This is a genomic window from Clostridium chromiireducens (genome assembly GCF_003575225.1).
Lineage (GTDB): Bacteria > Bacillota > Clostridia > Clostridiales > Clostridiaceae > Clostridium > Clostridium chromiireducens.
The window spans coordinates 1-230,686 of record NZ_QXDJ01000002.1 but is presented as its reverse complement, the minus strand read 5'-3'; the positions used below and the strand labels follow the sequence as shown (position 1 = coordinate 230,686).

196 protein-coding genes, 5 tRNA genes, 2 rRNA genes, 1 other RNA gene, 1 pseudogene and 2 riboswitches (1 of these 207 cut by a window edge) are annotated in these 230,686 nt (G+C 30.2%); of the genes and pseudogenes, 42 read left to right on the top strand and 163 right to left on the bottom strand.

Annotation, left to right across the window (positions count from 1 at the left end):
• Positions 1 to 257, bottom strand: the beginning of a protein-coding gene (locus tag D2A34_RS06335; RefSeq protein WP_079438242.1) for a DUF5680 domain-containing protein. The gene continues 424 nt to the left of window position 1, outside the view; 257 of the gene's 681 nt are visible here — the first part of the coding sequence; it begins with the start codon at positions 255 to 257; its stop codon lies off the left edge, out of view.
• Between the two features lie 587 nt (positions 258 to 844).
• Here D2A34_RS06335 and D2A34_RS06330 point away from each other — a divergent pair.
• Positions 845 to 1,777: an oxidoreductase gene (locus D2A34_RS06330; protein ID WP_079438243.1), complete on the top strand. Its 933-nt coding sequence runs from the start codon at positions 845 to 847 to the stop codon at positions 1,775 to 1,777.
• A 96-nt stretch (positions 1,778 to 1,873) separates the two neighbouring features.
• Entirely contained in the window at positions 1,874 to 2,254 is a 381-nt protein-coding gene (locus D2A34_RS06325; protein ID WP_119366066.1) for a hypothetical protein, read from the top strand.
• Between the two features lie 161 nt (positions 2,255 to 2,415).
• Here the strand turns inward: D2A34_RS06325 and D2A34_RS06320 are convergent, their stop codons facing one another.
• Both D2A34_RS06320 and D2A34_RS06315 read right to left on the bottom strand, forming a co-directional pair.
• Complete coding sequence (locus tag D2A34_RS06320; protein ID WP_079438245.1) at positions 2,416 to 2,814, bottom strand: MerR family transcriptional regulator; 399 nt, start codon at positions 2,812 to 2,814, stop codon at positions 2,416 to 2,418.
• 215 nt (positions 2,815 to 3,029) lie between these two features.
• The gene (locus D2A34_RS06315) at positions 3,030 to 3,593 is read right to left on the bottom strand and encodes a flavodoxin family protein (protein WP_119366065.1); all 564 of its coding nucleotides are present in this window, start codon (positions 3,591 to 3,593) and stop codon (positions 3,030 to 3,032) included.
• Between the two features lie 147 nt (positions 3,594 to 3,740).
• On the opposite strand from D2A34_RS06315, the gene D2A34_RS06310 reads away from it, so the two are divergent.
• Complete coding sequence (locus D2A34_RS06310) at positions 3,741 to 4,061, top strand: winged helix-turn-helix transcriptional regulator (protein ID WP_079438247.1); 321 nt, start codon at positions 3,741 to 3,743, stop codon at positions 4,059 to 4,061.
• Between the two features lie 188 nt (positions 4,062 to 4,249).
• On the opposite strand, the gene D2A34_RS06305 is transcribed toward D2A34_RS06310, so the two are convergent.
• Positions 4,250 to 4,996, bottom strand: a complete 747-nt coding sequence (locus D2A34_RS06305) for an EFR1 family ferrodoxin (protein ID WP_119366064.1) — start codon at positions 4,994 to 4,996, stop codon at positions 4,250 to 4,252.
• A gap of 119 nt (positions 4,997 to 5,115) precedes the next feature.
• Here D2A34_RS06305 and D2A34_RS06300 point away from each other — a divergent pair, with 119 nt between their 5' ends.
• A complete protein-coding gene (locus D2A34_RS06300; protein ID WP_119366063.1) occupies positions 5,116 to 5,655 on the top strand; it encodes a TetR/AcrR family transcriptional regulator in 540 nt (179 codons plus the stop codon).
• A gap of 83 nt (positions 5,656 to 5,738) precedes the next feature.
• Positions 5,739 to 6,632, top strand: coding sequence for a DMT family transporter (locus D2A34_RS06295; RefSeq protein WP_079438250.1), 894 nt, complete (start codon positions 5,739 to 5,741; stop codon positions 6,630 to 6,632).
• A 192-nt stretch (positions 6,633 to 6,824) separates the two neighbouring features.
• Here the strand turns inward: D2A34_RS06295 and D2A34_RS06290 are convergent, their stop codons facing one another.
• The 4 genes from D2A34_RS06290 to D2A34_RS06275 all read right to left on the bottom strand — a co-directional run bounded on the left by D2A34_RS06290 (position 6,825) and on the right by D2A34_RS06275 (position 9,720).
• Entirely contained in the window at positions 6,825 to 7,619 is a 795-nt protein-coding gene (locus D2A34_RS06290; RefSeq protein ID WP_079438251.1) for an EFR1 family ferrodoxin, read from the bottom strand.
• A gap of 125 nt (positions 7,620 to 7,744) precedes the next feature.
• Positions 7,745 to 8,161 (bottom strand): RrF2 family transcriptional regulator, encoded by a 417-nt coding sequence (locus tag D2A34_RS06285; RefSeq protein WP_169896753.1) that lies wholly within the window; start codon positions 8,159 to 8,161, stop codon positions 7,745 to 7,747.
• A gap of 124 nt (positions 8,162 to 8,285) precedes the next feature.
• Positions 8,286 to 8,900 carry an MBL fold metallo-hydrolase gene (locus D2A34_RS06280; RefSeq protein WP_243128257.1) on the bottom strand — a complete coding sequence of 205 codons (615 nt, stop codon included), beginning with the start codon at positions 8,898 to 8,900 and terminating at the stop codon, positions 8,286 to 8,288.
• Positions 8,901 to 9,318: 418 nt separating this feature from the next.
• Complete coding sequence (locus D2A34_RS06275; protein ID WP_079439024.1) at positions 9,319 to 9,720, bottom strand: pyridoxamine 5'-phosphate oxidase family protein; 402 nt, start codon at positions 9,718 to 9,720, stop codon at positions 9,319 to 9,321.
• Positions 9,721 to 9,844: 124 nt separating this feature from the next.
• On the opposite strand from D2A34_RS06275, the gene D2A34_RS06270 reads away from it, so the two are divergent.
• A complete protein-coding gene (locus D2A34_RS06270; protein ID WP_119366062.1) occupies positions 9,845 to 10,237 on the top strand; it encodes a winged helix-turn-helix transcriptional regulator in 393 nt (130 codons plus the stop codon).
• A gap of 419 nt (positions 10,238 to 10,656) precedes the next feature.
• Here D2A34_RS06270 and D2A34_RS06265 read toward each other — a convergent pair whose 3' ends face one another.
• Both D2A34_RS06265 and D2A34_RS06260 read right to left on the bottom strand, forming a co-directional pair.
• Positions 10,657 to 11,160, bottom strand: a complete 504-nt coding sequence (locus D2A34_RS06265; RefSeq protein ID WP_079439026.1) for an HXXEE domain-containing protein — start codon at positions 11,158 to 11,160, stop codon at positions 10,657 to 10,659.
• A 226-nt stretch (positions 11,161 to 11,386) separates the two neighbouring features.
• A complete protein-coding gene (locus D2A34_RS06260; protein WP_119366061.1) occupies positions 11,387 to 12,190 on the bottom strand; it encodes a Cof-type HAD-IIB family hydrolase in 804 nt (267 codons plus the stop codon).
• A gap of 320 nt (positions 12,191 to 12,510) precedes the next feature.
• On the opposite strand from D2A34_RS06260, the gene D2A34_RS06255 reads away from it, so the two are divergent.
• Positions 12,511 to 13,272: a DeoR/GlpR family DNA-binding transcription regulator gene (locus D2A34_RS06255; protein WP_079439028.1), complete on the top strand. Its 762-nt coding sequence runs from the start codon at positions 12,511 to 12,513 to the stop codon at positions 13,270 to 13,272.
• A 140-nt stretch (positions 13,273 to 13,412) separates the two neighbouring features.
• On the opposite strand, the gene D2A34_RS27145 is transcribed toward D2A34_RS06255, so the two are convergent.
• The 6 genes from D2A34_RS27145 to D2A34_RS06220 form a co-directional block, all read right to left on the bottom strand.
• Positions 13,413 to 13,841: a helix-turn-helix domain-containing protein gene (locus D2A34_RS27145; RefSeq protein ID WP_242966001.1), complete on the bottom strand. Its 429-nt coding sequence runs from the start codon at positions 13,839 to 13,841 to the stop codon at positions 13,413 to 13,415.
• Between the two features lie 264 nt (positions 13,842 to 14,105).
• Positions 14,106 to 14,861 carry a hypothetical protein gene (locus tag D2A34_RS06240; RefSeq protein ID WP_079439029.1) on the bottom strand — a complete coding sequence of 252 codons (756 nt, stop codon included), beginning with the start codon at positions 14,859 to 14,861 and terminating at the stop codon, positions 14,106 to 14,108.
• Between the two features lie 226 nt (positions 14,862 to 15,087).
• Positions 15,088 to 15,351 carry a hypothetical protein gene (locus D2A34_RS06235; protein WP_079439030.1) on the bottom strand — a complete coding sequence of 88 codons (264 nt, stop codon included), beginning with the start codon at positions 15,349 to 15,351 and terminating at the stop codon, positions 15,088 to 15,090.
• A 419-nt stretch (positions 15,352 to 15,770) separates the two neighbouring features.
• Positions 15,771 to 16,493: a 2-thiouracil desulfurase family protein gene (locus D2A34_RS06230; protein ID WP_119366060.1), complete on the bottom strand. Its 723-nt coding sequence runs from the start codon at positions 16,491 to 16,493 to the stop codon at positions 15,771 to 15,773.
• Between the two features lie 133 nt (positions 16,494 to 16,626).
• Complete coding sequence (locus tag D2A34_RS06225) at positions 16,627 to 18,987, bottom strand: endonuclease MutS2 (RefSeq protein ID WP_119366059.1); 2,361 nt, start codon at positions 18,985 to 18,987, stop codon at positions 16,627 to 16,629.
• A 135-nt stretch (positions 18,988 to 19,122) separates the two neighbouring features.
• Positions 19,123 to 21,486 carry a U32 family peptidase gene (locus D2A34_RS06220; RefSeq protein ID WP_119366058.1) on the bottom strand — a complete coding sequence of 788 codons (2,364 nt, stop codon included), beginning with the start codon at positions 21,484 to 21,486 and terminating at the stop codon, positions 19,123 to 19,125.
• Positions 21,487 to 21,900: 414 nt separating this feature from the next.
• Here D2A34_RS06220 and D2A34_RS06215 point away from each other — a divergent pair, with 414 nt between their 5' ends.
• Positions 21,901 to 22,290 (top strand): hypothetical protein, encoded by a 390-nt coding sequence (locus D2A34_RS06215; protein ID WP_119366057.1) that lies wholly within the window; start codon positions 21,901 to 21,903, stop codon positions 22,288 to 22,290.
• Between the two features lie 395 nt (positions 22,291 to 22,685).
• Here the strand turns inward: D2A34_RS06215 and zapA are convergent, their stop codons facing one another.
• Positions 22,686 to 25,151 carry a cell division protein ZapA gene (gene zapA / locus D2A34_RS06210; protein WP_119366056.1) on the bottom strand — a complete coding sequence of 822 codons (2,466 nt, stop codon included), beginning with the start codon at positions 25,149 to 25,151 and terminating at the stop codon, positions 22,686 to 22,688.
• Between the two features lie 522 nt (positions 25,152 to 25,673).
• Here zapA and D2A34_RS06200 point away from each other — a divergent pair.
• From D2A34_RS06200 to D2A34_RS06185, 4 genes are all read left to right on the top strand, one after another.
• The gene (locus tag D2A34_RS06200; RefSeq protein ID WP_119366054.1) at positions 25,674 to 27,032 is read left to right on the top strand and encodes a Mur ligase family protein; all 1,359 of its coding nucleotides are present in this window, start codon (positions 25,674 to 25,676) and stop codon (positions 27,030 to 27,032) included.
• Positions 27,033 to 27,050: 18 nt separating this feature from the next.
• Positions 27,051 to 27,773: a type 1 glutamine amidotransferase gene (locus D2A34_RS06195; protein ID WP_119366053.1), complete on the top strand. Its 723-nt coding sequence runs from the start codon at positions 27,051 to 27,053 to the stop codon at positions 27,771 to 27,773.
• Positions 27,774 to 27,938: 165 nt separating this feature from the next.
• On the top strand, positions 27,939 to 29,255 hold the full coding sequence (locus D2A34_RS06190; protein WP_079439038.1) for a D-alanyl-D-alanine carboxypeptidase family protein: 1,317 nt from the start codon (positions 27,939 to 27,941) through the stop codon (positions 29,253 to 29,255).
• Between the two features lie 102 nt (positions 29,256 to 29,357).
• Complete coding sequence (locus tag D2A34_RS06185; protein WP_079439039.1) at positions 29,358 to 29,963, top strand: flavin reductase family protein; 606 nt, start codon at positions 29,358 to 29,360, stop codon at positions 29,961 to 29,963.
• A gap of 552 nt (positions 29,964 to 30,515) precedes the next feature.
• On the opposite strand, the gene D2A34_RS06180 is transcribed toward D2A34_RS06185, so the two are convergent.
• The 8 genes and pseudogenes from D2A34_RS06180 to D2A34_RS06145 all read right to left on the bottom strand — a co-directional run.
• Positions 30,516 to 31,034 (bottom strand): methyltransferase family protein, encoded by a 519-nt coding sequence (locus D2A34_RS06180; RefSeq protein ID WP_119366052.1) that lies wholly within the window; start codon positions 31,032 to 31,034, stop codon positions 30,516 to 30,518.
• Between the two features lie 465 nt (positions 31,035 to 31,499).
• Positions 31,500 to 32,645, bottom strand: a complete 1,146-nt coding sequence (locus D2A34_RS06175) for a hypothetical protein (RefSeq protein WP_119366051.1) — start codon at positions 32,643 to 32,645, stop codon at positions 31,500 to 31,502.
• 194 nt (positions 32,646 to 32,839) lie between these two features.
• Positions 32,840 to 33,682: a YitT family protein gene (locus D2A34_RS06170; RefSeq protein WP_119366050.1), complete on the bottom strand. Its 843-nt coding sequence runs from the start codon at positions 33,680 to 33,682 to the stop codon at positions 32,840 to 32,842.
• A gap of 473 nt (positions 33,683 to 34,155) precedes the next feature.
• On the bottom strand, positions 34,156 to 34,878 hold the full coding sequence (locus D2A34_RS06165; protein WP_119366049.1) for an LrgB family protein: 723 nt from the start codon (positions 34,876 to 34,878) through the stop codon (positions 34,156 to 34,158).
• A 39-nt stretch (positions 34,879 to 34,917) separates the two neighbouring features.
• The gene (locus D2A34_RS06160; RefSeq protein WP_079439044.1) at positions 34,918 to 35,274 is read right to left on the bottom strand and encodes a CidA/LrgA family protein; all 357 of its coding nucleotides are present in this window, start codon (positions 35,272 to 35,274) and stop codon (positions 34,918 to 34,920) included.
• A gap of 313 nt (positions 35,275 to 35,587) precedes the next feature.
• Complete coding sequence (locus D2A34_RS06155) at positions 35,588 to 36,418, bottom strand: ABC transporter permease (RefSeq protein WP_119366048.1); 831 nt, start codon at positions 36,416 to 36,418, stop codon at positions 35,588 to 35,590.
• Positions 36,411 to 37,178: an ABC transporter ATP-binding protein gene (locus D2A34_RS06150; RefSeq protein ID WP_119366047.1), complete on the bottom strand. Its 768-nt coding sequence runs from the start codon at positions 37,176 to 37,178 to the stop codon at positions 36,411 to 36,413. Before D2A34_RS06150 ends, D2A34_RS06155 begins: the two co-directional genes overlap by 8 nt.
• A 34-nt stretch (positions 37,179 to 37,212) precedes the next feature.
• Positions 37,213 to 38,013: pseudogene (locus D2A34_RS06145) on the bottom strand (ABC transporter substrate-binding protein); the annotation flags it as partial.
• Between the two features lie 150 nt (positions 38,014 to 38,163).
• Between D2A34_RS06145 and D2A34_RS06140 the strand changes: the two are divergent.
• The gene (locus tag D2A34_RS06140; protein WP_119366045.1) at positions 38,164 to 39,441 is read left to right on the top strand and encodes an MBL fold metallo-hydrolase; all 1,278 of its coding nucleotides are present in this window, start codon (positions 38,164 to 38,166) and stop codon (positions 39,439 to 39,441) included.
• Between the two features lie 463 nt (positions 39,442 to 39,904).
• Here D2A34_RS06140 and D2A34_RS06135 read toward each other — a convergent pair whose 3' ends face one another.
• Entirely contained in the window at positions 39,905 to 40,867 is a 963-nt protein-coding gene (locus D2A34_RS06135) for an NYN domain-containing protein (protein ID WP_079439109.1), read from the bottom strand.
• A 495-nt stretch (positions 40,868 to 41,362) separates the two neighbouring features.
• On the opposite strand from D2A34_RS06135, the gene D2A34_RS06130 reads away from it, so the two are divergent.
• Positions 41,363 to 42,229, top strand: coding sequence for a galactose ABC transporter substrate-binding protein (locus D2A34_RS06130; RefSeq protein ID WP_279221616.1), 867 nt, complete (start codon positions 41,363 to 41,365; stop codon positions 42,227 to 42,229).
• Between the two features lie 38 nt (positions 42,230 to 42,267).
• Here D2A34_RS06130 and D2A34_RS06125 read toward each other — a convergent pair whose 3' ends face one another.
• The 3 genes from D2A34_RS06125 to D2A34_RS06115 form a co-directional block, all read right to left on the bottom strand.
• Positions 42,268 to 43,596 (bottom strand): hemolysin family protein, encoded by a 1,329-nt coding sequence (locus D2A34_RS06125; RefSeq protein ID WP_119366044.1) that lies wholly within the window; start codon positions 43,594 to 43,596, stop codon positions 42,268 to 42,270.
• Positions 43,597 to 43,648: 52 nt separating this feature from the next.
• Positions 43,649 to 44,500 (bottom strand): zinc metalloprotease HtpX, encoded by an 852-nt coding sequence (locus D2A34_RS06120; protein ID WP_119366043.1) that lies wholly within the window; start codon positions 44,498 to 44,500, stop codon positions 43,649 to 43,651.
• Between the two features lie 408 nt (positions 44,501 to 44,908).
• Positions 44,909 to 45,787 carry an AraC family transcriptional regulator gene (locus D2A34_RS06115; RefSeq protein WP_119366042.1) on the bottom strand — a complete coding sequence of 293 codons (879 nt, stop codon included), beginning with the start codon at positions 45,785 to 45,787 and terminating at the stop codon, positions 44,909 to 44,911.
• A gap of 538 nt (positions 45,788 to 46,325) precedes the next feature.
• Between D2A34_RS06115 and D2A34_RS06110 the strand changes: the two genes are divergently transcribed.
• Positions 46,326 to 47,519, top strand: a complete 1,194-nt coding sequence (locus D2A34_RS06110) for an HD-GYP domain-containing protein (protein ID WP_119366041.1) — start codon at positions 46,326 to 46,328, stop codon at positions 47,517 to 47,519.
• A gap of 57 nt (positions 47,520 to 47,576) precedes the next feature.
• On the opposite strand, the gene D2A34_RS06105 is transcribed toward D2A34_RS06110, so the two are convergent.
• The 11 genes from D2A34_RS06105 to D2A34_RS26580 form a co-directional block, all read right to left on the bottom strand.
• Positions 47,577 to 47,903, bottom strand: coding sequence for a DUF1904 domain-containing protein (locus D2A34_RS06105; protein WP_079441925.1), 327 nt, complete (start codon positions 47,901 to 47,903; stop codon positions 47,577 to 47,579).
• A 318-nt stretch (positions 47,904 to 48,221) separates the two neighbouring features.
• A tRNA-Lys gene (locus D2A34_RS06100) sits at positions 48,222 to 48,297 on the bottom strand.
• 82 nt (positions 48,298 to 48,379) lie between these two features.
• Positions 48,380 to 48,455, bottom strand: a tRNA-His gene (locus D2A34_RS06095).
• Between the two features lie 4 nt (positions 48,456 to 48,459).
• Positions 48,460 to 48,536 (bottom strand) — tRNA-Arg (locus D2A34_RS06090).
• A 37-nt stretch (positions 48,537 to 48,573) separates the two neighbouring features.
• A tRNA-Gly gene (locus tag D2A34_RS06085) sits at positions 48,574 to 48,647 on the bottom strand.
• Between the two features lie 199 nt (positions 48,648 to 48,846).
• Complete coding sequence (locus D2A34_RS06080) at positions 48,847 to 50,898, bottom strand: HD domain-containing phosphohydrolase (RefSeq protein ID WP_119366040.1); 2,052 nt, start codon at positions 50,896 to 50,898, stop codon at positions 48,847 to 48,849.
• 608 nt (positions 50,899 to 51,506) lie between these two features.
• A complete protein-coding gene (locus D2A34_RS06075) occupies positions 51,507 to 53,540 on the bottom strand; it encodes a M13 family metallopeptidase (protein ID WP_119366039.1) in 2,034 nt (677 codons plus the stop codon).
• 211 nt (positions 53,541 to 53,751) lie between these two features.
• A complete protein-coding gene (locus D2A34_RS06070) occupies positions 53,752 to 54,795 on the bottom strand; it encodes a galactose ABC transporter substrate-binding protein (protein WP_119366038.1) in 1,044 nt (347 codons plus the stop codon).
• 192 nt (positions 54,796 to 54,987) lie between these two features.
• Complete coding sequence (locus tag D2A34_RS06065; RefSeq protein WP_119366037.1) at positions 54,988 to 55,488, bottom strand: hypothetical protein; 501 nt, start codon at positions 55,486 to 55,488, stop codon at positions 54,988 to 54,990.
• Between the two features lie 151 nt (positions 55,489 to 55,639).
• The gene (locus D2A34_RS06060; RefSeq protein ID WP_119366036.1) at positions 55,640 to 55,915 is read right to left on the bottom strand and encodes a nucleotidyltransferase family protein; all 276 of its coding nucleotides are present in this window, start codon (positions 55,913 to 55,915) and stop codon (positions 55,640 to 55,642) included.
• A 442-nt stretch (positions 55,916 to 56,357) separates the two neighbouring features.
• On the bottom strand, positions 56,358 to 56,519 hold the full coding sequence (locus tag D2A34_RS26580; protein ID WP_182629318.1) for a hypothetical protein: 162 nt from the start codon (positions 56,517 to 56,519) through the stop codon (positions 56,358 to 56,360).
• A gap of 483 nt (positions 56,520 to 57,002) precedes the next feature.
• Here D2A34_RS26580 and D2A34_RS06055 point away from each other — a divergent pair, with 483 nt between their 5' ends.
• Entirely contained in the window at positions 57,003 to 58,631 is a 1,629-nt protein-coding gene (locus D2A34_RS06055) for a recombinase family protein (protein WP_119366035.1), read from the top strand.
• Positions 58,632 to 58,752: 121 nt separating this feature from the next.
• On the opposite strand, the gene D2A34_RS06050 is transcribed toward D2A34_RS06055, so the two are convergent.
• The gene (locus D2A34_RS06050) at positions 58,753 to 59,001 is read right to left on the bottom strand and encodes an ABC transporter substrate-binding protein (RefSeq protein WP_242966174.1); all 249 of its coding nucleotides are present in this window, start codon (positions 58,999 to 59,001) and stop codon (positions 58,753 to 58,755) included.
• A gap of 314 nt (positions 59,002 to 59,315) precedes the next feature.
• On the opposite strand from D2A34_RS06050, the gene putP reads away from it, so the two are divergent.
• Positions 59,316 to 60,791 carry a sodium/proline symporter PutP gene (gene putP, locus D2A34_RS06045; protein WP_119366034.1) on the top strand — a complete coding sequence of 492 codons (1,476 nt, stop codon included), beginning with the start codon at positions 59,316 to 59,318 and terminating at the stop codon, positions 60,789 to 60,791.
• Between the two features lie 238 nt (positions 60,792 to 61,029).
• On the opposite strand, the gene D2A34_RS06040 is transcribed toward putP, so the two are convergent.
• Complete coding sequence (locus tag D2A34_RS06040; RefSeq protein ID WP_119366033.1) at positions 61,030 to 62,469, bottom strand: MDR family MFS transporter; 1,440 nt, start codon at positions 62,467 to 62,469, stop codon at positions 61,030 to 61,032.
• A 221-nt stretch (positions 62,470 to 62,690) separates the two neighbouring features.
• On the opposite strand from D2A34_RS06040, the gene D2A34_RS06035 reads away from it, so the two are divergent.
• Positions 62,691 to 63,245 (top strand): TetR/AcrR family transcriptional regulator, encoded by a 555-nt coding sequence (locus D2A34_RS06035; protein WP_079441227.1) that lies wholly within the window; start codon positions 62,691 to 62,693, stop codon positions 63,243 to 63,245.
• Between the two features lie 80 nt (positions 63,246 to 63,325).
• Here the strand turns inward: D2A34_RS06035 and D2A34_RS06030 are convergent, their stop codons facing one another.
• The 4 genes from D2A34_RS06030 to D2A34_RS06015 form a co-directional block, all read right to left on the bottom strand.
• Positions 63,326 to 64,231 (bottom strand): metallophosphoesterase family protein, encoded by a 906-nt coding sequence (locus tag D2A34_RS06030; protein WP_119366032.1) that lies wholly within the window; start codon positions 64,229 to 64,231, stop codon positions 63,326 to 63,328.
• Between the two features lie 338 nt (positions 64,232 to 64,569).
• Positions 64,570 to 65,802: an ammonium transporter gene (locus D2A34_RS06025; protein WP_119366031.1), complete on the bottom strand. Its 1,233-nt coding sequence runs from the start codon at positions 65,800 to 65,802 to the stop codon at positions 64,570 to 64,572.
• 390 nt (positions 65,803 to 66,192) lie between these two features.
• Positions 66,193 to 67,059: a DUF4261 domain-containing protein gene (locus D2A34_RS06020; RefSeq protein WP_079441230.1), complete on the bottom strand. Its 867-nt coding sequence runs from the start codon at positions 67,057 to 67,059 to the stop codon at positions 66,193 to 66,195.
• A 234-nt stretch (positions 67,060 to 67,293) separates the two neighbouring features.
• A complete protein-coding gene (locus D2A34_RS06015) occupies positions 67,294 to 68,733 on the bottom strand; it encodes an FAD-dependent oxidoreductase (RefSeq protein ID WP_079441231.1) in 1,440 nt (479 codons plus the stop codon).
• 165 nt (positions 68,734 to 68,898) lie between these two features.
• Between D2A34_RS06015 and D2A34_RS06010 the strand changes: the two genes are divergently transcribed.
• Positions 68,899 to 69,789 carry an SDR family oxidoreductase gene (locus tag D2A34_RS06010; protein ID WP_119366030.1) on the top strand — a complete coding sequence of 297 codons (891 nt, stop codon included), beginning with the start codon at positions 68,899 to 68,901 and terminating at the stop codon, positions 69,787 to 69,789.
• Between the two features lie 24 nt (positions 69,790 to 69,813).
• Here D2A34_RS06010 and D2A34_RS06005 read toward each other — a convergent pair whose 3' ends face one another.
• Positions 69,814 to 71,979: a type IA DNA topoisomerase gene (locus D2A34_RS06005; RefSeq protein WP_119366029.1), complete on the bottom strand. Its 2,166-nt coding sequence runs from the start codon at positions 71,977 to 71,979 to the stop codon at positions 69,814 to 69,816.
• Between the two features lie 837 nt (positions 71,980 to 72,816).
• Positions 72,817 to 73,776: a D-2-hydroxyacid dehydrogenase gene (locus D2A34_RS06000; protein WP_079441238.1), complete on the bottom strand. Its 960-nt coding sequence runs from the start codon at positions 73,774 to 73,776 to the stop codon at positions 72,817 to 72,819.
• Positions 73,777 to 74,476: 700 nt separating this feature from the next.
• Here D2A34_RS06000 and D2A34_RS05995 point away from each other — a divergent pair.
• Entirely contained in the window at positions 74,477 to 75,307 is an 831-nt protein-coding gene (locus D2A34_RS05995; protein ID WP_119366028.1) for a DUF362 domain-containing protein, read from the top strand.
• A 118-nt stretch (positions 75,308 to 75,425) separates the two neighbouring features.
• Here the strand turns inward: D2A34_RS05995 and D2A34_RS26575 are convergent, their stop codons facing one another.
• From D2A34_RS26575 to D2A34_RS05965, 7 genes are all read right to left on the bottom strand, one after another.
• On the bottom strand, positions 75,426 to 75,581 hold the full coding sequence (locus D2A34_RS26575; protein WP_169896840.1) for a hypothetical protein: 156 nt from the start codon (positions 75,579 to 75,581) through the stop codon (positions 75,426 to 75,428).
• 430 nt (positions 75,582 to 76,011) lie between these two features.
• Complete coding sequence (locus tag D2A34_RS05990) at positions 76,012 to 78,372, bottom strand: glycogen/starch/alpha-glucan phosphorylase (RefSeq protein WP_119366027.1); 2,361 nt, start codon at positions 78,370 to 78,372, stop codon at positions 76,012 to 76,014.
• Between the two features lie 2 nt (positions 78,373 to 78,374).
• Positions 78,375 to 79,862: a 4-alpha-glucanotransferase gene (gene malQ / locus D2A34_RS05985; protein ID WP_119366650.1), complete on the bottom strand. Its 1,488-nt coding sequence runs from the start codon at positions 79,860 to 79,862 to the stop codon at positions 78,375 to 78,377.
• Between the two features lie 171 nt (positions 79,863 to 80,033).
• Complete coding sequence (locus D2A34_RS05980; protein ID WP_119366026.1) at positions 80,034 to 81,044, bottom strand: LacI family DNA-binding transcriptional regulator; 1,011 nt, start codon at positions 81,042 to 81,044, stop codon at positions 80,034 to 80,036.
• A gap of 642 nt (positions 81,045 to 81,686) precedes the next feature.
• Positions 81,687 to 82,625 carry a PucR family transcriptional regulator gene (locus tag D2A34_RS05975; RefSeq protein WP_119366025.1) on the bottom strand — a complete coding sequence of 313 codons (939 nt, stop codon included), beginning with the start codon at positions 82,623 to 82,625 and terminating at the stop codon, positions 81,687 to 81,689.
• Positions 82,626 to 82,873: 248 nt separating this feature from the next.
• Positions 82,874 to 83,983: an ABC transporter ATP-binding protein gene (locus tag D2A34_RS05970; RefSeq protein ID WP_079441243.1), complete on the bottom strand. Its 1,110-nt coding sequence runs from the start codon at positions 83,981 to 83,983 to the stop codon at positions 82,874 to 82,876.
• A gap of 446 nt (positions 83,984 to 84,429) precedes the next feature.
• The gene (locus D2A34_RS05965) at positions 84,430 to 85,200 is read right to left on the bottom strand and encodes a transglutaminase domain-containing protein (protein ID WP_119366024.1); all 771 of its coding nucleotides are present in this window, start codon (positions 85,198 to 85,200) and stop codon (positions 84,430 to 84,432) included.
• A gap of 306 nt (positions 85,201 to 85,506) precedes the next feature.
• On the opposite strand from D2A34_RS05965, the gene D2A34_RS05960 reads away from it, so the two are divergent.
• The gene (locus D2A34_RS05960; protein ID WP_243128254.1) at positions 85,507 to 86,262 is read left to right on the top strand and encodes a gamma-glutamyl-gamma-aminobutyrate hydrolase family protein; all 756 of its coding nucleotides are present in this window, start codon (positions 85,507 to 85,509) and stop codon (positions 86,260 to 86,262) included.
• A 90-nt stretch (positions 86,263 to 86,352) separates the two neighbouring features.
• Here D2A34_RS05960 and D2A34_RS05955 read toward each other — a convergent pair whose 3' ends face one another.
• Together D2A34_RS05955 and D2A34_RS05950 are read right to left on the bottom strand one after the other, a co-directional pair.
• A complete protein-coding gene (locus tag D2A34_RS05955) occupies positions 86,353 to 88,071 on the bottom strand; it encodes a S8 family peptidase (protein WP_119366023.1) in 1,719 nt (572 codons plus the stop codon).
• Positions 88,072 to 88,083: 12 nt separating this feature from the next.
• Entirely contained in the window at positions 88,084 to 89,919 is a 1,836-nt protein-coding gene (locus D2A34_RS05950; RefSeq protein WP_119366022.1) for a S8 family peptidase, read from the bottom strand.
• 214 nt (positions 89,920 to 90,133) lie between these two features.
• Between D2A34_RS05950 and D2A34_RS05945 the strand changes: the two genes are divergently transcribed.
• A complete protein-coding gene (locus tag D2A34_RS05945; protein ID WP_079441247.1) occupies positions 90,134 to 90,634 on the top strand; it encodes a hypothetical protein in 501 nt (166 codons plus the stop codon).
• A gap of 163 nt (positions 90,635 to 90,797) precedes the next feature.
• Positions 90,798 to 91,502, top strand: a complete 705-nt coding sequence (locus tag D2A34_RS05940; protein WP_119366021.1) for a DUF421 domain-containing protein — start codon at positions 90,798 to 90,800, stop codon at positions 91,500 to 91,502.
• Between the two features lie 56 nt (positions 91,503 to 91,558).
• On the opposite strand, the gene D2A34_RS05935 is transcribed toward D2A34_RS05940, so the two are convergent.
• Entirely contained in the window at positions 91,559 to 92,119 is a 561-nt protein-coding gene (locus D2A34_RS05935) for a flavin reductase family protein (protein ID WP_119366020.1), read from the bottom strand.
• A 141-nt stretch (positions 92,120 to 92,260) separates the two neighbouring features.
• Between D2A34_RS05935 and D2A34_RS05930 the strand changes: the two genes are divergently transcribed.
• Positions 92,261 to 92,602, top strand: coding sequence for a winged helix-turn-helix transcriptional regulator (locus tag D2A34_RS05930; protein ID WP_119366019.1), 342 nt, complete (start codon positions 92,261 to 92,263; stop codon positions 92,600 to 92,602).
• Positions 92,603 to 92,749: 147 nt separating this feature from the next.
• On the opposite strand, the gene D2A34_RS05925 is transcribed toward D2A34_RS05930, so the two are convergent.
• From D2A34_RS05925 to D2A34_RS05860, 13 genes are all read right to left on the bottom strand, one after another.
• Positions 92,750 to 93,286, bottom strand: coding sequence for a hypothetical protein (locus D2A34_RS05925; RefSeq protein ID WP_119366018.1), 537 nt, complete (start codon positions 93,284 to 93,286; stop codon positions 92,750 to 92,752).
• 204 nt (positions 93,287 to 93,490) lie between these two features.
• Complete coding sequence (locus D2A34_RS05920) at positions 93,491 to 94,111, bottom strand: nitroreductase family protein (protein ID WP_119366648.1); 621 nt, start codon at positions 94,109 to 94,111, stop codon at positions 93,491 to 93,493.
• A 244-nt stretch (positions 94,112 to 94,355) separates the two neighbouring features.
• Positions 94,356 to 94,955 carry a nitroreductase family protein gene (locus D2A34_RS05915; RefSeq protein WP_079442309.1) on the bottom strand — a complete coding sequence of 200 codons (600 nt, stop codon included), beginning with the start codon at positions 94,953 to 94,955 and terminating at the stop codon, positions 94,356 to 94,358.
• Positions 94,956 to 95,028: 73 nt separating this feature from the next.
• On the bottom strand, positions 95,029 to 95,730 hold the full coding sequence (locus D2A34_RS05905; protein WP_079442311.1) for a pirin family protein: 702 nt from the start codon (positions 95,728 to 95,730) through the stop codon (positions 95,029 to 95,031).
• A gap of 338 nt (positions 95,731 to 96,068) precedes the next feature.
• A complete protein-coding gene (locus D2A34_RS05900; protein ID WP_079442312.1) occupies positions 96,069 to 96,377 on the bottom strand; it encodes a winged helix-turn-helix transcriptional regulator in 309 nt (102 codons plus the stop codon).
• Positions 96,378 to 96,586: 209 nt separating this feature from the next.
• Complete coding sequence (locus D2A34_RS05895) at positions 96,587 to 97,891, bottom strand: B12-binding domain-containing radical SAM protein (protein WP_119366017.1); 1,305 nt, start codon at positions 97,889 to 97,891, stop codon at positions 96,587 to 96,589.
• Positions 97,892 to 98,013: 122 nt separating this feature from the next.
• The gene (locus D2A34_RS05890) at positions 98,014 to 98,730 is read right to left on the bottom strand and encodes a DUF1287 domain-containing protein (protein WP_119366016.1); all 717 of its coding nucleotides are present in this window, start codon (positions 98,728 to 98,730) and stop codon (positions 98,014 to 98,016) included.
• A gap of 283 nt (positions 98,731 to 99,013) precedes the next feature.
• Positions 99,014 to 100,267 carry a M20 family metallo-hydrolase gene (locus D2A34_RS05885; protein ID WP_119366015.1) on the bottom strand — a complete coding sequence of 418 codons (1,254 nt, stop codon included), beginning with the start codon at positions 100,265 to 100,267 and terminating at the stop codon, positions 99,014 to 99,016.
• Positions 100,268 to 100,282: 15 nt separating this feature from the next.
• The gene (locus tag D2A34_RS05880) at positions 100,283 to 101,224 is read right to left on the bottom strand and encodes a 2-hydroxyacid dehydrogenase (protein WP_119366014.1); all 942 of its coding nucleotides are present in this window, start codon (positions 101,222 to 101,224) and stop codon (positions 100,283 to 100,285) included.
• A gap of 142 nt (positions 101,225 to 101,366) precedes the next feature.
• Positions 101,367 to 102,131: a (S)-ureidoglycine aminohydrolase gene (allE, locus tag D2A34_RS05875; RefSeq protein ID WP_079440775.1), complete on the bottom strand. Its 765-nt coding sequence runs from the start codon at positions 102,129 to 102,131 to the stop codon at positions 101,367 to 101,369.
• 23 nt (positions 102,132 to 102,154) lie between these two features.
• Positions 102,155 to 103,375, bottom strand: coding sequence for a M20 family metallo-hydrolase (locus D2A34_RS05870; protein ID WP_243128253.1), 1,221 nt, complete (start codon positions 103,373 to 103,375; stop codon positions 102,155 to 102,157).
• Between the two features lie 15 nt (positions 103,376 to 103,390).
• A complete protein-coding gene (locus D2A34_RS05865; RefSeq protein WP_079440777.1) occupies positions 103,391 to 104,287 on the bottom strand; it encodes an ABC transporter permease in 897 nt (298 codons plus the stop codon).
• A gap of 16 nt (positions 104,288 to 104,303) precedes the next feature.
• The gene (locus D2A34_RS05860) at positions 104,304 to 105,062 is read right to left on the bottom strand and encodes an ABC transporter ATP-binding protein (protein WP_119366012.1); all 759 of its coding nucleotides are present in this window, start codon (positions 105,060 to 105,062) and stop codon (positions 104,304 to 104,306) included.
• Between the two features lie 302 nt (positions 105,063 to 105,364).
• Between D2A34_RS05860 and D2A34_RS05855 the strand changes: the two genes are divergently transcribed.
• From D2A34_RS05855 to allB (D2A34_RS05835), 5 genes are all read left to right on the top strand, one after another.
• Positions 105,365 to 106,993, top strand: coding sequence for a PucR family transcriptional regulator (locus D2A34_RS05855; protein ID WP_119366011.1), 1,629 nt, complete (start codon positions 105,365 to 105,367; stop codon positions 106,991 to 106,993).
• A 249-nt stretch (positions 106,994 to 107,242) separates the two neighbouring features.
• Entirely contained in the window at positions 107,243 to 108,295 is a 1,053-nt protein-coding gene (locus D2A34_RS05850; protein WP_119366010.1) for an ABC transporter substrate-binding protein, read from the top strand.
• A gap of 89 nt (positions 108,296 to 108,384) precedes the next feature.
• Positions 108,385 to 109,752: an allantoinase AllB gene (gene allB, locus D2A34_RS05845; RefSeq protein ID WP_119366009.1), complete on the top strand. Its 1,368-nt coding sequence runs from the start codon at positions 108,385 to 108,387 to the stop codon at positions 109,750 to 109,752.
• A gap of 79 nt (positions 109,753 to 109,831) precedes the next feature.
• A complete protein-coding gene (locus tag D2A34_RS05840; protein WP_119366008.1) occupies positions 109,832 to 110,911 on the top strand; it encodes an ABC transporter substrate-binding protein in 1,080 nt (359 codons plus the stop codon).
• A gap of 88 nt (positions 110,912 to 110,999) precedes the next feature.
• On the top strand, positions 111,000 to 112,355 hold the full coding sequence (gene allB, locus D2A34_RS05835) for an allantoinase AllB (protein WP_119366007.1): 1,356 nt from the start codon (positions 111,000 to 111,002) through the stop codon (positions 112,353 to 112,355).
• A gap of 737 nt (positions 112,356 to 113,092) precedes the next feature.
• Here allB (D2A34_RS05835) and D2A34_RS05825 read toward each other — a convergent pair.
• The 4 genes from D2A34_RS05825 to D2A34_RS05805 all read right to left on the bottom strand — a co-directional run bounded on the left by D2A34_RS05825 (position 113,093) and on the right by D2A34_RS05805 (position 117,120).
• Entirely contained in the window at positions 113,093 to 113,743 is a 651-nt protein-coding gene (locus tag D2A34_RS05825) for a putative DNA binding domain-containing protein (RefSeq protein WP_147357735.1), read from the bottom strand.
• Between the two features lie 361 nt (positions 113,744 to 114,104).
• Entirely contained in the window at positions 114,105 to 114,542 is a 438-nt protein-coding gene (locus D2A34_RS05820; RefSeq protein ID WP_079440785.1) for a GNAT family N-acetyltransferase, read from the bottom strand.
• Between the two features lie 533 nt (positions 114,543 to 115,075).
• The gene (locus D2A34_RS05810; protein ID WP_119366005.1) at positions 115,076 to 116,542 is read right to left on the bottom strand and encodes an MFS transporter; all 1,467 of its coding nucleotides are present in this window, start codon (positions 116,540 to 116,542) and stop codon (positions 115,076 to 115,078) included.
• Positions 116,543 to 116,748: 206 nt separating this feature from the next.
• A complete protein-coding gene (locus D2A34_RS05805; protein WP_079440787.1) occupies positions 116,749 to 117,120 on the bottom strand; it encodes a pyridoxamine 5'-phosphate oxidase family protein in 372 nt (123 codons plus the stop codon).
• A gap of 173 nt (positions 117,121 to 117,293) precedes the next feature.
• Here D2A34_RS05805 and pdxR point away from each other — a divergent pair, with 173 nt between their 5' ends.
• Complete coding sequence (gene pdxR, locus D2A34_RS05800) at positions 117,294 to 118,718, top strand: MocR-like pyridoxine biosynthesis transcription factor PdxR (protein ID WP_079440788.1); 1,425 nt, start codon at positions 117,294 to 117,296, stop codon at positions 118,716 to 118,718.
• 350 nt (positions 118,719 to 119,068) lie between these two features.
• On the top strand, positions 119,069 to 119,359 hold the full coding sequence (locus tag D2A34_RS05795; protein WP_242966114.1) for a tyrosine-type recombinase/integrase: 291 nt from the start codon (positions 119,069 to 119,071) through the stop codon (positions 119,357 to 119,359).
• A gap of 214 nt (positions 119,360 to 119,573) precedes the next feature.
• Here the strand turns inward: D2A34_RS05795 and D2A34_RS05790 are convergent, their stop codons facing one another.
• The gene (locus D2A34_RS05790) at positions 119,574 to 120,092 is read right to left on the bottom strand and encodes a YcxB family protein (protein ID WP_119366004.1); all 519 of its coding nucleotides are present in this window, start codon (positions 120,090 to 120,092) and stop codon (positions 119,574 to 119,576) included.
• A gap of 212 nt (positions 120,093 to 120,304) precedes the next feature.
• Between D2A34_RS05790 and D2A34_RS27635 the strand changes: the two genes are divergently transcribed.
• Together D2A34_RS27635 and D2A34_RS27130 are read left to right on the top strand one after the other, a co-directional pair.
• A complete protein-coding gene (locus D2A34_RS27635; RefSeq protein ID WP_423243115.1) occupies positions 120,305 to 120,715 on the top strand; it encodes a tyrosine-type recombinase/integrase in 411 nt (136 codons plus the stop codon).
• A complete protein-coding gene (locus tag D2A34_RS27130; RefSeq protein ID WP_341467242.1) occupies positions 120,712 to 121,044 on the top strand; it encodes a tyrosine-type recombinase/integrase in 333 nt (110 codons plus the stop codon). Before D2A34_RS27635 ends, D2A34_RS27130 begins: the two co-directional genes overlap by 4 nt.
• Before the next feature lie 44 nt (positions 121,045 to 121,088).
• On the opposite strand, the gene rnpB is transcribed toward D2A34_RS27130, so the two are convergent.
• The 7 genes from rnpB to D2A34_RS05750 form a co-directional block, all read right to left on the bottom strand.
• Positions 121,089 to 121,436, bottom strand: an RNA gene (rnpB, locus tag D2A34_RS05780) — RNase P RNA component class A.
• A 71-nt stretch (positions 121,437 to 121,507) separates the two neighbouring features.
• On the bottom strand, positions 121,508 to 121,810 hold the full coding sequence (locus D2A34_RS05775; protein ID WP_079440791.1) for a hypothetical protein: 303 nt from the start codon (positions 121,808 to 121,810) through the stop codon (positions 121,508 to 121,510).
• A 176-nt stretch (positions 121,811 to 121,986) separates the two neighbouring features.
• Positions 121,987 to 122,778, bottom strand: coding sequence for a Nif3-like dinuclear metal center hexameric protein (locus D2A34_RS05770; RefSeq protein ID WP_119366003.1), 792 nt, complete (start codon positions 122,776 to 122,778; stop codon positions 121,987 to 121,989).
• Between the two features lie 4 nt (positions 122,779 to 122,782).
• Positions 122,783 to 123,481: a tRNA (adenine(22)-N(1))-methyltransferase gene (locus D2A34_RS05765; protein ID WP_079440793.1), complete on the bottom strand. Its 699-nt coding sequence runs from the start codon at positions 123,479 to 123,481 to the stop codon at positions 122,783 to 122,785.
• A gap of 203 nt (positions 123,482 to 123,684) precedes the next feature.
• Positions 123,685 to 124,794 carry an RNA polymerase sigma factor RpoD gene (gene rpoD / locus D2A34_RS05760; RefSeq protein ID WP_079440794.1) on the bottom strand — a complete coding sequence of 370 codons (1,110 nt, stop codon included), beginning with the start codon at positions 124,792 to 124,794 and terminating at the stop codon, positions 123,685 to 123,687.
• 29 nt (positions 124,795 to 124,823) lie between these two features.
• Positions 124,824 to 126,605 carry a DNA primase gene (gene dnaG, locus D2A34_RS05755; protein WP_079440795.1) on the bottom strand — a complete coding sequence of 594 codons (1,782 nt, stop codon included), beginning with the start codon at positions 126,603 to 126,605 and terminating at the stop codon, positions 124,824 to 124,826.
• Positions 126,606 to 126,866: 261 nt separating this feature from the next.
• On the bottom strand, positions 126,867 to 127,892 hold the full coding sequence (locus D2A34_RS05750) for a deoxyguanosinetriphosphate triphosphohydrolase (protein WP_079440796.1): 1,026 nt from the start codon (positions 127,890 to 127,892) through the stop codon (positions 126,867 to 126,869).
• Positions 127,893 to 128,175: 283 nt separating this feature from the next.
• On the opposite strand from D2A34_RS05750, the gene D2A34_RS05745 reads away from it, so the two are divergent.
• Positions 128,176 to 129,243 carry a CotS family spore coat protein gene (locus D2A34_RS05745; protein ID WP_119366002.1) on the top strand — a complete coding sequence of 356 codons (1,068 nt, stop codon included), beginning with the start codon at positions 128,176 to 128,178 and terminating at the stop codon, positions 129,241 to 129,243.
• 41 nt (positions 129,244 to 129,284) lie between these two features.
• On the opposite strand, the gene D2A34_RS05740 is transcribed toward D2A34_RS05745, so the two are convergent.
• The 29 genes from D2A34_RS05740 to gpr all read right to left on the bottom strand — a co-directional run bounded on the left by D2A34_RS05740 (position 129,285) and on the right by gpr (position 162,001).
• Positions 129,285 to 129,554, bottom strand: a complete 270-nt coding sequence (locus D2A34_RS05740) for an SDR family NAD(P)-dependent oxidoreductase (protein ID WP_243128249.1) — start codon at positions 129,552 to 129,554, stop codon at positions 129,285 to 129,287.
• 230 nt (positions 129,555 to 129,784) lie between these two features.
• Positions 129,785 to 132,412, bottom strand: a complete 2,628-nt coding sequence (gene ppdK / locus D2A34_RS05735) for a pyruvate, phosphate dikinase (RefSeq protein WP_079440798.1) — start codon at positions 132,410 to 132,412, stop codon at positions 129,785 to 129,787.
• A 242-nt stretch (positions 132,413 to 132,654) separates the two neighbouring features.
• On the bottom strand, positions 132,655 to 133,293 hold the full coding sequence (ccpN, locus tag D2A34_RS05730) for a transcriptional regulator CcpN (protein ID WP_079440799.1): 639 nt from the start codon (positions 133,291 to 133,293) through the stop codon (positions 132,655 to 132,657).
• A gap of 199 nt (positions 133,294 to 133,492) precedes the next feature.
• A complete protein-coding gene (locus tag D2A34_RS05725) occupies positions 133,493 to 134,158 on the bottom strand; it encodes a DUF4342 domain-containing protein (protein WP_119366000.1) in 666 nt (221 codons plus the stop codon).
• 6 nt (positions 134,159 to 134,164) lie between these two features.
• On the bottom strand, positions 134,165 to 134,914 hold the full coding sequence (recO, locus tag D2A34_RS05720; RefSeq protein ID WP_119365999.1) for a DNA repair protein RecO: 750 nt from the start codon (positions 134,912 to 134,914) through the stop codon (positions 134,165 to 134,167).
• Between the two features lie 122 nt (positions 134,915 to 135,036).
• Complete coding sequence (gene era / locus D2A34_RS05715) at positions 135,037 to 135,927, bottom strand: GTPase Era (RefSeq protein WP_119365998.1); 891 nt, start codon at positions 135,925 to 135,927, stop codon at positions 135,037 to 135,039.
• Between the two features lie 256 nt (positions 135,928 to 136,183).
• Positions 136,184 to 136,885 (bottom strand): diacylglycerol kinase, encoded by a 702-nt coding sequence (locus D2A34_RS05710; RefSeq protein WP_079440803.1) that lies wholly within the window; start codon positions 136,883 to 136,885, stop codon positions 136,184 to 136,186.
• 246 nt (positions 136,886 to 137,131) lie between these two features.
• Entirely contained in the window at positions 137,132 to 137,632 is a 501-nt protein-coding gene (ybeY, locus tag D2A34_RS05705) for an rRNA maturation RNase YbeY (protein WP_119365997.1), read from the bottom strand.
• Between the two features lie 2 nt (positions 137,633 to 137,634).
• Entirely contained in the window at positions 137,635 to 139,740 is a 2,106-nt protein-coding gene (locus tag D2A34_RS05700; RefSeq protein ID WP_169896818.1) for an HD family phosphohydrolase, read from the bottom strand.
• 71 nt (positions 139,741 to 139,811) lie between these two features.
• A complete protein-coding gene (gene yqfD / locus D2A34_RS05695; RefSeq protein WP_079440806.1) occupies positions 139,812 to 140,939 on the bottom strand; it encodes a sporulation protein YqfD in 1,128 nt (375 codons plus the stop codon).
• Between the two features lie 5 nt (positions 140,940 to 140,944).
• Positions 140,945 to 141,223, bottom strand: coding sequence for a sporulation protein YqfC (gene yqfC / locus D2A34_RS05690; RefSeq protein WP_079440807.1), 279 nt, complete (start codon positions 141,221 to 141,223; stop codon positions 140,945 to 140,947).
• A 145-nt stretch (positions 141,224 to 141,368) separates the two neighbouring features.
• Positions 141,369 to 141,821 carry a GatB/YqeY domain-containing protein gene (locus tag D2A34_RS05685; RefSeq protein WP_079440808.1) on the bottom strand — a complete coding sequence of 151 codons (453 nt, stop codon included), beginning with the start codon at positions 141,819 to 141,821 and terminating at the stop codon, positions 141,369 to 141,371.
• A 30-nt stretch (positions 141,822 to 141,851) separates the two neighbouring features.
• Positions 141,852 to 142,028 carry a 30S ribosomal protein S21 gene (rpsU, locus tag D2A34_RS05680; RefSeq protein WP_079440809.1) on the bottom strand — a complete coding sequence of 59 codons (177 nt, stop codon included), beginning with the start codon at positions 142,026 to 142,028 and terminating at the stop codon, positions 141,852 to 141,854.
• Positions 142,029 to 142,171: 143 nt separating this feature from the next.
• Positions 142,172 to 142,516, bottom strand: a complete 345-nt coding sequence (locus D2A34_RS05675) for a histidine triad nucleotide-binding protein (protein WP_079440810.1) — start codon at positions 142,514 to 142,516, stop codon at positions 142,172 to 142,174.
• Between the two features lie 334 nt (positions 142,517 to 142,850).
• A complete protein-coding gene (gene mtaB, locus D2A34_RS05670; RefSeq protein ID WP_079440811.1) occupies positions 142,851 to 144,251 on the bottom strand; it encodes a tRNA (N(6)-L-threonylcarbamoyladenosine(37)-C(2))-methylthiotransferase MtaB in 1,401 nt (466 codons plus the stop codon).
• Positions 144,251 to 145,018: a 16S rRNA (uracil(1498)-N(3))-methyltransferase gene (locus tag D2A34_RS05665; protein ID WP_119365996.1), complete on the bottom strand. Its 768-nt coding sequence runs from the start codon at positions 145,016 to 145,018 to the stop codon at positions 144,251 to 144,253. The genes mtaB and D2A34_RS05665 overlap by 1 nt, the downstream gene beginning before the upstream one ends.
• Positions 145,019 to 145,026: 8 nt before the next feature.
• On the bottom strand, positions 145,027 to 145,971 hold the full coding sequence (prmA, locus tag D2A34_RS05660) for a 50S ribosomal protein L11 methyltransferase (RefSeq protein ID WP_079440813.1): 945 nt from the start codon (positions 145,969 to 145,971) through the stop codon (positions 145,027 to 145,029).
• A 551-nt stretch (positions 145,972 to 146,522) separates the two neighbouring features.
• Positions 146,523 to 147,182, bottom strand: coding sequence for a tRNA (guanosine(46)-N7)-methyltransferase TrmB (trmB, locus tag D2A34_RS05655; protein ID WP_119365995.1), 660 nt, complete (start codon positions 147,180 to 147,182; stop codon positions 146,523 to 146,525).
• Positions 147,183 to 147,825: 643 nt separating this feature from the next.
• Positions 147,826 to 149,376, bottom strand: coding sequence for a nitrite/sulfite reductase (locus D2A34_RS05650; protein WP_119365994.1), 1,551 nt, complete (start codon positions 149,374 to 149,376; stop codon positions 147,826 to 147,828).
• 187 nt (positions 149,377 to 149,563) lie between these two features.
• A complete protein-coding gene (dnaJ, locus tag D2A34_RS05645; RefSeq protein WP_079439267.1) occupies positions 149,564 to 150,703 on the bottom strand; it encodes a molecular chaperone DnaJ in 1,140 nt (379 codons plus the stop codon).
• A gap of 110 nt (positions 150,704 to 150,813) precedes the next feature.
• Positions 150,814 to 152,667, bottom strand: coding sequence for a molecular chaperone DnaK (gene dnaK / locus D2A34_RS05640; protein ID WP_119365993.1), 1,854 nt, complete (start codon positions 152,665 to 152,667; stop codon positions 150,814 to 150,816).
• Positions 152,668 to 152,751: 84 nt separating this feature from the next.
• Complete coding sequence (grpE, locus tag D2A34_RS05635) at positions 152,752 to 153,369, bottom strand: nucleotide exchange factor GrpE (protein WP_079439269.1); 618 nt, start codon at positions 153,367 to 153,369, stop codon at positions 152,752 to 152,754.
• A gap of 36 nt (positions 153,370 to 153,405) precedes the next feature.
• On the bottom strand, positions 153,406 to 154,434 hold the full coding sequence (gene hrcA / locus D2A34_RS05630) for a heat-inducible transcriptional repressor HrcA (RefSeq protein ID WP_079439270.1): 1,029 nt from the start codon (positions 154,432 to 154,434) through the stop codon (positions 153,406 to 153,408).
• Positions 154,435 to 154,686: 252 nt separating this feature from the next.
• The gene (gene hemW, locus D2A34_RS05625; RefSeq protein ID WP_119365992.1) at positions 154,687 to 155,814 is read right to left on the bottom strand and encodes a radical SAM family heme chaperone HemW; all 1,128 of its coding nucleotides are present in this window, start codon (positions 155,812 to 155,814) and stop codon (positions 154,687 to 154,689) included.
• A 771-nt stretch (positions 155,815 to 156,585) separates the two neighbouring features.
• Positions 156,586 to 157,029, bottom strand: coding sequence for a hypothetical protein (locus D2A34_RS05620; RefSeq protein ID WP_079439272.1), 444 nt, complete (start codon positions 157,027 to 157,029; stop codon positions 156,586 to 156,588).
• Positions 157,030 to 157,207: 178 nt separating this feature from the next.
• Positions 157,208 to 159,013 (bottom strand): translation elongation factor 4, encoded by a 1,806-nt coding sequence (lepA, locus tag D2A34_RS05615; protein WP_079439331.1) that lies wholly within the window; start codon positions 159,011 to 159,013, stop codon positions 157,208 to 157,210.
• Between the two features lie 166 nt (positions 159,014 to 159,179).
• Positions 159,180 to 159,509: a hypothetical protein gene (locus tag D2A34_RS05610; RefSeq protein ID WP_079439273.1), complete on the bottom strand. Its 330-nt coding sequence runs from the start codon at positions 159,507 to 159,509 to the stop codon at positions 159,180 to 159,182.
• 238 nt (positions 159,510 to 159,747) lie between these two features.
• The gene (locus D2A34_RS05605) at positions 159,748 to 160,845 is read right to left on the bottom strand and encodes a stage II sporulation protein P (protein WP_119365991.1); all 1,098 of its coding nucleotides are present in this window, start codon (positions 160,843 to 160,845) and stop codon (positions 159,748 to 159,750) included.
• A 172-nt stretch (positions 160,846 to 161,017) separates the two neighbouring features.
• Entirely contained in the window at positions 161,018 to 162,001 is a 984-nt protein-coding gene (gpr, locus tag D2A34_RS05600) for a GPR endopeptidase (RefSeq protein ID WP_079439275.1), read from the bottom strand.
• A 172-nt stretch (positions 162,002 to 162,173) separates the two neighbouring features.
• On the opposite strand from gpr, the gene rpsT reads away from it, so the two are divergent.
• Positions 162,174 to 162,437: a 30S ribosomal protein S20 gene (gene rpsT, locus D2A34_RS05595; protein WP_079439276.1), complete on the top strand. Its 264-nt coding sequence runs from the start codon at positions 162,174 to 162,176 to the stop codon at positions 162,435 to 162,437.
• A gap of 57 nt (positions 162,438 to 162,494) precedes the next feature.
• On the opposite strand, the gene holA is transcribed toward rpsT, so the two are convergent.
• The 26 genes from holA to D2A34_RS05465 all read right to left on the bottom strand — a co-directional run bounded on the left by holA (position 162,495) and on the right by D2A34_RS05465 (position 193,826).
• Positions 162,495 to 163,529 carry a DNA polymerase III subunit delta gene (gene holA, locus D2A34_RS05590; RefSeq protein WP_119365990.1) on the bottom strand — a complete coding sequence of 345 codons (1,035 nt, stop codon included), beginning with the start codon at positions 163,527 to 163,529 and terminating at the stop codon, positions 162,495 to 162,497.
• Between the two features lie 364 nt (positions 163,530 to 163,893).
• On the bottom strand, positions 163,894 to 165,585 hold the full coding sequence (locus tag D2A34_RS05585) for a ComEC/Rec2 family competence protein (RefSeq protein ID WP_119365989.1): 1,692 nt from the start codon (positions 165,583 to 165,585) through the stop codon (positions 163,894 to 163,896).
• Positions 165,586 to 165,589: 4 nt separating this feature from the next.
• Positions 165,590 to 168,109 carry a P-type ATPase actuator domain-containing protein gene (locus D2A34_RS05580; protein ID WP_079439279.1) on the bottom strand — a complete coding sequence of 840 codons (2,520 nt, stop codon included), beginning with the start codon at positions 168,107 to 168,109 and terminating at the stop codon, positions 165,590 to 165,592.
• A 264-nt stretch (positions 168,110 to 168,373) separates the two neighbouring features.
• Positions 168,374 to 168,730, bottom strand: coding sequence for a stage V sporulation protein AE (spoVAE, locus tag D2A34_RS05575; RefSeq protein WP_079439280.1), 357 nt, complete (start codon positions 168,728 to 168,730; stop codon positions 168,374 to 168,376).
• A gap of 59 nt (positions 168,731 to 168,789) precedes the next feature.
• Entirely contained in the window at positions 168,790 to 169,809 is a 1,020-nt protein-coding gene (gene spoVAD / locus D2A34_RS05570; RefSeq protein WP_119365988.1) for a stage V sporulation protein AD, read from the bottom strand.
• 76 nt (positions 169,810 to 169,885) lie between these two features.
• Positions 169,886 to 170,317, bottom strand: a complete 432-nt coding sequence (spoVAC, locus tag D2A34_RS05565) for a stage V sporulation protein AC (RefSeq protein WP_079439332.1) — start codon at positions 170,315 to 170,317, stop codon at positions 169,886 to 169,888.
• A 194-nt stretch (positions 170,318 to 170,511) separates the two neighbouring features.
• Positions 170,512 to 171,267, bottom strand: coding sequence for an RNA polymerase sporulation sigma factor SigF (gene sigF, locus D2A34_RS05560; RefSeq protein ID WP_079439282.1), 756 nt, complete (start codon positions 171,265 to 171,267; stop codon positions 170,512 to 170,514).
• A 9-nt stretch (positions 171,268 to 171,276) separates the two neighbouring features.
• Positions 171,277 to 171,708 carry an anti-sigma F factor gene (gene spoIIAB, locus D2A34_RS05555; protein ID WP_079439283.1) on the bottom strand — a complete coding sequence of 144 codons (432 nt, stop codon included), beginning with the start codon at positions 171,706 to 171,708 and terminating at the stop codon, positions 171,277 to 171,279.
• A 14-nt stretch (positions 171,709 to 171,722) separates the two neighbouring features.
• The gene (spoIIAA, locus tag D2A34_RS05550; protein ID WP_079439284.1) at positions 171,723 to 172,058 is read right to left on the bottom strand and encodes an anti-sigma F factor antagonist; all 336 of its coding nucleotides are present in this window, start codon (positions 172,056 to 172,058) and stop codon (positions 171,723 to 171,725) included.
• 391 nt (positions 172,059 to 172,449) lie between these two features.
• A complete protein-coding gene (locus tag D2A34_RS05545) occupies positions 172,450 to 174,762 on the bottom strand; it encodes an AAA family ATPase (protein ID WP_119365987.1) in 2,313 nt (770 codons plus the stop codon).
• A 479-nt stretch (positions 174,763 to 175,241) separates the two neighbouring features.
• Positions 175,242 to 175,745 (bottom strand): TspO/MBR family protein, encoded by a 504-nt coding sequence (locus D2A34_RS05540; protein WP_079439286.1) that lies wholly within the window; start codon positions 175,743 to 175,745, stop codon positions 175,242 to 175,244.
• A 97-nt stretch (positions 175,746 to 175,842) separates the two neighbouring features.
• The gene (locus tag D2A34_RS05535) at positions 175,843 to 178,134 is read right to left on the bottom strand and encodes a YhgE/Pip domain-containing protein (protein WP_119365986.1); all 2,292 of its coding nucleotides are present in this window, start codon (positions 178,132 to 178,134) and stop codon (positions 175,843 to 175,845) included.
• Positions 178,135 to 178,183: 49 nt separating this feature from the next.
• Positions 178,184 to 180,481, bottom strand: a complete 2,298-nt coding sequence (locus tag D2A34_RS05530) for a YhgE/Pip domain-containing protein (protein ID WP_119365985.1) — start codon at positions 180,479 to 180,481, stop codon at positions 178,184 to 178,186.
• Positions 180,482 to 180,985: 504 nt separating this feature from the next.
• A tRNA-Leu gene (locus D2A34_RS05525) sits at positions 180,986 to 181,071 on the bottom strand.
• A 102-nt stretch (positions 181,072 to 181,173) separates the two neighbouring features.
• Positions 181,174 to 181,806 carry a lytic transglycosylase domain-containing protein gene (locus tag D2A34_RS05520; protein WP_079439289.1) on the bottom strand — a complete coding sequence of 211 codons (633 nt, stop codon included), beginning with the start codon at positions 181,804 to 181,806 and terminating at the stop codon, positions 181,174 to 181,176.
• A gap of 15 nt (positions 181,807 to 181,821) precedes the next feature.
• Positions 181,822 to 182,421, bottom strand: coding sequence for a dephospho-CoA kinase (gene coaE / locus D2A34_RS05515; protein ID WP_079439290.1), 600 nt, complete (start codon positions 182,419 to 182,421; stop codon positions 181,822 to 181,824).
• A gap of 35 nt (positions 182,422 to 182,456) precedes the next feature.
• The gene (gene polA / locus D2A34_RS05510; protein WP_079439291.1) at positions 182,457 to 185,060 is read right to left on the bottom strand and encodes a DNA polymerase I; all 2,604 of its coding nucleotides are present in this window, start codon (positions 185,058 to 185,060) and stop codon (positions 182,457 to 182,459) included.
• A gap of 476 nt (positions 185,061 to 185,536) precedes the next feature.
• Entirely contained in the window at positions 185,537 to 185,992 is a 456-nt protein-coding gene (locus D2A34_RS05505) for a DUF3284 domain-containing protein (RefSeq protein ID WP_079439292.1), read from the bottom strand.
• Positions 185,993 to 186,024: 32 nt separating this feature from the next.
• Complete coding sequence (trpS, locus tag D2A34_RS05500) at positions 186,025 to 187,044, bottom strand: tryptophan--tRNA ligase (RefSeq protein ID WP_079439293.1); 1,020 nt, start codon at positions 187,042 to 187,044, stop codon at positions 186,025 to 186,027.
• 30 nt (positions 187,045 to 187,074) lie between these two features.
• Positions 187,075 to 187,320 (bottom strand): TIGR04540 family protein, encoded by a 246-nt coding sequence (locus D2A34_RS05495; RefSeq protein ID WP_079439294.1) that lies wholly within the window; start codon positions 187,318 to 187,320, stop codon positions 187,075 to 187,077.
• Positions 187,321 to 187,647: 327 nt separating this feature from the next.
• Positions 187,648 to 188,079 carry a universal stress protein gene (locus D2A34_RS05490; protein ID WP_079439295.1) on the bottom strand — a complete coding sequence of 144 codons (432 nt, stop codon included), beginning with the start codon at positions 188,077 to 188,079 and terminating at the stop codon, positions 187,648 to 187,650.
• A 224-nt stretch (positions 188,080 to 188,303) separates the two neighbouring features.
• Entirely contained in the window at positions 188,304 to 189,041 is a 738-nt protein-coding gene (locus tag D2A34_RS05485) for an ATP-binding protein (protein WP_079439296.1), read from the bottom strand.
• A gap of 471 nt (positions 189,042 to 189,512) precedes the next feature.
• Positions 189,513 to 190,349: a carboxylating nicotinate-nucleotide diphosphorylase gene (nadC, locus tag D2A34_RS05480; protein WP_341467241.1), complete on the bottom strand. Its 837-nt coding sequence runs from the start codon at positions 190,347 to 190,349 to the stop codon at positions 189,513 to 189,515.
• Positions 190,327 to 191,634 (bottom strand): L-aspartate oxidase, encoded by a 1,308-nt coding sequence (locus D2A34_RS05475; RefSeq protein ID WP_079439298.1) that lies wholly within the window; start codon positions 191,632 to 191,634, stop codon positions 190,327 to 190,329. The genes nadC and D2A34_RS05475 overlap by 23 nt, the downstream gene beginning before the upstream one ends.
• A 9-nt stretch (positions 191,635 to 191,643) precedes the next feature.
• A complete protein-coding gene (gene nadA / locus D2A34_RS05470) occupies positions 191,644 to 192,573 on the bottom strand; it encodes a quinolinate synthase NadA (RefSeq protein ID WP_079439299.1) in 930 nt (309 codons plus the stop codon).
• Positions 192,574 to 192,779: 206 nt separating this feature from the next.
• Complete coding sequence (locus tag D2A34_RS05465) at positions 192,780 to 193,826, bottom strand: PocR ligand-binding domain-containing protein (RefSeq protein ID WP_079439300.1); 1,047 nt, start codon at positions 193,824 to 193,826, stop codon at positions 192,780 to 192,782.
• 287 nt (positions 193,827 to 194,113) lie between these two features.
• Between D2A34_RS05465 and D2A34_RS05460 the strand changes: the two genes are divergently transcribed.
• From D2A34_RS05460 to D2A34_RS05450, 3 genes are all read left to right on the top strand, one after another.
• A complete protein-coding gene (locus D2A34_RS05460; protein ID WP_079439301.1) occupies positions 194,114 to 194,482 on the top strand; it encodes a GntR family transcriptional regulator in 369 nt (122 codons plus the stop codon).
• A gap of 74 nt (positions 194,483 to 194,556) precedes the next feature.
• Positions 194,557 to 195,261, top strand: coding sequence for an ABC transporter ATP-binding protein (locus D2A34_RS05455; protein WP_169896780.1), 705 nt, complete (start codon positions 194,557 to 194,559; stop codon positions 195,259 to 195,261).
• Complete coding sequence (locus D2A34_RS05450) at positions 195,255 to 196,055, top strand: ABC transporter permease (RefSeq protein ID WP_079439303.1); 801 nt, start codon at positions 195,255 to 195,257, stop codon at positions 196,053 to 196,055. Before D2A34_RS05455 ends, D2A34_RS05450 begins: the two co-directional genes overlap by 7 nt.
• Before the next feature lie 76 nt (positions 196,056 to 196,131).
• Here D2A34_RS05450 and D2A34_RS05445 read toward each other — a convergent pair whose 3' ends face one another.
• The 3 genes from D2A34_RS05445 to D2A34_RS05435 all read right to left on the bottom strand — a co-directional run bounded on the left by D2A34_RS05445 (position 196,132) and on the right by D2A34_RS05435 (position 198,636).
• Positions 196,132 to 196,896, bottom strand: a complete 765-nt coding sequence (locus D2A34_RS05445; protein ID WP_079439304.1) for an amino acid ABC transporter ATP-binding protein — start codon at positions 196,894 to 196,896, stop codon at positions 196,132 to 196,134.
• Positions 196,896 to 197,702, bottom strand: a complete 807-nt coding sequence (locus tag D2A34_RS05440; protein WP_079439305.1) for an amino acid ABC transporter permease — start codon at positions 197,700 to 197,702, stop codon at positions 196,896 to 196,898. Before D2A34_RS05440 ends, D2A34_RS05445 begins: the two co-directional genes overlap by 1 nt.
• Before the next feature lie 100 nt (positions 197,703 to 197,802).
• Entirely contained in the window at positions 197,803 to 198,636 is an 834-nt protein-coding gene (locus D2A34_RS05435) for a transporter substrate-binding domain-containing protein (RefSeq protein WP_079439306.1), read from the bottom strand.
• Between the two features lie 315 nt (positions 198,637 to 198,951).
• Positions 198,952 to 199,126, top strand: a riboswitch (Lysine riboswitch).
• A gap of 155 nt (positions 199,127 to 199,281) precedes the next feature.
• Between D2A34_RS05435 and D2A34_RS05430 the strand changes: the two genes are divergently transcribed.
• The gene (locus D2A34_RS05430; RefSeq protein WP_119365983.1) at positions 199,282 to 200,715 is read left to right on the top strand and encodes an amino acid permease; all 1,434 of its coding nucleotides are present in this window, start codon (positions 199,282 to 199,284) and stop codon (positions 200,713 to 200,715) included.
• A 108-nt stretch (positions 200,716 to 200,823) separates the two neighbouring features.
• Here the strand turns inward: D2A34_RS05430 and D2A34_RS05425 are convergent, their stop codons facing one another.
• The 18 genes from D2A34_RS05425 to D2A34_RS05340 form a co-directional block, all read right to left on the bottom strand.
• Positions 200,824 to 202,662 (bottom strand): APC family permease, encoded by a 1,839-nt coding sequence (locus tag D2A34_RS05425; protein WP_119365982.1) that lies wholly within the window; start codon positions 202,660 to 202,662, stop codon positions 200,824 to 200,826.
• A 362-nt stretch (positions 202,663 to 203,024) separates the two neighbouring features.
• Positions 203,025 to 204,668 (bottom strand): hydroxylamine reductase, encoded by a 1,644-nt coding sequence (gene hcp, locus D2A34_RS05420; RefSeq protein ID WP_119365981.1) that lies wholly within the window; start codon positions 204,666 to 204,668, stop codon positions 203,025 to 203,027.
• Between the two features lie 901 nt (positions 204,669 to 205,569).
• On the bottom strand, positions 205,570 to 206,535 hold the full coding sequence (gene asrC, locus D2A34_RS05415) for a sulfite reductase subunit C (protein WP_119365980.1): 966 nt from the start codon (positions 206,533 to 206,535) through the stop codon (positions 205,570 to 205,572).
• 14 nt (positions 206,536 to 206,549) lie between these two features.
• Positions 206,550 to 207,344 (bottom strand): anaerobic sulfite reductase subunit AsrB, encoded by a 795-nt coding sequence (gene asrB / locus D2A34_RS05410; protein ID WP_079439311.1) that lies wholly within the window; start codon positions 207,342 to 207,344, stop codon positions 206,550 to 206,552.
• On the bottom strand, positions 207,337 to 208,347 hold the full coding sequence (gene asrA, locus D2A34_RS05405) for an anaerobic sulfite reductase subunit AsrA (RefSeq protein ID WP_119365979.1): 1,011 nt from the start codon (positions 208,345 to 208,347) through the stop codon (positions 207,337 to 207,339). The genes asrB and asrA overlap by 8 nt, the downstream gene beginning before the upstream one ends.
• Before the next feature lie 12 nt (positions 208,348 to 208,359).
• Positions 208,360 to 209,127 (bottom strand): formate/nitrite transporter family protein, encoded by a 768-nt coding sequence (locus tag D2A34_RS05400; protein ID WP_079439313.1) that lies wholly within the window; start codon positions 209,125 to 209,127, stop codon positions 208,360 to 208,362.
• Positions 209,128 to 209,207: 80 nt separating this feature from the next.
• Positions 209,208 to 209,900 (bottom strand): Crp/Fnr family transcriptional regulator, encoded by a 693-nt coding sequence (locus D2A34_RS05395; protein ID WP_119365978.1) that lies wholly within the window; start codon positions 209,898 to 209,900, stop codon positions 209,208 to 209,210.
• Positions 209,901 to 209,926: 26 nt separating this feature from the next.
• Entirely contained in the window at positions 209,927 to 210,607 is a 681-nt protein-coding gene (locus D2A34_RS05390) for a Crp/Fnr family transcriptional regulator (protein WP_079439315.1), read from the bottom strand.
• A gap of 215 nt (positions 210,608 to 210,822) precedes the next feature.
• Complete coding sequence (locus D2A34_RS05385; RefSeq protein WP_079439316.1) at positions 210,823 to 211,260, bottom strand: MarR family winged helix-turn-helix transcriptional regulator; 438 nt, start codon at positions 211,258 to 211,260, stop codon at positions 210,823 to 210,825.
• A 10-nt stretch (positions 211,261 to 211,270) separates the two neighbouring features.
• Positions 211,271 to 212,137: an NAD(P)/FAD-dependent oxidoreductase gene (locus D2A34_RS05380; protein ID WP_079439317.1), complete on the bottom strand. Its 867-nt coding sequence runs from the start codon at positions 212,135 to 212,137 to the stop codon at positions 211,271 to 211,273.
• A 307-nt stretch (positions 212,138 to 212,444) separates the two neighbouring features.
• Positions 212,445 to 212,753, bottom strand: a complete 309-nt coding sequence (gene trxA / locus D2A34_RS05375; RefSeq protein WP_079439318.1) for a thioredoxin — start codon at positions 212,751 to 212,753, stop codon at positions 212,445 to 212,447.
• Positions 212,754 to 213,031: 278 nt separating this feature from the next.
• Positions 213,032 to 213,793 carry a hypothetical protein gene (locus tag D2A34_RS05370; RefSeq protein WP_119365977.1) on the bottom strand — a complete coding sequence of 254 codons (762 nt, stop codon included), beginning with the start codon at positions 213,791 to 213,793 and terminating at the stop codon, positions 213,032 to 213,034.
• Positions 213,794 to 214,037: 244 nt separating this feature from the next.
• The gene (locus D2A34_RS05365) at positions 214,038 to 214,796 is read right to left on the bottom strand and encodes an EFR1 family ferrodoxin (RefSeq protein WP_119365976.1); all 759 of its coding nucleotides are present in this window, start codon (positions 214,794 to 214,796) and stop codon (positions 214,038 to 214,040) included.
• Positions 214,797 to 214,830: 34 nt separating this feature from the next.
• Positions 214,831 to 216,606: a M3 family oligoendopeptidase gene (locus tag D2A34_RS05360; protein WP_119365975.1), complete on the bottom strand. Its 1,776-nt coding sequence runs from the start codon at positions 216,604 to 216,606 to the stop codon at positions 214,831 to 214,833.
• Positions 216,607 to 216,998: 392 nt separating this feature from the next.
• The gene (gene yicI / locus D2A34_RS05355) at positions 216,999 to 219,347 is read right to left on the bottom strand and encodes an alpha-xylosidase (RefSeq protein ID WP_079439322.1); all 2,349 of its coding nucleotides are present in this window, start codon (positions 219,345 to 219,347) and stop codon (positions 216,999 to 217,001) included.
• Positions 219,348 to 219,571: 224 nt separating this feature from the next.
• A complete protein-coding gene (locus D2A34_RS05350) occupies positions 219,572 to 220,399 on the bottom strand; it encodes a carbohydrate ABC transporter permease (protein ID WP_079439323.1) in 828 nt (275 codons plus the stop codon).
• Complete coding sequence (locus D2A34_RS05345) at positions 220,399 to 221,277, bottom strand: carbohydrate ABC transporter permease (RefSeq protein WP_079439324.1); 879 nt, start codon at positions 221,275 to 221,277, stop codon at positions 220,399 to 220,401. Before D2A34_RS05345 ends, D2A34_RS05350 begins: the two co-directional genes overlap by 1 nt.
• Before the next feature lie 81 nt (positions 221,278 to 221,358).
• Positions 221,359 to 222,693: an ABC transporter substrate-binding protein gene (locus D2A34_RS05340; protein WP_079439325.1), complete on the bottom strand. Its 1,335-nt coding sequence runs from the start codon at positions 222,691 to 222,693 to the stop codon at positions 221,359 to 221,361.
• A 176-nt stretch (positions 222,694 to 222,869) separates the two neighbouring features.
• On the opposite strand from D2A34_RS05340, the gene D2A34_RS05335 reads away from it, so the two are divergent.
• Positions 222,870 to 224,744 (top strand): sensor histidine kinase, encoded by a 1,875-nt coding sequence (locus tag D2A34_RS05335; RefSeq protein WP_079439326.1) that lies wholly within the window; start codon positions 222,870 to 222,872, stop codon positions 224,742 to 224,744.
• Entirely contained in the window at positions 224,722 to 225,492 is a 771-nt protein-coding gene (locus D2A34_RS05330; protein WP_079439327.1) for a response regulator transcription factor, read from the top strand. Before D2A34_RS05335 ends, D2A34_RS05330 begins: the two co-directional genes overlap by 23 nt.
• Before the next feature lie 167 nt (positions 225,493 to 225,659).
• Here D2A34_RS05330 and D2A34_RS05325 read toward each other — a convergent pair whose 3' ends face one another.
• Together D2A34_RS05325 and D2A34_RS05320 are read right to left on the bottom strand one after the other, a co-directional pair.
• The gene (locus D2A34_RS05325; protein WP_119365974.1) at positions 225,660 to 226,949 is read right to left on the bottom strand and encodes an O-acetylhomoserine aminocarboxypropyltransferase/cysteine synthase family protein; all 1,290 of its coding nucleotides are present in this window, start codon (positions 226,947 to 226,949) and stop codon (positions 225,660 to 225,662) included.
• Positions 226,950 to 227,156: 207 nt separating this feature from the next.
• Positions 227,157 to 227,270: riboswitch (SAM riboswitch) on the bottom strand.
• A gap of 129 nt (positions 227,271 to 227,399) precedes the next feature.
• The gene (locus tag D2A34_RS05320; protein WP_119365973.1) at positions 227,400 to 229,160 is read right to left on the bottom strand and encodes an amidohydrolase; all 1,761 of its coding nucleotides are present in this window, start codon (positions 229,158 to 229,160) and stop codon (positions 227,400 to 227,402) included.
• 196 nt (positions 229,161 to 229,356) lie between these two features.
• Between D2A34_RS05320 and D2A34_RS05315 the strand changes: the two genes are divergently transcribed.
• Positions 229,357 to 229,821 carry a peroxiredoxin gene (locus D2A34_RS05315; RefSeq protein WP_119365972.1) on the top strand — a complete coding sequence of 155 codons (465 nt, stop codon included), beginning with the start codon at positions 229,357 to 229,359 and terminating at the stop codon, positions 229,819 to 229,821.
• A 417-nt stretch (positions 229,822 to 230,238) separates the two neighbouring features.
• Here D2A34_RS05315 and rrf read toward each other — a convergent pair.
• Both rrf and D2A34_RS05305 read right to left on the bottom strand, forming a co-directional pair.
• A 5S ribosomal RNA gene (gene rrf / locus D2A34_RS05310) occupies positions 230,239 to 230,355 on the bottom strand.
• Between the two features lie 231 nt (positions 230,356 to 230,586).
• Positions 230,587 to 230,686 (bottom strand): 23S ribosomal RNA (locus tag D2A34_RS05305); the annotation flags it as partial.

Here is a 230,686-nt window from a genome sequence, read left to right as displayed (position 1 = left end):
ATTATTCTTCCATCTATATAGTTAATCTTATTTTCTTCTATTGTCAAACGGCAATTTTCTTCATAGTCATTAACTAATTTATCAATGCTTACCTTAAATAAATCGCTTAATGAAATTAATCTGGCAATATCAGGATAAGACTGCCCTACTTCCCATTTAGCAACTGCTTGCCTTGATATACCTAAAAATTCGGCTAATTTTTCTTGTGATAGACCTTTTGCTTTTCTAAGTGTTTGCAATTGTTCTTGAAAACTCATAGTTTAATCCCTCCTAATATCAGTATACTGACAATAATATCATGTTTCTACCACTTAAATATAACAAATTTGACAACTAAAAGTTGCATTTAGCAAAAATAAAACAAACATACAATCACTTAGACACTACTCTAAGTGATCTATACTTTTAAATAGCAGATAAAGCTGTATCACTTTAGGTCACTTCTGGTTCTTGATGAAGAGAAGACTTTCTTCTTTATTATAAAAGAGGGTTGTATAAACGTAAGAACACAGATTTCTTGAATTTTATTAATGGTATACATGGCCAAAATCTCCTTAAAACATATTCTTAAATTGTACTTGACTTAGATAAATCTCTAAGTGCTACTATTAGTACAAAGTACAATACAAGGGCTTTGAACGCGTTTTATAAATCTAGAAAAGAAGAGGAAAATGTACTTTAAATCGCGCAATGATCTACAAAAGTCAGATATATTCCGTAGATAGAATGTATAAATGGAATTTATGATTTTAGTTAGGTAAGGTATGCGATGTAAATAAAGTCTATATTATAAAATCAATCGGTGTACAAGTAAGTACAGTAGATATTAAAAGGAGTGTTTATTATGGCAGAAAATATTAAACGTAACTGGACCTCAACTGATATAACATCACAAAAAGGTCGCTCGGTTGTTATTACAGGTACTGGAGGAATTGGTTATGAAACAGCATTGGAGATGACTCGCGCAGGAGCTGAAGTTATAATGGCGGGTCGAAATAAGGATAAAGGAGAAGAAGCTATAAGAAAGATTAAGAAAATAAATCCTAATGGCAATATACGTTTTGAGAAACTTGATCTAGCAGATCTTGCATCTATAAAAGTATTTGGTGAACGAATTAGATCTCAGATAAAAAGCTTAGATATTCTCATAAACAATGCAGCGGTAATGGCTCCTCCTAAGCGTTTGGTTACAAAAGATGGATTCGAACTGCAAATGGGGACAAATTATTTTGGACATTTTGCATTAACAGCACATATGCTTCCTCTTTTGAAGAAAGGAAATAAGCCTAGGGTAATCACTTTGAGTAGTGTAGCTCATCTTTCAGGATTTATGAACTTCGACGATCTTCAAGCAGAACATAACTACAAACCAATGGTAACTTATTCTCAGTCAAAACTCGCATGCCTTATGTTTGCATTTGAATTGCAACGAAAAAGTGATGCAGCTGGCTGGGGAATTAGCAGTATGAGCGCACATCCAGGAATCTCAAGGACGGAATTAATCCCCAATGGAGCTGGAAAGAATAGCGCATCGGGAATTATAAGACGCTTATTTGGACCTATTTTATTTCAGCCAGCAGCTCATGGAGCGTGGCCGTCACTTTATGCTGCGACAGCAGAAAATGCAACAGGCGGAACCTATTATGGACCTTCAAAAATGAACGAGACGAGAGGGTATCCTAAAATAGCTAAAATTGCACCACAAGCTATGGATGTTGAGGTTGCTTCAAAGCTTTGGGAAGAATCAGAAAAGCTGACAAACACAAAGTTTATTTAATTAAAACCTAAGCATATAAAAACCAATAGTGAATACCTAATTGAATATAGTCAACTACATCTAATACGAGTGTGAAATTTGAAAAGGAGAGGTTATATGCATAAAATTCTTATTTACGCCACATATGGCTGGCTAACTTTTGGTGGAACAATGCACATATTAGTTGACGTTGTTTTACAATATTTACGCAAAACCCGATTACCAAGTGCCGAAACAACACTTTATTGGGGATTGAATATTGCGTACGGATTGGGACAGATTGTATTCGGATTGCTTGCACTTTTGGTTGCTCGGTATTCTTTCGAAGTCCTGAAGCAATGGCCTGCAATTACAATCAGTTTTCTTGCTGCGGGAGCCTGGCTGGTATTCGGTTTTTTCTTTATTGAGTATCGTGAACCTAAAATCATGATTTTAATATTCATTATACTTCTTATGGCTACGACTATATCCGCCAATTTTGCTTATAAAATAGATTAGAGTCTTTGTAACATGGGATTGTTCTTACAGCATCTCCAAATGCTGTAAGAACAATCGTTTTTCACCTGACTTACAGACAAGTATTTTATATGAATTTAAATTCAACCATAATAGTTGCCGATATAATGAATATTAAAGTTTAAAAGTCGTTAGATATAAAATTATTTTTTCTCCTCTTGCTCCAAAAATATACTAGAAAGAGATGAGCCATCATCGGAATCATAAAGAGCAATTTTAAGATCAATTATATTTAAACTTTTCTTTAAATTATCTATTTGCTTTACAACCTCTTTCCTATGGTCAGTCATAATCTGCTTTCTCTGTTCAGAGGTTTCAACTCCTTGCATTGCTAAGTCGATGTATCTTCTAATTTCCTTAACTGGCATACCGCTATTTTTTAAACAGCAAATAAGTTTAATGACGTTTAAATCCGAATCGCTAAACTGTCTATTTCCGGTACTATTTCTTGAGACAAAAGGCAGGAGCCCTTCTTTATCATAGAAGCGAATTGTATAAGGTGAAATATCACAAATATCTGCTACTTCATTTATTGTATACATTAATTTATACTCCTTAAAAAACTTTATAAAATATTTCAAATGTACAAATTCTTTAATTCATGAGTGGTAATAATCCTTCTGTTTATTATTCCTCATGAATTTTATAGGATCACATCCAGCTTGGTCTCTGATGATAAATGAAATTATTACTTCTCTAATGTCTAGTTTAATTCCATCTACCATTGTGCTTATTGGGTATCTGGTGTGTTAAAAATTTATTCAACCAAATTTTCTCCATCTTTAAATGCTCTTAAAGACAACTCTTCAAACTTTGCTAAATCGGGCTCATGATTAGCTCCACAGTAATGTATGCTATCCTCTAATTTCCAACCATATGTTTCTAATACATTGTTAGCAAATTTAATGCCTTCTGCGGCTATTTTAGGATCTGAGTTTGCTTGAGCAAATATAGTTATTAACTTTTTACCAGGATGTCTAGGTGTACTAGTGTGTCCATCATGTTCAATCAATGGAAATGTACGGTCTAACCAAACTTTTGCTTGACCTGTAATTTGATAATAATATATTGGAGAACCAAATGCAACTGCATCTGCTTCCTTAATAGCTTCATACATTGGCTGTAAATAATCCTTAATAGCACATCCGTCATGGGTACGGCAATACATACATCCTTGACATCCACGAATTCCAGGATCATGTAAATCAAATTCAATAACCTCAGCACCTTTGGATTTTGCTCCTTTTGCTACTTGCTCTAATAATTTTGTAGTATATCCATTCTTTCTTGGACTACCTTTGAAAATAACTACTTTTGACATTTATATCTCTCCTTTAAATATAAAACTTTCTTAAATTAAGTCAATTATCTATTGACTAGCTTTATTATATTAAGTAACATATATTTCAACAAGTACGCAAAAAATATTTAGTTACTAATATTTATATAAGTAATGGAGGTTGCCTTTATGGAAGACTGTTGCATAGACTATGCTTTAAATCTTATTAATGGAAAATGGAAATTATTAATCCTTTGGACTATGTCCAAAAATGGAATTATTCGCTTTAATGAATTACAAAGAAAAGTTAATGGTATATCAAGCCTGATGCTATCAAAAAACTTAAAAGAACTGGAAGAAGACTGCCTTATTATCCGTCGTCAATACAATGAAATTCCACCAAGAGTAGAATATGAATTATCAGAGCTTAGCCAAAAACTCATAGTTGCTTTAAGGGCACTTGATGAGTGGGGAAATGAAGTTTATAAACATAAAAACCCATCTATCTAACACAAATTTTCATATTCACAGGATTTATCATCAACTTTCTTCTGAAAACAAAATAAGGAGGAGAACCGCATCCATCATCTGGACTTGGTTCTCCTCTGTTAATTGGCATTTATAAAGGAAACTCGACTGGCATACACTCTTCTAGATGTAGCTTTATTGTCGGATTATTTTCTAAAGCAAATACATAGTTAATTATTTGCATTTATTATTTCCTTCAATGTAACATTTTGATTAATAAACCTAGCCTTACTCTTTTCCTTTTTAACTCTTATTGAATTATGTGGACAATTATTCGTACATGCCAAACATCGCTGACAATTACTCATAAATAAAGGCTTCTTATCTACTTTTATATTATTTACAGGGCACACTTTTTCACAAGTTTTGCAGCCAGTGCAAGTATTTTCTACAGTAAAATTCTTCTCAAATTGATCATCATAAAATAATTTTTCACTTAACATTCTAAGACCACTTGCAATAAAAGAATGTTTTTTAATATATTTCTTTTCTTCATTAATATCTTTAATTATTTTTTCTAAGTTCTCTTCTATCTTTTTCTTAGGCTCTTTTTCTAGCTCCTTATTTATATCAAACCCAGGAAGGTAATTATCAATCATAACTATTTCATTAATATAAGAAAATTCAATTCCATTTCTATTCCCGATTTCTAAAAGATGTCTTGATGCTGCCCCTGCATACATCCCATAAGTTGCTATTCCAAAAATATATTTACTTTTAAATTTTGCTTTATTCAAAAATTCTTCAACGATTTTAGGAACTCCACCATTATAAATTGGAAATACAACCCCAATTTTTTCATCTTCAAAATCATATTTACCTTCTTTTATTAATTTAGGAATTGAATAATAATCACTTCCAAGGCTTTTTGTTATATATAGACTATTTCCTGTTGCTGTGAAATATAAAATTTTCATAATATCCTCCTTAAATTTTAATGTTACAATTGTAACACTTATTTGAGTATAGTATAATGTGAGCAAAAGAATATTTCAATAGAAGTTGGAGCAAACGTTACAAAAGAAAGGATATTGTTATGGTAAATAAAGCTACTAATATGCAAAATATGATAACAAAAGAAAGTATTTTCACTGCACTTATGATTTTAATGGAAAAAAAGAATTTCAAAGAAATTTCCATTACAGAAATAACAAAAAAAGCTGGAGTATCTCGAATGGCTTTTTATAGAAATTATAATATAAAGGAAGATATTATTACCACATACATTGATGAACTCTTTAAAGAATATTCTAAAGAAGTGATTCAAAAAGAAAACCTAGACAATTATGAAAATCTACGTTTATATTTCTCTTATTTTAGAGAACATGAAAAATTAATTTCTAATTTAATTAATTCCAATTTAATTAACATACTTCTTGAAAAATGTATTGAATCTTTTTATGAACTATCTCAAAGGATTCTCTGCAAAAATTCACTTCTTCCAGAACAGCATAAATTTTGGATTGAGTATATGGCAGGTGGATTATATAATGTATTAATCGAATGGGCTAAAAATGGGATGAAACAAAGTGATGACTATATGGCAAAGACAATCTCTGAATTTATAAATAAGTAATATAGATGCAACATTCAAAATCACTTTTAGAAGCACATGAGAATGATTAGAAGTGCTATTTTTATTAGAAAGGACGTGATTTTTTGAGGAATTCACATAGAATCATAAATTATATATTTTTATTTTTAGGAGTTTTAGCCATTTCCACATCTGCTATATTTGTAAAACTATCAACAGCACCTGCTCCAATTATAGCTACATATAGGTTAGTTTTTTCGACCTTAATGATATTGCCTGTAATGATTCTTAATAAAAAATATATTCTCGAAATAAAAAAATTAAGACTTAAGCAATTGGCAGCAGTTTTTTCATCAGGAATTTTTCTAGCAATACATTACATACTCTGGTTCGAATCTTTACGTTTTACTTCAGTTGCAAGTTCAACAGTTCTTGTGACCATGCAGCCACTATTTGCTTTTATTGGAAGCTATTTTTTCTTTGGTGAGAGATTAAAAAAGCTATCTATATTCGGTGGTTTTTTATCCATATCAGGAAGCTGTATAATAGGATTTGGTGATTTCAATATTGGCGGTATAGCATTAATAGGAGATCTGCTTGCTTTATTAGCCGCTGGAGTTATTACAGCGTATTTCCTTATTGGACAAAACATAAGAAAAAATTTATCTTTAGTTTCTTATGTTTTTATTTGTTATTTAAGCAGTAGTATATTTTTATTAGGATATTCAGTCATATTAAAATATCCACTAATAGGTTATCAAAATTCTGATTGGCTATGGTTTTTCTGCCTGGCATTAATTCCAACAATACTTGGACAAACAGTTTTAAACTGGTTAATTAAGTGGTTAAGTACTTCAACTATTTCCATGAGTATATTAGGTGAGCCAGTTGGAACATGTATATTAGCATATTTAATCCTTAATGAATCCATAACTTATAATCAAATTCTTGGATCAACAATTATTTTAATAGGAATAGGTATATTCTTAATTGGTAAAATGACAAAAGTAGAAAAGTAAAAATAATATAAGATAAATAGTGGAGATATCACAAAAAGTCAGGTTTATTCTAAATTATAGCCTGACTTTTTGTGATTTAGAAATATTCAGAGGTACACCATAACGCTCTGCTCCTGCTTCCTTAGTTTGTGGCTTCCCTGAATGAATCTTTGCTTTTCTTTTAATAGTTTTTTACTAATGTAAAAAAACTCTTTAATGCTTAAGCTTTTTAATTACTTTATCATTTGGTTTTCTATAACGCACTGACTTGTGCTTATTTGAATAAATGGCTTTAGTCGGACAATTATTATAACAAATAAAACAGGATTCGCACTTTTTTTCATCAAATTCAGGATATTCATGCTTAAAATATATTGCCTCATATGGACATTTTTCTTGGCACATTTTACATTTTATACATTTATCTTTGTTCACATGTTTTTCACCAATTGAAACTAAAGAATTTCCACTTAAGAGTTTCTTTACTACTGTAAAAACTCTTTTTTTCTTAATTGATATTTCTTTGATTTCTATACCTCTATTTATTTCATTGACTTTCTTATCAAGATTTCTTATAAATTCATTAAATTTAATAAGTTCTTTTTCATTTGGAGCATTCTCACTTGTAATTTTATATTTGATCATAATTGGAGAACTCTCTGGAGTATTAAGTGCAAACCCTGCTATTAATTTATATCCTCTTTCTTTTACTGATTCACCTAAAATACTTAGTGTATTACCGTTTATAAGACCATATGTATTAAATACAAATACATATTTCTTTTCCTCTTTATTTATACTTTCAATAAAATTTTCAACATATTTTGGAGGGCTAAAGAATTGTGCATAAGTAGCAAATCCTAATATAGTATATTGATTAATATCTGGTATGTTTTTGTTATTCATATCATGAAAATCAAAATCTATATTGTTAATTTTTGAAACGATGTACTCAGCAGCTAATTTTGTAGTACCAGTACCAGAAAAATAAAATATTAATCCTTTCATAATTTACACTCCTCAGTCTTTAATATCAACTACATAATCTTTATATATTTTATATATAGTTATCTATATATAAATAAACTGAATTGAAAGTAGTTTATTGACAATTTTCAATTCAGTATTTATAACTATTTTAATAAATCCGAAACTTTAGTTTTTTTCAAAGAATTCTTCATTTCATCCTCTGCTTCCTCTAAGCAAGTCGATATTTTATTTTTTAATAAAATCACAGTATCTCCATCAATATTAAAATCAAACTTTGTTTTAAACAAAGCTCTCTCATGCTCTATTGCAAGAAAAATATCTAAAAGAGTAATATCATCTGGGGATTTTGCAAGAAGAACTCCACCTTTTGCTCCTTCTCTTGTCATTGTCAATCCAGCTATGGTCAAACTATTTAAAATTTTCACCGCTGTAGGAAGTGCAATATTTAATTTTTCACTTATAGCTTTTGTTGTAAGAAATTCATATTTACATTCCTTCATTTTTACAGCTATGTACAAAATTATAGAAATTGCCTGAGAAATTGATACCGAATAAGCCATATTTATCACCTTAATTATAAATTTTAATAACTATATATATAGTATATATAGTTTATATAATTGTCAACATAAATCATTTCCTATTATTAGTGTTCAAATTTTATGTATTACTAAAAGGTTACTCTTAATCATATTTAAGTACAGCAACTCCTGAATAATTTTTAATATTTCCACTGTTTAATTCAAGTTCTTTATACTCCTTTGATGATAACCCTGACGCCGATATGAATTTATCAATCTTGGCAAATGCGAGACCGATTATCCCTAATGCTTTTATTCTGTAGTGCATAGGTATAATTACTATTGGATTTAACTGCTTAACTACATCAACTGCATCGAAGGCATCTATTGTAAATTCCCCACCTACAGGAATAAGCAGTATGTCTACATAACCTATTTCCTCCACAAGATTGAAATCCAAAATATGTCCTAAATCACCGCAGTGACAAACATTTATTCCATCAATTATGAAGTTATATATAATATTTTTCCCCTTCTTGGCTCCTGAGACTTTATCATGAAATGTTCTCACACCTTTTATCTCTATGCCATGTTCTGAAAAACTACCAGTTTCGTTTAAGTGTACAAAATTGCACTTTACCGCATTTATATAATTATGATCAATATGATCATGACTTGTTGCTACTATGTCTGCAGTTATATCTTTCGGTAATTTATACCCCAAAGCGTTTTTATACGGATCCATCAGTATTTTAGTCCCATTTTCAGATGTTATCATAAATCATGACTGCCCAAACTATTTAATTTTCATTTAAATCACTCCTTGTATTTATTTTAACCATATAAAGTCTAATGTTAGCCCTAATAAACGAAGTTCTACCCATAATACATTCTTCACCTTATTTGACTTCATAATAAATATTAATAAAAAACATTTCATACTTTTTAAAATAATATTAAACTATATTTTATAGTTTACAAGGTATAAATATGGTTAATAATTATATTTTATAATGTTAAATTATTCTTAAGAAATGGAATTACAATGAGTTATATACTTATGCAAAAGCAGAATTTACCAATAAAAAAATCATTCAAGCTGCTTTTTCATCGGTTGACTTTAAGAAGCCTTTTACATGGCTTCGTTTCCTTATATTTCTTTGGATATTTTCACGGTGAAAAAATTATTATATAAACTAAAATTCTATCTTTTTAGGTGGCATTCCTGAAAAATCTGAAATTGTTGCGATACCATGTTCAATATAGAATACCTTAAAAATAGGATTATCTGGCGATTTATATCCTATTCTTACGGGTTCATAGACATTAAGCACTTTTGATTTAATACCTATATCCTCACAAAATTTTATTTCCCCTCGTACCCTTACTGTTACCATATCTTTTGTAGTAACTGAATACTCTACATATGGAGTAACTATCATTTGTCTGTATACTTCTTTCATACTATTTGTACAAAAATATAGTTTACCTTCGTCCTCTAACATAAAACCAAAGGGTCTTACTCTTGGCTTTCCCTCATCTACTGTCGCAAGATATCCATTTACATTTTCTTTTAAAAGTTTAATTACTTCCTTCATTCTTATATACCTCTTTTAATTTATTATAGGTATAATAATAGTATCATCGATTATTTATTACAAGTACGCATATTTATATTACATAGTCATGTAAAACAGACTATTATGAAAAGAGGCGATTTATATGGACAATAATTCTCATATATGTCCTGTTACAATTACACAAAATGTACTTATGGGGAAATGGAAACTTACAATTCTATGGATTCTTCATAATAAGATAAGGCGTTTCAATGAACTTGAAAAACTTATACCATCAATTTCACATGGTGTTCTTGCACAACAACTAAAGGAACTTGAACGTGATGGACTCATACACAGAAAGGTGTATGGAGAAGTGCCACCAAAAGTTGAATACTCATTAACAGAAATTGGAGTAAGTTTCATTCCTGTGATGTCTCAAATTATGGAGTGGGGTGTTGGATATATCAAAAAAACATCTACCTGTAATGTTGATATTTGTATGAAGAATGATTTTCCTTGCAATAAGTGCCACGGAATGCTAAATGTAGATTAATTTATAGATGTTTTAATAATATATGAGAGATATTTTGGGAATACATACGTTAATATAGATGAAAGCGATAGAAAGCTTTGCATTTATATTAATGGGTGCTGATATTTAACGCTTAGTGTCCAAAGTACTAAGCATTTCTTATTATTAATAACAGAAAGCCAGTGATATCAACGGATTAAGTAAAAGTCACGTCATTTATGGTACGGTTCACCCTTAATTATCCTAAACTGCATTTACAATTCAAGCACTATATCTACTGACGTCTACTTTCCAACATATATATAATAAAAAATGAGGTCATCAAGTCATAATCCGTGAATTTTTTTAATTTTATTGATTCCTTATTTAAGAGAAATGTGAAATACAATTATTGATTTCTTATATTTAGATAAACAGATTCTGCTACTTACACATTATAATTACACAAAAATTTTATTGAATACTTTATGAAATATAACACTAAATACACTCGGTAAAAATGAGTATATTAATCCTGTTATAATCGATAATGCTAATATATCCATTGTCATCATATTTCTGATATATATTTTAAAGAATGCTAATACTGATATTACACCAAATATTAATCCTGTAAATAATCCAGGTGATATTCTTCGATCTCTAATTGTATATATTACATGATCAAAACAATTTATAAGCCCCCAAACTATTATTCCTACACCCAGAAATAATAACTTATTTCCTGCAAAATGAAAACTAAAAAATCCTATTAATAGAAATGGCAAATAGAAAAATAAGTTGTTTGCCATCCAATGTCCATAAGTCATTTTTTCTGGAATCCACTCATGTTCCTTCATCCAGGTAGGAAAATCACCCAATGCTTCCTCCAACAAGTGAAAAGGAATATAAGTAATTATTATACTTGCCATGAAATACTGAATATTATAATTTAATAAATTCATAGAATCACCCCATTGATATAATATTTACATTTATAAATTGAACATGATCTAAATCAACAGAATTATTAGAATCTGCATGATTCCTCTTTACTTCAAATTCTCTCCAATTTCTAAGAAAATCATTTTAAAGTCAAATGTTACGCCTTAACTTCATATTGTATTAAACTAATGTACTTGTCATTTTGACTTTTTTATTTCAAGGTTAGAGCCTAACATATATTCTTAACTACAATATAAACTTTTCAATAGCTCTTGCCACTCCATCATTATCATTATCTGATGTTACATACTTAGCTATATCTTTAAGTTCATCAATAGCATTTCCCATTGCAATTCCAAGACCGGCATAAGTTATCATTTCAATATCATTTGCTTGGTCCCCAATGCATATTATTTCTTCTTTTTTAATCCCTAATTTTTCTGCTAAAACATTCACGCCATAGCCTTTATTACATTCTTTATTCATAACTTCTAGGACTATTGGCATGGTTTGTACCACATTATATTCACTATAAAATTCTTCAGGTATTTCAAGGATTTTTTTTGAAAGTACTTCCTCAGTCTGAGAAAATAGTATCTTTGTAATCTCATCTTCTTCTTCAATATCTGAGTTAAAATCAAGAATTTTTACAGTGTTTCCAACATATTCTTTTTCAAACTTCGTGAATTCATTTTCCTCTGCTGAAATAGCACCATTATGAGTATATGCAATCATATTAAGTCCAATCTTTTTACTTAAGGCATGTGCTTTTACTAAGTCTCTACCGTTTAATCCTTTATACGCTATACATTCAAAATCATTAGTTCTATATATGGTGCCCCCATTATTTGCAATTAGGTACTGATTTTCTCCTCGTAGCTTAACTTCATCTAAAAAATTGTCCAAACCTTTTAGGCCTCTTCCAGAGGTTATAACAACCCTAACACCTTTTTCCATAGCTTTTTTAATTGCTTCTTTATTTCCTTTTGAAATAGTTCTATTACTATTCAGTAAAGTTCCATCCATATCAACCGCTAATAGCTTGTACATATTTTCCCTCCTACAATTCTCTCTTTAGATTATTTATTAATTAGGCATCTTAAAAAACGGCTTATTACAACTATTTTTTAAAGATGCCTAAACATATAAAATATTACGCTAGGCATTACCCTATAACGCTAAATTATAACTTATTTAAAAATACTTCATCGGCTAAGTTTATTTATTATCACTTTTTATCATTTGATAACTTTCATTATCATTATATAACGTTTTTAACCTCGATTCAAGATATTTTATAAAATTAAAGAATAATGTTATAATATTAATCAATAACAATACTAAACGATAATGATTGGTGAGGTGCCTAAATGTTTACTGAAGAAAGACTAGAACATATTTTAAATATACTTAATAAAAATGGTAGAGTAAAAGTAAAAGAACTAAGTGAACAATTTAATGTTTCAGAAGGCATGATAAGAAAGGATTTACAAAGGTTAGAGAAAGAAGGGGTTCTTCAAAGGACCTATGGCGGAGCTATGCTAAATAGAAAGATTTCTAAGTCCAGCTCTATAAATACTAGAATGACAGTTAACTTAAGTAGCAAGGAGTTAATCTCCAAGAAAGCTTTTGACCTTATAGATGATGGAGATGTGATTTTTTTAGAGTCCTCAAGTATAAATTTTTTTCTAGCTAAACTAATAGCTAATAGTACAAAGAAGATAACTCTGGTAACTAATATGTCCATAATTCCACCACTTTTCAATGACAATGAAACTGTTATATTAATATGTATAGGCGGTGTATATGATAAAAGAGACGGAGGCGTTCTAGGATCGGAAGCAATCAAGAGTATATCCAAATATACTTTTAACAAAGGTTTTTTAGGAAGTTCAGGCGTGAATTTAATCACTAATAGCGTAGGTACTGTTATGTTAGAAGATGGTAACATAAAAGAACTTATAGTTTCTAATAGTAAAGAAGTCTTTTTGCTTGTTGAAACAGAAAAGTTTAATTTAGATAGCCCCTATCGATTTGCTAATATAGATGAATTCGATGCTATAATTACCGATTCAAACATTACCGATGATATTAAAGAAAAATTGAATAATTTAACTGTTAAGTTAATATAAAGTTAAAAATATAGCTTAATGTATGCTTTCTTTGAGATCCAAAAGAAAGCATACATATATTTGTGCAAATCAATTCTATATATGATCTTATCTGAGTTTTATAGCCAAAATATGAATTGTTACCGCGATTATCTGAAAAATTATTCCAACACCACATGCTCCAATCCATCCAAATATTCCTCAGAAAATGTTCCTAACCATGAACCTAATGCACCACCACAAAAGCAAAACATCATATATACAGCATTGTTGCGACTACGGGTGTAGCATCTAATGTAATATCTTCCAATGGAATTAGAAAATTTAATTATTGCTTCTATCCTACAAATATTTTTCTGACATTCCATTTTAAACGTATTTATCTCATTTATTTTCTCTTCAGCTCTTGCAATATGACTCTTTAGAAATTGTATCACCTGACGTTTTCCATCTAAAAGCCGTCTGTCTATAAAATAAAAATCTGTAACTTGACCAATCTCATCTAAAGTAAGTCCTAAGTCTTTAAGTAGCTGAATCTTTTTTAAACGCGTAATATCTTCGTTTTCAAACACTCGAAGTTGTCCTAACACTCTATTATCTTTATTTCCTAATAATCCAAGTTCTTCATAGTATCTGATTGTTCTAGGTTATGCCTTGAAGAACATATCCGAAATGACAACTTGGAAGGCTGTGGAAATGAATATTCTTTAAACTTATTAGAGCCAATCAAGCAAAAGTAATTTCTAATGATTAGGGATATGATACGGCTTAGAATACTATTAATTCTCTTAAACCCATTCATATCCATGACTTTAGAGAAAACCTACGTCATTTATGGTACGGTTTACCATTAATTATCCTAAATTTTCTTTAATATTATCAGCTACAATTTGAGTCATATTTTTTCTATTCTCTTCTAGCTGAACAACCCTATTTACATTAGCTCCAGATGGATGCGGAAATCCCTTTAAAATCTGATTTTCTCTTACAATATCACTTTCACATAACATAAATAAAACTTCCTCTACCGATTTTCCAAGGGGTACTATTAATATATTACTAGCATTATCTAATTCTTTCAGTTCATCAACAAAATTTTCATAAATATACTTCATTAAAAACTCACTTCTTATGAGCTTTGGAGTGTGTCCTGAATAATTTTGTCCTTTTACAAATACAGAATAAGGTATTAAAGAAACAGTATGTAACAAATAATCCTTGTCTTCAAATAACTCACTGCAACTATCTATCCTTAAATGCTTATTAAGTTCCACATCATCAAGCATACTAATTAAATTATTTCTAAGACTTCCACTAAAGCGTGCTGCCTGCTTACACTTATATTGAATTTTTTCAATATCATCAGAACTTTCCAATTCACACCTAGCAACAGAAATAGCTGTACTCATCTGCTGAAACCCAGGAGTAATGCCGACTATAAACACCCTTGCCGTAGAATTAATATACTCATTGTGAGGTGAGTAATATATTTCAATATCACCATCTTTTTCAATCAATAAATCACTAATCAAAATTTCCTCTTTACTATATTTATCTTTGAAAGGCAGCTTCATAATTTTATCTTTATAATCATATAACGTTCTCTTCATCTCAATCACCTAAATACCACATTTATTTTAGTATATTTATTATCTTCATAACTTGACGTTATTATTATGATTATGTTAGTTTATCTCCTAAAAAAATAAAGCCTTGCAAGAGGCTTTAAATTATTTATTAATAGATTATATAAACTTCATCATATATTTACATTTCAAATTTATAAATTGCTTATCATCAACCATTTGTGGGTAGCTTGTAATCTTAAGGTATCAATTATTCTTCTTTCAAGTTATGTTCAATTACCTCATCAATATTTTCAAAAGCCAGTCCACCAGCTTCATAGCAATCAAGAATTGCAGTTTCCATTTCCTTAATCGGTATATCATCAAAGGTTTTACACTCAAATCCTTCATCAATATAAGATTGGCATATAGCTTCTTTTAGTTCTTCTATTGATACTCCCTTTTCTTGAAATATCTTTAAGAATAGTTCTTTTATTATAATTTCTCTCTCTTGTATACCTAGTTCTTTACTCAATTTAAATACTCCCTTTATATAAAATTTAAGCACATCAAAGATAAAATTCAAAGATGTACTATTATTTAATGAAAAGTTACAAGTTGTAAGTGAAAAGCTAAGAATAAAATCTCTAAGTATTTTTTATATATATATTTCTTTAAACCCTTTAGGCTTTTTTCTTAACTTTTCACTAATAATTTTTTATTACCGATAATGATTAAGTGCATACATATACCAGAAATCAGATACATTTTTGTGCAGCAATCATTTGAAAATAAGCTGTTGAAAGTTATTAACGGCAGGTTGTTCCGCTTAAGCCTGTCACAATGAATATTGGGAACATGCTTAAGTGGATGCAACCTGACATTTAGAACTTTCCAGCGACATTTTCATAGACTTGCGAAACAAACATGTATCTGATTTCGGTTTGCATACACTTATTCCTCATCTAATATTTCTTCTACTTCTTCGATGCTTAGTCCTGTTGCTTCTGCAATTTCATCCGTTTCTTCAAATCCCATTAGATCTCGAGCTAGAGAAATCATAAGTTTTTTAACATTCTCTTCAACAGTTGGAGGAAGATCCGACATATCAGTTAGATTCTCAGTTAAATCGTAATACTCTTCTTCGTATTCCTCTTCCCCTTGTTCAAATAACTTTCTCTTTTTAGCCTTTTCTCTATCGAACTCACTAAGATATACTAGCTTATCATTACTTACCTCTAAATCTTCATCTGAGAATACAAGCATTCCTTCATCTTCTAACAATTGTGCTGTTATCCCTTTACCTTTAATTTTATTTCCTGTAAAAGTACCATCATACACAAAATTAGATCCACACGAAGGGCTTCCTTCTTTTAATATTGCTCTGGTTGCACCAAGCTCTCTAGCAATTTTTAACGTTTCATAAGCTCCATCTAAGAATTGTTTAGTTACATCTTCTCCTTGATTGCTTATGGCCTTACCATTTCCATTAATAACTTCACTTGCTGTATTATTTAGTTCAACTGGATTTCTTGGTGTTGGTAATCCCCCTAACTGCTCTGGACATACTAAAACAGCTTTTCCTTCTCTAAATAATTTCAAGCATCTATCATTCAGATTATTTTTCCCGCTATATTTACAATTAACTCCACACAAGCATGCACTTATTATGTACATATGATCACCTCTATTCTACACACAATTAACAACGCAAATCTATTTTAAATGAATTTATTCATCGTAAACTGCACATTTTTATTACCTTAACAAAATCTTACTACAATTTAATGCTAATATCAAAGTCTATAATTTATCCTTTAAGTTCAACCATCGTAACTCCATCTCCACCTTCACCATAAGTACCTAATCTATATGATTTTACATGGGGATGTCTCTTAAGCATATCATTTATTGCTTTTCTAAGTACTCCTGTACCTTTACCATGAACTATAGTTACTTCACCTAAATTACCTCTATAAGCATCATCCAAGTATTTATCTGCTTTGTAGCATGCTTCTTCAGCATCCATACCTCTTAAATCTACTCTTGATTCTACACTGCTTAGGTTAAGCTTTACTTCTCTTTTTCTTCTTACTTTTTCTTCTTTTGTTTGTTGAGTCATTCTAAGATCTTTAAGCTTAACATTTATTTTCATTATTCCAGCTTCAACTTGAACTTCTCCTCTATTATCTGGCAGAGATGTTATAATAACTTTTTGATTTAATGAAGGTAAGTATGCTTCCATTCCAAGGCTAACCTTACTAATTACTTCCCCCTCATTTTCTTTCATCTTATGGATACCTTTTTCTTTTGCTTCTAAACTTTCTCTAAGCTTTTTGCGCTCTTCTTCAAGTCTTTGTCTTCCGCCACTTTCTATTCCAAGCTTTTCAAGTTCTCTCATAGCTTTTAGAATATCATCTGCTTCGTCTTTCGCATTAGAAATTATTTCTTTTGCTTCACGTCTAGCATCCATATAAGCTTTTTCTCTAGTTTGCTCTAATTTTTCAAGCTTTTCTTCATATTTTCTTTTTAAGTCTTCTGCTTGATCTCTAAGCATCTTAGCATCTCTAGCTTCTTTCTTAGCTATAATGCTTTTTTCTTGAAGTTCTCTAATTAAATTTTCAAATTGAAGATTTTCCTCTGACATATATTCCTTAGCTCTTTTTATTACACCTTCAACAAGGCCTAATCTCTTAGATATTTCAAAGGCATTAGATTTACCCGGTACTCCTATTAGTAATCTATATGTTGGTTTTAAAGTTTCTATATCAAATTCTACAGATGCATTTTCGACACCTTCTGTCTTTAAAGCATATGCCTTTAGTTCACTATAGTGAGTAGTTGCAATTAATTTTGCACCTCTATTTCTTAAGGTTTCTAATATTGATACTGCAAGGGCAGCTCCTTCTGCTGGATCTGTACCTGCTCCAAGTTCATCGAATAATGCTAATGACTTATTATCTACATGCTTCATAATATTAACTATATTAGTCATGTGAGATGAAAATGTTGATAAGCTCTGCTCAATGCTTTGTTCATCACCAATATCTGCAAATATTTCAGTAAATAAAGCTATAGATGAATTATCCTTAGCAGGTATTAAAAGTCCGCTTAGTCCCATAATATGAAGTAATCCAACTGTCTTTATAGTAACAGTTTTACCTCCAGTATTTGGTCCTGTAATCATTAAAGTTTGAAATTCTTCACCTAAATAAACATCTGATGGTACAACCTTGTCAGATTCTATTAATGGATGTCTTCCTGATAATATGCTAAAAACTCCATCATCTCTAACTATTGGCTTTACTGCATTTAATGAAGATGCATATCTTCCTTTTGCAAATATAAAATCAAACTCAACAAGTACTTTTAAATTACTTAAACATTCATCAGAATTATTTTTTACTTTCAAGGAAAGTTCAGAAAGTATTCTTTCTATTTCTGCCTTTTCTTTTAAAACTAATTCTCTTATTTCATTATTTAAATTTACTAAGCTCATAGGCTCAATAAAAAATGTTGCTCCTGTTGAACTTTGGTCATGGACAAGTCCTGGAACCTGGCTTTTATATTCTGACTTTACAGGAATTACGTATCTATCGCCTCTCATAGTATATAAATCATCCTGCAGATACTTTGAATTACTTCTAACTATAGAGCCTATTTTTTCTCTAACTGAAGAATTCTTTTCTTTAAGACTTCTTCTTATATTATATAAAGTCTGGCTGGCTTTATCACTAATTTCATCCTCAGAAACTATTGCTCTTTCTATTTCAGCTTCAAGTGCCTTTATCGGAACTAGTATGTATGCTAAATCTTCAAGTCTTGGATACGCCTTTTCAGCTTCTTCCCTTTGGAAAAATTCCTTCATAGTTCTAGTAGCTCTAAGCATTCCGCCAACCTTTAATAATTGTTCTGGAGATAAAGTACCACCTTTTTTAGCTCTTTCAATTCCCTCATGTATATCAGCTAGTCCTTCAAGGGGTGGATTTCCTTTTGTTATTAAAATTTCAAGAGCCTCATCTGTTTCTTCTAATTTATTATTTATTTCATACATATTATCATATGGCTCAAGTTTATCAACCATTGCTTTTCCAGCATTGGTTCTTGCATATTTCTTTATTTTCTCTTTAATTTTATAAAACTCCAATACTCTTAAAGAGCGTTCATTCATTTTATTCACATCCCTTAATTCAATTAAAAGTTAATATTTACGATCTTACATTTGTATTTCATCCCTTTACAAGATTGGAAATACAAATTAAACTCTTCATTCACAGACAACTGTTAATTGTTCCTAGTTATCTGTTTATTCAACTCCACGTCTGTAATGACCTTTTGTATACTGTTTATTCTCATTTTTATTTCCATGAGCAATTTGATTTAAAATCTCATTAACTTCTTCATAACTCTCATCCTTAAAATCTATTCTAAAATTGTTAATATTAAAAGATTTAAGTTCTTCTACTTCATCAATTAGATTTGTTGCTATTGAATTTAATATATAACTCCTGCAACTATTATCCGCTAGCAGACTAAAACTTTCATTCATTCTATCTTTTAACCTGAAAGTATCCTTCATACATGCCCCATTACACTCCTTTTTAGAAGACTTATTTCCAAAAGTGCTTCCTATAGGACAATATTCGCTAACCATAAGCTCAGTCTTACCATAAATATTAATTCCAATTTTAGAATTCATATTCTTCATTATTTCTTTTATTTCTTTCCTGTTTAATTCTAAGCTTATAAAAGGAATATCTATATCTTCAGCATAAAATTCAGCTGCTTCTTTATTGAATATATTTAACTTATAGTCCCCTATTATAAATAGTTTATCTTTATAAAGCTTTAATATTCCGGCATTAGATGTAATTATCCCCTTTATATAAGGTATCATCTCATCTATCACTTTAACAATATTATTAAACTCACCTTTAATGATACTCGGAACTTTTAAGTAAATATTTTTATCTCCTGATTCTTGTTCATATAAGCTTTTTAAATCTTCTTTTTTCAAAGCATTTTTTTGTCTGCTAAAGAATATATCTAATGCTACATTTTTAACATTTTTATTTTCACTTAATGCCTTTAACTGATCTTTTGTAATACAGCTATAAATATATCCTAAATCTTCTTGAGATTTTAGTTCTTTTGCTTTAGGAGCTTCTTCATCTCTTTTTCTTCTATATGAGCTTACTCCTTCTTTTAATATCTTCTCAAATAGTTCTCTTCGTAGATTATTTATTGACGCTATTCTTATAAATCCATCATCAAATGTATCAAAAACTATTTTATCGAATTTATATGGAATTTCTCCTGATTTCTTTAAGGATTCTTCCACTCTTTCCCTTGTTAGCGGCTTATTAGTAGCTTCTTCTACTACTTCTCCATAAACTTTAAATTCTTTTTTATTAAATTTAGTTTTTATACAAAGTGGAGCATTAGCCTTAAACTCTACTTCACCTACTAAACCTATTTTCTTCTTATATGGTTTTAAATCTTCATTTAACTCATCATAAAGCTTTTTGTCGGACATCTTAAATAATCTATATCCCTTTTTATATCCTCCAGTAGGAAATAACTTTACAGTCTCTCCCTTAAAAGCTTCCTTAACTTCGTTATTATTCTTTAAGATTTTGCTTAAAGTAAATCCATCGTCAGCAAATCTTATTCCGTCACCTAAAGCAACATCTGCTTCCAATTTTATTTCTCCGCTACTTAAAACCTGCCCTATAAATACTCCAGTGTTTTTAGGGTAATTATAGCTCATCATATCTTTTCCAGTATTCTTATAAAGGTACGCCTTAGCAAAACCTTCTCTATTAAATAATTGTGCTAATTCATTTCTTCCCTTTTGTAAATCAAATTTTGTATTTACTAATACCTTATCAATAGATTTTCTATAATTTCTTGTAACACCAGCTACGTATTCAGGCTTTTTCATTCTTCCTTCAACCTTTAAAGAAGCAGTTCCACTTTTAATAATCGGTTCAATATCTTCAATTAGACAAGTATCTTTAGGGCTTAATAAATATCCTTTTCTTTCACCTGAAGTTTCACCTATTAAAGTATATTGCATCCTGCAAGGCTGCGCACATCTTCCTCTGTTTCCGCTTCTTCCACCAATCATTGAACTCATTAAACATTGGCCTGAATAACATACACATAAAGCACCATGAACAAATATCTCCGTCTCAATGCCTAAATCCTTTGAAATGTATTTAATTTCATCTAAAGAAAGCTCCCTTGATAAAACAATTCTTTCAAGGCCCTTTTCTCTAAAATATAAGGCACCCTCTGCATTATGAATTGTCATTTGTGTTGATGCGTGAAGTTCAAATTTAGGATATACATCTCTAATTAAACTAACTAATCCAAGATCCTGAATTATTAATGCATCTACTCCAATTTCATAAAGATAGCCTACATATTTTAAAGCATCTTTAAGTTCACTCTGTTTTAGAAGCGTATTCATAGTAACATACACTTTTACATTATAACTATGAGCATAGTCTACAGCTTTCATCATAGTATCATTATCAAAATTTGAGGCATAAGCTCTAGCTGAAAACTTATTTCCTCCAAGATATATTGCATCAGCTCCATTATTTATAGCTGCAATTAAACTTTCCATACTGCCTGCTGGAGCTAGTAATTCTATTCTCCTCATATTTTCCTCCTTAGTGGCAAACGAGAATTAAAACGTAAGATAAAAATGCCTCCTATTTTCCTGTTGGCATTCTTTTTTCTATAATATAGTTATTCTATCATACCTTATTAAATTTTAACCATTGTATCTCAAACAGTCAAATATTCTATTAAATAAATAATTATACAATATATGTACTCTAATTTCTATTCTTAAATTTTTGCCTTATTTTCATATGACATCAATATGAGTATACTCATATTCTAAATATTATTTCACAGAATAGTAATTAAAAGTTGTTCCATTCTTGCTTTTCACGATGATAGGAATAATAAATATAATATTAAAAGCAATATGTATAGGCAGAATAAGTCATAATGACATTGGAATGCTTTATGATATAATTTAATATGATGTGGTAAGTAGGAGGGATTTATGAGTAAAAAGAATAATATTATAATTATCGTATTAGTCGTATTCTTAATAGTAGTTATTAGTGTTTTCAAATTTAGTTTTAATAGTGGGTATACAATCTCTATTGACAATAATACTAATAAAACCATTGAAAATTTAGAACTAAAATATTACGTTGGTAATACTATAAAAACTATTCCACAAATAGAACCTAATAAATCTTGGAAATATAATATTGATACTAATAATATTCAAGGAGAAAATGCAATAATTTTAACATACAAAGATAATAAAGGTAATTCCTTTGAAGAATCTGTAGTCGGATACTTAGAAAAAGGTTATAGTGGAAAATCTAATGTAATTATTAATAAAATTGATGATACTGGTAAATTAGAAATAGAAGTTAAATAATCTTGTTGCGTGTCTCAGTAAAATTCACTGATAGATGCAACTTCCAACACTAGAAATCAGTATCACATCATCCTAGTAGAATCTTCACCTTTTGCGCATGCATAGGTAGGGATATAACCTAATTATATAATTAATTTATATTTTGAAATATATACACACCAGAAAGAGAGGGTGCTCTTTTACGCAGCGTTGCTATTTTAAAAATAATTGTTAGCATTTCTTCATTAAAAGTTGTTCCATCCTTGCTTGTCACGAGCTTGCCTCGGGAACATGCAAGAATGGGTGCAACTTTTAATGATAGAAATTCACAATTATTTTTTCCAGCAACCGAGTAACAGAGCACCTTCTCTTTCGGCGAGTTATTGCATAAGTCTAAGTCACATATTGGTTATATATTACCTTTTGCGAACAATAGGTCCTATTTGTTCTGTTTTTAGTCTTGTAATTTCAATATCTTTATTTATTATTTGAGATTGCAATTCAAATAATCTATTTGTGAAGTTTAAAGACTCTTGAGTAAATTTATTATTGGAATCAGCTAATACTTCCTTATCCTTAACTAAAGCCGAAATTTCTTCTTTTAAGTCTTCCATAGATTTCTTGCTAGCATCTAAATCTTTTTCTTTAAATTCTATTTGCCTTTTTAAGTTTAAGAAAATATCTTCTTTATCTTCTAATTCTTTTTCTAATCTAGCTACAGCTCTTTCCTTACTTCCAAGCTCTTCTTTAGTTCTTCTTAATGTAGCTTCAGTAGCTTCTAGCTTTTCACTTATTTCTTCTATTTCACTAATCTTAAGTTCCATTTGTCTTTGATTTTCTTCATGGACTTCATTAGCTTCCTGCTTCACTTTTTCATGATTACTTCTTATGATCTCAATTTCTTCTTGTAAAATCTCTTTCTCTCTATTGCATTTTTCTATCTCTTTTATTAGCTGATCATTTGTATTTCTCAAATGAATGATTTCATTATTTAAAATATTTTCGTCTGCTGTTAGTTTATTAATTTCCTCTTCTAGGATTTCCTTCTCTAAAGTACTTGCTTCTATTTCTTTTTCTAACTTAATATTATTATCTTTGATGGTATTTATTTCATCATATAAGCTATCTTGCATTTCCTTTAAATTACCAATTTCCTTTTCTAATGCAGTTTTTTCTATAACGCTTGTCTCTATCTTTTTAGTTAACTCATCATTCTCATAGCTCATATTGCTGATTTCATTATTTAAGGTATTTTGTTTTTCTTTTAATGAATTAATTTCCTCTTCCAAGATAGCTTTTTCTAATCTATAGTCTTCTATTTCTTGTGATAACTCGTCATTAACTACAATAAGTTTATTATTTTCCTTATTGAAATTTTCTTGTTCTAAAGTTAACTTTTTAATCTCATCTTCTAAAGCTAGTTTTCTTCTATCATATTCTTCTATTTCTTGTGATAATCTATCATTAATATCACTCATATTAGCAAGATCATTGTTTAATCTATCTTGCTCTTCAGTTAGCTTATTAATTTTACTTTCTAAACTTTCTTTTTCTTCACTTAATGAACTAACAAGACTCGTTAAACTCTCATTTTCCTTACTTATCTTATTTATTTCTTCCTTGCATTCTGTAATTTCCTTATCTGATTCCTCAAATAAATCATTTAATTGTTTCTTAAGATCATCGTTTTCTAAGTCACTCATCTCTGCTCTCTTGTTTAATTCGCTGACCTTTTCTATTTCTATTTTTAAAGACTCACTTAATTCTTTTTCTTTTGCGGATAATTCCACAATCTTATTACTTAGACTTTCTTTATTCAATGCTAATTCTTCTACTTTTTTATTTAAAGCTTCTCTTTCCTCATTAAATTCAGATGTAATTGCATTATTAATGTTCATTTGCTCTTCTAAGCTTGCCTTACATGCTTTCAATTCTTTATTACATATAGAATATTCTTCATTTAAGTTTTCTAGATTTGTTTTGCATACGTTGTATTCTTTGATAATAGATTCTTTATTGCTAATTTCAGCTTCCAACTCTGCCTTTGCTTTTTTAAAATCTTGGAACGCATCATAAGAACTAGTTTCAATTGAAACGTTTTTTTCTTTTAACGCTAAAATTTCATCATTCAACTCTTTTTTAACTTTATTAAGAGTTTCAATTTCCTTGCTTAATCCAAAGTTATTAGCATTTATTATATTTAACTCTTTATAAATATTCTCTTTTTCTTTATTAATATTAGTTATTTCATTATTCAAACTATTTATTTGATCATTAGACTGTTGCAATTGCTTATTTAATCTATGCTCCTTATTTTTAGCCTCGTCCACTTTTTTATAAAGAAGTTTATTCTTTTCTTTGAATTCACTAAATTCTTTATTAAGCACAATGCTGGCATTCTTATTTTTCTTTAATTCCTCATTTACTAGCTTATTTTCTTTTTGCATTTTTTCGTTCTCTGCTTTTAGCTTGTTTATTGTATCATTCAATGATTGAAAATTCGCTTCTACATCTCTATATTTTAAAAGTAATTCTTTTTCTTTTCTTTCAAAATCATTTTTGATATTTAATTTCTCATTGTTGGATTTTTCTAATTCTAAATTTAGAATTTCTATTTTATGTTTTAACGAAACATTTTCTTCATCAATTTCACTTTTTCGTTTTGTAGCTTTGTCTAATTCCAAATCGCATTCATAAAGTTCATCTGCAATATTAACAGCGGCTAAAACAGATGCCGCGGTTGAACTAAGACCAGCTTTTTTAGATGTTATTTCCTTAATTCTCGAATCAACGAAATTTGCCACACCCAACAAATACTTTTCGTCTTTTTCACCCTTTAAATTATAATTCATACCATTTATGTTAACTGTTACCTTTATCATAATAACACCTCGTAAATTTCTTTATTACCTTTAATTATATTGTATATTCAACAATAAAACAATTGCGTAAGGCCAACTAAAGCATTTAATTCTTTCACTTTTAAAGTGCATATTCCCAACCTTCCATAAAATATATTCCATTTTTCTAGATTAGGCATTTCCGAAATAACTAAAGTGACAGCAAACCAAAGAAATAGAATACATATATGTGGAACAGGCATTGAAAAATGAGATGTTGCATATCTTAATAGGAAGTTGTTCCACTTCTGCTTGTCCTGTGCTTGCCACAGGAACATGTAGAAGTGGATGCAACTTTCCATTTAGATATGCTCAGTGAAATTTTTCATAGTCCTGTGGAACATATATGTATTCTATTTCGGTTGTTCACGCTTCACTTTAGATACTTCGCAATACCTTGATTTTGTGCTATACTTAGTTTGATTATTTTTTGATTAATGTTATAAAAGTGATTAACAATAGTTTATTATGTTAATCATTGTTATATATAACTAAAATTGGGCGGTGAGTAAAATTAATATTAAGTCTATTTTAAGCATATTGTTATCAAAAATTACTGCTTTTGCTGCAAAGCATATCGTAAAAGGCGGTAGTAATTTCCCTGGTAAAATTGCATTAAAAATTGATAAATCGATCTTAAAAAAAGTTAGTAAAGGATATAAGGTAATTCTTGTAACTGGAACTAACGGGAAAACAACAACTACTAGTATGATCTATAATATCTTGAAAGAAAACAAATTTAATGTCATTACAAATAGTACTGGTGCAAACCTGTATCCTGGAATTGTAGCTTGTTTTGTTTCAAATTATTCTTTTTTCAAAAAGAAAGAAAATCCTTATGCCGTAATAGAAGTTGACGAAGCCAACGTTAAATTTATTACAGAACACCTAACTCCTGAAATAATAACAGTAACTAACCTTTTCCGTGATCAATTAGATCGTTATGGGGAAGTGTATACTACTCTAGTTAAGATATTAGAAGGTGTAACAAAAGTTCCAGAATCTAAATTAGTTTTAAATGGAGATGAATCTTTACTTGGAAAATTAGATGTTAAAAATCCAGTAGTTTATTACGGTTTTAACACTCCTATAAAAGAAAATACGACCTTAGACTTAAATGCTGATGCAAAGTTCTGTAAATTTTGTAAAGCTCCTTATTCATATAACTTAGTTACATATAATCACTTGGGAGATTATTATTGTCCTAGCTGCGGTTATAAGCGTTCAGATTTAGCTTATGCTGTGAATACAATCTTTGACTTAACTCCTGAAAATTCTTCTGTTTCAATTAACGATACTGAAGTTTTCATAAGTCAATCAGGTGCTTATAATATTTATAATGCTTTATGTGCCTTTGCTATTACAAAAGAACTTGGTGTAGAAGATTCAGTAATTAAAACTTCTCTTCAAAATCAAAGTTCAAGTTTTGGTAGACAAGAGCAAATAACCATAGGAAATAAAGATATACAAATTATATTAGTTAAGAATCCTGCTGGATATAATCAAGCTCTCGACACTCTTGCCCTTAACCAAAATGAATTTTCAGCTGTCTTCATGTTAAATGATAATTATGCTGATGGTCGTGATGTTTCTTGGATATGGGATGTTGATTTTGAAAAAATCTCAACTCTTAAGATAGAGGATATTTTTGTTTCGGGTGTTAGAATGTACGATATGGCTGTTAGATTAAAAGTTGCTGGTTTAAATGTTGATAAATTTGTCTTACAAGAGGATTACGAGGAATTAACAAATAAAGTTAAGAATTCTGTCTCTAAAAAAATATATATACTTGCAACTTACACAGCAATGATTAATTATAGAAAGTATCTTCATTCAAAAGGCTATATTGAAAAGTTATGGTAATTATAGGAGGTGAAAATTATGGAATTAACAATTTGTCATTTATATCCTGATTTATTAAACGTATATGGTGATGTAGGTAATGTGCTTATCTTAAAGCATAGGGCTGCTCTTAGAGGTATTGATGTAAATATAGTTAACTGCTCCTTAGGTGAAGATATTGACAAGGAAAATGTGGACATAATCTTCTTTGGTGGTGGTCAAGATTATGAACAATCTATTGTTTCTAATGATTTGGATGAAATAAAGAGAAATTCATTTACAAGTTATATTGAAGATGGTAAAGTCGTTCTTGCTATATGTGGTGGGTATCAGTTACTAGGTAAATATTATACTGCACCAAACGGCGAAAAGATAAATGGTCTTGGTATTCTAGACATCTATACTGAAGGTGGAGACAATAGATTTATTGGAAACACAGAAATATTTAATGAAGAGTTTGGCGAAACTTATGTTGGTTTCGAAAATCATTCAGGAAGAACTTATATAAACAACCATACTCCTCTTGGAAAATGCATTCACGGATATGGAAACAATGGTGAAGATGGTAATGAAGGATGTATATATAAAAATACTTTTGGCTCATACTTTCATGGTTCTTTCCTTTCTAAGAATCCTGAATTCGCTGATAGACTTTTGACTTTAGCTTTAAAGAAGAAATATGGCGATGATGTAAAGCTTGAGTCGTTAAATGATGATTTCGAACTAAAAGCTAAAAGCTCTATTATTGAGAGATTAAAATAGCTCTAATTGATCACTTTAAATTGTCACATATTGTATGTAACTTTCAGTAATTGATTTATTGTTATAAGTTTACATAAGTGTTATACTAAAAATGTTTTAATATATAAGGCATGTCCAAAACAAGTGAATTTTAAATATGCCTAAATAGAAGTGGAGAGATTTGACTTGAATAAAAAATTAATATTAAAAGCTCTAGCATTAACTTTTTCTCTTTCTTTATTTAGTCCATTAACAATGGCAAGTTCTGCAGAAACTTCCAAATCAAAAACAGAAACATCTGCACAGAGTTTACCTAATATTGTAGCTGAATCAGCTATAACTGTGGATTTAGAAACTGGAGAAGTAATATATAGTAAGGATGCTGACAGCAAAAGATACCCAGCCAGTACAACTAAGCTTTTAACAGGTTTATTGCTTTCTGAAAGCAAGCAGAAAACAGATCAGCTTGAATACACCAAGACAGCTAAAGAACAACCTGAATATTCTTTGAATCTAAACTATATGCATAATACTATGCAGCCTGGTGATAAGGTATTAGCAGATGACATAATGAAAGGATTGCTTTTATTCTCTGGTAATGATACTGCTTATGTAATCGCAGATAATGTTGCAGGGGACTCTAAGTCTTTTTCTGAGTTAATGAATAAAAAGGCAAAAGAACTTGGGGCAAATAACAGTAACTTTATTACACCTAATGGATTGCATGATCCAAATCACTATACTACAGCTTACGACCTTTCATTAATTACAAAAGCTGCTTTTGCAAATGATTGGGAACGAGACACTATGGCACTTGAAAAAGCTCCAATAACACTAAAAAATTCTAAGATAATTTTAGAGAATAGAAATTTAACACTTGGTAAGAATGGTAATATTGGTGGTAAAACCGGAACTACTAATGAAGCAGGTGGATGCTTAGCTACTGTTTATGAACGAGATGGCAGAAAAATAATTGGTGTTGTACTAAAGAGTAGACAAATTGATAATGCTGATATGACAAAGTTTAACGATATGGATGCTATTATGAATTATAGCTATTCTGCTAACAAGGAAATTTATAAATCTAATGGCGAAAGCGTTGGAACTGCTGAAGTAAAATATAAACCTTTTGTTGTATTGGGACCTACAAAGACTATTGCTGTCCCAGTAAAGCTAACTCAAGATGTTAATTACTATAAAAATGACATAAATGATGAAGAGTCTAAAATAACTTTTAATGGTACTGATTCTAGTGCATGGGATTTGCTTTTTAATAAAAATACTAAGCTTACTTATAGCACAAGAAATCATAACGAAGAAGTCACTGGTACAGTAGCTCTTTCATTTGGTGATTTAATTAAAGATAATTTACTAATATATATATCTACGATAGTTATATTAGCTATCATTATTACTTTAGTTTTACTAATTAAAAACATGGCAGCTAATTCAAGACGTAGAAAGAAAAGAAGTTACTATAATCGTTCAAATAGAAGAAGATAACAATTACTTATTTTTATACAATTTATAAGGCATCTTCAAATAACTAGGCTGACTATTTCCTAATTATTCTTGAAGGTGCCTTTGTTTAAAGGAGCAATTAAGATGAATAAAGTCGATTTTAAAGGAAGTGTAATTTTAAATCCAGTACCCGTGGTTTTAATCACCTCTAAAAATAAAGCTGGTAAAACTAACGTTTTTACAGTTGGGTGGACTGGTACTATCAATACTAAGCCTCCCATGCTTTATATTTCTATAAGACCTGAGAGATTGTCTTATGAATATATCAAAGAAACCATGGAATTTGTAGTAAATATGCCAAGTTCAGATTTAGTAAAAAAAGTTGACTATTGTGGTGTTAGATCAGGAAAGAAAAATGATAAGATAGCTGAAATGGGCTTTACTTTAAAAGAAAGTCATAACATTTCAACTCCATATATAGACGAATGCCCAGTAAATATTGAATGTAAAGTAACTAACATAGTTCCCCTTGGTACTCATGATATGTTTATAGCTGAAGTAGTTGGCTCTCACGTTAATGAAGATTTATTCGATGACAAAGGAAAAATTCACTTTGAAAATGCAAATATGATGTCTTACTGTCATGGCGAATATTTCCCACTAGCAAAGAAACCAATTGGTTCCTTTGGATTTTCAGTAATGAAAAAGAAAACAAAAAAACGCAGAAGACTTGAAAAGTCTTCTAAGTAAATGTACATACAGATACCTCATACGTAACTTAGGTTTATGAGATAAACTAACCGAAATAGAATGTACTCTGTTACTCGGTTGCTAGAAAAAATGGCTATGGATTTCTACCAGTAAAAGTTGCACCAGTCCTGCTTGCTCCTTAGGCAAGCTAATGACAAGCAGGACTGGAACAACTTTTACTGAAGAAATACCTATAGCCATTTTTTCAATGCAACACTGCGTAAAAGAGTACATTCTATTTCTGGAATGATATATCTCTAATCATAAATCAGATTAATAGTTTTAGTATCAATTATATGCCCAAGGCTTTACTTAGACTTATGTGATGACTTACCGAGATCAAATACATGACTGTAGTATGTATTGAAGATTTTAAGTAAAAGCTATGTTTTAATATAATGTTGAAATATAGCCTTTTAAAAATTATAGGCGGTATTGTCCACCTACAATACTCAATATTAGAGATTTATGACATTTTAACTCTTCTCCTTGGTGAATAATATAAGAAGAACACAAACCATAAATTAAATAATAGAGTTATAGCATACCTATCTAAATATAACGCCTCACTTTATTCATATATTTTATATATTCTTCTCCGAATTTCTTAATACACCATCTTTCTTCTGAAAGAATAATCCAGTGTGTTGATACTTGAAAACCGATTAATAACGCAAGTAATATCAATGAATGTGTTAGCAATACACACCCTAAAAAATAAATAAAATATGCAATGTACATAGGATTGCGGGATACTCTGTATAATCCGCTTAAATTTATTCCATTCATTTTAGGCTTAGCATAATTTACTACAGATACAGCATATAAAATAATTCCTAAACTATATATTACTAAACCTATGTAAAACCAATCAGAGTCAGTTTTTATTTTGAGTAATAGTAGATATAGTAAAATAAGGACTGTTGTAATTTGATAAACCCAGAATGCTACTTTTTCTCTTCCGATTAATGGAGCAAAGAAACCCGCACGTTTAAGTGATTCTTTGTCTAATATACTTAAAATCCCATACCTAATAAGTATTAGTGGTATTACTGTCAAAAATGCATTCATTTTACCCCACCTTTTATTTTTTTGCTCTATAACATTTCTATTTTAGTTAGTTCGCCTTTATAACTATTGTTCATTAGATTATAGTTCTGTATAACACTTATCATAACACAATTTACAAAATATCACACATATATTGGTTCTCTATTTATTAAATCTTTTACTTTGGCATATGAATGATATACCCCTTTTCAACACTGATTTGAAACATAGCCTAAGTAAATATAAACTTGAATCATCTCTTAAAAAATATATACCACATCAGAAAGAAATGATATTCTTTTGCGCAGTGTTGCATGGAGAAAATAGCTATAGTATTTCTTCAGTAAAAGTTGTTCCATTTTTGCTTGTCCTAAGCTTTCGCTTAGGAGCATGCAGGAATGGGTACAACTTTTACTGATAGAAATACATGGTTATTTTCTCTAGCAACCGAGCAACAGAATATCATTTCTTTCGACCGGTATACTTTTATAAAATAAAATGTTCTTCTAAGGCTTTAAGCATTTCGGGTTTGAATTTATCGTATTTATCTGCAATACTTACTTTTTCATTTATCTTGTTATATTTAGCTAATGAAATATATACATTATCATTTTCATAAGAAAGTAAGTATCCTAATTCTGTGTTATAATTTAAATCAATTTCCTCATAGTCACTTGAAGTTATTTGATATAAATTACTTTCTTTTTTCTCTAAAAGCACATATTTACGATTATTTTTTGTATCTTCACCACTTGTTTTAGCTGCAATTTTATTGCAGTATCTTTCGTCATTTAAAGTTATAAATATGTTATCTTCATTATATCTTCCAAAAGGAACGTATAGATATTTTTTTTCTTTTAGGAAAGAAATCACATAATCTTTTATCTCTGATTTGGAGCCTTTATATTTTCTTCCATCTTTATTTATTGAATACATTAGGCTTGTATACTTTTCGTTCCAACTAAAATACTTACTTTCCCACTCTTCAAGGAATAGTAACAAATTTAAAAAATCTAATTCATTATATTTCTTTTTTACTAAATAGTCGTTCTTAAGTATGTTTTCTAAATATTTTTCTGTAGTATTATCTATAATTCCGGCTTGTCCTTGTTTGGTTAAGAAACGACTAAAATCATTCCCGTAATTCGTTGTTAATATGATTTTTAAAATAACTTTATTATATTTTAAAGATTTGTGTTCTTTGTTTTCAGTATTTGCATTTGAAGCCCTATCACAATTATCTAAATACTCTTTAATTAAAGTTGAATCCTTTTGTACATAGCCTTCTTTTCTCAATCTCATTTGACTCAAATCTCTTTTTATGTACTCATCCATTAAATTATCTTGTCTATTTGCATTTTTGGCTTTTATTGATGTAATTATGGGTATTATTTTTGATAATTTTTCTTCTAAAGCTTCTTCTACATTTGAAAGATAACTTTTAGGAAACTTTAAATCACATTTAGCATCTAACTCTTCCTTAAATTTATTAATTGCATTTATCTCTTCCATAATATCTAATTCTTTTTTTAATATAGTTTTTTCTTCAATTTCAGAAACAATTAATAATTTACTTTTTTCAAAAGCATACCCTAATCCATACGTTATAAGCAATTCATCTTCGTAAGCCATATCTACACCGTCTCCCACATTCTATAATAATTATATAAATCGCAATCAATTAATTATTCGTTCTCTACGATTTATCTACCTTACATAATTATAGTTTGCACTTGAGAGTATAATCAAGAAGTAAATATTGCTAAACCTCTTTGATAGTGCCATTCTTAATAGCACTCTTATATAATTGTATTTTTTATGAAATCTTAATTCTCTAAACTTTTAAAGCCCTTACCTAGAACTTCACTTGTTTCACTTACAGTAATAAAAGCCTCTGGGTCATTGTTTCTAATAAATTGCTTTAATTTAATAAACTGTCCTCTTTTCAATATAGTCAAAATAACACAATTTTCATTCCCAGTATATCCACCTTTTCCATAAAATACTGTACAGCCTTTATCTATATTGTTAATTATATAATCTGAAATAAGATGCTCATGATTAGTAAATATCATGACCTGCTTTGACATATTAAGTCCATCTATGAACTTATCAATTAAATTTCCTGTTAAGTATATACTTAATAAACCAAATAAAGCTAATTCGGTTCCAAAAGTATACATTGCAAGCAATACAACAACAGAATCAGATATCAAAAGACTTTTACCGAAATCTATATTTGCATACTTGTTTAAGATCTTTGCTATAATACTTGTTCCTCCAGTTGTTGCATCTTGAGTAAGCATAATTGCGGTCCCCAATGCTAAAAGTACACTTCCAAAGATTGAAGCAAGCACTAAGTTATCTGTAAATGCCACTGGTGTATATATCTTTTCCATAACCGCTAAGGCAAAAGATAATCCAAAGGCTGCATATAAACTTTTAATTCCAAAACTTCCTCCAATAAGAGTAAATCCTAGTATAAATAATATAACATTACATACTATCATAACAATTCCTGTATCAAAGCCAAGGATATTGTTAATTACTAATGCTAATCCAGACACCCCTCCAGAAGCTATTTTATTAGGAAAGAAAAAGAATTCAAATGCGACTACTACTAATGCTACCCCTATGGTTATAATTCCGTATTCTTTTAATTTTTTCATATGTACCTCCCCCATTAATTAAATTTATAAATAACTACAATTTCTAAGTATATTACTATTTTTTTCATATTTCAACATATATATTCCTCACTTTTAAAATATTTCACTAAAAAGATTAACTAATTCGAAAGGTATAACTTACTAAAATAAGTAGCATACGTTTGTTCAAGTTTCTAAGAAATCACTACCACAAAAATTCCTTATGAAACATTCCACAAAAGCATGCTACTTATTTCTAGTTAGGTTATATTTCAAAGCATATATTTATATGTTTGGTCCAAATACCACTCCCATTATTCCTGTAAATATAATAGCACCACATATAACTGCTTTATGTCAATGAATATATCAACACCAGAAAGGGAGTAGTCTCTTTTATGCAGTGTTGCATTTAGAATAGTTCTATAGCAACCGAGATAACAGAGTCTACTCCCTTGCGGTAAGTTATCACATAAACTTAAGTTTCATGTTATTTATTTATACATAATAAAAGTATGATAAATAAATACTGCTAAATTATACGCTGCTGGAGCAATGATTACTGTCATGATTCCAGCTATGCCGATAGAAAGGCTGCTCATAGCCCCTTCTACTTCTCCGAGCTCTAATGCTTTGCTAGTTCCAACTGCATGGGCTGCAGTGCCTATTGAAACTCCAACTGCAACTTTATCTTTTATCTTAAATATTTTGCATATTGTTGGTCCAAATACAGCTCCAATTATCCCTGTAAATATAATAGCAAGAACTGTTATTGGCACTAATCCACCTAATTGATTACTTATTGATATTCCTATAGGTGTTGTTACTGATTTAGGGACTAATGATTTTATTATGCTTGCATCTAATCCTATTAAATGTGATATTCCAATTATAGAGAAAATTCCTACAACACTTCCTATAAATATTCCACTTAAAATAGCCTTTGCATTCTTTTTAAGCAAATCAAGCTGCCTATATAAAGGTACCGCAAGTACTACCGTTGAAGGCCCAAGAAACATATTTATGAACTGGCCACCTTTGTTATATGTATTAAAATCTATATGAAATGCCAATAAAATTCCAATTACTATTACTATTGCAATAAGTAGCGGGTTTAAAATAGGTACTCTTGTATATCTATTAATAAATATCCCTATTTCAAAGGCAGCTAATGAAATTACTAAACCAAATAAAACATTATTTGTTATTATATCCATATATATCACCTCACGTATGAAAAATTCTTGTAGACTAAATTAAATATTTTTATTTTTTTTCTTAGAAATAATTTGTACTACAACTCCTGTTGTTCCAATTATTATAATGGTCGTTAGTAAACATACCACAAGAAGCTGCCACCAAGTTGCCTTTATTATTCCAATTGAAGCCATAAGCCCTACACCTGCTGGAATAAAAAAGAATGCTAGATGATCTAATAAAAAATTTGTCACATTAGAAATATTCTCTACTTTAACTACTTTTGTGTACAACAAAATAAATAATATTATCATTCCTAGGATATTCCCTGGTATTGGCAAATGGAGCAATGAAGATAATAATTCCCCAAACAAATAAATTCCAAGTATAATTAATGCCTCTCTAAATAATTTCAACTTTATCATCCTCCATTATTCGAGTTTTTTCATGTTATTCCTATACAAATTAATTTACCACTATTAATCCCATAAGTAAAACGTCTTTTCTACTAAAGTAAAGGTTACCTTTTGGACAAATATCCTTATCTTGGCGTATTTTTAGCATTAAACATTAAATATGAATATAAAACTAGGGCTTATCTTAAAAATGAAGTTTTCTACAATATATTTTGTTCTGATCTATAACAAAATATATTGAATCCATTTTAGAAAGCCCTAGTTATAAATATCATTTTTGCATCATGATATTAAATATAAACTTCAAGTCTTTTTAGTTCTTGTCCTTTACCAGTCTCTTTTCTACTAATGAAACTACTTCGTACATAATAAAGGCAATTATAGAAAGTATGACTATACTCATCATAACCATATCTAACTGAGCTACTTGTCCTCCATATACTATTAAGAATCCAAGTCCGTTCTTAGCTACCAAAAACTCACCCATGATTACGCCTACCCAGGATAATCCAACATTAATTTTCAAAGCTGAGATAAATATTGGAATCGAATATGGGAAAATTAAATACCTCAGAATTTGTATCTTTGAAGCTCTAAATGTGTTCATAAGCATAATCTTTTCTTTATCAATCTCGTTGAAGCCACTTAATACACCAATAATTGTGGTTATAACTGATATCAATAGTGCAATAACAATTATTGCTGGCATTCCGTTCCCAATCCAGAAAATTATAATTGGTGCTAAAGCAACTTTAGGAAGTGCATTTAATACTACTAAATATGGATCCAATATTTTTGATATCATTGGAGACCACCATAGTATTATTGCAATTAATACACCTAGAATCGTTCCTAAAGAAAATCCTAAAATAGTCTCATAACAAGTTACACCTATATGCTTAAATAAACTTCCATCTTCATATAAAGATACAAATGATTTAATTACTCTTGCAGGGCTTGAGGTCAAAAACGGATCAATCCATTTTTGATTTGCAGCTATTTGCCATAGAGCTATAAAACTTACTAGTATAAGAATTCTAGTAATTACAATTCTTCTTTTAGTACTCTTTATTTTTCTTAAGTATTCCTCATGTTCTTTAGAAACTAGATCTGCTTCTTTTACTTTTTCGTGACTTTTAGTCATTTCCCTGATTCAACTCCTTCCATAATCTATTGAAGTAATCGCTAAACTCAGGAGCTTTTCTCTTTTGAAATGGAGTTAAATCATCTTCTGCAAAGTTCATAGGTACTTCTACTTTTACCTTAGATGGTCTTTTAGATAACACTATTACTTTCTCTGATAAAGAAATAGCTTCTGCAATATCATGAGTAACCATTACTGCTGTCTTCTTTTCTGACTTTATTATTTTGTGAACATCATCACATACTAAAAGACGTGACTGATAATCTAAAGCAGAAAATGGTTCATCTAGAAAAAGTACATCCGGATTTAATGCTAAAGTTCTTATAAGGGCAACCCTCTGCCTCATTCCTCCTGAAAGTTCACTTGGGTAATGATTTTTAAACCTTCTTAATCCATAAGAGTCAAGTAATTCACTTACTCTTTCCTTTGATTCATTATTTAATTGTTTCTTTATTTTTAATCCGAGAATAACGTTCTCCCAAACAGTATACCACTCAAAAAGATGGTCTTTTTGAAACATATACCCTATTTTATCTAAGTTCTTTTTAATATCTTCACCTTTATATAATACGTGACCATTTGAAGGCTCTAATAATCCGCTCATTATATTAAGCAAAGTAGATTTTCCACATCCTGATGGTCCTAAAATAGAAATAAACTCACCATCATTCACCTTAAAATTAACATCATCTAAAGCTTGAGTTTCTCCCTTAATTGAATGATAATTCATGAATATATTTGATATTTGTAACAAGCTCAAATGCAATCACCACCTTCTCATCTTTATGTTATTGCTATTTAGCTGCCTTCTCAGCATAAGAATTATCTACTATCTTACTAAATTCAGGTCTTTGTGGCATTAAACTTGCATCATAATCTGAGATTATATCCATAAGTCTATTTAAATTCTCTTCTTTAATTCCTGGTGTGTGTGCTATTGCGTCAATCTTCTTATAGTTATCAATAACAGTCATAATGGTATCCTTATCTGTTCCTGGGAAATATTCAATTATGCTGTCTGCAACTTCTTCTGTACTATGGCTAAAGAACCACTCTTGTCCCTTGTAAATCGCATTAGTAAATCCTTGAATAACCTGTGGGTTCTTATCCATATATGATTTTGTACTGAAAAAACAAGTATATGGAATTAAACCTGATTCTTCTCCAACTGATGCAAGAATATTTCCTGTTCCTTCTTTTTGAAGAGTAGATGCTGTTGGTTCAAAAAGTGCTACATAATCTCCAGTACCACCTTTAAATGCACCTGCAGTTGCAGCAAAATCAATATTAGTAACCATATTAACATCTGTCTTAGGATTAATGTTGTTTTTCTTCATCGAATATTCAAGAGCCATTGCTGGAACCCCACCAGGTCTTCCTCCAATAACACTTTTTCCTTTGATATTGTCCCATTTGAAATTATCATCTTTGGTTCTTCCAACCAAGAATGATCCATCCTTTTGAGTAAGTTGTGCGAAAAGTACTGGATAGTCTTCTCTTCCTTGATTGTTGATGTAAATAGTTTGTTCAGGTCCACAGAAACCAATATCTGCTGATTTGCTTAATACTGCCTGCATAGTCTTATCAGCACCTTGTGGTGCTTGAACTCACTTGCGATGAAGATAAAAAATTCTAATTTTAGGATTGTGTTAATGTTTCGTTATGTCTTAGTTAATACTGCAACCTTTCTAAATTCAAAGAATAATATAATTAATGAATAAAGGTATTAAGGGGCAACTGTAAAGATGCAAAAAAATATAGTAAAAATACCCAAACTAATTCCTATTATGCTTGCTTTATGTTTCTTATCTATTGGAGTTGATTCTTATTTAAAAAAAGATTTTATTAATAGTCATGGTGGATTTACATTTACTAAAACTTTCATAAACAATAATTGGTATTGTTTTGACGAGACTGGAAGGCTTCAAACTGGAATTTATGAACACAATAATAAGAAATATTACTCATCCAGCAATGGTGTAATGGCTGCTAATCAATGGATTACCATCGATAACAAAAAATATTATGTAAAAGCAGATAGTTCCCTAGCAGTTGGAAATATTATTATCAATGGCAAGATGGAGAGTTTTGATGATTCAGGTGAATATAAAGGTTCTGTAGAAATGACAGATAATTTATTTATAAAATTCTTAAGTGTCGGAGATGCAGATTGCATATACATCAAACTTCCAAACGACGAAAAAGTATTAATCGACACTGGAGAATTCAAGAATTCTGGTAAAATTGTAAGTTTCTTAAAAGAACAAGATTTAAAAAACGATAATGGAAAGCCGTTAATCGATTATGTTATACTTACACATCCTCACGGAGACCATATGGGTGGATTAATTACAATTCTTAACAATTTTAATATTAAGAAAGTGTATCTTCCTAATATTCCAGAAACAAAAGATTGGTATGCTGGCATGGATTTAACTAAAGAAATGCCTTATATCATTGAAGTACTAAGAAAAGATTATGATATGTATAAAGGTATAATAGATTATGCCAACAAATATAAGATAAAAACTACAACTATTGAAAAAAAGCAATTCATAGATGAAAATAATATCTTGCAATTCATTCAATCTGATAAGGATTTTGAACCTAGACCAATAAGAGGTGAAAGTTTAATAGATTACTGGAATGATAGATCTTCAATCATATATTTAAATTACGGAGACTTACAAGTCTTATTTACTGGCGATATGGAATGGAGATCAGAAAAAGATTTTACTGAAAATAAATTATTAAACGGATCAGACGTTGATGTGTTAAAAGTACCACATCATGGATACGACACATCTTCAACAATAGATTTTATCAGATATGTTAAACCATCGTTTGGTGTCATAAGCAGGTCTGCTGAGAGCATAAATGGAGATAGCTTTAAAAATAAAAATATAAGTAAAAATTCTGCTTACACTAATTTAATTTCAAGTGGCGTTAATATATATGAAACAAGTAAAAAAGATGGAGTTTCAATATATGCAACAGAAGAAAATTGGAATATAGAGAACTAAAATACTCGATAGATATGCTAAAAAAGCTAAGGTAATAACCACCATTGCCCTACTACGCGTTTCACGACACAGGGGTAATGGTAATCTTTTTCCTCCACTCTAAACTCTTCTCTATTATTTTGTTTCGTATATAGATATCCAATTTATGAATTAGACTTATTAGATAAATATATTTACAAATTTGCTAAAACTTCAAGCTCATATCTTCACTAGAAATTATAAATATTATTGTACCCACAAGGGGCATAATACGAAGAAAACATTTAAAAATGAGCTGTCAAAGGTTATTAGTTGTAGGTTATTCCACTTTAGCTTGTCACACCGAAGGTGGGAGCATGCTAAAATGGATGCAACTTACAACTTAGAACCTTCAGCGATATTTTTATAGTTTTTCGGAGCAAAAATATTTATAATTTCGGTAAGCTATCGCATAATTCTAAGTTTTAGTTTAGATATCAATAGCCTATTTAATAAGCTGAGCATTATAACCACTAATTTTAATAACGCCGATTTTCTTATCTAAGAATAGGGAAAACTTAGTAACTCCACTTTTCTTAATCACTATATCTAAATTAGGGATAATGTTAGATAATTCTTTTTTCAGCTCTCCAATATTCATTTTTGCTACTCGCTTCTTATTGAATATCATAATTATTTTGTTTTCAATTTCTTTAATATTCTCTGGCATAATACTTTTTATAGAAACCCAGTATTTGTTTTCTTTATTACTTAAATAAAGACTATCAAATTCTTTTAGCAACTCAGATAATTTTGTATAATGATAATTTCTCACATCAAAATCTGGAAACATATTATTTATCCTTTGCCCTATTTCTCCAAGATGCATAGTATCTATATTACTGTCTAAAATCATATTAATAATAGTTTTTTCTATTATACTTTTTTTCGTAAAAGATTCCTCTTCAAAATGTTTATTCCTGATTTCGCTATCTTTTGGCGCCGTCTCTAATTTTTCATCTTCCGTTTCTATCTCTTCATTTATAATATCTAAATAAATAAATTTTTCACAAGAAGCCCTAAATGATTCTGGTGTTTTTTGTTCTCCCATACCAATAACCAAGTTTCCAGACTCACGTAGTCTTTTTGCTAGTTTATTAAAATCCGAATCACTTGACACAATACAAAAACCATTTACTTTCTCTGAAAATAATATATCCATGGCATCAATAACTAGCCCTATATCTGAAGCATTTTTTCTAGAAGTATCATTAGACTGCATTATAGGAGTAAGTGAAAACTGTGAAGATTTTTCTAACCAAGGTTTTAACCTCTCCTGAGTCCAATCACCATACATTCTCCGAATTGTAACCCTTCCATACTTTGTAAGCTCACCTAGTATATTCTCAATATGTTTTGCTCCAATATTATCTGAATCTATCAATAACGCAATTGTTAATTCTTCCATAATGTATCCCCTTACTATTCAATATAGTATTTCATAATTTTCTTTGAATTTATTTCCATATAAATATTATATTATAATTGTACCTTTTTACAAGCTATTCATATTATCTATTAATATTATTATAGGGTCTCTCGATAATAATTAATATCATATTAGTCAAATTTGTCATGATGCCGCTCACTATAGATACTGTAATATATAATTCTCAATGGCCAATCCTATATAGATAGACTAATTAATACTTAATCTTTTACTGGTAGAAATCCACAGTTATTTTATCCAGCAACCGAGAAACAGAGCATCTTCTCTTTCGGTAAGTTATCAATATTCTTGGTATTATCATTCATTATAGTTTCTATATTACTATTACATGTCATTGAGAATACCGCATATGCTTGCATAAAAATCACTACTCAAAAGCCAATTAATGTAGGTGTATTCTTAGTGGATCTAAGCAATGCATTTAATTCTGGTTTAAAAAGTAGCTTATAAGAGATTCAAAAAGAAAATGAAGATAAAATCAAATTCACCATTTTCGATGGAAAAGCAAATCAATCTGTTCAAAATGATGATATTGCTATGGAACTTAGCTCAAATTTTGATGTTTTTGTTGTAGCTCCAATTAGTTCTAATGAAGATGAAATCAGTGGTACTCTTAATAAAATTATTGACGCGCAGCTCCCTTTAATTTTATTTTTCCCTACTACATCTGCATTGACAAACCTTGTTAAAACTTATCCTAAATCTGTCATTATAGTTGGAGATACTGAACAAGGTGGGACTTTAGAAGGTGAAATCTTAGCGAATGAATGGAAGTCTCATAAAGATACTTTAGATAAAAACAAAGATGATATAATACAATATATCATGTTAAAAGGTCCACCCGACAACCTCTTAACATTAGGCAGGAGTAAATATCCTATTCGTGCACTAAATGACGATAGAATAAAAAACCAAGAGCTTTTTTCAACTTTTTGTAATTGGCAAAGAGATTGTGCAAAGACAGCTATTGAATCACAACTCTTAACTTTTAATGGCAAAATCGAAGCTATAATTTCTAATAATGATAACATGGCAATAGGTGCAATTGAGGCACTTCAAAAGTATGGTTTCAACAAAGGTGACAAATCTAAATATATTCCTGTTGTCGGACTCGGCGGCGTACCTGAAGCTAAGAAATTAATTGATCAAGGCTTTATGACTGGCACTATTGTTCAAGATTCTAAACTTCATGCAAAGGCAATTTTCGATGTAGCAATGAATTTAGCTTCTGGAAAAGACCCTATTGCTGGCACCGATTATAACTACGACGAAACAGGAATTACAATTAAAATACCCTATTACGTATATATAAAAAAATAAAGATGTCTTGCATTACCCACAAGGCATCTTTATTATAACTATAAGACCAATTCTTCTTTCTTAAGAGAAAGTCTTATTTTTTCAATTCTCTTTTCTTTTATTTCTTTTATTTCGAAAAATAAATTTTCATATTCTATATGTTTTTCCTCTATATTCTTTGGAATATATCCAATAGTCTCAACAATAAATCCACTCATTGTATCATAATTTTCACTTTTTACATCTACATCAAAATAATTATTAAAATCATTAATTGAAAGCATACCTGGTATTATAAATGTATTATTATCTATCTTCTCTATAGCCGGTTCATCTTCATCATATTCATCATCTATGTTACCCATAACTTCTTCGATTAAATCCTCTATAGAAACTATTCCTGAAAATCCTCCATATTCATCTATTAAGACAGCCATATGTTTTCTAGTCTCTTGTAATTCTTTAAATAATTTATCTATCTTTTTAGTTTCTGGAACAAAATGTGGCGGATGTAATATACCTCTAATATCCACATTCTCAAACCCATACTTCCGAGCTTCACTAAGTAAATCCTTAATATAAAGAATCCCAATGATATTATCAATATCATCTTCGTACACAGGAATTCTTGAATATCTTTCTTCTATCAACTTATCTAAATATTCATTTAATGGTTTTTTTATATCAATCGTAAATGCTTCTGTTCTTGGAGTCATTACTTCATGGGCCAATTTATCATCAAATTCAAATATGCTTTTTATCATATCTGTTTCAGTTTGATTTATAACCCCATGTTCTCGTCCAACTTCAACAAAAGACTTAATTTCTTCTTTTGATACTTTCTCCTCTAAATCGTCTTTATCCAATCCGACCAATCTAACTAATACACTTGTTGATACTGAAAGTAGTTTTACAAACGGAATTGCTATCTTAGATATATATGTTATTGGCTTAACAGAAAACATTGCAATAGCTTCCGCTTTTTTTAGTGCTATTCTCTTAGGAAAAAGTTCTCCAAATACTAATGTTATATAAGATAATACAACTGTAACTACTATCAAAGCAACTTGTCCACTGTAGGGAATATTTAATCCCTTCAGATAAACAGCAAGACTTTCTGATATTCCTGTTGCTGCCGAAGCACTACTAAAAAATCCTGCAAGAGTTATACCTACTTGTATAGTAGATAGGAAGTTAGTTGGTTCTTCCATAAGCTTTAATAAAAGTTTTGCTTTTTTGTTTCCTTCTTCCTCAAGAAACTTTATTTTATTCTTATTTAATGATACTATAGCCATCTCTGCTGATGCAAAAAATGCATTAATTAAAGTTAAAATAGCTATTAAAATTAACTGTGACATTATACTCGTCGGTTCGGGGTCTAATTCCATAAATACTTCCTCCAAAATAATAAAGTTTTAATTTAATCAATTTTAATTAAGATTATAAGTTTGAATCCTGAAGCCTGCGAACTCTATCCTCAGTAGATGGATGCGTACTAAATAAATTCATTAATCTCTTAGCACTTAATGGATTCACTATAAAAAGATGACTTGCTGCAGGGCTGACGTCCATTGGAACCGCTCTAGAGGCCTGCTCTAACTTCAGTAATGCATTTGAGAGTCCTCTGCTATGCCCTGCAATCCTTGCTCCTGTACTATCAGCAAGATATTCTCTAGATCGTGATACTGCCATCTGTACTAGCATAGCTGCAATAGGTCCTAAAATTATTACCGGCAAAGCAGCTAAGAATCCTGGGCCTTCTTCTTCATCGCCACCTGCGCCAAACATTAATGCCCACTGAGCCCAATTAGCCATTGTTGTAATTACTCCTGCCATTACAGCTGCAATAGTGCTTATAAGTACGTCTCTATTCTTAATATGTGCCAGTTCATGAGCAATAACGCCTTCTAATTCTTCACGATTTAGTATATTCAATAATCCTTGTGTAACAGCAACAGCTGAATGTTTAGGATTTCTTCCTGTTGCAAAAGCATTAGGCTGCATAGAAGGTGTAATATAAAGTCCTGGCATTGGTATTCCAGCATTTGATGTCAATCTTTCCACCATAGTATAGATTTCAATATTATCGTTTCTTGATAATGGCTTAGCTCCAGTCATAGATAAAGCAATTCTATCACTAAACCAGTAGCTGCCTCCATTCATAATAAGTGCAAATATCAAGGCCATCATCATACCTGATTGACCACCCAAGGCCCCTCCTATTAATACTACTAATATTGTTAAACTACTCATCAAAAGCAAAGTTTTAATTTGATTTCCTAATCCACTCATTTTATTTTCCTCCCTTAATTACGAAAATATTTCAATAAATTTCTTTATAATTATGTCTATAAAATTAAAGAAATTATATAAATAGTTCAAAATAAATTCTCTCTATAACAATGTAAATACAGCTTGTCTCCTAAGATAATCTAATTTTTCATTGAGATTATACAACGTAATATCAATGCATCTTCATTATATAACCAATTATTTCTTCATAGATTATATATACAATATCATACATTGATACTTTGCGTTAGTCAATACCACATTACAAGATATTTGTTAAAGTATTATTAAGTATTTATTATATGTATTTAAATTTAAACATATATAATAAAAAAGAATGATCTATTAGGTTGTAATAAATCATTCTAAATAATGTGATATTTTAATATTCTATTTGTTGTAATCTATCTATGCTAGCATCTTTTTAACTGGTATCCATATTTCGCTTTTAAAAGTTGATGAAGTTACATCTTTATTTTCATTCCATAGGATTTCTGGTCCTTGTGTTTGTTCATAGTTTGAAGCCGGAAACCATTCAGAATAAATGCGGCCCCAAACGTTTTGTAATGTATCTGGAAATGGTCCTACAGCTTCAAATACTGCCCATGTTGAGGCAGCAACTTCAAGTTTTGATAAATTATCCGGACACTCCTTTGTTGTTGCCACACCTATATAATGGTCAAGTTCTCCTTTTTCCTCCATTCGTCCTTCTGAAAAATTTAAAGATGCACTTATTAATCCCTTTGGTTCTGTATTAGATAACTCTTTTAATTTATTAATATTTTCGACAGTAAGACTCTGCCACATCTTAGCAATCTCTGGATTTACTCCATTAAAAATTATAGGCACCCTCTTTTTTATTCCAATTATATAAAATGCTTCTTTCTCCTCAATTCTATAGTTCATTTCATTTCCTCCTTCAATTGATAATCGAAAAGTCATTCGTGGATAAGCTTTTAATGATTTTCCATTATACCGCGCCTCTGATGGCGTTATTCCATGTAAACTTTGAAACGCTCTTGTAAATGAATCTGCTGACTTGTATCCATATTTAACAGCCAAATCAATTATTCTTATATCGCAATTATTGAGTTCAAAAGCCGCTAGGGTAAGACGCCTCCTACGAATATATTCAGATAACGAAACACCTGCAAGAAAAGAAAACATTCTTTGAAAATGATATTCTGAACAAAATGCCAGTCTTGCTACTTCTTTAGAATCAACTTCGCCATCAAGATTCTCTTCAATATAATTTAATGCTTCATTCATTTTTTTCAACGAATCCATTTAACAACTCTCCTTTCATCAATATAATATCAGAAATTATATTTACCTATCCGACTATTCTTGCACAATTATGTAGGATTAATTTATTACATTAATTTAAATTCCCTAAAACAAGATTGCAGTTTTTTTTATAAAAATACTCTCTGATTAATTATTATTTTATATAAATATCCTTTTTTGTTAATACCAAACAAGTAGGTTTCCTATATTAATTGTCGAATACGTTTAACTATTTCTATTCTTATTTATATATTAAGCTTATTTTATTAATTTATTAACAAAATAATGATAAATTAATATTAACACTTGACTAGTATTGGAAAATATTGTTGAATTAAAATGAAATATGTGGTAATATCTTAAAAGTATATTGCTTATATATAGAAATACATATTATAAAAACAAAAAATATAACTCAAACATAAAAGATTAAATATTAAAGATTGCAATAAATTTTCACTTTTAAAATTAATGATACTTTAAAGGAAGTGACATAATGATAAAATATCTAGTTTATTTATAAGAGGAGAAATTACCAATGGTTTATAAATTTAAAAATATAATAGTATATAATATATTTCTTAATTCAATATTATCTATAATATTGGTTCAATTATTTATTACTATTTCTACAGATGAAAATATAAAAACAGAAATGAAAATGATGAAATTTCAAATCTTTTTTTTAACATGGCTTTCCATAAATTTATTTTGTTTCATGAGAAAATTAATAACATCCAATAAAACTCTTTTCAGAAAATATCAAATTTCCGAAAAACTAACCGAGGTAATAGTTAATATTAACCCATGTGGAATTATTATTCTTAACAAGAACGGCACCTTAGATTACTTAAACCCTACTATGAAAGAAATATTAAACTATGAAGACTCATTAAATGCAGATATATTATGGCTTGATCTTGTTAAAAAATGCAACTTAGATAAACTTATCCAGGATTCTTTTAATGGCAAATCATCGAATCTTTTTAACAAGTATTACACTCCATATTCAACTAAAAAGAATAAAGTTCTTAATATTTATGTTAATCCAATAGTAACTAAAAGTAATTCCAAAATAAATCACGTTATGCTTATGTTTAATGATATCACTAATGAATATATGCTTAAAAATGAGGTAACCTCAATCACTCTTTCTACATTAAAAGCTTTAGCCAAGTTAGTTGATGCTAGAGATCATTATACAGGCATGCACTCTGAAAATGTAATGAGATATGTTGAAATCATATGTGATAATTTAGATATTCACCAAACTGAAAAGGAAAAGATACTTATAAGTGCCAGCCTTCACGATATAGGTAAAGTTGGAATTGATGATTACATATTAAAAAAAGAAGGTAAGCTTACTAATGAAGAATATAATAAAATGAAAATGCATCCTGTAATAGGCTTCGGCATATTAAGTGACATTAACGGTTTCGAAGAAATCGCTACTATTATAAAACATCACCACGAATGGTACAACGGCTGCGGATATCCAGATAACCTAAAAGGCAATAAGATTCCTATAGGATCACAAATTATATCAATAGCTGATGCTTTTGATGCTATCACGACTAATAGAGTATATAGAAAAAGTCTAGGTTATACTAAAGCAATTAATATACTTGAAGAAGAAAGAGGCAGACAATTTAATTCAGAATTAGTAGACATATTTATAAATGCTTTAGAAGATACCAATATTTATATAGAGGCTGATGAAAATGTTGTATGATATGCAAAGGGAAACAAACCTTAGCTTTGATTTTACGAGCTAAGATTTGTTTCCTTTTTAGAAGTGCTCACCGTTCTCATAATACCTGCTTTTTTCGAGGTTATGAAAAATCACATCGACACTTTCATATCCAATTGAATTTATATATTTTGTAATAATCTTTGCTGCAGTATCCTGAACTTCCTGTCCCCTATCGAACCATGAAACATCAACCATTGGATATCCCAAAGCAAACTCACCATCTGCAATAAATTTGGATTGAACAAGCTCTATGCTAAAGTAATCTCTTGGACATTGTAATAGCTCCTGTAGTTCGTCTATTAAAGCCTTACTTATAGCGCAAGCCTTATTTTCGTCTACTGACCTTAATCTTAATACTGGCATATATACATCACCTCTTTTGTTAATTTAGTCTTATTCATTACTTAAATTCACTTCAATTTCAATAATAGAATCTTCATTTTTATCAATAATTTCAACTGAGTCACATACATCTTTACGTTTTTTATGAACATTATAACACAACTTACAATATATCGAATATAATCAGATAAGTATTGTCTATCTATTTCTTAGATTTTCATCTTAACATATGACTGTGTTATATTTATTTTTTTATTCGATACTGCAAAAATAAATATAACAAAAAATAAAGTAGGAAATGTATATTTAATTACATTTTCCTACTTTATCTAAATAATTTGGTGGCTCACCCGGGAATCGAACCCGGGACACCATGATTAAAAGTCATGTGCTCTACCGACTGAGCTAGTGAACCAAAATAATAATTATGACAGCATGATTCTATTTTACAAATAATCGAGTTAAGTAAATATCTTACCGATTTGCCATATCTTTAATGGGGTGAACGATGGGACTCGAACCCACGACAACCAGTGCCACAAACTGGCGCTCTACCAACTGAACTACGTACACCATATGGTGCGTTTTAAGGGATTCGAACCCCTGGCCCACGCCTTAGAAGGGCGTTGCTCTATCCAGCTGAGCTAAAAACGCATATTATTTATTATGTTACAGACTCTTTAAATCTGTATGGAGCGGGTAGTGGGAATCGAACCCACCTTTCCAGCTTGGAAGGCTGGAGTATTACCGATATACGATACCCGCAATCTGTGCTGCTTGTTTATTATATGTCACATATCATAAGTTGTCAACATAAAAGTTTAAATTTCTACAAATAAATCACTGAAGTTAATGTTAATCTGCTATCTATACCGTATCCCTGTACTGGTTAAGATCTGAAAAATAGGATATTTGAAACTTTATAATTTCAAATATCCTACTATAAAATAGATAAAAGCCATCTTTAAATCAATTTGTCTTCTATTAAGGCAATAAATTCTTTTACAAGAATCGGATCAAATTGTGTTCCAGAACATCTTTTGAGCTCTTCAACCACATACTCTTTTTCAAATGCCTGCTTATAAACTCTTTTATGAGTCATTACGTCATAAGAATCAGCTATACTAATTATTCTTGATAGTAATGGTATTTCTTCTCCCTTCAGCTTATTAGGATAGCCTGTCCCGTCATATCTTTCATGATGCGCCAATATATAGTTTGCAATATGAGCTAATTCTGGAGTTGAAGATGCAATTCTATACCCTATTTCAGAGTGCGTTTTCATGATACACCATTCTTCATCAGTTAGTTTTGAAGGCTTCAGAAGAATATGTTCCGGTATGCCAATCTTACCTATATCGTGTAATGTTGATAAAATCTCCAATTCATCCAGCTTTTCTTTCGACAATCCAATCCGTTTTCCGAGTTTTACACTTAAGTCTTTAATTCTCATGGTATGTTCTTTTGTTTCACTATGTTTTTCATGTAGAGTTCTTAGAAGTGAACATATAGTAGAACTTCTGATACTCCTATCTTCCAAAAGTTTATTCCTATACATTCTCTTTTCTGCGAGTCCCATTACTGATTCTGCATTTGAAGCTTCCTCATATGATCCTGCACTTCCTAATGCTATACTTATCTTAAAATGAAATTCTGTTTCATTTTCACACCTATCTTTTATTGTCTCCATTAATTTCATGGTGTAGTCCCTAGTTTTATTTCTTACTAATATTATAAACGCATCTCCACCCCACCTTGAAATTATATCATCAGTTTCCGAGCTTTCTTTGAGTATTTTACTTACAAGATATAGCAGTCTATCTCCTTCTAAATAACCAAATGCATCATTTGTTAACTTTAAACCATTAATATCTCCCATTATAATGTGATAATTAATATCTTTCGCATCATCCATGACCCTAAATATCTTTTCCATATACGCTCTATTTTTTAAACCTGTAAGTATATCTGTATAATTTAGAAATACTATTTCTTCATTTGCTGAATTAATTGCAGAAAGCATTTTATTAGTTGTATTGGCCAGCTTATTTATTTCATCTTTCCCTTCAATATTAATAGATAATGTAGTATCTTTAGTTATACCAACCTCTTCCATAAAACTAGTCAATTTTGAAAGTCTTTTTAATATATATTTATTAACGATTACAATATCAATTGCTATAATTATACTAATTAAACACAACATTTTAAAAATAAAATTTCTTAAGAAATAATTTATATGTTCCTCACTATGACTTTTACTTTTTATAGAAATAGATATTGAGTTTTCATTATTAATATCTTTTATTGTTTTATTAGCTTCGAGAGTTTTTGTATTGTATGAGATAACATTATCATCGAAATTTATATAGTTCATAGTCTCTTTATATTTATAATTTTCCTGATGAGCTTCAGTAATTGTCAAATCTTCACTAGTAACATTTTTTATATATTCTAATAAAGTTTCATCAATTTCACGAACCATTATTATTGTTCCGTTACTCTCTAATTGTTTATTGGTTGATGTTACAGGCAATATTCCAATAATATAAATTTTTCCTTTCAAACACAATAAACCTGTCTTTTGACTATCTGTTTTATCAAAGTTCTTACTATTTAATAAAAGTCTTTTTACAAACTCTTCACTGCTTCCCTTTTCTATATTATATTCCTTAGAATAAACCATTTTCCCGTGATTATCTAAGTAAATTATATTTTTTAAATTAAAATTTTTTAATGTAGAATCAGTTAAATTCGAATCAATATATTCCTGACTTGGTTCACTTACAAACTTATAAGTATCATCCCATTCACCTAAGTCTACAAGAATTCTTTGTAAGGTATTTTCTTCATTTTTAAACATATATTCTATAGTCTCAAAATTTCTTTTAATGCGTTGTTCATTATCGTTATCTATATAACCAAAATAAGAAAAATAAAACACAATAATAGTTACCCCTATTACTGAAATACTAGTTAAAATAGCCACCAAAAACATTTTATATTTGATACTCATAATGTTCCCCCTAATACCATATACGTATATAAAAATATCAATTAAAATTATGCACATTATAAAATAATTAATTTAAAATTCACCCATTGTAATTCATTTCAAAATATTTTATTTTTCAGCACAAAACAACATTTACTTTCCCTTTCAATTGGTATTTTTTCTTATTAATTGGAATTTTATTGATATATGTATAATCTTATCATCAAACAATAATAAATTCAATAACTTACAATATATTTATTTGAAAATATGACATTATTTTTAATTCCATATCTAACTGAATTCCCTGAAATGCTTAGCTTATTGAATCCTTCTACATAATTCGACCTAAACTTATGGTATTTTAATTTATTGATCTTATTATCAATAAAAATAGCCTAAAGCAGGATTTAAGATTCCCTTACTATAGGCCATATTAATAATTTTTTAAAATGTTCCCTATTCCAATCATATTTATAGCTAATATCCTCAAAAACTCCGCATTATCTTTATATAAATTATTGTAAAAGATTATAGTCTCATCTAATCAGATTCTGGTGTAAAATCCCCATTTGCTAAACTACAAAAAATAATAACATTGTTTATGAATTATATAAGTTTTATTCTTATTACCAAATCTGTACTCTATCTTCTGGCTTAATATACATTTTATCCCCTTGCTTGATTCCATAAGTTTCATAGAATTTATCAAATTGGGTTATTGTTATATTATTTCTTACTTTATTAGGTGCATGCGCATTATATTGAAGACTAGAATCTTCTTCTTCCTTTGTCTCTATCTCGCGCCACATAGCAGCATTACCTTCAAAAAAAGCTTTATAATCTGGTTTTTGCATTTTACTTAAGATATCTAATACACAAGCCATTCCTCCAATATCTGCAATGTTTTCTCCTACTGTAAGATCTCCATTAACATTTTTACCATCATCTAATTTTACTTGATTATAAAATGCTCTTACTTTTTTAACCCTTTCTTCGAATTTACTATAATCTTCTTGTGTCCACCAATTATTTAAATTACCATCTGCATCAAATTTAGCTCCAGTATTATCAAATGCATGGCTGATTTCATGACCTAAAATAGCACCGATAGAACCTAAATTCTTTTCTTTGCTTGCATTAACGTCATAGAATGCATTTTGAAGGATTCCTGCTGGAACTGTTATAGTATTTGTTGTTGGGTTATAGCAAGCATTAACTGTTTGTGGAGGAAGTACAAATTTTGTTTTATCTACTGGTTCATTCAACTCTCTTATTGCTTTTTCACGTTCAAACTTAACCAAATTCTCAATGTTCTCCCAAAGAGACCCACCCTCTTCATACGATCTAATTTGTAATTTTGAATAATCTTCCCACTTATCTGGATATGCGATTTGAATACTTAATTTATCTAATTTCTCAATTGCTTTTTTCTTTGTTTCCCCACTCATCCAGTCTAATTTATTAATTCTATCCTTATAAGTAGATATAATCTCCTTAGTCATATCTGTAACATCATTTTTAACTTTTTCAGAAACATATTTTTTAACATATAATCTTCCAAAAGGTTCTCCGAGTAAAGAATTGACCGAATTAATAGCTTTTTCTTCCCTAGGTATTTCACCTTGTGATCCTGAAATAGAATTTAGAAATTCTGTTGCTGGCTTTTCAAATGCCTCACCTAAATATGGCGCCGCACTACAAATATTGATAATTTCTAGATAATCTTTTATCATTGGAAGATTTTTTTCAGTATACATCTCATTTAAAGCTTTTAACCATCTTGGCTCAGTTAATATTATTTTCTTAGCATTATCTACTTTATTGTTCTTAAAAATAGTTTTTATATTTAGATTAGGTGCTAATGCATCAAGCTGATCAATAGTATAAACATTATATTTTTCATCTATAGCATTATCGTTTTTTGAATTTTCCTCTCTTCCTGTTATTGCTTGTGCTACCATTCCTTCAAGCTTAAATGTATTATCAACTTTTTCTTTTGCTTGTTCCTCTGTATAGCCGCTCAAAGTTAAGATCTTAATGTAATAATTCTCTACTAGACCTTTTATTCTAGTGCTGTTTTCAGTCGGCTTTAGATATTCATCTGAATTGCCCAGACTAAGATATGTTGGAGCAACGTAAAGAGCACGCTTTGTTACTTCTTTTAAATCAGTATCACACCCAAGCTGTAATAAAGTATTTCCAATTTCAGATTCATAACTTAAATTTGAAATATCTTTGATTGATTTAATACTATTTATTTCGTTAATCATTTTTTTGATTGGCTCTATTCCATCTTTATTTCTAGCATCCATATTTAAAGCATTCTTATATAAATTAATTATCTTCTTCTCATCACTATTTTCAGAATAATTCTTTTCATTTGCTAAAAGGTCATTAATTATTTGTTTCTTTTGTTCTGTCAAAGCTTTCTCAGTTTCCATAAAGGTTGAATTTGATGACTTTCCTGTCTCTATTTTTGCAGTACTTAACCATTGCTTATTTATTGCAGCATAAAAGTCATCCTGTAACCTTAAAGAACTTGATGCTGTTACCTCATTTGAATTTGTTTGTTCTGCTGCTATAGCATATGTTCCCTGACCTAAAAATAAAGAACAAATTAGTGCGCATGCTATGATAGCTTTCACTCTATTTTTTACCACGATAACCATCTCCATTTTATAGTATTCTTCCAATATATTACTTTAGTATACAACTAATTTATATTTATACAATTGGAGTAAGCTTAATTTAAACTTAAATTTTACTATAAAATAAGGCCTGCAAATACTTTACCAAAATTACTTGCAAGCTTTTATAATATAAATTTCTATTTTATAGGGTACTTTTAACTATAGAGCAGTTCGTTTATATTTATTTAATATATTCATAATAAGGCAGCTCTATTGCAATGCCTGTTTCATCAACTTTATAATTTGTACCTCTAAGAGGAGGTGCGCCAGAAACTAAATTCATTCCTATAGAGTAAATTGCATCTGCATGTTCACGTGGATATTGAGCAACGGTACCTGTCATAGCATCTTGATTAATTAACTCTTTAGCTTCTGGCAAAGCATCAATTCCGACAACTGGAATATATTTAGATGTATCTCCTTTGTTATATCCATATTTCTGAAGTCCCTTGATAGCACCTATTGCCATAGCGTCATTATTGGAAATTATTGCTTCAACTTTATTCCCATAAGTTAAAAATATTGATTCTATAGCATTTCTCGCACAATCTTCTAGAAAATCGCAGGTAGTCGATGCAAGTTCCTGAGTTCTTATTCCGGCCTGATTAATTGCCTGAATTGAATATTTGGTTCTTATATCCGTTATATTACTATCAGACGGACCTTTAAGCATAATATATTGAATCGTATTATCTTTATTTTTATCAAAGGTCTCTTTATTGGTATTCCAAGCATCAACAATGATTTGTCCTTCTAGAATTCCAGATTGAACAATATCTGTATCTATAATAAAAGATTTTGGGTAAGACCTAAGGAAACTTAATATTGACGGAGTTTTATCATGTAAAAGAATTAGTGGAATATTTTTTTGTTGCATTTTAGTGAAAATACTTTGAAGACTACTTATATTCTTACTAACGGGACGCAATACAAAAAGGTCAAAGTCTTCACTAAGTGCTTTTTCCATGCTATCATTTTGGACACCTTGATTAGCTTTACCATCAAAAAAAGTAAACTGAACCTTATTATTATTTTCAACCTGAATATCTTCTAAACTTTTTTTAATCTCATACAAAAATAGATCATCAAAACTACTAATAAATACAGCCACTTTAAGAGGTGCTGCATTAGCAGAGTTTTGCATGGCATAAGCATTAAATTGGCTTATATTAAGAAAAAATAAGATAACTATAATAATTGATTGAAGCCTTTTAAATATATTCATTTAAATCCTCCATACATTGTGTTTTCATTAAATTGTATATTTATAGACTCTCTATATTCATAAAATTTATTCGTCACTAAACTTAATGTAATGGAGGATTATATGGATAATAATATAATATCCAGGTCCACCCGTAACCGGTGGTATTCTAAATACAATAAAGCCTAAAGTAAAATTTAAATATATCTTACTTTAGGCTATTTTATTAATATTTTCTTCTCTATTTTCACATAGCACATTTTTATTTTTTTTAATCTCATAAGTAGTTACATTTAGATAACTCTTTATTAGTTCATGTATTTCCCCAAAAATTTCTTTATTATCTTCTAAAAATTTAATTATAGATTCCACTGAAAGTTGCTTGTACCTATGTCCAATTTTATTCCTAATTAACCTTGCTGAATGAAGAAAATCACTATATTTATTGGTTAAATATCCTGCATAATTTAGTTTTTTTATTGCTTTATCAATGCTCATTCCTATTTCATACAAATTGTATTCTTTTAAAAGCATTGATATAAAATCTTCATATATTATGAATAAACTTAGATATTTATACTTTAAACTATTTGAGAATTCGGATTTCAACTCTACATTATCACTATACTTTTTAACGAGTTCTAATGATTTATTTAGATCTTTTGTAGTTGTATCTAAATCATATAATAATTTTTTCAAACGTTCTTTATTCAATTCCAAGCACCTCTCTATCTAATATTCTCCAAAACTCTTCATTCTCTTTATATAAATTATCGTAGAATAGTATAGCCTCATCTAAAAGATTATCTTTCAAAACAATAAACTTACTATTTAATGCACTAATCTTTATAAGATTATTTATATTTTAATCATTTATATCAATCAAATCTATATCTCTGTCTAAGAGCTCTTCTAATTTTTGAGTTAATATTAATTCATCATTAAAGGATATAGGCACTCCTGAAATAATTGCGATGTCCACGTCAGATTCTGATGTTAAATCTCCATTTGCTAAACTACCAAAAATAATAACATTAGTTATACCTCTATTTATAAACAAGTCTTTAAAACCTTGGCTATCAACAATACTTAGGATAAGAGTTTTATCTTTTGAACTATCCATTTTATCTTGATTAAACATAAAATTTCCCCTTCAATACAATATTAACTATATTATAGCCAAAATCAAATTATTATTCTACGCATATTATTGTAAATTAATTAGAAATAAGCAAGTGGACTCTTTATTTTCGAGGATCTATTAGATATGAAAATACATATCTAATATTCTTGTTTTTCTTTACTTTGAGTGCTGGTTTTAAAGTTTAGCAACAACGCCACCTCTCTATCCTTTTCAATTTACTTATATTTTAATTATTAATAATGTTTTTATACCACTATCTTTTTTAATTAAAGGAGCTGTCGCACTAAGAAATATAACCTAAATATGTGTGTTAAAATTTGAAAAATTAATACACTATATCGTAGTTTTTACTTTTTGTGCGATAGCCCCAAATCTCATACTTCTTTTGTATTTCCGTTTCTTTCCACATGCCTCACAAACTTTAATCAAAAGTTATTTTTTACCAAGTAATTTTATTAAAATTCTCTTTAAGCAACTTAACTAATTCTTCAACTTCTTTAGATTCAAGTTTCTTTATAAGTATTGAAGACAATAAATCAGATGCCTTTTTTTGTAGTTCCTCCATATTATCTGGATAGCTAATATGAACATTTATCTTCAAAACTACGTCCCCTTAAGTCTTGCTCTTAGTTAATACTATGAAAATTTCCGAATTAAAATTAATTTCCACTTAAATCATTAAGTCTATTAAATTTATGCAATCAACTAACCGAAATTATATATCTGCTTTTCGATTTTGTGTACGCAGACTTTCATTTATACTAAAGTCAAACGATTATTTTTCTCAAAGTTTTCTACAAGATATTTGATTTTTTACAATCTTATCCACAATTGCTTCTGCAACATGTGGCACTTCCATATAGAAAACAGTCGTTTCATGTTCCATAGAATGTTAAGCAATTATTACACTGGCAGTCAATAACATTACGTTTTTACTTTCACTTCATAATAGGCAAAAAGATAAATATAAATATTACATAAACAGTTTTAAATAGGAACAGCTAAAAAATTATTTTTATCCTAATTTAAACTTAAGAGCGATTAAAAAATAACTATAGTTTTTATCCTAAAATGGAGTGATAATATGAACGTTGCGATATATAGCAGAAAATCTAAATTCACCGGCAAAGGTGAAAGTATTGAAAATCAAGTACAAATGTGTAAGGATTACTTATTAAGTCAAAACAGAAATGACGAAACTTATGAATTTTGGGTATATGAGGATGAGGGCTTCTCTGGTGGCAATACTAACAGGCCTGAATTTCAAAGGCTTATGAATGATGCTGCTTTGAAGAAATTTAGTATGCTAATCTGCTATAGATTAGACCGTATATCAAGAAATGTAGCTGACTTTTCTTCGACTCTTGAAACACTTCAAAGATATGATATTGATTTTGTGAGTATTAGAGAACAATTTGATACCAGCTCACCAATGGGAAGGGCGATGATATACATAGCTTCAGTATTTGCTCAGCTAGAGCGTGAGACTATAGCTGAACGTGTAAGAGATAATATGCTTGAGCTTGCAAAGTCAGGCAGATGGCTTGGTGGAACTCCCCCACTTGGTTATAAATCAACTCCAGTAACTTATTATGATGAAAATATGACTGAACATTCAATGGCTAGATTGTCCATAGATACTGAGGAATTAGAAATAGTTAAATTAATATATAGTAAGTATCTAGAATTAAAATCATTAAGTGCCCTCGAAACCTATCTTTTAGAAAATTATTATAAAACTAGAAATGGATCTAATTTTAGAAAATCGACTTTAAAATCAATATTAACAAATCCTGTTTACGCTAAATCTAGTGAAGAAATATTTGATTATCTTATCTCACAAGGCATGACTTTATGTGGGGAACCAGATAATATTCATGGTCTTCTGACTTATAATAAGCTTAAAACTCTGTATTCTAAGGAAGGTAATCATAGTCGAGAATTTAGAAACACCTCAGATTGGATAGTTGCAGTAAGTAAACATGAAGGAATAATAGACTCAGAGAATTGGCTTAAAGTTCAAAAGATATATGCTGGAAATAGTGATAAATTTATAGTTTCAGCAAGAAGCCATAATGCTTTATTAACTGGAATATTAAAATGTGAAAAATGCGGCTCACCTATGAGAATAATGCATGGTCCTGTCAGTAAAAAGAGTGGAACTAAATTATATTATTATGCCTGCACTTTGAAAAAAGATTCTAAAGGAAGCAGATGTGAAAATCCAAATGGTAAGGTAGATCAAATAGATCCTATTATCATAAATGCCATTAAGGATTTAGGTAAAAATAAGGAAGCCTTTATAAAAGATCTTATAGACAAAAATAGGCAGATTAAAAAAGAAGCTGTTAAAGGTAACTTGGAAAACAACTTAAATATACTTATTAAACAAAAGAAAGATCAAATAGATAATCTCCTTAATCAACTTTCTTTAGCCCCTGACTTAAAGGACATTATCATTCCTAAAATCAAAGTACTTAAAGATGAACTAGAGCTACTAAGTAAAGATTTTAATGAATCTTATAATAAAATTGAAGAAATCACTATTGAAGAATTAAGCCTGTCCTTCATAAAATCCTTGCTTGAAAAATTTTCTATAATAGATGCCTTGACTCACAATGAAATAAAAGAATTAATTAGAGGATTAATGAAAAGTATTACTTGGGATGGTGTGACTTACAATTTAAAAATTAATTTTATTGGCAGCAAATAAGGCACATTAATAAAATGAATAACTTTCTTGGCAACTTTGAACTTGTTATTTATTTTCATGTGCCCAAGATTAAAAAATAAAAATCTTGCTGCCACTATTCTCTAAATATTCGCAAGTGAGTTCAGGGAGCATGTCCTGTTTGTAAATCAATTTCGATTCCATTTTCCTTAAAGAACCCTTGCTTCATTGCAACATACATCGGAGCATAAAAAACAGAACGAGTTACTTCATTTAAACGTACAGTAGTCACCTTATTAGTCTCTTCAGTTTTAGAGCTACTGCTGCTACTGTTACTATTACAACCAAACATTGATATAGCTGTGACACCCGAAATCAATAAAGCAGTTAACACTTTTAATTTGTTTTTCACGAGTAAATCTCTCCTAATAGTATTTATAATGTATAGTATGATATTTACTATAAGATTGTTCTAATATAAGTGCCTTTGTAAATGAAGATATATATGATCATCCACTTTATTTTAATTGTTTAATTATCAAATTACTTCACAATATAAATTTTATATAAAACAACCAACTTCTCTGATATTTCTTTAAATTTAATTGTCGATTTTCTAATAATATGTTAATATAATCATGTTGTTTTTATAAAAAATGAATTTTTCATACATTATTTATTAAAAAGTAATATTATAAACATAAATTATCGAAAGGAGAATCTAATATGAAATTTTGGTCTCTTACTGCAATTGCAGTATACTTACTTATTTTACTTATTATAGGATATTATTCTTATAGAAAAACATCAAATTTATCAGATTATATGATAGGAGGAAGAGGGCTTGGACCTCTTGTTACAGCACTTTCAGCTGGTGCCAGTGATATGAGCGGCTGGATGCTTATGGGACTTCCTGGTGCTGTTTACGCAACTGGAATCTGTAATCTCTGGATTGGAATAGGCTTAACAGTAGGTGCTTATCTTAACTACCTATTATTAGCTCCAAGATTTAGAGTATATACAGAAGTTGCAAATGATTCTATGACGATTCCAGATTATTTAGAAAATCGTTTTAAAGACAAATCTAATATACTTAGACTTGTATCAGGTATAGTAATACTTGTTTTCTTTGTTCTATATGTTTCTTCAGGTCTTGTAGCTGGAGGAAAGTTATTTGTTGATACGTATAAATTAACTTATACAATGGGAATAGTTGTAACTTTATCTGTTGTTGTACTTTATACATACTTTGGTGGATTTTTAGCAGTAAGTTTAACAGACTTTTTCCAAGGAACTTTAATGTTTATCTGTTTAGTTACTGTTCCAGTTGTGGCATATATGAATATTGGCGTTGATCCAGGTACATTTGTAACTAAAGTAAAAAACATTGATCCTGCATTGTTCGATTTATTTAGAGGGACTAGCATAGCTAGTATTATTAGTCTTTTAGCTTGGGGACTTGGGTATTTTGGTCAACCACACATTATCGTGCGTTTTATGGCAATTAAGTCCGCAAAAGAATTAAGATCAGCTAGAAGAATAGGAATCGGCTGGATGGCTATAGGTCTTTTAGGAGCAGTAGTAAGTGGTATTATAGGACTTGTATATTTTACTGATCATAATACTCCATTAAGCGATCCTGAAACAGTTTTCCTTAGACTTGGAGATATATTATTCCATCCGTTTATTACAGGAATAATATTATCTGCAGTGCTTGCTGCCATTATGAGTACAATTTCATCTCAGCTTTTAGTTTGCTCAAGTTCAATTACAAAAGACTTTTACCTTGCATTCTTTAATAAAAAGGCTACTGAAAAACAACAAATGTTTATAGGTAGACTAGCAGTATTAGTAGTTGCAGCCTTTGCAACAGTTCTTGCATATATGCCTAATAAAACGATCCTTAATATCGTAGGGCAAGCATGGGCAGGTTTTGGTTCATCTTTTGGTCCAGTTCTTTTATTAAGTCTTTATTGGAAGAGAATGACTAAGTGGGGAGCACTATCTGGTATGGTAGTTGGCGGATTGACTGTTATAGTATGGATTACGTCAGGCTTATCCGGTTTCTTATATGAAATGATTCCAGGATTCTTCCTATCACTTATATCAGTTATTGCTGTAAGTTTATTAACTGCAAAACCAGATAGCTCTGTCGATGAACAATTCAGCGAAATGGAAAAAGTCTTAACGGATATGAAATAATGTTAAGGTTCTATAGATAGTTAGCCGAAAGAGAAGGGACTCTGTTACTCCGTTGCTGGAAAAAAGAGTCCCTTCTCTTTCTGGTATGTTTTAGAAAAATTTAATCAAAATCCCCTTTGTAAATGGCTTAAAATCGCAACTCCAATCTCTTAAATAATGTGATTTTACAATCCGTTATTTATTTTTATTAATTTATGATATATTTATCCAACCAAGTTTTCCCCACCTTTAAATGCTCTTAAATTTTATGTTCTGATTTTTTATGCTTTGCTAAAAATAACGTTGGAATTATTGCGATCAAAGTAAAACCAACGGACCACCAAAATGCAACATTATATGCACTTGTAACATTTTGTATATCCAATATGGATTGGCTGGCCAGCTGATGCTCTACGATGGTTGCAAGCATCGCAGACCCGAATGCACTACCGATTGTCTGTAATATCCTCGTGGCAATACTGGCGTGAGGAATCTGCTCATTGCTTAGTCCCACATATGCAGAGACCATGATTGGAATAAACACTCCACCCAGACCCGCTCCTCGTATAAGTAAAACAACAGCTAACAGGACTTGGTTCGTCTCGGAATTAGCGAAGGCGAAGGGCAATGTACCTATTGCAGTGATTACGAGGCTTACCAAGACTATTGGGCGCGCTCCTATTTTGTCAGTCAACTTTCCCATCTGACTTCTTGTCAATAACATACCAATTCCCTGTGGAATTAACAAAAGGCCTGCAAGCAGAACACTTTCACCGCGCACCTGTTGGTAATATAGAGGCAAAAGTAACAGACCACTGTTTGTGATGAAGCCCGACATGAAAAGTAAAATTGTCGAAGCAGAAAAATTGCGTGACCGAAACAGATGCAAATCAAGCACCGGAGAAATCTTCGTACGTAAGGTGTAGACAATAAACATAGCCATTAGCAGCAATCCAATCACTACAGGAACAAGCACTGCACTGCTATTTAGGCCACCTTGAGATGCTATTTGAGCAATTCCGTAAATGAGTAAGGCAAATGCGGGAGATAACAGCAGAATACCGATAATATCAAGAGGCTGTTTTTTGCCTAAGAGACCGTCCTTTGGTATTCCCCACAAAGCTAGCAATAAGGCGATAATAGTTATCGGAATATTGATATAGAAAATCCAGCGCCAGCCTAAGTTGTTTACAATAATCCCGCCCAGCACTGGACCAAGAATCGGTGCCAAAAGCATGGGTATACTAGTAATGGATGCCATACGTCCCATATTGCGGCCACCGGATATCTGAAAAAGCATGGTTGTCATAGTCGGCATTAATAAACCTGCTCCAATTCCTTGCAGGAACCGGAACACGATCAGGGAGCCTATATCCCATGACAATGCCGAAAGTATTGAACCCGCAAGAAATAATATTAGAGAAAATTCATACAGCCGCTTGCCACCAAAACGATTAATAGCCCATCCTGAAATCGGTACGGCCATAGCCATCGCCAGCACATATCCCGTGATGACCCACTGGATGATTGAAACGGTGCTTTTCAGATCACTCGCTAAAGTTTTTATGGCCACATTGACCATCGTCGAATCCAATAACGGCGCGAGAGAACCAAACACCAATATTAATGATACTTTAGTCAGTACCGGGTCAAGCTTTTCTTTCTGAGATTTTGAATTGTTTTCTTTAATTTTTATCATATTATAGCCTCCTTCTTGTAGAATACCTTATAGGATTTTGATAAGTATCATTCAAAATTCATCTTACATTCTACACATCTCTGCATTTCGTTCTTTAAAGAGATCTTTGATTTATCCAACAACTTGTTGTATAGTTGTATTGTAATAATTTTGCGATTCTTCATCAACCAACAATCATGGATAATCTGTCGGTTTTTCCGGGAGCGAAGGAGGAAATTTCTATGAACAAGCAACCTGAGATTACTATGCAAACAAGAAAAAATTTAATAGATGCGTTCTGGCAAATATACTGTGAAAAGCGAATCGAAAAAATCACAGTAAAAGACATCACAACAAAGGCAGGCTATAACAGAGGAACATTCTATGAATATTTTAAGGATGTTTACGATATTTTAGAGCAGCTTGAAAACTCAGTTTTACCAAATTTAAGCACGCATCATAAAATAACCATTTTGACAGAACATGAGTTGATGCTGCATTTTAATCAATTTTCTAAAATATATCAGCAGCGCTGTAATTACTATGGTGTTCTATTGGGAGACAATGGCGATCCCTCATTTCAAGGTAAATTAAAGAACGTCTTTAGACCTCTACTAAAGCAACTTTTTTCCAATTATAATACGGAAGATGATTTTGTAATTGAATACAAAATCGAATATGTATTATCCGCACTGATAGGGGTTTTTCATTATGGTTACGGACAAGGGAATAATCCTCCCATAGAAAAAATCGTGCAACTTATATATCGTTTTATGTTTAATGGCGTGATAAAATAACAACCCCAACCTTATATTCAGGGGTTGTTATTTATGTTATGGGTTATTGCAGTGGAATCTTCCAAAGGAAGCAACGTGAATCACAATCTCAATTCTTTATCTCCTTCTCTTCTTAACCATGTTTTAAAATCTGCTGGATTTGACTCATTAATCAGGAAAACTCTTGCTCCTCTTGGAATATCATCCTCTCCATAACCTCCATATCCGGTATATCCCGCATAGCCAAGCTTAATTCCTTTTAATTCTGCACAATAGTTATTTAGATGATCGTGACCTACAAATACACCCTTAACATCACCTGTTTTAACTAACTTATTAAAGAAACCCAAGTTTGTTTTAGCACAGCATTCATCTTCATGTCTTTCCCCGTCTATTAATCCAGTCTCCCATGCTTCTTTAAATTTCTTCAATGGTATATGAAAAAACATAATCGCTGGTATTATACTTTTGTATTTCTTTTTTAATTTTGATGCGGTTCTTTTATACCAACATGCTTGCGTAAGTTTTATCCAGTCATATCCACCTATAAACGATGGTGCATATTTTCCTGAATCCAGCATATAGACATTGAATTTAGGTATATTCTCTTTTGAACCTTGTATTAAAAAATTATAATTTCCAATTCTATCAAAAGTCTTATACCCTATTTCACTAATATTACAATCGAAAGCCATATATAATTTCATCATTTCCTCTTTAGACATAACTTTATGTTCATCGTCATGATTTCCAAAAATTATAGCCCAAGGAATTTTTCTTCCTTCCATCGGCTCTGCTATGTGGCTGATTGCCTTACTTATATCCCCTACGCTCTGACATTTACCATCAATGCTATCTCCAGATAAAACAACAAGGTTAGGCTTCTCATATTGTAATATCTTGTTCATAAGATCTATACCCTTATCACTGTTTGGACCTTCATGTAAATCTGTAAATTGAACAATTTTAAAGTTTCCATTTGCATCAAATTTAAGACCAGCTTCCATAAACAAACTCCTTATAATTATAACAATTATATTGTATGAAACACCTGCCTTGTTGCTACTCTCTAACTTATGTATATTCGGCTAAATTGAATACGTGTTTATTTCATAGGGATATAGAAGGCTTGCTGATACCTTACATTTTTTTCCAAATAACTTATACAGAAATATAGGTATTTCTTCGGTAGCCTCATACTTAGTTTGGATAAACAACATCATACTTTGGAGTATATAATATACCTTTTCTTTCGAAGAGTTATCACATAAGTCTAAGTTTAGTTTGATTATCTATACATAAAGGGCCAAGCACTTGTGCTTGCCCCTTAAATTTATAAACATTATTACATATTTAATCCCGAATAAGCTTCTTCCCCATGCAGCGAGAGATCTAATCCTTCTGATTCTTGCTGTGAAGTAGCTCTTAAATTCATAAAGAGACTCATAACCTTAAGAATTACTAAAGTTGCAACAGCAGCATATAAAGCTGTCGCACCAGTTGATATTAAGTGAGCCTTTAAAAGAGCAAAGTTACCGTATATTGCCCCGTCTGCACCTGCTGGATTAATTGCTTTTGATGCAAAAATAGCTGTAGCTATGGATCCCCAAATACCTGCAACACCATGGCATCCAAATGCATCTAAAGCATCGTCATATCCTAACTTTCTCTTTAATACTGCTATTGCAAAGAAACTTAACGCTCCCCCAACTAATCCAATAAATACAGCCGAAATAGGGGCTACATAACCTGCACCTTGAGTTATTGCAACAAGTCCTGCTATGGCTCCACTGATTGTTCCTAAAGCAGTAGGTTTTTTGTAAAGTAACCATTCGCAAGCTACCCAAGCTACTGCTCCTGCAGCTGCTGAAGTATTTGTAGTGAAAAATGCATTAACCGCTACATAATTTACAGCAAGAGCGCTACCTGCATTAAATCCAAACCATCCGAACCATAAAAGTCCGCCTCCAAGTATTGCCATAGGTATATGGTGTGGTTCTGGAACTGCTTTTTTTCTTTTACCAACGAAGATTGCAGCAACAAGTCCTGAAATACCTGAATTTATCTCAACAGGATGTCCACCTGCAAAATCAAGCACTCCTAAATTCTTTAACCATCCATTAGTTCCCCATACCCAGTGAGCTATAGGTGAATAAACAAGTGTACTCCATAAAATAATCAATATTATAAAAGCTGGAAAGTTCATACGTTCAGCAACAGAACCTGAAATAACAGCTGCCGTAATTGCAGCAAACATTAATTGAAATACTACAAATTCTAAATGAGGAATTGTACCTGCATAATCTGCATTAGGAGCTATCCCTACATTTCGTAAAAAGCTCCAATCAAGTCCACCTATTACACCATTAATATCTGGCCCAAACGCTAAAGTATAGCCAATAAAAATCCATTGTATAGATATAACAATAAGTGCTGCATAACTATGTACTGTAATACTTAAAACATTCTTACTTCTTACCATTCCTCCATAAAATAGAGCTAAACCTGGTACCATTAGCATAACTAATGCAGCGCAAATAATTACAAATCCCATATCCGCACCATTAAACATTTCCATCTTTTTATTCCTCCTTGAATAATTATTAAATTGTTAACTTTTAATTATGTTTTAAAATCATTGTTTAATAAAAAAAACGTCTCCACTTCAAAAAGGTATCTCTATCATCAGACATATCTTTCTTTTTGAAATGAAAACGCCATTGTTTTCTAAAATTTAATTCAATTTTTATTTTACTTTTATAAGTTTACCTTGCTACCTTTTACATGTCAATATAAAACGAAAAAAATTTTTAACACTTTTCTTTTTATGAATATTCTTTTTCATTATATTTATAAAAAAATAAACTGCAAATAAAAACACTCTTATCTCATTAAAGAAATAAGAGCATTTCAATATAGTTCTGCTATAGGAAAATAACCATGTCATATTGATGATCAACACAACACATTATCCCCTATTCCCTCCTGAAAATCCTTTTCCAGGGTTAATATCTAACACAACACGTTCAGGTTTTACAATTGAAACTTCATGTCTGCATTTCCATATGTTGTCTTCAGTAATTCCTTCTACTGTATTCAAATTATCAGCTGCATCCTGATTATCAAAAATATAGTATCCGTAAGAATATAGCAAATTTGAAATTTGATCAGGATCTAAGTTTTTGAAATGACATTGTAAATCACACAAACCTACCGCTGATAGCCCTAATGTATCCATGATATACTCATCTTTCATTCCCTGAGCCTTAAACAATCTTACATTTAATATGCCTAGCAAAAGATCATAATCATCATTTGATGGATTATTTTCTAAGTAATCCTCCCTGCTTATGAATTGCTCTGTTAGATGAAAATGAATTCCCTCACATGGCATTAATTCAACAATAGCATAAAGTGCTTTTTGAAAAAGTTCTATTCTTTTTGTATACTCTAAGCCAATAGCCATTACATCAGTTACTAAAACTCTATATTTACATTCCTCAATTGCTTCTTTATTATTAAAATTCAATGATTGACCTAATGAATTTCTCAATTTTTCTTCATCTGGTTTATCATAAATCACACTGATTATTATTGAAACTGGAGCACTTATATTTTTGTACTCTAACACATAATCATTAAACGCAAATGTAGTATTGTTATCTTGCTTTGCCACAAGTTCCACATTACTACAATATTTATTTATATTTGCTAATAATTCCTTTTCAAATATAATTGGATTTTCTTTCATATAAAGTTCTACACTATATGTCTCTGCAAAGACATCAGGACCATTCACTAATTTTTCTTTATTTTTTTCTGTATATTTCTTCATTTATGACTCCCCCTATTTTTTACTTCGTAATATATTTTTTATTTGAAATTTTAGGAAATAAATTTATTTCACCGCTAATATAAAAAAGCCGCCTCAAAACATAAAATTTTGAGACAGCTTTGTCTATTAAATATTGAATTAATTATAGCACAACATTTAATAATATGGTAGATATAAATTTTTCTTTAGAACATAAACAGCATATAACTTAAATTTAAGTTATATGTTTAACCCTTACATTTTATTGAGACATTTAGTTGTAGGGCCTTCTATCCATTTTCCTTCATAGTCATATCTTGATCCATGACAAGGACAATCCCAGGTTAATTCATCAGCATTCCAGTGAACTTCACAACCTAGATGAGCGCACTTTGTATATACAGTATGCACCTTGCCATCATTATCTTTGTATACTCCTACCTTTTCACCTTTATATTCTATTATTCCGCCATGTCCATTTTCAATATTTCCTAAATGTTCTTCTGGAATATTTATTCTTTGAGCAATAAAATTCTTCACAGTTTTTACTATATCATTAGCTGCATTTTTCATTGATGCTGACAGATCAAATCGTTTTGGTGAAAAGATTTCTGAAAAATCATTTTTATTTCCTAGAATCATATCGCTTATTATCATTGCTGATACCATGGAACTTGTCATTCCCCATTTATTAAATCCTGTTGCTACATAAACATTTGGCATTTTACTTGAATAATGTCCTATGTACGGAATATTATCTAAAGTGATGCAATCCTGAGCTGACCAGTGATATCTTTCCACTGAATTTGGGTAATATTTTTTTGCTGCTTCCCTTAATTTTTCGTATGCTAGCCCCTCTTCATTTTCACCTGCTCTTTGTGATACTCCGCCAAATAACAATAAATTCTCATAATTTCTAAAAGAATATGTACCTTGATTATTACCTATATACATCCCACCTACATCTTGAGCATTTTCTAATGCTAAAACATAGGATCTTTCTTGATGCATTCTCATAAAATAATATCCTGGAGTGTTTAAAAATGGATAGTGAGTTGTTACTACTATGTGATTTGCTTTTATTTCCCCATTTTCAGTAATTACTAAATTATCTTTAATATCTTTTGCTGTGGTATTTTCATAAATAGTCAATTTTTCAGATATAGGCTTTAAGAATTTTAATGGATTAAATTGAGCCTGATCTTTGAACTTTAGCGCTGCTTTAACCTCAATTGGAAGATTCACTTCGCTTAACATTTCTGCATCTATTCCTAACTTTTTGACAGCCTCATACTCATCTTCTAACTCTTCTATCTTATTCAATGTATATACATAAGCGTCCTTTCCTTCAAAGTTACACTCTATCTTTTCTTCATCAATTATTTCCCTATACCTTTGAATTGCAAGTTCATTTGCCTTAGCATATTGCCTTGCTTTTCCCTCTCCAAATTCCTTTATTAGCTTGTTGTAAATTATATCATGCTGTGAAGTTATCTTAGCTGTTGTGTTCTTTGTAATCCCGCTGCAGATACTTCTAGCTTCAATAATTACTACATCTCTTCCGCTTTTATTTAACATATACCCTGTTAATAGCCCTGCTATCCCTGCCCCTATAATAATAACATCACATTCTATATTCTTATTTAAAGACTCTCTTCTTCTAAAATTAATATTATTAATCCAAACACTTTCCATAAAATTCACCTCAAGATTATTATTCCATTTCTTTTATAATCTACACATACTTATAAAAAAATCTAAAGCTGAATTTTGAAGCCTTACTTGGTATAGATCCTTCACAGATAATTTCGTAAATTCATAACATGGATAGTATCATTAAAATTATATAAGGAGAATTTAATGACTTTAGAATTAAGAAATAAAATTGACTTTGATAAACTTCCAAAGAGATTTCCACCCCGGCATCAAGACCGGCAGCCTGGAATTGAGGAATTAATGGACCCACCCCCTATATTTGATAATCCTAATTATAAGGGTAGTGATAAATTAAGAAATAAAGTTGCATTAATTACAGGTGGTGACAGCGGAATTGGAAGAGCCACCGCGATTGCTTTTGCAAAAGAGGGGGCGGATGTTGCTATTTCTTATTTATATGAGCACCAAGATGCTATGAAGACTAAGAGATATGTTGAAAAGTACGGAGGACAATGTTTATTAATGCCTGGAGACATATCCAATAAAAACTTCTGCTCAAAACTAGTTGAGTGTACAATCGATAAATTAGGCGGCATAGATATATTAATAAATAATGCCGGCGTTCAATTTCCCCAGGATAGTATCGAGAAAATATCTGATTGTCAATTAAAAACAACATATTCAATTAATATATTTCCTATGTTTTATCTCACACAAGCTGCACTCCCTCACATGAAAAGAGGCAGCACCATTGTAAATACTGCCTCAGTTACTGCCTATGAAGGCCATAAGACATTAATTGATTATTCTTCAACTAAAGGAGCAATCGTAACCTTCACCCGTTCTTTATCCAAATCCTTAGTCGACAGAGGAATTAGGGTTAATGCCGTAGCTCCAGGCCCAATTTGGACTCCTCTTATAGTATCTAGCTTTTCCGCAGAGGAAGTTGCCAAATTCGGATCTGACGTCCCTATGAAAAGAGCTGGTCAGCCATTTGAGCTTGCTCCTGCATATGTTTATTTAGCTTCAGAAGATTCATCCTACGTCACTGGACAAGTGCTTCATGTAAATGGCGGGACTATGGTAAGCAGCTAAAAAATAAACAGGTAATCATTTCGATTACCTGTTATCAATAAATTCAATACTCCAGTTAAAGTATCCAGTTTCCTCGTTCTTTTGGTACTTAAAGTAAGCTGAGAATGTATTTCCTTTCTTACTTTTAAGATTTCTAAATCCTACTTTTCCGTTTTTAAGTAAAAGCTCAACCATTTCTTTAGATATTTTCTTACCAAAGGATGCTATGTATTTGTCATCTTTCCAAATTGTATATTTGCATCCATTTTTCCAGTTGCTGCACCCAAAGCTCTTTTCCCCTTCAAGTACTGGATTTCCACATACTGGACATGGCCCTATATTTTCACTATCTTTAGGAATTTCTACTTTAAACCTTGATAGTGCACCATCATCTTTTTTTATTAATTCAACAGAACTAATAGTAAAATCTACTATTAGCTTTATAAAGTCACTTTTAGCAAATTTACCTTTCTCAATATCAGAAAGAGTCTTTTCCAATCTTCCTGTATACTCCAAGTCAAATAATTCTTTTACCGGAAAAGTTTCTACTAAATTTCTGCCAAGTTCTGTACACATAAGGTTTTTACCTTTTGTCTTTAGGTATCCTATATCCTTTAATTTCTTTATTGTTTCTGCACGAGTTGCTGGTGTTCCTATACTATAACCACTCAGAATAGCCTGCATCATTTCTTCTGAATCTTCTTTACCCTCAATACCTTTTCCGCAGGTTTCCATAACTCTAAGCAATGTTTTTTCAGTATGATATTTAGGCGGCTTCTTAGTAACAGCATTTACCTTTGAATCTACAATATCTACAGTTTCGTCTATTTTAACTTTTGGCAGAATTACATCTTTACTTTCTATTTTCTCTACTACTTTCCATCCCTCTACAAGCTTTACTTTTCCTTTTGAAACAAAAACTCCATTCATGTCTAAAATATTAGCTTTTAATGTAACTTTCGTTTCTTCAAATTCAGCTATAGGCATGAACTGCATTATAAATCTATTTTTAATAGCATCATATACTATTTTTTCATCTGCAGATAACCCTGATGGCTTTATATACGTTGGTGTTATGGCACTATGGCTTTCAACTTTAGAGCTGTCAAAGATTCTTTTAGATGTACTAAACTTAATATCTTTTTCATATGGTAATCCAGCTTTTAACGTATCTAAAACCTTTTTTGCTCTATCTTTTAAACTTTCTTCTAAGACAACACTGGCTGTTCTCGGATAAGTAGTAAGCTTCTTTTCATAAAGAGATTGCGCCACCTTAAGAACCTTATCTGATGTCCACCCTTTATACTTACTAGTTATATGCCCTTGTAAATTAGATAAGTTAAATAAGTATGGTGGATATTCTTTTTTTAATTCTGTCTGCTTGTCAATAATCTTAGCCGTTGCTCCTTCAAGCATAGGGATAAACTTATCCAAATCTTCCTTTTTCTCAAATTTTTCAGAATCATTCTCATAATAAAGTCCCTCAAATTCTTCATTGGTAGAAGTTTTGAAGTTTGACACTAATTTATAATAAGTTGTTGCTGTAAAGTTCTCTATTTCTATATCTCTATCATAAATAATCTTCAAAGTTGGAAGAAGCACTCTGCCTATATTAATAGTTTTATTTTCTTCGAATTTATATTTTAATGTACTTACAGAAGTTAAATTGATTCCAATGATCCAGTCACTCCATTGTCTTCCTATTCCAGCATCTTGAAGAGGCTGCATTTCCTTATTGTTCTTTAATGATTCCATACCGCCTTTAACTTCATCAGGTGTCCACTCATTTAAAAGTAATCTATATATAGGCTTTCCTACCTTAAAATAATCAAATAATTCGTCAGCTATAACCTGCCCTTCGCGGTCAAAGTCAGTAGCTGAAATAATTCCATCAACATCTTCCTTATCAATTAAAGTCTTTATTATTCCGAGCTGCTTCTTTGCACCTTTATCTTCAATAGTTCTATCTACACTATCACATTTTACCTTATACAAAAAATGCTCTGGAATAAAAGGAAACTTTTCAAATCTCCAACCTTTCATACTTTCATCATAGTCTTTCGCATCATATAGCTGCAAAAGATGCCCAAACGCCCATGTAATATAATAACCATTTCCTTCAAAATAGCCATCTCTTCTAGCTTTTATATTATATGCATCTGCTATATTCTTAGCAACAGATGGTTTTTCCGCAATAATAACCTTCGCCATGATATATTTCTTATCCTCCTTTAGTTATTACTTTTAGCATTATATATATTAACACTAATCCCAAAATAAAACCAGTTTAAAGTTGCTAATCAATTATAAAGGTATTGTACATTACTTAAAGTGATGCAATGAACAACCGAAGTAGAATACATATATGTTCCTCAGGACTATGAAAAATTTCGCTGAGCATACCTAAACGAAAAGTTGCACCACTCTTGCATGTTCCTGTGACAAGCACAGGACAAGCAAAAGTAGAACAACTTCTCGTTAAGATATGCAGCAGCTTATTTTTCAATGCCTGCTCCACATATATGTATTCTACTTCTTTGTTTTGCGACCAGTTCAAGTATTCCACAGATACTTCACTAAAAATTATATTTACATTGTATTAGCAATCTCAAATATCCTTCATTAAAAGTATTGCTAACCTGAAAAATATAAAAATACTTGCTTAAGTATACAGTGTTTTAAAGTTATACTAAACAAAGAAATGGACTATATGTTTTGCGAAGTGTTCGTAAGAAGATTTTTGCTGGTAGTAATTCTTAGAATATAAGTTGTTACATCTGTACTTGTCACAGGTACATGTGGTTGCAACTTACCATTTAGATATGCTTTGCCTTAAATTTATTACTAAACAAAGAAATGGAATATATATTTTTGCGTAGTTCTTCTGGTTGTGATTCTAGATTATAAGTTGTTCCAAATGTGCTTGTTCAAAGCGTAGTCTTTGAATCAAGCATTTTGGGCACAACTTATAATCTTAGAATCACCCAGAAAATCTTCCCAGAACCGGAGCAAACATATATATTCCATTTCGGTTGTTTTGCGATAACTTTAAAGATCAACTCTATTTCTTCTTTCACCTCTGTTGTATGCGCTTATATTTTCAAGTAAATCTGTGAATAGTCTATTTCTAGCTTCTTCACTAGCCCATGCCACGTGTGGTGTTAATACTAATCTATCTTTATTTTTAATTCTTAATAAAGGACTGTCAAATGGTATTGGTTCTTCTCTGAAAACATCTAAAGCTGCTCCGCCTATTATTTCTTCATCTAAAGCCCTAGCTAAATCTTCATCTACTATAATAGGACCTCTTCCAACATTAATGACAATCGTATTTTTCTTCATTTTAGTGAAGGTCTCATAGTTTATTAACCCTTCGGTCTTCTCGTTTAAAGGTGCATGTATTGAAATAACATCGCATTGCTTTAATAGTGAATCAAATTCTACTCTTGCAAAATCCGAATCTTCATTTTTACCTGAAGTAGAGTAATATACAACTCTTGCGCCAAAAGCCTGAGCTATTCTCGCTACTCTTTTACCGATATTTCCAAGACCAATTATTCCCCATATCTTACCGCATAAGTCTTTGTATTGCAATTCTAAATTGGTGAACATTTCATGCCTAGAATATTCTCCCGACTTAACAAAATTATCAAAATAACTTATATTATCATAAAGGTGAAGTAACATTGCAAATGTATGCTGAGCTACTGTTGTAGTAGAATATCCTTTAACGTTAGTTACTGCAATGTTTCTTTCTTTTGCATAATCAATATCAATATTATTATAGCCTGTGGCTGCTTCACATATTAACTCTAGGTTTCGTGCATCTTTCATATTTTTCCTGGTTAGCTTAACTTTGTTTGTTAATACAATATTAGCATCTCTTATTCTTTCAGCAACATCTTCTTCCGCAGTTAAATCATAATAAATTACTTGACCAAATTCATTTAACTTAATATAATCTACATTCCCTAAAGTTTTACCATCCAATACTACTATTTTCTTCATATTTAATCCCCTTTCATAATTTTTGGACCTTTAAATTTACTATATACAATTAAAAAGAAATTCATAAGAATTTCTTTTTGTAAAGACACCCAGTATCATAATCTCTTTTCTTAAACAATACTTCAAAATAATATATCATAAGTAAACTGAATTACTAACTCAAAAATAAACTTATATTTCGATTAACTAAAATTTAGTAATATTCAAAATTTTAGTTATAAATATTGCTACTTTTGCACCAATTTTCTATATTAATAATACCTCAAATAAAATTAAATGTAAACTTATACCGTTTCATTTTTCCAATAAAATACAACAAAAAAACAACCGAAAGAGAATACATATATGTTCCTCAGGTCTATGAAAAATTTCGCTGAGCATATCTAAATAAAAAGTTACACCACTTCTGCACGCTCCTGCGACAAGTACAAGACAAGCAAAAAAACTTTAGAGTTCAAAGCAATGTAGCACATTCATATATCAAAATAAAAGACTTAAAAATAGAGATCTAATGTATGCATGATATATGTGATATTCTGTAAATTATGTTATAATAAGTGTTATTAAAAACTATAGTTTAATTAACAGTAGTAAAATTTTGCCAAGTAATTTATGTAATATTGAGTAGGGGTATTATATTAAGTTAAATAGTAAAAATAAATCGCGTGTTAGTAATATAAATTAGGGGGGGATAGAACAAATGGACAAACAATATTTTATAAAAACTGCCGAGGACTTTGTTGAGCATTCACTAGATAACTATATAACAAAGGAAATAGCAATTTCGGAAAATGTTATAGGAATGAAAATTTTTGATGCTCCAATTTTTACATTTGGTTCTGCGGCTGATGAGCACTTTACGTTATTGAAACAACCATCAGCAATTGGGAAACACTTCATGCTTCCAAAAGAATGGTTACCACAATCCATGACAGTGATATCATTTTTTTTACCATTTAGCGAAGCAGTTAAAAAAGGAAATAGAAGGACTATGTCATGGCCTTCTGAAGAATGGCTTCATGGACGTATTGAAGGCCAGAGTTTGGTAAATAAGTTGTGTATACATTTAAAGTCCGAATTGATGAATGCAGGATATAATAGTGTCATACCTACTTTAGATGGAAGGTTCTGGTCAAATTCTGATCACCCAAATCATGAAGAAAAATTTACAAGCAATTGGTCTGAAAGACATGCTGCTTTTATATGTGGACTTGGAACATTCGGGCTTTCTAAAGGACTTATAACGCAAAAAGGTATATCTGGAAGACTAGGTAGCATTATTACAGAATTATATTTATCACCTGATAAGAGAGAATACGAAAATATATATGAATACTGTTCAATGTGCGGTAAATGCGTAAAAAATTGTCCAGCCAATGCAATATCCATAGAAAATGGGAAAAATCATATTATATGTTCTAAATTTTTGGACAAAACAATGGAAAAACATAAGCCCAGATATGGTTGCGGAAAATGTCAGATAGATGTACCTTGTGAATCTAGAATACCTAAACAGCATAATGTAATATAAATATTATATTTATATTAATTAGTACGCATCTTTCATATATTGAGCATTATAGATGGAGAATCTCACCTATAATTTTTAAGGCTATATTTCAACAGTATATTGAAACATAGCCAATTTTTTATCTTTTATCACATAATACCAAACATAATGTTGCTATTGGCCCCAAAAATAACGATAGTAAAAACCAATTCATTCCAGACCTATTTTTCCCCTGTGCAATTCCTGCGTTAATCAACGCTAAGGTTCCAAATCCAACATAAAATTCTTTACTCATATTATTTATTCCCTCCATCATTTATAATATTAAAAGTTGTTCCAATTAGGCTTGTCATCAGCTTATTTACCCCTTTAAATATGCATACTATATCAGAAAGGGAGTAAACTCTTTTATTGCAGTGTTGCATTTAGTATATTGCTGTAGGATTTCTTCATTAGAAGTTGTTCCACTTATGCTTGTAGTCTTTGCCTCATATAGACAAAGCGACTTTGAAATATATATCACCAGAAAGATAAGGTACTCTTTTCCGCAGTGTTGCATTGAAAAAATGATTGTAGGTATTTCTTCAGTAAAAGTTGTTCCATTTAGACTTGTCATCAGCTTGACTGGGGAACAAGTCCAAATGGTGCTACTTTTACTGTTAGAAATCCACAATTATTTTTTCCAGCAACCGAGGAACAGAGTACCTTATCTTTCGGTTATTAATCTATTTAATAGGCGCAGGCTTTATATACCATATTTCATCGGCATATTGTTTTATAGTTCTATCACTTGAGAATATTCCTGAACTATAAAGGTTAGCGAAACATTTTTGAGCCCATTTCTTTTTGTCTTTGTAATCTTCAAAAACTTGCTCTTGTGATTTTTTAAATAGCTCAAAATCTGCTAACACATAATATTGGTCTCTTTCTTCTAATAATGCATTATATAAATCTTCGAAATAGCCCGTTCTTCCATCATCCAAAGTGCCATTTATTAGTGTGTCCACTACTCTTTTAATACTTGGATTTTCTCTATAATACCATTTAGGGTCATACGAGTGTTTTATTTTCTCAATGTCCTCAACTCTTAGGCCAAAAATATAATTGTTGTGCTCTCCACTTTCTTGAACAATTTCTATATTTGCTCCATCGTAAGTTCCAAAGGTAGGTGTTGCATTAAGCATGAACTTCATATTACCTGTTCCTGAAGCTTCTTTCCCTGCTGTAGAAATTTGCTTAGATAAATCTGATCCTGGGAACAGCTTTTGTGCATATGATACTTTGTAGTTATGCACAAAGACAACCTTAATCTTTTTAGATACCTCTGAATCATTATCTATAAATCTAGCGATTTCATTTATAAACTTAACAATACCTTTAGCTCTTCTGTATCCTGGAAATGCTTTAGCTCCAAATATGAATGTTGTTTTTGGTATATCCAAATCTGGGTTTTCTTTAATTCTATAATATAAGTCTAGAATATATAAAGCATTTAATAATTGTCTTTTATATTCATGTAATCTTTTGATTTGAATATCAAAAAACGAATTTGGATCTATGATTATCCCTTCTTCTTGCTTAATGTACTCTGCCAATTGAACTTTCTTTTCATGCTTAATTGACATAAGTCTTTCAAGAACCTTATCATCATTTTTATATTTCTCAAGGCCTTTAAGCAGCTCTAGGTTTTTAACCCAATCTTCATTTCCTAATAAATCTGTTATAAGCTCTGATAATTCAGCATTACAAAGTCTAAGCCACCTTCTTGGTGTAATTCCATTAGTCTTATTTTGAAATTTGTTAGGATATAAGTGATACCAATGGTTTAATTCAGTTTTCTTTAAAATTTCTGTATGAAGGGCAGCAACTCCATTTACAGCTCTTCCTACATATATAGCTAAATTAGCCATTCTCATTTGATCATTTGCAATAATTTTAAAGTTCCAAATCGCTCCTTCATCATAACTTCTTTGTCTTAATTCATTCACTAAAGCTTCATCAACTTTATATGCTATTTGCAGTATTCTTGGGAATAACCTATCTATTAATCTAATATCCCATTTTTCTAGAGCTTCTGCCAATATAGTATGATTTGTATAACCAAAGAATTCTTTTGCAATTGCTAATGCACTTGAGAATTCAACGTGTTCCTCATCAATTAATATTCTTATAAATTCAAGAATTGATATTGTTGGGTGAGTATCATTTAATTGCGCCACATTATATTTTGCAAATTCTGAAAAATCACTTCCGAATTTAGCTTTATGCTTCTTTATGATATCTTTCATCGATGCACTAGAGAAGAAATATTGTTGTCTAAGCCTTAATATTTTTCCTGCTTCTGCCGTATCGTTTGGATATAATACTCTTGATATATCTTCTGCCTTATTTCTTGCAGATACTGCTTCAATATATTGTTGGTTGTTAAACAAATTAAAATCAAATTCCCTTAAAGCCTCACATTGCCATAATCTTAATGTGTTAATATTTTTAGTACCGTACCCTATTATTGGCACATCATAAGGAACTGCTTTTACTGTCATATCAGAATAATTTATTATTTGGATGTCATTATCTTTTCTAATACTCCACGCTTCCCCATATTTAAGCCATGTATCTTCACACTCAGTTTGGAATCCATTTTCTATATTTTGCTTAAATAAACCATTGCTATATCTTATCCCATATCCAACTAGAGGCATATCTAAAGTTGCAGCTGATTCTACAAAACATGCTGCAAGTCTTCCAAGTCCTCCATTTCCTAGCCCTGCATCCTCTTCTATTTCTTCAATTCTATTTAAATCTATATTTAATTCGCTTAAAACATCCTTAACTTCATCATATACCCCTAAGTTCATCAAATTGTTACCCAGGGCTCTGCCCATTAGATATTCTGCTGACAAATAGTAAGCCATTCTTCCTTTACTATAAGTTTCAGTAGTTGTATTCCAATTATCTATTATTTCCTCCAAAACTGTTAACGAAACCGCATTAAAGATTTCATAATCCTTAGCATCCTTCAGTTTTATCCCGTGTTTAACTTTTAAGTATCTTTCAATCCCCTCTTTTATTCTCTGTTTTTCCATGACTACTCACACCTTCCATAAATTCTAGTTAATCTATATATCTTATTTGCCAACTCATCAGTAAAAACATCATCTTTTGCTCTCCAACACCAGTTATTCCCTATTGTTGAAGGCAGATTAGTTCTTGCTTCATTTCCAAGATTTAAAAAATCCTGCATTAGCCCAATGGAAGTATTCGCCACACTACTCCATATTCCCCTTATAAATCCCCAGTTGTACCCTTCTTCTTTTGTCAATTTTAAATACTCAATTGCATTTTCGACTTCGTATTTTTCCCCTGTTTTTTCAACCCAGCCTCTAATTGTGTCATTATCATGAGTTCCTGTATAAGCTACACAATTTTTTTCATAATTATGAGGTAAATAAAAATTTTGGCTACCTCCAGAAAATGCAAACTGCAGTACTTTCATCCCCGGATAGCCTGTACTCTTTCTAAACTTCACAGTTTCTTCAGTTAATATTCCTAAATCTTCAGCAATAATATTTACATCTCCAAGCTCTCTCTTTATTGCATCAAATAATTTCATTTCAGGACCTTTTACCCATTTTCCATTTTCAGCTGTTTTTTCTCCATAAGGTATTGACCAATATGATTCAAAACCTCTGAAGTGATCTATTCGTATAACATCATAAAGCTTTAAACTCTGTTTAATTCTACTTATCCACCATTCATAACCTGTCTTCTCAAGATAATCCCAGTTATAAATAGGATTCCCCCAAAGCTGCCCAGTTGCAGAAAATGCATCAGGCGGGCATCCAGCTATTTTATATGGCTTTAATGTTTTATCTTCTACTAAAAATACTTTTGGATTGCTCCATAAATCAGCACTATCTTCAGATACATATATTGGTATGTCTCCGATAAATCTTATTCCAAGACCATTAACATACTTCTTTAAGCTATTCCACTGCTTAAAAAATTCATACTGAAGGAATTTCCAATACTTAATTTCATCCAAAAGTTCCACCTTGTATTTATTTAAGCATTCTTCTTCTCTTAACTTAATATTCCCATCCCATGTTTGAAAACTTTTTAAATCAAATTTAGCTTTTATCGCCATAAACATCGAGTAATCATCAAGCCAGAAAGCTTCTTTCTCTTTAAACTCATCAAAATCATTATTTTTAAGCTTTTTAAAATTTTCATATGCAAGTCGTAAAACTTTCATTTTTTCCTTGAATAATAGCTCATAGTTTATCCATTCTGGATTATCTCCATAATTTATTTCATTATAATCTTCCTTCTTCAATAACTTTTCCTCTTCAAGAAGATTAAAATCAATAAAATATGGATTCCCAGCAAATGCTGAAAATGACTGATAAGGCGAATCCCCATAACTTGTCTGACCTAAAGGGAGTATCTGCCAATACTTTTGCCCAGATTTTTTCAGAAAATCTGCAAATTCAAATGCTGATTTCCCAAATGTCCCAATCCCATACTTTCCTGGCAGAGATGCAATATGCATAATAATCCCGCTTCCTCTTTCCATTCTCATTCCTCCACCCTTAAGATTTATCTGATGTCTAGCCACTGTAACACCCCCTTTTCTTTAAGTGGGGGATAACAGTGGCAAGACCCTAGACGGCGTACCCCTTGAGGGTATAAGTTCAACTAAGACTCAGATGGAGATCAACCCCCACCTGAATCAAGTTTCACTTGATCACAAATTAGTAGTCGAATCTCTTTCTATTAATTTTGTATCTAATAATATGTGTTTATTTCCCTCTTCACCATTAATTTGTGATATCAATAGATCTATACTCATTTTTGCCATTAGTTTTTGAGGCTGTTTCACTGTTGTGAGACTTGGATTATAGTATTCACTTTCATCCATTCCATCAAACCCTACTATTGATATATCTTTAGGAATGCTTAATCCACTATCAAGGATTGCTTTGGCCGCACCCATGGCCATTATATCTGAAAGAGCAAAAATTGCTGTTATATCTTTTCTTTGCTTTAATAATTCTATAGTTTCCTTATATGCCCCTTTACTTGAGTATCCCCCACTTACAATTAAGCTATTGTCTACTCCTATTCCCTTTTCTTCTAGGGCTTTTTTATATCCTTCTAAACGCCATAGACTTACACCCATATCATTTGCTTCACCTAAAATTAGTGCTATATTTTTATGCTCTTTATTTATAAGATATATTGTTGCGTCGTATGCACTTTTAATATTATCTATACCAATAGAAGAGTAATATTCCTTCCCCTGTTTTGAAACAGTATTTACTGAAGTTAATACTATGGGTACATTTATTTCTTTAAAGCTATCATTAGTAATATCTATAAAATTTCCACCTAAGCATATAACACCCTGAAGCCTCTTTTCTTTAATAAAAGCTATGAGTGTATCAACTTCTTGATAAATATTATAATCATTTTGGCGTACTATCATTGTATATCCATTCTCATTAATAATATTCCCTATGACATTAGTCATTTGAGAAAAGAAAGGATTAAATACACCTTTGACTAAAATGCCTATATTTTTTGTATTATTTTGTTTAAGTATTCTAGCACTATTATTAGGTATGTAATTACTCTCTTTAATTATTTCCACAATCTTTTGTCTTGTACTTTCTTTTACATCTGGATGATTATTAAGTACTCTTGAAACTGTACTAACCCCAACTTGAGCTAACTTTGCTATATCCTTTATATTCATACTTTTCTCCTGTAATACTATTAAACCCATATTAATCTCGGCATCGTTACCGTAATATCCATATGGTTTTTAGTAGATTTATTCACTTTTCTTAAAAGGTACATCTGATATAAGCATATAATATTATATTCGTTTTTATTCCAATAATGTTTATGCCTTCACATTTCTTTTAACATGCTTAATAACATTTTAACAAACCTTGAATTTTTATACAATCATGCATGCCTTCAAAATTTTATAGATATCAAGCATATAACTTAGACTTATGTGGTAATTTAAAGTTTTAGCAAATTTGTAAATATGTTTATCTAATAAGTATAGATTTTAATTTAGATATATATCCAAATTAAAATCTATACTTATTAGATAATGAATCGAAGAAGAGGTCTGTGTTAACCGATTGCTAGAAAAAATAATTGTGAATATATGTAAACATAGTGTTGAAAAATAAGCTAAAAAATTATAGGTGGAATTTTCCACCTATAATGCTCAATATATGAAAGTTACAAATTAACTTATATCCAATTAATAAATTCAAATTTGTCAAACTCAGGAAATCCGCTTGTCAGTATTTTAACCATCATACATCCTTCTTTTCATATTACTTAATTTCGTTGTTTCTTATAGATATCCATAGTTAATTTATCTTTTTTGATTCCAAATAAAGAAAGCCATTTTAAATAAAGCTGCATCATTAAATTTTCTAATATCATAGCCTGTATACTTTTGAATTTTGTCTAATCTATAGATTAATGTATTTCTATGAACATATAACTCTTTTGATGCTTCACTTAAGTTTAAATCTAACTTAAAGAAAACCTCTATTGTCTTTATCATATCTTCATCTAATTTTGACAATCCATTATTAAAATTATTCAATACTTTTTCTCTAGTTTCCTCACTTAAACTATCCATAATTTTTTCAAACAAAAGACTATTTTGACTAAATATCATTGAAGATAAATTATATTTTTTTCCTAAACTAATTTTATATATATTTTCATTATATAACTCATTTATGGAATCATAATCTTTAATAGTGCAATAACTTATATAACACTTTTCATAAAGCGAAAGTACTATTGTTTCACTAATACTTGATACATGTTCATTTATATCTTCAAAGTTTCCAATAAGAATAATATTATCCTCATAGTTTAATATTATAATATCTGTATCATTATAAATATTTTTCAAAACCTCTAGTGCTTCAATGAGTTTTTCATTTAAAGTCATTGTGATTAAAAATGTATCTTCTTTTATTTGAGGCATCACTTCTTTTATTTTCTCTTTTGGTATACTCAAATTTTGCAATAATTGAGTTATAATTTTTTCTTTTTTGTTATAATCCTCTTGGTATCTATCTTTAATACAAAATTCTAATATCTTCATAGAATTCTTGTTCTTTTCTTCAATTCTTATAGCAAATTTCTTTGCTCCAATCAAAAATGTATCTTCAACTAAATTCTCCTCAAGTAAATCAGGATTAGCCTTAAACATTATTTCGTCGTCTATATAAACTTCAAACGGTATTTCGCAATTTTCATATATTTCTTGTAGATATTTTACTAATCCCTTCATTCTCTCACCTCAATTATAATTTATCCGATAGCTAGCATCCGTAACATGGTAAATAACAGCTGACATTCCTAAACTAAGTACCCCCTTAGGGTAGCACTCAACTAGGATTCAGATGCGAATCAAACCCACCTCAGTCAGGGGGCACTTGATTACATGTTTAGTTATTAAGATACTCCCATCCAAATAGATGGGAGTATAAGCTGAGTGATATTTATCACTACTGAACTATTAAAATTTCTAGTTATATTCTAACATATTCTTAATTCTGTTTCTTTATCAAAAACATGAATATTTTCATTTTGAACATATAATTTAATTTTACCCTTAGGTTCACATTTAGTGCTTCCATCAACTCTTGCTGTCATATTGTTATTTCCTGATTTGAAATAAATATAACTTTCTGCTCCCATACGTTCAACAACTTCTACTTCTCCTGAAAGTGTTGCAGCTGGATTTTGTTCAATAATTTCTTCATTATCGTCTAAGTGTTCTGGTCTCATACCAAATACAACTTCTTTATTCACATATCCTTTATCTTTTAATACCTTAGCTTTTTCTTCTGGTAATAAAATGTTATTTTCTTCAAAACTGCAGTAAATTTTTCCGTCTTTTTCTACAACAGTACCATTTACTAAGTTCATTTGAGGGCTTCCTATAAAGCTTGCAACAAATAAATTATTTGGTGTATTGTATATGTTAAGTGGAGAATCAACTTGTTGAACTAAACCATCTTTCATTACAACAATTCTAGTACCCATTGTTAAAGCTTCAACTTGGTCATGAGTAACATATATAAATGTTGTTCCTAAACTTTGATAAAGTTTTGATATTTCAGTTCTCATTTGAACTCTTAATTTTGCATCAAGGTTTGATAAAGGCTCGTCCATTAAGAATACCTTTGGTTCTCTAACAATAGCACGTCCAAGCGCAACTCTTTGTCTTTGACCTCCTGATAAAGCCTTTGGTTTTCTTTCTAATAAATGTTCTATATCTAATCTCTTAGCTGCTTCTCTAACTTTTTTATCTATTTCATCTTTTGGCGCTTTTCTTAATTTTAATGCAAACGCCATATTATCATATACTGTCATATGTGGATATAACGCATAGTTTTGGAAAACCATTGCTATGTCTCTTTCCTTAGGTTCTACGTCATTAACTAATTTTCCACCTATATATAATTCACCCTTAGAAATTTCTTCAAGACCTGCGATCATTCTTAAAGTTGTTGATTTTCCGCATCCTGATGGACCAACGAAAACTATAAATTCTTTATCTTCAATTTCTAAGTTGAAATCCTTAACCGCTGTTACATCCCCTTCATAAATTTTATAAATATGTCTTAGTGATAAATCTGCCATATCTATTTCCTCCCTTTATCTTTATATAATTTTCATACTTAAACTTCTTATCTCTGCTACAATTACATTTTACTATATGTAATCCTTTAGATGCTATATTGAGAATTTACAAAACTCTATTAGCTTTTTTGTGAAATAATATAAAAGGGTAAAATACTTTTATTTTAGACTTATGTAACAACCGCCGAAAGAGAAGATGCTCTGTTACTCGGTTGCTAGAAAAAATAATTGTGGATTTGTGAAACTCGACTCACTTGCGTTCGCTGAGTAAGTTCGATAGCCAAATCAAAGATTTGGATTCTCACTTAACAGCAAAAGTTGCACCAGTCAAGCTAATGACAAGCTTAACTGGAACAACTTTTACTGCTAGAAATCCATAGCTGGTTTCTCTCGCAACCGAGCAACAGAATACCCTTTCTTTCGGCGAGCTATCGCATAACTCTAAGTCACGCATCATCATATTTTTTATATGATTTAGGATATTTACTCGTGTCCCAAATATATCCCTTAGAAATTAACGTGTCATCGCTAATTAAAAAATATTTATTTCTTTCAATTGAATCATTGTTAGTAATATCTAATTGATACCAATTGCCTTGTATTTTAACCGAATTCCAGGAATGTGGAGTATCTTTAATTTTTCCTATAATAATTCTATTTTCTATACCTGCATAGTTAAACATCTTATATGCGGTCATTGAATACCCTTGGCATACAGTAATAGATGAAGTTAATGCTGAATATACATCTATTGATTTTTGTGTATTATCATAATCATACCTATTTATTATATAGTCATTTATCACTTTTACTTTATCTAAATCAGACATATTGGAATTTATTAAAGATTCCGTAATTCTTTTTAATTCTCTATCTACATATTCTTCTTGCTCCTTTGTAGTTAAATATGTCACATCAAAAGTTGTCTCTATCCCCTCCTGAGTTACCTTTGCAACTGGCCTTATCTCGAGCCATGATCTCTCTAGATAATCATCCTTTGAATATGCATTTTTAATACAATTAAGCGCATTATCCTTAAAATCTATTCTTTCTCCTGTATATACGATAGTAAAATTCCTATCCCTGTTTTCAAGATGCTTATAGATACTATATTCTAATTCTTCAAGCTTTCCAGCCTTTTCATAAGCAAAGGCAGTTACCGAAAAAATCTGCGTTGAAATTAACGTAGTTATGATTCCTTTAAAAAATCTCTTCATTATATGTGTAATCCCCCTAAGATTGCTCTTCTTATCCTGCACATACATAAATAAACAAGCTTATCAAAAATTTAATTATATATCTTTACTAGAAATAAGTAACATATAAGTTAAAGTTACAATCTGTTCATCTATATAAGTTGTTCGCTTTTACTTATATTGTACTTGCTTTATTTATTTTGTAAATATTTATTTTAATACAACTTAACATTTTTTTATGAATCTTCCAATAAGCTTCAATTGACATTAATTCGTTGTGTCTATATAGTATATTTTATATATAATAATAGTGGAGGTAGTATTATTATGATGAAAAAACCTATAATTGGTATAAATTCGGGTAGAGTTATTAAACATGAAACTCCCTATTCCCATTCTGTTATAGAATCTCTTAGCACTGATTACGTTGAATCAGTAGTTAATGCAGGCGGAATTCCTATTATACTGCCAATAATTTCTGATGAAGAATCTATTAGAAGGCAAGTTGAAATTTTAGATGGTGTTCTTCTTTCTGGTGGAATAGATATTAATCCTTTACTATATAATGAAGAACCTACAACTAAATTAGGCTTTATCTTTCCTGAGAAAGATAACTTTGATCTTTTAGTAGCAAAAATAGCATGTGAATTAAAAAAACCTGTTTTAGCTATATGCAGAGGACATCAAATTCTAAATGTTGCTTTTGGCGGAACTCTATATCAAGATTTATCCGACAAGGAAGGTTGTTATATAAAACATCAACAGCAGACAAAAGATGGCGCGGCAACACATACATTGGACATTATGAATGACTCAATTTTAAATAGTATTTTGGGCAATTCTATTGTCAGCAATTCTTTTCATCACCAAGCAATCAAAGATTTAGCTCCTGGTTTTAAGGTTACAGCCCTCTCAAAAGATAATGTCATTGAGGGAATTGAAAAATGTGGTGAAGACTTTGTTGTTGGCGTACAATTTCATCCAGAAATTATGACTGTCTATGGAGATAAAAATATGCTTAAACTTTTTGAAGCATTTATTAAAGCTGCATCAGAAAATGCATGTTTAAAAAACACAAAATAATTCAGAAATCCCAAAATCAAAAATTGATTTAATGCATTCATATTAGACATGCTATATGTTCTTGAATGTATTATGGGATTTTTGAATTTTTTATACCATGTTTTGAAACATCTTTACTACATTTAATATACCATATCCCCATTGTGGGTTTGGGTATGAATCACCACTTCTTTGAATAGCTCCTCTTTGAATATAGGTCTTTACCGTTTGAGAATATATATTAGGGTCATTTCCTTCAACAATTCCCCATTGAAATAACATAGCACAAGCTCCTGCAACTACTGCTGCTGAAACACTTGTACCATTAACAATTGCAGTTGTATTGTTAGGTGCTACAGTTAGAGCATTAACACCACCTGCAGCAATATCTACCCTAACAGCATAATCGCTTAGAAATCCTATTCCCGAATAATTTAAGACAGTGTTATTTGTCTGGTTATAAGCTGCTGCTGTAATTATATAATCTGAAGTACCTGGATTCGTAATTGTTCCATATGGATCTGAAGAAACAAACCTCGTTCCTCCTACACTTACGCCCTCTTGAGGTATCCAAGCATTAAATACCCCATCTAAAATTACTTGCCCCGTTAATTTAAAATTCCAAATTCCTTCTTTTATATCCAAAAGTCTTATACGTATCAGTTGATCACCTGTATACTCTTCCGGCAAATAGTAATTAATCGTCATTGATGTATTTTCCAACACAAATGAATATGTTTCTAAAGCACCAATTTCTGCACTTATTGTTCCTGTGCTTTCACCAGAAGGTGATATTACTGCTAAAGATAATATATTTGGTGAATCAATCCAGATATCAAGTACAATATTTCTTTGCTCTGGAGAAATATATAATTGTATTGTTCTTGAATCATTAACTTGTGGTATGAAACCAGACGTATGTGTCTGACTGGCTCCCTGATTGCCTGTTCCTGTAACTATAGCTATTCCACTTTTTGTTGATATGGAATCCAGATACTGCTCTAAAATGCCATTTCCCTTATGACTTCCCAGATTACTTCCAAGTGGGAAATATATAACCATTGGTCTATTACTTCTTAATGAATATCTATGCAAAAATTCTATCGCCGGAAAAATTGATGCTATACTGAATACAGGAATGTTTATCTTAAATAGGTCCTTATATGCTAAACTCTCTACTAATTTTACAACTACAAAACTACAATCAGGAACCATTCCTTTTAAATTAGGACTTTTGCCAATAGCGCCAATTATGCCTGACATATTAGTTCCATGTCCAATCTCATCTCTGGTTGGGACTATATCATAAGGGGATTGTCCCTGTCTAAATGCATTTATGGCTTGTTGTATTGTGTTTTTATCATAAGTCGCTCCAAATGGTACATCCACACTGCCTGGGCTTCCACCAGTAATTGTTTGATCCCAAATATAATTAATTTTTGTTTCTCCATTTTCACGTATAAATTCTTCATTTAAATAATCAATACCAGTATCAACTATAGCTACATCAACACCAGATCCAGTCAATCTTAAAGGTAATTCTAATTGTAGAAAATTAGCACCAGAAGCTTCTATTGGTGAAATCTGCTGAAGAGTAAAAATATCAGGCACGGCTGCATATACTATTGTTGAGAAAAAAGGTGGATTAATATTTATATCTAACTCCCTATTTGAAGACAATATTGCATATCTATCATTAATTATGGTCACATAATATCCTGGATGCTTTGATACATCTTCCTCTATATTTCCTTCATATTGAACTATATAATGGAAATAATTCTTATCATTAAAAATCTCCCTCGGAGCCACCCTAAAAGTTTTTTCCACTTGTATTCCCCCTCATCTTCGTTTCGGAATTCTAATAAATAAGTTATTAATATAGTACTCATGAGATTCATCATTTCTTATTTCATTTCTGGATTCTAGCTCATTTAAGCTATGCTTAATATTTTCTCTTGTAAATGTTCTGCTAAGAACATTAAATGTTCCTAACAAGTCAAAATCACCGTAACCTATTTCCCTGCTTGGGTATCTAATAGATTGATTTCTATTAGCTCCATACATAAGGTAACTTCTTATTTTTTTTGTATACATGGTTTTATCATTTCCATCTACAATTCCCCACTGCAATAAAAGAGCACAGGCTCCAGCGACTACTGCTGTTGCTGCTGAACTTCCAGAAATTGTCGTAACTCCTCCACCAACATTTGTCGTGAGAATATTTACCCCTATTGTTGAGATATCAGGATTGATTAAGCCATTCGTATTAAACCCTTTCCCAGATGCAGCGATCAATGCATTATTATTTCCATAATAAGCAACTGTGACTACATTAACTGCTTCAGATGGTATAGTTAATGTGCTAAATGGATCAGATTCTAAAAATATTGTGTTTTCAGGAAGTGTACTCTTGGGTTGAAGCCATATATCATATCGTCCATCTATTATATATTCCCCTATTAAATTAATGCTCCATATCCCTGGCTTGATATCTGTAAAATCCATACTTATTACTTGGTGGCCTGTGAAATGTTCTGGCGCATAAAATCTAACTTTCATACTTGTGTTCAAAAAAATAAATCTTACCGGCTGAACCTTATTTATTTTGGGCTCAATAATTGCTGATGATTCTCCTGTAGGAGAAATCACATTTATGGAGGCAACGTTAGGTCTTCGTATCCATATGTAGATGTGAAAATATTTCATTTCTTTTGATATTCTTAAATCTATTACTTTTGTTTCCCCTACAGTTCTAATGTATCCTGATGCGTGTCCTTGTGAATCCCCTTCATTACCAACTCCAGCTACAAAGCATAATCCTCTAATGCTTCCTAAAGATGTTATGTACCTGGAAACTAAATTCGTACCATCATGGCTTCCTTCCGTAGCTCCTACACCAAGATAAATAACCATAGGCTGCCTGCGTTCAGCCGCCACTCTTCTTAAATATTCTAATCCACTTACAATTTCAGCTGCATTATATACTGGATTATACGGAATTCTGTTTTCTTCTATCTCCCTCCTAAAATGTGCTGATTCAAGCAGTTTTACAATAACAAAATTGCATTCATGGGCAACTCCTTGAAATTGAGCAGTAGTCCCCCTGGCCCCAATAATTCCTGCGATTTTAGTACCATGACCTACCTCATCTCTTGATGGCACAATTTCGTACGGATTACCATTATTCCTCTTTGCAATAATTGCATTATTAATTTGTTCATTTGAATATACCTGACCAATAAATACAGATTCATCTGTATTCTCTCTAATAGTCTGATCCCATATACTAACTATTCTTGATGTATCATCTTCGCGTATGAATTCCTCATTTAAATAATCTATTCCAGTATCTACTATACCAACCAACACATTTCTACCAGTTAAATCGAGATAAGGATTTATTTTAAGATTATTTATATTATCAACAGAAGATGGTGATATATCTTGTAATACATACATAATATCGAAATCAAAAAAAACAATTTCAGGTACTTCCCTAAGTAGTCTGTCTAAATCCTTTTCCTGTACTGATATTACTCCAATAGTGTCTGTAATTATATCACCACAAGCATAAGATAAGTTATTCATTCGCTCTTTAAAGTTACCTTTATACTCAATCAAATAATTTGCTGTATTTGGATCATAATATAAATTACAGTCACGTAAAGCAGTCATACTCAACTCCTCATATTACTTGCATTACTATTATATATATTTTCATACTATTTATTTAATGATTCAAATCCTAATTAACAAGCAAAATATAAATTTATTAATAAACCTCTCTACTCTTGTATTTACTTTTTTCTTCATATGATCTACATAATATTGTTTTAATATAAAGTTAATAACTATTTTAAATAGTATTTTATGTTAGGAGAGTGTACAAATGAAAAATTTAATTTACAAATATTTAGTCTACGTCATTTATTTTTTGGGTATCGGAATGACCTCAAGTGGAATAGTATTAATGCCCTTTAATGTTATTAGATATTCCATAATACTATTTGCAGGGCTTAGCCTTTTTATTGCTGGTTCAGTTTTCAATGAAGTGGTTATTGATAAGCATCATATGTCTATTAATGAAAGTATTAAACTTGTTATATTTTCATTAACTCTAGCAATAGGTATAGGTATGATTAGTGGAGGGATATCGCATTTTAAAGAAAGTCCTACTTACGTATCTTATTTGATTCCATTGGGTATAATAATTTCTTTTATAAGCTTTGCCCTAAAAAATAATTTTAAGTTAACTCAAAAAGAAAAACTTATAATTTTCATGGGATGTATTATACTAGTAGTTATTCTCCATATAATCTTAGCTTTTGCAGCAAATAATATGATGATGAATATGACTCCTGGCGGGGATATATTTGATATGAGCCATTAAATTAAGTTTATACCTAAAGCAATGCAAGATTTGGTATGTACATTCTTTTTTAAAACCTGTAAAGAGATCATCCCTATTATTTTAATATTATTATTTTAATTTTTTTATAGATATTGGTTAAAATAACACAAGTATTAAATCTTTAAAATAGGAGGTATCTTTTATGAGTTTTTTACAAAGCCAGGAATCCCTAACTACAATAGAGTGGATTCTTCGTGCTATTATTGCGTTCTTCTTTTTACTGACTGTTGCAAAAATCTTAGGGCAGCGCACTATTGCTCAGTTAAGGCTCCTTGATTTTGTTATAGCTTTAGTAATTGGAAACATAATTGCCCATCCATTATCTGATGAACATCTTGGGCTGAAAGGTTCCATGGTCACTACAGGTGCATTACTTATCCTTTATCTTTGCTGTCTATTTGGTATTCTTAAATTTCCGGTTTTACGAAGACTTGTAACTCCTCCTCCGATTACAGTTGTCAGGAATGGAGAAATCCTTTATACGGGTTTAAAAAAAGCAAGAATATCCATTGATATACTATTAGAAGAGTTGCGTGAAGAGAAAGTTGAAGATGTAAAAAAGGTAACATTAGCAATTTGGGAAGCTGATGGGAAAATTTCTGTTTTTTTAGACCCACAATATGAACCAGTTACTCCTTCATCCCTGCAAATAAAAACAGAACCTTTTGATTTTCCACGTACAATTATTAGGGAAGGTAAAATCAATTTTGAACAGCTAAAACAAATTAATAAAAATGAAGAGTGGGTTGTCTCTAACTTAAAAAACTTATATAAAACTGAAATAAAAAACGTCCTACTTGCAACCATTGATAATAAGGACAATTTTAAGGTTTTTTTGTATAATTAATAAAGGGGGCATAAACATATCCATCCCTATATGGAATTAGTTTAAGCCTCCTTATATTATGAATTCTTATACTCTCTTCCTATGTCCCAACATTTTGCAACTATATCACCTGTTCTTAAATATGTTTTTGTTGGCATTTCAAATAACAAAGGTCTTACCTTTTCATAATTTATCTTTCCATTTTCATCTAGTTTATCTTCCTCTACATGTGTATGAACAACTTTTAAGATAAAATTATCATAATCTTTAGTATCATAAATATCTACTACTTCACACTCCATTGAAAGTGGTGACTTATCTATTATCGGGACATTTTTAAGTTCTCCCATATGGTATTTAAACACTCCAGATTTATCAACTGTATTACCAGATACAATTCCTACATAATCCGCCTCTATTAACATATCTTCACTTACTAAATTAATAGATAGTGTTTTATTCTCTTTAATTCCTTGATTTGTATAATGTGATTTTCTTGAGCTAATCATGATAGTATCCAATCCTATGATTCCTATGTGGGCTATATTAAGCCAATTTACTCTATCTCGAATTACTGTTCCAACAATAGTTGAAGGTGTTGGATAAAGACCTACTACAGATCCAATATTTTTCTTCATTTCTATTCCTCCTCTTACTGTAATCATGATTACCCTTGTATATTGAATTAATTCATGATATTATTCTAACAGTAATTTTCATTTAAGCAATAATGCACTTTTTTGTAACATACTACCCAAAAGGAAAGTGAGTGTAAAATAATGAGTAATATAAAAACATTTAATTGCCCGATTGAAGCACCTATAAGCATAATTGGCGGAAAATATAAGGCAATCATTTTATATCATTTGATAGATAATACGCTTCGTTTTAATGAATTGCAGAAGCTTATCCCTCAAGCCACCCCTAAAATGCTTACACAACAGTTACGGGAACTGGAAAGCGATGAATTAATTAATAGAACTGTTTATCCTGTGGTTCCTCCTAAAACTGAATATTCTCTCTCAGAGTTTGGAAAAAGTATAATTCCTGTAATAGATGCAATGTGCGATTGGGGTAATAACTATTTAAAAAAAGCTGAAACTCAAAATAGCTTAATTTAGCATTTAATTAGTCTATATAATGATGAAGTGCACCTAAAATATCAGATAAAAATCTAGTATTTTAGGTGCACTTAAGTTTTTATATGTCATATTCTTTTATAGTTAATTAAATTCACTCAATCCTATTTCAATTTGTTCTTTACTCTTTTAAGATAATACAAAATATGTATCAATATATGCTACCATTTGGTCTCCTAAAGTAAGATAATAATATACTGGTATTAAGTAATTTGAATAAAATAGTTTTTTCGCTTCAGCATTATTACTTTCAAATGCTCTTATTAAATTTTGTTGCAGCCGTATACTTATAATATAACTATCAGCTACAAATGAAATTTGTTCAGAAAAAAATATATCTGGAAAAGAGTCTTTATATGTATTTTTATGATTTTCTAAATTTCTTCTAACAATATTTAATTGTTGAATAAAATTCTCTAGATCTTTATCAGTATTTTTTAATTGTTCATCCGATGAGTTTCCAGATATATTTATAATAGTTAAATTGGATCTTATTTTTTTAATTTGTTCTAAATTTTGAATAATATTTTCTTTGCCTTTTAAATCCTCTACTTTCGGACCATATGGCGAATTTTGCCTTGTAGTTGGTTGTGCATAGGCTATATTAGTTAAAGTTAGTGTTATAAGTATCACAAACATTATTACTCGTCTTATTTTTCTTCGCATTATTATTCAACTCCTTTTTCGACGATTATTTAAAATCAAATCTACACAGTATTTTAATAAATTATATATATATCTTTTGTTATTTTCGCAACTTCTTCTCTATAAAAATTAGTGTAAAACATCCTAAATTTTAATTTATGTAAAAAAATTGAGACTAATATAAGAAAATATATAAATTTCCCTATATTAGTCTCAACTAAATTATTAATAAAATTTCACAAATTCAGCGGCTGGCTTTCTATACCCTCTAATTTTATTACTACTCTTGTCCATTTTCCCCATAGTAATCATTAGAACAGGCATCTCATTTTCTGGAATATTTAATAATTCACTAATTTTATCTTTATCAAAATATATCATAGGACATGTATCCCATTCTTTATTTTTTGCTAACAACATAAACAACATTGCTGACAAAGATGCATTTCTTATAGCCTCATCATGCTTAAAACCTTCTCCCCAACCTTCATAAAGACTATTGATAGTATTAATCATAATCTCATATTCAGTTTTATCGATCATTCCAAGCATCATTGAGCCTTCATAGATTTTATCTGCAGATAAATAAGCATTTTTATCTCCTGTAACTACTATAGTTGCTGATGCAGTCTTGATTTTGTATTGTTTAAATGATGCATTATAAACTTTTTCCACCAATTCTTTATCTTCTACAACATAATATCTAGCATGCTGCAAATTAAAAGCAGAAGGTGCCAATGAAAGCTCTTTAAATATATCGTTAAAATCTTCTCTAGGTATTGTAATATTTTCTATAAATTTATTCGCTGATCTTCTTTCTCTAACAATTTTTAAAAACTCGTTCACTATTAATCCACCTCTTTTATAATTATTCTTATTTAAATTATTAAGTATTCTATCACCACTTGTCAAACTTTATCTACTTTTAGCACTCTCTAAAATTTATTCAACAAACTTTTCACTTATATATTCCACTCTTAAATACAATTGATGTCAGTATAACTAATAAAAAAACACCTACATAAAGATAAATTTACATCTCCATGTAGATGATTCTTTTATTAATTATAGTAGAAAATGATTATATTTATTATTTAAACACTTTTATACGTTCTTCTAGTGGTTGGAATTGCTTTTCATCTGGCTCTGCTGTTGGTTTTCCAAATGGCATTTGCCCAATTAGCTTCCAATTTTCAGGTATACTCCATTCTTTCTTTATGTCATTTTCAATAAGCTCATTATAATGTTGTAAAGATGCTCCAAATCCTTCAACTTCAAGTGCTGTCCAAATAACAAACTGATGCATTCCGCTTGCTTGCTCTGACCAGATTGGGAAATTATCTTTATATAAAGCAAATTGTTGCTGAAGAGATTCTATTACACTACTATCTTCAAAGAATAGAACTGTACCATACCCATTTTTAAATGAATTTATCTTATCTTCAGTAGAACTAAATTGGTCAGCTGGTACTATCTTTCTTAAAGCTTCTTTTGTAATATTCCATAAATTATCATGATGGTCCCCAAGTAACAAAACTACTCTTGCACTTTGTGAGTTGAATGATGATGGAGTATGTTTCACAGCATGCTCTACAATCTCTTTTATTCTATCATCCGAAACCACTATTTCCTTGCTAATTCCATAATATGAACGTCTATCTGCTACTGCAGTTAAAAAATCTTTTGACATTATTCATTCCTCCTAGTTTATCTAAAATATTATTTTTCATTACTTTTTCTATATGCTATTTGTCTCATATATATTAAATTTCTTTTTTCATTTCTAAAATTAAAATGTGTGAATTCTCTTTCGCTTGGATCAAGATATCTTCCTCAACTATTTCCATTCCATCACGATCATTTAACTCAATCTCATTTATTATGGAGTTACCCTCTATTTGAACTAAATATGCCTGCCTTCTTTCATTAACTTGAAAATTAATCTCTTTTCCTTTCTCAAGTTCTAAAGAATAAACATTTATATCCTGATTTATTTTTATTGGTGCATCTCCATCTTTACTTGAAACCATATGCAGCCATTTGTTTTGTCTTTCATTCCAATCAAATCTATAATCACCATAGTTAGGTTCATAACCTTGTTTATCAGGGAAAATCCATATCTGTAAAAGTCTCGCTCTATCTTGTCCTAAATTATGTTCACTGTGATATACTCCTGTTCCAGCACTCATATATTGCACATGACCACGTGTTATTGTATTTTTATTCCCCATGCTATCTCCATGTGTTAGTTCGCCATCAACTACATATGAGATTATTTCCATGTCTCTATGGGGGTGAGTATCGAATCCTGCATTAGCTTCAATTAAATCATCATTTATAACTCTTAAAACTCCAAATTTTATATTGTTGGGATTATAATATTCTGCAAATGAAAAATGAAATTTACTTTTTAGCCATCCAAGATTGCTACTACCCATATTTCTACTGTCAATCTTTCTTAACATCTTATATCCCTCCTATTGATTGTTATCAACATCTCAATCAAAATTACTATATTAAAACTTATAATTCTTTACCTTAATATTTTTTCTTAGTTAATTACTTTTAGTAAGTTACTATAAATAAATTATTACATATTCATTTTAATTCGTCAAGCATATTTTAAATATAAATTTATAAATATAGAATTTTAACCTTAACTCTTCTACAAATTACAAAACTTAAACATTAATTTTGTATAACTCAAAGCTCTCTCACATCACAATTTTTTTGCATAATAAAAAATAAAGAACCTTCTATTTTAAACAATAGAAGATTCTTTTTGAGTCATGTATTATTTTAATCAAGTCCATTTTTCTGCCCATTTTTGAATTTCATCCATAACACTTTGAAGCGCTCGCCCCTTTTCTGTTAATTCATACTCTATACGTACTGGAGTTTCAGGATAAACCTTTCTTAGAATAATTCCTTCTTTCTCCAATTCCTTAAACCTTTCAGTAAGCATACGAGCACTCATATTAGGAATTGCGTCTTCTATATCTGAAAATCGATTTTGTCCATTCAATAACGTTCTTATAATCAATCCGGTCCATCTTTTTCCTAACAGTTCAAATGCATTTTCAAACCTTGGGCACATATGAAATTTTTCCATATCTAATCACCACCTATGATTATTCTATCATACTTACTATATTAAAGTAAGTAACTTATTAATGTTCCAGTTAAATTAATTATAAAGTATAAAACTATATTTTACTGTCAGCGCTAATTAATACTTAATTTATTTGTTAGAACTTGAAATTATTCACAACTCCTGTAGCTCTATCCACATAATTATCAACTATTTGCTCATTAAAAGAATCATTCATAATACTCAAACTTACTTTTTGTGCCACTAAGACTTATCTTATATCCCCAATTTACAATTAGGTTATAGATTATATTTGTTTTAGATTTTCTCATTCTCTTATAAATAGATTTTAAAGAATAAAACTCTCTCCTAAACCACATGTAACCTTCAAATAATTCTTCTCTACTCATATTTTTAGGAACAAAAGCCACTCTAGTTTTTCCATTGTAATGGCTCCAGTCTCCTGTAATTAATCTATTTTCTTCTTTTAACTGCGAGTATACTGGTGTTTTAGGTAAAGGAGTCAATATACTTACAGTAGCCCCATCTATCCCTAACTCATTGCAAGCATCTAATGTTTTCTTGAATACATCCTTTTTATCTGTATCAAATCCAAATATTATTCCTGCTTGTACACAAATACCATTACTATGTATCTTATCTATTATACTTTTATATTTATTTACATCATTTATACCTTTATTTACACTCCCTAAGCTTTCCTGTGAAAAAGATTCTATTCCAACAAAAAAGTATACACCCCCAGCCTCTTTAGCTAATATTAATAATTCTTCATCTTTACATCTCTCTAATGTTACCTGTGCTGCCCACTTTTTATTAAGTTTTTTCAATTCCATCAATAATTCTTTTGTATAGTCTATATCTCCAAAAAAGTTATCATCCCAAAACACAAAAAATTTACTTTTCATAGTCCTTATTTCAGAAATGACTTCTTTAATAGGCCTAGTCCTAAACGGCTCGCAATAAATCTGCTTCAAATTGCAATAGCTGCACTTATAAGGGCATCCTCTTGAAGAAATAACTGCCCCTTTTGTAAAGTATCTCTTATGAATTAAATCTCTTCTTGCTATTGGCATATTTTTAAGATTAGGTACTTCTTTGCAAATATATTCTGATTTTGCTTTGCCCTCATAGAAATCCTCTAAAAATTCCGGCCATATAATTTCGCCTTCTCCAACCATTATATAATCACAATGTTCCTTTACCTCTTCTGGTAATAGCGTAGCATGAGGCCCCCCCATTACAACCTTAGTATTTCTATCTCTAAACTTCTTAGAGATATCATAACAATGGGTAGCATTTGATGTATTTATCGTTATTGCAACTAACTGAAATTTTTCTTCAAAAGGAATTCTTTGATTATATTCATCTACTAAAGTTATTTCATATTTATTTTCATCTATAAAAGCTGCTAAATATGGCATAGTAATCTGAATAAAATTGTTAAATTGACTCTTTCTAAATCTATTAATCTCCTCATTTTCAGGTGTTATTAAAAGTATTTTTTTCTTCATTACCCATCTCCAACATCTATATTATGTAACATAATAACCTACTAATAATTCACTACCATTTATATATTGATGTCTTTAAATAATTGCACAGTATAATAACTTAGAATTCATTAATGATACTACTAATATTTCCATCTGTAATGCCCATGAATTGGATTATGAAACCAACTTAATTTAGCCTCTGATGCATGTGGATGAGAATTATGAATGACAAAAGGAATACCATCCTCATCTCTTTTATCTGAAATTATACCAATATGCTCATATCCCTCAATAAAAACTATTATGTCTCCAGGCTGCCACTCTTTTAAATTATTGATATCCCCCTCCTTGAATTCTGTGGTTAAATTAATACAATTCTTTTTAAAAAACACATCTTGATTTAAAACTCTCCTAAAATCAATATTTGGATCCGGCTTTCCGTTTACTCCTTTATATTGAGCCATATTTTCTTTAATATCTTTATCTATTAAATCCTTTATTGATACATTTATACCTTTAAATCCTCGCCATATTACATCAGTACAGACTCCCTCACCATCTGGTGGATATCCTCCTACATAATATGCATCTTTATATACCGTTTCCTGCTCTGCTTCTTTTCTCGCAGAGTTTACTATATCTATAGGATCAGCTATTCCATTTTCATTTTTATCAACCTTTGAACTTTCATCTGGAACATCGACTTTTTTAATTGGCAATTTATCAATAATTTCCTCAACTTTGCTATTCAATTCACTATTTGATTTATTATATTGAAATTTTAATACTGCTCCTGTGGCCGCTGAGCATATAACTACTAAAATTGCTAACTTAAAAATTACTTTTGTTTTTTTCACAGTTCCCCCTATTAAAAGAATATATATTCTCACTATTTTTTAATTATGTTCACTCCAATGTGTCTTGGATAAAATCTTATCATTCTTTATCGGACTATATAATCCATTATAATCCAATTTTTTTATATATGGAATTACTTTGATTATTATTTATCTAATTAAACATTTTGAACCCAAAAAAGTAGGGAAACTAAGACAAATACAGTATGTGTACTTGTGTTAGTTCCCCCTTGTAATTATTTGCTATGATATAAGCCATAAGGCGAGTTATATAATTTTAAAGTTATAATTTTTCTTTATTAGATAATTCTAGTAAGGATTTTGCTAGTACGTCTACCCCTAAAGCTATATCTTCATAGTCTGTCCACTCATCTGGACTATGACTAATTCCGTTTTTACTTGGTACAAATATCATAGCTACATGTGTAAATTCGCCTACAAACATCGAGTCGTGATATGCTCCACTTATCATCATATCATATGGAATCTTCTTTTCTTCACAACTTTCTCTTAATATATCTACAATAGTTTGATCGCATTTCATAGGTACATCATTATTCTCTTTAATTAGATTAACTTCAACCCCTCTTTTTTCTTCGACCTTCTTAATCTCTTTTATTAGCTCTTCTATAAGTTCTGTTTTTGTTTCAAATTCACAGTCTCGAATATCAATAGAGAACTTCACTTTACCTGGAATTACATTTACAGCATTCGGGATTACTTCTACTCTTCCAACTGTTGCTGTATTATATTCACTATTACATTTAAGTGCAAGCTTTTCTAGAATTAAGGCTATTTCACAACTAGCTGTGTATGCATCTCTTCTATCTTCCATAGATGTGCCACCAGCGTGAGACTGACATCCAATTACTTCTACAGAGTAATTGGTAGGTGCACAAATAGTCTTAACTATCCCAACTGGCAATCCCTTTTTTTCAAGCTTATTATTTTGTTCAATATGCAATTCTATTGCTCCAAAAACTTGTCCTTTTTTTACTTGTATATCTTTGAATTTATCAAGATCATAACCTAAGTCTGTCAAAACAGACTCCAACGTTTTTTCATTTTCATCTTTTAACTTCTTTGTATCTTCTAATGTTAGATGGCCAGCCATTGCACGGCTACCCAAACAACACAATCCGAATCTTGTAGGCTCTTCTGAAGTATATACAACGACTTCTATACTTCTATTGAATTTTATACCTGACTCTTTAATAAGTCTAAGAGCCTCCATACCTCCTACAACGCCTGCCATTCCATCAAACATGCCTGCATTAAGTACAGTATCTATATGTGATCCGGTCCAAACTGGCGGAAGATTCGGTTTGCTTCCTACTAATGTCCCAAATATATTTCCTATACTATCTTCTCTTACAATAAGTCCGAGTTTTTTCATTTCGCTTTTAACATATTCTCTGGCTTCTATCTCGCATTCTGTAAAAAGCACTCTAGTTGTACCAAAGTCTGGAGTAGAATTATAGGTATTAATTTTATCTAACCAATTCTGTATATTTGCCGCATTTGCTTTCTTTAGCATAATTATCACCTACACTTACATTACATTTTGTGGAGTACCTCTTAACCATTTTTCGATGTTGTCAAAAACAATGACAGCTCTCTTTTCAAAAGCTTCTGCTGTAGCAAAAGCAACATGAGGAGTTACTATTAAGTTCTTAGCTCCAAATAATACATGATTAACTGGTATTGGTGGTTCAACTTCAAATACATCTACGCCTGCGCCTGCTATTTTTCCACTGTTTAACGCTTCTGCAAGTGCAGCACTATCTACAACGGGGCCTCTTGCTGTGTTAATTAGAATTGCACTTTCTTTCATTAATAATAACTTTTCACTGTTTATTAATCCTTTTGTAGTTTCATTTAGTGGGACATGGAGTGATATAATATCGCAAGTTGACATTAAAGTATCTAAATCTACATATTGAATTCCTTCAACTTCTTTTCTAGTTCTGCTATAAGCATATACTTCGCAGCCAAATGCTTTAGCAATCCTTGCAGTTCTCATCCCTATTGCTCCTGCACCCACTACTCCAAATTTCTTACCTTCAAGTTCAAACCCAACAAGCCCATTTTTAGTTCCACCTTCTCTTGTCACCTTATCACAAGGTATAATATTTCTATAAAGAGAAATAACCATACCAAATACTAAGTCTGCAACTGCAACAGTTGAATACCCAGCACAATTACATACCATAATATCTTTTTCTTTGCAGTAATCCATAGCAACATGATCTACTCCAGTAAATGCGACACATATCATTTTTAAATTAGGACAATTTTCTATTACTTCTTTTTTATATGGAAGATTAGAAAGAACTACAGCATCTGCATCCTTACTTCTTTCTATTAATGTTTCAGTATCTTCTACTCTTGTATCATAATATATTATGTCTACCTCACTTCCTAAAGTATCCTTTGCCATGCCTAATAATTTATCCTTATTTACACCTAATGGCTCTAATATTACTAATTTCATTTTATTAATCTCCTTTAATAATAATTGTATTTGTGAAATTTATTTAATTATATAGTCCTTATTTATTCCTCCTAAGAAAATAAATGAATCCTATATCCAACTGCTATTTTTGAATAAATACTATTTTTTAAATCATATTGACTTACAGAGTCACATCTCTGTTACAATCCTTTGAGTAAATATAAGCAAAATTTTCTGTCCCTACACCATAAGCACATTGTGGTACATATGGACCAAACCACATAAAATCTTCTTTCTTTATTCCCATCCATGTATTATCCATTAAATACATTCCTTCTCCACTTAATATATAGGCACCATGTTCTTGTACATGAGTTTCCACGAATGGATGACATCCACCTGGTTCAAAGCATAATATATGCATATTCATGTCAAATCCAAGATCTGTTGGAAGTAAATCTTTTATAAATACATTTGCCATATCATCATAAATTCTATATTCAATGTCATTTACATTTCCTACTACCACTTTAGCTTCTAAGTCTTCATATTTTATATATACTTGTTTATATAAAAGTATTTTTGCAGCCTCTGATCCAATATTTTTAAAACTCATACCCATGCCTTCTGGTGCAAAAGCATATCCTCCATCACTTAATAAGTGTTTTTCATTTTCTATTACAACTTCTACACTTCCATTTACAACATAAATAAAGCTTTCAATTTTTTCTTCCTTTGCAAAAGGTGAGGTTGTGCCTCCTCCCACTTGTGCATCTATAATATATTGTACAAAACTTGCACCCATTTTGGGTGAAGCTACAATGCTCACCTTGCAATCTTTAATATTTGGTACTACATTGTTTACTAGGCCTTCTTTTGGTATTACAGCCCATAAACCTGGCTTAACCACTGCTCTTGTTGATAATAAGTCTTTAGGATATCCCATTTCTATCTCTCCTTCATTTCTATTTATATATTAACTATTGCATCTAATGCTACTAAAGCAGCTTTAGCCAAATGCTCATAGCTAGTAAATTCTTCTTTGCAATGACTTCTTCCGGCTTTGCTTGGAACAAATATCATAGCCGTGTCTACAGCCTCTGCCATAGGCAGACTATCATGTCCCGCTCCGCTGTTTATATGTTCATATAAAAACTTTCTTTCTATGCAGCTTTTTTCAATTTTTTCTTTTAAACCTTCATTCATATCTACAGGATTTATACTCAATGTGCTTGTAATCGAATATTTTGAATTATACTTACTCGTAATATTTTCAATCCGTTCTTTTATTTTTTCATATATAAAATTAACTGCTTCCTGTTTTGTGCTTCTTATATCTATACTAAATGATACATTTTGTGCGATTGTATTGATTTCGTTTGGGAAAACCGTTATACTTCCTACAGTTGCAACTGCATTTTTATATGTTCTCGCAATATCTCCAATATTTGATATAACTTTTGTAGCAACTTCTACTGCATCTATTCTCATATCCATTGGAGTCGTGCCTGCATGATCTGCTCTTCCTTGTATGCCTACCATATATCTTTTCATTCCAACAATAGTATCAACTATCCCAATATCTTTTCCATGTTTCTCAAGAACTGGACCTTGCTCAATATGAATCTCTAAAAAAGCTTTAATATCTTCCAAATTTCTTTTTGCTTCATATATCCTATCTGGATTTAAACCATACTCTTTCATTGCATCATATATGCTTATATTATCTGAATCTTTAAATGCTTCTAAATCTGAAACCTTAAGCTGACCAAGCATAGCTTTACTTGAAAAAAATCCAGATTTAAATCTAGCACCTTCCTCATCATTGGTACCAATTATTTCAACAGAATATTTAGATGAAAAATCTTTTTCTTTAAGTAGTCTTGCCACCTCTAATCCACAAACAATTCCAGCAATGCCATCAAATTCTCCTCCGTATTTTACGCTGTCATAATGTGAACCTATAATAATAGTTCTTTTTTCTTTTCCTTCCAATCTCCCAATAATAGCTCCTGATTCATCTATTCTAGTTTTTAAACCAATCTTCTTCATTTCATCTTCTAGATATTGAACCGCCATTTTCGCTTCTTTTGTAAAGGGAAATCTCGTGACTCCATTGCCACATGTAGATGTGAATTCCCTTAATGCTTTTAAATGTTTTTCTATATTTTTTGCAATTTCATTTATCATAATCATCACTTTCCTTTAAGACTCTACTGCACTTGTTATTCCGTCTTTTTTCCACTTAAATAAAATATTCTCTAGAGCAGTAAGCAGACAAAAGAAGAGAGTGTATAAAATACCGATTAATATTGCAGCCAAAAACATATCGGCCATCTTAAACCAATTTTTTGCGTCTACAATTATATATCCTAGCCCTGAAGATGCTCCCATCATTTCTGCCACTACCAATGAAGAAAACCCTAATCCAAGACACGCTTTCATTCCTGAAAAGATATTAGGCATAGCTGAATTCAATATTATTTTTGTAAATACTTGAACTCTAGATGCACCTAAACTTACCGCTGATCTAATAAGTACTGGATCTGTATTTTTTATTCCATCAATTACATACGGTAACATCGCTATAAATGTTGTATATGTTATTAATGTTATTTTTGAACCTTCCCCAATCCCAAACCAAATTAAAAACATTGGTAAAAACGCAAGAACCGGTATTGGCCCAAACATATTAACTATAGGCATTATCAAATTCTCAATCCATTTAAAGTTTGCAATTAGAGACCCTCCAATAACAGCTATAATAGTTCCAATCATAAATCCGCCAAGCATTCTATATAAGCTTATCCCTATATGCTTAAACAAAATTCCTTTTTGAAAATAGTCATATCCTGTCTGAATAATTAAAGTCGGTGATGGTAAGAAAACTGGATTAAACCACCCTTGGTAAACATTAATTCTGCTAGCCATTTCCCATATAATAAAAAATATAAATAATGAAAGGATCTTATACCACTTATTTCTCTTTTCCCTTATTGCTTGCTCAGTCTTTCTAGATATACGTGGCACATTAACTTCCGCTTCTACTTTCTCATTTATGCCTTTTAATATTGTTTCCGGCTTCATTTCATATACCTCCATTTTTATCCCTCCATTTCTATTCTGTTATTACGGCTTCATCTAAATTATCTGTAAGCCCTTTTTCAAACATTTCAACATACTTCATAAATTCAGCACTCTTAGTATTTCTAGGCCTTGGTATATCTATTTTCTCTAACATCTCTATCTTGCCTTCTTTTAATAAAACAACTCTATCTGCTAAATACACTGCTTCTGGTACACTGTGAGTAATAAAAATAATAGTTTTATTTGTTGCTTTCCATATTTTTATTAACTCTTTTCTCATAGTATCTCTTGTCATAGCATCTAATGCTCCTAAAGGTTCATCCATAAGCAGTACTTCCGGATCATTGGCTAGCGCCCTTGCTATACCAACTCTCTGAGCCATACCCCCTGATAAACTTGATGGATATTTATTTTCATATCCTTGTAGACCTATTAAATCAATATATTTATCAACTATTTTTTTTGAATCTTTCTTCTTTTTTATCTTTAATCCAAACTCTATATTTTGTGCTACCGTATACCAAGGAAAAAGTGCATGTTGTTGAAATACAACACCTCTTTCTGCTGATGGCGCCTCCACCTCTTTTCCATTAACTAAAATATTTCCATTGTCTGATTTTAAATATCCTGCTATTAGGTTGAGTAATGTAGATTTACCACAACCACTCTTCCCTAAAATACAAATAAACTCTCCGTCTTCTATATCTAGTGAAAAATCATTTAATACATATTTTAACTTTCCTTCGCATTCATCGAATGCTTTAAATACTCTAACTAACGATACACCCATAAAATTTCCTCCCTTGCACAAAAAGACGCAAAACAATAATTTGTTTTGCGCCTTTGCAAATTTAATTTATTCTTAATTAAAAGTAATTTTAACAATCAAATAACTTGTCCCTCAGGTTAATTCTAGTTTAATATATCAAATTAATATCTACAATGGTAATGTGCACATTTTTTATATATTTTGTTGTGCATATATCACATTATTTTTGACACAATTGCTAAAATATGATAATATTTTTTCAAGCAATGGTGCTAAACAAGGCCCCATTGCTTTTTATTTTCAAAAATTAAGGAGGTAATTTTATGACTTTGGAATGGTTAATAAATAGTACAGAATTAAATAATTTTAAATGTGTTGCGGGCAAGAATAAACTTAATAACCACCTATCAAGCGTAAATATATTAGATAATCCTGATGTAATACGTTGGATAAAAAAGGACGAGTTAGTGCTCACAACAGGTTATATATTTAAGGATAGCAAAGAAGCACAGATTAATATAATTAGAGAATTAAAAGAGACTGGCTGCTGCGCCTTAGGTATCAAAATCAAACGTTTTTTTGAAACAATTCCTGAAATAATGATAGAAGAAGCAGAAAAAGTCGGTCTTCCACTAGTAGAAGTCCCATTTTATTATTCCTTTTCTGAGATAAGCAAATTAATATACAATAAAATATACTCCAATGAACTTAATAATGATCTACTTCAATATAGTATTATTAATAAACTTTCCTCAGCATTTTTTGAAAATCAAGGTCTTGATGTTATGATTAATGAATTATCTCATTTTATAAATAAATCTATTATAATTACAGATTGTGATTATAATGTCTTTTCCGCCGTATTCAGCTTAGATTATAAACATCTAATAAATGAAATAGATTTGCCCAAAATATCTCCTACTGAAATTGCTTCTCATATTAGCCATACTGAAATTAGCGATACAGCTTATAGAAAGCTAAAAATAAATGATGAGGTATTTCGTTTTTTTGTACTGACGTTACCAAACTTTACAGGCCTGGTATGTGTCTTAATTGACGATAATGATATTTCTTCATATGATAAACTTCTGCTTGAGAAAGCTAAAAATATAATTTCTTTAGAAATAACGCAATCTAACAAAGCAAAGAGCTTTTCAAACTCCTACCACAATTTTTTCTTTGATTTTTTGATATCTGAAAATGCAAGAAGTGAAAAGGACATTTTAGAAATATGTAATTTTTATGATTTTGATTATACAAAGAAACGTGTATGTGTTTCCTTTGTTTTGGAGAATTGTGGCAGTGATCAACATAGAAATAAAATAATATCCACCCTGCAACAAGCAATTTCCAATAAATTTCGTGACCATCACGGTTTATTTTTATGTGCAAACAATAATATATTAAGCCTATTTCTATTTTATAAATCAGAACAAAGTAACATTTGGGCTGTAAATAATACTTATAATATTATTTCCGATTTTTATAATAAGTTAGGTGATAGTATAAGTTGCACCATAAACATTGGGATAAGTAGATGTCATTCAGGAATAAACTCTATACGTACTACTTTTAAAGATACACTAAATTGTATAAACTTAAAAAAACATCAAAACGATGCTGATCATATTTGCTGCTATACTGATAAACTAGAATATCATCTTCTTTCTACTCTGCCTGAATCGTATTTACTAAAACTATGTGAGGATACTATAAGCCCATTAATTGAATTTGATAAAAACAATAATGCAAATCTTATTGACACATTAAGAATATATTATCAAAGTAAATTTAATTCAACAGACACTGCGAAGAAATTATTTTTGCATAGAAATACTTTAATTCATAGATTAGATAAAATAAAAGAGTTGCTGCATAGTGACTTTATAGATAATGATAGAATGTTCTCCATATATCTCGGAATTTGTGCGTATGAAATTCTTAAAGATTAACTTTTGTGCAAATAGTTATATTTTTATACGTTATTTATGCAACTTGCCTATTATCATACAAAAAATTACTGTTATAATAATAATATAGTAAAATTTACTACAAATTTTACTGAGTATGAAAAATTAATAATCACGTGATTTTTACAACGGCGTAAATATAAATAACTATTTATATTTATGCCTTTTTTTATTTAAATTAAGCAATATCATCACTTGATAAATTACTAAATGATTGAGGGGGAAATTAAAATGAAAAAATTTAGGCTAAAAAATTTATTAACTATCTTCACTACTTTTGCAATACTTACCACTTCACTTTACGGTTGTGGTAATTCTGCAAATACGGCACAAACTTCTACAGCTAACGATAAGAAACTGTTTGAAATAGAGGCATACGGTGTGGTTGATCCTCAAATATCAGCACAACAGATTATAGCTGATAAAAAAGGATTTTTTGAAGAAGAAGGTTTAAAAGTAACAAATAAATTATTGCAATCTGGTGGTGATATTTCACCTTTAATTTCTGGTGGCAGCGCTAAAGTATCTTTCGAAAGTACCTATACAGATATTGCTCTTGCTGCAAATAATGTTGATGTAAAGATGCTAGCAACCATGGCTAACATAGGTGATACACAATGTGTAGTAGCTAGTAAAAATGTAACTATTAATAGTGCCAAAGATATTGAAGGCAAAAAGATAGGTATAGCTTCTGGTGCTGGTGTACTTATAGCTATACGTAATATGTGCAAAGATTTAGGTGTCGATGTAAACAAAATTCAATTTGTCATCCTATCACCTTCTGATCAAATTTCTTCATTAGAACGTGGAGACATTGATATGATGGCTTGTTGGGAACCATGGGTTTCAAATGCAGTAAAGACAGGAGGAAAATTATTATTCAGTGGATTGAATTCTTATTTACCTGAAAAAACTGGTCCTGTTGAGTGGCTAAATTTCCATACTACTTTGCAAGTTACTGGAGACTTTCTAAAAAATAATCCAAAACAAGTAGAATTATTACTTAAAGCGCTATCAAAGGCAACTGATTATATAAATAAAAACCCAGAAGAATCTGCTAAGATAATAGCTCCTGAAATCAATCTTGATGAAAAACAAGTATTAAGTATTATGAAAAAAAATGTGTATACTATGAAATTTGATAAATCATTTATAGATTCTTCAAATGAAATGGCAGCCTTTATGCATGAAATGGGAAATATTAATTCTGTTCCAAAGTTTGAATCATATGGTGACCCTACTCCTTTAAAAAATGCTGTTCCAGAGCTTGTAACAGCCAGTTAATTCTCATTATAAAGACGTATACAATTTACACAATTAGATTATTTGGTCTTTATATCACAACAAAAATTTTACAATAAGGGATGTTAATTATGTATGATTTATTAATTAAAAATGCAAATATTGTGACTTGTAATAATATTTCTTTTGGAAGTGTAGCTGTTAGTAATGGAAAAATCAAAGATATTTTTTTAACTGATGAAACAATAGATGCTAAGCAAATATTAGATTTAAACGGTAAATATCTATTTCCTGGTTTCATCGATTGCCATGTGCATTTCGATGAACCTGGCTATACCCTGCGTGAAGATTTTAGTCATGGTACTGAAGCTGCAGCCATAGGTGGAATATCAACAGTTATAGATATGCCATTAAATAATAAACCGCCTGTTTCTAATAAAGATATTTTTGAGGATAAGTATAACTTAATAAAAAAGAAAGCTTTTATTGACTATGGTTTCTGGGGTGCTCTTGTAAACTATAATATGGAGGACCTTAATGAATTAAGTGAAGCCGGTGCTTTGGCTTTTAAAAGTTTTATTTGTGATGCGGGTAAAGATTATACTTCTTTAGACTTATATGAAGTTGAAAAAGCCTTATTAATATTAAAAAACTTTAACGGTCTAGCTGGTTTTCATTGTGAAGACTATGATATGATACAAAAATTACAAAAAGAAAAATTGTCTGAAGGTAGAATTTCTGCAAAGGATTATTTAGATTCCAGGCCGCTAGAAGCCGAATTAATTGCAACTAAAAATGTAATAGCTATTGCAGAAAAGACTGGCAGTAGAATTCATATATGTCATGTTTCTCATCCTCTTGTTGCAGAGGAAATCAGGAAAGCAAAAGCAAAAGGTATAAAAGTTACTGGAGAGACATGCACCCATTACCTAATGTTTACTGGAGATGATTTAATACATAAAGGGATGTTATTTAAATGTTCTCCTCCATTAAGAACTAAGGAAGCTTGCGAGGGGCTGTGGGAATATATCTGTGATGGAACTTTAGATTGTATTTCCTCTGATCATTCACCAGGCACAATTGAAGAAAAAACTGAAAATGATCTTGGTGCATTTGGTGCCTGGGGTGGTTTAAGTGGTGTACAAACTACTGTCCAAATATTCTTCGACCAATTAGTAAATCATCATAAATTAAGCCCTTCCATAATGGCTAGAGCATTAAGTAAACGTCCTGCTGAAATATTCGGTATATACGGCATAAAAGGTGATATTTCAATTGGTTTTGATGCAGATTTTACTGTTATTGATCAAAATGAAACATGGAAAATTTCTGAAAATAGTTTAAAATATTTAAATAAAATTTCAGCTTTTGTTGGTTTGGAGGGCAAAGGTGCTCCTGTTTTGACAATAGTACGTGGAAAAATAATTGCTAAAGATGGCAGCATAGTTATAAATTCAGGTTATGGAAATTTAATTAAACCTATCAAATCTAATATTTAGTTTTACAAAGGTGTAAACATAAAAATTCTATGTTTATACCTTTTCTGTTATATTCAAAATTTATTTAGGAGTGATTAATATGAAAAAAAGTAAATTATTAAAAAAACTGTTCTCTATATTAACTCTAACTACAATAATATCAACAAGTTTATTTGGTTGCGGTACTTCTTCAACTTCAAGTACTACAACATCGTCTAAGGAGACTGCTAGTTCTGATAGTTCCTCTGATAAATTATTTGAAGTAGATGCATACGGTGAACTAGATCCTCAAGTATCTGCCCAACAAATTATTGCAGACAAGCTTGGGTATTTTAAAGAAGAAGGATTAAAAGTAAATAATAAATTAATGACTGGTCCTGATCAAAATGCGCCTCTTGTTGCCAGCGGTACTGCTTCAATATGCTTTGGATCTATTTATAACAATATCGCTGTTGCTGCAAATGGTGTTAAGGTAAAGGTACTTGCTCCACTTGCTAATGCTGCCGGTACTCAAAGTGTTGTTGCTCGTCCTGGTTTAAATCTAACTTCTGCAAAAGATTTAGAAGGCAAAAAAATAGGTATGACTTCTGGAGCTGGAGTACTTATTGCAATCCGAAATATGTGTAATGAACTAGGAGTAGATATCAATAAAATTAATTTTGTAAATTTACAAGCATCAGAACAATTATCTGCTTTGGAAAAAGGTGATATTGATGCTATGGCTGTATGGGAACCATGGGTTGGTAAAGCACAAGCTATAGGAGGTAAGTTACTATTTAGCGGCACAACTTCAAATTTACCAGAAAAACAAGGAAATGTTCATTGGATTGACTTCTATATGACAGTCCAAGCCACTGAAAGCTTCTATAATCAGCATCCTAAAGAGCTAAAAAGTTTCTTATCAGCTTTAAATAAGGCAACTAAGTATATAAATGAAAATCCTGAGGATTCAGCAAAAATTATTGCTACTGAAATTAATATTGATCCTAAAGATTGCCTAAGAATTATGAAAAATAACGTTTATTCTATGAAATTTGATGACCAGTTTGTCTCTGGAACAAATGCTATGGCTAAATTTATGTTAGATATGAAAAACATAAACAGCGTCCCTGATTTTTCTCAATATACAGATACTAAAATTCTTTCTTCATTAGATCCTTCATTAGTAACAGCTAAATAATAAACATTAAGTGTAGATAAAATATTTTAATATATAATTTTATCTACACTTTCAGTCTATTAAAATTATATATGATTGGGTGGTAAATATGTTTGATATACTTATTAAAAATGCTAATTTAGTAACTTCTGAAAAAATAAAACTTGGAAGTCTTGCAATAAAAGACGGTAAAATTATAGATATTTTATTTGATGATTGTGAATTGAATTCAAAAATAATTATCGATGGTACTGGTAAATACCTTTTCCCTGGACTAATTGATGCTCATGCGCATTTAAATGAACCTGGTTTTACAACTCGTGAAGATTTTTATCATGGAACAAGAGCAGCAGCAGTTGGTGGTGTTACTACTGTTATAGATATGCCAATGCAAAATGAACCTGCATTATATAGCAAAGATATCTTTCTATCAAAGGAAGCCTGCGTTTCCTCAAAAGCATATATTGATTACAGCTTTTATGGAGCCCTTGTTACTTATAATTTAAATAATCTCGAGGAATTAAATTCATGTGGTACCGTAGCTTTTAAAAGCTTTTTTGCCCCTGTAAGCCCAGATTACACACCTTTAAATACAGGAGAAATTAGAACTGCATTATCCATTATAAGAAAATTTGATGGTTTAGCCAGCTTTCATTGCGAAGATTACAATATTATCACCTACGAGCAAAATAAAGCCATTAAGGAAAGTAGACTAGGTCGTAGAGATTTTCTTAATTCACGCCCTGTAGTCGCAGAACTTATAGCCGTAAAGAATATTATAGAACTTTCAAAAGAACAAGATTGCCGTGTTCATATATGCCACGTAAGTCATCCTGTTGTAGCAGAAGAAATAAAAAAAGCAAAGATAGATGGTGTAAGAATCACAGCTGAAACTTGCCCACATTATTTAATTTTCGATGAAAATAACTTTCTTGCTAAAGGAGCTATTTTCAAATGTGCTCCACCGCTTCGAACTTCTAAAGATAAAGAAAAATTATTAGATTATGTTTGTGATGGAACTATTGATATGATAGTAAGCGACCATTCCCCTTGTGCTCCTGAAGAAAAATCAGAAGATATGGGAATCTTTAATGCTTGGGGCGGCATCAGTGGAATTCAAACTGGTCTACAAACTATGTATGATTACCTTGTTGTTAAAAAAGGAATTTCTCCTTCACTAATATCTAAAGTAATGTCTACTAATCCTGCAAAACACTTTGGAATAGATAAGAAAAAAGGTTCTTTAAAAATAGGTGCTGATGCTGATATAGTTCTTCTAGATCCGAATAAAGAATGGAATATTACATGTGACAGTTTAAAATATTTAAATAAGCAATCTGCTTTTGTTGGCTTAGAAGGAACTGGACTTCCTGTTCTAACTATATTACGTGGAAAAATCATTTCAGAAAATGGTTGCATAACTAAAAATACTCCATATGGGCAATTAATAAAACGAAAATTGTAAAAAAGTCAGCTTCCATGATTTGAGGCATACAAATGCAACTCTTTCTTTTCGAATAAGGAATTGACATTAAAGTTATTCAATCACGTTTAGGTCATTCAGATATTAGTACAACACTAAACATATACTCTCGTGTCGCAGTGGAAATGTAGAAATCTCCAAAATAAAAAAATTTTCAATATGCGAGATAAGCCATAAGCCGAGTTCTGTTTCCAATTCTAGTATATTTTATTGTACTTTATCGTATCTTACAATACTCTCTAGTTACTGATATAACTGGCTTTGAGTTATATTGTATAATTTACCATATTAAATTCTATTTTATTATATTTTACTGATGGTAGGAAGAATGTCGGAAGTTTTAATTCTTCCTACCATTCTCTTAAATGTATATTGATATAAAATCCCACCCATTTCTTAAGTTACGTAATATCAACAATTCAACAATAACATTCATATTAAAAGCACATATAATTATAAATAATTCAATTATATATAGTTAATAATCGTTTACCAACTTTTTTATTTTTCCTAGCTCTTTTAATTTTTTTAGTAACCCAAATGCTTTTATTTTCCCAAAATAATTACATCACTACTATCTATTCTTTCAATTAAACACCTGCACTTTTAAACAAATGCAGGTGTTTAATTGAATTTTTCATTTTTCAGGAAATTCAATCTCTAAATTCATATAATTTAACGTTTATATTTCTTCGTTGCACTTCGTCGCTTTTAAATTTTTATTCCTGTTTTAAGATATACTTAATTTGATTTCCACTTCCTACTTTATCTATTTTTTCTTTTTTCATAAGGCTATTAAATACTCTTACACTCTTATGCTTTTTTAAATCTAATTCTGATCTACAAAGTGAATTTGTAATAAATCCATGGCTAATTATATAATTAAGTATTTTAGTTTCATCATCATCTAATTTAACTTCAAAATCCACTTCATCATTCTTATTTTCTATAGAACTTGGATTTTTAAAATCAAACATACTAGAAAGGCGATATTTAGTTCCCCTTCCAACACCATCTGTTTCTAAGAATCCTTTATTTACTAATGAAGATAGTATTTTATTACTATTTAATGTATGAGTATTTAAAAGCTCTTGTAATCTATTATTAGTTACACATTCCTCTTGTTCTGCTGCTACTAAAGCCATTACTTCATCTTTACTTAATTTCGAATATTTTTCTTTAAGGACTGATTTAAGTTTTTCAGTACTTTCTTTTGGCAATATTGATGTTGTTTTTAAAGTTAATGTAATTCTATCTGGATCATATGTTTCTTCTAAATCTGGAACTATCCATTTTTGCTCTCTCCATGCTAAGTGGATATTTTCAAGACCAGAGCCAGCTCTTTCACCTACGCCTAGCAAGTTAAACATCTTAAAAATATTTTCATTAAAAAAGCAAGGGAAAATAAAAAAGAATGATCTACTATGGTGCAGTAGACCATTCTACATATTGGTTAATATTTATTTAATAAGGGGAAATAGTGCTTTAACTACTCTATATTCATATATTACATGTTTATTATGTCAGCAATATGGCACTTTATTATTTACTTTTGCCTATTCCTAATATAAAAATGAAAATACCATATAATTTAATTTCATGATTGCCTCTTAATTATACTTAATAAAATTCTATAATCATCACTTTATATTTCTATTACATCTTTTAAGAATATTACAAATCAAAATTCTACTATACAGTATCTTTATTATAGACTAAGACAAGTAATTCTTAGACTTGTCTTCTAAAAACATAACTTGATTTAGTATATGCCATCTTATTTTCATAAAATCTATGTGCATCAGCTCTTTCGAAGCCAGAAGAAAGTACTACTATCCCACATCCATTTTCCTTACCCCAAGTTTGTATATGTAATAAAAGTTTTTCTCCATATCCTTTTGACCTTTTACTTTCATCGGTGATTAAGTCATGAACCCAGATATGTTTTCCATAATATAAGTTTGTAAGCTGGATTACACCTGTAACTGCAACAATTTTCCCTTTTTCAAATAGGGCAAACATTTTATATCCTTCCGTGTACATCTCTTTTATAAGTTGTAAATATTTTTTCTTATCTAAATCAGTTAGTAATTGTTTCATTACTAAAAAAGCATCTTTCCACTGCTCTTCTTCTGTTAATTCTTTAATTGTTATTAAGTCCTCGGTCATTTTTTATTCCTCCATTTATTTAATTTCGATACTTAAATTATAATTTCAATCTGCTATCATTAAAAGTATCAATTTCTATATTTTTTACGGTACCAGTTGCAGGAGGTTATAGGAATGTCTGAAATAATACCTATTTTAGATGGTAATAAAAATACTCCACTTTATGTTTAACTTTATGAATATAAAAAACCAAAAATATAAAGGGAACGATAAAACTTCCTTGCCATGTCTAAATTAAAAACAGTTCTTTTATATGCATCTGCAGCACTATCTTCATTAAATGAAGCTTCTTATTCACTATTAACACCTTATCTGTCATAAACATAATATCCCTATTACAAGGAAGAAGGCGTGTAGATTTAGCTATTTGATGGGCTTAATATCTCTATTATTAGGATTGGTACTCCTATATACTTATTATCTGTAAAACCACTTTTATTACATATTACTGATAAATCAGGAATTACTAACTTTTCGCCTTCAATGTCATCATTTATTAATAGAATATCGAAACGACTTTTGATGTAAATAACTTAACTGCTTTTTTTGATCTTTAATTGCAGCCCAATATTAAAAATTAGAGCAACTATTAACAATACAAGTGCCACTATCATTATATTATGAAGTCCGCCATACATAATCTGTTTTATAAGCGGTATTAAATCTTTAGGCAAATCCCCTGAGCTTTGTGAATCACTTAGTTTATTTAACATCGCAATAGTAACTTCTCCATGAGTGTCAGCAACACCTTTATTTAAAGCATTATTTAAAATTACTCCATATATTGATGACATAAATGTCTGACTCAAAATACGCAATAAATATGCAAAAGATGTTGCAATTGGAATATCTCGTTTTTCCGCATCCTGTTGTACACTAATTTGTAAAATACTAAAACTTAACCCTAAACCAAAGCCTTCAAATGCTCCCGATACTAGCAAAACCCACATTGGTATTACTATTCCAGCAGATACCATAATACTAAAAGAAATTATAAAGGCTAAGGTTCCTAAAGCTACTGTTCTATATTTGCCAAATGCTGGCTGTATAGCTGGTCCAACTATTGAACCCGCAAAGTTTGTAAAAGAACCTGGAATCTGCGTAACTCCTCCAATTAAAGCACTTACTCCTAATAAGCCTTGTGCCCACATTGGTATGTATATATTAAATGCAACAAATGCTCCCCATAAAAGAGCAAATAATATGAAATCAACTACTAATGGACCATTTTTAAAAAGCCTATTAGGAATAATAGGATCTGCTGCTTTTTCTTCTACTTTAAATAAAACTATCAATAAAATTAGACCGATAATAATTAAAATACTAACCAAACTTAGCGATGCTGTTTCTATCATTTGAATTCCTGTTAAAAGTGTCACCAAACTAATTACCATAATGCCAGCACCTAGATAATCTATTTTTTCACCATTAGAAATTCTTTTAGTCTCTTTAAAGAAAAATTGAACACTTAATATTGAAATTAATGCAATTGGTACATTAATATAAAATACCCAATGCCAACTAAAAGTATCTACTATCCAGCCCCCAATTAATGGCCCAATAATCGCAGCCGCACTAAAGCTTGCTGTGGCATATCCAACAACCTTAGCTCTCTTTTTTAAATCTTTATACAAATCTGCATAAATTATAAATGGGATAGTGTTCATTCCACCTGCCCCTATTCCCATGATAGTTCTTGCAATCAAGAACAATATAATATCACTTGATAATGCCTGAAATATTGAACCAACAGCAAATAATAATGTAGCTATCTGATAGGTTCTTCTATTTCCAATCCTTTCCCCTAATTTACTCCATAATGGTGTTACTACTGCCATTCCCAATAAGAAAACGGCTACTATCCACCCCATGTATTGAATTCCATGTAAATCACTTATAATTGCAGGCAATGCGGTGTTTACAATTGTTCCATCTAATCCAGCCATCGCATTTGACAACAGTAACGCCAGTGTTACAATCAAAATTCCTTTCTTATTCATATTCAAAGAATTCCTCCTTGTATAGCTTTCTTTTTATTATAATCTAGTTTAGGTTTTCAACAATATTTTCTTTTAAGTGCATGACACAGATACTCCTACTACCCTAATTAAGTTAAAAATATTAAAAATGAATAACATAAAAGAGCACTTTTTTAGTTCTTTCACTAATATAAAGTACTCTTTTCAAAAATCGAGTTATATTATAACTATAATGTTTGCTTAGCAGATGCAACAGTTATTTCTAATACTCTACTTAAAAAAGGAAATTTATTCTTCACCATATCAAAATCTGGACCCTCTACAAGGAATTTTGCAGTTCCTTCAATTAAAAATCCTGCTCCTGGATTTTGATGTCCCATAACCTCTTTGCTACCTAAAGTAACTTTAACTTTATTATTTGCTTCTATGTTTTTTTGAGTTGTTCTCATGCCTCCTGCAGGTAATAATATCCTACCATCTTCAGTAACACTAAGAAATGAATGCCAAGTATTAACTACATGCGCCTCATTGTTACTACAAGATACTATAGCTACTACACCTTCATGTGATATAACTTCAAGCAATTTTTCATTTAACATTTAAATTCCTCCTCTGTAATTCTACAAATTTAATTATTTTAATATTTTAAAAAGTCTTAATTTGTGCACATTGACTTTTCTATAAAACAATTATACAATCAATGTGTACTCATCAAAAGTGCCAATTCATTTTATTTTATAGGATACAGTTCATAAGGGGAGTGTTTTAAAAAATGATTGTTCTAGATAACGATTCAAGTGTTCCACTATATTTGCAAATTTATGAGCAGTTAAAAGAAGAGATAATTTCAGGACAGCTTTTGGAAGGCAGTAAGCTATATTCAACACGAACGCTTGCAACAACATTAAATGTCAGTAGAAATACAGTAGAAAGTGCTTATCTACAACTTTCTTCTGAAGGATATATCACAAGTAAAGCAGGCAGCGGATTCATAGTTGAGAAACTAGATAGTATGCTAATCACTAAGTTAAAGAGAGATAACTCTGTCAATATTGAAAAATATAAAAAAACTACTTTACCTAAGATGAATTCTGATAATAATTATAAGTATAATTTCAAATATGGAAAGTTAAATGCTTCTGATTTTCCTTTGCGCTTATGGAGGAGGATATCAAATAAATGCTTGGCCTCTATAGATGCTGAGGTTATGACATCTTATACTGGTAGTAAAGGCGAAAAAGAATTACGAATAGAAATAATGGATTATTTAAATAAGTCAAGGGGTGTCTACTGTACCTCAGAACAGGTTATTATTACTTCGGGCTTTGAGCAGTGTTTAAGTTTACTATGCCAGATGTTCAGAAACAATTTTTCTAAAGTAGCTTTGGAAGATCCTGGCTACATTGGTGCAAGAAAAATTTTTGACAATAACGGGTATGATGTTGTTCCAATTAGCTTAGACAAGGATGGAATAAATATTACTGAATTAGAAAATAGCTCCACGAAGATAGTATATGTAACCCCCTCACATCAATTTCCGACTGGATCAGTGATGCCAATTCAAAAAAGATTACAATTATTAGATTGGGCAAGAAAAGAAAATGGAATTATAATTGAAGATGATTATGATAGTGAACTTCGTTACAATTCAAGGCCAATACCTTCAATACAAGGTATTGATTCAAAATGTTGTGTTATATATATTGGTACTTTTTCAAAGTCTTTATCCCCAAGCTTGCGATTGAATTATATGGTATTACCAAAATCATTACTAGAAATATATGATAATTTTTTTAGTAGCTACCAAACCTCAGTTCCAATAGTTGAGCAAAAAATAATTCAACAGTTTATGCATTTAGGACATTGGGATAGTCATCTGCGTAAAATATCTCTTCTAAATAAAAGAAGACATGATATGTTAATCCACTCTATTCATAAATTTATGGGAGACAATGTTATTATTCATGGTAAAAATGCAGGCTTGCATATCTTGCTAGAATTAAATAATGGATTATCTGAAGAAGAGATAATAGAAAAAGCTAAAGAATATGGTGTTATAGTCTCTCCTGTATCTACATATTGGTTACGAAAGGATAAATATTCTAATAATATGGTTTTTCTTGGTTTTGGTGGAATGACTGAGAGTGAGATTGCTGAAGGTATTAATTTACTTAGTAAAGCATGGTTTAGTAAGTAAATCCTATTAAAAAATCAAAATAGACATTATAAGAGCTGTCGCATTAGCGGATTAAAATCCATTAGCGATAGCTCATTTTTTAGCTTGCATAAAATATTTCCTAAATGAGATATTGGGCTGATTATTAAATCTTTAAAAATAAGCACACTTTATATAGATGAATTTAATAAATAACATTAAGGAATAAAATAAAGAAAACGTCCTTGTGATCAATGATTCCTAAGAATATTTTCTTTATTTTATTCTTTTATGATAATTTTCTTTGATTTAATAACCTCTGTAACAGGCAATTCAAATATACTAATTTTACCTTCAATGCATTGAAGTACAAAGATATGTGGATAAATCGGGTGATCCAATTTACGAAAAAAAGGCATACAAATGCCACTCAACTTTTAGGAGAAGGAACTGACTATAAAGTTATTCAATCACGTTTAGGTCATTCAGATATTAGTACAACACTAAACATATATTTTCATGCCACAATGGAAATGCAGAAATCTGCTAGTAAAAAGATATCTTCTTTACTGTCTCAAAACAAAAAAAATATCCAGTGGAAGAATAATGGAAGTTTTTCATTCCATCATTTCCAAAGTAGCTATTTTACTGATGCGAGATATGCCATAATCAGAGTTCTGTAGTCAAAATATATTACACCTAATAGTAATTTATAATGATTTATTATAACGAAAAACATGGTAAAAACAAGACCTAAAGAAACAAAAAAGACTTATAATAACTGATTATAACTTATTAAAATTTACTCCTTGTGGGCAAAGCGTGTGCAAAAAGAACTTCTATAATTCATAGAGGTTCTTTCTTATAAATAGAAGGTCCAAACAGTACGAATAAGAATTAGCATGTTATATCTATTTTTTTATTCAATTTATTTTTATTCCAAAAACTAACTAAACTACCGTAAAAGTAATTTAGCGCACCAAAGGAATTAAAAGAATTTTTAGGTATAGCATGACATTTATATTTACTAATAAAGATAAAAATATATTTTTTATTTTGTTTAACCTTATATATCGAACTCCATACACAAAAATCTCGGTTTACTGAAGTGGATTCCGTAAAACCTTCATCATCTATTTCTATAACATGTTCACACAATACACCCACTTTATAGCTTGAACTAAAACATATTCTAAAAAGAACAATAAATAATAATATAAGAAAAAAAATAAACGCTATTACAATTGAATAAATAATAGAGCCAACGATGAAATCGAAAGAAAACCTTTTTGTAATAATTCCTAAAATAAAACTAACTACAATTAATACAAGAAAGTTTAGTAAAAAATATCTCTTTAAAATATAGAAATTTAAATTAAAACAATCTTTTTTAGTTAAATTAAATGATACTTTCATAAATTCCTCCCAAAAATCAATATTAAATACATTATAATCCAAATTTAATAGTTTAAGCAATGTATTAACAATTTCTTATTTATTGGTATATTATCAAAGTAGGGCAATAGCCTACAGTATATTCGAATAGTGATAGACGGTAACCATTGGATAGGAAAATATTACATCAGATTTGAACCAAATCTAGGCTTTTCAGAAATTTTTGAAAATGAATACGTTTATTAAATAGCAATCCTTGCAGATTCGTAGACACACCTAAAAGAGCGAAATTTAAAGCAAATGTACTTACAATTGAAGAACTAAAGCTTATATATCAAAGAGTAAATTCAGATTCATATGAAGATTATATTTTTAGACTAGCATTGGATATTACAGCAGAAACATGGTTAAGACGTGGTGAATTGTGCGGATTGGATATAGATAAACATATTGATACTAAAAAGCAGACCTTAAAAGTTCGTCAAGCGTTAATCAGAGTAAAAAATAGTTATGTATTATCTCAAAAATTAAAGACAGAATCATTTTATAGGACCTTACAAATAAGTGAATTATTATATATTAAAATAGAAAATCATAAAAAATTATTAAAACTAAAAAAATTCAATATTGAGAATTTTATATAAAAAATATATTTGAAGATATATCTCCAAACATTCTATTAGTTCAAGAAAACGGGAAATTTATAATACCATCTAGATTTCTCCAAAGAATAAAAAGATTATGTAAATATTGCGGCATAGAAAAAAATATTCGCTGGCATGATCTAAGACACAGTAATGCAACCATACTTTTGAAGAATAAGGTATCAATGAAAATAATACAAGAACGTTTAGGCCATTCCATAATGCAGACAACATCAGATATTTATACTCACGTAACAAAAGAAATGAATACTGAAGCTACAGATGTTTTATCAAATGTTTTGTACGCAAAAAAAGCAAGGGAAAGTTAAGGGAAAATACCAACTTGGTATTCCTCAAATCCTTGCAATTACTTGTTGCGAGATAAGCCATAAGCCGAGTTCTGTATTAAGCAATCATCTATCTAGGCTTACCGTTGCCAGTAAGCTCAAGCGACGCACCCGGAGGCGGGACGGGCAGCCCCTTAATGCCTCTCTATTCGGTCTTGCTCCAAGTGGGGTTTACATAGCCGTGAAGTCTCCATCACGCTGGTGAGCTCTTACCATCACCTTTCCACCCTTACCTAAGTAAAACTTAGGCGGTATATCTCTGTTGCACTTTCCTTCAAGTCGCCTTGACTGGACGTTATCCAGCACCCTGCCCTATGGAGCTCGGACTTTCCTCTCCTAGATCTAAGTCTAGCAGCGATTGCACGTCTCACTCGCAAAATCTATATTAACACACCTTATACTAATATGCAAATATTTTTTAAATTAATTTAAATTTCATTAAGAATTATATTAAAATAAATATTATTATTAATAGCAATAGTATTATTATGCCATATATACTGACTCCGCAAAATAATAATGTCAAAAGTATTACTCCAGCTACTATCAACTTAGGATATAATAACATTAAAAGAGGATTTTTATTAGGAAAGAAAGGAAAGCATCCATTTATTCCACCAAATTTCTTTCTTCTGCTTCCGCCTCTAAAAAAATCTTGTATTGCCCTCTTACTATGTTTGAACATATTTTTAAAATCTTTTTTCAAATCTCCTCCAGCCTTATCATTATAATCATCGTCTCTACTCATAATCCACCGCTAAATTATTATTACAATATCATTATATGCAACCATCTCTCAAATTAGTTAATTAATTCTCTTAATATTTTCCCAAAAAAATACTATGAAACTAAAAGTATTAATTTCATAGTAAAATATATGCTTGTATATATTGGCACAATCAAAAAAATAACAAGTCATGTGCCTTAAACAAATTCATATGGATCTTCACATTTCTTTGAAACAGTGAATTCAACATCCTTAAATTTTTCTCTTAAAAAATCCAATGTCTTTAAAAATATAAGATATTCAGTTGCAAAATGTCCAGCATCAATTATACTTATTCCCATCTCTTTAAAATCAGATGCATAATGATAAGTTGTATCCCCTGTTATTATACAATCCGCACCTAAAGCTTTTGCTTTACTAAAATAATCCTGACCGCTGCCATTTATAATTGCTAGTGCTTTTATTTTATCATTCCCTCTAACAATCCTCATATTTTTTATATTTAAATTTTTCTTAACAATGTTAATTATATCATTTAAAGTAGTTTCGTTTTGTAATCTTACAATTCTTCCAATTCCACTATCTTTATAATTACTATTCTCACACGGTTCGATTATTTCATCAGAGTTAAATCCGAGCATCTTAACTAACGTTTCATTAATCCCGCCTTTAACGCTATCTAGATTAGTATGACATGAGTATAGTGCAATATCTTCTTTGATTAATTCTATCACTTTATCTCCTAAAAGCTCACCTTTAATTATACTTTTAGGCTTTCTAAAAATTAATGGGTGATGTGTTATAATTAAATCACTCTTATTTTCTACTGCTTCTTTAATTACTTCCTTTGTACAATCAAGAGCTAGAAGAACCTTTTTTACTTCCTTAAGTTCATCACCAACCATTAATCCAACATTATCATAACTTTCCGCTAAAAATTTAGGAGCAAGTCTTTCGATTTCCATTCCAATATCCATTACTCTGATCATAAGATCACCACCTAACACTTTTTAAAAGACTTTCTAATCTTTCATTTTTCTTTTTCAGTTCATTTTTTCTCTCTTTTGCGTGATCAGTATCATCCACGATAAAATTAATTACTTTTTTATTTTTATCAATTTTACTTTCTATATACGATTTTAATAAAGGCACTTTCTTACTTAACATAGTAGGACTTATTTCATAAAATATACTTTCTAACTTTATATAATCGCCACTTTTATGTCTTACTTTAAATAATTCATAATACTTACCTTCATCTAAACATAAATCTTCATCTAAGATTTCGTAATCGCTACTATATAAATACTCCCTTAAAACTTCAGGATTTTGAGCCGGCTGAAGTATAAGATATTTCAAATTTTTGACTTTATTAAAATCCGCTTCCAATATATCTCTAATTAAATTCCCACCCATTCCAGCAATAATTACAGCCTCTGCTTCTCTATTTTTTAATGGTGCTAATCCACCACCTAATCTTAAATCTATCTTATCTGATACACCATCTAATGCTGCGTTAATTTGTGCTTTCTTTAACGGGTCTTTATTTATATCTGATGCGATAACTTTTTCAGCTATACCATTCCTAACTAAATATATTGGTATGTATCCATGATCTGTTCCAACATCCATTATAACCTTAGCATTATCAAGTTTTTCTATAATCCAGTTTAATCTTTTACTTAATTCCATTATTGACCTCTTTTCTATTTTTTAAGGAAGTTAAATCAGAGATTCGGACTCTCACTTATCACTTACTCACAGAGTAAGTTCAGCTAACTAAATCTCTTTTTAAGGAGGTTAAATCACATACGTGATTTAACTAAGTTCGGATAACTAAATCAAAGATTTAGATCCTCACTTAAAAGAAGCACCTAAATATAGGTGCTTCGCTATTAATCTAGATAATCTTTTAATTTCTTACTTCTTGATGGGTGTCTTAATTTTCTTAAAGCTTTTGCTTCAATTTGTCTAATTCTTTCTCTAGTAACATTAAACTCTTTACCTACTTCTTCAAGAGTTCTTGCTCTTCCATCATCAAGACCAAATCTTAATCTTAATACTTTTTCTTCTCTTGGAGTTAATGTATCTAAAACATTTATTAATTGTTCTTTAAGCATTGTAAATGCAGCAGCTTCTGCTGGTGCTGGTGCTTCATCATCTGGAATAAAGTCACCTAAATGTGAATCTTCTTCCTCACCAATTGGAGTTTCTAATGAAACTGGCTCTTGTGCAATCTTTTGGATTTCACGAACCTTATCTACTGGTAACTCCATAACTTTTGAAATTTCTTCTGGGAATGGATCTCTACCAAGCTCTTGTAATAATTGTCTTTGCACTCTTATAAGTTTATTTATAGTTTCAACCATATGAACTGGAATTCTTATTGTTCTAGCCTGGTCTGCAATAGCTCTTGTTATTGCTTGCCTAATCCACCATGTTGCATAAGTTGAAAACTTGAATCCTTTTCTATAATCAAATTTTTCAACTGCTTTTATAAGTCCTAAATTTCCTTCTTGAATTAGGTCTAGGAATAACATTCCTCTTCCAACATATCTTTTAGCTATACTTACAACTAGTCTTAAATTTGCTTCTGCTAATTTTTTCTTAGCCTTTTGATTTCCTTCTTCTATTTCTCTAGCATAAACCATCTCTTGTTCAGAAGACAATAAAGGTACTTTACCAATCTCTTTTAAATACATTCGAACTGGATCATCTATGGCGATACCTTCCGGAACTGATAAATCTAGTTCTTCTTCTTCAACAGTATTATCAACTGGTTCGCCTATAATTTCGACACCTGTCATCTCTAAAACTTCATATATTTTTTCTATTTGTTCTGGAGTTAAATCAATATGATCCATTGCTTCCATAATTTCTTTATATGTTAACGAACCATTCTTCTTACCTTTATCAATTAATTCCTTTACGGCCACCATTTTAGCATTCTTATCTTTTTTATCATCTTTTGGCTTTACAACTTTTCCATTCGCTTTTTGTTCCATATTATTATTGCCTCCTTCCGTCACAACCTTTAACCTCTCTCTCCCTTTTTAAGTATCTCCGATAATTTAGTAAGCTCCATAGCAATTTTTATAGATTCTTCAATTTCCCCTTCTTTTTCAAATCTATTTTGCTTTATCTTCAATTCATCAATTTGTAATTTAAGTTTATAACTTTTAACTTGTTTTAAATAATCATTAATCAGTCTATCCTTATCGCTAAAATCTAAAATTTCATGCTCTTTTATTTTAGTCAATTCTTTAGAACTTTCAACATCATCACATCTGCTTTCAACGTATGAGGTTATATTTATAGTATCCTCACTTTTGCCTTGTAATATTAATGAATAAATTTTATTATGGGATTCTATTACAAAATCTCCTAATTTTATAGCACCCTTTAATTCTTCATAAAACTTATCTCTTAACATCAAGTTCAGCAGTGCTCTCTCTGCCTTTAAATAACCCGGCTCTACATATAATTTTGTTCCAAAATATTCCTTTTTATTCACAAAATTGTCATCTTTTTGATTTTTTGTTATTACTTGTGAAAGTAAGTCATATAATGCTTGTTCTTTAATCGATGTTTCTTCCGAAATTTTCTTTATATATACATCTTTCTCAATGGGATTTAAGTCTGCCAATATTTCTGCGAACTTTTCTCCGTATTTTATCAATTCATTTCCATTTTTAAGATTTATGCCTTGTGATGCCCTTTTTATCTTATATTCAATAAGAGGTAACGCATCTTTTGCTAATCTTAAAAATGCCTCTTTCCCATTGTTTCTCACAAATTCATCAGGATCTTTTCCTTCAGGTACTGTTAATACTTTCACATCTAACCCAGCACTTCTTAAAATTTCTAGTCCCCTTAAAGTTGCGGTTTGGCCAGCCAAATCAGCATCGTAAGAAATTATGACCTTATTTACATATCTCTTAAGAAGTCTTACTTGATTTGTAGTAAGGGCAGTTCCAAGTGATGCCGCTGTATTAGTTATACCATATTGATGAAGTGCTATTAGATCCATATATCCTTCAACTATAATAATATAATCCTCTTGTAGTCTGTTTTTAATTGCAAAATTCAATCCATACAGATTAATTCCTTTTTGAAAAATCATTGTTTCTGGTGAATTTAAATATTTTGGTTTTGAATCATCTAAAACCCGTCCTCCGAACCCAATAACTTTTCCTCTTACATCAAATACAGGAAACATTACTCTATTTCTAAATTTGTCATATACATTACCAGTCTTCTCATTTTGTGAAACTAATCCTGCTTCAAGTAAGAAATCATTCTTATAACCTTTTGTTCTTAAATAATTCATTACTCCATGCCAGCTATCATGAGAATAACCCAGTCCAAATCTTTTTATTGTTTCTTCTTTGATTCCTCTCTTAAGAAAATATTCTTTTGCTGTTTTATTATTTTGTAAGTTTGCAAAATAATATCGTGCGGCTTCTACATTTATTTTAAATAAAAGCTCTTTTTTTTGAGAAACCTTGCTATTTTCCTGATTGTGCATTTCTAATGGAATATTAGCTTTATCTGCTAAATACTTTGCAGCCTCTACAAAAGTAAGTTTTTTATATTTCATAATAAATGTAAGAACATTCCCTGCTTCTCCACACGAAAAACATTTGTAGATCTGCTTTTCACTAGAAACGCTGAATGATGGGGACTTATCATTGTGAAATGGACATAATCCCATATAATTTCTTCCTGATTTTTTCAATCTTACATCTTCTGAAATAATATCAACAATATCATTTTGTTGCTTTATACTCTCAATTACTTCCTCTGGTATTTGCAAGGAGACATCTCCTTCCTACTGCTTTTTTTGGCAATTATATATTATTCGACATAAAAACGAGTTTTCCTGCTTAAATCATATAAAAATTATATTTATTTTATTTACTTAAGTAAATCATTTAAAAATAACATTAATAATTGCACTATGTATTAATATTTCTTTTTTTTATTTTAAAATCCTTTTTTTATTTTAAAAATATCGTTATTAAATAAATAATCTTTAACTAAAATTATTGACTTAATACATATATTTAATAAATAACTAATCTATTACAACCTTTGGAACAAATATTTTATTAAATAACGACAAACAATAATCATCACTCATACCAGCAATGTAATCTGCAACAGCTCTTTGCAAATCTTCGTTTTCTGCTATTCTTAAATATATTTCTGGCATTTGATTGGGATTTTCTTCAAAATGTTTTATTAATTGCTCAAGAATAAATTTCGCTTTATTTCTCTCAACCTTTAAGGTATCCCCTAAATATATATTTTTAAACATAAATTGTCTAAGTTCTATCATCGCTTCATTAATTTCTTTGCTTAACCCAACCACTCGTATTCCATTCATAAGATTTTCATTGGATGTTTTTACAAAATCCTTAATTAAAGTGTTCAATCTTTGATTTGAATTATCACCTAAAACTTTTACAATTTCTTTTGGAATCTGCTCTATGCTAAGTAAACCTGCACGTATAGAGTCATCTATATCATGGTTTAAATAAGCCATTTTATCACTATATTTAACTACAATTCCCTCTAATGTAATAATGTCTTTTATAGTACCTAGACCACTATGATTTAATATTCCGTTAATAACTTCTTCAGTTAAGTTAAGGCCTAACCCATTATTTTCGAGTTTTGTAACGACCCTCACACTTTGTTCGTTATGACGGAAACCATCTTTTAGGTATTCATTTAATACCTCTTCCCCATTATGAGCAAAAGCAACATGCCCTAAGTCGTGCCCTAATGCTATTGCTTCAATTAAATTTTCATTTAATCCAATTCCAACACCAATATTTCTAGCAACCTGTGATACTTCAAGGGTATGAGTTAATCTTGTTCTATAATGATCACCAAAAGTTTTTATATATACTTGTGTCTTATGCTTGAGGCGTCTAAATGATTTACTTTGAATAATTCTATCTCTATCAAGCATATAACAAGTTCTAATTTCATCATCGTCTTCCCTTATTTTTCTCCCTAGAGAGTTTTTTGAAAAAGCTGCTTCTGGAATTAATGTCAAGCTTTCAAAATTCTGAATTTTTTCTCTCACACTCATATATTCTCACCTCTTTTTATGTATTCTACTCTTATCATTATATTCCTCTATTTATTGGCTATATTTATTATTTGCAAATAATAAAAAAATAATATCCTTTACATATAAATTTTTATATTTTTATAAAATACTTTAAGTATATTACTATAATCACTTTAATATTATTTAATAATGAGGTTTTTTATATTTTATCTAATATTTATTGAACAAAGCTGATTTTGATTAATTTCCTTTAAAATTCTTTATTAATATAAATTAGAATCACTTTATAAAGGAGTGTATTATGGGTAGTGAAATTTTATCTTTACAAGAATCTAACTTGTCCCCTGAAATCATAAAACAAAATGTTTTACCATATTATAATTTACAGAATGGTAAAATCTCTGTAATTAAGTTTAAGGATACTGAAAAACAAAGGGCTGTCTACAGAATAGACTATAATGAAAAGAGTTATTGTTTAAAAAAGGTTTATTATGATATTAAAGATTTATTATATGTGTACTCAGCAATTGAATGGCTGTATAGAAATAATATCAGAGTTCCGAAACTCTTACCTACAATTGATAATAATCGTTTTGTATCTTATCAGAATATGCTTTTCATACTTACTCCTTGGATTGAAGGTGAAAAATGCAGTTTTGATAACTCAGATCATGTAATAATTTCCATAAAAAAACTTGCTGCTATTCATTCGATATCGCGTAATTTTCAACCTATTTTAGGTAGTTCGCCAAAACAAGGACTTGATGATTATTACATATCAACTTTAAAACACTTTCAAGATTTACTTGAATCATCAAATGAAGCCTTTAAATACAAAGATATCTTTTCAAGGCAATTCATATCAAGCTTTGATACAAACTTACGGCTTGCAAAGGTATCCTTAGATATTTCTAGCAAGATTGATACTAGCGAATTAAGTAAATCTTTATGTCATGGTGATTATGTAAATAAGAACTTAATTTTCCCTGAAGACTTAGATCCATGGATTATAGATTTTGATAAATGTAAGGTAGATTATTGTGCGAAAGATTTAGCATACTTCATGCGTCGATTATTAAAAAGAGAAAATACAAAATGGAATATTGATTTAGCTTTATCTGTATTGGATAATTATAACGAAATTTCTCCCTTAACAAAATCAGATTTAAGATATATAATCTCATATATTTGCTTTCCACAAAAGTATTGGAAGATTTCAAGGGATTATTACAAAAATATTCATAAATGTAATAAACCCGCTTTTTCAACCCTGCTCTCAAATGCTGTTTCAAAGTCAGACTTCCAATATGACTTCGCATTAAACATAATAAATGCAGTACAAACAAAATATAATATGAATTTGATGTAAAATAGAAACCTCTTGAATTTCATATTCAAGAGGCTGCTATTTTAAATATTAATCTCATTTCCTATTCTTTTGACATCTTTCATCAATGACAAATCTCCGAAGAAAAATTCTACTTCTGCTTTCGGTGCTATACTTTTTATCATTTTTTTAGTTGCTTCGGCTTTATCCTTACTCCTAGCAGTTAAAATAAGATGAGCACCTAGCTTTGCTAATTCGCTTGCAACTAGCTGTCCAAGACCATTGGTAGCCCCGGTTATTACAACTATTGGATTAGTAATCATAAGAATCTCTATTCCATGAACGTACTTCAAAATGGGATGATTCTAAACTAGAACAGTTTACAGAAATGCTCAGAGATTTTAATTGTCATGATTCCAAATAGAATCACTAATATTTATGAACTACAAGTTCTTAAATAAAAAATAGGATATTGCATTTAAACTAGTAAAGTTTTAAATTACAATATCCTATACTTTTTACTGTATGAATAATTAAACTCTTAATTGCATCAAATCTTTAGACAAGCCTATAAATATAGATATTATCTTTTATTTTTCACTTGTGCTTGTGCTGCTGCAAGTCTTGCAAGTGGCACTCTAAATGGTGAACATGACACATAATCAAGGCCTGTGTTATGGCAGAATTCAATTGATGAAGGATCTCCACCATGTTCTCCACAGATACCAAGATGGATGTCTGGGCGAGTAGCCTTTCCTTTTTCTGCGGCTATCTTAATTAGTGAACCTACTCCAGTTTGATCTAATTTAGCAAATGGATCTTGTTCATAAATCTTCTTTTCATAATAAGCAGATAAGAATTTAGCTGCGTCATCTCTTGAGAATCCAAATGTCATTTGAGTTAAGTCATTTGTACCAAATGAGAAGAATTCTGCTTCTTTTGCTATTTGATCAGCTGTTAATGCAGCTCTTGGTATTTCTATCATAGTTCCAACTTTATATTCTAAAGTTACACCTTTTTCTTTCATAACTGCTTCAACTGTATTCACAATTACATCTTTAACATATTTTAATTCCTTAATTTCTCCAACTAATGGAATCATTATTTCTGGCACTATATCATAACCTTTATCTTTATTAACTTCTATTGCAGCTTCAATAATAGCTCTTGCTTGCATTTCAGCAATTTCTGGATAAGATACTGCAAGACGGCATCCTCTATGACCCATCATTGGATTAAACTCATGAAGTTCTTGAACTGTAGCTTTTAATTCTTCATAAGTTATTCCCATTTCTCTAGCCAATTCTTTTACATCTGCATCAGCAGTTGGTAAGAATTCATGTAAAGGTGGGTCCAACAATCTTATTGTAACAGCTCTTCCTTCCATTGCTTCATAAATACCTATAAAGTCTGATTTTTGCATTGGTAATATCTTATCTAAAGCAACTCTTCTTTGTTCAACATCTTTAGAAGTAATCATTTGTCTTACAGCCATAATTCTATCTTCTGCAAAGAACATATGCTCTGTTCTACAAAGACCTATACCTTCTGCACCAAATTCAACAGCTTGCTTTGCATCTCTTGGACTATCTGCATTAGCTCTAACTTTTAATTTTCTTATTTCATCAGCCCATCCCATAAATGTTGCGAAATGTCCTGATATTTCTGGAGTAACAGTCTTTATCTTTTCTCCATATACATTACCACTAGTACCATCAATTGAAATATAGTCATCACTTGTATAAACTTTTCCATTGATCTCTACTATTCTCTTTTCTTCATCAACCTTAATAGCTCCACATCCTGCTACGCAGCAAGTTCCCATTCCTCTTGCAACAACGGCAGCGTGAGAAGTCATACCTCCTCTTACAGTAAGTATTCCTTGAGCAGCTATCATACCTTCAATATCTTCAGGAGAAGTTTCAAGTCTTACAAGAACTACATCTTCACCAAGTGCAACTCTATCTTTAGCTTCATTAGCAGTAAATGCAATTTTACCACATGCAGCTCCTGGAGATGCTGGCAACCCTTTTGCAACTGGTGTAGCACTCTTTAAATCTTCAGTGTAGAAAGCTGGGTGTAATAATGTATCTAATTGTTTAGGCTCAACCTTTAATATTGCTTGCTCTTTAGTAAGCATTCCTTCTTCAACTAAATCAACTGCAATCTTTAAAGCAGATTGAGCTGTTCTCTTACCATTTCTAGTTTGTAAGAAGTATAGCTTACCTTCTTCTATGGTAAATTCCATATCTTGCATATCTCTATAGTGATTTTCAAGCCTATTAACAATTCCCTCGAATTCAGCATATATTTCTGGGTTTTGTTCTTTTAATTTTCCTATTTCAAGTGGTGTTCTGATACCTGCAACAACATCTTCTCCTTGTGCATTCATTAGATATTCACCATATATAGCGTTATCTCCATTAGCTGGATTTCTTGAAAATGCAACTCCAGTTCCTGATGTTTCTCCTTTATTACCAAATACCATTTGTTGTACATTTACAGCTGTACCCCATTCTCCTGGAATATCATTTAATCTTCTATATACAATAGCTCTTGGATTATCCCAAGATCTAAAAACAGCTGTTATAGATTCTATTAGTTGAACTTTTGGATCACTTGGAAAATCTTCACCTTTTTCTTTTTTGTAAAGAGCCTTAAATTCATCAACTAACTCTTTTAAATCATCAGCGGTTAAATCTGTATCAAATTCAACACCTTTCTTTTCTTTAAGTTCATCGATTTTATTTTCAAATAATCTCTTTTCAATCCCCATAACAACATCAGAGAACATTTGAATAAATCTTCTATAAGAATCATATGCAAATCTAGGATTGTTTGTTAGCTCAGCCATAGCTTCTACTGCTATATCATTTAATCCAAGATTTAAAATTGTATCCATCATTCCTGGCATTGAAACTCTTGCACCAGATCTTACTGAAACTAGTAAAGGATTTGTGTTATCTCCAAATTTCTTACCTGTAGATTCTTCGAGTTTAGCTAAATTTTCATAGATTTGACCTATTATTTCGTCAGAAATTTTTCTACCATCTTCGTAATATTTATTACAAGATTCTGTTGTAACAATAAAACCATTTGGTACTGGAATCCCTAGACTAGTCATTTCTGCTAAATTAGCACCTTTTCCTCCAAGTAGATTTTTCATTGAAGCATTTCCTTCACTAAAAAGATATACATACTTATTTGACATCTCAATACTCCCTCTTTTCTTATAATTTTCTCACTATATTTACTATCGATGCCTACCTAAGGCACATGAAATAAAATAATAAGTCTGCATGCCAGTGTATTTGCCGTTATACTTATCAGCATGTTTACTTAATAGTCCACTATGAGGTAAACGTACCTCCTTATCTAACGGGAAATATTCATCGCATCATGGACTTATTATTTTCTTTCGTGCGCCTAAAGACTTCGTAGTTACCCTAATAATTAATTTTCGATTTCTCCAAGTTTAACAAATAATTTTGTTATGTTAGTCTTTGAAACCTTTCCTATTATCTTCATTTGGTCCTTACCATCAGACCTCTCCACTATATTAACAACTGGAATACTGTCAATTTCATGTTCAATAATCTTCTTCGCTAAATCATAGGCATTATCATTTTCATTTGCACATATTATATTTGGCATTCTAGTCATGATTACTCCAACTGGAACCTTGTGTATATCGGTCCCCCCTATAGAAATTTTAAGAAAATCTTTCCTTGAAACAGCTCCTGTTAATATTCCGTTATTTTCTATAAATAACGTGCCCACATCATTTAAAAACAGGTATACGATTGCATCATATACCATTGTATCTTCGCTTACTGTCACAGGTTTTGACATAATTTCCGATACTTTAATTTTACTAATTTGCTGATAAACTAATTTGTTAGAAGATCTCCCTGTATATACATATCCAACCTTTGGTCTAGCATCTAGAATTCCTATCATTGTAAGAACTGCTAAATCTGCCCTAAGTGCTGCTCTAGTAACTCCTATCTTCTCAGCAAGTGCTTCACTTGTAATTGGCGCATTCTCTTTAACTAAGCATACTATTTCTTCTTGCCTAGGTGATAATTTCAATCTTATCCCTCTTTCTATAACTTCAAGAAATATTTAGCTAATTTGTATTAATTTTTATTACACTCTAATTATATCATGTAATTATTGTTTGACTAGAGTTAATTTTCAGAAAAATCAAATAAATTCACCAAATATCTCTTGAATAATAATTTTATCCTACTTATAAATATGTTTTCCTATATATTTCTATCATTATCTTTTAATTTTCTGAATTTTCTTTCTCTATATTTTCATTTTTTTCTTCTTCTTTTTCTTCTTCTTCAAAATTTACAGTATAACTATATACTGTATCCGAACCACCAGTATATCCCTTATCATTTGAATCATTGTTATATTTATTAGCTTCGTGATCATGTTTTATTTCATTTACTTTAGTTTTGATTTTATCTGCAAAATCACTTGCTGCATTTTTTACAGTGCTTGCAACTTCTGAAACATACTTATTTACTACCTCTACTGATCCATCTTCTTTAGTTATTTCTATTGTAATTTGAGTTGCTATTGCTGCAATAACTCCTGCTGCAAGTAATGGTGGTATTATAAGCGCCACAACTCCTGCTGCAAGTCCCGCATTAACTGGAATATCTATTAGCTCTGTATCGTCTTTCTTAATTTTAACCCTTGCTACATTGCCTTTTTCTATTGTTTGCTTGAACCAAGCTCTTAACTCTTCTATTGTCATTGTAACTTTGCTGCCTTCAGTGTCGGAGCTGTTTTGTTCTGGTATGCCTTGAGTCTTTTCAATGTATATTAAGGCCTCAAGTACATCTCCTTCACAAGTTTCTAAAGCTTCTTTAGCCTTTTCATAACTGATACCTGTTCTTTCACGTATCATATCAACTTTTTCTAATGTTATATTTTCCATAATTCATCACTCCTTAATAAATTTTAACATATCTAAACTTTTAGGCTTTTTTGCATAATTATTGGATATCAAAAAAGTAGTAACCCTTTCTATCTCTTCCTTTATTTCATTATTCAAATTTAATCTATATATCTTATCTACATCCATATTCATTAGAAATCTTAAAGCATTGTATGCACCCTTAGAAATGAATAGACCATGTTCTTTAGGACATTCATCACATACACCACCATAATACGATAGGCTTATATAATTTGATGTAGATATCTTTTTTCTACAAATACTACAATTATCTAATATCAAACTATATCCAGTAGTCTTTAATAATTTTAACTCAAATGATCTTATTAAGAGTTCATAATCTAATGCATCAGTATTTAATAAGTATAATGTTGTAACCAAATTTCTAAACAACTCAATATTAACCTCATTATCAGCACAAGCAATATCTATAAGCTCACATAAATATGAAGAATAAGTAAGTTTATATAAATTATCTAAAAGTCCTTGGAAAGAATTAATTATCTTTCCTTCTTGAAGAGTATATAGATTTTTACCCTTATATACCATATAGTCTCCATAACATAATGGTAATGTCAACGCTAAAAACTTACTTTTACTTCTTTTAGCGCCCCTAACTACAGCTGTGATTTTTCCTAATTTTTCAGTATAAAACCAAACTAATTTATCGTTTTCTTTAAAATCCTGTGTCTTAATAATTACAGCTTTGGTTTCAAAAGTAGACAGATTAATCATCCCCCATTTATCTCATGTTTCCACTATTATCTCTTCATCTTATCTTATGTATTAAAAAACTATTAATGTTCGTTTTTAATTTCTAAGAACAAGATCAAATTCATCAGGAGTATAACTTTATTTTATTTCTTAGCCTTATAACCTAGCTCTTTTAGTAAGTTCTGATTGTCTCTCCACTCTTTTCTAACTTTAACCCATATCTTTAAATTAACCTTGCATCTTAGAAATTTCTCTAATTCGTATCTTGAATTTTCTCCAATTCTTTTAAGTGTTTGCCCATTTTTACCTATTATTATACCTTTATGCGAATCCTTTTCGCATATTAAATCCACTTCTATATGATATGTTCCTATATCATTTTGTTTCATTTGAATTATATCTACAGCTATACCGTGAGGAACTTCATCCCTTAATGTCCTTAGTGCTTTTTCTCTGATTATTTCAGATACAACAAACTTTTCTTGTACATCCGTAATCATATCATCTGGATAATACTTTGGCCCTTCTGGCATTGCCTTTTTCATAAGCTCTACCAATCTATCAACATTTTTACCCTTAATTGCAGATATCGGTATTATTTCTGCAAATTCAAATTCTTTAGAATACATTTCTAAACTTTTAGCTACTCTGTCCTGAGTGCTTTCATCAACCTTATTTAACACTAAAAATATTGGGCATTTTTTTCCTTTTAGAGTTTCTAATATGAATTTATCTCCTCTACCAATCTCCTCATCTGGATTGGTTAAGAATAATACTAAATCTACATCTTTAGTTGATTCCTTTGCCGAATTAACCATGTATTCACCTAATTTATGTTTAGGTTTATGTATACCAGGTGTATCAACGAATACCATCTGATAATCATCACCTGTCAATATTGTTTGAATATTATTTCTTGTAGTTTGTGGTTTATTTGAAACTATTGATAACTTTTCTCCCATTATGTAATTTAACAAAGTTGATTTACCTACATTAGGTCTTCCAACTATTGTAACAAATCCTGATCTAAACATTTTTTCCTCCTCAAAAATAAGCTTCATTTTTATAGAAGCTTAACTAATTTAACTAATGTTATACTACTTTACAAATAGTATACTCTATTTATAAGTTAATTGACAATGTACTCAATCTAATTAACTACCATAATTTAATAATTATTTATATTCACTATTAAATTATGGCAACCTAGTTTTTTGTTAATTATTATTTAAACTTACTTTTCTTTAATATATTCTCCTGTAAATAAAAATTTTATTACCACGAGTTTAGCTAAAGTCTAAATAAAGTGAAAATAAATAATGTTAATAAAACCCCAAATATCGCTCCGACAATTACTTCTAGAATACTATGAACCTCTGAGTCCACTCTACTTTGCGCTGTTATGAATGCTAGTAAAAAACTTAGAAGAATGCAGATTGGTTCTTCTGTAATTAATGATATTGCTGTTGCAATGGAAAATCCTAAAGCGCTATGTCCACTAGGCATTCCCCCTTTTAAAGGAGTTCCTTCACCAAATATAGCCTTTGCTATGATTGTTACAATGCAAACTATTATTAATACGATCAGCATTGTATACGGCTCTGAATTTTTAACTCTGTTGATTAAAGTGAAAGAAAACTTAGTTAACTTTTCCCAAAATACAATATAACCAACAAGCAATGCATTTATGGCCGTAATAAGTACAGCTCCTGCTGCTGCATTTTTGGCTATCTTAGCCAGCGGGTGATAATAATTAGTTGTCATATCAATTGTTGCTTCTATAGCGGTATTCACGAGTTCTGCTGCAATTACCATGGCTATTGTAACTGCTAAAATTAAAAACTCATATTTTGTTACATCAAAGAAAAAGCTTGAAATTAATACTATTAACGCAACAATTAAATGTATCTTCATATTTCTTTCTGTTCTTACTGTGTCGATGATACCTGTTATCGCATTATTAAAACTTTCTAGTGTTTTTTTCATCTTCATTGCTAACCCCTACTTTACTCTTTTAAGTATATTTAATAATTTATAATGCCTCTTTACTTACAACATAATCTTAACCCATCTAATTAAAACTCATGTAGTGCAATCTAAAAATTTTCACCTATTATATAAGAAAGTAAGCTCTACTTATTCAAACTGTTAAGTAGAACTTACCAACATATTACGTAACTAAAAGACAAACAATAGTATTCACCATCTATACTAATAATTATGTGAAATACAATATTTTTATCTAGGTATATTGAGTTTATTTAGAATTTCTTCTTCCCTGCTTCTCATAACCTTTTTTTCATCATCCTCCATATGGTCATACCCTAATAAGTGCAGTATCGAATGCACTACCAAGTATGATGCTTCTCTTTCAAAGGAATGATTAAATTCCTTGCTTTGTTCTAGGGCCTTTTCTAAAGATAGTACTACATCTCCAAGCACAAGTTCATCTCCATCAAAATCACTTTGGGAAAATTTATAATCTTTGTACATTTCTTTAAAGACTTTTTGTTCCTCATATTCAAGCATAGGAAAAGATAACACATCTGTTTCTTTATTAATCCTTCTAGTATCATTATTAATTTGTTTAATCTCATCATTATCAACAAATACTAAAGAAATCTCGCATTCAATATTTACTTCTTCCTCTTTTAATGTAAATTCAATTACTTTTTTTAATTGGTCTACCAAACTATCTTTTACCTCTAGTTTTTCTTGTCTATTATCTACATAAATCATTTTTATTGCTCCTTAGTTTCAACTTCATTGTTTTCATCGCTTAAATCTTTGATTTTTTCTTGAGGATATTCTATTCTTTGATGATAAATTCCATTTAATGCAGTCAAGAAGCAGGTTCTAATTTTTTCTATATCCTTCAATGTTAAATTACAGTTATTTAATTGTCCTGATGATAATTTATCATCCATTATGCAATTGACCATATCATTAATTTTCTCTTTACTAGGATTCTTTATTGACCTTACAGCAGCCTCAACACTATCTGCAAGCATAACTATCCCTGCTTCTTTTGTACTAGGTATAGGACCTTCATACATGTAATCTTCTTCTTTTATATCATCTGGATTTTCAGCACTATTTTTCATAGTGTAATAAAAATATTTAACTAACGTCTTTCCATGATGTTCTTCAATAATATCTTGTATTACCTTTGGTAAATTATGTTTTTTAGCTAATTCAAGACCATCCTTTACATGAGATTTTATTATCATCGTACTTAAATTAGCCGGTATGTTTTTATGAGGATTATCTCCTCCCATCTGATTTTCTCCAAAGAAATATGGTCTTTCTGTTTTACCAATATCATGATAGTAAGATCCTACTCTAGTAATTACAGAATTTGCCCCAACTTCTTCTGCAGCCATTTCAGCGAGATTCGCTACAAGCATACTATGATGATATGTTCCAGGAGCCTCCATTAAAAGTCTCTTTAAAAGTGGATTATTGGGATTTGATAATTCTAATAACTTTAAAGTTGTGACTTCATTAAATACTCCCTCTAAAAATGGTAGTATCCCCAAAGCAAGGATTCCTGATAGAAGTCCTCCTATAATTGTAAGTCCACCTTTTATTAAAATGTCCATAAAATTGCTTGATATTAACATCCCAGTTGACAGTGAAAAAATCGCCCCTGCTGCTGCAACATATAATGTTGAATACAACAATTCGTTCCTTTGCTGTATTTTTTTTAATAAAGTCGATCCAATTATAGAACTTACTATACCCAATATTATTATTTGAACATCAAACCCATTTAACGCACTTATAAGAATTATATTTAAAGCGCTCATAACAAATGATATCTTGTAATTCAATAATAATGTGAGCATCATAGGAGCACATGCAAAGGGAATCAAAAATGGTGATGCAATTCCTATTGTTCTACCAAATACTAAAGAAATAAGATTTATAAAACTAATCAATACTAGTTTTTTAGTATTTCTATACATTTCACCGTAATTTATTTTAATGTAAATATATTGGAGAAATAATATTATAGCTAGAAAAACTGCAAGTGCAATATATACATATAAATTTACAGAAGCATTTTCACTATCTAGCATACCTAGGTCTGATAAAATATCTATTTGATCCTTTGTAACTGGTTCCCCTTCTTTTACAATTGTTTGATTTTGTTTTATTACAACCTTAGAAATACTTTTCTGAGCTTCTTGTATTTTTTCATCTGTCTTTTCTTGATCAAAGAAAACATTAGGATTAATTTGACTTTGAATTATCTGTTTTAATACATTAGATAATTCTAATTCTAAACTTAAAGCATCTATCTTGTCAGCCACAATATTTCTTGCTTCTTTAATTGCTGTCTCATCATTTTCATTTATATTTTTTTCATATGCCGAATCAACGACAGCTAACATTTTTATTTGTAAATCACTTAAGTTATCCTTATGTATATTTACTAATACTTTATATTGATCTTCAGTTAATTTAAATACTGTCAACTTCTTTAGTTCAGTTATTTTATCACTTTCTTTTGCTGGAGCCGTTGCATTCGAATCATTACTAATAGAAACAAGTTTATCAAACAAAACTTTAATATTATCTTCAGATTGTTTTTTTATTTCCGGCTTTAAGGTATACTGTTTACCTACCTTTTCGAGTGATTGCTCTTCCTTTTCCTTAGTTGCTTTTTCATCTATAATATCTCTTGGTGCCTTTATGTCTACTCTAGGTATATCTCCTTCTTTTAGGTTATATTGCTTTGGAGTTATTGCCGTAACAAGCAATATATAACCTATAATAAATACAAGTGTGAATAATATAATTCTTTGAATCCTATTATCCTTCCTTTTATTATTTTTCTTCATCATATTCATGCTATTCACCTTTTCATCTTCTAATAGAGTAATTAGGCCTAAAAATAAAGTTTAAAATTGTCTTATGATATGTTCCTTGCTATATCTTGTTCTACTGTAAATATCGCCTTAACCAATATCTTTCCATTACCAATATCATCTACTGTAACCTTTTTATCTATAATTTTAGCGTCATTACTAAGTGTCTTTTTTAGTGAATCTTCTAATTTTTGAGTTGATTCTTTTACTGTAATATCCTTATCTAAGTTTACTGGTTTTCCTTTCTTCTCAAAATATGTTACCTTATTAAAAAATCCACCATCTTCTTCTATTTTATCATAATTAGTAAATTCATTTATAGCCTTTTTTAAGTAAATTTTTTTTCCGTAAAAACTCAAGTAAATATCGCTGCTTTTTTCTCCTGTTCTTTCTAGTTTATCTCCACTTATCTGAACTTCCATAAACTTTTCATAAAAAGTGTTAGCTATAACCGTACCACTTGGCTTTACTTCTATTTGGAATCCTTCTCTTCCTTGAATAGGAAGGATTAAATTATCACCTTTTTTTACTATGTCACCTGGTACTACTGCCGGATTTCCTGAATTAGTGTATATTCTTTTTACTTCTCCATCCATTTTAGCAATAACTTGATTAAATAATGTTTTTTCTGTTGAGGGTGGATTTACCTTTTCTTTTATTACTAATTTTAAAGTTGATCCTTCAACCCTAATTCTAATCCACATTATTTGATCATTTAAATTTTCCATCTTCTTTTCCAAATCATATACATTTATTTGAGATTTGTCTATGCCAGGTTTAATTCCAATTGATGTAAGCTGTTGTCTAATTTCAAAAGGGCTTAGATTTCTTTGGGTTTGTATATCTATAGCCCATATATAATTTGAAAGTCCATATATAACTACAAAAAATAGTATTACCCCTACCAGTAATGAAATCCTACTTTTCATTTTAGATAGCAGAACTACTAATCCTTTCTTCCTAACAATTCTTACTTTTCCCTTATGTTTTTTAATTAACATTTCAGTTTCTTTATAATCTTTATAATATATCGTAAATCTAAGCGTGGTTAAATTAACGCGGATAATATTACATGTATAAATTTCATTATTCCAAAGTATGTTTAATATTTTTTCTGGCATTAAAGCATTAACTTCTATGGTTATTTGTCCTGATTTTAAACTATCGAACATCTCTTTTACCTCTCATATGAAATACCTTTAAAGATTCCACTTATAGTAATGCTTGTCTCAGCAATAAAAAGTATTTCAAACTCTTCCCCATGTATTATAATCCCACCAATTCTGGAATTTATCTTAACCATATTAGTTTCAAAAAACATAATGCCTCTATGATTCTCAATTGTTATTTCTCTATTTCCTACAACTATTATCTTGGGTAAGTCTAATGAAATATCACTTGGAAAATCTAATTTATTTAGAATTTTCTCTTTTCCCTTTTGAATTTTATCCTCCATAATTTCCTCCTACATAAACTTCTTCATTGTAATTTATGATGGTTTTGGAAATTTAATACACAAATTCTTTTCTTAAATTTATAATAATTTTAAGGCATATAAAAATAAATAATAAAAGAACTCAAGGCTTTCTTGAGTTCTTTTATTATTTATTATTTAAATATTCTTTAACAATTTGACTTACAAGTTTACCATCAGCTTTTCCTACTACTTTAGGTTTAACGGCTGACATAACTTTTCCCATATCCTTAATGCTATTTGCACCCACTTCTTCAGCTGATTCTTTTACTATTTGTTTTATCTCTTCTTCACCTAACTGCTGAGGAAGGTATCTTAACAAAATTTCTATTTCAGCTTTATGCTGATCTACTAAATCTTGTCTATTTCCTTTTTCAAATTCAAGCACAGCTTCTCTTCTTTGCTTGATTTCTTTAGCTAATATACTTATAACTTCGTCATCTTCAAGCTTTCTATTATCAGTTTTTTCAACAAATAATATAGCAGACTTAGCCGTACTAATTACGTTAGCTGTGAATTTATCTTTTGTCTTTAAAGCAGCTTTCCAATCATCTTGTAATTTATCTTTAATTGTTGGCATAATTGTACCTTCTTTCAAAAGAAAATATCACTATTTAAACTTTCTCTTTCTTGCAGCTTCTGATTTTTTCTTTTTCTTAACGCTTGGCTTTTCGTAATGTTCTCTCTTCCTAACTTCTGAAAGAACCCCAGCTCTAGCACATTTTCTCTTAAATCTTTTTAACGCACTTTCAAGTGTTTCATTTTCTCCAACTTTAATTTCTGACATTTACTATCCCTCCCTCCGCTAGCTTAAATTAACTCAGCTATGGGCTTAATAACACATGCTATATTATACAATATTCAAATAAACAATGTCAAGAAATTAAGAAAAAATCTCCATGTTTTTTACCCCATTTTTCCTCTAATTTCTTAGCCTGGTGGCCAATGTAAACATCTTCCCCCGAGCACATGAAAATGAATATGTTTTACCGTCTGTCCGCCATCTTCTCCACAGTTATTTACAATCCTATATCCCTTATCAGATATATTAAGTTCCACTGCTAATTTATTAATAATCTTAAATATGTGTGAAACAATATCAGCATTATTATCATTCAAATCATTTGCACTTGCAATATGATCTTTTGGTATTACCAAAAAATGAACTGGAGCTTCCGGATTTATATCATAGAAAGCATACACTTTATCATCTTCATATATTTTTTTACTAGGGATTTCCCCCTTTACAATCTTGCAAAATATACAATCATCCATAAATTCACCTCCTTTAAGTGAGACTCCAAATTTTATATTTGGTTAGTCGAACTTACTCAGCGAGCGAACGCGAGTCGAGTTTCCTTTGAAAAAGTCCAAATTTTATATTTGGTTTCCCGAACTTAGTTAAATCGCACAAGTGATTTAACTTCCTTTTGCTTTTTTACATTTCGTTATTCGAACTTAGTCAAATCGCACATGCGATTTAACTTCCTTTTGAATTCTTGCATTTGGTTAGCAGAACTTTCCCTGTGGGCATTTTACATTTCTCTATAATAATTTCAATCTTATACGTAAATCTCAATTTATTTTCTTAACTTACATTATACCAAAATTATATAATTTTTCCAACAACATAATCTCCATTTGCTTCCTCAATTTTACATGGAATTATCTTACCTATCATATGTTCATTACCCGACTGAATTTCAACTTTCACATAATTTCTTGTATACCCTTCAAATACACCTAATTTATTCGGAACTTCTTGCTCAACTAATACATCTAACTCTCTTCCAACTAAAGATTCGCTAAAATCCCCTTCATTCTTTGCATTTAGTTCAATTAAAGCCTTACTTCTCTTATCTTTTATAGTTCCATCTATTTGATTAGGCATATCCGCTGCTTTCGTCCCTTTTCTTGGACTAAATTTGAATACATGTGTTTTAGTTAACTTAATTCTCTTTAAGTATTCATAAGTTTCATTAAATTCTTCATCAGTTTCACCTGGGAAACCTACAATTACATCGGTAGTTATTGAAGCATCTTTAAGATTTTCTCTTATTCTATTAACTGCATCCTCATATTCTTTAGCGGTATATCTTCTATTCATTCTTTTTAAAGTTGAATCGCAGCCGCTTTGAAGTGATAAATGGAACTGTGGGCATAGTTTTTTCATGTTCTTCATTTTTTCTATGACTTCATCAGTAAAGAAACTTGGCTCAATTGATCCTATTCTTACTCTTTCTATACCACCCATCTTCTCTATTTCTTCTAATAAAGTTATTAAAGTTACATTTCCATCTAAGTCAACTCCATAGGATGCTGTATGTATTCCTGATAATATTATTTCCTTAAATCCATGCTCACTTAACTTCTTTATTTCCTCTAGTACTTTTTGAGGATCTTTTGAGCAAGTTGTTCCTCTAGTATAAGGTATCAAACAATATGCACAAAATCTATTGCAACCATCCTGTATCTTCAAGAACGCTCTTGTTTTATCTTGGTACTCTTCTATATTTAGCTCTTCAAACTGTTTATTCTTTAGAACTTCTCCAACCATTAACTGAGGTTTTTGTTCATCCTTAGCCTTATTCACATAATAAACAATATCACCTTTATTTCTAGTTCCAAGAACTACATCTACGCCTTCTATTTTAGAAACTTCCTCTGGTGAAACTTGCGAATAGCATCCAACCGCTGCAATTATTGCATTTTCATTTCTTCTTCTCGCCTTGCTTATTATTTGCCTTGATTTCTTATCACTCATATTGGTTACTGAACATGTATTTATAACATAAACATCTGCAAAGTTTTCAAAATCCGTAACTTCATATCCTTCTCTTATGAATTTTTCAGCCATTGCTTCTGTCTCGTAATGATTTACTCTACATCCTAATGTTGCAAAAGCTACAAGACTTTTTCCTTCTGAACTTTTTTTAAATTGTTTATTGGGTATTTTTTTTAGTTCAGACTTATTATTAACTCTAACTATTTTTTTTTGGTTTTCTCCCATTATAATAGTCTTCCTCCTAAATCTCCTAATTCATACTGAATTAACGATGTAGCCGTAAATCCAGCTGTTTCTGTACGTAATATTCTACTTCCAAGAGTAACAATATGAGCTCCTTGTTCTCTTAGAGTGTTAATTTCAGACTCTTCAAATCCGCCTTCTGGTCCTATAATTATTCCAACATTTATTATATTATTTGAATCTATATTTTCTTTATCAAGCTGCTTAAATAGAGTTTTTATTCCAAAGTTATCAGCATTTTCATATGGTACTATAATTAAATCCATATTCTTTAATTGAGTCAAAGCTTCATCAAACTCAATTACTTCTTTAACTTGTGGAATAATACTTCTTTTTGATTGTTTGCAAGCTTCTAGTGCAATCCTATTTAATCTATCAAGCTTTTTAAACTCACCCTTAAGTTTTACATCTACTCTTGCAGTGATTGTAGGTATAAATTCAAATACGCCAAGCTCTGTTCCCTTTTGAACTATTAAATCCATCTTTTGACCTTTAGGTAATCCCTGGTAAAGATGTACTTTAACTTTACTTTCATTATCTATATCTAATTTTTTAATTATGTTAACTATAACTTCACTCTTAGTTATAGTTTTTATTTCTCCTAAGTATTCCTTACCTTCACAATTATTTATTACTACTTCTTCTCCTTCAGATAATCTTAAAACTTTGTAAATATGTTTTACATCATCTCCAAGTATCTTTCCTTCAGTTTCCGTAACATTTTGAGGCTCAATAAAAAACTTATGCATACAAACTCCTAACTAATAGCCTTAGCCACTATGCAGTTCCATTCTCCATCTTTGTTTATTTCAATAACTTCAAAACCGCACTCTGCAAATTTTTCTTTAACCATATCCACTCTATCATGAATTATGCCTGATGTAATAAATAAACCGCCTTCATTTAATGCTTTCTTTACATCTTCTGTTAATATACAAATAATTTCTGCTATTATATTAGCTACTACAATATCAGCTTTTCCATCAACTACATCTAAAAGATTTCCTTCTAATACTTCAATATTATTCAAATTATTAAAGCCTATATTTTCTTTAGAAGAATCAACAGCAACAGGATCTAGGTCAACACCAACGACATGTTTGGCTCCAAGCTTCGCTGCTGCTATCGCAAGTATTCCCGACCCACATCCTACGTCAAACACTGTTGTATCAGGCTTTACATACTTATCTAAAGCTTGAATACACATTCTTGTAGTTTCATGAGTTCCAGTTCCAAATGCCATTCCTGGATCCAACTCTATAATTAGTTCCTCATCATTTTTTTCATAGTCTTCCCAAATTGGTTTAACAACAATCTTATCTGTTATTTTAACTGGTTTATAATATTGCTTCCAATTATTAGCCCAGTCCTCTTCGTGCATCTTTTTAGCTTCAACTGTACCTTCACCAATATCTATTCCAAACTCTTTAATTTCTGAAAGTTTTTCCTTAACATATTCAACAATCTCTTCAACCTTATCATCTTGAGAAAAATAAGCTTTAACTACAGCTGCATTTCCTTTATGTTCTAAGATATTTATATCTGCAAAATCCCAAGTTAATGGTCCTTGATCTCTTGAAAGCAAATCCTCAGGATCTTCAATTGCAACATTAGGACAATTTAATCCATAAAATATTCCTGATATGGGCTCTAAAGCCTCACTCTTTGTTATTACACTAACCTCTATCCATATTCCGTCCATATTTATCATCCTTCCTTAATTCAGTTAATAGTTTGCAATTCACCTTTAGTATTATGCTTATATTACATGTCTGTAACCCGCATAATAACTATAAATATTTACATATTTATCTTTTTATATAGTTAACTTTTTACATAGATTTCTATTTAAATACCTACATATATATCTAGTTAAATTTATATATATATGTTCTAATAAATTCTATTCATTCATATTAACCTGTATTTTTAACTAGTGAAAATAAGTTTTTTTCAAGTTATGAATTTTATTAATTAGAACTTATATATTTTAAAATATCAAAATTCTTAAATTCTTAAATTCTTAAATTCTTAAATTCTTAAATTCTTAAATTCTTAAATTCTTAAATTCTTAAATTCTTAAATTCTTAAATTCTTAAATTCTTAAATTCTTAAATTCTTAAATTCTTAAATTCTTAAATTCTTAAATTCTTAAATTCTTAAATTCTTAAATTCTTAAATTCTTAAATTCTTAAATTCTTAAATTCTTAAATTCTTAAATTCTTAAATTCTTAAATTCTGGTCATTATAAATCTAATTGTCTTTCATGGCAATCAAAAATTTTGTTTTTATCCCCTGTTTCGTAAACATTCTCTCATGTTCAGTTTCTACATTACCTTTAAAATCACTCTTATGTAGGTCATATGTTATATATGTAATTTTAAACCCAGCTTCTTTAAAATATTCAAGGGATTCTTCAAACAATTCATCATCGTCTGTTTTAAAATAAATTTCACCATCACTCTTTAAAAATATCTTATATTGTTCAAGCTGTCTTGTATGTGTTAGTCTTCTCTTTTTATGCTTTTCCTTTGGCCAAGGATTACAAAAATTTATGTATATTCTACTTATAACGTCTTCTTCACCTAAAATTTCACTAATAAGCCCTATCTCTTGAGCCATCAGCTTTACATTATCGACAGACCTATTTTGTTCTTCATAGGCTTTCTCAATATTCCTTTTCGCTAGTCCTAGGACCTCGTCTTTTATATCTATTGCAATATAATTATTGTCTGGATTTTGAGAACTATGTACTGCCATAAAAGTTCCCTTTCCACATCCAAGTTCTAAATATATTGGTTTAGTATTCCCAAAAAGTTCTTTCCATTTTCCTTTATATTCTTTTGGATTTACAACGAAAAAATTACAACCTTCAAGTTCAGGTCTTGCCCATGGTTTTTTTCTCATTCTCATGTTAGTTCACTCCATATTTCATCATTCATAATAATTATACATATAAAAAATTATATTGCAATTTTTTCACACAATAAAGGTATTGCGAAGAACTTAAAGTGAAGCAATGACCAACCGAAATAGAATACATATATGTTCCACTAGCTTATTTTTCAATGCCTGCTCCACATATATGTATTCTATTTCTTTGTTTTACTATCACTTTAAATCTTTTACCAATATCTAGCCTAGGAAAACGAAATATACATTTTATCAAAATTTACAAATATAGCTCATTAAAAGTATTGCCACCATAAAAATATCAAAATACTTGCATTAATATATTCTTAGTTTAAACTTACTACTAAACAAAGAACGGGAATATATGTTTTTACGGAGTGTTCATAAGAAGATTTTGCTGGCTGTTATTCTAGATTATAAGTTGTTCCAAATGTGCTTGTTCAAAAGCGTAGTCTTTGAAGCAAGCACTTTGGATGCAACTTATAATCTTAGAATAACCCAGCAAAATCTTCTAGGAACCGGAGTAAACACATATATTCCCGTTCGGTTGTTTGGCAGTAAACTTAAAATATCCTCATACTTCAAGTATTTTCACATTTAGTTTGTTCATTGCTTCGCTTTATATATAGTTATACGTTATTGCCTATTTTTTATACTTATCTACTATTTGTAACAATTCATCTTCGTTGTTTTGTACAAATTCATAGAAATCTACATTTTTATTTTCTATATATAATGATAACTCATATAAAAATTGTGGTATTTCGCTAGCAAGTAAATCTCCGTAGATTTTTCCAAGTCTTGCATTTCCAGTTTCAAATGATCCATTAATATGCAATTCAAATACATCTTGAACAGCATCGCCGACTTTTTTACGTTTACCAGTCAAACCCACTCCAACAATTTCATGTACTGCACAAGAATTTCCACATCCTGATATATGGATTCTTGGAAGTATATCTTTATTGTAGCCTTTATCTGCAAAGTAATTAATTATATCATTAAGCATTTTTTGACTCTCTAAAATTCCAACTTGGCATATTGGCACTCCAATACATGATACACTTTGCGCTAAAGCTGTTTCTCCTCCAATGTTTTGTGTTATATCTAGAAGTTCTTTAGCTTCATCACCATTTAAATTTCTAAAATATAACCCTTCTGTCATTGTAAGTCTTATTTCTAAGTCTTTTACTGCTTTTAATTTATCTAAAATTTTTCTTAATGTCTTAACTGAAACTTGCCCACCAATTGGATGGAAATATACGCTGTATAATCCTTTTTGTTTTTGTGAATATAATCTTGAATGTGTTAATTCTATTTCTTTACCTTCTTTAGTAATTTCCTTAGATTCTACAAATAAATCTAACTCGTTATTATCTAGTACATCTTTCAAATGTTCTTTATAAGTTTCTATAAATTTCTCTTTACCCATTCTTTCTAATATATATCTTATACGAGCTTTATTTCTATCTTCATAGTTACCTTCTTTTATGAATAGATTTGTCATAGCCTCTACATGATATAATACTTCACTTGGTTTTATAAGCTCATCATATTCGGCTGCAATTTGAGGATTTCTTCCAATTCCGCCTCCCACAAAAACTCTAAAATATTTTTCATTATCCTTTACGGTTGCTAAAAATCCTAAATCCGCAACATTACAGTGACCATGATCTGAGTCGCTGCTTGAGAAAGATACTTTAAACTTTCTTGGAAATTTATATGATGTTATTTTGCTTAAAAAATGATTATTTACAGCTAATGCATATGGAGTTACATCAAATGCCTCATCTTTATCTACTCCTGATAATGGTGACATAGCTACATTTCTCGGGAAATTTCCGCCTCCCCCTCTAGAATATATATCATTATCTATACCGTCTTTCATTATTCCGCAAACCTGATCTATCGTTAAGTTATGATATTGCACTGCTTCTCTTGTAGTTAGGTGAAATCCATCTAACTCATATTTTTCTGCTATATCACATAACCAGTTCATATTATCAAAACTACTAATTCCAGAAGGAATTCTAAGTCTTATCATAAATTCTTTTTTACTACGTTCTGAGTATACTCCCATTCCTCCAGAAACCTTTTTAAAATCCATAATAGATACTTCACCAGATAAAAATTTATTTCCTAATTCTCTAAACTCTTCTATTTCAATTAACAATTTTTCTTTTAAATCTTTCACTTGTTCTCCTCCTAAATATAATTTATTTCTATATATTATACCCCATATTTTCAATCAAGACTATAGCTATAGGTTTTGTCGGTGAAATTTCATTCATTTTTAACACATATCTTTCTAAAAATATGAAAAGAAACTATTTAAATAATGCTTAACTCTTGCGATTACTTAAATAGTTTCAATAAAATTTTTATTTGTTTTTACCAAATAGTTTTTTCTTAGGAGTAGGAGCATTGGCTTCATCAAATTCTTCGCCTGATAATCTCATGAATTCATATAAAGCTTCTTTTTGTTCCTTACTTAAAGTCTTAGGAATATCAACAATAACTTTTACGTATTGATCTCCCTTTCCGCTGGAATTAACTCTTTGTATTCCTTTGCCTTTTAACCTAAACATCGTTCCTGATTGAGTGCCTGGTGGAACAGTGTACTTAACATTTCCATCTACTGTAGCTACAGTTATTTCTGTACCCAATGCAGCTTTAGCCATAGAAACATTAGCATCAATATACACATCATTTCCTTTTCTTGTGAAGACTTTTGATGGAGCAACATTAATTCTTACATATAAGTCTCCAGGACTTCCACCTCTTAATCCATGCTCTCCTTGTCCTCTAAGCGGCATGACATTTCCTGTATCTACCCCTGCAGGTATGTTAACTTTTATTTTTCTTGTTTTTCTAACATTACCTTTTCCTCTACACTCTGAACATGGCTTTTCAATAATTTTACCAGTACCTCTACAAGTATCACAAGTAGAAGTTGAAACAAAGCTTCCAAGAGGAGTTTGTCTTTGTACTCTTACTTGACCTGATCCACCACAAGTTGGACAAGTCTTCGCATTAGTTCCAGGTTCTGCTCCACTTCCATGACAATGTTCACAATTCTCACTTCTAGTAACAGAAATTTCTTTCTCTACTCCAAAAACGGCTTCTTCAAAAGTTAATGTTATTGTATACTCAATGTCATTTCCTCTTACTGGACCATTTCTTCTTTTAGAACTTGATCCTCCGCCTCCGAAGAATGATTCAAAAATATCTCCAAAGCCGCCCATATCAAATCCGTCAAAGCCTCCAAAGCCGCCTCCTCCGAAGCCGCCACTACCATCAAAGGCAGCTGACCCAAACTGATCATATCTAGCTTTTTTTTCTGGATCTGAAAGTACTTGATAAGCTTCATTTATCTCTTTAAACTTTTCTTCTGCCTCAGTATTTCCTTGATTTCTATCCGGATGATATTTTACAGCTAATTTTCTAAAGGCTCTTTTTATTTCATCATCACTTGCACCTTTTTGAACGCCAAGCAATTCATAATAGTCTTTATTTGCCATTCGTTTAAATTCACCACCTAGTTTTATTTACTGTAGAAAAGGGAAGACGAGCTTGCCTTCCCTATCCTATTATATTAGATAACTGTAGTTTAGTACAATTAATTTATATATTATTTATCTTCATCTACTTTAAAATCAGCATCTACTACATTCTCATCATGTGGTGCGCTTTGAGCTCCTGCTCCTCCAGCTGCTGCATTTGGATCAAATCCTGCTCCTTCAGCTCCACCAGCTTGTTGGTACATCTTTGTAGCTATTGGATAGAATGATTGGTTTACTGCTTCAATTGCAGCTTTAATCGCTTCAACATCTTCTCCATCTTTAATTTTCTTTAAGTCTTCAATCTTAGCTCTTACTGCTTCTTTTTCATCTTCAGTAGCTTTATCTCCAACTTCATTTAATGTTTTTTCTATTTGGTATATAGTTTGATCTGCATTGTTTACAACTTCAACTTTTTCTTTTCTCTTCTTATCTTCTTCAGCAAATTTTTCTGCTTCTTTTACAGCTTTTTCTACCTCGTCATCACTTAAGTTAGTTGATGCAGTAATTGTGATATTTGCTTCTTTACCAGTTCCTTTATCTAATGCAGATACTTTAACAATACCATTAGCATCTATATCAAATGTAACTTCTATTTGAGGAATTCCTCTTGGTGCTGGAGCTATTCCTGATAATGTGAATTGTCCAAGTGACTTGTTATCCATAGCCATTTGTCTTTCACCTTGAACTACATTTATTTCAACTGATGTTTGGTTATCTGCAGCAGTTGAGAACACTTGACTCTTCTTTGTAGGAATAGTTGTGTTTCTTTCAATTAATGGAGTAGCTATTCCACCTGCTGTTTCAATTCCTAGTGTTAATGGAGTAACATCAAGTAATACTACGTCTTTAACTTCACCAGTTAATACACCTGCTTGAATAGCTGCACCAACTGCAACACATTCATCTGGGTTAACTCCCTTAGATGGTTCTTTTCCTGTAAAGTTCTTAACAGCTTCTACTACTGCTGGAATTCTTGTTGATCCACCAACTAATATTATTTTATCTATATCATTTAATGAAAGCTTAGCATCAGCTAATGCTTTTCTCATAGGTTCAATACTTCTTTCAACTAGGTCATGAGTGATTTCATTAAATTTAGCTCTGCTTAATGTTAAATCTATATGCTTTGGACCTGTTGCATCAGCAGTAATAAACGGTAAGTTTATGTTTGTTTGTTGAGATGCTGATAATTCAATTTTAGCTTTTTCAGAAGCTTCCTTTAATCTTTGAACTGCCATTTTATCTTGCATTAAATCAATTCCGTTTGAAGCTTTAAACTCATCTGCAATATATTTCATTATCTTCTCATCAAAGTCATCTCCACCAAGCTTTGTATCACCATTAGTTGATAATACTTCAAATACTCCATCTCCAAGATCTAGAATAGATACGTCGAAAGTACCACCACCTAAGTCATAAACTAGGATTTTGTGAGCTGAATCTGTTTTATCTAAACCATAAGCTAATGATGCTGCTGTTGGTTCGTTGATTATTCTTAATACTTCAAGTCCTGCAATCTTACCTGCATCTTTAGTTGCTTGTCTTTGACTATCATTAAAGTAAGCTGGTACAGTAATAACTGCTTGAGTTACTGTTTCACCTAAATAGCTTTCCGCGTCAGCTTTTATTTTTTGTAAAACCATAGCAGAAATTTCTTGTGGTGAATATTGTTTTCCATCTATATCAACTTTATATCCTGTTCCCATATGTCTTTTAATCGAGATAACTGTTTTATCTGGATTAGTAATTGCTTGTCTTTTAGCTACTTGACCTACTAATCTTTCTCCATTTGCTTGGAATGATACTACTGAAGGAGTAGTTCTAGCACCTTCTGAGTTTGCTATAACTGTTGGTTCTCCACCTTCCATAACTGCTACACATGAATTTGTAGTTCCTAAATCTATTCCTATAATCTTTGCCATGATATTTTTCCTCCTAAAACTTTATTAGTTTATTTTAAATTGAATTTTTCAATTAAATTTTTATATATTTTAAGTAATTTGATATTAATTAGCTACCTTAACCATTGTATGTCTTATTATCTTATCGTCTTTTTTGTATCCCTTTTGGAAAACTTCTGCTACCACATTCTTACCTAAATTTTCATCTTCAATATGCATTACTGCATTGTGAAGGTTAGGATCAAATTCACCTGTAGCATCTATTTCTTCAACTCCAAGTTTTACAAATGAATCCTTGCAGCCCTTTATTGTCATTTCAATTCCTTTTTTCAAGTCATCTATATTTCCATCAGCTGCAATAGCTCTCTCTAAATTATCAAGAATAGGAATAATTTCTTTTAACACATCTACATATGCATCACTATATATTCCTTCTTTTTCTTTAATAGTTCTTTTTCTATAATTATCATATTCAGCTGTTAATCTTAGAAGCCTGTCTTTTGTAGTATCTAATTCTTCTCTCAATTTCTTATTTTCCTCTTCTTGATTTTTTGTTAAATCTTCTTGATCTTCCTCTGCTGCTTCTATATTTTCAGAAGCTTCTTCGCTCGCATTATTATTTTCTACCACATTGTGATCTTGGTTTTGCGACGTTTCACTATCTTCCACTATTGTTTCATCATTTACTAACTCTTCGTTTTTCATATCTTTATTTTCCTCCATATACCTAAAACACACCTCTTCTCTACAAGTTTTCATCTATTTTGGATTACTTAAAATATTATTAAGTTCCTTTATGACTTCAGCCATAATTGCTATTACTTTTGAATAATTAATCCTTCTAGGTCCAATCAATCCAATTTTTCCGATTGGTCTGTCATTAAAAGAATATTCAGCAGATATTATACTACAATCTTTAACTTGTGGTTTATAATTTTCATCACCTATACTAACTGTAATATTATCCTGTGGATTAAATAACTCCATTAAAGATTCTTTATCATTCAGCAAAGATAACATTTCCTTAGCCTTATGAATATCATTATACTCAGGATAATTAAAGATATTTGTTGTTCCTTCCATAAACACTTCTGTGGAGTCAGACGTATTTAATGTCTCATATAAAACCGGTAAAAGCGCATTAAATATTTCTTCATATTCTCCTAAATCTTTTTTCAAATTATTAATTACTTCCAGATTAATTTCTTGTATTGAAAGATTTACCAATCTATTATTTATAACTTGATTTATTCTAATTAAAGTTTCTACTTCTGGAACTTTGCCATTTAATTTCATTATGTGATTTTTTATAAGCCCTGTATCTGTTAAGAAGATTGATACTAAATTATGCTCATCAACTTTAAAAAGCTGAATTGATTTAATAAAACTCTTTTTAACTGATGGTGTTTCAATTACACAAGTTAACTTAGTAAGTTCAGATAATAAAGCACTAGTTTGCCTTACTATTTTATCTACTTCAAGCATTGCAGAATCAATTATATATTGCTTAATTTTCAAGTCCTCTTCTACTGTCAGCCTTTGGTTATCCATAAGCCTATCAACATATAATCTGTATCCCTTACTAGAAGGAATTCTTCCTGCAGAAGCATGAGGTTGTTCTAAGTATCCCATATCTTCAAGGTCAGCCATCTCGTTCCTTATGGTTGCAGAACCAATACCTAAATTATAGTTTTTAGCAATCGTTCTTGACCCTACAGGATCTCCTGTACGAATATAGTCATTGATAATAGCTTGAAGTATTTTTATCTTTCTGTCATCAATACTCATAACCTCACCTCTTTTTTGTTAGCACTCATTAAGCTTGAGTGCTAATGACTATGTTTTTAATATATTATTTATGATGTTTTTTGTCAATTCTATTTATAATTATTATAGCTATATATAGCTAATAATAATTCAATTTAGCCAATTTATCTCGCTTTTTCTCCTATTTACTTTAATTATCTATGCAATCCAGTTTATATTTGTTATGAATCCTAATCTCTGTACTTGAATAAATCATTTTGTAATAATATTTCTCTACTTTAATATGAAATCACTCATGACATAATTAGATAATTCAATACCTTTAGGCGATAAAAATAGTTTTTCCGAATTCCAAACTAATAATTCTTTTTTTATATTTTTTTCAATTATCTCACCATAAACTTCATTAATATCTTTATTAAATCGTTTTTTGAATTTAAGTGTATCTACTCCGTCAATCATTCTTAACCCCATAAACATAAATTCTTCCATACTATCCTCTATACTATTTTCATAGCATTCTTCAATTATATTCTCATTGTTATTTATTTTTTCTATATATTCCTCTATGCTATCTATATTTTTAGTTCTTGAATTATTTATAAACGAACTAGCCGAAACTCCTATGCCTACGTATTCATTGCACATCCAATAGACTTTATTATGAAAACATTCCTTCCCATCTTTTGCAAAGTTAGATATCTCATATTGATGATAATCATATTTGCTTAGAATTTCTTTTGCAGTCGAATACATCTCTCTCTCATTTTCTTCTCCTGGTAAATTTAATTTATCTTTTTCATATAGATTATAAAAACAAGTTCCTTCCTCAATTATTAAACTATAAGCAGAAATATGCTCTGGGTTAAGCTTTGCTATATCCTCTAAAGAGTCTTTCCACTGTCCAATAGTTTGATTCGGTAATCCAAACATTAAATCTACATTTATGTTATTAAACCCAACACTTCGAGCTAATAAATAATTATTTTTAAATTCTTCGTAACTATGTATTCTCCCAATTTCTTTTAAAATAGAGTCTTTAGTAGATTGCAACCCCATGCTTATTCTATTTACATTAAACTTTTTCATTATATCCAAATTATTTTTATTTAACGTTCCAGGATTACATTCAATAGTAAATTCCACGTCTTCTTTTAAATGTAATGTATTTATAACTTCTAATAAGCTTTTCAAATTATCATTAGTTAAATAAGATGGAGTACCTCCTCCAATGAATATGCTGCTTATATAATAATCTTGTGCCTTCAGTAATATTTCTTTATTTAATGCATCTACATATTCACTCATTAATATTTCTTTCCCAGAATAAGATGGAAAATCACAATATAAGCATTTTTGTTTACAAAATGGAATATGTATATATAAAGATATTTCTTTCATCAAACTTCCCTCCAATTCTTTATTTAAAGGTACTGCGAAGAACTTAAAGTGAAGCAATGAACAACCGAAATAGAATACATATATGTTCCGCAGGACTACAAAAAATTTCGCAAGGTATATCTAAATGGAAAGTTGCACCACTTCTGCGTTTCCTGTGACGAGGAAACTCGACTCACATTCGTTCGCTGAGGAAGTTCGAGTATCCAAATGCAAGATTTGGACTCTCACTTCAAAGCGGAACAACTTTCCATTAAGATACCCCAGCTGCTCATTTTTTTATGCCTGCTTCACATATATGTATTCTATTTCTTTGTTTTGCTGCTCGCATTAAGTATTTCGCATATACTTGCCTAAATATTATATATTTGATGTATTATAAAGGATATATACGTTATAAAAGATAGTAAATATCCTTGAATAAAGGTATTGGTATTGCTAACTCGAGAAATATAAAAATACTTGCATTAATATATTCTTATTTTAAACTTACTACTAAACAAAGAACGGGAATATATGTTTTTACGGAGTGTTCATAAGAAGATTTTGCTGGCTGTTATTCTAGATTATAAGTTGTTCCAAATGCGCTTGTTCAAAAGCGTAGTCTTTGAAGCAAGCACTTTGGATGCAACTTATAATCTTAGAATAACCCAGCAAAATCTTCTAAGAACCGGAGTAAACACATATATTCCTGTTCGGTTGTTTGGCAGTAATCTTAAATTTTCATCATACTGCAAGTATTTTTATATTTCGGATTCTTAGCAATACCTTTAATTAGGCTAATAATTTTTCTGCTTCTTCCTTTAGTAATGCAATCTTACTTTCTGCATCAACAACTGAGAAGCTATATACATCTACAAAATTATAGAAATAATTAGCAAAAGATATTCTTTTATTACGCTTTATTTCTAAACGTTCACCTATTTCTTCTAAAAGTTTCACTTCATTTTCATCATATTCCCCATCAATAAGTGCAAGCCCTATTAATTCAAAATAAATAATATTTCTGTTTCTTTCAGAAGAATCTTTTAATGTACTGTATATAGAATTTAAATCCGAATCATCTGGCACTTCATTTTCCTTTATATCTAACTCTTGTAAATAATCAGAATAAAGATTCTTCTCTTCTTTTGCAAATGTATTATCAGAATTTGCTAGACTCTTTACTAACTGCATAAATGCAATTCCTTCATTTTTACTTAATTCATTTAAAAACATAAAAACCCTCCTAGATTTCAACAAACAATTATTTGAGTAATACTTAATTAATATTATACAAATAATTCCTTAAAAATAATATAATTTTCTTTAACATATATTATTATTTTAATCTTAATTTTTGAAAACTAGGTCAATATCTTCACAAATACGTTTAAAATACTAAATTCAGTATATTTTAATCTACTTTTAATATAGCCATAAATGCTTCTTGAGGAACTTCAACAGATCCAACCTGCCTCATTCTCTTCTTTCCTTCTTTTTGCTTTTCAAGCAATTTCTTCTTTCTTGAAATATCTCCACCATAACATTTAGCTAACACATCTTTTCTCATAGCCTTTACAGTTTCTCTTGCTATAATCTTAGCTCCAATTGCTGCTTGAATTGGTACTTCAAACATTTGTCTTGGAATTGCTTCTTTTAATTTCTCAGTTATTCCTCTACCTTTATGATATGCCCTTTCTTCTGGCACTATCATTGATAATGCATCAACTATATCTCCATTTAATAATATATCTAACTTAACTAACTTAGTTCTAATATATCCTTTAAATTCATAATCTAAAGATGCATATCCTTTAGTTCTAGATTTTAGAGTATCAAAGAAGTCATATATTATTTCATTTAGTGGAATATCATATTTTACAACTGCTCTAGTTTCCTCTATGAATTCCATATCAATATATATTCCTCTTCTGTCTTGGCATAAGTCCATAACTGCTCCAACATAATCCTTTGGAGTAATTATAGATGCCCTAACCACAGGTTCTTCCATATAATCTACTTCAGTTAAAGGTGGTAGGTTTGTTGGATTTGTTATTTCTAATATTTCACCATCTGTTTTGATTACTTTATATATAACTGATGGTGCAGTAGTTATTATGTCCAGATTGAACTCTCTTTCAACTCTCTCTTGAATTATTTCCATATGTAATAATCCTAAGAATCCACATCTAAATCCAAATCCTAATGCAATAGATGTTTCTGGTTCAAAGTTTAATGCTGCATCATTTATTTGTAATTTTTCTAGTGCTTCTCTTAATTCATCATATTTTGCTCCATCAACTGGAAATATTCCTGAATATACCATAGGTATTGCAGGTTTATAACCTTTAAGTGCTTTATCTGTTGGTCTATTAGCTTCCGTTATAGTATCTCCAACTCTAGCATCTCTAACATTTTTAATTGATGCGGTTATATATCCAACATCACCAGCACTTAATTCAGGAATTGTAAGCACTCCTGGAGTAAATACCCCAACTTCAGTAACCTCATAGAATTTATTAGTAGCCATTAATTTAATTTTAGTTCCAATTTTCACTTTTCCGTCCATTACTCTAACTATACATACAACGCCCTTATAGCTATCATAATATGAATCAAAAATTAATGCCTTTAAAGGTGCTTCTTCATCCCCATCTGGTGAAGGTATGTGTTCAACAACATATTCTAATACATCACCTATGTTAAGTCCTGTTTTAGCAGATATCATAGGTGCATCTTCTGCATCTATTCCTATTACATCTTCAATTTCTTTTTTTATCTCTTCTGGTCTTGCAGATGGCAAATCTATTTTATTAATTACTGGTGCTATTTCTAAATCATTATCTAGTGCTAAATAGCAGTTAGCTAAAGTTTGAGCTTGAATTCCTTGGGTTGCATCAACTACCAATATAGCCCCTTCACAAGCGGCTAGACTTCTTGAAACTTCATAATTAAAATCTACATGTCCTGGAGTATCAATTAAATTAAGGATATATTCTTCACCGTTATCTCTTCTATATACAAGTCTCGCTGCTTGAGACTTTATTGTTATTCCTCTTTCTTTTTCTATCTCCATATTATCTAGAACTTGTTCTTCCATTTCCCTTTTTGTCAAGGTTCCGGTAGTTTCAAGCAATCTATCTGCAAGGGTTGACTTACCATGATCAATATGTGCTACTATTGAAAAATTCCTGATATGTTTTTGTCTTTCACTTTTCATACGCATAACTGTCTTTATCAGCTAAAAACAGTCTTTTCACCCCCGTTATAATTAAATCAGCTAAATTATAACATACATCCATTTAAAATAGCTATTAAAAATTTAAACTGACATATAAAACTAAAACTCAATTTCCTATCGGATGAAACTAAATATATAATGAATATTAAAATTTTATCTTAGCAATAATTTCCTGAATCTTTCTTATATAACTAGATTCATTACTTATTTTAAATTCACTATTACCCAGTCTGACCAAAACATCTTTTTCTGATTCTTCATAAATCTTTAAAAACGAGTTATCCTTGATAAAATTCGAAAAATCCTCTCCAAACTCTTCACTTACAAGTTTATAGTTTTCACTTGTATTCCCAAGAGGAGATAATGCTTTAGTATTAATAATATCTATTTTTATAATTCCAAGTAAAACAAAAAATAATACAACAAACACAGGCAACGCTCTTCTCAATGCATAACTCTTAAAAATATTCTTCAATATAATACACCCTTTTCAAGTAACAATTTAAAGTTATTTAATCTTTATCTAAATTCTTACCACTTTTAATAGGTATTATACAAATCGTCTAGATACATACATTCTATATATTACTTATGGGCGGAAAATATATATTCAAGTTTAATTATGCCTAAGCAAATATACAAACGAAGAAAAGAGAGATATGTCTACGAAATAAACATGCCTCTCTTTTTGGTTGTGGTATTTGTATGAACTTCTATTTTTTATTTAGGATTTCTGCAATTACACGTGCCATGCATTCTGCAGTTACTTTTGATTCATCTGGAGTATTAGTATGTGATCCTATTTCAAACAATAAACATCCATCACTCTTACTTTGATTAAATGCATTTTTTCCTCTATTATATGTTAATATCTTCGTAGGTAGAGTTGGAAATAGTTCAGCTGTTTTATTAAATACTTTATCCGTAAGCTCTTTATTCTTTTCATATCTTGTACTGTTTTTAGCATTTACAAACATTATCTTAGAAGCGCTCATACCGTATACTTCAGTTGTTGTAATAGATTTGTCCTCGATTGAATCTCTGTGCAAATCTATAATCATTTTAAAATCTCCATATTCTTTTAAATATTTATCTACCGTTTCTCCTGATCTTGTGTAACTATCATTATAGGAAATGCAGTGATCAGTTTTATCATGAATTACTGATATTCCATAGTTTTCTTCAAGTTCATGAGTAAGAACATCTCCAACGCCAACTACATTAGTATCTTCATTCAAGCTATCAGGTTCTGATGCATTATAGTTTTCAGTAGTATGGCTATGATATATTAATACTTCTGGCTTTGACTTATTTAATTCTTTTTTCAAACTTGGATTATAAATTTGTGTGTTTTTACTATCACCAATTTGCACATTTTGTTTATCCCCATTCTGTGGTGATTTTAATATACTATCCTCACTTACCTGGAATGGATTAAATGACAAACTTAAATTACTACTTTTATTATCACCAAGATTATTAAAAAAGCTAACTTCATTTTTTATTATACCCATATAGCTAATATTGTTTAATCCTAATACCTGGAGGCATACACTTTTTAGTGAAATTCTATTTTCAGCATATGTTCCCTCATCATAGGCTTGGGCTTCTATTATTGGCATTCCTAAGTTTAGTAATTGAACATAAGCAAATGCCCCTCTTTCTCTATTGTTTTTTAAAACATTACCCAATCTTATAAATAATATCCCTATTAATAAAATGAGTACTATTAAGCCTATGTTAATATTGGGTTTTATTTTTATCCTCCTATTAATGTCACCTTTTTTTCCTCCTCTGCTCATATACATCACTTTAATCCCCCCTTGTACTCTTTTATATTTATATTATGGAATTTACATAATTATTCTAATTTATGTTATTATGTTTTACAGACAATAATAGAGCTGTTTTAAAACAATTATAAATCATCTTAAAACAGCTCTGATCTTCTTAAATATTTCAGGTAAAAATAATAAAATTAAATTAACCCATAAATTTATTAATTTCCTCCATATCCATGTTAGGCTGTACCGCCATATTTATTCCATTAGCAATTATTTTGGATAATGAGTTAATAACTAAATCAACATCCTTTGGTGTAACTATCATATCAATATTAGATTTTGAAGATATCACTTCTTTAATAAGTTTTTCTTTTTCATTCTTATCAAGAGATTTTAGCATTTTATAAAAGTCATTTCCACTTGACGAATTACTTATTAATGAATCTACGACTAAATCAATCGTATCATTAGCAATTGTAACTGCATCAACAACTGTTGGAACTCCTATAGCTATAACCTTAACTCCTAAATTCTCTTCACTTATCTGTTTTCTATTATTTCCAACTCCAGCACCTGGTGATATCCCTGTGTCTCCTATTTGAATTGTTGTATTTACTCTTTCAATCCTTCTTGCTGCTAATGCATCTATACATATTACTAAATCTGGCTTAATCTTTTCCACAACGCCCCTAATTATTTCCACAGTTTCAATTCCTGTTATCCCCAAAACTCCTGGTGCTATTGAACACACTGGTCTAACAGAATCATCAATAGCATCTGGCATTACTGATTGGAGATGTCTTGTCACCATTATTTTCTCAGTAACCTTCGGACCTAAGGCATCTGGAGTTACCTGCCAATTTCCAAGTCCTACAATTAGTATACTCTTATCAACATTGATCTCAATTAATCTTCCTAAAACTTCAGCTAACACCTCTGAAACTCTATCCATGGTTTCTCCATCATATGCCGTAAAATCTGGTATATCTATGGTTATATAATTTCCTTTTGGTTTTCCAATCTTTTGAGCACCTTCCTCATTTTTCACTTTTACAGTAGTTACTCTAATATCCTTTTCACTTTCCTCGATAACCTCGATACCATCTATATCTGCTTCATTTTTATGGTTTTCTTTATAAATTTCTCTTGCTTCAAGTACAAGGTCTGTTCTAACATTTATCATATTAACACCTCATTATAAATATAGTCAGTATTATTTTTCCTTTTTCTTTAAATTTAATACTTGAATTACATAAGTTCTGATGCTATAATAAGGTTTGTTGAATATGAACTCGTACGCAGATTTCCCCAAAAACTGCAGAGACCCTATAAAAATTTAAGGGGGTGAATTAAGAATGGCAAATATAAAATCAGCAAAGAAAAGAATTAAAGTTACTGAAACTAAGACTTTAAAGAACAGAATGGTTAAGTCTGCTTTAAAGACTACTATAAAGAAATTTGAAGTTGCTGTAGAAGCTAAGAATAATGAAGAAGCTAAAGCTTTATTTCCATCAGTTGTTAAGTCATTAGATATGGCTACTACTAAGGGAGTTGTTCATAAGAATGCGGCTGCTAGAAAGAAATCAAGATTAGCTGCTAAGTTAAACGCTATGGCATAATCTTAAAACCCATCTAAGCTAGATGGGTTATTTTTATGTCCTAATTTAAAACAGATATTATTTTTTCACTGTTAATGTATTTATTAGAAGAAATTCCATTTCCATACTTTTATCTATACCTGTAGATTTCAATTTTGTTTCTGTTTTCACACAAAGCCTAATTAATTCTGCTAGTTGCTTTTCCGTAAACCTATTTGTCTGTGTTACTAATTTTTCACACACAAATTGCGGTAGTCTGTATTCTACCATAAAATCCTCTACTTTTTTTCCCTTAATAAGTTTACATTTCATTTCATACAATCTCAAAAAGTGTTTTTGTATTGCACTTATTATTAACATATGTTGATCTGATTTATATAATATTTCTTTCATTATATCAATTGCTTTATCCACTTTCTTTATAGCTATTAACTCTACTAAATCAAAAATATCATCCTCATTTGAATTCGAAATTAGTAAATTAATGTCCTCTTTTTTTATTTCTCTGCTATCACAATATGATATAAGTTTATCAGCTTCTCTTTTAATAATGTCAAAATTATTAGGTACTTTTTCGCAAAAGTAAGATAGCTCAACTCTTCCAATCTGCTTACCCTTCTCCTTAAATATATCAGAAACCTTTTTTAAATACTTATCTTTTTTTAATTTATCACAATGAACAATAGGTAACGTCTTCCCTAATGTAGTTAATTTCTTATTCTTATTAGGTCTATCTCTTTTATCACTTAGCAAATAATACATTATCAATATTGTATACGGCGGCAAATTTAATACATAATCTTTAATATTGTTATATATTTTAGTACCTGAAGAGTCACTTTTATCCTGTAAAAAACTTGCTCTGTAAACAATAACTACTTTCTTCTCTCCCATAAAAGGCATAGTTTCACAAGCATTCATAATATCATCAAAACTTGTATTCATGCCATCAATTTTAATTAAATTAAGCTCCTTAACTTCTTCAGCTACTTCTCTTTTAATAATTAAGTTTATACCATCTTTTATAAGTTCTTCATCTAATCCACAAAATACATACCCCTTTTTCACATTTCCTTTTTGGATCTCTTGTTCATAAACTTCATAAGTAATCAATTCTAATTTCCTTTCTTATAGCAAATTTATGTAAGTCAATTATAACCTAGACTCTGTATATAGATACCCAAATTATATATTTGATTTATAGTTAGAATAACTATCTATACTTATTAACTTTGAGTGTATCACTCTGCCAGAAATAAGTAACATATTGTTTGCAGTGTTTCATTGGAATTCTTATGGTAATTATTCTTGACTAGAGGTTGTTCCACAACGCTTGTTCAACGCCTGTCGTTGAGACAAGCATTGTGGGTGCAACCTCTAGTCGTAGAATCATCCATAAAAATTCCTAGAAACCGAAACACAATATATTACTTATTTCGGTGAGTCACCCCACAATTCTAAGTTTTAGTTTATTTATCTATATAACAGTTCCATTTATTATAAATATTCTATTATTTATTTTCTTATCAAAATTTATTATATCATAATCTTTGAATTCATTCTTATTACTTACGACCCTTAGTAAATATTTTTCTTTAGGTGTTTCTAAGATATAATCCTTTCCTTCTAATTTGATATTACATATCCCATTAATAGTTGCATACTTTCCCTGCCTATAATATTTTGTTGCAAGTGTAATATTGGCTAGTCTCTTTATATCAATTTGATTTTTATTAGCTATTAAAATTCTTTCCCCCATATAGCTAATCAAAATAGCTCCCTCTTTATAATAAGCAATACTCGGAATTGGACTATATAATTGAATTCCTATCACAAAAATCGATATGAGAGGCAGATACACAAATTCTTTATGACCTTTTTTCACTAAATAAAAACTAAGTAATAAAAATAGATAGAAAAATACCACATACTCATTTCCATAAAGTATCGGCAGTGAAAAATTATCAATTTTATCTAAAGTCCAATCGAATGCCTTTATTATATTTAAATTTATATAACTGCAAAAATCAAATAATTGTGGAATTACATAGGAAAGAGCCAATATATTACCACTAATGACCATTAAATCTACAAATGGCACCAATAACATATTTCCAACTATGAAATTAGCAGAAAAATCCTTAAATATTAAGATTAAGTATGGCAGAGTGAAAATCTGAGCACTTAAAGTAAGACTTAATGGCTGCCTTAATCTAGAATTGAGTTTATATAACCTATCATTTAAGTTATTATTAAACATAATTATTCCTAAGGTTGCCAGATATGATAAATGAAAAGATATGCTAAAAATGCTATATGGCTCAATAATTACTAAAATTGCAGCAGATAGGCATAATGCTGAAATCGAATTATTATTTCTTTTTAGAATATTTCCGCCCTCTACGCATGCAAGCATGACAAAGGCTCTTATACTAGAGTAGTTACTTCCTGTAAATACAACATATATGATTGAAAGCATAAGTCCCATCTTACTTCCCATAAAAGTCCTTAAGAATCCATATACTATAGCCACATGCAATCCTGAAACACTAATACTATGTATAACTCCAAAGTTTTTCATATCTTCCTTATCCTCAGGATCTAAATAATCACAGTATCCAAAAGCTATAGATGCTATTAATCCTGCTTTTCTTCTTCCTAAGTTTTCTTCAAGTGTCATATATATTTTTCTTTTAATATCGCATAGCTTAGTAATAAAATCTCCGTCAACTTTGCTAATACTTTGTATTTTTACTAATCCAACTATTCCGTTATATTTATCTTGATCATTTTCGATTTTTCCAATTACTTTGTACCTTTGTCCAACCTCTAAATCCTTTTTATCAGTTTTTAATATGATATTTTTCCCTTCATATGTTCCTGTAATACCATAATTACTTACTTTCGCTATTCGTACTTCCCCATTAATCTCATCTTCCATATTATAATAAGAAATATTGATAAAAATCCCTATCCCAAAAAGAAGTACTATAACAATAGTAAAAGCAAATCCACAATAATAGAATACACAAAGAAAAAAGAGGGCCACTATAAATATAGCGAGCCCTTTAAAATTATCACTTATTCCGTAATAAATACAACTAATAGCTAGGGATAAAAAAACATATACTAATGGATTCCCTACTTCTTCTATCCTTTTATATAACATTAACTCACCTCATTAATGAGTTTTGCCACTTTATAGCTAAAATTTCAAAAATAATCAAAAATATTATTGATACTACTAATTCAATCAAAATTATATCTCTTAGAAAAATTCTATTCATTAGAATAATTCCAGCTGCAGATATAACAATTAATAACAATGCTATTATTGCCATAATAAGTTCTTGGGATGATCTCCTTATAGATACATGGCTATTAAATAATGTAGTTAACAATGCTCCAAAAGATATTATAATTAAAGGTATTATTGTTGCTTCTTTTCCATCCACTTTATAAATTGAAATCATAGTTATTACACTCAAAATTAAAGATCTAGTTATTAGTTCATTATTGCTAATATTTCGTCCATTGTTTAATAAAGTTACTAGGGATAATGGAATAAATAAAAGTCCATTTATTATAATAACGTTCCAAAAATCTAAACTCTCAGTTTGTCCCATAATAGCGCTTCCCACTAGAACAAGAAGTTCTGAGAAGACGGTCATAAAATATATTTTGAAACCTCTATCTATATTCTTATTAAAAATTCTTGAAAAATCTCTTATTTTGAAAAAACCATCGAGATAATTCTCTTGAATATATACATCTGCTACTTTTTTTACTATAGAAGAAGCCTTTCCTTTGCCTATTCCAACATTAGATAAGTTTAGTGCTGGCAGATCTCCTAAAGTCTCACCAGTAGTTGCAACCTTATGACCATCTTTTATAAATAGTGAAACTATCTTTGACTTAATTTCAGGATTTACTCTACAAAATACTCTTACCCTGCATAGCAAATCTTTTAGTTCCTGATGATTTAAAGAATCAAGTTCTATTCCTGCCACAACTTGATTATCATTTCTTATTATATTTGCTTTTTTAGCATTAGTTATTGCACTTAATTTACTTTCCTCAGTAAATAAAATCGGAACTATTGCCTTATCTTTAATACGATTTATAATTATTTCTAAATTCTCTTCAAGGGGATTCTCTAGTGCCATTATTCCGACGAATACCATATTACTTTCTATGTTTTCGGATCTTGATGGCTCATAAGTAAAATTTCTATAGGCAAATCCTTGTGTTATTAACCCTTCTATAGATAAGTTCATATCTATCTCTTTTATCTTAGTTTTATATTCATCTGTTAACTCTTTTTCAACACCTTCTAGCATAATATGGGTACATGTTTCTAAAACTGCATCAACATTCCCTCTGGTATTCGCCCTATACCTTTTACTAAATTTACTTACGACTGTAGAAAATCTCTTATCCGAATCCATAGGTATCTCTAAAATCTTTGAATTTTTGCCATCTATAGCTGCTTTATATATCTTTTTCTTAGCCGCATAGTTTAGAAAAGCCAGTTCATCTAATTCACCATTTCCAGCGTTACCTCCTACATTATAAATAGCATTATTACATAATAAAGATATTTCTACTATTCTATCAAAAGTTATCTCTTTTGTATAAGGATCATCCGTGGATATGATAGTATCATTAAAAAATAGTTTTTTTACAACCATTTCTTTCTTACTTATTGCTCCAACTTTATCTAAAAACAAAATATTCACATCTCTTATTAAATTAAAAACCGAAAAATTAATTATTTCTATATTATCATCTAAGAACTTCTTAATTACGCGTTTATAAATAAGTCTTGCAATTATTGTGACAGGGAAACATCCTAAAGCAAACAATGCTGTAGAGATATAATTTTTTTCTGCATCCTGTCCTATGTATACAAAATATGACCCTACTATAATAATTCCCGAAAAATATGTTATAAGATATTTTTCTAAAAACTTCGCTATCATTGCTCCAAAATTATGTTTCCTATTACTAGCATAGGTTAACATCGCAAGCATACGTCCTAACTGAGTGGAGTTTCCTGTGGCAATGACAATTCCTACCCCTCTACCCGATTTTATTACTGAACCTTTAAATAAAATATTCTTCATATCTGTGAGAGATGAAATAATGCCTACTATTTTACTCTCAAACTTTTCTTTATAAAAAGCTTCCCCAGTTATACTCTTTTCATCCACCTTTATATCTTCTGCACTTATTATCCTTATATCTGCAGGAATAACTGAATCCTTACCAAACTTAACAATGTCACCCATCACTAATTCTTCAGACTTAACAACTTTTTGTATTCCATCTCTTATAACTATTGTATCTGCTGAATTCAATCTTTCTAATGCACCAATTTCTTTATCCCTTTTAATAGAGTGCCTTATTGTTAATACCAAATTTGATATTGTCATTGCAACTGCCATTCCACCAAGTAAAAACTGCCCGAACATAAATAAAATTATTGGAATTATTATATATATAATTACTGACCTTTGTCTTAATGAATTAAGTATATGTTTATATAATTTATTTCCACTAGGCAAATCAATCTTATTTGTACCATATTTCATCGTTAGTGTCTCATAATCATTTTGACTAATTCCACTTTGTACATTACTATTTAATAATTCAACTATTTGAGTCCAAGAATTATTACAATACTTTTCCAAATGAACCCCACCATTCTAAATCACTTCATTTATCTATTTTATATGTATGCTATCTTTATCATTTTATATATTCACATTTCTTTATAGTATAATTATACGTGTTAAGGCATAAAAAGGCAAAATTTTAATATTTATTTATTTTTTCGATACATTTTTATTTTTCTTAATACTATTTTGCTCTATTAAATTAAATTATAATAACTATTGTAGATTTTGTGGGGTACATCTTTAACATTACTTTATTTAATATTTCTAATAATGACTTTACTTTTTAGTTTTAGGATTAAAAATAAGCGCCATAAAATAACCAAAAAATATGGATGCTGTAATTCCCGCAGCAGCTCCTTTAATACCTCCGGTAAACGCTCCTATTAAACCTGTTTCTTTTACTTCCTTTATCGCAGCCTTAGCTAAAGAGTTTCCAAAACTAGGCAATGGAACCGTTGCTCCTGCTCCACCAATTTCAACTAATTTATCATACCAGCCAAAAGCTCCTACGACAGCTCCGAGAACAACAAATAATACTAATATTCTTCCTGGTGTTAACTTTGTAAGATCTATTAATATCTGTCCTATAACGCAAATAATACCTCCAATTATAAATGCACTTATATAATTCATTTAAAGCTTCATCCTTTCATAGTAAGATATTCTTTAAAAATAAGATTTTACTATTTTATTTAATTCATTTCTATTGCCACTGCATGAGCTATTCCTGGAATCGTTTCACCTTGAAGAGAGGATGTTGTGCTCATAAGTGCACCTGTCGAAACTAGTAATATTTTCTTAATCTCTTTTTTCATAAGTCTTTTATACAAATATCCAGTAAATACAACCGCTGAACATCCACATCCACTACCGCCCGATTGAGTATTCTGATTTTCATTATCGAATATAATTTCACCACAATCTATGTGCTGCTTGCTAATATCATACCCAAATTCTTGAATTAATTTATCAGTAAGCGCTTTCCCTATTACCCCTAAATCTCCTGTAGCTATAATATCATAATCTTCAGGTTTTCTTCCTGTATCTTTAAAATGACTTACTATTGTGTCAGCAGCTGCAGGTGCCATCGCAGCGCCCATGTTATTAGCATCTTTTTGCCCATAATCTTTTACTATTCCTGTTGTCACATAAGTTACTTCTGGAAAATTCCCTTCATGACCAAGAACCACTGCCCCTGAGCCCGTCACTGTCCATTGTGCTGTTTGCGCTCTTTGAGATCCATATTCAAGTGGAAATCTGAATTGTCTTTCAGCAGAACTAAAGTGAGAGGAAGTTGTTGCAACCACATGATTAGCAAATCCACCATCCATTATGATTGATGCTAAACTTAATGATTCTGACATAGTAGAACATGCTCCATATAATCCAAAAAACGGGATACTAAATTCTCTAGCAGCAAAACTAGATGAAATTATTTGATTTAATAAATCTCCAGAAAATAAATAATCTATATCTGCTTCCTTAAGATTTGCTTTTTTTAAAGCTTGAGATATAGCTGTAAACATCATTTGGCTTTCTGCTTTTTCAAAACTTTTCTTTCCTAATGTATCATCATCCAATATTTCATCAAAGTATTTACTTAGAGGTCCTTCTCCTTCTTTGGGTCCTACAATTGAATGTGCTGCTATTATTTTAGGTGGATTATCCAACTTTACTGTTTGACCTCCCATCCTTTTATTGCCCATTTGCATACTAACCATTCCTCCTATATTTCTAGTCTTAAATAATAATTAAATTTATATATTTCATCTTAACATTCATCATTTTCTATATAATAGTAATTATGTAATATACTATACCAATAATTACTGAGCTACCAATTCCATACACTAGTACTGGTCCTGCAATTTTAAACATATTAGATGCAACTCCAAACACAAAACCTTCTTTTTTGAACTCTATTGCCGGTGAAACTATTGCATTAGAAAAACCTGTGATCGGTACGACTGTACCAGCACCTCCAAAATCAGCAATCTTTGCATATATACCAGTTCCTGTTAACAAAGCTCCTAAGAATATCATTATAATAGGAACAATATTCATTACCTGCTCTTGATCTAGTCCAAAGCCTGCAGCTATATTATAAATGAATTGCCCTACATCACAAATTAAACCTCCAACTATAAAAGCTTTAAAGCAGTCTTCTAGTATTTTAGATTTAGGAGTGGCCTCACTTGCCATTTTTTTATACTTTTCCATAATCTTATTTTCTTCAATTCCATAATTATTACTAACCAAAATTGTCACTCTCCTTTTTACCTATATACCTATTATTTTCAAATCCCTGAAAGATAACCGTGTTATTTTATGGTAAACAATAAAGAGTATATATTATTTTAATCTATGATTAAAATAATATATACTCTTTATTATGATTTTAGTCTTTTAGTAAACTAGTCCTCTAGTTTTTTTCTCATTTCCATTAATACTTTCTTTTCAATTCTAGACACCTGAACCTGACTTATTCCAAGCATTTTTGCTACTTGAACTTGTGTTTTATCTTTAAAGTAACGTAACATTATAATTTGTCTAGCTTTATTATCTAAACTATTCAGTGCTTCTTTAAGAGCTATCCTCTCAATAAGATTTCCATCATCTACACTTTTTTCACTTAACTTATCGATTAAAAGAACTGGTGATCCATCATCTTGATGAATAGTATCATACAAGTATTGCAGGCTGTTTGAAGATTCTATCGCAAACAAAATCTCTTCTTTATCAACATCTGCATATTCTGCAAGTTCCTCTATAGTTGGCGATCTCTTAAGCTTTTTGGTTAAGACTTCCTTATGAAAATGTATCTTTCTTGCTAAACTTTTAACATTACGACTTACTTTTATCATCCCATCATCTCTTAGGAATCTTTTAATTTCTCCTATAATCATAGGAACTGCATAAGTCGAAAACTTAACATTATAAGTTAGATCAAAATTATTTATAGCTTTCACGAGTCCAATTGATCCTATTTGAAATATATCTTCATAATCATACCCTCTATTTAAAAACTTTTTACTGATAGATGATACTAATGGTAAATTCATCTCTATTAGTTTATTCATAGCATCAGTATCACCACTTCTAGCTAAAGCTAATAGTTCTGGATTTTTGTCATAATTATAATCCTCTCGTTTTAAATCCTCTTTTTCCATCTTTTTCACCTAACTTACCACGTTAAATTTCTTCTTAATTACCACCTTTGTACCAATTCCCTTTTCACTTTCTACTTCCAAATTGTCCATAAATGTTTCCATAACAGTAAAACCCATACCGGACCTTTCTAGATCTGGTCTTGATGTATATAATGGTTCCATAGCCTGCTCTATATCATCAATACCTATTCCTTTGTCACTAATTATTATTTTTACTTCATCTTCATTAATTTCTGCTTCGATTCTAATTATTCCATCTTCCTTATTCTCATACCCATGTATTATAGAATTAGTAACTGCTTCTGATACTGCTGTTTTAACATCATTTATTTCATCAATTGTTGGATCTAATTGAGAAACAAAAGCCGCTACAGCAACTCTTGCAAAAGCCTCATTTTGAGACTTACTTACAAACTCAACACTCATTTTATTGTCAGACATGATAACCCCTCCATCTAAATGCACCTTACTGCTTCATCTACAGTATTATAATTTTTAATTACTTTATATAAACCTGCTAATTCAAAAATTCTATTCACATTCTTACTAGGTTCTGCTACGCAAAGCCGCCCCCCTTTATTTGATAACTTTTTATATCGCCCAATAACCGCACCAATTCCCGAACTATCCATAAAAGTTACTCCTGAAAAATCCATTACTGCTTTCTCTATGTTATCTCTGTCAATTCTATCATCAATCTTTACTCTAACTTCTTCTGCACTATTATGATCTAACTCCCCACTGAGAGTAATTATTAGAATATTTTCTTTTTTATCAAATTTTAAATACATATTAATTAAGAATATCTCAAATAAATTTCATATATAAAATTTACTTATAAAATTCACAAACACAATAAAGTTTAAACTAATAAAGTTTTTAACATATTATATTCTGAATATACATATAGTATTATGAGATATTCTGACTTCACCTCCTCCTTGACTTAATTTCACCCTTTTACCATATTTTAGCATAATATTTTATTCAACGTCAAACTATTTATTACATTTTTTTCTATTTACTAATTAAATCAAGCTATAATAAATAAAAATAGGTGCTATTGCTTAATATTTTCTTATTACTAATGCAAAGACATCTATTTTTATTTGATTAATATATATTTTATTAAATTAAATTATTATAAATATAAGATTAATATCACTAATTATTTTTTTAATATTATTTACCATTCTTCTTCTTTCCACTTTTATATTTCATAATTTCGGTTTCTATTTCCTTATAAAAGCTTTTAATAGATTCACCCTCATCTAATATTAAAACTTCAATAGCATCTTCTAAGGTATCCATAGTATATATATGAAATTTCTTCTTTTTAATGTCCTCTTCAACTTCACTTCTTAATATTAATTCATCAACATTTGTACTTGGTATTAGGACTCCCTTACCACTTATTTTATCTATAGCACTACATACTCTATGAAATCCTTCAATTTTTTCATTAACCCCACCTATTGCTTGAATTTCTCCAAATTGATTTATAGATCCAGTTACTGCTATATTTTGTCTTATTGGTCTCTTACTTAATGCCGATAATATACAAATAATTTCAGCCACAGATGCACTGTCTCCCTCTACCATTCCATAAGTCTGTTCAAAGCTTAATTGAAGATCTACAGGCAATCTTTCATATGGACTTATTAAATTACTTAAAACTCCTCGAAGAGTACTAATTGATTTTTCATGAATATTTCCACTCATTTTGCTTTCCTTGTGAATATCAATTATTCTTCCATCTCCAATATGAGATAAGCATGTTACTCTCATTGGTTTACCAAAGCTATAAGCACCATTTCCAACTACAGCAAGTGCATTTATTACACCAACCTTAGTTCCATTTGTAGTAATCAATATTTTCTTATTTTTATAATTATCCATTATATCTTCTAAAATTTTTTCATCCTCGTAAGCAACCTCAATTATATCTTTTTTCTCAATATTTTTTCTACCCTCATCTTTGGCATTGTTATTAGCTAGATATAGTAATTTATTAATATAATAATCATCTATAGATATTTTATTTCTTTGCCCAGCCACCCTAGCCAAATATTTCATTATCTCATTAAGGGCGTCATCTGTTATATCTAGCAAATTATCTTTATTTATTTTTTCCTTAATCATAGATGCAACAGAATTTTTAGTATTATTGCTATATTTAAGTTCAGTATCAGCGTCTATTCTAATTGGGAATATTCTTTTAAAATCTTCATCATTATCATGCAATATTTGAAAACTCTCATAATCTCCTATAATAACAACTTTTAAATTAATTGGAATAGACTCAGGTTTTAAACCAGCAATCGATATTACTTCCAAGTAACTTTTAGTATAATTATAATTTACTTTCCCATGAATCAATGCTTTTTTTAGATAATAATAACTCAATCCACTGCTTATTAAAGAACTCAATCTTACTATCAAGCACCCTTCATTAGCCTTTAATAAACTTCCTGCGCTAATTAAGGAGATATCAGTACTATATCCACCGTTATTATTTCTATATTCAATATTTCCAATTAAATTCCCAATAGTAGGGTCTTCTTCATAGATAACATTAGGGGTACTTACATTAGAATTATCAACAATTACATTTATATCATAATTAGAGAATATCTCTTTTATACTTTCTTCATCTTCCTCTAAATTAATCGTATAACAATCAACCACTTTTTCCTCAATATCGTCATACATTTGAAGTAAATACTTATATACATCATCTTGAGATATAAATTGTAGTAATAAATCATCCTTATATTTCTGCATATTCTTCTTTATATAATCTCTATAAATCTCTTTAAGTTTTTCAATAGAGCTTATTTCAATGTCTTTCAATGTCTCTAAAATAATTTCTGCTTCTTTTTTTAATTTTGATGCTTGCTTTTCAATAGTCTCTTGAGTATCTGACTCTAAATTTTCATAATCATTTTCAGTCATTTCGTCGCCTTCGTCTTTCAATGGAATAAATACAAATCCACCGCTAGTTGCTTTAACATCGAAATTCTTAGTCTTAGCCGAATCCATAAGCTTAGTTATATAATCATTTCTTTTTTCACTTATTTCCTCAATTATGCTTTCTTTTTCATCATCAGAAGAGCTTGTATAAAAATTCATTATACACTCAAAATACTTCTCTTTAAGTTCGTCAATCATTTCTTTTAGTAAATTACCTCTTCCATTCGGTAAAAATAATGCAATAGGGCTCATTTGTTCTTGGGAAATTGCATAGCAGATATCCTTAGGTGGTGGAAGATTCTTGTATACACTCTTAATATATTCTATTAATTCATTTAACTTCTCTTTTGAAAATGAGTCAACATAATATATATTGTATCCGTCCTTTTCAATATTCAAAGCCTTTTTTACTTTATTTAAAGTATATTCTAATTCCGGTATTTTATTAATTTTACTTTTCCTAACTGTATCTGTGCTTGAAGCACTAAAAATCACTTCACTTGGAGTTAATTCTTTCTTCATACTTTATACCACTTTGAAATTATTTGTTCTATTAATTAAAATATCCCAAAGTAGACTCCTCCCTAAATTGATAGTATATACTATTAATATTCTTCAAATAGTAAAATAGATATATTTTTTTGAAAACTAATAATTAAATACGAGAAATTTATTTATAGATAACCAAACTATAACTTAAACTTATGAGTATAACTCACCGAAATAAAAAACATACTTTTGTTCCAGTTTCCAGGGAATTTTGATGGGCAATTCTAAGGCTATAAGTTGTGCCCAAAGTGCTAGCCTCAAAGAACAAGCTTTGAACTAGCACATTTGGAACAACTTATAGCCTAAGAATTACATCCATAAAAATTCCCAATGAAACCTTCCACAAAAGTATGTTTCTTATTTCTAGTTGAGATATTTTTCAAAGTATAAACTTAAGTCTTAAATTGGATATCTATATAGGATAATATGATAAAGTAGGATCAATGAAAATTTCACATCTCATTTAGCATCCAAATATAGAAATTTAAAACTCCCGCATATATAAGCCAAATTAAATAGGGGAGTAGCAGTGCAGCTACTTTTATTCCCGCTTTTGAATAAAACCTTTTTATTGTTAGAATTACAAAGAATATTAATACAATTAGTTCTATAAACGCTATTCCGTAAAGTCTAAATCCAAAAAATATTATAGTCCACAAGAAGTTTAATAGCAATTGTATGCTATACACAAACATTGCCGAACTTACATCTATGTTATCATATTTCAGAATGTACACTTTATACGATGCTATCCCCATAAGTATATATAGGACTGTCCAAGCAATCGGAAAAACCATTGAGGGAGGTGAAAAAATTGGTTTTGCCAATCCTTCATATATAGATTTTATATTTGGTACAAAAACTGTTGCAAGACCACCAACTAAAAGTGGAATCGCTATGGATATGATGAATGGAATAATTCTAGCTTTCTTCTTTTTCTTCGGATCACTTTTCATATATTATATCACCCCAAAATTCAACTAATTTACAATTTTATTTAGCTTATTTAATATATGAAATAACTTGCCAAATTATGAATAACAATTATTAAGTTTAATGACGCATTATTCCACTCATATGCAATTTAGCCATAGTTTTAGTTGTTAGTTTGTTAACTTTTCCCTTTACTGCTATTCCAATTATAAGTACTAAAACTGCATAAATAATCAACATTGCCATGTCTTTTAACAATATTGAATATACAACACCAGCCATAATCTGCCTCATTCCGCTTATAGCATAAGTAAAAGGTAGGAACGGATATATTTTTTGAAATATGACTGGAGTAACTTCTATTGGAAAATTACCACTAGCTCCTGCCATTTGTAATACTAATAAAACCACCATGATTGCTTTTCCTACTGCCTCTAATAAACTAGCTGCCGTATATATAATGATGATAAATATTATACTTATAAACACACTATACAAAATGAACATTATTGGATGAACAGAATAGCTGTTTAATATAAACAAAGCTCCCGCGCTTGCAATGATCGCTTGACATATACCAATTGATAGAAACATTAATAGTTTACCTAAATACATTTCGTAAGGCATTATTTTAGTTCCATCCTCAAATTCTGGAGCTCCAACTGATAATAATGCTGACCCAAGCAATGCTCCAACCCATAAACAAAGTACTGTATAAAATGGAGTTGCAGCTGTACCATAATTAACCCATGGAAATAATCTATTATCTTGTATTTCAACTGGACTAGCAACAAAACCACTTTGATTTTCCCAATTACTTGTCATTGCATCTAATAATTCATCAACCTTATCATCTTCATCCATTTCCCTAAGCTTATCAGCTAATTCACGAACCTTGTCTTTAGCTTCTGGAAATTTATTTTTTAAATTGTTTAGTTCATCTATCGATAAATGTGCTACATCCTGCGAAACACTCAATAAATTTTCTACTTCAGGCAATGTATCTCTTGCCTCACCAACTATAGACAAACTGTTATCTAAAATATCTCTAGTCGAATTAAAGGCTTTTTCAACTGATGGAACTATTTCAGAACTATAACTATCTGCAATATCCGCAACTAAAGTATGTGCTTCATTTATCACATCTATAGTATCTTTAAGTGTTTGAATATTTAGCCCTTCGTTATCTATTTTATCTATTTCATCATCTGACCTATCAGCTACTATTTGTAATTTGTCTTCAATTGTATTTAACTTATCAACAGTATCTGAAATTATTTTGCTAACTTTTTTTAGATCATCCTGCATATTATTTAAATCACTTGCTTGTTTATCTAGCTGCTCTCTTAATAATTTTAGCTGTTCCAAATCACTACCATTGTCACCAAAAGAAGGAATTTGAATTTTTATTTTACTTAATTTATCGATAAATTTCTTTATGTTCTTAAGCCTTGATTCAGTGTCAATAAGTGTCTCTTTTACCGCACTTGCAGAATCCCTTACATTTAGCAATGTTTTCTTAGCTACCTCTGGTAATATCTTTTCATCTAAATTTTCAAGTTTTATACTTGAGTTATCGAGAATGTTTTCTGATTTCACCAAATCTTCTTTTATTATTGGTGAAATATCTGATAACTGGCCTTGAGTATCATCTAGCACAGTCTTACTATCATTTAAAAAGTCTTCTGACGAATCAATCATATCTGATGTTGTTGGAAGCATATCATTTGTCTTCGTTAATACTTTGGTCAAATCTTCTGTTCCACTCAAAGCACTATCTAAAAGCCCTTCGAGTTCTGCCATGTTATCATCTAATTCATAAATATTGTCTACAATTTTTCTAAGCTTAGGTCTATTTTCTTGTATATCAACACCTTTTTCATTGCAGATTCTAGATAATATTCCTGAAACAGTTTTTATAATATTCTCATCAAGTTCAGTTTGTACGGTTTTTATTCCTGAGTCAGTCATTTTAGGAGCAACTGCATTTTTCTTTTCATTTACGGTATATATAAGTTTAGGTTTTTCAATATTTTTTTCAACCAGCGTTGTTGCATCCTTAGAAAAATTTTCTGGTATTTCTATTGTTGCGTAATACTTTTCTAATAATAAATCCTTCTTTGCACTTTCTTTATCTGTAAAAACCCATCCTAGCTTGTCATTATCCTTAAGTTTATCAACTAGTTCTTCTCCTAAGTTAATATCTCGCTCCTTAAAAACAGTTCCCTTGTCTTCATTAACAACTGCAATTTTAATTCCACTTGTATTCGAATACGGGTCCCATGAAGCTTTTATATTTATTAATGAGTACATGGATGGAATAATTATAATTACTATAATCATAAGTCTCGCTACCCAGTTAGTACGTATTCTATTAATATCTCTTTTGTAAATTCTAAATATGTTATTCATAATTAATTCCCCTGATAATCACAATATAAATTATTTTTTTGATTGTGCCTTAACTACTCATTATAGAACTTTCTTTTAATTTATTAACTATATCTTTTCTTTTTGCATCCATCGTTTCTTTGAACAAAATGCCACTAACAATTGATACAATCATAAATATACATAATATACCACTATCTCTAAGTAATATGGAATATATTATCCCTGCCATTATCTGCCTTACCCCGCTAATTGCATAAGTAAAAGGAAGAAATGGAAATAACTCTTGAAACCCTATTGGATTAACTTCTATCGGGAAATTACCACTAGTACCAGCAACCTGTATTACTAGTAATACTACTCCTAATATTATACCTCCGTATCCAAAAAGACTTACAGCAGTATAAATTATGCAGTTAAATACAATGCTTATAAATATACTATAGAACACAAACATTACAGGATGAACTGCATAAGAATGCAGTATAAGCAATGCTCCTAAACTTGCCACTATTGCTTGTCCTATACCTATAAATAAGAATAGCGCCAATCTTCCAAAATACTTCTCATAATTCTTTAGTTCTTTGCCTTCCTCCACTGGATGGGATTCTGTTCCAAGTAATACTGAAAGTAAATATCCACCAATCCATAAGGATAAAACAGTATAGAACGGTGTCACTGTTGAACCATAATTAGGCCATGGAAATAATCTATTATCTTCAATTTCTACTGGGCTGGATAGAAAGTCGCTTTGAGCATCCCAATCATTAGTTATCATATCTAATAGTTCATCGATATCCTCTTTATTATCTATCTTTTTCAGCCTTTGTGCTAATTCATGAACATTATCCTTAATATCTGGAAATTTATCTTTTAGCTTATTTAATTCATCATTAGATAGCTCTGCAGTATTCTTAAATGCATCTAGCATCTCTTGAATGTCAGGTAATATATTCTTTCCTTGTGCCGATAAATTTAGTCCATTATCCAAAATTTCTCTTATTGAATCAAAACTCTTATCAATTGTTGGTATAATTTCAGAATCATAATTATCTATAATATCTGCAACTAAAGTGTGTGCATCGTCTAATATTTTTCTTGTATCAGTAAATTCTTGAGTATCTAGTAACTTCTCACCATTACCAAGCTTATCAAGATCTTCATTAAATCTATTAATAAGTCTATCAAGATTTTCATTTACAGTATCTAATCTATCTATAATCTTAGAAATTCGCTTACTCTCTTCTTTTAATACACCTTGTACATTTTCTAAGGTCTTGGATTGCTTATCAATACTTTCTTGAATTTTATTTATCTCTTCTGAACCTTGTATAGCTGTACCAATCAATGGCTTAGGAATTTGAACCTTGTTGACTTTATCAATTACCTTTCTTATATTCTTGAGTTTAGATTTCGCATCATCAACCGTTATCTTTGTAGCATTAGCTGTATCTAATGCTTGTAATAATGTCTTTTTCTGAACCTCTGGTAATATTTTATCATCAATATTTCCAAGCTCGATACTTGCTATATCAAGAGCATTTTCTGCATTAACTAAGTCCTCCTTAATTAACGGCGAATCATTTCGTATGTCACCTTGAGTTTCATCTAAGTAATCTTGAGTGTTATTCAAAAAATCTGAAGTCCCGTCAATAGTATCTGCGACTGTAGGTATAAGTTCATTTGTTTTATTTATTAACTCTGACATACTTATTGTCCCATTAATCGCTTCATCTAATACTTTTTCAAGCTCTGGCATATCTTCATCTAACTTATAAACATAATCCATTATATTTCTAAGTTCAGATCTATTATTATCTATGTCTATTCCAACTTCATCAAATAACCTAAACATTATTCCCGAAATAGTCTTTGCTATATTTTGATCTAATTGCTTTTTCACAGTTTTAACACCAGCATCAGTTATTTTAGATGCTATTACATTTTTCTTTTCATTAACTGTATATATTAATTTAGGCTTTACAACATCCTTTTTAACTATTGTTGCAACATCTTCAGAAAAATCCTCTGGTATTTCTATAGTTGCATAATACTTTTCCATGATTAAACCTTCTTGAGCAGTTTGTTTATCCACAAACACCCATCCTAATTTATCATTATCTTTAAGCTTATCAACAAGCTCATTACCCAAATTGATATCATGTTCTTTGTATACTGTACCTTTATCCTCATTAATAACCGCTACTAGTATGCCATTAGTATTAGAATATGGATCCCATGATGCTTTTATATTTATTAAAGAATATAAAGAAGGAATTATCATTAAAGCCACTACTACAACTGTTGCTATCCAATTAGTAAATATATTCTTAATATCTCTTTTAAAAATTTTTATTATATTCTTCATGCTTTATCCCTCTATTGATATAATCTAAATGTTAATTTATATATAATTTACCTTTTTAATCTATAGTAGCATCTTTATTATTAATTGCTCAACTCTAGATATATGATTATATTAAATAATTCATGTCATTTGTTCAGAAAGTTTCTTAACGAAGACATATGATCGTTTTCCTATGTATAGTTATATAAGAAAAATCTACATTATTTTTATAAATAAATTATATCACAAAAAATGACTAAAAGTCATTTTTTCTATTTTTTTATATGATAAATTTCTAATTCGTAATGCTCATCGATATATTCTTATGATTACCATTTATATCATCTTCATAATTTACCATCATCTTAAAATGTATAATTTTTATATTTAAGTCTCCCTGGGTTAGTTCTCTAATTTTTAGACATCAAAAAAAGTCTCGCACGTCCCCGGATATCTTCCGTAAAGAACGTACGAGACTTTAAGTCGTACCTGACTCTATTATTTTCAACACTTAGAGCCACTATTTGGTGCAGGTGACGGGACTTGAACCCGTACGTCCATGTGAACACTACCCCCTCAAGATAGCGTGTCTGCCATTCCACCACACCTGCAAAATATTAAAGTAACTACTTAATAATAATTCATTTCTTCGAAAATTTCAAGTAAGTTTTCGAAAATAATCCTAAGTTAATTATTAGCTGTAAGGCTAATAATTAACTTAAAAAATGCACATCAAAAAAACTTTTAATCAACTCTACTATTCTATCTGCATCAAAGTATCCTTTTTCTTCGTTATACAGATATTCGTATATATTGTAGTAAGTATTAACTTTATCTACATACTTTTTCGTTTCTCCGAAAGGTATATAATCAATACTCCTTCCATCTGAAGAATACTTCTCATTATCAAGCCAAGATTGTACATTAGTTGGGCCCGCATTATAAGCTGCAATTGCTAAATCTAAATCATTAAAAGTATCACTTAATCTTTTTAGATACCAACATCCCATTTTGATATTGTATTCTTCATCATACAAATCTTCCTTTGAAAATGTACTATATCCCATTTCCTTAGCTGCCCACTCTCCCGTATCAACAGTTATTTGCATGAGCCCTACCGCATTTTTATGGGAGTGAGCATCATCATCAAATTTACTTTCTGTCTTTATTACTGCTAATACTAATAATGGGTCCAAATTATATTGAATACTATATTTATCCACATACTCTCGATATTTGTAAGGAAAAAACTTCTCTTTTATAATATATCTAGAACTTACTCCGATAGCTATTATAACTACTAATAACAATATTAGTGTACGAAAGGTTTTTTTTAGAAATCTCATTATTTTCTCCTTAATCTAGCATATTAATTTCATAAAATCAATCAAATCATAAACTTGCTTTTGTGTTTCAATTAATTCGCCATTATTATCAATAATGATATTTGCAAACTCTTTTTTTTCTTCAACTGATATTTGAGAATTTATCCTGCTAACCGCTTCAACTTTTGTTAATTTATCTCTGTTCATAACTCTTTGAATTTGAACTGAATTATCAGCATATACAAGTATAACATAGTCCATTTCACCGTGCATATCATTTTCAATTAAAGTCGGAGCATCTATTATTACTATTTTTTCGCCCTTTCGTCCGCATCTCTCGATTTTTTCCTTAATTGATTCTTTAATATAAGGCATAATTATACTTTCGTATTTTATTCTTTGTTTAGGGAATCTAAAAATATGATTACCAAATTCTTTCCTTCTAAATTCCCCTCTCCAATCAAAGAAACCTCCTCCAAATTGCGCACGGACCATTTCTAGTATTTTCGGATATTTTTCAAGTACTTCTTTAGCTATAGTATCTGCATCTATAATCGTAAATCCTTCACTCTTTAAAATACTAGAAACAGTGCTCTTTCCTGTGCCTATTCCACCTGTTAATCCAATTTTAATCATTTATCTAAAAACCACCTTTTTAATTATACAGTGCATTATTTAGCATCGTACCATGTATCACCAAAATTAACATCTACATCGAGTGCAACCTTTAATCTAATTGCATTTTCCATTTCATGCGCAACTAATTTTTTAACTTCCTCGAATTCATCTTTTTTAACATTTAAAATAAGTTCATCGTGCACTTGAAGTATTAGTTCACTTTTTAAATTTTTTTCGTTTAGTTTATTATAAACATTAACCATTGCAAGCTTTATTATATCAGCTGCACTTCCTTGAATAGGAGCGTTCATCGCTAATCTATCACCTAATGCCTTCACTATTTTATTCGAAGACTTTATCTCTGGAATAAATCTTCTTCTATTTAAAATTGTTAACACATACCCTTTCTCTTCAGCTTCTTTAACTACATTTTCTAGATATTCTTTTATTTTAGGATATCTTTCTAAGTAAATAGCCATATACTCTTCAGCCTCTTTTTTGGTAATCTTTAAATCTTCTGCTAAACTAAATGCGCTTATTCCATATACTATACCAAAGTTTACTGCCTTTGCCCTACTCCTCATAAGAGAAGTTACTTCTTCTACTGGTACTTTAAATACTTCTGATGCCGTCTTTGTGTGAATATCGCTATGATGTTCGAACGCATCTATCATATTTTCATCACCTGCAATATGAGCTAGAACTCTCAATTCGATTTGAGAATAATCACAAGAAACTAATATATCAGTTTCTTCCATTGGAATAAATACTTTTCTTATTTCTCTACCCATTTCATATTTGATAGGAATATTTTGCAAGTTAGGCTCTGTGCTTGATAATCTACCTGTTGTAGTTACAGTTTGATTAAAGTTAGAGTGAATACGTCCATCCTGATCAATTACATTTTTCAAACCTTCTACATAGGTTGAATTAATTTTTGTTATTTGCCTATAATACATTACCTTAGGTATTATTTCATGCTTATTAACTAACTTTTCCAAGACTTCTTGATTAGTTGAATAACCTGTTTTTGTCTTCTTAAACACTGGTAAATCTAGTTTTTCAAATAATATTTTACCTAATTGTTTAGGTGAACTTATATTGAACTCTTCATCAGCTAACTTATATATCTCTTTTTGTGTTTCATCAATTTCTTTTCTAAATTTTACTTGTAATTCATCTAACATTCCTTTATTTATGTTAAACCCGATGCTCTCCATAAATGAAAGCACATAAATTAATGGATGTTCAACTTCATAATAAAGTTTATCCATATTTTCTTTATGGAGATTCTCTTTTAATTTTTCATAAATTTCTGGAAGATAACTACATAGAATTCCTTTAATATTATTATCCTCTTCATTTGGATTTTCTCCGATGTAATAATTAACTAGTTCTAAAATTTCGTATTTACTTTTTGAAGAATCAATCAAATAAGCAGCTATGGCAGTATCAAAATCAAAGCCTTTTATTTCAATATTATTTTTATTTAAAAATGTAACAAAGTTCTTTCCATCATGTATTACTTTATTAATACTTTCATCTTCCATTAAGTTTCTTAAAGCCTTTAATGCTTCTTCATTATTTTTAGAACTTATCTCTTTAAAATGTATGATTGTTCCAATGTTTTCTTCCCCAAAAATCAAGTATTCCAGTTCTAATTTAGAATATATAGATGCATCTGTTAAAGTATAATCTATATAAATTCTATTTTTCTTTTCTAAAAATAATGCTTTCATTTCTTCAATTGTATCAATAATTTTTACTTCAATATTAGATTGATCAGAAACTTCTGTATCCTTAAATTTAGATAGAATTGACTTCATCTCAAGCTTCATGAGCATTTTTTTAATTTCTAAAATATTTTCTTTATTATTAGAAGCAATATCATCTACACTTAGCTCAATTGGAACTTCCCTCATAATTGTAGCTAATTTTTTAGAAAATATAGCCTGCTCAACATTATTCTCTAGATTTTCCTTAAGTTTTTTTCCTGGAATCTTATCAATATTCTTAAGTACTTCTTCTATAGAACCATACTCCTTTATAAGCTTAAAAGCAGTTTTTTCCCCGACACCTGGTACTCCAGGAATGTTGTCCGACTTATCTCCCATAAGCCCTTTTACATCAATAAATTGGTCTGGAGTAATTTCAAATTCATCCATGAAATTCTTCTTATCATAAACTGCTGTTTCACTGACTCCTTTTTTTGTAATAACAACTTTAGTTTTATCAGATGCCAATTGTAGTGCATCTTTATCTCCAGTAACTATAAACACTTCAGTATCATTATTTTCAGCAAATTTAGATACAGTACCAATTAAGTCATCTGCTTCAAAACCTTCTACTTGAAAAATTTTTATCCCCATGAATTCAAACAATTCTTTTATTATTGGAAATTGTTCTGCAAGCTCTGGAGGCATTTTATTTCTTCCAGCTTTATATTCCGAATATTCCTTATGTCTAAATGTAGGTGCCTTTAAATCAAAGGTTGCGATTATACTATCTGGATTTATTTCATCTTTCATTTTAAGCAACATATTCAAAAAGCCATAAATGGCATTAGTATTTATTCCATCGCTATTTGTAAGAGGAGGCAAGGCGTAAAAAGCCCTATTCATAAGTGAATTTGAATCTAAAATCAATAATTTTTTCATTAAAAACCTCCTAAGTTTATTATAAAGTGAAACTTTTCAGGTGGAGTTTTAACTCCATCTGAATTTAGTTGAACTTATACCCTCAAGGGGCACCTAGTCCAGGAGCGTGCAGCCGTTATCTCCTACTTAAGCAGAGAACCTAAATCTATGATTTAGTGTGAATCGCTTACTCATCTGACGTAAGGCAGATGAGTTTCATATATTATAGGGTGTTACGGATGCTAGCTATCGGATAAAAATTTACTTGAATAAAAATATATTTTACTTTATTTCAAGTAATTATTCAAACTTATTATACTATATTGTGTAACTTAAAGTATAGATAAATCCTATGTGATATACAATTTATAATATAATAGGTATAAGCCCTAATGGTGAAAAAATTCAAATTTCCAAGGATGGTAATTGGGTTTAATATATCATAATAAAAAACAGGATTGTTTTATATAAAATATTTTTAAACAATCCTGTTATCATTATTTATTTTTAGGCTTACTTCGTTCTTTATTATTATTATATGTTTGTAATTCATTATTAAGTGCTTCTATAATACTATTATATTTTGACTTAAAGGCACGCCTAGCCAGAAATCTTTGAACCAATAATGATATATATCCAAAAAATTTATCTGTCGACTGTTCTTCTTCAAACACTAATTTAGTTGTACCATCTTTTTGACCTTTGAAATTATAGGTTGATACGCATGTTGAAAAGCGTGTTGAAGTGGTAATCTGATACTTTTCATTTTTTGCATATCCAGTTATTTCAACAGTACATTGCACTGGAGCCGATCCACCAGTATTTATACTCTTTTCAATTTTACATCCTGTCGCATCTTCTTCTTTAAAATCTGAAAAATCTCTTTTTGCGTTCTTTATGAAAATATGAAACACATCTTCTACTGGATAGTTTAATATCCCAATAGCCTTCATTTTGGTTCCCCCTCTAATGAATATTCACTCTGCTAATTTACTGAAAAGTACTCTATGCCTATCGCTTCACGAACTTCACTCAATGTCTTAGCCGCTACTTCTCTAGCTTTATCACTACCATCTTTAAGCATCTTATATACTGAATCAATATCTTTTTCAAATTCGAGCCTTCTATTTCTTATTGGTTCTAATTCAGCTTGTAAAACTTCATTTAAATATCTCTTAACTTTTACATCACCAAGTCCACCACGTTTATAATGCTCTTTCATTTCTTCCACTGCGTTCTTATCAGTAGCAAAAACGTCTAAATAAGTAAATACAGTATTTCCTTCTACTTGTCCTGGGTCTTCAACTCTTATATGGTTAGGGTCCGTGTACATTGACATGACTTTCTTTTTAATTGTATCTGCATCATCTGATAAATAGATACAATTTCCTATTGATTTGCTCATTTTAGCTTTACCATCAGTTCCTGGCAATCTTCCTGCATTAGAACTTGGAAGCACGGCTTCAGGTTCAACTAAAACATCTCCATATATAGAATTAAAACTTCTAACTATTTCCCTTGTTTGTTCTATCATAGGTAATTGATCTTCTCCAACAGGAACTGTATCCGCCTTAAAAGCAGTGATATCTGCTGCTTGGCTTACAGGATATACTAGAAATCCTGCTGGTATACTATTTTCAAAGTTTTTTTGCTTTATTTCTTGCTTAACTGTCGGATTTCTCTCAAGCCTTGATAGTGTAACCAAGTTAAGATAATGCATTGTTAATTCATTTAATTCTGGTATTTGTGATTGTATAAATATATTAGACTTACTTGGATCAATTCCAACTGCCAAATAATCTAATGCCACTTCTTTTAAACTATTTCTTATCTTTTCAGGATTTCTTGCATTATCAGTTAAAGCTTGTTGATCTGCAATCATTATAAAACTTTCATACAATCCAGACTCTTGAAGAGTTACTCTATTTTTTAAAGAACCTATATAATGTCCAATATGTAACTTTCCAGTCGGTCTATCTCCTGTTAATATTATCTTCTTACCCATTAAAAATTCACTCCTAAACTGTAAAACTGATTAAACTTCTACTTTCGTTTTACTCTCAACAACTTCATTAATTATCTCTACTCTTTTTTCACCTAAAACATTGGCTATTTTGTTTGACATGCTTTTTTCCTTATAAATAGCATCTCTATTTGCATCAACTATTTTCATGATTCTTTCTTCCATTTTTTCATATGAAATTAAATCATCATGATATGTATCTACAATATCCTTTAAACATGTTGCTAACTCTCTTGGGTTTCTATAAACTGCTCTCATTTTTTACTCCTTAATACTAAAAAATAAATTTTATCTCATGTCCTTCTTTTTCACTACTTTCCTCTTTCCATCGTTAAGCAGAGAAATTTCTGACTTTAGATAGGCTCAACTAAGCTCAGCTGGAGTGATTAACACCATCTGATAAGTTTCACTTATAAAAGACTTCTTTATAATTTATATTATTACCTATTTATATGAATTTAGTAAATAAGTTTTGCTTTATTATATCATTAAATACAGTAAAATTCTACATTCCAAAACAAAGGCTACCTTAAAATTATAATTTTTAAGATAACCTATAAAATTACTTTGAAACTATTGCAATAATTATTTAATACTAATAGTAAAATCATTAGGAACTATCATCACAATACATTTAGCACGTTTAACAACATTTGTTGTTACTGATCCTATAATTCTATTTAAACCTCTTTTAGTAGATCTAGTCATAACGATTACACCTATATTTTCTTCATTTGCCTTCTTCACAATTTCATCTCCAGGATATCCAAAGGTAAAATACGTCTCAACCTTGTAATCTTTCATTTTTTCTTTTGCAGCTTCTAAAATTTCTTCACCCAATTCTTGAGCTAATTTTATTTCATCAGCAACTATCATTTCATTAATTAGTACTAATTCTTTGACATTCATTATTGTGATTTCAATTGTATCCTCGGGAAATATCTCTTTTACAAAATCCAAAGAATGCATACTTCTCTCTGTCCCATCTATCGGTATTAACACTTTCCTTTTATTCATATATACTCCCCCTTAAAATTCTCATTGTTATAGTATTCTACAACGTATTAATAATATCCTCTATTTTCTTATTTATTACATAGATAATTTTTCACTAAATTTACTTATTTAAATTTTATAAATTCACTTAATTTTTAAGCCCATTTTTTAAAGTTTAATCTAAAAATAATTAGTGTATACCTATATCTAAAAATTTAGATATAGGTATACACTATTCTTTACTTCTACTCAATAATTTCGCCGTTTCTTGAAATTGTCACTACTTGCCAAGGAATCATCTTTTCACTTGCCTTCAATGCATTTTTAACTGCGTTTTCTATTCCTCCACAACAAGGCACTTCCATTCTTACAACTGTAACACTTTTTATTTCATTCATATTCAAAATCGTTGTTAACTTTTCTGAATAATCACCTTCATCTAGTTTTGGACATCCTATTAATGTAATTCTATTTTTAATAAATTTGTTATGAAAATCTCCATATGCATAAGCTGTACAATCAGCCGCAATAAGTAAATTTGCATTATTAAAATACGCTGCATTTGGAGAAACAAGTTTAATTTGTACTGGCCATTGATTTAACTGAGATACTACTTCATCTGAATTTGTTTGTTTTTTTACTTCAATTTTATTATGATTCTTTAACATTTGGGCTTGTGAGCCAGGACATCCAAATGATATATTTTCGTTCTTTTTCATTTCAATCTTTTGTTGCTCCATTTTTCTCTTCTCCATATTTATTTTTACAGCTTCCTCATCATAAGGATCTGCTTCGCGCTCCTCAAAAGTAATTGCCCCAGTCACGCATGAAGGAAGGCAATCACCAAGTCCATCACAATAATCATCACGTAATAACTTTGCTTTTCCATCTATAATTCCAATAGCACCCTCATGGCAGGCACTCGCACAAAGCCCACATCCGTTGCATTTTTCTTCATCTATTTTAATAACCCTTCTTATCATAAAACTCTCCTCCTACACTAAATCTTCACCATATTTTAATATTAGTCATACATCATTAACTTAAATAATGTATTCTAGTAAATTACTCACTTTATGTATTCATTATAATTGAATACTAATAATAAATCCGTTTCATTTGATACAAATCCAAAAGAACCTTTGTAATTTATTGATTGTTAAAATAAAAAGTTGTTTCAATTAGAAAATATCTTTGAAACAACTCTGTTAATCTTATATTATATTTAACTTTATAATAACATATATTAAATTTCAGAATCAAGCTTTATAAATCAATATATCATATAGATACTCAAATTGCATATTTGGCTTGTAATTAAAGTAACTACCCATACTTATTAACTTTGAGTGTATCACTTTATTAGAAATAAGTAACATATTGTGTTTCGGTAAGTTATGCTTAAGTCTAAGTTACATGCCGTTTATCTACGTTGTTACTTAATTATATGAATTTTAAAGTATAGTTAAGTTTTTCATGCTGAAATCTAAGATTTTAGCTGAGTGAGTTAAAGCCCCTACAGATATATAATCTACTCCTATTTCTGCTATTTCTCTTATATTACTTAATTCCACATTTCCTGAAAACTCAGTTAGAGCTCTTCCCTCTATCATTTCTACTGCTTTTCTAGCTATATCTAAAGTCATGTTATCAAGCATTATGATGTCAGCTTCTGCCTCTAATGCTTCTTTTACCATTTCAATACTTTCCGTTTCTACCTCTATCTTTCTAACAAACGAAGAATTTTGCCTTGCAAGAAGCACAGCATTTTTTATTCCACCTGCTGCACTTATATGATTATCTTTAAGCATAATTCCATCAGATAGATTAAATCTGTGATTACAGCCTCCACCAATTTTTACTGAATATTTTTCTAGAATTCTAAGATTTGGTGTTGTTTTTCTTGTGTCTAATAGTTTTGTGCTTGTATGGCTCATCTCCTGAACAAATCTATTTGTTAATGTTGCTATCCCACTCATTCTCTGCAATAAATTTAATGCTATTCTTTCACCAATCAACAAGTTCCTTGTATTACCTTTTAAAAAACCAATTTTTTCTTTTGCATATACCTTATCACCATCATTTTTATAAATCTCTATCTCAACATTCCCCAATATATCAAATACTCTTCTAAATACTTCTAAACCTGCAACAATTCCATCTTCTTTGCATAATAGTTCAACTGTAGCAGTACTCTTTTCATCTATAATTGAATTTGTTGTTATATCTTCATTTGGTGCATCTTCGATAAGTGCATCCCGTATTATCTTATCTACAACTAAGTAGTTGATCATCTAACTTTCCTCCCCATTCCTGTATAACCCCTGTTACCAAATTTCTATTTTCATAGACCATTTCTTCTATGGATTTATTTAATTGTTCCACAGTAGAAACTTCTATTTCTTGTTTATCCACAGTACTGTTTATTAAATGTGCAGCCCTTCTGGAAAATACAAGCCCTTCAAGTAATGAATTACTTGCTAGTCTATTGGCACCATGTATTCCTGTGCAGCTTGTCTCTCCTACCGCATATAAATTTTTCATGGATGTTTGTGAGTTAATATTAACCTTTATTCCTCCCATAAAAAAGTGCTGAGCTGGAGATACTTTAATATACTCTTTTGTTATATTAGTTCCTCTTCTTAAACATTCCTCATAAATTGTTGAAAATCTATTCTTTATATAATCTTCACCTAAAAATCTTATATCTAAGTATACATATGGTGTCTCAGTTTCTTTTATTTGTTCATAAACAGCTTTTGAAACCACGTCTCTAGGTAAAAGTTCGTTTACAAATCTCTTACTATTAATATTAGTTAAGATTCCGCCTTCCCCTCTTAAGGATTCTGATATTAAAAATCTTCTTTCATTTCTTCCTTCTTCATAAAATGCTGTCGGATGAATTTGAATGTAATTAACATCCTTAAGTTCTATGTTGTGTTTTATTGCTGTTGCAATTCCATCTCCGGTTAATATTTTTTGATTTGTTGAGTTATTAAATAATCCACCTATTCCCCCAGTGGCAAGCACTACAGTTTTTGCATAAACATTTATCTGCTCGTTCTCTTTAATTAATATAGCCCCAATACATTTATTATCTTTTTCTATAATATCTACAAAAAAAGTATCTTCATAGACATGTATATTATCTTTTTGCTTTATTTTTTCAATTAGAATTTTTGCTGTACTTTCTCCTGTATTGTCTTTAGTATGAACTATTCTACTTATAGAATGAGCACCTTCTTTTGTGAAATTAAGACTACCATCTTCATTCCTATCAAATTCAAGTCCCATTTCTATCAAATTATTTATGTTATATACAGATTCAGCTGCTAAAACATTAACAGCTTCCAAATCATTTTCATACTTACCTGCTTTTAAAGTATCACTAACAAATAAAGGTATATCGTCTATACCTTTAGCCATAGATATTCCACCTTGCGCTAAATAAGTATTGCTGCAATTTAACTTATCTTTACATACAATTAAAATATTTAAATCGTCCCTTAAATTTAACCCACAATAAAGACCTGACACTCCTGAACCTACTATTAATACATCAACAAACCTGTTCATTGTTATTACCTAAATGTCTTTCGCATCTTCAGATGCTAATATGTGCATATTTTCCAATGATTTCAAAGCTTTTTTTCTAATATCTTCATTTAAAATCATTTCATTTTTTCCATTCAATAGAGCATCATATAAATTTTCAAGAGTTGTCTTTTTCATATCCTGGCAACATATTTTATCTCCAGGGATAAAGAAATCTTTATTAGGATTTTTCTTTTTCAATTCATGTAAAATTCCTTCTTCTGTTGCTATAATAAATTCATTTCCATCATTTTTAGTTGCATAATCTATAATTCCACTTGTACTTCCTACATAATCAGCAATATCTCTAATTTCTTTTGTACACTCTGGATGCACCAATACTTTCGCACCTTTGTGTTTTTCTTTTTCTTTTAATATATCTTCTCTGCTTATTTTATTATGACATCTGCAAAAACCATCCCATAATATAAATTCTTTTTCAGGAAAGAACTCCGAAATATATTCACCTAAATTTCTATCTGGTAAAAACATTATTTGTTTACTAGGTACATTTTTTAATATCTTTAGTGCACTTGAAGATGTTACAGCTAAATCACAATGTGCTTTTACATTAGCTGTCGAATTTATGTAGCATACAACATAAGCTTCTGGATACTTTTCCTTTAATTCTAATAAGGCCTTACCACTAGCCATATCTGCCATAGAACATCCTGCACTCGCACATGGCATCAGAACAGTTTTATGCGGCGATAGTATCTTCGCACTTTCTGCCATAAATCTAACTCCACAAAACATTATAGTTTCTTCGGTGCAATCTCTAGCTACTTCACTTAAATAATAAGAATCCCCCACATAATCTGCTAATTCTTGTACAAATCCTGGCTGGTAATAATGAGCAAGAATAACCGCATTCTTTTCTTTTTTCAATTTTAATATTTCTTTAACTAAATCTGCCCCCATATTTACACTTCTTTCTTTTATTATTTACAGGTGTATATACACCTGTAAATATAATTATATCACATAATTTCTCCTATTCAATAACAATGATAATAAACATATAATAGAACAAGGCAATATCTACTTTTTATCCAGCTAAAGTTCTTTAATGCCCTCGTGCAATAAAAAAGTTACTTTCAAATAATATTGAAAGTAACTACATATTATTATCTTAAATTTTCCATCATATTACTTAATTGATCTACAATATATACAGAATCCTGAATATTTAGTGTTACTGCTTCCATAGCTTTTGCTTGTTCCTTAGTTGTATCAAGAGTTATTTTAGAATTTTTGATAGTCCCTTGAACTGATTCCTGAATCTTAATTGTTAAATCAGAAATACTCTTTGCTGTTTCTTTTGAATTCTCCGCTAAATTTTTTATCTCTTTTGCAACAACCGAGAATCCCTTTCCTACTTCACCAGCACGTGCGGCTTCAATTGATGCATTAAGCCCTAACATTTTTGTTTGAGCTGCAAGGCTCTTTATAGAATCAAGTATTGCATTAATCTTTTCAGTAATCTCTCCTACTTGACTTATTTCACCATTTAATTCCTCTTGCTGAGATGTAATATTAGTTGCAGAAGCTGAAAGTTCTTCTATTGTAGCAGATACCTGCATAAAATTATTGCTTAATTTTTTCGTTAAAATATCTAAATTTAATTCATTATGACCATTTTTAGCAAGGGAGTTTACAACTAAAAACAATACACTTGCTGCTGCTTCAATATGTTTCATATCTACCCTGCCAACTTCATTAGCTGCGCTAACAAATGAATTAGGATCAACATTTATTTCTTTAGCTATTTGGATAACATTACTTTCTTTAGGGGCTTCGGTTAACATTTGCCCTCCTAGAACAGTTCCAATTAGTCTTCCTTCTATAATTATTGGTGCGGCAAAATCTACTAATCCAGCGTGACATAAACCTACATAAGGTTTTCCGGTTCTTGCTGCTTCTTCTCCCATCCTCTTATGAGATGCTGCACATCTATCATCTCCAATTTTAGTTGAATGAACGAATTTATCACAAAAAGTGGTATAAGAACTTGGATTAGTTACCGGATTCCCATCTTTATCTACAGTTACGCTCGCGCAATTCATAGCGAAAGCAAAATCATCCTGAAACTTCTGCAATAACTTAATATCAATTATATCTTTTATTTCCAAAGCCTCCATATCAAGTTCATTATTCTCTAATAATTTTATCATGAAAATCCCCCTCATTTTTTGTCTGTAAATAGACTTACGGTTATGCAAATATCAAAATGTCTAGAAATCTATGCTAAATTATAACATTTCTCTATAAATATCGACTTATTTCCATTCTACTTAAGATTTATTTTTTATAATTTATATGATTATTAACGGAATATATAAAATATTTTCTTTTAAAAATATTTTAATTTGTATATTGACATAAAATAACTGTCATTGTATTATTGTATTAACAACCTAGTACAGTAACACAATGATAAAATTTATGAAGGAGTGAGACTATGTCATGGAATTTTAATGACGATAGACCAATTTACGTGCAGCTTATGGAACAAATTCAACTTAGAATAGTTTCAGGCATATATAAGGCGGGGGATAAATTACCCTCAGTTAGAGAGATGGCAGCTGATGCAGCTGTAAATCCTAATACAATGCAAAAAGCATTAACTGAATTAGAACGAACAGGTTTAGTATTTAGTCAAAGAACAAGTGGTAGATTCATTACGGAGGATATTAGTATGATAAAAGATATAAGAAACGGTTTAGCAAAAGAGCAAATCGAAAAATTTCTCTTCAATATGGAGAAAATAGGTTATACAAAACAAGAGACAATACAACTTATAGAAGTTATATCAAAGGAGATGAAATAATGAGTAATGTTGACAATAAAATCTTGTATAATTCTAATGAAACTGATACAATCTCTGCTTATAAAAATGACAGCCTGGATAATAGCCCTATTTTAGAATGTAAAAATTTATTTAAAACTTATGCTAATGCTGAAGCCTTAAAAGGTATAAATTTAACAGTTAATCGAGGAAGAATTGTTGGGCTTTTAGGACCTAATGGCAGCGGGAAAAGTACGCTTATAAAACTTGCAAATGGCCTTTTAACTCCATCAAGTGGAGAAATTCTAATAGCAGGAAATAAACCTGGTGTAGAAACAAAAAAGATTGTATCTTACTTACCAGAAAGAACTTATCTAAATGATTGGATGAAAGTTTCTGATATTATTAATTTCTTTAAAGATTTTTATGATAATTTCAATCCTGAGAGAGCATATAACATGTTGGCAAAATTAAATATCAATCCTAATGATAAATTAAAAACTATGTCAAAAGGAACAAAAGAGAAAGTTCAACTCATCTTGGTTATGAGTAGAGAGGCAGATTTATATTTACTAGATGAGCCTATAGCAGGTGTAGATCCAGCAGCTAGAGATTATATTTTAAATACAATCATAACTAATTATAACGAAAATGCTACTATTATTATCTCTACTCATCTTATTTCGGATATTGAAAGAATATTAGATGATGTAGTATTCATTTCTTATGGAAATATATTCTTAACTAAAAGTGTTGATGAAATTAGAGAAAGTGAAGGAAAGAGCGTTGATGCTCTATTTAGGGAGGTATTTAGATGTTAGGAAAATTGATGAAATATGAGATAAAAGCTACTGGTAGAATACTAATACCACTTTATATAGCATTATTAGCCTTTGCCATTATAAATAAAATCTTTATTGGAACTGGTTTTTCAAATAAACTTGACGGCTTTGGTGGAATACCATTTATTCTAAGTATCTTTGGATATGGCTGTACTATGGCTGCTGTGTTTATAGTAACTTTTTTTGTAGTAATACAAAGATTTTATAAGAACCTACTTGGAGATGAAGGATATTTAATGAATACTCTTCCTGTAACTACTATTACCAATATTATAAGCAAACTTTCAATTGCGACTTTTTGGAATATAATAAGCGGGATCATCGCAGTGCTTTCAATAATCATCATGGCATTTGATCCTAGTGGATTTGCCAGATTCTTTTCTGAACTTTCTCATGGCTTTTCAGAAGCTTATACGGAGTTTGGAGGACAAATTTTTATTGTAATACTTGAAGGTCTTATTGCTATCTTGGTTCAATTCATTAAATTTATTACTATGATTTATGCATCAATATCAATTGGTCACTTATTTAGCAAGCATAGAATTCTTTCAGCTTTTGGCGCTTTCATAGTATTAAATTTAATTACAACAGCAATTTCATCAATTGTAGGCATCACTTTTTCATTAAGTAATTGGAATCCATTTAATAATATTCACTCTTTCGGTCCAGTTCATTTACTTTTAATAGGTGTAATTATTATTAACTTAATATTCTTTGCTGCCTATTTTATAATAACTCACTATATATTGAAGAATAAATTAAACTTAGAATAGGTAAATTGATTAGTAAATCCATTGAAAAATAAAAAACTCCCGACTATAGATATTAAATCATTGTCGGGAGTTAATTTTAATTGTCCATAAATCTTGATAAGAATTCGCGAGTACGCTTATTTTTAGGATTATTAAATATAACTTTAGGGGTGTCATCTTCAACAATAACTCCCTTTTCCATAAATACTGTTCTAGTAGATACATCTCTTGCAAATGCCATTTCGTGGGTTACTATAATCATAGTCATCCCTTCACTTGCAAGTTCACGCATAACTGCTAAAACTTCTCCTACCATTTCTGGGTCTAGAGCACTAGTTGGCTCATCAAATAACAAGACTTCCGGCTCCATAGCAAGTGCACGAGCGATTGCTACTCTTTGCTTTTGCCCTCCAGAAAGTTGATGAGGCTTTGCATTTATGTATGGGGCCATTCCCACCTTTTTCAAATACTTCATTGCAATATTATTTGCATAATCCTTGTCTTTCTTTAATACTTTAGTAACTCCAATCATGCAGTTATCAAGTACTGTCATATTACTAAATAAATTAAACTGTTGGAATACCATTCCAACTTTTGCCCTGTAGCTAGTTATTTCTTTACGTTTACTTAATATATTCTCTTTGTCATGTAATATTTCACCTGAAGTAGGGGTCTCTAGCATATTGATACATCTAAGAAGGGTTGATTTTCCTGATCCTGATGCTCCAATAATACAAACTACATCTCCTTGATTTATTTTAAAATCAATATCTTTTAAAACTTCGTTATTTCCAAAAGTTTTTCCTAAATGGTTGATTTCTAATATAGGAGAATTGCCATTCACATTTTCGATAGCTTCCATTATTGTTTCCCTCCCTTGATTTTAATAGTTGAACTATTTTCAGTAATTTCTCCTGACATATAATCACTTGTTACTAATTTATAGCTATCCGGCCCGTCCATTTTCTTCTCTATAAAACGTAATAAGCGAGAAACAGCCAAATTCATAACAAAATAAATTACACATATTATAAAGAATACTTCAAAGTATTTGTAATAAGCACCTGCAGCTGACTTACCTGCGAAGTATAGCTCTGTTACAGATATTACGTTCAATACAGATGTATCCTTAATATTGATAATTAGGTTATTACCTATTTGAGGCATAATATTCCTCAATGTTTGAGGAAGTACTATATATAGCATAGTTTGAAAATGTGTCATTCCAATTGCCTTTGCACCCTCGGTCTGCCCCGGATCAATTGACGCTATACCACCACGAACAGTCTCTGCCATATATGCTCCTGTATTAATTGAAACAACTAACAATCCTGCTGCCAATGGAGACATATCAATGCCGAATACCTCCATAGCACCATAAAATATAACCATAGATTGTACAATCATTGGTGTGCCTCTAAAGAATTCTACATAAGCGGTCAATATCCATTGCACACCTTTTAAAAGACCACTTTTAATTTTATTAGCTTCAGGATTTACCTCAATAGTTCTTACTATACCTACCAAAAAACCAATAATACACCCGGCTATCGTACCAATCACAGCAATTAAAAGTGTATATAATGCTCCTTGTATAAATAAAGTGCCATACTGTTGTAAAAGATACCAAACCCATTGAAAAAATCCCTCTGGTAAATTTGATGTCATATTATTTTCCACCTCACCAAAAATATATTTTACCATTTGAAATATCTAATTAAAAAAGGAGGCTAATACATATAAACCTCCTCTTTATTTATTATTAGTATTATTTTGATAATGGTTGAACTTTTATAGCCTCTTCCATCATTTTATTACGTTCTTCTTCTGAAATTTCTGAAAGTGCTTTATTTATCTTGTCAGTTAATTCTTTGTTTCCTTTTTTAATCGCAATTCCCATGTTAACATCTTCATCAGAAGCTTTAAATCCTTTATCACCTTGTAAATCAAGCATAACTAAATCTGGATTCGAGTAAGCTGCTGCCATAGCTGTTGGCTTATCTACTGCAACAACATTTACCTTTCCTGATGAAAGTGCAACTATTAATGATGGAACTGTATCCATAGCAGGCTGAATATTAGCATCTGGAATTTGCTTTAACATGTCATACCAAACTGTATTTAATTGAGATGTACAAATTGCTCCCTTTAAATCTGCAATGCTTTTTGCATTTTCATAAGCAGTACCTTTCTTAGTAAGAGCCACAATATTAGCTTTATAGTATGGATCAGAAAAATCTACAGTTTGCAAACGTTCAGCTGTGATACTTTGACCTGCTATTGAGACATCAATTTTTCCTGAATTTACTCCCGGAACTAATCCATCCCATTCCATTTTATTTATTTCGACTGTGTAACCTATTTTGTCAGCAATTTTTTTAGCCATCATAACATCATAACCATTGGCATATTCATTGCTTCCTTTAATTTTAACTGCTCCATTAGCATCATCTGTTTGTGTATAATTGAATGGCGCATATGCAGCTTCCATTCCTACACGTAGCACTTTTTCATTACTTGCATTCTTAGAACCACAACCTGCTAATACACCAACAGTTGCAACACATAAGACCCCAGCAATTATTTTTTTTAATCTTTTCATAATGTATCCCCCTATATTTAATTTTCTAAAAAAATAAGTCAACCTTCCTTAATAAAGTTGACCCCATTGTCAATAACAAGCATTTCTATACTGAATTATACTCGCAGCCTATATCGTTGTCAATTAAAATACTTTTGGTTGATTTTACTAAGCATTTGTTAAAATATTCATCAATACATTAATAATATATCAACTAAACCGCTTTGTTCTTATTTCAGTAAAAGTGATATATTTTTAATTTTTATATTAAAAAATTAAAAATATTGACATAACTCCAGTTATATTAGATAATTATATGTGAAATAATAGATAGATAACTAAGATAGAGGCGCGAAATTTAAAAGTAGTATTGCGGAGGTAAGCTTGATGATGTGATACGAAAGGATCTTTCGCCGAAGTAAATAGTTAATTGCTTTAATACTATTTGCTGGGCTTATGTAAAATATGCATAAGACTGTCACGAATTATTTTGTGGAGAGCTATTTTCAATGTAATTATACGATGGTTTATAATATTTTTTATAGAATATATAATTTTCGTATTTATGTCATGAGTATGCTCTCATGGCTTTTTTTATTTTTATAATGTTTATATTATCTTAGTTGCTTACCTATGGAATTATAAAACCATACTGGAGGAGAAAAAATGGGTGAACAAAATAACGAATTAAAAAGAAGCTTAAAAGCAAGACATTTGAATATGATTGCTATAGGCGGATCTATCGGTACTGGTATATTTCTTGCTATGGGTGATACTTTACATCAGGCTGGACCTGGTGGTGCACTTGTAGCTTATGCATTAGTCGGAATAATGGTGTATTTTTTAATGACAAGCTTAGGGGAGATGGCAACTCATATGCCTATTCCAGGATCTTTTAGTTCCTATGCTAATAAATTTATTGATCCTGCACTTGGGTTTGCACTTGGATGGAATTATTGGTATAACTGGGCAATAACAATAGCAGCTGAAATGGTTGCTGGTTCTTTGTTGATGAAATACTGGTTCCCAAATGTAAACGCGCTATATTGGAGTATATTGTTTTTAGCAATTATAGTAGGATTAAACATTTTATCATCAAAAGCATATGGTGAATCAGAATACTGGTTTGCTGGAATTAAAGTTGTTACTGTTCTTGTATTTATTGTAATTGGTGTTTTAATGATCGTAGGAATAATGGGCGGAGAACAAATAGGATTCCATAACTTCACTCTAGAAGATGGGCCTTTCCATGGAGGAATTACGTCTATATTCTCTATATTCTTAATCGCTGGTTTTTCATTCCAAGGTACAGAACTTATAGGAATTGCTGCTGGTGAGAGTGAAGATTCTGAGAAAAATATACCTAAAGCTATAAAATCAATATTTTGGAGAATATTAATATTTTACTTAGGAACAATAATTGTTTTAGGCGCAATAATACCATTTACTGAAGCTAGTCTTGATACCAGCCCATTTACAATGGTATTTGAAAGAGCTGGTATAGCAGGTGCTGCTTCATTGATAAATGCGATTATATTAACTTCTGTATTATCTGCTGGTAATTCTGGTATGTATGCATCAAGTAGAATGCTTTATGCGATGGCTAAAGAAGGTATGGCACCTAAAGTTTTTGCTAAAACAAATGAAAGAGGCGTGCCTGTAAATGCTGTACTTTTAACTACATTAATTGCTTCTGCCTGCTTTTTAACAGGTTTATATGCAGAAAGTACCGTTTACGTTTGGTTAGTTGCGGCATCTGGTCTTGCTGGATTTATTGCCTGGGTAGGGATAGCAATATGTCATTACAGATTTAGAAAAGCATATGTTCACCAAGGTAAAGACTTAAATGACTTAAAATATAAGGCTAGCTTATATCCATTTGGTCCTATATTAGCATTATTAATGTGTATTATTATAATAATAGGTCAAGGATATTCATATATTACTCCTGAGGCGATTGATTGGAATGGATTAATTGCAGCATATATAGGCCTTCCTTTATTTATAATATTATACATAGGTTATAAGGTTAAATACAAAACTAAAGTTATTCCTTTAGATGATGTTGACGTAAGTTATTCTAATAAAAAATCTGCATAAATATATAATTTTTGTATGTGTATATATCCAAGCAAAAATTATATTCCATAATAACAAAAAAATGAGAGTACCAAAATAGCTTTGGTTACTCTCATTTTTTTATATAGGCTATTCATTAATTATATAAGGTACGGTAATAATTACTACATTTCTCATCTTTAATATAGCTCTTCGAAGTAGAATCGATGTTTGATTATGGAGAGCTTGATGCCACCATTTATGTATAATAAATTGAGGCATTACTACTGTTATAACTTCATGGGTTTTTAGCTGTTTATGTTTCTCTTCCACATAAGCAAGCAATTTTTCATTGACATTCCTATATGGTGCATTCTCTATTATGAGTGGCGCTCTTATTCCTAATCTATTATATTTTTCAATTAATTTTTTAGTTATCTCTTCATCTGTACTCACGTGATAAACCTCTATATTTTCTCCAACTGTTAAAGCATAATTTAAACTCTTAATAAAAGATTTATTTATTGTTTGGACCGGAACAATAACATATTTAGTTATAGCTTCCCTTACAATTAAACTTTCTAAATCTGTTTCAATTCTTAAATTTTCCCTAACTTTTGTATAATGCCTTCTAACCCTAAGCATTCCTACTACTAAGATTGGTATACATATAAGTACAACCCATGCACCATGTTTAAATTTCTCAATTCCGATTATTATGCATGTTACTGCAGTAACTGTGGCCCCTAATCCGTTTATAAAAGCTTTATGCCTCCAATTTCCTTCTCTGCTCTTTGTCCATTTCTTAAACATCCCAAACTGTGATAAAGTAAATGATATAAATACTCCGACTGCATATAGAGATAACAATACATGTGTACTTCCGTTAGCAATATAAACTAAAACTGAAGATGCTAGAAATAATAATACTATACCATTGGAAAAACTTAATCTAGTTCCTCTTTTGCCAAGCTGTCTTGGCACATATCCATCTTTAGCTAGTATTGAAAGTAGTAAAGGCAAATCTGAAAATGCAGTATTAGCCGCAAGTGTTAAGATAACAGCAGTTGTAGCTTGTACGACAAAAAACATTAGGCTGTTCTGACCAAAAACCTGAATAGCTATTTGTGCTATTACTGTAATATCTTCCCCTGGTGACGCTTTATACATTGTTGAAAGATATGATATTCCACCAAATATAAGAAAAACAATGCAGGCAAGTGTGCCTAATACGACTTTAGCATTCCTTTGGGCTGGATTCTTAAAATTTGGTATCCCATCACTTACTGCTTCTATTCCTGTTAGAGCTGTACACCCTGAAGAAAAGGCTTTTAGGAATAACAATAAAGTCAAATCTCCAGTAGCTTGAGGTATTGTATACAATTGCACTGGATTTTCTTTTAACACCAAAACTTTGAAAATTCCTGTTATTATCATAATCATTATTGAAAATATAAATAAATATGTTGGTACTCCAAAAAACTTTGATGAATCCCTTATTCCTCTTAGATTACCTAGTGCGATTAGACCAATTACAAAAATGGCTATTAACGCCTGATGTGGTAATAATGCTGGAATTGCTGATGTGATTGCAGCTGCTCCCGCACATGTACTAACAGCGACAGTTAGAAGATAATCTATTATTAAAGAAGATGCTGCTACAAGACCAGGCAATTTACCTATATTTTGACTCGCAACAATGTAAGATCCTCCTCCATGGGGAAAGCTATCGATTATTTGCCTATACGAAAATACAATTATCCCTAATAGTATCGTAATGGAAATAGCTATTTCTATCATTGATGCATACGCACGCATACCAAGTACAGGTATAAGGACTAGTAATATTTCTTCACTAGCATAAGCCACTGATGAAATAGCATCGCTCGATAATATCGGAAGACCCCACAAAACATTAAACTTTTCTTCTGCTAATTCAGTAGTTTTAAGAGCCCTTCCTATTAATAGTGATTGAATTTTTTTAAACATAGTTATTCCCCCATAATATTTAAAACTAACCTCATATTATAAAATCACTACCTAATAATAAAAATGAATGTATTTTCCTTTTATAGTAAGTATTACAATAATACAGATTATATTCTTATTAATGTTTATTGTAAATATCTCAGTGGATCACTAATACGTTTTCATTCGAATTTATTTTCCGACTTTTTTTCTATGGTTTGCCTAATGCTTTGTATTATTCTATTCTAAACTTACTTCTTAAATAATTATTGAATAAATTTTTAATAAAATAAAAATACCTTTAGGCATTTCTTACATTTAGAAATACCTAAAGGTTATATTAATTGTTAATTCAAATTATATGAATTATTAAATTTAGAATTCTATTTTAAGAACATTGCCATATCATCTTCAACATTTGTGATTCCACCTATACCAAAGCTTTCTACTAAAACTTTAGCTACATTTGGTGAAAGGAATGCTGGAAGTGTTGGTCCTAGGTGAATATTCTTTACTCCTAAGTATAATAGTGATAAAAGAACTATTACAGCTTTTTGTTCATACCATGCAATATTAAATGCTATTGGTAATTCATTTATATCTTCAAGGGCAAATACTTCTTTAAGTTTTAATGCAATTACTGCTAGTGAATAAGAATCATTACATTGTCCTGCATCTAAAACTCTTGGGATTCCACCAATATCTCCTAAATCTAATTTGTTATATTTATATTTTGCACAACCCGCTGTTAATATAACAGTATCTTTTGGAAGAGCTGCCGCAAAGTCTGTGTAGTATGATCTAGCTTTTTGTCTACCATCACATCCTGCCATAACAAAGAATTTCTTTATAGCTCCAGTTTTCACTGCTTCTACTACTTTATCAGCTAATGCTAACACTTGATTGTGAGCAAATCCACCAACGATTTCTCCTTCTTCTATTTGAGTCGGAACTGCACATTTTTTAGCTTGTTCAATAATTGCTGAGAAATCTTTCTTTCCGTTTTCATCGGCAGCAATGTGAGCACATCCTTCAAATCCTGCTGCACCTGTAGTGTACATTCTATCTATATATCCATCCTTTTCAGTTGGAGGCACTATACAGTTAGTAGTCATAAGGATTGGTCCATTAAAGCTTGCAAATTCTTCTTTTTGCTTCCACCATGCATTTCCATAGTTTCCTACTAAATGAGAATATTTCTTTAATTGTGGATAGTAATGAGCTGGTAACATTTCAGAGTGAGTATAAACATCTACTCCTGTTCCTTCTGTTTGAATTAATAATTGTTCTATATCTTTTAAGTCATGACCTGATACTAATATTCCTGGATTCTTACCTACTCCAATATTAACCTTAGTTATTTCTGGGTTACCGTAGCTTTCTGTATTAGCTTTATCTAATAAAGCCATTCCATCAACACCAAACTTACCTGTTTCCAAAGTTAATCCAATATATTCTTCTACTGACACTTTATTATTAGCAGTTTGTGATAATGCTTTTTGCATGAATGCACAGATATTTTCATCTTCATATCCTAAAGCATTTGCATGTTTCATGTATGCAGATAATCCTTTTAATCCATAAGTGATAAGCTCTCTTAAGCTTCTGATATCTTCGTTTTGAGTAGATAATACTCCAACTGATCCAGCTTTAGCTTCCATCTCGCTTCTAGTCTCCGCTTTCCATAAAGCAGCTTCACTTAACTCTTCCTTATTACCTAATTTTGCTAATAATTCTTCTTTTAAGTTTAAAGTTTCTTGTATTCTTCCAAAGAATATTTCATTATCAAAGTTAGCATTAGTTATAGTAGTGAAAAGATTCATAGTTACCATTGTATTGATAGCTTTTGATACTTCTATTCCTTCTTCTCTAGCACTAGTTGCTACTTCTGATAATCCTCTAGTTGTATATATTAATAAGTCTTGTAGCATAGCAAGTTCTGGAGTCTTACCACATACCCCTTTTACAGTACAGCCTGTACATCCTGCTGCTTCTTGACATTGAAAACAAAACATTTTATTATCCATATTAAAATCTCCTCCACACACTTAATTTTTATTAAATAAATTTTTATTAATTTCTATATCAGTTAGGTACATTCCCTCGAATCACCTTATGAACCTATTTTACATTGAAATCATAAAATACTCTGTTTCATTTGTTACGAGTAATAAATCTTTTGGAATTATTTTTATAAATACATAAAAATAACCTAGAATTCATGTATACTCTAAGTCATCACAAGTTAAAGTTGTTATGATGGACTAAAAGTAAAGCAATGATCAACCGAAATAGAATACATATATGTTCCACAGGGCTATGAAAAATCTCACTGGGTATATCTAAATAGAAAGTTGCACCACTCCTGCATGTTCCTGCGACAAGCGCATGACAAGCAAGAGTGGAACAACTTCCTATTAAGATATACCAGCAGCTTATTTTTCAATGCCTGCTCCACATATATGTATTCTATTTCTTTGTATTACGCTTAATTTAACTATCTTGCAAATATTTCCAACTCAATTATAAGCTTGTTATTATAAGAGTACAAACTTTATTAGTGATTGTAAATAATCTCTATCAAAGGTATTACTTATCTGAGAAATAAAAAATACTTGCATTAATATATTCTTATCTTAAACTTACTACCAAACAAAGAACGGGAATATATGTTTTTACAGAGTGTTCATAAGAAGATTTTGCTGGCCGTTATTCTAGATTATAAGTTGTTCCAAATGTGCTTGTTCAAAAGCGTAGTCTTTGAAGCAAGCATTTTGGATGCAACTTATAATCTTAGAATAACCCAGCAAAATCTTCTAGGAACCGGAGTAAACACATATATTCCCGTTCGATTGTCTGGCAGTAAACTTAAATTGTCCTATACTGCAAGTATTTTTATATTTCAAATGATTCGCAATACCTTTAATTCTAGCAGAAATGTATTCCGCTCCAATAAATGCGTTCTTTAATGATAGTTTTCTCTGGGAATTCTATTCCTTCTAGAGCCCATTTTTTATATTCTTCAAATCCAACTCTATCAATTATATATCCTATATGCTCTTTACCACCTGGTGCATCTTTATCTATATATTCTTCAACGAATTTATAAGTATTTAAAATTATTTTAGTGATACTTTGTTCATCTGCCCAGATTAAGAAGTCTTCAGCAAGACGTGGATTTTTCTTACCTGATCTACCCATAAGGACTAACTTATAATATTTTTCCTTACTTCTTGTCCACGCACTCGTTGGACAATTAATTACGCATTCACCACATCCAATACACTTTTCTTCATTTCTTACAACTTTATAATTTACAAATTCAAGTGCACCTACTGATTTTTTCTTACAAGCCTTTACACAAGCTCCGCAACTTACACATCTATTGATGTCATATTGTGGTTCTGTCATTCCTATTATACCAAAGTCATGTGTTCTTGCTTTTATGCAATCATTAGGACATCCTGTTAATGCTACTTTAAAATGTAAGTCATTTGGGAAGATAGCTTTTTCTATTCTCATAGCAAAGTCTGATGTATTGTAATTTGCATAGGGACAAACATTGTTACCTACGCATGCTGCTACATTTCTAGTTCCAGCTGCTGTATATCCTTTTCCAGGAATCTCTTGATTTATATCTAATTTTTCAATAATAGGCTGTAATAATTCATTTACCTTATCCATGTCTTCAAACTTTATGCCAGGTACTTCAAAACCTTGACGTGTTGTTATATGAACTGTACCATTTCCGTACTTTTGTGCAATCTCTTGTATTTTCCCAAGTAAATCTGCATCCATATGTCCACCTGGGATCCTAATTCTAGAAGCAGTTATTCCTCTTACTTTAGTAACCCTAAAAGCATTTTTTTTGATTTTTTTAGTATTTAAATCCATTGACTTAACTCCTCCTAATCTATTAGAGATTTACCTTTTGAGTAGTTGAAAACAGGTCCATCTAAGCAAATGTATGTATCATCTATTTTACAATGTCCACATTTACCAATTCCACAGCACATTTTTCTTTCTTGTGAGATCCAAACATTGTTTTCTTCTATTCCACGTTTCAAAAATTCTGCTACTGTAAATTTCATCATGATAGGAGGTCCTACCACGACAACTACTGCATTTTTAATATCTTTAATTTGAAGTTCAGGTATGTATTTTGTAACCATTCCAACGTTACCTTCATATCCTTCTTCTGCACCATCTACTGTTAGAATAAGATTAATATTCTTTTTCCACTCTTCAATATCATCTTTAAACAAAATATCCTTTGGTGATTTAAAACCTGCAATTAATGTGAAGTCTTTTGCATCCGATGAATTTTTAGAGAAATAATCTACTATTCCTTTAACTGGTGAAAGTCCAGTTCCTCCGGCAACAACAACTACTTCTTTGTCTTTGTAGTTTTCAATCTCGAATCCATTTCCATACGGTCCTCTTAAAAATAATTTATCCCCAACATAGTTATTAAATATTTCATTAGTAACTTTACCAACTCTTCTTATAGTTAAGTCAACAGTACCTTCCCCTATACCACTTACCGAAATAGGCGCCTCGCCAAACTTTGGAAGAGATACTTCAAAGAATTGTCCTGGTTTTACATCACCGTTAAATTCCATACGAAAAGTGTATTCTATTTCTGTATGTTTAATTACTTCTTTAATTTCTGATAAAAAAGGAATATATTCATTTTTACTCATTGTCTGCCACCTCTTTCATACCATCTTTTAATTTATTCACGCAGTTAGAGAACGATATATATTCTGGGCAGATATCATCACATCTTCCACATCCAACACACATGTGGTATCCCCATTTCTTTTTGTAATCATATACCTTATGTAATACCTTAAAACGCATACGTTGTCCTTTATCTAATCTAAAGCTGTGTCCTCCAGCCATATCTGTATACCCGTCTACATGGCAAGATGCCCATACTCTTCGTCTTTCACCAGCTTTACCATTATCAGTATAGAAAATATCCTGCATTGTAAAGCAAGTACATGTAGGACAGACAAAGTTACATCTTCCGCAAGCAATACAACGAGCACTGTATTCTTTCCACATTTCTGATTTCATAACATCTAAGGAAAGATTATCTGGTATAGAAACCTTTACACTATTTTCAGTTACAAAGTCTGGATTAACATCTAAAGTTTCATCATTTCTAAATATACTTTCTAAAACCTCATCCTTAACATCTACATATACATTATCAGCATCTACTTTTAAGTATGCATTATATTCATCATTTTTATTTGTTTCCATACTTACACAAAAACAATTTTCAAACGAGTTTTCACACCCCATTAAAATAAACTTTGCATTTTCTCTTACTCTCTTATAATAATAATCTTCTTGTCCATTTCTTAAATAAATATCATCCATACGTTTTACTGCATGTAAATCACAACTTCTTAAGAAAATAATAGCACCTTTTTTAGGAGCATCTGCTTCCTTTATAGAATCCTCTGTGAAGTAGAAAAGTGTTTGGGAAATAGGAAGTAATACTTCTTTATATGAATATTCCGCTTTTTTATCAAAAACAATTTCATCTATTGCATTTATTTCACCATAACGAATTCTATCTGTATCTGAAAAAGTACCTTGTCCTTCGAATGTCTTAGGGGCATATATTACATATTCTTTTGATAAATCTTTAATTATATCATTTATGTTTTTCTTACTTAATTTATATCCCATTTTCCTTCTCCTTTACTTCTTTTTTGAAATTATATAGTAAGGCAATGCTAAAAATATAGCTCCACCAATCATATTTCCGAGTGTTACTACTCCTATGTTATACACGTATCCCATAATACTTACACTAGCAGTACCTGGATTAAATAATCCAATTGTTAAAAGTGTCATGTTAGCTACACTGTGTTCAAAACCTGATGTTATGAATGCAAATAAACACCAAAATATCATAATAAGTTTAGCCGATTCACTCTTTAATTTAAAACTGCACCATGTAGCTAAACATACTAATATATTACAGAATATTCCACGCATTAATAATGGCCAAAATGGTATGCTCATTTTAGTCGCTGACGTCTTTGCAATAAATTCTCCTACGGGTCCTGCTGAAAGGCCTGTACAATAAAACATATATCCTGCAATGATAGATCCAACCAAATTTCCTATAAAACAAACTATCCAAATATTAATAGTGTCTGTCCATTTTACCTCGCCCTTTAAAGAAGCGGCTGTCATAATAAAATTATTTCCTGTAAAAAGTTCTGATCCCGCCATTATTACTAAACTAAGTGCTACACCAAAGGATACCCCCATAACTATTTTAGTTGCAGGTGATCCACTGCCGCCTAATAATCCTCCAATTGTGAATATAAGCATAATTCCCATACCTACATAAAGACCTGCAAGCATTGAACTTATGAAATATCCTAGTTTATTTGTCTTTAATAAATTAACTTTTGCCTTCGCTGCCATAATTACACTGTTAAATTCTTCACAAAACATACTATAAATTCCCCTTTCATATATACGTTTACTAATATATTTATTATAAATTATTAATAAATAAAGCACCGTGATATAAATCACGGCGCTTTAAAAAAATCTGATAATTTTTCTTGGCTAATAACTTTTATTTTTTTATTCTCATATTCAATCAAATTTTCATTCAAAAGTATTTTTAGTGATCTAGATATAGTTTCTCTTTTAGACCCTAATAAATCTGCAAGATAGGTAACACTAATGTTCATATTGATGATTACACCACTATCAGATTCGACACCATAATCCTTACTTAATTTCCAGAGTTTCGCAGCAAGTCTTTTCTCCATACGTATTACACCTGTTGCATTTTTCAACTGCCTGTATAACCTTCTAACCTTCATAGCTAAGGAGCCCATAATATTTTTAGTTAGATTAAAATCCCCCTCCATAAGTTTTAAAAAAGCGTTCTTATCGTAGCTTAAGATTTTTGCATCCTCAAATATCTCACAATTAATAGATGTAGGCAAATCTTGCATTATAACATCGTTAATCATCTTTCCCTTGCCTAGTATAAATATTACACGTTTTTGACCACTTTCATTTAACTTATATAATGATACATTTCCACTCATAACAACATACAAAGTATTAACGTTCTCTTTATCTCTAAAAATATGACTTCCTACTTTATAATTTTTTGTTTCTCCCAAATTAATAAGTTTTTCTAAAGTTATATTTGATAGACTATTAAAAATTTCTAAATCCCCTAACTGTTCCTTTGTAATATTCTTCATTATGCACCTACATTTTATAATATATTTTAATCAAATAACTCTGCTTCTAATTCTTCAATCTTTAAAATCTTAATTACATTTCTATCAAATTCAATATATTCTAAATCTCTAAGATTCATCAGTTCTCTAGATAAAGATGGTCTTGGAATTCCTAAAGACGATGCAATTTCTTCTTTACTCTCCTTTAGTTTAATAGTTTCACTCTTTTGCATCTTTACCTGCTCTAAAATATAATTAATTACTTTATGTTTAATACTTTTAAAAGCTATTGTTTTTATTTTAGAATTTAACATGAGTATTTTATTACTTAATGCAGCCATAAAATTCCCTAAAACTCTTTCATCTCTTGTACACAATTTCAATATATCTGCTCTACTTATAAATAGTATGCTGCATTCACTGAAAGCTATAACAGTTGAAGGGTAATTAGATTTCTTGGAAAAAACTAGCGCTTCACCAAATACATCACCATTACTTAATCGTTTTAAAATAATTTGTTTTCCACTTAGATATATTCTTTGAATTTCAACTACTCCCTCTAAGACAAATCCTAAACTACTGCATTTATCTTCCTCATTAGCTATTATTTCTCCCTTTTTATAGGATTTTATCGAATAGGAAGTATTATAAATAAGATTCTTAATTTCTTCAGTTGTAATATCTTTAAAAAATTCATTTCCTTCTAGTTTACATATTATATCTTCCATAAAATCGTTCCTCCAAAATTACAAATTTAAAGGATTCTGTCCATAAATTTATCCTATTCCTCAATTTTATACTTATTATATCATTTACATACAACATAAAACAATTTGAATATTTCTACTAATTATATTATTAATACTTATTTTTATTAGCGCATTTTATCTCATATATAATAAAGAGACAAAACTTATCAGCCTTGCCTCTCCGTCTAACTAATTTATTCCAATATCTCTAATAATTCATCCAAATGTTTTTTTAATGCTATAGCATTTTCAAGTGGCATGTTAACTTTACACATTATTTCATGTGGCACTTCTGTTATATCATCTTTTAAAGCTCTTCCCTTTTCAGTCAACTCTACGATTACAACTCTATCGTCATTTACATCCCTATGTCTTGTTAGTAATCCCATGCTTTCTATTTTTTTTAACAATGGGGTTAAAGTACCTGAATCTAAGTGCAGCCTTTTACCTATATCCTTAACCGTGCTTTTTTCATCCTCCCACAATACAAGCATTGCAACATATTGCGTATATGTAAGATTGAATTTATCAAGAATAGGCTTATATAATTTTATTATTTCTCTTGATGCTGCATATAAAGAAAAACAAATTTGATTATCTAATTTAATATTCTCATATTCGCATTTTTTCATACTTTATCTCCTATTTCTTATTTATTGAGTCTACATAGCTTGCTGCTGATAAGCCAGCTATATTCCCCTCTCCAGCTGATTTTATATATTGATATGGCTTCCCAACAACATCTCCAGATGCAAAACAACCTGGTATGTTTGTTTTCATCATCCTATCAACTTCTATGTGATTATCTGCTAATATTATTCCTGGAACCAACTGACCTGGGGAAATACTGTCTCTTAATATAAAAATACCATCAGTATCTATCTCTGAATTATTAAGCTTTAACTTACTCACTTTATCTTCCCCTATGATTTCTAATGGAGTATCTTTTATTATTTCAATAGAAGCATCAACTTCAACTTCTTCAATATACATAGGAATATAGTAAACTTTAGATGCTATAGATGCTATAAAATTTGCTTCTTCCTCCTCATGCTTATTGTAGGCTATTATCGTAACTATTTTATCTTTATATAAAGGTGCATCACAGGTTGCACAATACCCTACACCTTTTCCTAATAGCCTTTCTTCCCCATCAAATAGTTTTCCATATTGAACTCCTGTTGCTAATATAACTGAAGTTGCTTCATACATTTTTTCATTTACCATTAATGCGAAATAATCTCCCATTGCATATATAGTATTAATTCTTTCTTCCGTTATACTTATATCCATTTCTTTTAAATGATTGTTAAACTCTTCTTGAATTTCTTTTCCGCTCTTTCTATAAAATCCTAAATAATTATTTATTTCATGAGCTTTGGTAAGCTTACCGGAAAGTTCTTTATTCCCGAATATAATAAAGTTTTTCTTTCTTATTTTTGCATTTAATGCAGCTGATAAGCCCGCTGGCCCACTGCCCACTATTGCAATATCATATCTTTCACTCATATTAATTTCCTCCAACAAATTACTTTATGAATTTTCGCACTATTAATTAATATATCCTATATGGACCATCTTTATTTTTATAAATTAGGTCTCACCTAATTTCCTATACCCTTTATATTATATGTTAATACGCTAATAATTTTAGTCTACGTTTTAATCCATACCACTATTTGTAAATTATTATCTATGAATACTTTTAAGTAATTTTTCATTTACGTAAATTAAATTTATGTCAATTTATATTTATATTATTAAAACATAGTACAATTTATATTGTACTATGTTTTAATAATTTTCCTTACAAGTATTATAAACTTTTTTCGATTGCTTCTTGAATTCTTTCTTTTGGTAAAAAGCCTACAATTTGATCTACTTTTTCTCCATTTTTAAATATAACCATTGTTGGCACACTTGAAATTTGGAATTGATTTGCTAGATCTAAACTCTGATCAATATCAACTTTAATAAATTTAGCTTTTCCTTCCATATCGTTTGATAATCCTTCAAGCACTGGTGCTAACATTTTACATGGACCACACCATGTTGCAAAAAAATCTACAATAGTAACTCCACTCTCTATTTCATTTTTAAATTCATTGCTATCTACTATTTTCATATTGCATTCCTCCATTTATTATATTAAAAACATATTTTATAAATATAATTTCTTTATGATTATTTTAATCTATTTATATATTAAGTATACATAACTCACTTTATATTTATAGAAATTAAATTTTACTCAATGTATTTATATTTTTATTTTACTTTGCATAATAATTATTGTCAATCTTTTTATGATAAATCTATTTATTTTTTCATTTTGTATTAAACTATACAAAAAATCAACTCCAAATGCAAATTTATATTGCTCTAAAGTTGATTTAACATATATTACTTAATAACTATTTTAAACTCATCAAGGTTGATTTTATACTCAGTCAACATTTCTATAGCAGTATCTCTAAATGAATTTTGTGTTGATTTTTTTTCTACTGGATTAATTTCTTTAACGAACTTATTACTATTCTTGTTATTTTTATATTGCTTTGTTAACACTTCCGCAGTCTTTACAAGCAAATCATTCCAATCATCCACATTTATTAATTTATTTCCCAACTTAAATGCTTTTGGCTCTTTTAAAGAAAAATCCTTATATATTTCCACTTCCTCATAAGTAAGTGTAGAATCCAATGAAACTTCATTGTTTTGATTATTTTTAATATCATCTTTTTCCAATGTTCTTGCTACTTCATTAGGATTCTTTTTATCCTCTTCAATATTTTTGTCATATTCGTGCTGCATCCATTTAACATATCCTTCTATGTTTTGAACTATATCATATATGGCTATAGACGTATCCCTGTGAGCCTTACTTAATTTAAAATCTCTATCATTCTTTATTATTTCGCTAGACATGTCTTCAATATAATCTATTGTGTGTTCTAATATATCAACTAAATTATTTAATCCACTCTGAATTTCTATCGACATTGCAGGAAAATTTTCTATTATATACTCAATTGTATCTGCATTAAACAAAGATAAATTTCTCTTACTAAATACATTTTTTTCATTATCTTTTGTTTCAATTTTAGTTTCAGTAACTGCTTGTACCTCATTTTGTTGAACTTCATCTTTTTTAAAAAATCGCATTCCTTAACAACCCCATTCATAATTATTATCATATACATTTTACCATATTATTACATATTTGCAAATTATATAAGTTTATTTTTGCTCTACTATAAATTTTGCTTTTTTCGTAATTTCCTCAATATATCTATTTTAATTCCTGTAGTATATAATAAAAAAATAGACTAATTTAAATTATCTTTAAACTTGCCTATTTACTGAATTCTATATTAATTTTATTTCTCTGCTGTAGAGATACTTAAAATCATAATAACTCTTCTCTTTTTATATATGGATTTAAGTATCTATTCTTTTTAATAGTTGACTTTCCAATGTTTATTGCTTCTTTAGGGCATATATTTATGCATGCCATGCAATCAGTGCAATTTCCAGACCATTTAGGTTTATTATTTTCAATTATGATATTGTCTACTGGGCATATTTTTTTACACATACTACATCCTATGCAATTATCATTTACATTAAACTTTTTATCTTTGTTTTTATAGTAATCTTTCCATAGTTTGTATTCTATATCTCCAATAATGCTCTTAAAATCTTTTGAATTAATTTCTCTCTTTTTGAGAGATTCAATAAAATCAAGTAAAACACTTTCATTTTCTTTTATTGCACTCTTTGCTCTTGTTTCTGTAGGATTTTTGCTCATTCGAGTGTAATTGGATATATATTTAATAGTACAGTAATTATTTATTTTCAGATTATGTGGTAACAGCTTATTTATCTGACTGAAACTATTATTTGCACCACCTCCACCTGTAACTCCAATGGCAAAAATATAAGCATCCTCATTAATATTTAATTTCGAAATAAAATTATTAACTACAATCGGTACTCCTCCACAATGAATCGGATAAACAAACCCAATCACAGCATCATTAACATTCTTTATATTTTCTTTTAGTGCATTACTAATAGAAATTAGCTCACAGTCTTTAAAGCTTTCCTCTATTATTTTTGCAACATATAATGAATTACCTGTGGAAGTATTATAAAATATCCTCATCCCACCAAATCCCCCTTTGTTATATAGATACTCTTTATTTATGACTTAGTTTAATAAACTCTTCTATATCTTCTTCAATAGTCTTCAGAGAATTCTTCCAAAATTCTTTATTATTTATATTTATGCCCATAACCTTTGCTACATCTGATAGATTATTTTTACCTGTTATAGAAAGTAACTTTTCATAATCTTGAGCAAAGTCAGCTCCTCTTTTAATATATTCAGAATATAATCCCTTTGCAAAAAGTAATCCATATGCATATGGGAAGTTATAATAATTATATTCCGAATCATAGTAATGAGGTTTCCAAGTCCACATATATGGATGTAATAAATTAGGGTCTAATCCATCTCCATATGCTTCTTTTTGTGCTTCTAACATAAGTTCTTTTATCTCCTCGACACTTAATGAACTCTCTTTTCTAGCTTCGAAGAATGACTTTTCAAATAAGAATCTTGAATATATATCAACTATTACTTGAGTACAATCACTAATCTCAGTCTCCAGGATAGCTAACGCCTCATCTTTAGAAGAATCTTTAATTGCAGCTTTTTTTATTATTGTCTCGCAGAAAGTAGATGCTGTCTCTGCTATTGGCATTGGATAATCAGAATTTAAAGTGGTTTCACTATTTAAGCACTCTCCATGAAATCCATGTCCAAGCTCGTGAGCAAGGGTTACTACATCTCCAAAATTATCACCATAATTTAATAATATTCTACTTTCACCAATGAAATGTAAATTTTCACAAAAAGCTCCTCCAACTTTACCTTCTCTTGGCTTAACATCTATCCAATTATTATCTATAGCCTTCCTCGCGAAATCCCCTAGATGCTTACTAAACGTTCTAAAGTTTTTCTCAACAAATTTAGTTCCTTCTTCATAAGAAAATTTCATATTAGCTTCACACACTGGTGCATATAAATCATAAAATGGCAGACCATTTTTATGTCCTAACATCTCACCTTTTCTTCTTAAATATTTTCTAAATGCAGGAAGACTTTCTTTCATAGCTGAAAGCATTGCCTCTAAAGACTCTTCATCCAATCTCGAATCCTTAAGCGTCTTCTCTAAAGGTGATTTATATCCTCTTAAATCACATACTGTTAAAACTTCTCCCTTTATTGCATTTAAGGCTGCTGCCACGCCTTCTTCTACTTTTTTATAACAATTTATTTCCGCTTCATATGCCCTTTTTCTTATATTTTCGTCTTTATCATAAGCCATATTTAGAACTACAGTTAGTGGAATTTCATTTATGTTTCCGTTCTCCTCAATCTCAACTTTCAAATTAGAAATCAAGTTATCTTTTAATTTTACCCAAGCGTTAGATCCCGTATTTTTCATATTAGCTATAATAGCTTCTTCTTTCTCACTTAACAAATATTTACTTTGTTCAACTATGTTTTTTAACATAAATTCATGTTCTTTAAGTACTTTAGAATTATTTATTACTTTATCTATTTCTTCTATATTGCTTATATATCTTTCTAGACTTACTGAACTCTCAACTAAATTTGTTAATTTTTTTTCCAAAATATCTGAGTACTTTAATGCATTCTTATCTTTCGTATTTACACTAAGGCTAAGATTAATAAAACTGCTAAGTTTACTAGTTAAATTTGTCACGTTTGTGAACTTATTAATGTATTCTTCTAATTTGTTTTCAATGCCTTCTTTATCTTTTACAACTTCTATTACCCATGTATTAATATTTTCTATAGCTGCAGTAAGTTTTTCTAAATCACTGATAAACTCTTTACTATCAAATGATGAATATATTTCCTTCAAACTCCAGTTCAATTCCATATAAATTCCTCCAAAACAATTTATTTTATTACGATTTTATGATTTATTTAATAGCCTAATAGTAATTATAAGCCATTAAAAATTTTTTTCCACTTATACTTTTATGTTATTCTCCATAAAGTGAAACTTTTTAGGGGTATGTTATAAATTCTAGCTATCATATAAAAAAATAAAACTAAAAGGAAAACTATTATTAGTGTTTACCTTTTAGTCTTATAAATTCAGCTATTATATTTTTTTGTTATATTTATAAGAGGGGGATTCCTATGTTATAACTATATAATACTTTATTAGATTGAGATATATAGCTGTAAATTTATCTAGTAATGCCATATAAATATATAATATACACATTATCAAACCCTAAAAAATTCATTCACCTCGTTAATTAATTACTTTGAATAACATATAGCCATGCAGTTTCCTGAATTAAATATAATCTTAGTGTCTTCGCCTTCAGTTACTATTTCTCCACCATCAACCTTTTCTATATTAGAAATATTCTTTAAGACTAAACTCCAATTGCCTTCAGTTCCAGTTGACTTAATAGTGATAGCATTCCCTTTCTTTAATACTCCTACATCAAGAGTAATTTTTCCCTTCATATCTATGATTGTAGTCTTTGCTTCTTTATCCTCCTTCAATTCATAAGCAAAAATTGATATATCCTCTCTATAGTGGTAATCCGGCTTTGAACTTTCACATCCTACAGCAATTAGACTATTTTCTTTAACCATCATAGGCACACTTGAATAATCATGTATTTCCTTAATCCATCTTCCGCCTTCATATTTCTTTCCACTTATGAAGTTAGTCCAAGTGCCTTCTGGTAAATAATAATTTGCTTCACCTTCTTCATTGAAGATAGGAGCAACTAAAATTGAATCTCCTAACATGTATTGTTTGTCCAAATAATTACACGCTAAATCATTTTGGAATTCCAATATCATAGCTCTCATAACTGGAGTACCTATTAAAGCTGCATCATTAGCTGCATTATATAAATATGGCATTATGCTGCATTTAAGCTTAGTAAAAAATCTAACTACATCGCAGGCTTCTTCATCGTAAAGCCATGGAACTCTATAGGAACTACTTCCATGTAATCTACTATGAGACGATAATAATCCAAAAGCAACCCATCTCTTATATACATCGGCAGTTGCAGTGCTCTCAAAACCTCCTATATCATGGCTCCAGAATCCAAAACCAGACATACAGAGTGATAATCCACCTCTTAAACTCTCTGCCATTGATTCATAATTTGCTTCACAATCTCCGCCCCAATGTACTGGAAATTGTTGTCCACCAACAGTAGCTGATCTTGCAAATACTGCTGCTTCATCTTCTCCTAGATTTTCTTTCAAAGTTTCAAATACTACCTTATTATAGATTTGAGTATAATAATTATGCATCTTATATGGATCTGACCCATCAAAATATGCTACTTCAGTTGGTATACGTTCACCGAAATCAGTCTTGAAACAGTCCACTCCCATATCAATTAATTCTTTAAGTTTACTTGAATACCATTTGCACGCATCTGGATTTGTAAAATCTACAATTCCCATTGCTGGCTGCCATAAATCCCATTGCCATACATCACCATTAGGCTTTTTAATCAAATATCCATGCTCCATTCCCTCATCAAATAACTTAGACTCTTGAGCGATATATGGATTTATCCAAACACAAATTTTTAATCCTTTTTTCTTTAATCTTGTAAGCATACCTTTTGGATCTGGGAAAACTCTACTATCCCATTCAAAGTTACACCAATTAAAGTCTTTCATCCAAAAGCAATCAAAATGGAATACTCTAAGAGGTAAATCTCTATCTGCCATGCCATCAACGAAGCTATTTACAGTTTCCTCATCATAATTTGTAGTAAAAGAAGTTGTTAACCACAATCCAAATGACCATGCTGGTGGAAGTGCAGGCTTACCTGTCAAAGTTGTATAATTTTCAACTACTTCTTTCATCGATTCTCCGCCAATAATAAAATAATCTAAACATTCACCTGGAACACTAAACTGAACCTTTGTAACTTTTTCTGATCCAACTTCAAAGGATACTTTTTCTGGATGATTTACAAACACCCCATACCCTTTATTGGTCATATAAAATGGAATACTTTTGTATGATTGTTCAGTGCTTGTTCCACCATCTTCATTCCATATATCAATACTTTGTCCATTTTTAACTAGTGGCGTAAATTTTTCACCTAACCCATAGACAAGCTCTCCTACAGATAAATGAAGTTCTTCCTTCATAAATACTCCATCTTCAGGCACTTTCATAAATACTCTTTCTTCCTCTGTATTCACGTAAGCTAAACCTCTAGGCTTACTTGAAGTTAGTTTTTTATCTCCCTTATAGAAGTTTATTTCAAATACTTCTTTATTTATAACTGCCTTAACATTTCCAGATTTAAATATAATCTCTTTTTCATTATCCTCAATTACAAAATTGTTATGTTCATCTTCAAAAATTTCAAAACTTGGTGCTTTCTTTTGCTTACCCATAAAATGATATGCTCTAACTCTTATTACATTTTCCATTGGTGAAGATATCTTATATGTTATTACTGGCCCTTTTAATGTATCTCCTCTTTGATTTATGTTATTACAAGGTGCATATATTGTTAATATATCTCCCTCAATTTTATAATTATAAACCTCTTTTGGACTATATATTTGATATCCAGGCTTGTCTAGCCAACAACCATTACTAAATTTCATATTAAACACTCCTCTTCATTAAGTTGTAAGTTAAGAGTCTCGGTAGAAGAACTTATAGGCTTTTCTCAAATTATACATTTAGGAAATATTTTCATAGATTTCCCCCTTAACTCTTAATTTTTATTTCTAACTTTTAAATCTTGATTTAAATTCTCCAATTTTCAACTCTTAAATTTTAATTCTTCACTGGGTACAATAAAGGCATTAACTTTTAACTAAGTTAATTAGCCTTTTACTGATCCTGCTGAAACGCCTCCAACAATATACTTTTGTCCTAATATAAATATTATTAGTACAGGAAGTAGTGTTAATATGATATCTGCACTAACTAAGTTCCATGAATTTTCAAATGCTCCAAAGAAATTGTAAACTGCTAAGGTCATTGGCCATTTTGCTGAGTTATTTAAATAGTAAAGAGGCATTGTAAAGTCATTCCATACAGCCATGAAATTTAAAACAAATAATGTTGAAATAATTGGCTTTAATAATGGTAAAATTATACTTGTAAATAACCTAATTGGTCCACATCCATCAATAACTGCCGCTTCATCAATCTCTCTAGGAATTGTTGAAATAAATCCATATGATAAAAACAAGCTAAGAGGAATATTTATTGCTGCATAAACAAGGATAATACCTAATCTAGTATTTACAAGATCTAAAGCTTGCAAAACTTTCATCAGTGCAACATTGTTAATTGGTATTGCTATACCAGAAAGGATAAAATAATATATGAAATTATTAATTCCTTTACGATTTCGAGCAATAACAAAGGCTGCAGCTGCTACTACAATTACAATTATTGTAACGCTGGCAGTAGCATATAAAAGACTGTTAAAAAAAGATGATATCAATTTTCCTTGCTCAATTACTGTTTTATAGTTTGCAAATACCCATTCTTTAGGTAGAGAAAGAGACATCTTATTGGATTCACCTTGAGTCTTAAAGGAATTGAGAAGTAAAACCACCACTGGTATTAGTACTAATAAGCTTATAAAAATTGTTACAACATTTGCTACTATGCTTCCAATTGACTTCTTCAAAGTAACCATTATGCATCTACCTCCTTATTTTCCATGGATTTTATAATGAAATATACTAAGAACAATAATGCAAAAAATAATATACTAGATAGTGTAGTACCCATTGCATAATTTCCTTTAGAGAATTCCTTATACACTGCTGTATTAATTACACCTGTTGCATTACCTGGACCACCATTTGTTAATGAATAAATCATATCAAATACCCTAAATCCATAAGTTACATTTAGTATTGTTGCATTTATAATAATAGGTTTTAATAATGGCAATGTTATTAAACGAAATTTTTGCCAGAAATTAGCACCATCGATATTTGCCGCTTCATAATAATCAGGAGAAATAGACATTAATCCTGCAATAATAACCACCATTATGTACCCCATACCTTTCCAGGTATCTACTGACATAACAGTTACAAAAACAATTTTTAAATCAGTTAACCAATTCATTGCAAAAATATCTAATCCGACAGACTTAAGAAAATTATTTACAAATCCTGTATCAGGATGTAACATACTTTTAAAAACAAGACCTACTACTAAGTAAGACATTACTTGAGGTGAAAAAATAACCATTCTGTGAAAATTCTTTAATTTTATGACTTTTTGTGTTAATAATAATGCTAAAGCTAATCCTACTACAGTTTTCAAGATTGTTGTTACTGTCGTAAATAGCACAGTATTCCATATGTATGCACGATACTCTGGTTTTCCTTTTAATACCTCTGCATAATTTTTAAATCCTACAAAATTAATTTTATCAGTGAAATTATTCCAATCAGTGAATGAGTATAATATACCTATGATTCCTGGTAAAAAGCAAAGTAAGAAAAATATTAATAACGCCCCGCTTGTAAAGTACCACGGATATAATTTTTTTCTATCCATCAAAATCCCTCCATTTTAGAAAAATAAGGTTTCTAAAATGGAGAAACCTTATTTTTTATTTACTATAATTAATTACTATGATTATTTATTCCAATCAGGATCCTTTTGTAATTGAGCTTGTTCTTTTCTTCTATTCATAATTGTTTGTAAAACTTGTTCTGGAGTTGAAGATCCAGTATACATAGCTTCTAAATCTTTACCAACATCCATCCATTGACTATCGATGTATTTAACACCTGCTTGCATAACCATTCCTTTTTGCATCGAATCTATATATGCTTGGTCTTCTTTTGAATATTTAGATTTAACTTCTGGCCAACATAATTCAGATAATCCTGGTTGTCCATCTAAACGTTTTTGTAGATTTTCAGGTTTTGCTAAAAAGTCGAAGAATTTCTTTGCTTCTTCTACATGTTTTCCATTTTTGTTTATAAAATATGCATTACTTGCTGGATTTACACCAATTGCTTGATTATCTCCCCAAGGCATTACAAATATACCTAATTTGTTAGTATCAAAGTCTGGAAAATCTGCTTTTACTTCATTTCTCCAAGCTGATTCTGCTATAAACATTGCTGCTTTTCCTTTAGCCATTGCTTCTTTAGCATTTTCAACTGAGTTACTTAAGTAGTTATCTCCATAGAATCCTAAATCAGCAAATTCTTTTAACTCTTTAATAATAGTTTGTAATTCAGGTACAGAATCTAAATCAACTTCGTTTTTGTTTAGTTTGCTATATAAGTCTGGATGCTTTTGTTGATACATAGCTCCTGTTTCAAATAAAGGAAGAACTTGATGCCATCCATTTTGAGTTCCTTCATATACTGGAATAACTCCTGAATCTTTTATCTTTTGACATACAGCTTTAAATTCTGCATAATTTGTAGGAACTTTTAAACCTAATTTATCAAATATTTCTTTATTGTATACGTAGAAATACATTTTCTTACCTGGGAATGTAATACCATATACCTTACTATTATACGAAATTGAAGGAAGAACATTAGGGTCTAATCTCTTTACCCATTCTTCACTTGATACGTCTTGTACATATTTTTCCGGATTGACTCTTGTTACTAGATTTAGTGGGTCCGCATCTGCACAGAAGATATCTGGTGCTTCACCTGAGTCTAATTTTACTTTCAATAAATCACGCCATTGTGCATCTGGTGAGATTTGAAAATCAATTTTAACGCCTGTCTCGCTTTCAAATTGTTTAGCTAACTCTTGCACAACTCCAGATGTCGGCAACCCAGATTGATGTGAACCAAATGTTAATGTAACCTTTTCACTGCTACTTGTAGATTTTGAATCGCTTGAAGTACTGCTTGAATTTCCCCCACACCCTACAAGCAGACCTCCAGCCATCATGGTAACACAGAGAGTACTTAATAATTTTATTAACCTTTTTCTCATTAATATTTACCTCCACTTTTTGTAATGTTTTCTTTAATTTTCTATGATATGCTTTACATTGAGTACATGTTTATGATAACATTATCATTGCTTATTAGAAATAGAAAAAACAGTACTCTTTTTTGCACTTTTTTGAACATTATTATATAATACATCCTAAAGGGAGGAGCATATCTATGAATCGGAAATTATATTTTTCTCAAAAAATATATTTATTTTTTATATATGGATTATTGGTTATTGTATTGCTATCATTATTTTTTATATCGTTTTATTCACTTTATAGTAAAAATATTTATAAAGATGCAAAAACAAAATCTGAAACATTATGTGCCTCTGTTCAAAATTCAATCTCAACAGAATTAAAGAATATGTCAACTGTTTCTATGAATATTGTATATTCAAATGCTATAAAGAAGAACTTCACCAGCTTTACAAAAAATAATACTGATAAAATTGAACTTGATAATTTCTTCGTTTCTAGAGAAAATGTTTTAGCAATTTACGATATCATTACGGCTATTATTGGACCATTTCAATCTGCATCCCAGGTGAATCTTTATACACTTAATGGAATATGCATAGGTTCTGGTTATTTTCAGGGAGTTACAAATGTAGGATTAAAATCCATTCCCTGGTATGAAGAAACCATGAATAAAAATGGTGCTAAAAATATTTCAACTACATCAAAACTATCAAATAACATTGCACGAAATGAATATGGCGCAGATAAACAATATCTATCGCTAACTCGTGTTTTTTTTAATAGCAGCAACGAGCCAGAAGGAATTGTTGAAGTACTGCAAGATTATAATAATGTTTTTTCATTAATTTCACAGTTAAAACTTAAAAATCCTTCTACATCGTTTTACGTGTATAATGAAAAAAATGAATTAGTTTATCCAAATAGTGAATCCTTGAATGAAAATATAAATTATATGGATTCTATTAAATCTAACAACTTGACCCCTTCTATAGGATACTTCGTAACCTTAGGGAATGATGAAAACGTTCTTATTACTTATGAAAAAATTGATGCATATAATTGGACAATTGTAACTAGTGAACCTAAGAGTACTGTATTTAGATCGTTGTACTCTTTTGAACAAGGATTTATCATTCTTATTATTTTTTCTATTTTCTTCACTTTACTTTTATGTTTTATAATATCAAGCAGGCTGACTTCTCCTTTAAGTAAGTTAACAAAAGCAACGAAAAAAGTTACTATTAGTAGAGTTTTGAATGAAAAAGAACTTATATTAACTCCTGTAAATAGTAATATCCAAGAAATATCGGAGTTATATAGATCATTTTTAGAAATGTATGATAAATTAAAAGATTCTTCTCATGAGATACTATTACTAAAATCAGAGGAAACTAAGGCAAAACTCCAAGCAACACAGTCTCTTGTTAATCCTCATTTCTTATATAATAATCTAACAAATATTAGTATAATGGCCGAAGAAAATATGAATGACAATATTATAGATATGTGTCATGCATTGTGTGATTATTTTAGATATATTACAACTAACGATGAAACTGCAGTTTCTTTAAGCACAGAAATTTTATATACACAAAAATATATTGAATGTATGAAAATGAGATACGGCGAAGACCTTATTTATACTTGTGATATTAACAAGCTAACAGAAAACATTTTAATACCAAAACTAATTATACAACCTATTGTTGAAAATGCCTTTAAGCATGGATTTAGTTCATCACCTCCATGGCATTTAAATATTAGTTCTAATATAGATGAAAATAAATGGTTAATTCATATTGAAGATAATGGCGGATGCCTAAGCAAAGATAAGAAAGAAGAACTTCTATCAACGTTCTATAATTTAAATAAAGATGAGGAATTGAAAACTTTAAAAATTGGTGGTATGGGAATAAAAAATGTATATATAAGATTAAAACTCTTATACAACGAACATGCCATTTTTAAAATCGATAATTCAAAAGACCATAAGACAATTTTTACAATCGGTGGTCCTATATATTATAATAAGGAGGATTTTTATGGAAACTATACACAATTATAAATATCTTGTTGTAGAGGACGAGCATCTGATCAGACAGAATTTAATAAAAAAAATTAGTTCCTTATCAGTTCCTCTTGAACTGGTTGGTGAAGCTAGTAATGGAGAAAATGCCATAGCCCTTATTGAGCAATTATATCCTTCTTTGGTGATTACTGATATAAGAATGCCTCAATCTGATGGATTACAGCTTATTAAATATATACATCAAAATCATCCACATATTAAAACCATGATTTTAAGCGGATATAATGATTTTAAATATGCTCAAATAGCGCTAAAATATGGTGTGAAAGATTTTCTTTTGAAACCGATTAAAATAGACGAGCTTAATGCAGCGCTGCAAAATATACTTGTAATACTAGATTCAGAAAATAAAAATATTTCATCTTTTTCAATTGATCCACATGGCTTAAAACCCGAAAATCTAAGCCAATTAATAGAAAGCTATATACTTAATAATTATGCTTCAATAACTTCACTAAATAAAATAGCTGAAAAATTTGGATTTACAAATGAATATCTTAGTAAGATATTCAAAAAGTACACAGGTGAGACGCCAATAAAATATATCACAAAAATCCGCATAAACGAATCAAAACTCCTTTTAATCAATCAACCTGACTTAGAAATAAAAAAAGTTGGAGAATTAGTTGGATATAAAGATGCTTTTTATTTCAGCAGAGTATTCAAATCTAATGTTGGATTTTATCCTAGTGACTATAGATCAAAACATTTAAAGACTAACTAACCTAACATTCTTCACCTTAAATTTTTTCTAACATTAAAACTAGAGGATCAACATTTTTTCATAAATGTTGATCCTCTAGTTGGTTAATTATCATCTTATCTATTAATGAAGGTTTGCTTTTATATAATTCAAATTAATATCTTCTCTACCTTAACTATTTATATCTTTTATGCTTCGAATGCTTGTGATAAATCATAGATTATATCATCAATATGTTCAGTACCAATTGAAAGACGAATAGTGTTTGGCTTTATTCCTGATTCCTTTAATTCTGTTTCATTCATTTGTGAATGAGTAGTACTTGCTGGATGAATTACTAGTGATTTAACATCAGCTACATTGGCAAGTAGAGAGAATATTTCTAATCTATCAATAAAATCTTGCGCTTCTTTAGCTCCACCTTTAATTTCAAAAGTGAATATAGAACCTGCTCCATTTGGGAAATACTTATTGTATAATTCATGATCTGGGCTCTCTGGTAATGATGGATGATTGACCTTCTCTACCTTTGCATGATTCTTTAAGAAGTCTACTACTTTTAAAGCATTTTCAACATGACGTTCAAGTCTAAGAGAAAGTGTTTCTAATCCTTGTAATAATATAAAAGCATTAAATGGGCTTATGCAAGCACCAGTATCTCTTAATATTACAGCACGAATTCTGGTCACATATGCTGCTGCGCCAACTGCTTCTGCAAACTTGATTCCATGATAACTTGGATCTGCCTCAGTTAATTGTGGGAATTTTCCTGAACCTATCCAGTCAAATTTTCCTGAATCTACGATTACGCCACCTAATGATGTACCATGTCCACCTATAAATTTAGTAGCCGAATGAACAACTATGTCTGCTCCATGTTCAATTGGTCTGAAAAGGAATGGAGTTCCGAATGTATTATCAACTATTAGTGGAATTTTATGTTTATGAGCTATTTCTGCTAATGCATCAACATCTAAAATATTTGAATTTGGATTCCCAAGTGATTCGATTAAGATTGCTTTTGTATTTTCTTGAATTGCATTCTCAAAATTTGATAAATCATCAGGATCTACAAATGTTGTTGTAACGCCATTTGTTGGGAATGTATGTGCTAATAAGTTATATGATCCACCATATATAGTTTTTTCTGCAACTATATGATCTCCTGCTTTAGTTATATTTTGTAGTGCATATGTTATTGCTGCTGCTCCTGAAGCTACTGCAAGTGCTGCTACCCCACCCTCTAAAGCTGCAATACGTTTTTCAAAAACATCTTGTGTAGAATTTGTTAAACGTCCATATATATTCCCAGCATCAGCTAGTCCAAATCTTGCAGCAGCATGTGCTGAATTTCTAAATACATATGAAGTTGTTTGATAAATAGGTACTGCTCTAGCATCTGTTGCTGGATCTGGTTGTTCTTGTCCTACATGAAGTTGTAGTGTTTCAAATTTTAAATTTCTTTCTTTGTTGCTCATAATCTTGCCCCCATCATATATTTTAATTTCTTATTTATCTTATCTATTTACTATGATTTGTATATTACTCCTATATTTTCAAGTTGTCAATAACTAATTAAAAGTCTTATTTATACTCAAATTTACAAATTAATATACAGAAAATTAGTCCAATATATAGCAAAAACTACCTTCTAAATAAGAAAGTAGTGAAGAGATTCATTTACATTCTTATCTACCAGATATAAAATCTGCAGGAATTAGCACCTTAAACTAATGATAACATTTAATCCAGGTTGCTAGACATCATTGGGCCAGTCCCTCCGTCTTTCTTGATAAAAATTTATATTTTATTATTCTTAGTTGTTTACTATGATATAAAGTATACATTTTATAGGTTAAAATGTCAATACTTTTTTAATTTTCTGCAACTTTTTTTATTAAATTGCTAATATAGATCTTAATTTATAACTATTCATTCAAATACACTAATTCCCCATTAAAATATGTCCTTTCAATATTAATATTAGATATATCTAATGGATTTAACAAAAATATATTCTTATCCAAAACTATCAAGTCCGCTTTTTTTTCAACCTCTAAACTTCCTATATCTTTCTCTTTCCCCAATGCATAAGCTGCATTAATAGTAAACATCTTTACAGACTCTATTACTGATATTCTCTCACTTGGATTTAATCTATATCGCATATCAGTCATATTAATTTTCTCAGGATAACCTGATTGTGTGAAATCATATAAATTTCGTATAGAACTACATTCTATAGCCTTTAATGGATTTGCTCTTTCTATATCCCAATTATCTGAAGATCCAGCTGTAATGATTCCACTATCAATTAGAGATTTAATTGGGTATTGTCTATGAGCTCTTACCTCACCTATTGCCATTACTTCATTTTTGCTCACACTCATATCTTTATAAAACCATGATGGTCTTATAATTGCATTTATGTTCAAATTTTTCATTCTTTGTATATAATATTTCGTTATGAGATCTATATGAAGTAATGAATTCCTAAAATTGCGATTTATGTTAGTTTTCAAAGAATACTCTATGCCATCGATTGACAATTTACAAGCTAAGTCTCCTACTGCATGAATACAAACATTAAAATCTAGTCTGTTTGCCATTTTTATTCCTTCTTTAAATTCTTGATAATTCCATAAAAACATCCCATTTTCTTCATACGATTCTTTGTTTATTTGCTCATAGGGTCTAAATAGGTAGGCTGTCTTATCTTCTATAAGTCCATCAGAGAAAAACTTTGCAATTGATATGTCAAATAAATCTGTTTTATATAGTATTCTTCTTCTTTTTAGATGATGCATTTGTTCAAATATAGTTTTTTTACAAATTTCTTCAGGTTTAATTGTAACCCCATAATTTATTCTTAATTTAAGTTTATTTTCTTCTTCCAATTTCTTATAAGTTTCCAATTTCATTTTTAGTCTTTCATCATTTATTAACCCAATTGTTGTTATTCCATATGAATGTAATATATTTTGATATTTTATAAATTTACTTAAGTATTCATCATCTTTATAACTTTCCATTTCTTTCGCTTTTACTATATAAACTATATCTACTTCATTTCCTTTTAAGGTACCCCACAATTCCCCTTGTTCATCTAATTCTATTTTTCCTCCAATCGGAACATTAGTATCTTTAGTTATTCCATAATACTTCAATGCTTTATCATTTAACCACAAGACGTAGCCATCGCATGATTTTAATACTATGGGTTTATGAGTTTTTAGCATTTCAAACCACTTTTTATTTGGCCCCTTAAACGCTTCAGTATGATCATTTATATTTTCTTCTTCTTTTTCGAAAGCAGATTTTTTCCACCCGACTCCATATATTATTTTTCTTTCTGGATGGGTATCAATATAGCTTTGAATTAATTTCAAGTAATCTTTTGAGTTACCTGCCTCAAATAAAGATAATTCATCTTTTCCTATCATCATTCTTCCTGGAATCTGACAATGTGCATCAATAAATCCTGGCAAAACTATTCTAAATCTTAAATCAATTACTTGAGTCTCATCGCTACATAGACAACTTAATTCTTCATTACTTCCTAATGCTATTATTATTCCATCTCTAATTGCCATAGATTCATATATATTATGATTTCTATCAATACTATATATAATTCCATTGATAAAAATCTTTTGTGCGCTAGTATAAGTTTTTTTACTTAACTTCATTAGCCCTTCTCCCCCTTGTCTACAATTTATTTGAAATCTAATCTATTATATTCATTAAAATAACTTTTCTTATCCTTTTTTATAAAATTAAAAATATTTACTTATGTCTCAATAACTTTATTTTTAATTCACTTTACACATAGTAAATATTTATAGATAATAATTAGTATAATGAATACTTTTAGGAGGAATTAAAATGGAAAACTTTGTTTTAGAAAAAGGAATGAAAGCTCCAGATTTTAAATTAATGGGATCTGATAAATTAGAACATAGATTAAGTGATTATTTAAATAAAAAGGTAATCCTATACTTTTACCCTAAAGACAATACTCCTGGATGTTCACAGGAAGCTCAAGATTTTAAAAATTCTATAGAAGACTTTGACAAGAAGAATACTATAATTTTAGGAATAAGTAGAGACTCTATTGTATCTCATGATAAGTTTATTAGTAAATATGATTTGCCTTTTATTTTACTTTCTGATGAAAGCGAAGAGGTATGTAATCTATATGGTGTTTTAAAGGAAAAAACTATGTTTGGGAAAAAATCTATTGGTATTGAAAGAAGCACATTTGTAATAGATGAAAATGGAATTATTACAAATATATATAGGAAGATAAAAGTTTCTGGACATATTGATACTTTGAAATGCTCACTATAAAGGTATTGCTAAGATCTAAAGTGAGGCAATGAACAAGCGAAATAGAACACATATATGTATTCTATTTCTTTGTTTTGCTATCACTTTAGATTTTTTGCCACTACCTACTCTAGAAGAATGGGATATATATTGTATAAAAAGTTGTAAATATAATTACCAAACGCATTATTACCAACACAGAAATATAAAAATACTTGTATAAATATATTGTTATTTTAAGGTTACTAATAAACAAAAAAAGGGAATATACATCTTTTAAAAATATTCCAAGAACCGAATCAAACACATATATTCCCTTCCGGTTGCTTACAGTAACTTAAAATTGATCACTGTGCAAGTATTTTTATATTTTGAGTTCTTCACAATAACTTTATTTTTAGAAACAAAAAAGATAGTCATACGACTATCTTTTTAATTACCTCGCAACGTCCTACTCTGCCACACAGTCACCCGTGCAGTACCATCGGCGCTATAGACCTTAACTTTCCTGTTCGGAATGGGAAGGAGTGTTACCTCTATGCCATCATCACGAGATTAAGTGAGTTCCCAAATTTATGATTTGGTCGAACGAACTTATGCAAATCGCTTTAGCGATTTGTATTCCTTTTAAAAACTGTACACCAGCGAACGAATGTGAGTTAGTGTTTCCTTTAAAAAGAAACTTTAATTCATACTATTCATTTGGTTTTCAGTATTCACATACTTGAAAGAACCTTGTTCTTTCAAAATTGCACATAGTTTTTAATGTATTACAACTTGATTATATTGGTCAAGCCCTCGACCTATTAGTATCAGTCAGCTAAATATGTTACCATACTTACACCTCTGACCTATCAACCTTGTAGTCTTCAAGGGGTCTTACTAG

Bases quoted from the DNA above. Each gene is read 5' to 3' on its own strand.
- D2A34_RS06330 (WP_079438243.1), top strand. From the start codon at position 845: ATGGCAGAAAATATTAAACGTAACTGGACCTCAACTGATATAACATCA.
- D2A34_RS06325 (WP_119366066.1), top strand. From the start codon at position 1,874: ATGCATAAAATTCTTATTTACGCCACATATGGCTGGCTAACTTTTGGT.
- D2A34_RS06320 (WP_079438245.1), bottom strand. From the start codon at position 2,814: ATGTATACAATAAATGAAGTAGCAGATATTTGTGATATTTCACCTTAT.
- D2A34_RS06315 (WP_119366065.1), bottom strand. From the start codon at position 3,593: ATGTCAAAAGTAGTTATTTTCAAAGGTAGTCCAAGAAAGAATGGATAT.
- D2A34_RS06310 (WP_079438247.1), top strand. From the start codon at position 3,741: ATGGAAGACTGTTGCATAGACTATGCTTTAAATCTTATTAATGGAAAA.
- D2A34_RS06305 (WP_119366064.1), bottom strand. From the start codon at position 4,996: ATGAAAATTTTATATTTCACAGCAACAGGAAATAGTCTATATATAACA.
- D2A34_RS06300 (WP_119366063.1), top strand. From the start codon at position 5,116: ATGGTAAATAAAGCTACTAATATGCAAAATATGATAACAAAAGAAAGT.
- D2A34_RS06290 (WP_079438251.1), bottom strand. From the start codon at position 7,619: ATGAAAGGATTAATATTTTATTTTTCTGGTACTGGTACTACAAAATTA.
- D2A34_RS06285 (WP_169896753.1), bottom strand. From the start codon at position 8,161: ATGGCTTATTCGGTATCAATTTCTCAGGCAATTTCTATAATTTTGTAC.
- D2A34_RS06280 (WP_243128257.1), bottom strand. From the start codon at position 8,900: ATGATAACATCTGAAAATGGGACTAAAATACTGATGGATCCGTATAAA.
- D2A34_RS06275 (WP_079439024.1), bottom strand. From the start codon at position 9,720: ATGAAGGAAGTAATTAAACTTTTAAAAGAAAATGTAAATGGATATCTT.
- D2A34_RS06270 (WP_119366062.1), top strand. From the start codon at position 9,845: ATGGACAATAATTCTCATATATGTCCTGTTACAATTACACAAAATGTA.
- D2A34_RS06265 (WP_079439026.1), bottom strand. From the start codon at position 11,160: ATGAATTTATTAAATTATAATATTCAGTATTTCATGGCAAGTATAATA.
- D2A34_RS06260 (WP_119366061.1), bottom strand. From the start codon at position 12,190: ATGTACAAGCTATTAGCGGTTGATATGGATGGAACTTTACTGAATAGT.
- D2A34_RS06255 (WP_079439028.1), top strand. From the start codon at position 12,511: ATGTTTACTGAAGAAAGACTAGAACATATTTTAAATATACTTAATAAA.
- D2A34_RS06240 (WP_079439029.1), bottom strand. From the start codon at position 14,861: ATGAAGAGAACGTTATATGATTATAAAGATAAAATTATGAAGCTGCCT.
- D2A34_RS06230 (WP_119366060.1), bottom strand. From the start codon at position 16,493: ATGTACATAATAAGTGCATGCTTGTGTGGAGTTAATTGTAAATATAGC.
- D2A34_RS06225 (WP_119366059.1), bottom strand. From the start codon at position 18,987: ATGAATGAACGCTCTTTAAGAGTATTGGAGTTTTATAAAATTAAAGAG.
- D2A34_RS06220 (WP_119366058.1), bottom strand. From the start codon at position 21,486: ATGAGGAGAATAGAATTACTAGCTCCAGCAGGCAGTATGGAAAGTTTA.
- D2A34_RS06215 (WP_119366057.1), top strand. From the start codon at position 21,901: ATGAGTAAAAAGAATAATATTATAATTATCGTATTAGTCGTATTCTTA.
- zapA (WP_119366056.1), bottom strand. From the start codon at position 25,151: ATGATAAAGGTAACAGTTAACATAAATGGTATGAATTATAATTTAAAG.
- D2A34_RS06195 (WP_119366053.1), top strand. From the start codon at position 27,051: ATGGAATTAACAATTTGTCATTTATATCCTGATTTATTAAACGTATAT.
- D2A34_RS06185 (WP_079439039.1), top strand. From the start codon at position 29,358: ATGAATAAAGTCGATTTTAAAGGAAGTGTAATTTTAAATCCAGTACCC.
- D2A34_RS06180 (WP_119366052.1), bottom strand. From the start codon at position 31,034: ATGAATGCATTTTTGACAGTAATACCACTAATACTTATTAGGTATGGG.
- D2A34_RS06175 (WP_119366051.1), bottom strand. From the start codon at position 32,645: ATGGCTTACGAAGATGAATTGCTTATAACGTATGGATTAGGGTATGCT.
- D2A34_RS06170 (WP_119366050.1), bottom strand. From the start codon at position 33,682: ATGAAAAAATTAAAAGAATACGGAATTATAACCATAGGGGTAGCATTA.
- D2A34_RS06165 (WP_119366049.1), bottom strand. From the start codon at position 34,878: ATGGATATAATAACAAATAATGTTTTATTTGGTTTAGTAATTTCATTA.
- D2A34_RS06155 (WP_119366048.1), bottom strand. From the start codon at position 36,418: ATGACTAAAAGTCACGAAAAAGTAAAAGAAGCAGATCTAGTTTCTAAA.
- D2A34_RS06140 (WP_119366045.1), top strand. From the start codon at position 38,164: ATGCAAAAAAATATAGTAAAAATACCCAAACTAATTCCTATTATGCTT.
- D2A34_RS06135 (WP_079439109.1), bottom strand. From the start codon at position 40,867: ATGGAAGAATTAACAATTGCGTTATTGATAGATTCAGATAATATTGGA.
- D2A34_RS06125 (WP_119366044.1), bottom strand. From the start codon at position 43,596: ATGGAATTAGACCCCGAACCGACGAGTATAATGTCACAGTTAATTTTA.
- D2A34_RS06120 (WP_119366043.1), bottom strand. From the start codon at position 44,500: ATGAGTGGATTAGGAAATCAAATTAAAACTTTGCTTTTGATGAGTAGT.
- D2A34_RS06115 (WP_119366042.1), bottom strand. From the start codon at position 45,787: ATGGATTCGTTGAAAAAAATGAATGAAGCATTAAATTATATTGAAGAG.
- D2A34_RS06110 (WP_119366041.1), top strand. From the start codon at position 46,326: ATGGTTTATAAATTTAAAAATATAATAGTATATAATATATTTCTTAAT.
- D2A34_RS06105 (WP_079441925.1), bottom strand. From the start codon at position 47,903: ATGCCAGTATTAAGATTAAGGTCAGTAGACGAAAATAAGGCTTGCGCT.
- D2A34_RS06080 (WP_119366040.1), bottom strand. From the start codon at position 50,898: ATGAGTATCAAATATAAAATGTTTTTGGTGGCTATTTTAACTAGTATT.
- D2A34_RS06070 (WP_119366038.1), bottom strand. From the start codon at position 54,795: ATGAATATATTTAAAAGGCTTCAATCAATTATTATAGTTATCTTATTT.
- D2A34_RS06060 (WP_119366036.1), bottom strand. From the start codon at position 55,915: ATGTTTAATCAAGATAAAATGGATAGTTCAAAAGATAAAACTCTTATC.
- D2A34_RS06055 (WP_119366035.1), top strand. From the start codon at position 57,003: ATGAACGTTGCGATATATAGCAGAAAATCTAAATTCACCGGCAAAGGT.
- putP (WP_119366034.1), top strand. From the start codon at position 59,316: ATGAAATTTTGGTCTCTTACTGCAATTGCAGTATACTTACTTATTTTA.
- D2A34_RS06040 (WP_119366033.1), bottom strand. From the start codon at position 62,469: ATGATAAAAATTAAAGAAAACAATTCAAAATCTCAGAAAGAAAAGCTT.
- D2A34_RS06035 (WP_079441227.1), top strand. From the start codon at position 62,691: ATGAACAAGCAACCTGAGATTACTATGCAAACAAGAAAAAATTTAATA.
- D2A34_RS06030 (WP_119366032.1), bottom strand. From the start codon at position 64,231: ATGGAAGCTGGTCTTAAATTTGATGCAAATGGAAACTTTAAAATTGTT.
- D2A34_RS06025 (WP_119366031.1), bottom strand. From the start codon at position 65,802: ATGGAAATGTTTAATGGTGCGGATATGGGATTTGTAATTATTTGCGCT.
- D2A34_RS06020 (WP_079441230.1), bottom strand. From the start codon at position 67,059: ATGAAGAAATATACAGAAAAAAATAAAGAAAAATTAGTGAATGGTCCT.
- D2A34_RS06015 (WP_079441231.1), bottom strand. From the start codon at position 68,733: ATGGAAAGTGTTTGGATTAATAATATTAATTTTAGAAGAAGAGAGTCT.
- D2A34_RS06010 (WP_119366030.1), top strand. From the start codon at position 68,899: ATGACTTTAGAATTAAGAAATAAAATTGACTTTGATAAACTTCCAAAG.
- D2A34_RS06005 (WP_119366029.1), bottom strand. From the start codon at position 71,979: ATGGCGAAGGTTATTATTGCGGAAAAACCATCTGTTGCTAAGAATATA.
- D2A34_RS06000 (WP_079441238.1), bottom strand. From the start codon at position 73,776: ATGAAGAAAATAGTAGTATTGGATGGTAAAACTTTAGGGAATGTAGAT.
- D2A34_RS05995 (WP_119366028.1), top strand. From the start codon at position 74,477: ATGGACAAACAATATTTTATAAAAACTGCCGAGGACTTTGTTGAGCAT.
- D2A34_RS26575 (WP_169896840.1), bottom strand. From the start codon at position 75,581: ATGAGTAAAGAATTTTATGTTGGATTTGGAACCTTAGCGTTGATTAAC.
- D2A34_RS05990 (WP_119366027.1), bottom strand. From the start codon at position 78,372: ATGGAAAAACAGAGAATAAAAGAGGGGATTGAAAGATACTTAAAAGTT.
- malQ (WP_119366650.1), bottom strand. From the start codon at position 79,862: ATGGAAAGAGGAAGCGGGATTATTATGCATATTGCATCTCTGCCAGGA.
- D2A34_RS05980 (WP_119366026.1), bottom strand. From the start codon at position 81,044: ATGAATATAAAGGATATAGCAAAGTTAGCTCAAGTTGGGGTTAGTACA.
- D2A34_RS05975 (WP_119366025.1), bottom strand. From the start codon at position 82,625: ATGAAGGGATTAGTAAAATATCTACAAGAAATATATGAAAATTGCGAA.
- D2A34_RS05970 (WP_079441243.1), bottom strand. From the start codon at position 83,983: ATGGCAGATTTATCACTAAGACATATTTATAAAATTTATGAAGGGGAT.
- D2A34_RS05965 (WP_119366024.1), bottom strand. From the start codon at position 85,200: ATGAAGAGATTTTTTAAAGGAATCATAACTACGTTAATTTCAACGCAG.
- D2A34_RS05960 (WP_243128254.1), top strand. From the start codon at position 85,507: ATGATGAAAAAACCTATAATTGGTATAAATTCGGGTAGAGTTATTAAA.
- D2A34_RS05950 (WP_119366022.1), bottom strand. From the start codon at position 89,919: ATGACTGCTTTACGTGACTGTAATTTATATTATGATCCAAATACAGCA.
- D2A34_RS05945 (WP_079441247.1), top strand. From the start codon at position 90,134: ATGAAAAATTTAATTTACAAATATTTAGTCTACGTCATTTATTTTTTG.
- D2A34_RS05940 (WP_119366021.1), top strand. From the start codon at position 90,798: ATGAGTTTTTTACAAAGCCAGGAATCCCTAACTACAATAGAGTGGATT.
- D2A34_RS05935 (WP_119366020.1), bottom strand. From the start codon at position 92,119: ATGAAGAAAAATATTGGATCTGTAGTAGGTCTTTATCCAACACCTTCA.
- D2A34_RS05930 (WP_119366019.1), top strand. From the start codon at position 92,261: ATGAGTAATATAAAAACATTTAATTGCCCGATTGAAGCACCTATAAGC.
- D2A34_RS05925 (WP_119366018.1), bottom strand. From the start codon at position 93,286: ATGCGAAGAAAAATAAGACGAGTAATAATGTTTGTGATACTTATAACA.
- D2A34_RS05915 (WP_079442309.1), bottom strand. From the start codon at position 94,955: ATGTCAAAAGATTTTTTAACTGCAGTAGCAGATAGACGTTCATATTAT.
- D2A34_RS05905 (WP_079442311.1), bottom strand. From the start codon at position 95,730: ATGTTAAGAAAGATTGACAGTAGAAATATGGGTAGTAGCAATCTTGGA.
- D2A34_RS05900 (WP_079442312.1), bottom strand. From the start codon at position 96,377: ATGGAAAAATTTCATATGTGCCCAAGGTTTGAAAATGCATTTGAACTG.
- D2A34_RS05895 (WP_119366017.1), bottom strand. From the start codon at position 97,891: ATGAAGAAAAAAATACTTTTAATAACACCTGAAAATGAGGAGATTAAT.
- D2A34_RS05885 (WP_119366015.1), bottom strand. From the start codon at position 100,267: ATGCTAAAGAAAGCAAATGCGGCAAATATACAGAATTGGTTAGATAAA.
- D2A34_RS05880 (WP_119366014.1), bottom strand. From the start codon at position 101,224: ATGAAATTAGTAATATTAGAGCCATTAGGTGTAAATAAGGATAAATTA.
- allE (WP_079440775.1), bottom strand. From the start codon at position 102,131: ATGGGATATCCTAAAGACTTATTATCAACAAGAGCAGTGGTTAAGCCA.
- D2A34_RS05870 (WP_243128253.1), bottom strand. From the start codon at position 103,375: ATGATAAATGAAATTGCAAAAAATATAGAAAAACATTTAAAAGCATTA.
- D2A34_RS05865 (WP_079440777.1), bottom strand. From the start codon at position 104,287: ATGGAGGTATATGAAATGAAGCCGGAAACAATATTAAAAGGCATAAAT.
- D2A34_RS05860 (WP_119366012.1), bottom strand. From the start codon at position 105,062: ATGGGTGTATCGTTAGTTAGAGTATTTAAAGCATTCGATGAATGCGAA.
- D2A34_RS05855 (WP_119366011.1), top strand. From the start codon at position 105,365: ATGACTTTGGAATGGTTAATAAATAGTACAGAATTAAATAATTTTAAA.
- D2A34_RS05850 (WP_119366010.1), top strand. From the start codon at position 107,243: ATGAAAAAATTTAGGCTAAAAAATTTATTAACTATCTTCACTACTTTT.
- allB (WP_119366009.1), top strand. From the start codon at position 108,385: ATGTATGATTTATTAATTAAAAATGCAAATATTGTGACTTGTAATAAT.
- D2A34_RS05840 (WP_119366008.1), top strand. From the start codon at position 109,832: ATGAAAAAAAGTAAATTATTAAAAAAACTGTTCTCTATATTAACTCTA.
- allB (WP_119366007.1), top strand. From the start codon at position 111,000: ATGTTTGATATACTTATTAAAAATGCTAATTTAGTAACTTCTGAAAAA.
- D2A34_RS05825 (WP_147357735.1), bottom strand. From the start codon at position 113,743: ATGTTTAACTTGCTAGGCGTAGGTGAAAGAGCTGGCTCTGGTCTTGAA.
- D2A34_RS05820 (WP_079440785.1), bottom strand. From the start codon at position 114,542: ATGACCGAGGACTTAATAACAATTAAAGAATTAACAGAAGAAGAGCAG.
- D2A34_RS05810 (WP_119366005.1), bottom strand. From the start codon at position 116,542: ATGAATAAGAAAGGAATTTTGATTGTAACACTGGCGTTACTGTTGTCA.
- D2A34_RS05805 (WP_079440787.1), bottom strand. From the start codon at position 117,120: ATGTTAAATGAAAAATTGCTTGAAGTTATATCACATGAAGGTGTAGTA.
- pdxR (WP_079440788.1), top strand. From the start codon at position 117,294: ATGATTGTTCTAGATAACGATTCAAGTGTTCCACTATATTTGCAAATT.
- D2A34_RS05790 (WP_119366004.1), bottom strand. From the start codon at position 120,092: ATGAAAGTATCATTTAATTTAACTAAAAAAGATTGTTTTAATTTAAAT.
- D2A34_RS05775 (WP_079440791.1), bottom strand. From the start codon at position 121,810: ATGAGTAGAGACGATGATTATAATGATAAGGCTGGAGGAGATTTGAAA.
- D2A34_RS05770 (WP_119366003.1), bottom strand. From the start codon at position 122,778: ATGATCAGAGTAATGGATATTGGAATGGAAATCGAAAGACTTGCTCCT.
- D2A34_RS05765 (WP_079440793.1), bottom strand. From the start codon at position 123,481: ATGGAATTAAGTAAAAGATTAAACTGGATTATAGAAAAACTTGATAAT.
- rpoD (WP_079440794.1), bottom strand. From the start codon at position 124,794: ATGGAACAAAAAGCGAATGGAAAAGTTGTAAAGCCAAAAGATGATAAA.
- D2A34_RS05750 (WP_079440796.1), bottom strand. From the start codon at position 127,892: ATGAGTGTGAGAGAAAAAATTCAGAATTTTGAAAGCTTGACATTAATT.
- D2A34_RS05745 (WP_119366002.1), top strand. From the start codon at position 128,176: ATGGGTAGTGAAATTTTATCTTTACAAGAATCTAACTTGTCCCCTGAA.
- ppdK (WP_079440798.1), bottom strand. From the start codon at position 132,412: ATGTCAAATAAGTATGTATATCTTTTTAGTGAAGGAAATGCTTCAATG.
- D2A34_RS05725 (WP_119366000.1), bottom strand. From the start codon at position 134,158: ATGGAAAATATAACATTAGAAAAAGTTGATATGATACGTGAAAGAACA.
- recO (WP_119365999.1), bottom strand. From the start codon at position 134,914: ATGATTAATCTGTCTACTTTTGAAACCAAAGCTGTAATTATTAAGACA.
- era (WP_119365998.1), bottom strand. From the start codon at position 135,927: ATGTTTAGATCAGGATTTGTTACAATAGTTGGAAGACCTAATGTAGGT.
- D2A34_RS05710 (WP_079440803.1), bottom strand. From the start codon at position 136,885: ATGAAGATGAAAAAAACACTAGAAAGTTTTAATAATGCGATAACAGGT.
- ybeY (WP_119365997.1), bottom strand. From the start codon at position 137,632: ATGATTTATGTAGATAATAGACAAGAAAAACTAGAGGTAAAAGATAGT.
- D2A34_RS05700 (WP_169896818.1), bottom strand. From the start codon at position 139,740: ATGAAGAAAAATAATAAAAGGAAGGATAATAGGATTCAAAGAATTATA.
- yqfD (WP_079440806.1), bottom strand. From the start codon at position 140,939: ATGTTCGATAGTTTAAAATCAGGACAAATAACCATAGAAGTTAATGCT.
- yqfC (WP_079440807.1), bottom strand. From the start codon at position 141,223: ATGGAGGATAAAATTCAAAAGGGAAAAGAGAAAATTCTAAATAAATTA.
- D2A34_RS05685 (WP_079440808.1), bottom strand. From the start codon at position 141,821: ATGCCAACAATTAAAGATAAATTACAAGATGATTGGAAAGCTGCTTTA.
- rpsU (WP_079440809.1), bottom strand. From the start codon at position 142,028: ATGTCAGAAATTAAAGTTGGAGAAAATGAAACACTTGAAAGTGCGTTA.
- D2A34_RS05675 (WP_079440810.1), bottom strand. From the start codon at position 142,516: ATGGATGATTGTATATTTTGCAAGATTGTAAAGGGGGAAATCCCTAGT.
- mtaB (WP_079440811.1), bottom strand. From the start codon at position 144,251: ATGGGAGAAAACCAAAAAAAAATAGTTAGAGTTAATAATAAGTCTGAA.
- D2A34_RS05665 (WP_119365996.1), bottom strand. From the start codon at position 145,018: ATGCATAAGTTTTTTATTGAGCCTCAAAATGTTACGGAAACTGAAGGA.
- prmA (WP_079440813.1), bottom strand. From the start codon at position 145,971: ATGGACGGAATATGGATAGAGGTTAGTGTAATAACAAAGAGTGAGGCT.
- trmB (WP_119365995.1), bottom strand. From the start codon at position 147,182: ATGAGAATGAGAAAAAAACCATGGGCAAGACCTGAACTTGAAGGTTGT.
- dnaJ (WP_079439267.1), bottom strand. From the start codon at position 150,703: ATGGCAAATAAAGACTATTATGAATTGCTTGGCGTTCAAAAAGGTGCA.
- dnaK (WP_119365993.1), bottom strand. From the start codon at position 152,667: ATGGCAAAGATTATAGGAATAGATTTAGGAACTACAAATTCATGTGTA.
- grpE (WP_079439269.1), bottom strand. From the start codon at position 153,369: ATGGAGGAAAATAAAGATATGAAAAACGAAGAGTTAGTAAATGATGAA.
- hrcA (WP_079439270.1), bottom strand. From the start codon at position 154,434: ATGAGTATTGATGACAGAAAGATAAAAATACTTCAAGCTATTATCAAT.
- hemW (WP_119365992.1), bottom strand. From the start codon at position 155,814: ATGAAAGAAATATCTTTATATATACATATTCCATTTTGTAAACAAAAA.
- D2A34_RS05620 (WP_079439272.1), bottom strand. From the start codon at position 157,029: ATGTTTTTAAATGAATTAAGTAAAAATGAAGGAATTGCATTTATGCAG.
- lepA (WP_079439331.1), bottom strand. From the start codon at position 159,013: ATGAAAAGTGAAAGACAAAAACATATCAGGAATTTTTCAATAGTAGCA.
- gpr (WP_079439275.1), bottom strand. From the start codon at position 162,001: ATGATAAATGTTAGAACAGACCTTGTACTTGAAGCAAGAGAAATTTAT.
- rpsT (WP_079439276.1), top strand. From the start codon at position 162,174: ATGGCAAATATAAAATCAGCAAAGAAAAGAATTAAAGTTACTGAAACT.
- D2A34_RS05585 (WP_119365989.1), bottom strand. From the start codon at position 165,585: ATGTTATATAAAAGGATAGAAGAAGTAGGGAATCCATTAGTATATGTT.
- spoVAE (WP_079439280.1), bottom strand. From the start codon at position 168,730: ATGAATTATATAAGTGCATTTATAATTGGAGGTATTATTTGCGTTATA.
- spoVAD (WP_119365988.1), bottom strand. From the start codon at position 169,809: ATGCAAATGGGCAATAAAAGGATGGGAGGTCAAACAGTAAAGTTGGAT.
- spoVAC (WP_079439332.1), bottom strand. From the start codon at position 170,317: ATGGAAAAGTATAAAAAAATGGCAAGTGAGGCCACTCCTAAATCTAAA.
- sigF (WP_079439282.1), bottom strand. From the start codon at position 171,267: ATGGAAAAAGAGGATTTAAAACGAGAGGATTATAATTATGACAAAAAT.
- spoIIAB (WP_079439283.1), bottom strand. From the start codon at position 171,708: ATGTCTGACAATAAAATGAGTGTTGAGTTTGTAAGTAAGTCTCAAAAT.
- spoIIAA (WP_079439284.1), bottom strand. From the start codon at position 172,058: ATGTATTTAAAATTTGATAAAAAAGAAAATATTCTAATAATTACTCTC.
- D2A34_RS05545 (WP_119365987.1), bottom strand. From the start codon at position 174,762: ATGAAGAAAGAATTAACTCCAAGTGAAGTGATTTTTAGTGCTTCAAGC.
- D2A34_RS05540 (WP_079439286.1), bottom strand. From the start codon at position 175,745: ATGAAAAGTGATCCGAAGAAAAAGAAGAAAGCTAGAATTATTCCATTC.
- D2A34_RS05535 (WP_119365986.1), bottom strand. From the start codon at position 178,134: ATGAATAACATATTTAGAATTTACAAAAGAGATATTAATAGAATACGT.
- D2A34_RS05530 (WP_119365985.1), bottom strand. From the start codon at position 180,481: ATGAAGAATATAATAAAAATTTTTAAAAGAGATATTAAGAATATATTT.
- D2A34_RS05520 (WP_079439289.1), bottom strand. From the start codon at position 181,806: ATGAGATTTCTAAAAAAAACCTTTCGTACACTAATATTGTTATTAGTA.
- coaE (WP_079439290.1), bottom strand. From the start codon at position 182,421: ATGATTAAAATTGGATTAACAGGTGGAATAGGCACAGGAAAGAGCACT.
- polA (WP_079439291.1), bottom strand. From the start codon at position 185,060: ATGAAAAAATTATTGATTTTAGATTCAAATTCACTTATGAATAGGGCT.
- D2A34_RS05505 (WP_079439292.1), bottom strand. From the start codon at position 185,992: ATGAAGGCTATTGGGATATTAAACTATCCAGTAGAAGATGTGTTTCAT.
- trpS (WP_079439293.1), bottom strand. From the start codon at position 187,044: ATGGGTAAGAAGATAATATTAACAGGAGATAGACCGACTGGAAAGTTA.
- D2A34_RS05495 (WP_079439294.1), bottom strand. From the start codon at position 187,320: ATGAGAGCAGTTTATAGAAACCCAAGAGAGTTAGCAACATGTTTAAAG.
- D2A34_RS05490 (WP_079439295.1), bottom strand. From the start codon at position 188,079: ATGAATAAAAGGAAAGTGTTAATACCGATAGATGGGACAGAGAGAAGT.
- D2A34_RS05485 (WP_079439296.1), bottom strand. From the start codon at position 189,041: ATGATAAGAAGGGTTATTAAAATAGATGAAGAAAAATGCAACGGATGT.
- D2A34_RS05475 (WP_079439298.1), bottom strand. From the start codon at position 191,634: ATGAACAGGTTTGTTGATGTATTAATAGTAGGTTCAGGAGTGTCAGGT.
- nadA (WP_079439299.1), bottom strand. From the start codon at position 192,573: ATGGGGGCAGATTTAGTTAAAGAAATATTAAAATTGAAAAAAGAAAAG.
- D2A34_RS05465 (WP_079439300.1), bottom strand. From the start codon at position 193,826: ATGATAAAATTATTAGAGAATAATGAACTTGATATGGAGGCTTTGGAA.
- D2A34_RS05460 (WP_079439301.1), top strand. From the start codon at position 194,114: ATGTCATGGAATTTTAATGACGATAGACCAATTTACGTGCAGCTTATG.
- D2A34_RS05450 (WP_079439303.1), top strand. From the start codon at position 195,255: ATGTTAGGAAAATTGATGAAATATGAGATAAAAGCTACTGGTAGAATA.
- D2A34_RS05445 (WP_079439304.1), bottom strand. From the start codon at position 196,896: ATGGAAGCTATCGAAAATGTGAATGGCAATTCTCCTATATTAGAAATC.
- D2A34_RS05440 (WP_079439305.1), bottom strand. From the start codon at position 197,702: ATGACATCAAATTTACCAGAGGGATTTTTTCAATGGGTTTGGTATCTT.
- D2A34_RS05435 (WP_079439306.1), bottom strand. From the start codon at position 198,636: ATGAAAAGATTAAAAAAAATAATTGCTGGGGTCTTATGTGTTGCAACT.
- D2A34_RS05430 (WP_119365983.1), top strand. From the start codon at position 199,282: ATGGGTGAACAAAATAACGAATTAAAAAGAAGCTTAAAAGCAAGACAT.
- D2A34_RS05425 (WP_119365982.1), bottom strand. From the start codon at position 202,662: ATGTTTAAAAAAATTCAATCACTATTAATAGGAAGGGCTCTTAAAACT.
- hcp (WP_119365981.1), bottom strand. From the start codon at position 204,668: ATGGATAATAAAATGTTTTGTTTTCAATGTCAAGAAGCAGCAGGATGT.
- asrC (WP_119365980.1), bottom strand. From the start codon at position 206,535: ATGGATTTAAATACTAAAAAAATCAAAAAAAATGCTTTTAGGGTTACT.
- asrB (WP_079439311.1), bottom strand. From the start codon at position 207,344: ATGAGTAAAAATGAATATATTCCTTTTTTATCAGAAATTAAAGAAGTA.
- asrA (WP_119365979.1), bottom strand. From the start codon at position 208,347: ATGGGATATAAATTAAGTAAGAAAAACATAAATGATATAATTAAAGAT.
- D2A34_RS05400 (WP_079439313.1), bottom strand. From the start codon at position 209,127: ATGTTTTGTGAAGAATTTAACAGTGTAATTATGGCAGCGAAGGCAAAA.
- D2A34_RS05395 (WP_119365978.1), bottom strand. From the start codon at position 209,900: ATGAAGAATATTACAAAGGAACAGTTAGGGGATTTAGAAATTTTTAAT.
- D2A34_RS05390 (WP_079439315.1), bottom strand. From the start codon at position 210,607: ATGGAAGATATAATATGTAAACTAGAAGGAAATGAATTTTTTAAAGAT.
- D2A34_RS05385 (WP_079439316.1), bottom strand. From the start codon at position 211,260: ATGAAAAAATGCGAATATGAGAATATTAAATTAGATAATCAAATTTGT.
- D2A34_RS05380 (WP_079439317.1), bottom strand. From the start codon at position 212,137: ATGAGTGAAAGATATGATATTGCAATAGTGGGCAGTGGGCCAGCGGGC.
- trxA (WP_079439318.1), bottom strand. From the start codon at position 212,753: ATGAAAATAGTAGATAGCAATGAATTTAAAAATGAAATAGAGAGTGGA.
- D2A34_RS05370 (WP_119365977.1), bottom strand. From the start codon at position 213,793: ATGCGATTTTTTAAAAAAGATGAAGTTCAACAAAATGAGGTACAAGCA.
- D2A34_RS05365 (WP_119365976.1), bottom strand. From the start codon at position 214,796: ATGAGGATATTTTATAATACTTCCACAGGTAATTCATTATATGTTGCA.
- D2A34_RS05360 (WP_119365975.1), bottom strand. From the start codon at position 216,606: ATGGAATTGAACTGGAGTTTGAAGGAAATATATTCATCATTTGATAGT.
- yicI (WP_079439322.1), bottom strand. From the start codon at position 219,347: ATGAAATTTAGTAATGGTTGTTGGCTAGACAAGCCTGGATATCAAATA.
- D2A34_RS05350 (WP_079439323.1), bottom strand. From the start codon at position 220,399: ATGGTTACTTTGAAGAAGTCAATTGGAAGCATAGTAGCAAATGTTGTA.
- D2A34_RS05345 (WP_079439324.1), bottom strand. From the start codon at position 221,277: ATGGATAGAAAAAAATTATATCCGTGGTACTTTACAAGCGGGGCGTTA.
- D2A34_RS05340 (WP_079439325.1), bottom strand. From the start codon at position 222,693: ATGAGAAAAAGGTTAATAAAATTATTAAGTACTCTCTGTGTTACCATG.
- D2A34_RS05335 (WP_079439326.1), top strand. From the start codon at position 222,870: ATGAATCGGAAATTATATTTTTCTCAAAAAATATATTTATTTTTTATA.
- D2A34_RS05330 (WP_079439327.1), top strand. From the start codon at position 224,722: ATGGAAACTATACACAATTATAAATATCTTGTTGTAGAGGACGAGCAT.
- D2A34_RS05325 (WP_119365974.1), bottom strand. From the start codon at position 226,949: ATGAGCAACAAAGAAAGAAATTTAAAATTTGAAACACTACAACTTCAT.
- D2A34_RS05320 (WP_119365973.1), bottom strand. From the start codon at position 229,160: ATGAAGTTAAGTAAAAAAACTTATACTAGCGCACAAAAGATTTTTATC.
- D2A34_RS05315 (WP_119365972.1), top strand. From the start codon at position 229,357: ATGGAAAACTTTGTTTTAGAAAAAGGAATGAAAGCTCCAGATTTTAAA.